General features: G+C 55.2%; 206 protein-coding genes, 2 tRNA genes and 2 riboswitches (2 of these 210 running past the window's edge). Of the genes, 88 read left to right on the plus strand and 120 right to left on the minus strand.

Going from position 1 to position 230,686, the window contains the following annotated elements; genetic code table 11:
* Window positions 1-568 carry the 5' portion of a glycosyltransferase domain-containing protein gene (locus tag TH4_RS02335; RefSeq protein WP_064779764.1) on the minus strand. The gene continues 173 nt to the left of window position 1, outside the view, so only the first 568 of its 741 coding nucleotides appear in the window; the start codon lies at window positions 566-568; its stop codon lies beyond the left edge, outside the window.
* Between the two features lie 146 nt (window positions 569-714).
* Between TH4_RS02335 and asnB the strand changes: the two genes are divergently transcribed.
* Window positions 715-2,667, plus strand: coding sequence for an asparagine synthase (glutamine-hydrolyzing) (asnB, locus tag TH4_RS02340; RefSeq protein ID WP_064779765.1), 1,953 nt, complete (start codon window positions 715-717; stop codon window positions 2,665-2,667).
* A 34-nt stretch (window positions 2,668-2,701) separates the two neighbouring features.
* Here the strand turns inward: asnB and mntR are convergent, their stop codons facing one another.
* Window positions 2,702-3,127: a manganese-binding transcriptional regulator MntR gene (gene mntR / locus TH4_RS02345; protein WP_064779766.1), complete on the minus strand. Its 426-nt coding sequence runs from the start codon at window positions 3,125-3,127 to the stop codon at window positions 2,702-2,704.
* Window positions 3,128-3,268: 141 nt separating this feature from the next.
* On the opposite strand from mntR, the gene TH4_RS02350 reads away from it, so the two are divergent.
* Genes TH4_RS02350 through TH4_RS02365 form a run of 4 tightly spaced genes read left to right on the plus strand, consistent with a single transcriptional unit; the run spans window position 3,269 to window position 7,281 of the window.
* Window positions 3,269-4,243 carry a metal ABC transporter solute-binding protein, Zn/Mn family gene (locus TH4_RS02350; RefSeq protein ID WP_064779767.1) on the plus strand — a complete coding sequence of 325 codons (975 nt, stop codon included), beginning with the start codon at window positions 3,269-3,271 and terminating at the stop codon, window positions 4,241-4,243.
* 55 nt (window positions 4,244-4,298) lie between these two features.
* A complete protein-coding gene (locus TH4_RS02355) occupies window positions 4,299-5,099 on the plus strand; it encodes a metal ABC transporter ATP-binding protein (protein WP_064779768.1) in 801 nt (266 codons plus the stop codon).
* A 5-nt stretch (window positions 5,100-5,104) separates the two neighbouring features.
* Window positions 5,105-6,334, plus strand: a complete 1,230-nt coding sequence (locus tag TH4_RS02360; RefSeq protein ID WP_064779769.1) for a metal ABC transporter permease — start codon at window positions 5,105-5,107, stop codon at window positions 6,332-6,334.
* A complete protein-coding gene (locus tag TH4_RS02365) occupies window positions 6,331-7,281 on the plus strand; it encodes a metal ABC transporter permease (protein ID WP_064779770.1) in 951 nt (316 codons plus the stop codon). Before TH4_RS02360 ends, TH4_RS02365 begins: the two co-directional genes overlap by 4 nt.
* A gap of 52 nt (window positions 7,282-7,333) precedes the next feature.
* Here the strand turns inward: TH4_RS02365 and TH4_RS02370 are convergent, their stop codons facing one another.
* Complete coding sequence (locus TH4_RS02370) at window positions 7,334-8,401, minus strand: siderophore-interacting protein (RefSeq protein WP_064779771.1); 1,068 nt, start codon at window positions 8,399-8,401, stop codon at window positions 7,334-7,336.
* 185 nt (window positions 8,402-8,586) lie between these two features.
* Here TH4_RS02370 and TH4_RS02375 point away from each other — a divergent pair, with 185 nt between their 5' ends.
* From TH4_RS02375 to TH4_RS02390, 4 genes are all read left to right on the plus strand, one after another.
* Entirely contained in the window at window positions 8,587-9,438 is an 852-nt protein-coding gene (locus tag TH4_RS02375) for a GNAT family N-acetyltransferase (protein WP_064780008.1), read from the plus strand.
* A 423-nt stretch (window positions 9,439-9,861) separates the two neighbouring features.
* Window positions 9,862-10,701 (plus strand): motility protein A, encoded by an 840-nt coding sequence (locus tag TH4_RS02380; RefSeq protein WP_083996944.1) that lies wholly within the window; start codon window positions 9,862-9,864, stop codon window positions 10,699-10,701.
* A gap of 44 nt (window positions 10,702-10,745) precedes the next feature.
* Window positions 10,746-11,681 (plus strand): OmpA family protein, encoded by a 936-nt coding sequence (locus TH4_RS02385; protein ID WP_083996945.1) that lies wholly within the window; start codon window positions 10,746-10,748, stop codon window positions 11,679-11,681.
* Between the two features lie 61 nt (window positions 11,682-11,742).
* Window positions 11,743-13,119 carry a pentapeptide repeat-containing protein gene (locus TH4_RS02390; protein ID WP_064779772.1) on the plus strand — a complete coding sequence of 459 codons (1,377 nt, stop codon included), beginning with the start codon at window positions 11,743-11,745 and terminating at the stop codon, window positions 13,117-13,119.
* Here the strand turns inward: TH4_RS02390 and TH4_RS02395 are convergent.
* The 9 genes from TH4_RS02395 to TH4_RS02435 all read right to left on the minus strand — a co-directional run bounded on the left by TH4_RS02395 (window position 13,116) and on the right by TH4_RS02435 (window position 24,301).
* Complete coding sequence (locus TH4_RS02395; protein WP_064779773.1) at window positions 13,116-13,631, minus strand: GNAT family N-acetyltransferase; 516 nt, start codon at window positions 13,629-13,631, stop codon at window positions 13,116-13,118. The genes TH4_RS02390 and TH4_RS02395 overlap by 4 nt on opposite strands.
* An 8-nt stretch (window positions 13,632-13,639) precedes the next feature.
* Window positions 13,640-15,601 carry a DNA mismatch repair endonuclease MutL gene (mutL, locus tag TH4_RS02400; RefSeq protein WP_064780011.1) on the minus strand — a complete coding sequence of 654 codons (1,962 nt, stop codon included), beginning with the start codon at window positions 15,599-15,601 and terminating at the stop codon, window positions 13,640-13,642.
* A 110-nt stretch (window positions 15,602-15,711) separates the two neighbouring features.
* Entirely contained in the window at window positions 15,712-17,043 is a 1,332-nt protein-coding gene (locus TH4_RS02405; protein WP_064779774.1) for a M16 family metallopeptidase, read from the minus strand.
* Window position 17,044: 1 nt separating this feature from the next.
* On the minus strand, window positions 17,045-18,439 hold the full coding sequence (locus tag TH4_RS02410) for a M16 family metallopeptidase (RefSeq protein ID WP_245227681.1): 1,395 nt from the start codon (window positions 18,437-18,439) through the stop codon (window positions 17,045-17,047).
* Between the two features lie 218 nt (window positions 18,440-18,657).
* Window positions 18,658-19,239, minus strand: a complete 582-nt coding sequence (locus tag TH4_RS02415; protein WP_063088643.1) for a DUF3035 domain-containing protein — start codon at window positions 19,237-19,239, stop codon at window positions 18,658-18,660.
* Between the two features lie 50 nt (window positions 19,240-19,289).
* Window positions 19,290-19,763, minus strand: coding sequence for a signal peptidase II (gene lspA, locus TH4_RS02420; RefSeq protein WP_063088642.1), 474 nt, complete (start codon window positions 19,761-19,763; stop codon window positions 19,290-19,292).
* Between the two features lie 65 nt (window positions 19,764-19,828).
* Entirely contained in the window at window positions 19,829-22,666 is a 2,838-nt protein-coding gene (ileS, locus tag TH4_RS02425; protein ID WP_064779776.1) for an isoleucine--tRNA ligase, read from the minus strand.
* Between the two features lie 110 nt (window positions 22,667-22,776).
* Window positions 22,777-23,733 carry a bifunctional riboflavin kinase/FAD synthetase gene (locus tag TH4_RS02430; RefSeq protein ID WP_064780012.1) on the minus strand — a complete coding sequence of 319 codons (957 nt, stop codon included), beginning with the start codon at window positions 23,731-23,733 and terminating at the stop codon, window positions 22,777-22,779.
* A gap of 130 nt (window positions 23,734-23,863) precedes the next feature.
* Entirely contained in the window at window positions 23,864-24,301 is a 438-nt protein-coding gene (locus TH4_RS02435; RefSeq protein WP_063088640.1) for a MaoC family dehydratase, read from the minus strand.
* Between the two features lie 243 nt (window positions 24,302-24,544).
* On the opposite strand from TH4_RS02435, the gene TH4_RS02440 reads away from it, so the two are divergent.
* Window positions 24,545-25,336 (plus strand): class I SAM-dependent methyltransferase, encoded by a 792-nt coding sequence (locus tag TH4_RS02440; RefSeq protein ID WP_064780013.1) that lies wholly within the window; start codon window positions 24,545-24,547, stop codon window positions 25,334-25,336.
* On the opposite strand, the gene TH4_RS02445 is transcribed toward TH4_RS02440, so the two are convergent.
* Entirely contained in the window at window positions 25,337-26,128 is a 792-nt protein-coding gene (locus TH4_RS02445) for a sterol desaturase family protein (RefSeq protein WP_064779777.1), read from the minus strand. It abuts the gene before it with no gap.
* Window positions 26,129-26,303: 175 nt separating this feature from the next.
* Here TH4_RS02445 and TH4_RS02450 point away from each other — a divergent pair, with 175 nt between their 5' ends.
* The 4 genes from TH4_RS02450 (at window position 26,304) to TH4_RS02465 (ending at window position 31,701) form a co-directional block, all read left to right on the plus strand.
* Window positions 26,304-27,332 (plus strand): M23 family metallopeptidase, encoded by a 1,029-nt coding sequence (locus TH4_RS02450; RefSeq protein WP_064779778.1) that lies wholly within the window; start codon window positions 26,304-26,306, stop codon window positions 27,330-27,332.
* Window positions 27,333-27,453: 121 nt separating this feature from the next.
* Window positions 27,454-29,904, plus strand: a complete 2,451-nt coding sequence (locus tag TH4_RS02455; RefSeq protein WP_064779779.1) for a bifunctional diguanylate cyclase/phosphodiesterase — start codon at window positions 27,454-27,456, stop codon at window positions 29,902-29,904.
* A gap of 547 nt (window positions 29,905-30,451) precedes the next feature.
* Window positions 30,452-30,778 carry a hypothetical protein gene (locus TH4_RS02460; RefSeq protein WP_063088636.1) on the plus strand — a complete coding sequence of 109 codons (327 nt, stop codon included), beginning with the start codon at window positions 30,452-30,454 and terminating at the stop codon, window positions 30,776-30,778.
* 59 nt (window positions 30,779-30,837) lie between these two features.
* Window positions 30,838-31,701, plus strand: a complete 864-nt coding sequence (locus TH4_RS02465) for an NUDIX hydrolase (RefSeq protein WP_083996946.1) — start codon at window positions 30,838-30,840, stop codon at window positions 31,699-31,701.
* An 80-nt stretch (window positions 31,702-31,781) separates the two neighbouring features.
* Here the strand turns inward: TH4_RS02465 and TH4_RS02470 are convergent, their stop codons facing one another.
* From TH4_RS02470 to TH4_RS02480, 3 genes are all read right to left on the minus strand, one after another.
* Entirely contained in the window at window positions 31,782-32,264 is a 483-nt protein-coding gene (locus TH4_RS02470) for a hypothetical protein (RefSeq protein WP_063088634.1), read from the minus strand.
* 114 nt (window positions 32,265-32,378) lie between these two features.
* The gene (locus tag TH4_RS02475) at window positions 32,379-32,840 is read right to left on the minus strand and encodes a hypothetical protein (RefSeq protein ID WP_064780015.1); all 462 of its coding nucleotides are present in this window, start codon (window positions 32,838-32,840) and stop codon (window positions 32,379-32,381) included.
* Between the two features lie 126 nt (window positions 32,841-32,966).
* Window positions 32,967-33,626, minus strand: a complete 660-nt coding sequence (locus TH4_RS02480) for an NnrU family protein (RefSeq protein WP_064779780.1) — start codon at window positions 33,624-33,626, stop codon at window positions 32,967-32,969.
* Between the two features lie 199 nt (window positions 33,627-33,825).
* On the opposite strand from TH4_RS02480, the gene TH4_RS02485 reads away from it, so the two are divergent.
* A complete protein-coding gene (locus TH4_RS02485) occupies window positions 33,826-34,266 on the plus strand; it encodes a GcrA family cell cycle regulator (protein ID WP_063088632.1) in 441 nt (146 codons plus the stop codon).
* A gap of 100 nt (window positions 34,267-34,366) precedes the next feature.
* Here TH4_RS02485 and TH4_RS02490 read toward each other — a convergent pair whose 3' ends face one another.
* Together TH4_RS02490 and TH4_RS02495 are read right to left on the minus strand one after the other, a co-directional pair.
* On the minus strand, window positions 34,367-36,328 hold the full coding sequence (locus TH4_RS02490; protein WP_064779781.1) for a bifunctional 2',3'-cyclic-nucleotide 2'-phosphodiesterase/3'-nucleotidase: 1,962 nt from the start codon (window positions 36,326-36,328) through the stop codon (window positions 34,367-34,369).
* 153 nt (window positions 36,329-36,481) lie between these two features.
* Complete coding sequence (locus TH4_RS02495; protein ID WP_157097695.1) at window positions 36,482-37,762, minus strand: MFS transporter; 1,281 nt, start codon at window positions 37,760-37,762, stop codon at window positions 36,482-36,484.
* Between the two features lie 155 nt (window positions 37,763-37,917).
* On the opposite strand from TH4_RS02495, the gene TH4_RS02500 reads away from it, so the two are divergent.
* A complete protein-coding gene (locus tag TH4_RS02500) occupies window positions 37,918-38,718 on the plus strand; it encodes an AraC family transcriptional regulator (RefSeq protein ID WP_083996947.1) in 801 nt (266 codons plus the stop codon).
* An 11-nt stretch (window positions 38,719-38,729) separates the two neighbouring features.
* Here TH4_RS02500 and TH4_RS20595 read toward each other — a convergent pair whose 3' ends face one another.
* Complete coding sequence (locus TH4_RS20595; RefSeq protein WP_157097696.1) at window positions 38,730-39,536, minus strand: hypothetical protein; 807 nt, start codon at window positions 39,534-39,536, stop codon at window positions 38,730-38,732.
* Between the two features lie 146 nt (window positions 39,537-39,682).
* Window positions 39,683-40,243, minus strand: a complete 561-nt coding sequence (locus TH4_RS02510; protein WP_064779783.1) for a VOC family protein — start codon at window positions 40,241-40,243, stop codon at window positions 39,683-39,685.
* A 420-nt stretch (window positions 40,244-40,663) separates the two neighbouring features.
* On the opposite strand from TH4_RS02510, the gene TH4_RS02515 reads away from it, so the two are divergent.
* Together TH4_RS02515 and TH4_RS02520 are read left to right on the plus strand one after the other, a co-directional pair.
* Window positions 40,664-41,701, plus strand: coding sequence for an AraC family transcriptional regulator (locus TH4_RS02515; RefSeq protein WP_167351186.1), 1,038 nt, complete (start codon window positions 40,664-40,666; stop codon window positions 41,699-41,701).
* Window positions 41,702-41,837: 136 nt separating this feature from the next.
* Window positions 41,838-42,779: a DMT family transporter gene (locus TH4_RS02520; protein ID WP_064779785.1), complete on the plus strand. Its 942-nt coding sequence runs from the start codon at window positions 41,838-41,840 to the stop codon at window positions 42,777-42,779.
* Window positions 42,780-42,787: 8 nt separating this feature from the next.
* On the opposite strand, the gene TH4_RS02525 is transcribed toward TH4_RS02520, so the two are convergent.
* From TH4_RS02525 to TH4_RS02560, 8 genes are all read right to left on the minus strand, one after another.
* Complete coding sequence (locus tag TH4_RS02525) at window positions 42,788-43,681, minus strand: ketopantoate reductase family protein (RefSeq protein ID WP_064779786.1); 894 nt, start codon at window positions 43,679-43,681, stop codon at window positions 42,788-42,790.
* A gap of 103 nt (window positions 43,682-43,784) precedes the next feature.
* Window positions 43,785-44,717 (minus strand): nitrilase-related carbon-nitrogen hydrolase, encoded by a 933-nt coding sequence (locus tag TH4_RS02530; protein ID WP_064779787.1) that lies wholly within the window; start codon window positions 44,715-44,717, stop codon window positions 43,785-43,787.
* Between the two features lie 100 nt (window positions 44,718-44,817).
* The gene (locus tag TH4_RS02535; RefSeq protein ID WP_063088624.1) at window positions 44,818-45,858 is read right to left on the minus strand and encodes an extracellular solute-binding protein; all 1,041 of its coding nucleotides are present in this window, start codon (window positions 45,856-45,858) and stop codon (window positions 44,818-44,820) included.
* A gap of 92 nt (window positions 45,859-45,950) precedes the next feature.
* The gene (locus tag TH4_RS02540; protein ID WP_063088623.1) at window positions 45,951-46,745 is read right to left on the minus strand and encodes an ABC transporter permease; all 795 of its coding nucleotides are present in this window, start codon (window positions 46,743-46,745) and stop codon (window positions 45,951-45,953) included.
* A complete protein-coding gene (locus TH4_RS02545) occupies window positions 46,742-47,632 on the minus strand; it encodes an ABC transporter permease (protein WP_064779788.1) in 891 nt (296 codons plus the stop codon). Before TH4_RS02545 ends, TH4_RS02540 begins: the two co-directional genes overlap by 4 nt.
* A 2-nt stretch (window positions 47,633-47,634) precedes the next feature.
* Window positions 47,635-48,729 (minus strand): ABC transporter ATP-binding protein, encoded by a 1,095-nt coding sequence (locus tag TH4_RS02550; protein WP_064779789.1) that lies wholly within the window; start codon window positions 48,727-48,729, stop codon window positions 47,635-47,637.
* Between the two features lie 250 nt (window positions 48,730-48,979).
* Complete coding sequence (locus TH4_RS02555) at window positions 48,980-50,203, minus strand: CaiB/BaiF CoA transferase family protein (protein WP_064779790.1); 1,224 nt, start codon at window positions 50,201-50,203, stop codon at window positions 48,980-48,982.
* Window positions 50,204-50,307: 104 nt separating this feature from the next.
* Window positions 50,308-51,498 carry an acyl-CoA dehydrogenase gene (locus TH4_RS02560; protein WP_064779791.1) on the minus strand — a complete coding sequence of 397 codons (1,191 nt, stop codon included), beginning with the start codon at window positions 51,496-51,498 and terminating at the stop codon, window positions 50,308-50,310.
* Window positions 51,499-51,697: 199 nt separating this feature from the next.
* On the opposite strand from TH4_RS02560, the gene gcvA reads away from it, so the two are divergent.
* Window positions 51,698-52,630, plus strand: coding sequence for a transcriptional regulator GcvA (gcvA, locus tag TH4_RS02565; RefSeq protein ID WP_064779792.1), 933 nt, complete (start codon window positions 51,698-51,700; stop codon window positions 52,628-52,630).
* On the opposite strand, the gene TH4_RS02570 is transcribed toward gcvA, so the two are convergent.
* The 3 genes from TH4_RS02570 to TH4_RS02580 form a co-directional block, all read right to left on the minus strand.
* Window positions 52,631-54,082: a hypothetical protein gene (locus TH4_RS02570; RefSeq protein WP_064779793.1), complete on the minus strand. Its 1,452-nt coding sequence runs from the start codon at window positions 54,080-54,082 to the stop codon at window positions 52,631-52,633.
* On the minus strand, window positions 54,079-55,245 hold the full coding sequence (locus TH4_RS02575; protein WP_245227683.1) for a hypothetical protein: 1,167 nt from the start codon (window positions 55,243-55,245) through the stop codon (window positions 54,079-54,081). Before TH4_RS02575 ends, TH4_RS02570 begins: the two co-directional genes overlap by 4 nt.
* Before the next feature lie 244 nt (window positions 55,246-55,489).
* On the minus strand, window positions 55,490-56,626 hold the full coding sequence (locus TH4_RS02580) for a homogentisate 1,2-dioxygenase (RefSeq protein WP_064779794.1): 1,137 nt from the start codon (window positions 56,624-56,626) through the stop codon (window positions 55,490-55,492).
* A gap of 210 nt (window positions 56,627-56,836) precedes the next feature.
* Between TH4_RS02580 and TH4_RS02585 the strand changes: the two genes are divergently transcribed.
* Window positions 56,837-57,256, plus strand: a complete 420-nt coding sequence (locus tag TH4_RS02585) for a cupin domain-containing protein (RefSeq protein WP_064779795.1) — start codon at window positions 56,837-56,839, stop codon at window positions 57,254-57,256.
* Between the two features lie 59 nt (window positions 57,257-57,315).
* Here the strand turns inward: TH4_RS02585 and TH4_RS02590 are convergent.
* From TH4_RS02590 to TH4_RS02605, 4 genes are all read right to left on the minus strand, one after another.
* Window positions 57,316-57,392: transfer RNA gene (locus TH4_RS02590), tRNA-Arg, on the minus strand.
* A gap of 159 nt (window positions 57,393-57,551) precedes the next feature.
* The gene (locus tag TH4_RS02595) at window positions 57,552-58,076 is read right to left on the minus strand and encodes an acyloxyacyl hydrolase (RefSeq protein ID WP_064779796.1); all 525 of its coding nucleotides are present in this window, start codon (window positions 58,074-58,076) and stop codon (window positions 57,552-57,554) included.
* 88 nt (window positions 58,077-58,164) lie between these two features.
* Window positions 58,165-59,121 carry a prolyl aminopeptidase gene (gene pip / locus TH4_RS02600; RefSeq protein WP_064779797.1) on the minus strand — a complete coding sequence of 319 codons (957 nt, stop codon included), beginning with the start codon at window positions 59,119-59,121 and terminating at the stop codon, window positions 58,165-58,167.
* 94 nt (window positions 59,122-59,215) lie between these two features.
* Window positions 59,216-60,052, minus strand: a complete 837-nt coding sequence (locus tag TH4_RS02605) for a hypothetical protein (protein WP_064779798.1) — start codon at window positions 60,050-60,052, stop codon at window positions 59,216-59,218.
* A 181-nt stretch (window positions 60,053-60,233) separates the two neighbouring features.
* Here TH4_RS02605 and TH4_RS02610 point away from each other — a divergent pair, with 181 nt between their 5' ends.
* A complete protein-coding gene (locus TH4_RS02610) occupies window positions 60,234-61,712 on the plus strand; it encodes a M48 family metalloprotease (RefSeq protein WP_064779799.1) in 1,479 nt (492 codons plus the stop codon).
* 100 nt (window positions 61,713-61,812) lie between these two features.
* Here TH4_RS02610 and TH4_RS02615 read toward each other — a convergent pair whose 3' ends face one another.
* The 3 genes from TH4_RS02615 to fdxA form a co-directional block, all read right to left on the minus strand.
* Window positions 61,813-62,616 (minus strand): hypothetical protein, encoded by an 804-nt coding sequence (locus TH4_RS02615; protein WP_064779800.1) that lies wholly within the window; start codon window positions 62,614-62,616, stop codon window positions 61,813-61,815.
* A 92-nt stretch (window positions 62,617-62,708) separates the two neighbouring features.
* Window positions 62,709-63,209, minus strand: coding sequence for a CarD family transcriptional regulator (locus tag TH4_RS02620; RefSeq protein ID WP_008889261.1), 501 nt, complete (start codon window positions 63,207-63,209; stop codon window positions 62,709-62,711).
* A 309-nt stretch (window positions 63,210-63,518) separates the two neighbouring features.
* Window positions 63,519-63,854: a ferredoxin FdxA gene (gene fdxA / locus TH4_RS02625; protein WP_007090191.1), complete on the minus strand. Its 336-nt coding sequence runs from the start codon at window positions 63,852-63,854 to the stop codon at window positions 63,519-63,521.
* 375 nt (window positions 63,855-64,229) lie between these two features.
* On the opposite strand from fdxA, the gene TH4_RS02630 reads away from it, so the two are divergent.
* The 5 genes from TH4_RS02630 to TH4_RS02650 all read left to right on the plus strand — a co-directional run bounded on the left by TH4_RS02630 (window position 64,230) and on the right by TH4_RS02650 (window position 69,770).
* Window positions 64,230-66,656: a putative bifunctional diguanylate cyclase/phosphodiesterase gene (locus TH4_RS02630; protein ID WP_209272102.1), complete on the plus strand. Its 2,427-nt coding sequence runs from the start codon at window positions 64,230-64,232 to the stop codon at window positions 66,654-66,656.
* Window positions 66,657-66,719: 63 nt separating this feature from the next.
* Window positions 66,720-67,094 carry a response regulator transcription factor gene (locus TH4_RS02635; RefSeq protein ID WP_064780019.1) on the plus strand — a complete coding sequence of 125 codons (375 nt, stop codon included), beginning with the start codon at window positions 66,720-66,722 and terminating at the stop codon, window positions 67,092-67,094.
* Entirely contained in the window at window positions 67,091-67,714 is a 624-nt protein-coding gene (locus TH4_RS02640; RefSeq protein WP_063088606.1) for a chemotaxis protein CheC, read from the plus strand. Before TH4_RS02635 ends, TH4_RS02640 begins: the two co-directional genes overlap by 4 nt.
* Before the next feature lie 14 nt (window positions 67,715-67,728).
* The gene (locus tag TH4_RS02645; protein ID WP_064779802.1) at window positions 67,729-69,348 is read left to right on the plus strand and encodes an ATP-binding protein; all 1,620 of its coding nucleotides are present in this window, start codon (window positions 67,729-67,731) and stop codon (window positions 69,346-69,348) included.
* Window positions 69,349-69,386: 38 nt separating this feature from the next.
* Entirely contained in the window at window positions 69,387-69,770 is a 384-nt protein-coding gene (locus TH4_RS02650; protein ID WP_064779803.1) for a MerR family transcriptional regulator, read from the plus strand.
* Between the two features lie 21 nt (window positions 69,771-69,791).
* On the opposite strand, the gene TH4_RS02655 is transcribed toward TH4_RS02650, so the two are convergent.
* Window positions 69,792-70,196: a YbaN family protein gene (locus tag TH4_RS02655; RefSeq protein WP_063088603.1), complete on the minus strand. Its 405-nt coding sequence runs from the start codon at window positions 70,194-70,196 to the stop codon at window positions 69,792-69,794.
* Between the two features lie 149 nt (window positions 70,197-70,345).
* On the opposite strand from TH4_RS02655, the gene arfB reads away from it, so the two are divergent.
* Complete coding sequence (gene arfB / locus TH4_RS02660) at window positions 70,346-70,762, plus strand: alternative ribosome rescue aminoacyl-tRNA hydrolase ArfB (protein WP_063088602.1); 417 nt, start codon at window positions 70,346-70,348, stop codon at window positions 70,760-70,762.
* 23 nt (window positions 70,763-70,785) lie between these two features.
* Complete coding sequence (locus TH4_RS02665) at window positions 70,786-71,568, plus strand: acyl-[acyl-carrier-protein] thioesterase (RefSeq protein ID WP_064779804.1); 783 nt, start codon at window positions 70,786-70,788, stop codon at window positions 71,566-71,568.
* 23 nt (window positions 71,569-71,591) lie between these two features.
* Here TH4_RS02665 and TH4_RS02670 read toward each other — a convergent pair whose 3' ends face one another.
* The 8 genes from TH4_RS02670 to TH4_RS02705 form a co-directional block, all read right to left on the minus strand.
* Window positions 71,592-72,215, minus strand: coding sequence for a ribonuclease HII (locus TH4_RS02670; RefSeq protein ID WP_064779805.1), 624 nt, complete (start codon window positions 72,213-72,215; stop codon window positions 71,592-71,594).
* A 130-nt stretch (window positions 72,216-72,345) separates the two neighbouring features.
* On the minus strand, window positions 72,346-72,750 hold the full coding sequence (locus TH4_RS02675) for a Na+/H+ antiporter subunit G (RefSeq protein ID WP_064779806.1): 405 nt from the start codon (window positions 72,748-72,750) through the stop codon (window positions 72,346-72,348).
* Between the two features lie 12 nt (window positions 72,751-72,762).
* Window positions 72,763-73,032 (minus strand): K+/H+ antiporter subunit F, encoded by a 270-nt coding sequence (locus tag TH4_RS02680; protein WP_063088598.1) that lies wholly within the window; start codon window positions 73,030-73,032, stop codon window positions 72,763-72,765.
* Complete coding sequence (locus tag TH4_RS02685; protein ID WP_064779807.1) at window positions 73,029-73,520, minus strand: Na+/H+ antiporter subunit E; 492 nt, start codon at window positions 73,518-73,520, stop codon at window positions 73,029-73,031. The genes TH4_RS02680 and TH4_RS02685 overlap by 4 nt, the downstream gene beginning before the upstream one ends.
* Before the next feature lie 17 nt (window positions 73,521-73,537).
* The gene (locus TH4_RS02690; protein ID WP_064779808.1) at window positions 73,538-75,070 is read right to left on the minus strand and encodes a monovalent cation/H+ antiporter subunit D; all 1,533 of its coding nucleotides are present in this window, start codon (window positions 75,068-75,070) and stop codon (window positions 73,538-73,540) included.
* Window positions 75,070-75,426, minus strand: coding sequence for a Na+/H+ antiporter subunit C (locus TH4_RS02695; RefSeq protein WP_064779809.1), 357 nt, complete (start codon window positions 75,424-75,426; stop codon window positions 75,070-75,072). The genes TH4_RS02690 and TH4_RS02695 overlap by 1 nt, the downstream gene beginning before the upstream one ends.
* Before the next feature lies 1 nt (window position 75,427).
* A complete protein-coding gene (locus TH4_RS02700; protein ID WP_064779810.1) occupies window positions 75,428-78,301 on the minus strand; it encodes a monovalent cation/H+ antiporter subunit A in 2,874 nt (957 codons plus the stop codon).
* 180 nt (window positions 78,302-78,481) lie between these two features.
* Window positions 78,482-79,687 (minus strand): MFS transporter, encoded by a 1,206-nt coding sequence (locus tag TH4_RS02705; RefSeq protein ID WP_083996949.1) that lies wholly within the window; start codon window positions 79,685-79,687, stop codon window positions 78,482-78,484.
* Between the two features lie 132 nt (window positions 79,688-79,819).
* Here TH4_RS02705 and TH4_RS02710 point away from each other — a divergent pair, with 132 nt between their 5' ends.
* Window positions 79,820-81,100, plus strand: coding sequence for a permease (locus TH4_RS02710; protein WP_064779812.1), 1,281 nt, complete (start codon window positions 79,820-79,822; stop codon window positions 81,098-81,100).
* 75 nt (window positions 81,101-81,175) lie between these two features.
* On the opposite strand, the gene TH4_RS02715 is transcribed toward TH4_RS02710, so the two are convergent.
* The 7 genes from TH4_RS02715 to TH4_RS02745 form a co-directional block, all read right to left on the minus strand.
* Complete coding sequence (locus tag TH4_RS02715) at window positions 81,176-82,411, minus strand: phenylacetate--CoA ligase family protein (RefSeq protein ID WP_083996950.1); 1,236 nt, start codon at window positions 82,409-82,411, stop codon at window positions 81,176-81,178.
* 58 nt (window positions 82,412-82,469) lie between these two features.
* Window positions 82,470-83,252 (minus strand): ABC transporter ATP-binding protein, encoded by a 783-nt coding sequence (locus tag TH4_RS02720; protein WP_008889240.1) that lies wholly within the window; start codon window positions 83,250-83,252, stop codon window positions 82,470-82,472.
* A 152-nt stretch (window positions 83,253-83,404) separates the two neighbouring features.
* The gene (locus TH4_RS02725; protein ID WP_064779813.1) at window positions 83,405-84,649 is read right to left on the minus strand and encodes an ABC transporter substrate-binding protein; all 1,245 of its coding nucleotides are present in this window, start codon (window positions 84,647-84,649) and stop codon (window positions 83,405-83,407) included.
* A gap of 105 nt (window positions 84,650-84,754) precedes the next feature.
* A complete protein-coding gene (locus TH4_RS02730; RefSeq protein WP_008889238.1) occupies window positions 84,755-85,828 on the minus strand; it encodes a branched-chain amino acid ABC transporter permease in 1,074 nt (357 codons plus the stop codon).
* Window positions 85,829-85,847: 19 nt separating this feature from the next.
* Window positions 85,848-86,741, minus strand: coding sequence for a branched-chain amino acid ABC transporter permease (locus tag TH4_RS02735; RefSeq protein WP_008889236.1), 894 nt, complete (start codon window positions 86,739-86,741; stop codon window positions 85,848-85,850).
* Window positions 86,742-86,801: 60 nt separating this feature from the next.
* Complete coding sequence (locus tag TH4_RS02740) at window positions 86,802-88,751, minus strand: long-chain fatty acid--CoA ligase (protein WP_064779814.1); 1,950 nt, start codon at window positions 88,749-88,751, stop codon at window positions 86,802-86,804.
* Between the two features lie 2 nt (window positions 88,752-88,753).
* Window positions 88,754-89,563: an ABC transporter ATP-binding protein gene (locus TH4_RS02745; protein ID WP_040822694.1), complete on the minus strand. Its 810-nt coding sequence runs from the start codon at window positions 89,561-89,563 to the stop codon at window positions 88,754-88,756.
* 820 nt (window positions 89,564-90,383) lie between these two features.
* Here TH4_RS02745 and acnA point away from each other — a divergent pair.
* Entirely contained in the window at window positions 90,384-93,071 is a 2,688-nt protein-coding gene (gene acnA, locus TH4_RS02750; protein ID WP_064779815.1) for an aconitate hydratase AcnA, read from the plus strand.
* A gap of 216 nt (window positions 93,072-93,287) precedes the next feature.
* Entirely contained in the window at window positions 93,288-95,834 is a 2,547-nt protein-coding gene (locus TH4_RS02755; protein ID WP_083996951.1) for an EAL domain-containing protein, read from the plus strand.
* A gap of 79 nt (window positions 95,835-95,913) precedes the next feature.
* On the opposite strand, the gene TH4_RS02760 is transcribed toward TH4_RS02755, so the two are convergent.
* Window positions 95,914-97,254 (minus strand): sodium-dependent transporter, encoded by a 1,341-nt coding sequence (locus tag TH4_RS02760; RefSeq protein ID WP_064780021.1) that lies wholly within the window; start codon window positions 97,252-97,254, stop codon window positions 95,914-95,916.
* A 279-nt stretch (window positions 97,255-97,533) separates the two neighbouring features.
* On the opposite strand from TH4_RS02760, the gene TH4_RS02765 reads away from it, so the two are divergent.
* The 10 genes from TH4_RS02765 (at window position 97,534) to TH4_RS02810 (ending at window position 105,341) form a co-directional block, all read left to right on the plus strand.
* Window positions 97,534-98,286 carry a DUF1223 domain-containing protein gene (locus TH4_RS02765; RefSeq protein ID WP_245227687.1) on the plus strand — a complete coding sequence of 251 codons (753 nt, stop codon included), beginning with the start codon at window positions 97,534-97,536 and terminating at the stop codon, window positions 98,284-98,286.
* 139 nt (window positions 98,287-98,425) lie between these two features.
* Complete coding sequence (gene ccmA / locus TH4_RS02770; protein ID WP_064779818.1) at window positions 98,426-99,139, plus strand: heme ABC exporter ATP-binding protein CcmA; 714 nt, start codon at window positions 98,426-98,428, stop codon at window positions 99,137-99,139.
* On the plus strand, window positions 99,136-99,801 hold the full coding sequence (gene ccmB, locus TH4_RS02775) for a heme exporter protein CcmB (protein ID WP_008889228.1): 666 nt from the start codon (window positions 99,136-99,138) through the stop codon (window positions 99,799-99,801). The genes ccmA and ccmB overlap by 4 nt, the downstream gene beginning before the upstream one ends.
* Before the next feature lie 60 nt (window positions 99,802-99,861).
* Window positions 99,862-100,650: a heme ABC transporter permease gene (locus TH4_RS02780; protein ID WP_064779819.1), complete on the plus strand. Its 789-nt coding sequence runs from the start codon at window positions 99,862-99,864 to the stop codon at window positions 100,648-100,650.
* Window positions 100,647-100,844, plus strand: a complete 198-nt coding sequence (ccmD, locus tag TH4_RS02785) for a heme exporter protein CcmD (RefSeq protein ID WP_008889226.1) — start codon at window positions 100,647-100,649, stop codon at window positions 100,842-100,844. Before TH4_RS02780 ends, ccmD begins: the two co-directional genes overlap by 4 nt.
* A gap of 13 nt (window positions 100,845-100,857) precedes the next feature.
* Complete coding sequence (ccmE, locus tag TH4_RS02790; protein ID WP_083996953.1) at window positions 100,858-101,346, plus strand: cytochrome c maturation protein CcmE; 489 nt, start codon at window positions 100,858-100,860, stop codon at window positions 101,344-101,346.
* Between the two features lie 132 nt (window positions 101,347-101,478).
* Window positions 101,479-103,548: a heme lyase CcmF/NrfE family subunit gene (locus TH4_RS02795; protein ID WP_064779821.1), complete on the plus strand. Its 2,070-nt coding sequence runs from the start codon at window positions 101,479-101,481 to the stop codon at window positions 103,546-103,548.
* Complete coding sequence (locus TH4_RS02800; RefSeq protein ID WP_064779822.1) at window positions 103,545-104,081, plus strand: DsbE family thiol:disulfide interchange protein; 537 nt, start codon at window positions 103,545-103,547, stop codon at window positions 104,079-104,081. The genes TH4_RS02795 and TH4_RS02800 overlap by 4 nt, the downstream gene beginning before the upstream one ends.
* Window positions 104,078-104,578, plus strand: a complete 501-nt coding sequence (locus TH4_RS02805) for a cytochrome c-type biogenesis protein (protein ID WP_063088581.1) — start codon at window positions 104,078-104,080, stop codon at window positions 104,576-104,578. The genes TH4_RS02800 and TH4_RS02805 overlap by 4 nt, the downstream gene beginning before the upstream one ends.
* 46 nt (window positions 104,579-104,624) lie before the next feature.
* Window positions 104,625-105,341 (plus strand): tetratricopeptide repeat protein, encoded by a 717-nt coding sequence (locus TH4_RS02810; protein WP_064779823.1) that lies wholly within the window; start codon window positions 104,625-104,627, stop codon window positions 105,339-105,341.
* A gap of 14 nt (window positions 105,342-105,355) precedes the next feature.
* On the opposite strand, the gene TH4_RS02815 is transcribed toward TH4_RS02810, so the two are convergent.
* The 3 genes from TH4_RS02815 to TH4_RS02825 form a co-directional block, all read right to left on the minus strand.
* Window positions 105,356-105,643 (minus strand): hypothetical protein, encoded by a 288-nt coding sequence (locus tag TH4_RS02815; protein ID WP_064779824.1) that lies wholly within the window; start codon window positions 105,641-105,643, stop codon window positions 105,356-105,358.
* Window positions 105,644-105,658: 15 nt separating this feature from the next.
* Window positions 105,659-107,512: a lytic transglycosylase domain-containing protein gene (locus tag TH4_RS02820; RefSeq protein WP_064779825.1), complete on the minus strand. Its 1,854-nt coding sequence runs from the start codon at window positions 107,510-107,512 to the stop codon at window positions 105,659-105,661.
* A gap of 232 nt (window positions 107,513-107,744) precedes the next feature.
* Complete coding sequence (locus tag TH4_RS02825; protein ID WP_064779826.1) at window positions 107,745-108,635, minus strand: uracil-DNA glycosylase; 891 nt, start codon at window positions 108,633-108,635, stop codon at window positions 107,745-107,747.
* 273 nt (window positions 108,636-108,908) lie between these two features.
* On the opposite strand from TH4_RS02825, the gene TH4_RS02830 reads away from it, so the two are divergent.
* Window positions 108,909-110,546 carry an electron transfer flavoprotein-ubiquinone oxidoreductase gene (locus TH4_RS02830; RefSeq protein WP_064779827.1) on the plus strand — a complete coding sequence of 546 codons (1,638 nt, stop codon included), beginning with the start codon at window positions 108,909-108,911 and terminating at the stop codon, window positions 110,544-110,546.
* Between the two features lie 87 nt (window positions 110,547-110,633).
* On the opposite strand, the gene TH4_RS02835 is transcribed toward TH4_RS02830, so the two are convergent.
* The 3 genes from TH4_RS02835 to TH4_RS02845 are packed head-to-tail and all read right to left on the minus strand — an operon-like array spanning window position 110,634 to window position 113,298.
* Window positions 110,634-112,169 carry an aldehyde dehydrogenase family protein gene (locus tag TH4_RS02835; RefSeq protein WP_064780022.1) on the minus strand — a complete coding sequence of 512 codons (1,536 nt, stop codon included), beginning with the start codon at window positions 112,167-112,169 and terminating at the stop codon, window positions 110,634-110,636.
* Window positions 112,170-112,171: 2 nt separating this feature from the next.
* A complete protein-coding gene (locus TH4_RS02840) occupies window positions 112,172-113,092 on the minus strand; it encodes an NAD(P)-dependent oxidoreductase (RefSeq protein WP_245227703.1) in 921 nt (306 codons plus the stop codon).
* A complete protein-coding gene (locus TH4_RS02845) occupies window positions 113,089-113,298 on the minus strand; it encodes a hypothetical protein (RefSeq protein WP_064779829.1) in 210 nt (69 codons plus the stop codon). Before TH4_RS02845 ends, TH4_RS02840 begins: the two co-directional genes overlap by 4 nt.
* A gap of 14 nt (window positions 113,299-113,312) precedes the next feature.
* On the opposite strand from TH4_RS02845, the gene TH4_RS02850 reads away from it, so the two are divergent.
* The 7 genes from TH4_RS02850 (at window position 113,313) to TH4_RS02880 (ending at window position 120,080) form a co-directional block, all read left to right on the plus strand.
* Window positions 113,313-114,242: a LysR family transcriptional regulator gene (locus TH4_RS02850; protein ID WP_008889214.1), complete on the plus strand. Its 930-nt coding sequence runs from the start codon at window positions 113,313-113,315 to the stop codon at window positions 114,240-114,242.
* 230 nt (window positions 114,243-114,472) lie between these two features.
* Window positions 114,473-115,303, plus strand: coding sequence for a DUF3100 domain-containing protein (locus TH4_RS02855; protein WP_143588670.1), 831 nt, complete (start codon window positions 114,473-114,475; stop codon window positions 115,301-115,303).
* A gap of 2 nt (window positions 115,304-115,305) precedes the next feature.
* Window positions 115,306-115,794 carry a hypothetical protein gene (locus tag TH4_RS02860; protein WP_064779830.1) on the plus strand — a complete coding sequence of 163 codons (489 nt, stop codon included), beginning with the start codon at window positions 115,306-115,308 and terminating at the stop codon, window positions 115,792-115,794.
* A gap of 96 nt (window positions 115,795-115,890) precedes the next feature.
* Window positions 115,891-117,078: a M20 aminoacylase family protein gene (locus TH4_RS02865; protein WP_064780023.1), complete on the plus strand. Its 1,188-nt coding sequence runs from the start codon at window positions 115,891-115,893 to the stop codon at window positions 117,076-117,078.
* Window positions 117,079-117,260: 182 nt separating this feature from the next.
* Window positions 117,261-118,976 (plus strand): tetratricopeptide repeat protein, encoded by a 1,716-nt coding sequence (locus TH4_RS02870; RefSeq protein WP_064779831.1) that lies wholly within the window; start codon window positions 117,261-117,263, stop codon window positions 118,974-118,976.
* Between the two features lie 21 nt (window positions 118,977-118,997).
* Entirely contained in the window at window positions 118,998-119,927 is a 930-nt protein-coding gene (locus TH4_RS02875) for a 4-(cytidine 5'-diphospho)-2-C-methyl-D-erythritol kinase (RefSeq protein ID WP_064779832.1), read from the plus strand.
* 78 nt (window positions 119,928-120,005) lie between these two features.
* A tRNA-Gln gene (locus TH4_RS02880) sits at window positions 120,006-120,080 on the plus strand.
* Between the two features lie 94 nt (window positions 120,081-120,174).
* Here the strand turns inward: TH4_RS02880 and TH4_RS02885 are convergent.
* From TH4_RS02885 to coxB, 14 genes are all read right to left on the minus strand, one after another.
* Complete coding sequence (locus TH4_RS02885) at window positions 120,175-121,146, minus strand: sensor domain-containing diguanylate cyclase (protein ID WP_157097698.1); 972 nt, start codon at window positions 121,144-121,146, stop codon at window positions 120,175-120,177.
* Between the two features lie 177 nt (window positions 121,147-121,323).
* Window positions 121,324-122,244 (minus strand): ROK family protein, encoded by a 921-nt coding sequence (locus TH4_RS02890; protein WP_064779834.1) that lies wholly within the window; start codon window positions 122,242-122,244, stop codon window positions 121,324-121,326.
* A 120-nt stretch (window positions 122,245-122,364) separates the two neighbouring features.
* A complete protein-coding gene (locus tag TH4_RS02895) occupies window positions 122,365-123,624 on the minus strand; it encodes a M16 family metallopeptidase (protein WP_008889206.1) in 1,260 nt (419 codons plus the stop codon).
* 47 nt (window positions 123,625-123,671) lie between these two features.
* A complete protein-coding gene (thrC, locus tag TH4_RS02900; RefSeq protein ID WP_064779835.1) occupies window positions 123,672-125,069 on the minus strand; it encodes a threonine synthase in 1,398 nt (465 codons plus the stop codon).
* A 186-nt stretch (window positions 125,070-125,255) separates the two neighbouring features.
* Entirely contained in the window at window positions 125,256-125,675 is a 420-nt protein-coding gene (locus tag TH4_RS02905; RefSeq protein WP_063088567.1) for a cyclic nucleotide-binding domain-containing protein, read from the minus strand.
* Window positions 125,676-125,790: 115 nt separating this feature from the next.
* On the minus strand, window positions 125,791-127,278 hold the full coding sequence (locus TH4_RS02910) for a carboxypeptidase M32 (protein WP_064779836.1): 1,488 nt from the start codon (window positions 127,276-127,278) through the stop codon (window positions 125,791-125,793).
* A 71-nt stretch (window positions 127,279-127,349) separates the two neighbouring features.
* Entirely contained in the window at window positions 127,350-128,075 is a 726-nt protein-coding gene (locus tag TH4_RS02915) for an SURF1 family protein (RefSeq protein WP_064779837.1), read from the minus strand.
* A 6-nt stretch (window positions 128,076-128,081) separates the two neighbouring features.
* A complete protein-coding gene (locus TH4_RS02920; protein ID WP_064780024.1) occupies window positions 128,082-128,447 on the minus strand; it encodes a DUF983 domain-containing protein in 366 nt (121 codons plus the stop codon).
* Window positions 128,448-128,473: 26 nt separating this feature from the next.
* Window positions 128,474-129,274 (minus strand): cytochrome c oxidase subunit 3, encoded by an 801-nt coding sequence (locus TH4_RS02925; RefSeq protein WP_064779838.1) that lies wholly within the window; start codon window positions 129,272-129,274, stop codon window positions 128,474-128,476.
* 85 nt (window positions 129,275-129,359) lie between these two features.
* Complete coding sequence (locus tag TH4_RS02930; RefSeq protein WP_064779839.1) at window positions 129,360-129,950, minus strand: cytochrome c oxidase assembly protein; 591 nt, start codon at window positions 129,948-129,950, stop codon at window positions 129,360-129,362.
* Between the two features lie 6 nt (window positions 129,951-129,956).
* Window positions 129,957-130,097 (minus strand): hypothetical protein, encoded by a 141-nt coding sequence (locus tag TH4_RS20600; protein WP_157097699.1) that lies wholly within the window; start codon window positions 130,095-130,097, stop codon window positions 129,957-129,959.
* Window positions 130,094-131,020: a heme o synthase gene (gene cyoE, locus TH4_RS02935; RefSeq protein WP_209272100.1), complete on the minus strand. Its 927-nt coding sequence runs from the start codon at window positions 131,018-131,020 to the stop codon at window positions 130,094-130,096. Before cyoE ends, TH4_RS20600 begins: the two co-directional genes overlap by 4 nt.
* An 80-nt stretch (window positions 131,021-131,100) precedes the next feature.
* A complete protein-coding gene (ctaD, locus tag TH4_RS02940) occupies window positions 131,101-132,684 on the minus strand; it encodes a cytochrome c oxidase subunit I (protein WP_008889197.1) in 1,584 nt (527 codons plus the stop codon).
* An 11-nt stretch (window positions 132,685-132,695) separates the two neighbouring features.
* Complete coding sequence (gene coxB, locus TH4_RS02945) at window positions 132,696-133,547, minus strand: cytochrome c oxidase subunit II (protein ID WP_064779840.1); 852 nt, start codon at window positions 133,545-133,547, stop codon at window positions 132,696-132,698.
* Window positions 133,548-134,337: 790 nt separating this feature from the next.
* Between coxB and TH4_RS02950 the strand changes: the two genes are divergently transcribed.
* Window positions 134,338-135,162: a hypothetical protein gene (locus TH4_RS02950; RefSeq protein WP_245227706.1), complete on the plus strand. Its 825-nt coding sequence runs from the start codon at window positions 134,338-134,340 to the stop codon at window positions 135,160-135,162.
* Between the two features lie 78 nt (window positions 135,163-135,240).
* Here TH4_RS02950 and TH4_RS02955 read toward each other — a convergent pair whose 3' ends face one another.
* Window positions 135,241-135,819: a YqgE/AlgH family protein gene (locus TH4_RS02955; RefSeq protein WP_008889194.1), complete on the minus strand. Its 579-nt coding sequence runs from the start codon at window positions 135,817-135,819 to the stop codon at window positions 135,241-135,243.
* A gap of 320 nt (window positions 135,820-136,139) precedes the next feature.
* Between TH4_RS02955 and TH4_RS02960 the strand changes: the two genes are divergently transcribed.
* Both TH4_RS02960 and TH4_RS02965 read left to right on the plus strand, forming a co-directional pair.
* On the plus strand, window positions 136,140-138,347 hold the full coding sequence (locus TH4_RS02960; RefSeq protein WP_064779842.1) for a protein-disulfide reductase DsbD family protein: 2,208 nt from the start codon (window positions 136,140-136,142) through the stop codon (window positions 138,345-138,347).
* Between the two features lie 217 nt (window positions 138,348-138,564).
* Window positions 138,565-139,044: a peroxiredoxin gene (locus tag TH4_RS02965; RefSeq protein ID WP_064779843.1), complete on the plus strand. Its 480-nt coding sequence runs from the start codon at window positions 138,565-138,567 to the stop codon at window positions 139,042-139,044.
* Window positions 139,045-139,133: 89 nt separating this feature from the next.
* Here the strand turns inward: TH4_RS02965 and TH4_RS02970 are convergent, their stop codons facing one another.
* The 7 genes from TH4_RS02970 to TH4_RS03000 form a co-directional block, all read right to left on the minus strand.
* Entirely contained in the window at window positions 139,134-139,538 is a 405-nt protein-coding gene (locus TH4_RS02970) for a hypothetical protein (protein WP_245227708.1), read from the minus strand.
* A 210-nt stretch (window positions 139,539-139,748) separates the two neighbouring features.
* Window positions 139,749-140,660 (minus strand): protein phosphatase CheZ, encoded by a 912-nt coding sequence (locus TH4_RS02975; RefSeq protein WP_064779845.1) that lies wholly within the window; start codon window positions 140,658-140,660, stop codon window positions 139,749-139,751.
* Between the two features lie 202 nt (window positions 140,661-140,862).
* Window positions 140,863-142,359, minus strand: a complete 1,497-nt coding sequence (gcvPB, locus tag TH4_RS02980; protein ID WP_064779846.1) for an aminomethyl-transferring glycine dehydrogenase subunit GcvPB — start codon at window positions 142,357-142,359, stop codon at window positions 140,863-140,865.
* Complete coding sequence (gene gcvPA / locus TH4_RS02985; protein WP_064779847.1) at window positions 142,356-143,711, minus strand: aminomethyl-transferring glycine dehydrogenase subunit GcvPA; 1,356 nt, start codon at window positions 143,709-143,711, stop codon at window positions 142,356-142,358. The genes gcvPB and gcvPA overlap by 4 nt, the downstream gene beginning before the upstream one ends.
* A gap of 3 nt (window positions 143,712-143,714) precedes the next feature.
* Entirely contained in the window at window positions 143,715-144,086 is a 372-nt protein-coding gene (gene gcvH / locus TH4_RS02990; protein WP_008889187.1) for a glycine cleavage system protein GcvH, read from the minus strand.
* A 74-nt stretch (window positions 144,087-144,160) separates the two neighbouring features.
* Window positions 144,161-145,273, minus strand: a complete 1,113-nt coding sequence (gcvT, locus tag TH4_RS02995) for a glycine cleavage system aminomethyltransferase GcvT (protein ID WP_064779848.1) — start codon at window positions 145,271-145,273, stop codon at window positions 144,161-144,163.
* 59 nt (window positions 145,274-145,332) lie between these two features.
* Window positions 145,333-145,440: riboswitch (glycine riboswitch) on the minus strand.
* A gap of 3 nt (window positions 145,441-145,443) precedes the next feature.
* Window positions 145,444-145,541: riboswitch (glycine riboswitch) on the minus strand.
* A gap of 103 nt (window positions 145,542-145,644) precedes the next feature.
* A complete protein-coding gene (locus TH4_RS03000; RefSeq protein ID WP_063088556.1) occupies window positions 145,645-146,202 on the minus strand; it encodes a hypothetical protein in 558 nt (185 codons plus the stop codon).
* A 256-nt stretch (window positions 146,203-146,458) separates the two neighbouring features.
* On the opposite strand from TH4_RS03000, the gene ispH reads away from it, so the two are divergent.
* The 4 genes from ispH to TH4_RS03020 all read left to right on the plus strand — a co-directional run bounded on the left by ispH (window position 146,459) and on the right by TH4_RS03020 (window position 151,524).
* Complete coding sequence (ispH, locus tag TH4_RS03005) at window positions 146,459-147,406, plus strand: 4-hydroxy-3-methylbut-2-enyl diphosphate reductase (protein WP_008889184.1); 948 nt, start codon at window positions 146,459-146,461, stop codon at window positions 147,404-147,406.
* 45 nt (window positions 147,407-147,451) lie between these two features.
* A complete protein-coding gene (locus TH4_RS03010; protein ID WP_008889183.1) occupies window positions 147,452-148,420 on the plus strand; it encodes a homoserine kinase in 969 nt (322 codons plus the stop codon).
* 25 nt (window positions 148,421-148,445) lie between these two features.
* Window positions 148,446-148,895, plus strand: coding sequence for a ribonuclease HI (gene rnhA, locus TH4_RS03015; protein WP_008889182.1), 450 nt, complete (start codon window positions 148,446-148,448; stop codon window positions 148,893-148,895).
* Window positions 148,896-149,163: 268 nt separating this feature from the next.
* Window positions 149,164-151,524 carry a putative bifunctional diguanylate cyclase/phosphodiesterase gene (locus TH4_RS03020; RefSeq protein WP_064779849.1) on the plus strand — a complete coding sequence of 787 codons (2,361 nt, stop codon included), beginning with the start codon at window positions 149,164-149,166 and terminating at the stop codon, window positions 151,522-151,524.
* A gap of 83 nt (window positions 151,525-151,607) precedes the next feature.
* On the opposite strand, the gene TH4_RS03025 is transcribed toward TH4_RS03020, so the two are convergent.
* Window positions 151,608-153,665, minus strand: a complete 2,058-nt coding sequence (locus TH4_RS03025; RefSeq protein ID WP_064779850.1) for a protein meaA — start codon at window positions 153,663-153,665, stop codon at window positions 151,608-151,610.
* A gap of 291 nt (window positions 153,666-153,956) precedes the next feature.
* On the opposite strand from TH4_RS03025, the gene ccrA reads away from it, so the two are divergent.
* From ccrA to TH4_RS03040, 3 genes are all read left to right on the plus strand, one after another.
* Entirely contained in the window at window positions 153,957-155,237 is a 1,281-nt protein-coding gene (gene ccrA, locus TH4_RS03030; protein WP_063088554.1) for a crotonyl-CoA carboxylase/reductase, read from the plus strand.
* A gap of 161 nt (window positions 155,238-155,398) precedes the next feature.
* Window positions 155,399-157,066 (plus strand): acyl-CoA dehydrogenase family protein, encoded by a 1,668-nt coding sequence (locus TH4_RS03035; protein WP_064779851.1) that lies wholly within the window; start codon window positions 155,399-155,401, stop codon window positions 157,064-157,066.
* Window positions 157,067-157,302: 236 nt separating this feature from the next.
* Window positions 157,303-159,393 (plus strand): methyl-accepting chemotaxis protein, encoded by a 2,091-nt coding sequence (locus TH4_RS03040; RefSeq protein WP_064779852.1) that lies wholly within the window; start codon window positions 157,303-157,305, stop codon window positions 159,391-159,393.
* Between the two features lie 95 nt (window positions 159,394-159,488).
* Here the strand turns inward: TH4_RS03040 and TH4_RS03045 are convergent, their stop codons facing one another.
* The 7 genes from TH4_RS03045 to TH4_RS03075 all read right to left on the minus strand — a co-directional run bounded on the left by TH4_RS03045 (window position 159,489) and on the right by TH4_RS03075 (window position 166,849).
* Window positions 159,489-160,826: a ferredoxin reductase family protein gene (locus TH4_RS03045; protein ID WP_064779853.1), complete on the minus strand. Its 1,338-nt coding sequence runs from the start codon at window positions 160,824-160,826 to the stop codon at window positions 159,489-159,491.
* A gap of 137 nt (window positions 160,827-160,963) precedes the next feature.
* Window positions 160,964-162,130 (minus strand): adenosylhomocysteinase, encoded by a 1,167-nt coding sequence (locus tag TH4_RS03050; RefSeq protein ID WP_064779854.1) that lies wholly within the window; start codon window positions 162,128-162,130, stop codon window positions 160,964-160,966.
* A gap of 103 nt (window positions 162,131-162,233) precedes the next feature.
* The gene (locus TH4_RS03055) at window positions 162,234-162,938 is read right to left on the minus strand and encodes a glutathione S-transferase N-terminal domain-containing protein (RefSeq protein WP_064779855.1); all 705 of its coding nucleotides are present in this window, start codon (window positions 162,936-162,938) and stop codon (window positions 162,234-162,236) included.
* A gap of 214 nt (window positions 162,939-163,152) precedes the next feature.
* Window positions 163,153-163,593, minus strand: coding sequence for a cyanase (gene cynS, locus TH4_RS03060; RefSeq protein WP_008889173.1), 441 nt, complete (start codon window positions 163,591-163,593; stop codon window positions 163,153-163,155).
* Between the two features lie 37 nt (window positions 163,594-163,630).
* Window positions 163,631-164,539, minus strand: a complete 909-nt coding sequence (locus TH4_RS03065) for an ABC transporter ATP-binding protein (protein WP_063088547.1) — start codon at window positions 164,537-164,539, stop codon at window positions 163,631-163,633.
* 11 nt (window positions 164,540-164,550) lie between these two features.
* Window positions 164,551-165,381: a nitrate ABC transporter permease gene (gene ntrB / locus TH4_RS03070; RefSeq protein WP_008889171.1), complete on the minus strand. Its 831-nt coding sequence runs from the start codon at window positions 165,379-165,381 to the stop codon at window positions 164,551-164,553.
* A gap of 1 nt (window position 165,382) precedes the next feature.
* Window positions 165,383-166,849 (minus strand): CmpA/NrtA family ABC transporter substrate-binding protein, encoded by a 1,467-nt coding sequence (locus TH4_RS03075; protein WP_064779856.1) that lies wholly within the window; start codon window positions 166,847-166,849, stop codon window positions 165,383-165,385.
* Between the two features lie 211 nt (window positions 166,850-167,060).
* On the opposite strand from TH4_RS03075, the gene TH4_RS03080 reads away from it, so the two are divergent.
* From TH4_RS03080 to rbsK, 8 genes are all read left to right on the plus strand, one after another.
* A complete protein-coding gene (locus tag TH4_RS03080; protein ID WP_064779857.1) occupies window positions 167,061-169,007 on the plus strand; it encodes a sigma 54-interacting transcriptional regulator in 1,947 nt (648 codons plus the stop codon).
* Window positions 169,008-169,112: 105 nt separating this feature from the next.
* A complete protein-coding gene (locus TH4_RS03085) occupies window positions 169,113-169,307 on the plus strand; it encodes a twin transmembrane helix small protein (protein ID WP_008889168.1) in 195 nt (64 codons plus the stop codon).
* A 46-nt stretch (window positions 169,308-169,353) separates the two neighbouring features.
* Window positions 169,354-169,926: a cob(I)yrinic acid a,c-diamide adenosyltransferase gene (locus tag TH4_RS03090; protein WP_064779858.1), complete on the plus strand. Its 573-nt coding sequence runs from the start codon at window positions 169,354-169,356 to the stop codon at window positions 169,924-169,926.
* A 252-nt stretch (window positions 169,927-170,178) separates the two neighbouring features.
* Window positions 170,179-170,928 carry an electron transfer flavoprotein subunit beta/FixA family protein gene (locus TH4_RS03095; RefSeq protein ID WP_008889166.1) on the plus strand — a complete coding sequence of 250 codons (750 nt, stop codon included), beginning with the start codon at window positions 170,179-170,181 and terminating at the stop codon, window positions 170,926-170,928.
* 15 nt (window positions 170,929-170,943) lie between these two features.
* Entirely contained in the window at window positions 170,944-171,879 is a 936-nt protein-coding gene (locus TH4_RS03100; protein WP_064779859.1) for an electron transfer flavoprotein subunit alpha/FixB family protein, read from the plus strand.
* 68 nt (window positions 171,880-171,947) lie between these two features.
* Window positions 171,948-172,835, plus strand: a complete 888-nt coding sequence (locus TH4_RS03105) for a 3-hydroxybutyryl-CoA dehydrogenase (protein WP_064779860.1) — start codon at window positions 171,948-171,950, stop codon at window positions 172,833-172,835.
* Window positions 172,836-172,995: 160 nt separating this feature from the next.
* Window positions 172,996-174,462, plus strand: coding sequence for a xylulokinase (xylB, locus tag TH4_RS03110; protein WP_064779861.1), 1,467 nt, complete (start codon window positions 172,996-172,998; stop codon window positions 174,460-174,462).
* A 149-nt stretch (window positions 174,463-174,611) separates the two neighbouring features.
* Window positions 174,612-175,535 (plus strand): ribokinase, encoded by a 924-nt coding sequence (gene rbsK / locus TH4_RS03115; RefSeq protein WP_064779862.1) that lies wholly within the window; start codon window positions 174,612-174,614, stop codon window positions 175,533-175,535.
* A 16-nt stretch (window positions 175,536-175,551) separates the two neighbouring features.
* On the opposite strand, the gene TH4_RS03120 is transcribed toward rbsK, so the two are convergent.
* A complete protein-coding gene (locus tag TH4_RS03120) occupies window positions 175,552-176,112 on the minus strand; it encodes a TlpA disulfide reductase family protein (protein WP_008889161.1) in 561 nt (186 codons plus the stop codon).
* Between the two features lie 31 nt (window positions 176,113-176,143).
* Between TH4_RS03120 and argH the strand changes: the two genes are divergently transcribed.
* The 4 genes from argH (at window position 176,144) to TH4_RS03135 (ending at window position 181,611) form a co-directional block, all read left to right on the plus strand.
* Window positions 176,144-177,559 carry an argininosuccinate lyase gene (argH, locus tag TH4_RS03125; protein WP_064779863.1) on the plus strand — a complete coding sequence of 472 codons (1,416 nt, stop codon included), beginning with the start codon at window positions 176,144-176,146 and terminating at the stop codon, window positions 177,557-177,559.
* Window positions 177,556-177,702, plus strand: coding sequence for an LPS translocon maturation chaperone LptM (gene lptM, locus TH4_RS20750; RefSeq protein ID WP_165374891.1), 147 nt, complete (start codon window positions 177,556-177,558; stop codon window positions 177,700-177,702). The genes argH and lptM overlap by 4 nt, the downstream gene beginning before the upstream one ends.
* A complete protein-coding gene (lysA, locus tag TH4_RS03130; RefSeq protein ID WP_008889158.1) occupies window positions 177,699-178,970 on the plus strand; it encodes a diaminopimelate decarboxylase in 1,272 nt (423 codons plus the stop codon). The genes lptM and lysA overlap by 4 nt, the downstream gene beginning before the upstream one ends.
* Before the next feature lie 187 nt (window positions 178,971-179,157).
* Window positions 179,158-181,611 carry a DUF4175 domain-containing protein gene (locus TH4_RS03135; protein WP_064779864.1) on the plus strand — a complete coding sequence of 818 codons (2,454 nt, stop codon included), beginning with the start codon at window positions 179,158-179,160 and terminating at the stop codon, window positions 181,609-181,611.
* 83 nt (window positions 181,612-181,694) lie between these two features.
* Here TH4_RS03135 and TH4_RS03140 read toward each other — a convergent pair whose 3' ends face one another.
* Complete coding sequence (locus tag TH4_RS03140; protein WP_083996954.1) at window positions 181,695-182,513, minus strand: DUF3426 domain-containing protein; 819 nt, start codon at window positions 182,511-182,513, stop codon at window positions 181,695-181,697.
* Window positions 182,514-182,863: 350 nt separating this feature from the next.
* On the opposite strand from TH4_RS03140, the gene ftsE reads away from it, so the two are divergent.
* From ftsE to TH4_RS03160, 4 genes are all read left to right on the plus strand, one after another.
* On the plus strand, window positions 182,864-183,541 hold the full coding sequence (gene ftsE / locus TH4_RS03145) for a cell division ATP-binding protein FtsE (protein WP_008889155.1): 678 nt from the start codon (window positions 182,864-182,866) through the stop codon (window positions 183,539-183,541).
* A 60-nt stretch (window positions 183,542-183,601) separates the two neighbouring features.
* Window positions 183,602-184,504 (plus strand): cell division protein FtsX, encoded by a 903-nt coding sequence (locus TH4_RS03150; protein ID WP_008889154.1) that lies wholly within the window; start codon window positions 183,602-183,604, stop codon window positions 184,502-184,504.
* Between the two features lie 387 nt (window positions 184,505-184,891).
* Window positions 184,892-185,620, plus strand: a complete 729-nt coding sequence (locus TH4_RS03155) for a YdcF family protein (protein WP_064779866.1) — start codon at window positions 184,892-184,894, stop codon at window positions 185,618-185,620.
* Window positions 185,621-185,707: 87 nt separating this feature from the next.
* Window positions 185,708-186,547 (plus strand): lysophospholipid acyltransferase family protein, encoded by an 840-nt coding sequence (locus TH4_RS03160; protein WP_064779867.1) that lies wholly within the window; start codon window positions 185,708-185,710, stop codon window positions 186,545-186,547.
* Between the two features lie 82 nt (window positions 186,548-186,629).
* On the opposite strand, the gene TH4_RS03165 is transcribed toward TH4_RS03160, so the two are convergent.
* From TH4_RS03165 to TH4_RS03190, 6 genes are all read right to left on the minus strand, one after another.
* On the minus strand, window positions 186,630-187,604 hold the full coding sequence (locus TH4_RS03165; RefSeq protein ID WP_064779868.1) for a DMT family transporter: 975 nt from the start codon (window positions 187,602-187,604) through the stop codon (window positions 186,630-186,632).
* Window positions 187,604-188,164 (minus strand): gamma-glutamylcyclotransferase, encoded by a 561-nt coding sequence (locus TH4_RS03170; RefSeq protein ID WP_064779869.1) that lies wholly within the window; start codon window positions 188,162-188,164, stop codon window positions 187,604-187,606. Before TH4_RS03170 ends, TH4_RS03165 begins: the two co-directional genes overlap by 1 nt.
* 46 nt (window positions 188,165-188,210) lie before the next feature.
* Window positions 188,211-189,092 carry a DMT family transporter gene (locus tag TH4_RS03175; protein ID WP_008889147.1) on the minus strand — a complete coding sequence of 294 codons (882 nt, stop codon included), beginning with the start codon at window positions 189,090-189,092 and terminating at the stop codon, window positions 188,211-188,213.
* Between the two features lie 89 nt (window positions 189,093-189,181).
* Complete coding sequence (locus TH4_RS03180; protein WP_064779870.1) at window positions 189,182-190,147, minus strand: prephenate/arogenate dehydrogenase family protein; 966 nt, start codon at window positions 190,145-190,147, stop codon at window positions 189,182-189,184.
* A 1-nt stretch (window position 190,148) separates the two neighbouring features.
* Window positions 190,149-191,246 carry a histidinol-phosphate transaminase gene (gene hisC, locus TH4_RS03185; protein ID WP_008889145.1) on the minus strand — a complete coding sequence of 366 codons (1,098 nt, stop codon included), beginning with the start codon at window positions 191,244-191,246 and terminating at the stop codon, window positions 190,149-190,151.
* Between the two features lie 52 nt (window positions 191,247-191,298).
* Window positions 191,299-192,171 (minus strand): chorismate mutase, encoded by an 873-nt coding sequence (locus TH4_RS03190; protein ID WP_245227710.1) that lies wholly within the window; start codon window positions 192,169-192,171, stop codon window positions 191,299-191,301.
* A 208-nt stretch (window positions 192,172-192,379) separates the two neighbouring features.
* On the opposite strand from TH4_RS03190, the gene metX reads away from it, so the two are divergent.
* The 4 genes from metX (at window position 192,380) to TH4_RS03210 (ending at window position 195,459) form a co-directional block, all read left to right on the plus strand.
* Window positions 192,380-193,540 (plus strand): homoserine O-acetyltransferase MetX, encoded by a 1,161-nt coding sequence (gene metX, locus TH4_RS03195; RefSeq protein WP_064779872.1) that lies wholly within the window; start codon window positions 192,380-192,382, stop codon window positions 193,538-193,540.
* Window positions 193,541-193,542: 2 nt separating this feature from the next.
* The gene (metW, locus tag TH4_RS03200; protein WP_064779873.1) at window positions 193,543-194,193 is read left to right on the plus strand and encodes a methionine biosynthesis protein MetW; all 651 of its coding nucleotides are present in this window, start codon (window positions 193,543-193,545) and stop codon (window positions 194,191-194,193) included.
* Between the two features lie 113 nt (window positions 194,194-194,306).
* The gene (locus TH4_RS03205; RefSeq protein ID WP_245227712.1) at window positions 194,307-195,152 is read left to right on the plus strand and encodes a hypothetical protein; all 846 of its coding nucleotides are present in this window, start codon (window positions 194,307-194,309) and stop codon (window positions 195,150-195,152) included.
* 19 nt (window positions 195,153-195,171) lie between these two features.
* Entirely contained in the window at window positions 195,172-195,459 is a 288-nt protein-coding gene (locus TH4_RS03210) for a hypothetical protein (protein ID WP_063088529.1), read from the plus strand.
* A gap of 30 nt (window positions 195,460-195,489) precedes the next feature.
* Here TH4_RS03210 and moaE read toward each other — a convergent pair whose 3' ends face one another.
* Together moaE and pgsA are read right to left on the minus strand one after the other, a co-directional pair.
* Window positions 195,490-195,945 (minus strand): molybdopterin synthase catalytic subunit MoaE, encoded by a 456-nt coding sequence (moaE, locus tag TH4_RS03215; protein WP_064779875.1) that lies wholly within the window; start codon window positions 195,943-195,945, stop codon window positions 195,490-195,492.
* 32 nt (window positions 195,946-195,977) lie between these two features.
* Window positions 195,978-196,529 (minus strand): CDP-diacylglycerol--glycerol-3-phosphate 3-phosphatidyltransferase, encoded by a 552-nt coding sequence (gene pgsA / locus TH4_RS03220; protein ID WP_040822814.1) that lies wholly within the window; start codon window positions 196,527-196,529, stop codon window positions 195,978-195,980.
* A 241-nt stretch (window positions 196,530-196,770) separates the two neighbouring features.
* Here pgsA and TH4_RS03225 point away from each other — a divergent pair, with 241 nt between their 5' ends.
* Both TH4_RS03225 and TH4_RS03230 read left to right on the plus strand, forming a co-directional pair.
* Window positions 196,771-197,004, plus strand: coding sequence for a type II toxin-antitoxin system ParD family antitoxin (locus tag TH4_RS03225; protein WP_064779876.1), 234 nt, complete (start codon window positions 196,771-196,773; stop codon window positions 197,002-197,004).
* Window positions 196,997-197,287, plus strand: coding sequence for a type II toxin-antitoxin system RelE/ParE family toxin (locus TH4_RS03230; RefSeq protein ID WP_064779877.1), 291 nt, complete (start codon window positions 196,997-196,999; stop codon window positions 197,285-197,287). The genes TH4_RS03225 and TH4_RS03230 overlap by 8 nt, the downstream gene beginning before the upstream one ends.
* 65 nt (window positions 197,288-197,352) lie before the next feature.
* Here the strand turns inward: TH4_RS03230 and TH4_RS03235 are convergent, their stop codons facing one another.
* Window positions 197,353-198,615, minus strand: coding sequence for a uracil-xanthine permease family protein (locus TH4_RS03235; protein WP_245227714.1), 1,263 nt, complete (start codon window positions 198,613-198,615; stop codon window positions 197,353-197,355).
* Between the two features lie 378 nt (window positions 198,616-198,993).
* On the opposite strand from TH4_RS03235, the gene TH4_RS03240 reads away from it, so the two are divergent.
* Window positions 198,994-200,211, plus strand: a complete 1,218-nt coding sequence (locus TH4_RS03240) for a YopA family protein (RefSeq protein WP_064779879.1) — start codon at window positions 198,994-198,996, stop codon at window positions 200,209-200,211.
* Window positions 200,212-200,295: 84 nt separating this feature from the next.
* Here the strand turns inward: TH4_RS03240 and uvrC are convergent, their stop codons facing one another.
* The 4 genes from uvrC to TH4_RS03260 form a co-directional block, all read right to left on the minus strand.
* Window positions 200,296-202,233, minus strand: a complete 1,938-nt coding sequence (uvrC, locus tag TH4_RS03245) for an excinuclease ABC subunit UvrC (protein ID WP_157097700.1) — start codon at window positions 202,231-202,233, stop codon at window positions 200,296-200,298.
* A gap of 477 nt (window positions 202,234-202,710) precedes the next feature.
* Complete coding sequence (gene folB / locus TH4_RS03250) at window positions 202,711-203,151, minus strand: dihydroneopterin aldolase (protein ID WP_008888328.1); 441 nt, start codon at window positions 203,149-203,151, stop codon at window positions 202,711-202,713.
* A gap of 100 nt (window positions 203,152-203,251) precedes the next feature.
* Complete coding sequence (locus TH4_RS03255; RefSeq protein WP_064779880.1) at window positions 203,252-204,022, minus strand: SDR family oxidoreductase; 771 nt, start codon at window positions 204,020-204,022, stop codon at window positions 203,252-203,254.
* Between the two features lie 336 nt (window positions 204,023-204,358).
* Entirely contained in the window at window positions 204,359-205,321 is a 963-nt protein-coding gene (locus tag TH4_RS03260; RefSeq protein ID WP_064779881.1) for a calcium/sodium antiporter, read from the minus strand.
* Window positions 205,322-205,587: 266 nt separating this feature from the next.
* On the opposite strand from TH4_RS03260, the gene TH4_RS03265 reads away from it, so the two are divergent.
* Window positions 205,588-207,336: a cation:proton antiporter domain-containing protein gene (locus tag TH4_RS03265; RefSeq protein ID WP_064779882.1), complete on the plus strand. Its 1,749-nt coding sequence runs from the start codon at window positions 205,588-205,590 to the stop codon at window positions 207,334-207,336.
* A gap of 80 nt (window positions 207,337-207,416) precedes the next feature.
* Here the strand turns inward: TH4_RS03265 and phoB are convergent, their stop codons facing one another.
* From phoB to TH4_RS03295, 6 genes are all read right to left on the minus strand, one after another.
* On the minus strand, window positions 207,417-208,115 hold the full coding sequence (gene phoB, locus TH4_RS03270; RefSeq protein WP_008888332.1) for a phosphate regulon transcriptional regulator PhoB: 699 nt from the start codon (window positions 208,113-208,115) through the stop codon (window positions 207,417-207,419).
* 17 nt (window positions 208,116-208,132) lie between these two features.
* Window positions 208,133-208,855: a phosphate signaling complex protein PhoU gene (gene phoU / locus TH4_RS03275; RefSeq protein ID WP_064779883.1), complete on the minus strand. Its 723-nt coding sequence runs from the start codon at window positions 208,853-208,855 to the stop codon at window positions 208,133-208,135.
* A gap of 22 nt (window positions 208,856-208,877) precedes the next feature.
* Window positions 208,878-209,681: a phosphate ABC transporter ATP-binding protein PstB gene (gene pstB, locus TH4_RS03280; RefSeq protein WP_063088522.1), complete on the minus strand. Its 804-nt coding sequence runs from the start codon at window positions 209,679-209,681 to the stop codon at window positions 208,878-208,880.
* A gap of 1 nt (window position 209,682) precedes the next feature.
* Window positions 209,683-211,032, minus strand: a complete 1,350-nt coding sequence (gene pstA / locus TH4_RS03285) for a phosphate ABC transporter permease PstA (RefSeq protein WP_064779884.1) — start codon at window positions 211,030-211,032, stop codon at window positions 209,683-209,685.
* Entirely contained in the window at window positions 211,025-212,404 is a 1,380-nt protein-coding gene (gene pstC, locus TH4_RS03290) for a phosphate ABC transporter permease subunit PstC (protein ID WP_064779885.1), read from the minus strand. The genes pstA and pstC overlap by 8 nt, the downstream gene beginning before the upstream one ends.
* A gap of 135 nt (window positions 212,405-212,539) precedes the next feature.
* Window positions 212,540-213,574, minus strand: coding sequence for a PstS family phosphate ABC transporter substrate-binding protein (locus TH4_RS03295; RefSeq protein ID WP_063088519.1), 1,035 nt, complete (start codon window positions 213,572-213,574; stop codon window positions 212,540-212,542).
* 673 nt (window positions 213,575-214,247) lie between these two features.
* Between TH4_RS03295 and TH4_RS03300 the strand changes: the two genes are divergently transcribed.
* A complete protein-coding gene (locus TH4_RS03300; RefSeq protein ID WP_063088518.1) occupies window positions 214,248-214,547 on the plus strand; it encodes a hypothetical protein in 300 nt (99 codons plus the stop codon).
* A gap of 93 nt (window positions 214,548-214,640) precedes the next feature.
* Here the strand turns inward: TH4_RS03300 and glcF are convergent, their stop codons facing one another.
* The 4 genes from glcF to TH4_RS03320 all read right to left on the minus strand — a co-directional run bounded on the left by glcF (window position 214,641) and on the right by TH4_RS03320 (window position 222,320).
* Complete coding sequence (glcF, locus tag TH4_RS03305; protein WP_064779886.1) at window positions 214,641-215,966, minus strand: glycolate oxidase subunit GlcF; 1,326 nt, start codon at window positions 215,964-215,966, stop codon at window positions 214,641-214,643.
* Window positions 215,966-217,234, minus strand: a complete 1,269-nt coding sequence (gene glcE, locus TH4_RS03310; protein ID WP_064779887.1) for a glycolate oxidase subunit GlcE — start codon at window positions 217,232-217,234, stop codon at window positions 215,966-215,968. The genes glcF and glcE overlap by 1 nt, the downstream gene beginning before the upstream one ends.
* 114 nt (window positions 217,235-217,348) lie before the next feature.
* On the minus strand, window positions 217,349-218,833 hold the full coding sequence (locus tag TH4_RS03315) for an FAD-linked oxidase C-terminal domain-containing protein (RefSeq protein WP_064779888.1): 1,485 nt from the start codon (window positions 218,831-218,833) through the stop codon (window positions 217,349-217,351).
* 16 nt (window positions 218,834-218,849) lie between these two features.
* Entirely contained in the window at window positions 218,850-222,320 is a 3,471-nt protein-coding gene (locus TH4_RS03320) for a pyruvate carboxylase (protein ID WP_063088514.1), read from the minus strand.
* Window positions 222,321-223,022: 702 nt separating this feature from the next.
* Here TH4_RS03320 and TH4_RS03325 point away from each other — a divergent pair.
* The 3 genes from TH4_RS03325 to TH4_RS03335 all read left to right on the plus strand — a co-directional run bounded on the left by TH4_RS03325 (window position 223,023) and on the right by TH4_RS03335 (window position 226,056).
* Window positions 223,023-224,426 carry a cache domain-containing protein gene (locus TH4_RS03325; protein WP_008888343.1) on the plus strand — a complete coding sequence of 468 codons (1,404 nt, stop codon included), beginning with the start codon at window positions 223,023-223,025 and terminating at the stop codon, window positions 224,424-224,426.
* Window positions 224,427-224,475: 49 nt separating this feature from the next.
* Window positions 224,476-225,156 (plus strand): response regulator transcription factor, encoded by a 681-nt coding sequence (locus TH4_RS03330; protein WP_008888344.1) that lies wholly within the window; start codon window positions 224,476-224,478, stop codon window positions 225,154-225,156.
* 168 nt (window positions 225,157-225,324) lie between these two features.
* Window positions 225,325-226,056, plus strand: coding sequence for a Crp/Fnr family transcriptional regulator (locus TH4_RS03335; protein ID WP_064779889.1), 732 nt, complete (start codon window positions 225,325-225,327; stop codon window positions 226,054-226,056).
* A 13-nt stretch (window positions 226,057-226,069) separates the two neighbouring features.
* Here TH4_RS03335 and TH4_RS03340 read toward each other — a convergent pair whose 3' ends face one another.
* The 4 genes from TH4_RS03340 to TH4_RS20850 form a co-directional block, all read right to left on the minus strand.
* On the minus strand, window positions 226,070-226,807 hold the full coding sequence (locus tag TH4_RS03340) for a hypothetical protein (protein WP_064779890.1): 738 nt from the start codon (window positions 226,805-226,807) through the stop codon (window positions 226,070-226,072).
* An 84-nt stretch (window positions 226,808-226,891) separates the two neighbouring features.
* Entirely contained in the window at window positions 226,892-227,251 is a 360-nt protein-coding gene (locus TH4_RS03345; protein ID WP_064779891.1) for a TraR/DksA family transcriptional regulator, read from the minus strand.
* Between the two features lie 100 nt (window positions 227,252-227,351).
* Complete coding sequence (locus tag TH4_RS03350; RefSeq protein WP_064779892.1) at window positions 227,352-228,566, minus strand: hypothetical protein; 1,215 nt, start codon at window positions 228,564-228,566, stop codon at window positions 227,352-227,354.
* Between the two features lie 145 nt (window positions 228,567-228,711).
* The gene (locus TH4_RS20850; protein WP_245227715.1) at window positions 228,712-228,903 is read right to left on the minus strand and encodes a hypothetical protein; all 192 of its coding nucleotides are present in this window, start codon (window positions 228,901-228,903) and stop codon (window positions 228,712-228,714) included.
* A gap of 562 nt (window positions 228,904-229,465) precedes the next feature.
* Here TH4_RS20850 and TH4_RS03360 point away from each other — a divergent pair.
* Window positions 229,466-230,686: the 5' portion of an ABC transporter substrate-binding protein gene (locus TH4_RS03360; RefSeq protein WP_083996956.1), read on the plus strand. It continues 684 nt past the right edge of the window; only the first 1,221 of its 1,905 coding nucleotides appear in the window; its start codon is at window positions 229,466-229,468; its stop codon lies off the right edge, out of view.

Consider the following 230,686-nt stretch of genomic DNA (forward strand, 5'->3'; position numbering starts at 1 on the left):
GCAGTGAGAGCTGATCACGTTTGCTTTCCTTTCCAAGCTCATCGAACCAAAGATCACCTAGCTCCATGACCTTAGCCTCATTGTGCCGACGTAATATCAGGTTGTTTTCGTAGAGTGGCGCAGGATCAGAGAGCCCCTCAGCACGGTACTTTTCCTCCTGCCTTTCGAAAACATCTGGTGCATCATATCCCATACGAGAACATTCGCTGAATTCGTCATAGAGATTACTTCGGAAAGGATGCTCGGAAACGGCAAAGCTCGGCCACCCCAAAGCTTCAAGAAGTTCACTCGGGTCTCGTTCAAATCTTGCATTTCCATCTATATAAACCGAATAGTCATAGTCTGGAAAAAAGAGGTGTGGCTTTAGCTTTGGCAAACGGGAGTACCGCGTCAGGTCAAGGCCTGGATTATCGAAGAGACGAACTTGCCACCGAGAGCGACGCAGGAGCCGTTTCCAGAGAGATGGCTTCTTGTCAGTCAGCAGCACAAAGTCCCAGCCAGGGAAGGGTGGCAAGGAACGAACGTCGTCATAACCACCGACAATCACGGTGTAAATCACCTTGCGCATGGATACCTTTCTGACTATTAGCCAAGGGTAGAGCCCGCCATCTGGCCGGGCACACGAACGGCAAGTGTTATAGCCCGCCGAATTCGGCGGCACAAGCGGGCCGAACCAACAAAAACCTGACCGAAGGCTTGGGATAGCGGGAAACTATGTGTGGTTTTGCAGGCCTATATAAGGCCAACACAGCGATGGATCAGAGCCAGCTTGTAGGGCAGTTGCAAGCTGCCGGACAGACGATCATACATCGCGGACCAGACGACAAAGGTTTCTGGACTGATGCTGATGGTCATATCGGATTGGCTTTTCGACGACTTGCCATTCAGGATCTTAGCGAAGCTGGGCGCCAACCAATGCAGTCCGGTTGCGGGCGTTATGTAATCGCCTTCAATGGTGAAATCTACAACCATATGGACCTGAGGCGCATCCTCGAAACTGAAAACCCAGCACATCATGATTGGCGCGGGCACTCTGACACCGAAACGCTTGTCGCAGCTATTGCTCATTGGGGATTAGACAAAACACTATCAATACTTGATGGCATGTTCGCATTTGCCCTTTGGGACAAAAAGCAGAAGTCACTCACGCTTGCGCGCGATCCTTTTGGCGAGAAGCCGTTATATTACGCTGCGTTTGATGGTGCGGTCGCGTTCGCGTCGGAAATCAAGGCACTGCCATCACTCGGTGTACCGAATGGGGAGATCGATGACGGCGCGCTCGCAAGCTTCCTGCGTCACCGATATATCCCCGCGCCAAGGACAATCTGGAAGCACGTCCGCAAACTCCGGGCTGGAGAATTTGTTCGCTGGTCAGTTGAAACCGGAAATGAACCCGTTCACCACCAGTACTGGGATGGTGAACACGAAGCTCTTACTGCTTACGAAAACCCTTTCCAAGGCTCACGAGCAGACGCCAAAGCTCAATTATCCGAGATGCTCGGAACACTCACCAAAAGGCGTTTGATTGCTGATACACCGCTTGGATGCTTTCTTTCGGGCGGGATCGATTCATCCCTGATAACCGCATTGGCTTCGAAGGCTTCACAAGGCCGAGTGGGAAGCTACACAATACGATTTGATGATCCGCGCTACAATGAAGCAGATCATGCCCGAAAGGTTGCTGATCATCTGGGAACCGACCATCACGAGGTTCGTGGATCTGCGGAGGAAGCGGCAAAAATGGTTCCACAACTTGCACAGGTCTGGGACGAACCATTCGCTGATCCATCACAAATTCCGACCCTGCTACTTTGCCGAAAGACACGAGAGCATGTGACAGTCGCCCTGTCCGGCGACGGTGGCGATGAATTTTCCTTTGGCTATGGCCGTTACGCGATTGTTAAGTCAGGCTGGGACACCCGAAAGGGTTCCAGGCGAGGTTCACGGAAGAGCTTCTTCCCTTGGAGGCAGATAGACAACGCATTGGGTCTGCTGCGCGGCAAACCAAGCGTCAAAGCCCGGCGAAGCTACACAAAAATGCTACGCGACAGCGCAGAAACACTGTCGGTCTATAATCATCATCACAGCAGTTTCTGGCGCCATGGAGTTCCGATCAACCCTGCGTATCTTAATGACACTATGGTGATTGACGACATCTGGCCGCTATCGCCAGAAGCAGTTTTGACTTTGCCCATTGCTAACAGCCTTATGGTCGCCGATAGCCTTTGCTACCTGCCCGAAGACCTGATGGTAAAGGTCGATCGTGCATCAATGAGCACCTCGCTTGAGACACGCACCCCGTTCCTAAACCGTGATCTTGCGAAACTCTGCTGGTCATTACCGCAATCGTGGAACGAAGGCCAAGATGGTCGATTGAAGGCTCTGCTGCGCGACATCCTTTATGACCATGTACCCGCCGAACTAGTTGATCGCCCGAAACAAGGTTTTGATCCACCAATTAGAGATTGGTTGCGTGACAACTTGAGGTCTTGGGCCACAGAGCAGATTGAAGAGATGCCTGAAGCACTTCAAAGTCGGCTCAACATGCCTGAAATCGAGAAATGCTTCGAAGACCATCAGCGAGGCGCAAACCTTGAAGGCGAGCTTTGGCCAATCCTGATGTTATCAGCTTGGGGACAAAAAAACCTAACCATGTTTGAGGCTTAACTGGAGGAGCAACAAAAATTCACGATTAGCTTATTTACTTCAATCGAGAGTCAAACACCCGCAAAGTCTCCTCACTCACATGATGTTCAATGCCCTCGGCATCGAACTCAGCGACCGCGGGATCGACACCAATGGACACGAGGAAGTTATAGACGATCCGGTGGCGTTCGCGACATTTTTTGGCGAGGGTTTCGCCTTTTTCTGTCAGGAAGATCGAGCGGTAGGGGCGTGAGGTGACGTAGCCGTCGCGTTCCAGGCGCTTGATGGTGTTATTAACTGTTGCCGCCGTGACGCCAAAGCGCTCGGCCAGGGCGACTGAGCGTGCCTCGCCTTCTTCGGCGATCAGGTCACCGATCATTTCCACGTAATCTTCGGTCACTTCGCGGGCGTGTGCGTCGCGGAGGCGCGCAAAAACTTCGGCCTTGTTGTGACGCGGGTTAAGGCTTGTGTCGTCGCCCATCGATCTCTCCAATCCAGACTCCTGAAACCTTCATAACAAGTAAGTTGGCAAATAGCAATTTAGCCTTGACTAACTTTAAAAGTCCGCACATAAATAGGGGACATTTACCAGAGTAATTCCAATTAGCTTTCGGATGCCCTGATGCCACTTTTCCCCACCGCCCGACCCGTCGCTCGTTATCTTGTTGCACTTGCCTTTGCGCTGTTTGTTGGCGCGGGCGTTGCCCATGCGAAGCCGCTGAATGTGGTTGCGACCACGTCGATGATTGCCGATGCCGCACGTCAGGTCGCTGGTGATCGGGCCGAGGTCACAGCACTCATGGGGCCGGGTGTGGATCCGCATTCCTATCGCCAGACGCGAAGCGATATCGCCGCCCTGGCGCGTGCCGATCTGGTTTTATGGCACGGCCTTTATCTTGAGGCGCAGCTTGAAGAGTTCTTCCTTGATCTTGGCAAGCGGCGCAACGTGGTTGCTGTCGGCGAAGCCGTGGCGCGCGATAAACTTCTGAGCCATGCCGACTATGAAGGCCGGTTTGATCCGCATGTCTGGATGGATCCGAAACTTTGGGAAACCGTGGTTTATGCCGTGCGCGATGCCCTGATCAAAGCCGATCCTGATGGCGAGGCGACCTATAGCGCCAATGCCGATGCACACGTGGCCGAGATCGAAAAACTGGTCGACTACATGACATCTGTCACCGCCACCGTGCCAAAGCAAAGCCGCGTGCTGTTGACCGCCCATGATGCGTTTAGCTATTTCGGGCGTGGCTATGATTTCGATGTGCTGGGCATTCAGGGCATTTCAACAGAGTCTGAGGCGGGCCTGCGGCGAGTAGAGGAACTGGTCGACACCATTGTCGAACGCAAGATTTCGGCCGTCTTTGTCGAAAGCTCCGTCCCGGAACGCAATGTGCGTGCCCTGATCGAAGGGGCTTCTGCCCGTGGCCAGGATGTTACGATTGGTGGTACGCTTTATTCCGATGCGATGGGCGAACCCGGCACCTATGAAGGCACCTATATCGGCATGATTGATCACAATGCGACATTGATCACCCGCGCCCTTGGCGGCGATGCCCCCGAAGGCGGTTTTCAGGGCAAGCTTGCGGCCGGATCATAACCGCTTCACATATTAATCCAGATGGCATGAAGCAAAACGAAGCAGGATACACACCATGAGCAGCGCCAAACTGGTTGCAGAATCAGGCAAGATACTGGACGTCGCGTCCAAGGATGCGCCGCTGACCGTGCGCGGGCTGACGGTATCTTATGGCAATAAGCCGGCTGTTTTTTCCGTTGATGCATCAATACCGGCGGGCTCCATGACAGCCATCATCGGCCCGAATGGTGCCGGCAAGTCGACCTTCCTCAAAGGCGCGCTTGGTGTGGTGCCGAGCCTTTCCGGCGAAGTGCGCATTTTTGGCAAGCTGTTTGAAGATGCCCGTGACCGTGTGGCCTATGTGCCGCAACGCGCCAGTGTCGATTGGGACTTCCCGGCGCGTGTGATTGACGTTGTCCTGATGGGGCTTTATGGATCGGTCGGGCTGTTTCGCCTGTGGCGCGCGCGCCATCGTGAACAGGCGATGGAGTGCCTGAAACGGGTTGGCATGGCCGATTTTGCAGATCGCCAGATCGGCCAACTTTCCGGCGGGCAGCAGCAACGTGTTTTCCTGGCCCGTGCCCTAGCGCAGAATGCCGAGTTCTACTTGCTCGACGAGCCGTTTGCCGGCGTCGATGCCGCGACCGAACGCGCGATTGTTTCGGTGCTGAAGGAACTTAAATCCGAAGGCCGCACAGTGGTTTGCGTGCATCATGATCTTTCGACCGTGGCCGAGTATTTTGACCGGGTTCTTCTGATCAATGTCCGGCGCATTGCCGAAGGCCCGGTCGAGACGACATTCACCGCCGAGAACCTTCAGGAAACTTATGGTGGTCGGCTTGCCGCCACCCATATCGATGAATTGCATCTGGCGTAACGCACATGGGATTTGGTGATTATTTCATAAGCGCCCTTTTCCTGCAGGCTGGCTATAACAGCGCGCTTGTTGCCATTGGTGCGGGCTTGCTCGGCCTGTCGGCCGGCAGTGCAGGTGCGTTTATTTTCCTGCGCAAGCGTGCCCTTGTTTCCGATGCGATCAGCCACGCCACCCTGCCCGGTGTCGGGCTTGCATTCATTATCATGGTGGCTTTTGGCAGTGACGGGCGCTGGTTACCGGGGCTTATTCTGGGATCGGCAATTTCATCGGCCATCGGGCTTTTGATGGTCGAATGGATCACACGCAAAACCCGCCTGACAGAGGATGCCGCCATCGGTGCCGTGCTGTCGGTGTTTTTCGGCTTTGGCATCGTTCTTTTGACCGTGATCCAGACCATGTCATCAGGCCGTCAGGCCGGACTTGAAAACTTCCTGCTGGGCTCCACCGCCGGGATGCTGATTTCAGAGGCCACCACCATCGCCGTTGCCGGGGCCATGGCGGCAGGCTTTGTTTTCCTGCTTCGGCGTCCGATGACACTGGTGGCGTTTGATCCGGAATATGCCGCGACCACTGGGGTTAATGTGCGTAATATCGACTTGGCCATGATGGGGCTTGCCCTGATTGTCACGGTGATCGGGCTTAAGATCGTTGGCCTTATCCTGATTGTCGCGCTTTTGATCATTCCGCCGGTGGCGGCGCGTTTCTGGACCAATCAGGTTGGCAAGATGATCGGTATTGCCGCCGTCATTGGTGGCCTTTCGGGTTATGTCGGGGCGGTACTATCGGCCGCGCACGCAGCACTTCCGACCGGACCGATCATTGTTCTGGTGGCCTTTGGGTTCTTTATGATCTCGGCCCTGTTTTCGCCGTTGCGTGGCGGGCTGGCGTCCGCCCTGCGGCATCAACGGTTTCAGCGCCGCGTGCATCGCCGGCAAGGCTTGCTGTCGCTTGCGCGCCGTGAACCGATTTATGACGGGCTGACCATTCGTATCTTGCGCCGTGCCGGGATGATCCGCGCAGACGGCGTTGCCACCGCACGCGGCCGGATTGCCGCCGAGAAAGCCGCCCATGACGAGGCCCGCTGGGCAATGGCGCGCCGGATGCTGCCCGATGACTCAGCGATTGAACGCTATGACGGGCTGACCCCGATTGAACGGATGATGACCCCTGACCAAATCGCCGAGATTGATCGCATGATCCATAACGCGCAAACCACCCAGGGAGCAAAGGCATGATCGATGATCTGATCACAGCCCTTGGCGCGGAGTTTGTGCAACTGAGCCTGACGCCGATTGTGATTGGCATGCTGGCCGCCATTGCGTGTGCGCTTCCGGGTAATTTCCTGTTGCTGCGCAGGCAGGCCCTGATTGGTGATGCGATCAGTCATGTTGTCCTGCCCGGTATTGTGGCGGCCTTTCTGGTGACCGGCACCATCACCGCCGTTCCGATGATGCTGGGTGCAGGGGCGGCTGCGATCATTGCCGTGGTCATGATAGAAATCGTCAAGCGCCTCGGGCGGGTTGAACCGGGGGCGGCGATGGGACTGGTTTTCACAACCCTGTTTGCCGCCGGCGTTTTATTCCTTGAAATCACCGATACCAGTTCGGTGCATATCGATGTGCAGCATGCGTTGCTCGGCAATCTTGAAAGCCTGATCTGGTTTGATGCCGAAGGCTGGGGATCGCTTTTGGATCCGGCTGCCCTTGCGACCCTGCCACCGCAATTGCCGCGTCTGGCGGTTGTTCTGGTCGGCATCGGGCTGTTTATTTTCCTGTTCTGGAAAGAACTGAAAATCTCGACCTTTGATGCTGCCTTTGCCGGGGCGATTGGTATTCGTACCCGCGTCCTTGGCTTTGCGCTGGTTGTCGCCACCGCCGTTGCCGCCGTCGCGGCCTTTGATGCGGTCGGGTCGATTATCGTGATTGCGATGTTTGTCTGCCCGCCAGCCAGCGCGCGACTGATGACCAATCAGTTGGCCCGCCAAGTCGGCTGGTCGGTCGTGTTTGCGACCATATCGGCCGTTCTGGGTTATGTCTTGGCGGGATACGGTCCGGGTTGGTTCGGGTCGCCCTATGCAGTCAGTGCCGCGGGCATGATCGCCACGGTTTCAGGCGTTATCCTTATTCTGACCTGCCTGTTTGGCCCGCAACGCAAACGTGTTGGCCAGCAGGCCGAAGCCTGACAGTTTCCGAACACGCAGCTGCCTTCAACAGATATTCGCGGTGAGCCGGGATTTAACGCCCGGCCTTGCGCCAGAATGTCATCGCGACACAGCGATCACGATCAAGGCCACAATCCTTGCGCCAGTAACTGTGGATCGGTTTGTAATCAGCCTGTTCCACCCCGGCCCAGCAATAGACGCGGTCATGCGCATCGGGAATTTCCACAGATCGAATGGCGTCCTGAAGCAGGCTGCGCGCGACAGGGGGTTGATCATCGCGAAACAGCCATTGAACCTGTATCTGACTGTCGGTGGGTGCCGCGATAACGTCTGATCTGTTTGCGGCTTCAATAATCGCGTGGCCGGTTACATGGCCCGGCATTTCGGCCAAATAACGGCCAATCGCCGGCAAGGCCGTTTCATCACCGGCCAACAGAACCCAGTCGGCATCGGGCAATGCCGTGCCCAGCGGGCCGGTCATCGCCACAACATCCCCTGGAGTGGCATGCATGGCAAAGGCCGAACCCGGGCCATTATCGCCATGCATGACAAAATCGACATCGATCCAGCCGGCCTTGGCATCGATTGCCCGGATCGTATAGACGCGTTGTTCGATGGTGTTTTCACCGCTTGGCCAGACGGGCATCCCGTTATCGGCAAGGGTCGGCCATTGCGGATTTTTCTGTCCACGTGGCGGGATCAGAAGCCGGACATGGATGGCATCGCTGTCATAGGCATCAAGATCACGGCTATGAAGGCGCAAGCGCCGCATATGCGGTGAAAGGTCGGTGATCTCCCCCACTGTCAGCTCGCAGAAATTAGGCAGTTTGCCGTTGCTTTTGCCCGCCCCCGTCCAGCGGCAATCAAGATCAGCCCCGGGTGCAGCCCCCTGCAGGATCGAAATAATCGCAGACTTCATCTGGATGACATCGACCTCGGTCTTTGCACCGACTTCGACCTCAAGAGCGGTTTCCGTGCTGCTGAGCTGAATATGGCCGATGGAAACCGATATCCGCGTTTGTTCCCCATCCCCTGTCACATCGCAATCATGTTCGCGATAGAACGCGGCGGCCTGTTTGATCAGGGTGGCACTGTCTGGAAGTGCGATACGCGTTTTGGCCGTCAGAAGCGATGTGGACATGGGGCTCTCGGATAAAGGGGGCGCGGACAAGATGTGTTTGTCTGTAATAATAACAATGATAGGCATTCTCAATAAAAATTATCATTGATTTTAGCGGTGCGTGATAGATGTTTGGCACATGCGTTTGCCCTGTCAGTGGCGGCAATTGCGACCTTGATCTGTTTATTGGAAGTCTGAACAAAGCGATGCCTGACAAAATCCGCCGTCTGAAATCATTCGAGTTTCCTGTTGCCGTTGAATGGGCTGCCAAAGAGGGCTGGAACCCCGGCCTTGCCGATGCAGAGGTATTTTTCAACACAGACCCGGAAGGGTTCTGGGGCGCGTTTGACAAACAGGGACTGGCGGCAGTGATTTCAGCAGTCCAGTACAGCTCGGACTTTGGCTTTGTCGGATTTTACATCTGCCGCCCAGATCGTCGTGGATCGGGTCTTGGCTATCGCCTGTGGCAGGCGGTGCTTGACGGTAGCGTTCCCAAGACCATCGGACTTGATGGCGTTGTCGATCAGCAGGACAATTACCGCAAATCGGGTTTTGAGTTTGCCCATCGCAACATTCGTTTCGGCGGTGTGGTCACGGCCAGTGGCGAAACACCAGACGATCTGTTCACACTTGCGGTCGATGACATTGGCATTGTCGATGCGTTCGAGCAGACCTGTAACCTGTTCGCGGAAAGCCGGATTGAATTCCTGCGCGGCTGGATTGGCAACGACAAACACAAAGCCCTTGCCTTGAAAGGCCCGATGGGTGTTCGCGCATATGGCGTGATACGCCCGTGTCTTGAAGGTCACAAGATCGGCCCGCTATTTGCCCCCAATGCCAAGGATGCAAAAACCCTGTTTGGCGCCCTTTTGCAAAGCCGGGATGATCAGGGTGGCAAGGTCTATCTCGATGTGCCTGAGCCCAATCAGGCGGCAATTGATCTGGCCACGACCCATGGCATGGTGCCGGAGTTCGAGACAGCGCGCATGTATAAGGGGCCGGCACCGAAGCTTGATCTTGGTATGACTTTCGGGATTTCGTCGTTCGAACTGGGCTAGTTTGAGCCAACTTTGTCGGCAAGTTTGACCGGTAAGTCCTTGCAAACATCAGAAAATGTCAGAATTCCGGTCCTGTTTGGGACTGTTTGCTTGGTGTAAAACCAAAGAGCTCCACCACAGGAATAGAATTTTCTTATTCTTAGGGCGGGGTTGAGTGCTGTTCGAAAGTCTGGCAACAAACATTTAACGCCATAAGTATATGCCTTTCTAAACCAAGGCAGTAACTTCATCGCCGAACGGCGATGATTATCGGCGGCATTTGGTCATTGTCGGCAAGAAGTTGCTGCAAGCATATGGAAAACCAGTAACACAGTCCCAATTTCAGGAGTGTAGTCCGCGTTTCATTTCCATCTGGCAGCCTTTCAAGCAGACGATTTTCATCTGTGTGTCTGTCAGACCACTGATTAGTGTACGACCCGCCACGTGTCGCCTGCCCTGCTTGGTACCGATGCGTTTGACGAACTTGTTTTAAGGCCGGATTTTAAAACCGACATGGATATAGCGACACTTATTGGAATTATCGCCGGGATGGGCGTTATTTTTGGCGCCATCTTGATGGGTGGCAGCCTTGATTCCTTTGTCGACCTTCCATCCGTCATGGTGGTGTTTGGCGGAACAGCAGCCGCCACCCTGATCAAATTCCCGATGCGTGATGTCGTCAAGTCGCTCAAGATCGGTATTGGCATTGCGTTCAAGAACCCCAAGGAAGACCCGCTTTCGATCTATGAAAAGGCGATTGAGCTTGCCGGCATCGTGCGCAAGAACGGCCTTCTGGGACTTGAAAGTGTTGAAGTCGAAAATGAAATCATGGCGCGCGGCATCCGCATGTGCGTGGATGGTCACAGCGGCGAGGTGATCCGCAGCTCGATTTCAAGCGAGGTGGAAAAATCCATCCAGAATGACGAACTCGGTGAACTGATGTTCCGAGGTATCGGTGACACGGCACCAGCATTTGGCATGATCGGGACGCTGGTTGGTCTGGTGCAGATGCTGGCCAACCTGTCAGACCCGGACGCCATTGGTCCGGCCATGGCAATTGCCATGCTGACCACGTTTTATGGCGCAGTGTTGGCCAACCTGATCGCGCTTCCGGTTGCCGACAAACTGGCCCTTAAGGTTGATCGCTTGAAAAACACCAAACAGCTGATCATTGAATCGGTGGTGCAGATCCAGGCCAGCCAGAGCCCGATGGTGATGAAGGAAATCCTCGGCCCCTATCTTCCGGGTGGCATTCCGGCCGATCCTGAAGATGGTGGTGCATGATCATGATGGCAGCGCGCATTCAGGCAGCAGACTGGGCATAGGCGATGGCAAAGAAACCAGCAGCAGGCGCACCAGCTTGGATGGCGACATTCGCCGATCTGATGTCGTTGCTGCTTGTCCTGTTTGTGCTGTTGCTGACCTTCGCTGAGATGGATGTCATCCGCTACAAACAGATTGCCGGCTCGGTCAAGGCGGCCTTTGGCTTTTCCCAACAAGATCAGCTTGCAGGGGTGATCGAGCTTGATGGCTCCATCGTTGGCAAATCGCTTAAGGCGCCAACACCCGATACCCCGCGTGTGGTGTCGGAAATCCCGCAGGCCGAGACCCCGGAAGTTGAAAGCAACGAAACCGACAGCAAGGAAGAAAAGGCCGAGGCGCTCGAAGAAACGCTTGGCAAGGTTCTTGATAACATGGGCCTTCAGGATCAGGTGGGGCTGGAGCGTATCGACGGCGAGGTTGTCATGCGTTTCCCCAACGAACTGGCCTTTCCATCCGGATCGTCCGGCATGACAGATGAATTTGCCGCCATCCTGAACCGCGTCGCGCCGGTGATCAACCAGACGGCTGGCGAAATTTTTGTCGCCGGTCATACCGATAACGTTCCTGTTTCGGCGTCGTCTCCCTATATATCGAACTGGGACCTGTCGGCGGCACGTGCGACGTCGGTTCTGCATTTTCTGATTGATCAGAACGGCACAGACCCGAGCCGCATGGTCATTCAGGGATATGGCGACAGTCGGCCACTGGCGACCAACGATACCCCCGAGGGGCGGGCGACCAACCGTCGGGTCGAAATAACCATTGAAATGGTCGAGACCAATTTCGACGCCAACAGTGCATCAGAAGGCGGCGAATTCAGGGCCCCGTCAAACGGTGGAGAAGACTTTGATGAGGGGGCAAATCCGGAAACCGGTGATGCCAGCAGAAATCCAAACTCTGAAGCACGGCGTACTTTCAGCATTCCGTCAGACAGCCCCTGACAGAAGTCTGCCAACGGGACTCGATCCAAAAAACGCGTGAGCAAAGGGAATACCGCCCATCATGGCGAGCCATGCCAACAAGAAAAAGACAATCCTGTATGCGGATTACAGCGAACGGAACATCAGTGCCGCACGGGCAGCCGTTGAGCATTTTGGCTTTGGCAAATTCGTTGATTGTGACGACCGCGAACGCACGCTCGAACTGATTGCGGAGCTTAAGCCGGATCTGGTTCTGATCGGTCTTTATCTTGATGGCATCCGCGGTATTTCGACCATTCGCGCCATTCGTGACGCCGCCACAAGTGGAAATCCGCACGGCGGCATCGTCCCGATCCTGCTTGGCGCGCCGAAACTGGATCGCCGGGGCATGCGCGATGCGGTCGACGCCGGGATTGAGGGCGTTTTTCGTCAGCCGATTGATCCAGAACGCCTGACCAAGATCATTGAAACGGTCCTGAAAAAACCACGCCGCTTCGTGCTGGAGGAAAACTATTTTGGCCCTGCACGGCCACAGGACCTTGCCAAAATGGCGACTTCAAGTGCCACCAGTCCAACCGCAAAGCCAAAAAATCCATCGGCAACAGTCCCCAAAAGCACCGAGACTTCCGACACACCGGAAAACGATGGTGCCGGGCCGAAAACGCAAACAAAGCCCGCCAAACCGTCGCCTGCCATTGGTATGACGACAAATCTGGACATCGACGATAGCCGACCACGCCTGAACGGGGCCGGTCAGACATTTGGCGACGGCGAGCTTGTTGGTGTTCCGAGTGCGCGTGACAAACGCACCAGTGCACAGAACCTAGAGGCCCTGCAATCTGCCAAAGAGGTGCTGCCTGCTGCCGTTGCCAGTGAGGAGGCCAAGCCGTCCGATGCCGCCGATGAACCGATTGAGGCCGAGGATGACACCACGGCAGAAGACGAGGAACTCGTCGAGATTGACCTGCACGCGGCGTTGATCAGTCACAAGCTTTGGGTGGATACCGGCGGGCGCGAGGGGTCGGTGATGTCCATCGAACATGCCGATCTGCGCGAGGCCGAGCTGGAAGGCATTGATCTCAGCCGATGTGGATTGCCGTTTGCCAGCTTCCATCGTGCCAATTGCAAGGATGCGGTTTTGCGCCGTTGCAATCTGGTTGCCGCTGATTTTGGTGAAAGCAATCTGGATAACGCCAACCTGGCGGCAAGCCGACTTTCAGGCGCACGGTTTAGCAAGGCGATGATGCGCAACACGGTATTTTTGGGATCGGACCTGTCGAATGCCAATTTCCGGGGCCTCAAGATGATCAATTGTGATCTGAGCGGCACCAATCTGGCCGGAACGGATTTCCGCGATGCGGATCTGAGTGGCACGCGCGGCCTGTTTGCCGAACAGATCCAGCGGGCGCGCGTCAACGCCAATACCCGCCTGCCCCACGATCTGAAACTGCGCGATTAGTCGAGATCACAGACCATATGCAGGCTGGGAAAACGGAAGTCCGGCGCAAAAGGCGCTTCGAAATCACCGATCACTCGAAAGCCGCGTGATTCATAAAACCGTCTGGCGGTCAGGGTTGAATAACATTCAAAGCGCTTAACATTTTCCGATGCCTTGGCGTCGCTTACGCAGCGATCAAACAGCATGCTGGCAATGCCCTTGCGCGCGTGATCGGGATCGACGGCGAAATGCCGGACATGGGCCAGCCCCGGCTGGACATCACCTTCCCGGCTTCCGGGCCGAACCGCCGTCCAGCCGCCTGCGCCAACAACGTCACCGGCCTCTGTCCTGGCGATGTAATAGGTGCCCGAACTTAATAACTCGGGCTTGGCAAAGGTGAGAAACGGCATGGCGCGTTTAAGCATGTCCGGCGCATAGTCATGGGCCAAAAACGTCGCATAGGACCGCGCAAACAAGGCACGGATGGCCGGGGCATCCTCAAGGGTCGCGATATGAAGCGTGATCGCCGACATCTGTTTTCCTACCTGCGGCCAAACATCTTTTCGATGTCGTTAAGCTTGAGCTCGACATAGGTCGGGCGGCCATGGTTGCATTGGCCTGAATGCGGGGTGGCTTCCATCTGGCGCAAAAGGGCGTTCATTTCATCGGCATTGAGCTTCCGACCGGACCGCACCGATCCATGGCAAGCCATGGTCGCACAGACATACATCAGCCGGTCTTTTAGCGCCATGCCCTGCCCCAGTTCGGCAATTTCATCGGCCATATCGCGCACCAGCGCGCTGACATCAACCTTGCCCAACATGGCCGGCACTTCGCGAACAACAATCGCGCCGGGACCAAATGGCTCGATCACCAGACCCAGTTCGGCGAATTCGTCTGCCCGGTCGGCAATACGATCAGCGGACGCTTCATCCAGTTCGACGACTTCGGGCAGCAACAACCCTTGTCGCTTGACACCGCTTTCGGCCAGATCGGCCTTCATGCGTTCATAGACAATGCGTTCATGCGCGGCGTGCTGATCGACAATCACCAGACCGTCGCGGGTCTGGGCAATGATGTAATTGGCATGCACCTGCCCGCGGGCTGCCCCCAGCGGATGATCAACAAACTTACCTTCATCGGCGATGTTATCAATGCGCGCTGACGGTGCGGCGGCATCATAACCACCCGACAGCGCCGCTGCCGCAGCGGCTGCAAAACCGCCCTCGCCACCTGCGATGTTAGCGCTACCACCCGATCCGCCAAACTCGCGCCCGCGATCAAACAGGCCGCCATAGTTTCCGGGGTTTTCCATCGGTGCCTGGGCGGCGTAATTGCGTTCAATCGCGGCGTGGCCCGGCACATTTGGCTGATACTGTCCGATGTTAAATCCGCTGCCACCGCCGCTTCGTGCGCCACCGCCATACGGAAGTGAGGGTCCCTCACCTTCGCGGCGGACCGCCCCCAAGGCCATATCTGCCACCGTGGTCGAGGCGCGATGCCCCGCCCCGGCCAGCGCATGTTTAAGTGCGCCGACAATCAGCCCCCGCACCATGCCCGGATCACGGAACCGGACCTCCGTCTTGCCGGGATGGACGTTGACGTCAACATCACGTGGAGAAAGTTCAAAGAACAGCGCCAATAACGGATGGCGATCACGTGCCAGAAAATCCTGATAGGCGCCGCGCACTGCGCCTTGCAGCAGCCGATCCTTGACCGGGCGGCCATTGACAAACATGAACTGCATCTGCGCATTGCCACGGTTGAGTGTCGGCACCCCGGCATAGCCGGTAAGGCGGATGCCTTCACGCTCTGCCTCGATCTGAAGGGCGTTATCCTGAAATTCGCGGCCCATGACAGCCCCCAGCCGTTTAAGACGTGCATCAAACAGATCGCCTTCGCAGGCCGGGTAATTCAGGATCGTCTTGTTGTTATCACCACTGAGTGTAAAGCCGACATCCGGGCGCGCCATCGCCAGACGGTCCATGATCTCGCGCGCATACATCTGTTCGGTCCGCGCGGTTTTAAGGAACTTCAGACGTGCCGGCGTGGCATAGAAAAGATCACGCACCTCGACCCGTGTGCCATAGGGATGGGCGGCTGGTTCCGGTGCGCCCTTGGCCCCGCCTTCCACCACCAGTGTCCATGCGTTTTCAGAGCCGCGCACACGGCTGGTCAGGCGCATCCGTGATACCGACCCGATCGATGGCAAGGCCTCGCCGCGAAAGCCCATGAAACCGATGTTAAACAGATCATCATCGGGCAGCTTGGATGTGGCGTGGCGTTCGACGGCCAGTGTCAGTTCGTCCGGCGTCATGCCCTTGCCATCGTCAGTGACAGACAACAACGTCCGACCGCCATCGCGCAGATTGACGTCCACCTTGGTCGCCCCGGCATCAAGGGCGTTTTCAACCAGTTCCTTAAGCGCAGCCGCAGGACGTTCGACCACCTCACCGGCGGCAATCTGGTTGATCAGGTTCTGTGGCAGGACGCGCAAGGTCATGAAGGCGGTGCTCGTGATGTTTATCTTGGTTGTGATGAACCTATCAAAGCGCAAAGCGCGGCGAAATCCCTTTCACCGCGCTTTGCAACTTTTCCGATGTGGTTCTGGGATCAGAAGGCCAGATCACCTTCCGGCTTGCCAACCACGGTCACCGTGACATTGGCCGGGTCCATCAGATCGGCAGCAACTCGGTTAACGTCATCAAGCGTGACGGCATTGACCATGTCATTGCGACGATCAAGGAAGTCCATACCAAGGTCTTCCTTTTGCATGCCGACCAGCATGCCCGACAGGTTGCCGAGGCTGGTGAAGCGCAGCGGGAAGGCCCCGGTGAGGTAGGCCTTGGCATTATCAAGCTCTTCCTGATCGATGCCGTCCTGCTTCATCTTGGTCCATTCGGTGCTGATCAGCGACAGGCTTTGACCAATCGCGTCATTGCGCGTGGCAACCCCGCCCATCATCATGTCGGCATGATCAAGATTGGCGAGGTAGCTATAGACGCCATAAGCCAATCCACGCTTTTCACGGACTTCCTCGGTCAGGCGCGATGAGAAGCCGCCACCGCCAAGGATGTAATTCATCACATAGGCGGCATAGAAATCCGGGTCCTGGCGTTCGATGCCTTTTTGGCCCCAGATCGCCTGACTTTGCGGGATGTCCTGTTCGATTACGTCGATATCGCCATAGGTCGGCGTAACATCGGCGATCTTGGGCAGGTCGCTTTTCGCGGGCAACGCGCCAAAGGCCTCGTCGAGCAGCGGACCAAGTTCTTCGGCGGTGATGTCACCGGCGACGCCCACAATCAGGTTGTCCTTGGCAAAGGCACGGCGCACGAAGCCACGAAAATCATTGGCGTTCAAACCGGCCACGGTTTCAAGCGTGCCCGAAACCGGCCGACCATAGGGATGATCGCCAAAGATCGAGGCAAAGAATGTGCGGCTGGCGATATCGCGCGGATCGGTTTCGGCCCGCTTGAGGCCCGAAACAACCTGTGCACGGATACGTTCAACCGCCTCATCATCAAAGCGGGGCTCGGACAGGGCCAGACGCAGCAGATCAATCGCCGTTTCGCGTTCACGCGTTAGCGTGGTGAGCGATCCGGCAAAGTCATCGCGCCCCGCATCAAAGGAAAGACCGATCGACCGGTTTTCCATTTCACTGCGGAAGGTCTGGCTGTCCATCGCGCCAGCGCCTTCATCAATCAGGCCAGATACCATATTGACCAAGCCAAGCTTGCCATCCGGATCGGTTGCCGCCCCCGCACCGGTAAAGGCGATATCCATGGTCATCAGCGGGTTCATGTGATCTTCGATAAGCCAGGCGCGAATGCCGCCGTCCGAAATCACTTCCTGTACCTCGACCGCCTTGGCCTGTTGCGCAAAGCCAAAACCAAGCGTTGTCGCAAAGGCAACACCGGCAATCTGTTTAAACAGCTTGTTCATATCAGTGCACTCCTTCGCCAGAGGTGATCGGAAGGGCCGCACCAGCGCCCGTGACCGGGCCACCTTCGGGCGGCATCAGCCAGCCGGTGACAGATTTCTTGGCATCGAACACCCGTTTGGCGGCGTCATTGACCTGTTCCACCGTCACACCCGAAATCCGGTCCGGCCAGCTTTCGACCTGATCCACGGTCAAACCGACCGCAAGCGACTGACCGAGCACGCGTGCACCGGCAGATAGCGAGTCACGGGCAAAGACGGCACTATCAAGCAGCTTCTGCTTGGCACGATCGAGTTCATCCTGCGTCACACCGTCGGCGACGACCTTGGCAATTTCGGCCTCGACCGCCTTTTCAAGATCGGCCAAATCGACATCACCGCGCGGAACGGCATAGACACCGAAGCTTGCCAGATCGACGGTCACCGGATCATAGAAGGTGCCAACGCTTGAGGCGATTTCCTGATCGACCACAAGGGCCTTGAAGAAGCGGCTGGTGGTGCCCGATCCGATGATTTCGCTCAGCACATCAAGCGGCACGGCATCAGCCGCATCGGTATTGTAGGACGGTGCCAGATAATAGCGCGACCAGGATGCCTGACCGACCTGCGGGTCACGCATGGTGACCTTGCGCGGGGCATGCTGAACCGGTTCCTGAACACGGTTGCGGGTCATGTCCTTACCACGCGGGATGACGCCGTAATATTTTTCCGCCATCGGCAGCAATTCATCCATGGTGATGTCGCCGGCAACAACCAAAATGGCATTATTGGGCGCATACCAGTCGCGATAGAATTCAAGTGCGTCTTCGGTGGAAAGTTTTTCCATTTCATGGCGCCAGCCAATGATCGACCGACCATAGGGATGCGCCATATACAGCGATGCGCGCATCTGTTCGCCCAGAAGCGCCCCCGGGCTGGTATCAATGCGCGAACGGCGTTCTTCGATGATCACATCGCGTTCGGGCAGAACCACATCATCTGAGAGTTTCAGATTGGTCATGCGGTCGGCTTCCATCTCCATGACCAGATCAAGCCGGTCACGGGCAATGTTCTGGAAATATCCCGTGTAGTCCCAGCTGGTGAAGGCGTTGTCATTGCCGCCATTGCGCGCAACGATCTTTGAAAAGTCGCCCGGCACCATCTTATCGGTCCCCTTGAACATCAGATGTTCAAGGAAATGGGCAATGCCCGAGACACCTTGGGGCTCGTCGGCCGAGCCGACCTTGTACCAGACCATATGGGTAACGACCGGTGCACGGTGGTTTTCCACCAGCACGACCTGCATGCCGTTATCAAGGGTGGCAGTTTGCGGGCTGAACACAGCCGCCCGTGACAAACCGGGCACAAGGGCAAGAGTCAGTGCGACGAGGGCAAGCACAGCCACGGAGCTGCGCGTCATTGATCGGATTGTTCCAGAAATTCTCATTGTGGCGTCCCATTCCAATTCAGGATGGTTATGCAAACGGTGTGTTTCAATGCAGGACCAGCAGAACGCGGCACTTGCATTCAACAGGCATTTCTTAAGAACCGAATATGACAGAACAAGGGCGCGAAACCATCGCGCCCTTGTCTGAATGCATCAAATTGTCGTGTGTTCGGCCAATCGTCTGGCGAAGCTTAGAAGATGTCTTCCAGCCAGCCTTTCTGTTTGCGTTCGATCACAGGGGTATCGGCACCACCGGCAACATTGTCACCCAATGCCTGCTGATCGCGGATACGCTTGGCTTCGGCGGCCGGATCCACGACGGTGCCGAATTCCGGCTTTTCCTGCCAGAACAGCAGATCGTCGACGACGCCTTCGCTTTCGGAAATGAAGATCGAGGTTTCACGATCCACCGTGTTGCGGATTTCCGGATCGGCATATTGCGCACCGGATGCCGAAAGAAGGGCAACCTGTCCCTTGCTGCGCGTACCTTCGGTGATGTCACGTTTTACAACGTTGGGATCTTCACCAACCAGAATACGACGCGCCTGATCGGTGGTCGAACCGGTTTGCGGGCGCGGTGCGCCTGGATCAGGAACACGCAAGGTAAAATCAGGCGGCAGGCTGAGCGGGGCGCGCGAAACAACCGCAAACTCGTCGGGCGACTGTTTGTTCAGGCCAAAGGTTTCACGTGTTGATTCACAACCGGAAACGCCAAGCGCAAGTCCGCCCAGCAATGCAATTTTGAAAATATTGGTCGTCAGTTTCCGGGCCATTTGTGCCTCATTACCACTTCAAAACCGGACCATGTTCGCCCGGCCAAAATTCATCTGGTAGATTTTTTACCGCCAAAAAGGGAATCGATCAACAGTAGCGCCGCACCAACCGTGATTGCACTATCGGCAATATTGAATACCGGCCAGTGATAACCCGCAACATGCAGATCAATGAAGTCGGTCACAGCCCCATGGCGCAGACGATCAACGAGGTTGCCAACCGCGCCGCCAATGATCATTGCCAGGGCAAAACGCAGCATGGAATCGCGCGTGCGCCACATCCAGATGCCAAACCCAATGGTGATGGCCGCCGTCACTGCAATCATCACCCAAGGTGCCTGTCCCTGAAACAGGCCAAACGAAACACCCGGGTTCCAGGCCAGAACAAAGTTCATGAACGGCGTCACTTCGATCACGCGAAGCGGGTTCGACAGACCATCAATGGCAAGCGCCTTGGTCCACTGGTCGACACCAAACACGATTGCAATGACGATCAGACCAAACACAAAGGCACGATGTTTCATCAACACTCTTTCTGACTTGCCGGGATGCGCCCTGCCAGCTGGCAGGGCGTTCCCGAACGCCACCGTTACTCGGCGGCAATTCCCATTTCATCAACGGCATCCGCACAGCGGTTGCAAACGGTTTTATGTTCAGCATGGCTGCCAACTTCCGGCAGGGTCTGCCAGCAACGTTCGCATTTCTCGCCTTCTGCCAATGCCGGCACAACACCGACACCTGCAACGTCATCAAGGGTATAGGCACCGTCCGGTGCTTCACCCGTGATCAGTTCGATGTCAGATGTAATGGCGATTTCGGCAAGATTAAGGCCAGCCAGGGCTTCGACATAATCAGCGGTCGCATAAACCTTTGGTGCGGCATCAAGGCTTGCGCCAATGCGTTTTTCGGCACGTTCAAGTTCAAGCGCACCGGTGACAACACGGCGAAGCTTGCGGATCTTGGCCCATTTGGCGGCCAGCGCATCGTCTTTCCAGCCGTCCGATACCGTGTTGAAGGTTTCCGAATGAACCGAGCTTTCAGCGCCATAACGCGCGCGCCATGCTTCGTCGGCGGTAAAGCACAAAACCGGTGCCAACCAACGGACAAGACAATCAAACACGCGATCCATGACCGTGCGGGCCGCACGGCGACGCAGGCTGCTTGGTGCGTCGCAATAAAGCGCGTCCTTGCGGATATCAAGATAGAACGCCGACATATCAAGCGCGCAGAAGTTATGCAGCTCGATAAACATCGAATGGAAATCGTAGTCCGCAGTCGTCTTGCGCACCATGTCGTCAAGGTGGCTCAGACGATGCAGAACCCAGCGTTCGAGTTCCGGCAGCTCGTTGTCTGCAACCTTTTCGGACTGGTCAAAGCCGTCAAGGTTGCCCAGCAGGAAGCGCAGGGTGTTGCGCAGACGACGATAGATGTCGGAATGGCGCTGAATGATTTCGTGGCTGATGCGCAGATCATCATGATAATCGGAGCTCACCACCCACAGACGCAGGATATCTGCACCAAGCTTGTCGATGACATCGTTCGGCGCAATGACGTTGCCGAGCGATTTCGACATCTTGCGGCCTTCGCCATCAAGAACAAAGCCATGGGTCAGAACCGCGTCGTACGGTGCGCGACCACGGGTACCGCAAGACTCAAGCAATGAGCTGTGGAACCAGCCGCGATGCTGATCCGATCCTTCAAGGTAAAGGTCCGCCGGCCATTTCAGGTCCTGACGTTCTTCGAGCACGAAGGCATGGGTCGAACCGGAATCAAACCAGACGTCGAGAACGTCGGTGACCTGTTCGAAATCATCGGCGTTGTATTTGTCGCCAAGGAAATACTGTGCATCGCGGGTGAACCAGGCGTCAGCCCCTTCTTCGCAGAAGGCTTCGTAGACACGATCAAGAACTTCCTGATCACGCAGCGGCTGACGGGTGCTTTTTTCGATGAACACCGTGATCGGAACGCCCCATGCACGCTGGCGCGATACGCACCAGTCCGGGCGGTTGGCAATCATGGAATGCAGACGGTTACGACCGGCTTCCGGGACAAAGCGGGTTTCATCAATCGCCTTAAGCGCCTTTTCACGCAGGTCATTGTCCTGCATGGAAATGAACCACTGCGGTGTGGTTCGATAGATCACCGGTGCCTTGGAACGCCATGAGCACGGATAGGAGTGCTTGAGACGGCCGCGCGACAGCAGAGCGCCAACTTCGATCAGCTTGGCGATGACCGCTTCGTTCGCACCTGCTTCCTTGCCGTTTTCATCATAGATGCGCTCGCCGGCAAACAGCGGCACGGTCTGATAATAGGCCCCATCACCATCGACCATTTCCGGCACTTCCAGACCGTATTTCAGACCGGTCTGGTAATCGTCCGGGCCGTGGGTCGGTGCGGTATGGACAAAGCCGGTACCGGTGTCGGTCGTGACATAGTCGGCCGCCAGAAGCGGGACGTCAAAGTCATAGCCCTGACCGCGGAACGGATGGGCAGAAAGCGTGCCTTCGAGGTCGGCGCCCTTAAAGGTGCCGACAACCTTGTGACCGGTAACGCGACCGTTTTTGCACAGGTCTTCAAGAAGATCGGTACAGACCGCCATCTTCTCGCCAACGGTGGCCCATGCTTCCTCGGCGGTTTCGGTGACTTCGATGACGGAATATTCGATGTCTTCGCCATATGAAATCGCACGGTTGCCCGGAATGGTCCAAGGGGTCGTGGTCCAGATGACGATGGTCGCGTCTTTAAGCAGATCGACCTTGGTCTCGGTAACCGGGAAGCGGACATAGATCGTTTTGGATGTATGGTCGTGATATTCGACTTCGGCCTCGGCAAGGGCGGTTTTTTCAACCACCGACCACATGACCGGTTTGGAGCCCATATAGAGCGAACCGTTCATCAGGAACTTGCCAAGTTCACGGGCAATTGATGCCTCTGCCTTGTAGTCCATGGTGACATAGGGATTGTCCCAGTCGCCCATGACGCCAAGGCGTTTGAATTCTTCGCGCTGAATATCAAGCCATTTCTGGGCGAACTCGCGGCATTCCTTGCGGAATTCGGCAATCGGAACATCGTCCTTGTTTTTGCCCTTGGCGCGGTATTGTTCTTCGATCTTCCATTCGATCGGAAGGCCGTGGCAGTCCCAACCCGGAACGTAAACAGCGTTCTTGCCCAGCATCTGCTGGGAACGGGTGATGACGTCTTTAAGGATTTTGTTCAGTGCATGACCAATATGCAGATGGCCGTTGGCATAGGGCGGGCCATCATGGAGGACAAACATTTCACGATCAGCCGAAATACCGCGAATTTTGCCGTAGAGGTCCTCTTTCTTCCACTGCTCGAGCAGGGTCGGCTCCATCTTTGGCAAACCCGCCCGCATCGGGAAATCGGTCTTGGGCAGGATAACGGTTTTCTTGTATTCGACACTCATCGTGACGGTCCTGTCGTCTTGAACAAATTAAAAGGGCGAACCCCCCGGAGATCTCGCGAAAAGCTGATCTTGCGAAAAGCGCGCGGATCATAGCGGGTTCGTCAACAAATTCAAATCTTGCCGAGAATATCCTTGGCAGCGATCACATCTGCTGCGATCTGGGCTTTCAGGGCATCAAGCCCATCGAACTTCTTTTCCCCGCGGATAAAGCCGTGCAGACGCACGCGAACCCGCCGGTCATAGATGTCCTGATCAAAGTCAAAAAGGTGTGCTTCAAGCCCGGCATCATCATCGCCGCCAAAGCTTGGCCGCACGCCAATATTGGCGACTCCGGGGATCCAGCGTTCGACGGTTTTGCCATCGGCTTTAGAAACCAGTCCAAGCTCGACAGCGTAAACACCGAATTTCGGGCGCAGGTGATTGCCAAGCGGAACATTGGCCGTCGGGAAGCCGATGGTGCGTCCGCGCGCATCGCCATGGGCGACAACCCCGCCAATCTCCCACGGGCGTCCCAACAGATGCTTGGCGTCTTCGGGGCGGCCGTCACGCAGCGCCTGACGGATCGCGGTCGAGGAATAGACAATCCCGTTATCATGGGTGACAGCGGTTACCGCCGTCACACCAAAACCGGATTTTTCACCAATGGCACGCAGCAAATCGACATCCCCTGCCCGGCCCTTGCCGAAACAGAAATCCCAGCCAACCACGACATGTTTGGCGCCAAGGCCCGTGACCAGAACGCGTTCGATGAATTCTTCGGCGGTCATAGCGGCAAAGTCGCGGTTAAACTCGACCTCGTAGAACAGATCGATATCAATGCTGCCAGCCGCGGTTTCGCGATCCTCGGCCGAGGTCAGACGGAACGGCGGATCATCGGCGCGAAACAGCATGCGCGGATGGGGTTCGAACGTCAGGATCGCAAGCGGCGCACCAAGATCACGGGCAATCGCGCGGGCCTGATCCAGAAGCGTTTGATGCCCCAGATGCAGTCCATCGAAATTGCCGATCGCCACAACAGCGCCGCGCGCATCATCGGTCAGGTTCTCAAAAGATCGAAAAACGCGCATTCGCGCCGGTCTCTCTTCGCTGCGTTCCATGCCTGCCGACCTTTTGTCGGCAAATCCAGCAGGCAGCTATATAGGGCGCAGGCCCGAAGCGTAAAGACTTTTCCGACAAAAAAGCGCAGGCTTTCCGGCATCAGGCGCGTGAAGGCACCATCACGGTTGCTTCGCCCGAGATCACGCAACGATCCCCGACATAGCAGTTGGTTTCCATAATGGCGCGTTTCTTGGCCGGGATCAGTTCACGCACGGTCACACGCGCTGTCACGGTATCGCCGATCCGAACCGGTGCCTTGAACTGCAGGTTCTGGGAAAGATAAATCGTGCCAGGCCCGGGCAGGCGCGTGCCAAGGACCGTCGAAATGAAACCGGCTGACAGCATGCCATGGGCAATGCGGCCTTCGAACATCGTGGTTGCGGCGTAATCCTGATTAAGGTGCACCGGGTTGGTGTCACCGGTAATGCCGGCAAACATTACGATGTCGGTTTCGGTTACCGTTTTTCCATAACTGCCCGACAGCCCGATCTCAAGATCTTCGAAATACAGCCCATGAAGTCCGTCGCGTTCATCCATTTCCTAGAAACCCTATGCCTGTTGCGCGGTTGCTTACATTGCAGATGTCGCGCTTATAATTATTTTGCAATGCAATATTTGTAATTTTATTGCGCATTTTTCGAAATGAGCAATGCCTATTTCGTCGAATGTCTTCTTGATAAGCGCTTGAAATTGTCTGAAACGGGGACATATCAGGGCATGCCCACCTGTGATATCAATGATCTAAGCCCTATAAAAACAAACCTTTGGGAAACGCCCCCGATGAACAACACAATTGCAGACACCTATGAAATTGCCATGGGTCGATGGAGCCGCCGTCTGTCGCGCAGCTTTCTGGACTTTGTTGCCGCACCGTCTTGCGGTTCGTTGGTTGACGTCGGATGTGGCACGGGCAGTCTGACCCTGGCTGCGGCCAACCGGTATCCGGATGCGCGGGTTGTTGGCATTGACCTGATCCCTGATTACCTGACAGACGCCTTGCGCGAAGAAGCTTCAAATATCGAACTTAAAACCGGGGATGCGTTGTCGCTGCCGTTCGAGAATAACAGTTTTGATACTGCCTTTTCGCAGTTGTTGATCAATGATCTGGAAGACCCGGAAAAGGCGGTTGCCGAGATGGTCCGCGTCACCAAACCGAACGGGAAAATCGCCGCGTCCGTCTGGGACCGCGCGGGCGGGTTGACGTTTATCCGCCTGTTTCTCGATGCAGCGGCCATTTTGGCCGGGGTCGAGGGCGAAAAATTGCGCGAAGAGGTTTTCGATGTCCCCTATCAGGATGAAGATGACCTTTATGATCTTTGGTCGGATGCGGGATTGGGCGATATTGAAACCGCAACCCTGGCGGTGCGCATGGATTTCATCGATTTCGATGACTACTGGCAGTCGCTGATGGGGGCGCACAGCCTGATCCGTAATTTCTTTAACCGGCAATATGCCGACACGGCCTACGAAATTCAGCAGGCCACACGTCTGGCGTATCTTGGTGGCAAGACAGACGGGCGGCGGTCGCTTGTGGCATCGGCCATGGCGGTGCGCGGCGTAGTGCCAGCGTAATCATCGACGCCGAAACGGCATCCAGAGAACACCCAGTAAACTTTGGCTGTCCATGTCGCGGAATTCCTTCAGGCCGATCTGCATATCGTGGTCATTGACCTTGGTATGATCGATATAGCTGACAAACAGCCGGTCCCAGATGGACAGGATGTTACCGTAGTTGCTGTTGGTTTCTTTCATCAGACTTGAATGGTGCACCCGGTGCATATCGGGTGTCACGACCACCCGTCGCAAGGCGCGATCAAGGCTTTTGGGCAGATGCACATTGCCATGATTAAACAGGGCAAAGCCGCTTAGCATGCTTTCATATACCACCACCGCCCATGGATCGGCCCCGATCAGCACGACAAAGGTCGATTTGTAGAGTGCGGATGCGACGATCTCGACCGGATGGAACCGCACGGCGGTCGAGACATCAAATTCGGTATCGCAGTGATGCACCCGGTGAAACCGCCAGAACACCGGCACGATGTGGGTCAGGCGATGCTGCCAATAGATCGCACAATCAAGAACAATGATGGTGACCAGCCCGGACAATAATGCTGGCATGCCCAAAAGGTTATTTATCCCCCAACCATTGGCCTGTGCCCAGATGGCGGCGGCGATCATCGCAGCCCCGATGGTGAAACGTGCCAGGGCGGCACTCAGCAACAACAGACCAAAATTGGTCAGCCAGCGCATGGGGCGGCGCACGGCTTCCTTGGGCCGATAAGGGGCCACCGCCTCCCACAAGGCCATGACCGCCAGAATGGCGGCAAAGATACCCAGCCGAAATAATCCGCTCTGATCCATTTCATCCTGCCTTGTGTGATAAGGAGCGCGTATGCGTCACCTTGAACTGATATCGGATATCGCAATGTATAAACAACATCTTGCAGTTCGATATCTCATCACCTTTATGTTAGAGAAAGGTGATTCATACTGAAATGCCAATGCTTGGCGACAATAACCGATAACGGGGGACTATATGCCAGAACGATCAGGATCCATTCGGACACTCTTTCTTTCCGTGTTCGCGACCCTGTCTTTTGGCAGCATCGCCCTTGCAGATGGCCCGCCGTTTGATTTGCCAGTCGTTTGTGCCGGCAACAGTTGTGACATTGTTCACTACGTCGACCATGATGCCGGTCCGCAAATTCGTGACTATGCCTGCGGCACGACAACATATGACGGTCATCGTGGCACTGATTTCGCCATCCCGGATGAAGCCACCATGCTTGATGGCGTTCCGGTCCTGTCGATCGCGGATGGCACGGTCGTTGCCCTGCGCGACGGGGTTGAAGATATTGATTCAGGTCGTATCGCCACCAGCAGCCTTGAAGGCATCGAATGCGGCAACGGCATTCTGATTGATCATGATGATGGCTGGCAAAGCCAGTATTGCCATCTTCGCCGGGGATGGGTTGCGGTCAAACAGGGCGACCGTGTCAGCCGTGGTCAGGTGATCGGGCGGATCGGCATTTCCGGTCAGGCCACCTTCCCGCACCTGCATTTCAACCTGCGCAAGGATGGCGAACTTGTTGATCCGTTCAGTGGCACCGCCATGGGCACCAGCAGTGCCGCCGATTGCAATGTCGAAAATGCAGCCCTTTGGTCATCGTCTGCGCGTGCCCAGCTTAGCTATAACGAGATCACGCTTTATGGCCATGGTTTTTCGATGGCGCGCCCGAACGCATCCGACATTAAACGCGGATATGGCAAGGATCAGGAACTACCCCGCACAAGCCCGGCACTTTATTTCTGGGCCTATCTGATCGGCGCCAATGATGGCGATGTCATCCGCATGAGCCTGCAAACACCTGATGGAAAGGGCGGCCATCGCGACTTTGTCATTGATCTGCCCAACGATGCGGGCCCGCGCGCAAAGTGGTTCTTTATCAATATGGACCGCCCCGGCAGCCAATGGCCGGCTGGCACCTATGAAGGCGAGATCACCTTTACCCGTGGTGACAATTCCCCGCGCGTTATCGGCGAGGGCAAAGTCGTGATCCGCTAGGGACCCCGCCCCGGAAAGATCCGATTTGGGTTGCTTCACGTACACCAGCCGACTTAAAATTACACCAGTAAAATGTATTAGTTGTTGAAACTATTACATTAATTTTAGATTTGGCGCGTGAATGTACAGAATTTATGACTGTCTGGCACACCAGCACGATATCGTGCTGGTCCTCGTTGCCCTTCTTATTGGACTGGCGGGCATTCATACCGCATTCAATCTGTACGCACGCGCCTGCATCGGTCGCCTTCGACAGAAAATCGCATGGCTGTTCCTGACCGGGGTTGTGACCGGCGGGGGCATCTGGGCGACCCACTTCATCGCAATGCTGTCCTATGACCCGGTTGTGCCGGTTGGCTATGAGCCCCTTCTGACGGCTATCTCGCTGGCGATTGCGATTGTGACAACCACCATCGGGTTTGCGATTGCCTCGATCAGTGGGCCGCATCTTGTCTTGTCGCATCTTGTCTTGTCGCGTCTTGTCGGCGGCCTTGTTGTCGGGCTTGGTATTTCGGCCATGCATTTCACCGGCATGTCTGCCATCCGTGTTCCCGGCATTATCAGCTGGCACATGGATATTGTGATTGCCGCCATCCTGATGGGGGCCTTGTTCGGCATGGCGTCGCTATATCTGGCCAAGACCGCACAGACCGACCAGCAGAAACTTCTGGGTAAGGCAAACCTGACCATCGCGGTGGCGACCATGCATTTCGGCGCGATGGGTGCACTGGTGATCACACCCGATCCGACTGTCCCGGTCCCGGCACAGCTTATTTCGCAGGAATATCTTGCGGTCGGCGTCGCCGTTGTTGCCATCGGGCTGATTGCCATTGGTTTTGTCACCGCCCTTGTTGACCGGCAACTTCGCGATCATGTCAGCAACCGCATGCGCATTCTGGGTGATTCCGCCATCGAGGCGCTCGTTCTGACCCAGAATGGGCGGGTGATTGACGCCAATGACAGCTTCCTGAAACTGGGTGGCGTCACCCGCGCAGAGATTCTTGATCAGGATTTCCTGACAGAGTGGCTTTCCGATACACCGGCGGAATTCAAATCAGGAAAGGTCGGTTATGCGGAAACGACCCTGTCCTGGAGCAATAATACCGCCATACCGGTCGAGGTCGTGCGTCGCGAAATTCCCGCCGATGAAATATCGGATGCCACCGTGATATTTGGTCTGCGTGATCTGCGCGAACGGTATGCTGCAGAAAACCATATCCGTTTTCTGGCAGAACGTGACGCCCTGACCAAGCTTCTGAACCGGTCAACATTCAATGACCGCCTGGCCGAGGCACTGACGCAATCGGATGAAACCGGCATACCGTTGACGGTGATGTGCATTGATTTCGACCACTTCAAGGAACTCAATGACAGCTTCGGCCATATTGCCGGCGACCATGCGCTGCGGGAATTGGGTGAACGCCTGGCCGAGCTGTTTAGCGATAATGTGGTGATCGCGCGTGTTGGCGGTGATGAGTTTGTCGCCCTGCTGTCGCACCCTGAACAATCAGATATGGATAACGTTATCGCCCGGTCGCGCGAAACCGCCCAGCAAATCCTTGATTGTGTCGCGCTCCCGGTTTTCATCAATGCCGAACACCGTGCGAAGCTTTCTGCAAGTATCGGGATTGCGCATTATCCAACCGATGGCAATGACGCCGAAAGCATCCTGTTTCATGCCGACCTTGCGATGTATCGGGTCAAACAATCCGGCGGCAATGACATCGTGTTCTATTCATCGGAAATGGACGAGGAATACCGTTTCAAGCGCCAGCTTTCTTCGAACCTGCGTCATGCGATGGAGAACGGCCAGCTTGAACTTCATTACCAGCCGCAATGCGAGACCGATGGTAATGATCAGGTGATCCATTCGTTTGAAGCCTTGCTGCGCTGGACCGATCCGGAACTGGGATCGATCCCGCCCGGACGGTTTATTCCGATTGCCGAGGAAACCGGCCTGATTGTGCCGCTGGGCGAATGGGTGCTTAGAACCGCCTGCAAAGAGGCTGCACGCTGGAAAAATCCGCTTGGTATCGGGGTCAATCTGTCAGCGGTTCAATTGCAGAAACATGAATTGCCGGAACTGGTTGCCGAGATCCTGAACGAAACCGGTCTTGATCCGAAACGCCTTGAACTGGAAGTCACCGAGACAGCCCTTATTCACAATCCGGCGCGCTCGATGAAGATCCTTTCTGATATCAAGAAGCTGGGTGTGCGGATTGCCATGGATGATTTCGGCACCGGTTATTCGTCGCTTGCGACCTTGCAGAACTTCCCGGTGGATCGCATCAAGATCGACCAGTCCTTTATCAAGAAGCTGGTCAGCAACGATCAGGCGATTGCCATCGTCCGTGCGGTGATCAATCTGAGCCGCGACCTCAACCTCGAGGTGATTGCAGAGGGGGTCGAAACCGACGAACAGGCAAGCTTCCTGAACGATCATGATTGCCGCTCTGTGCAGGGTTACAAGTACGGATATCCCAAGCCGATAAGCGACTACGCACATGTCGTAAATCCGACGGAATTCCCCGAAACCACTGCGAATCGGGATAGCGGCATTGAAACCGTTTGATTGTTATGGAACCGGAAAAGGCATAATGCGTTTCAAACAGGCAGGGCCATTGCAATTTGTGACAAAACAGGCAGCAAAAACGTGACCTTTTCCATGAGGTTGAAAGTTTTTTGACGTTTTTTGAGCAACAACTCTTGTAACTCGGCCATCTGCCTGCCTATATTTGACGTGTGCCGAGCCCGGCACATTGACACTACCTGTCATAAGACGGAGTAAACATGATGAATAAGCGCAAAGCAGTTGCAATCGCCATTGCCCGTGAACAGCAGATCGCCCGTTCGATGGAAATCCTGTTCGCCGGTACCATTCTGGCCGTCATCGCATCGCTTCTGGTCATCTGACCTACGCTTCGCTTTCATCATTAGCGTCCCCATTCAAACCAACTGGCAAACCAACTGGTTTTGAAGAGACCTTCTTTTAAATAGCTCCATGACACATCACAGCGTCTTTTCGGTCATCATTGCGCGAATTATCAGCCCGGTTGTCTAAGGACACCGGGACGTATCTGTTCGCCTTTTTGATGCACTGAATATCTGTGAGCATTGTCATGACTGATCATGCATTTGCTGCGTCCGCAATGGACGCACATACCCCCAAATCCGTTTACTGTTTTTCCGTTCACGCCGCTGCTGAACCGGATGTGATGCCGCGCGTTCTCGAACTGTTTGCCAAGCGTAATCTGGTTCCTGCCAGCTGGCATTCAACCGTTGCCAATGGTCTGCGCGGTTACGAGGAACTTCAGATCGACATCCAGGTCCAGCAACTTGAAACCAAAGTTGCCGAGCACATCGCGCGATGCCTGCGTCAGATCATCCACGTGAATACGGTTCTGACATCGGAAAAAGGCTATTCAAACTCAGCGCTTAGCGCGTAGGCTGTCTTGGTTGCGGCACTGCAAAACTGGCAGTGCCTCTGCCCGACAGGAGTTCTGAATTGGCCTATCTTGATCATATCCGCGCGTGCAACAACACCAATCTGTCGCGCTATGCCCGGTTTCGCATTGGCGATCTTCCGGTCGGTGCTATCCGGTCAGAATTTGCCAGCGCCCTTACCGCGCTTGGGGACAGCTTCATCCGTGACGAGAACGGCGAATATGGTTTTGGCCCGCACATCAAAACCGTTGATGCGCGTAACCAGACCCTGATTGAGGCGACCGAGGCCCTGTGCCAACAAGGCGTAATCAAGCACCTGCATGGCGAGAAGTTTGATATCCGCAATCGGCTTTCCGACGATCCGTTGTGCCAGCTGGATCGTTTTGCCATGCCCTATTTCGGATGCCGGTCGTGGGGCGTGCATATGAACGGCTTTGTCCGCAAGGCGGATGGGATTCACATGTGGATTGCCAAACGCGCGCTGGACAAGCCGACCTACCCCGGCATGCTCGATAACATGGTCGCGGGTGGCCAACCGACCGGCCTTGGTTTCCGCGAAAACATGATCAAGGAATGCGCCGAAGAGGCCGGCATTCCAGCAAGCCTCGCTGAAAAGGTCGTGGCGATCGGCACGGTGTCATATCTGTATGAAACCAACGAAGGTTTGAAACCCGATGTGATGGTCAATTTCGATCTTGAATTGCCAGAGGATTTTGTGCCGCATTGCGCCGATGGCGAGGTCGCGCAATTTGATCTTTTACCAATCGCCGAAGTGGCCGAAATCGTCCGCACCGGATTTGATTTCAAGTTCAATTGCGCCCTGGTGGTGATCGATTTTCTGATCCGCCACGGCTATCTCACGGCAGATAACGAGCCATCCTATTGCGAACTTGTCACCGGCCTTCACCGCAGCCTTGAGCCCTGATCCGTCCTTTGCCGACACCGCAAACAAGAATGACACCAACCCGATCCGGGTGGTGCCATCTGCTCAGAGCTTTATAGAACTTACTGACGCGGCGTGTTTGGCCCGCCCATCAATGCGCCAACGGCCATTACCGTCAGCTTGGCGCGCAGATCGGGATCCAGCTGATCAAGGTCACTTTGTTTGCTGCGCAGCGCCTTGACCGCCTCATTGATCAGTTCCTGACGACGTTCGTCCTCAGGCGTTGCGATTTTGCTTTTCTTTTTGCCAAGCTTGGCATCGGCGGCATTCAGCGCCTTCATGATTTCAGTATGCGGTGCGTCGGCCTGTTCGGTCAGGGTTTCGGCAAGCGCAAGCGCACGGGCTTCTTCCAGCGACATGCCTTCTTCCTGATGGGCAAGGGCGCGGTCTTCGATGCGACGTGCCTGACGCGCCTGAGCGGCTGTTTTTTCCGCAGTGGCGCTGTCACGCATATGCAGGGATTGCGCGTCATTATAAGCCTGAATCGCATCCCGGCCTTTTTTGCCGACAAAGACGCGCATCAGCGTTTCCTTGAGCAATCCCATCAAATCATCCCTTGATTAAACATCCCGCCTTCGGGTGCAACTGATGTGCGATCAGTATGCGCCCAAAGAGTTTCGAAAACATTGCACCGAAAGACGGCGAAATTTTGCAGCGTTCTAAATATGTTGTGCGACGCGGGTTTCTTCAACTGCCAGAATGTAGTCGATCAGTGCCTCGCAGTCGCTTGTTTGCAGATGTTCAAGATCACAGACAAAGTCGACATTCCCCGCGGCCGGATCATCAGCATGACCGACAATACCGACTTTGACATATTCAGCGTCCAGTGCATCGAGTGCGGAAATCAGATCTGCAACACTGACCCGATCTTCTGCCGTCATCGACGTGCGGATCAGAAGCAGGATATCGGCGTCGCAATCAATCACCTGCAGGGCAATGGATTGTGCGTCGGAATGGCGGGGTGCCACATCGACGTCAAACCCGCCATCGGCAAACAGGGTTGCGACATGTTTGTGGTGTTTTTCTTCGACGGAGGATGCCGTCGCCAGAAGAAGACGCGGGTGGCGTCCTTCCATTTCGGCGAATTTGGCCAGACTGCTCGCAAGTTGAGGAGACGTCATGTTACCTCGCTTGAAACTGCCCTTTGCCATACGATACGGCAAAGCGGACCAGCGCAGATTTCCTGCACCGCACCCCCAGTATCCCTGTCAAAACCTTGGCTGACAAGCCTTGCGATCAAAACATTATTACCAGCCCGCCATTGCAAGTGGATCGACACCAATCACATGACCATGTCCACCCAGGATAAGGAGATAAAGAACAATCCCGGCAAGGATATCCCGCCCCCGAAAGGCCCCCTTTAGGCCTGACAGCGAAAAGCGTCGGGTTACTGCCAAAAGGATCGCCTGTTCGCCTTCTGTCATTCCGCGCAGCCGTATTTTCTCCATCCGCCAGAAGCCGATCAGGGCAAAAATGCTGCTGCCGCCAAAGAACAGGACGGCGACGACATCACCATTGGCAATCGCGTGTCCGGCACCCCAAAGGATCATGCCCAATAACAATGGATGACGGCAAAACCGATTGATGCCGGGCTTTGCCGGATCAAAGCCGGTTTTTCGGCCAATTGACAGCGGACAGGGTTGAAGAATGGCACAGGCCCACAAAATACAGGCAGGCAACATGACAACCACAAGGAGCTGTGCCTGCCAGATTTGGTAGTCCCAGAGCAAAAACGACTCCGCGACCAAAACCTCGTGAATGACCCACCCAAACAGCAGAACTGACAGGATCGAGAATGCAATAATATAGGGGCGGTAGCCGATACGTCTTACAAGCCTTTCGCGCAGCAAGCCCGGAATAATATGGCCTGCAAGGAAAACGGTCACTGCGATGAAAAACCCTGCCAAAACGCGATCCCCTCTTTACATTGTGGCTTCAACATGCAAATTGCCCTGTTCGCGCAGACGGGCCGGGGTGCGAATCTCCAAGACCCTTGCGTTACACGATATTAGCGGATACCTCTGTATCCCTGTTTGACATCGAACAACAAGCACCTGCCGCCGGATATTCTGACCGGCAGACCAAGAAATACGGAATATACTCGAAATGAGCTGGACGCCGGAAAAGATTGAATTGCTGACCTCGCTCTGGAATCAGGGTTGGACCACGGCACGCATCGGTGAAGAACTGGGCGTTGGCAAGAATGCCGTCGTTGGCAAGGCACACCGCCTTGGACTGCCCAAGCGCCCGTCCCCGATCCAGCGCCGCGCCGAGGAAGCAGAACAGAAAAAAGCACCGGCCCCCAAACAGCAGACCAAAGGCATTTCGATCTTTGATCTTGGTCCGGGCATGTGCCGTTGGCCGTTTGGCGATCCGGGCGATGACGACTTCCATTTCTGCGGCAAGAAAATCGTGCCGAGCAAGCCTTATTGCGACGAACATTGCGCACAGGCCTATCTTAACGGCAAGAACCCGCGCGAAGACAATCCCCCTGCACAGCAGGGTGGCCCCGGCGGCAAAGGCCCGCAGGCTGCAAACCGGAAATAATCTGTTCTGCGCCTGGCAATCGCCTGCAGAGACACCGAGATACGAAAAAGCCGCCTGATCAGGGCGGCTTTTTCGTTGGGCGATATCAAGGTTCTGTTGGTTACCTTGTTTGCAGCACGTATTTGGCAAAGCCTTCCTGATCCTCGCCAACGAAGCTGATATTGTCGGGTGCGTTCACGGCCGAGGATGCCTTGGGGCTGGTAACAAACGTTACGTCGGACGCCTCACCGATCGGGGCAAAGGTCCAGTTGCCATCCGCCTTCGGATCAATTTCCTTTTCGGTCAGGATATAGTTGGCAAGCACCGTACGGTTTTCATCGGGTGCCTCGACAATGATGGTCGATCCATCAAGGCCCGGGAAATTGCCACCACCCCCGGCGCGATAGTTGTTGGTCGCAACAACAAACTTCTGATCGGCTGTTACCGGTTTGCCTTCGAAGCTCAGATTGACGATACGGTGACTGTCGGGATTGATCACTTCGCCTGCCTTGTTATAGCGGGCCGGTTTGGTGACATCGATCTGGTAGGTCACGCCGTCAATAACGTCATAATTATAGGTCGGGAAATCCGGGTTGATCAGAGCTTGTTCTTCGCTGCTGTTTGGATCAATCTGATTGAACTGGCCTGCTGACATTTCAAGCCATTCGCGCACCTGATCGCCATCAAGCAATACTGCGCGCACGGTGTTTGGATAGATATAAAGATCCGCGACGTTTTTAAGCGCAATCTTGCCTTCGGGAATGTCGGTGAAGTAGTCCGGACCACCGCGACCACCGGCCTTGAACGGCGCCCCGGCCGACAGGATCGGGATGCCATCATATTCCGATCCGTTCAGGATCTTTTCGAGATACCATTTCTGGGCGTTGGTCACGATCTGGATCGAAGGATCATCGGCCACAAGCGCAAAGAAGCTGTTGATCGGTGCCGATGTGGTGCCCACACCTTCGCGCATATAGGCAATGGTGGCTTCGTGCTCTTCCTTGACCGCGGCAATGATTTCCGGATCGGCTTCAACCAGTGGCGTCACCGTCCGGCCTTCGCGCTGATAGATCGGACGTGCGTCCGACAGACTGTCGGTGACACTCCATTCGCCGTCATCGGACACATTCAAGGTCAGATCAATCACGCCAAGATGGCTGCCCCAGAAGCCCGGCATCACCGCGGCAACGCCGTTGATCGTGCCTTTGGCAATATCGACACCCTCAAGATCAGAAAAGGTCTCAGACGGGAACACAGTGTGGGCATGGCCAAACAGGATCGCATCAATGCCATCGACTTCGGAAAGGTAATAGGTGGCATTTTCTTCCATGCCATTGCGCGCCATGGTCGACAGGCCGGAATGCGGAACAGCAATGACGATATCCGCACCCTTTTCGCGCATTTCCGGGACATATTTTTTTGCCATCTCGACAATGTCTTTTGCAATCACATTGCCTTCCAGATTGGCCTTGTCCCACTGCATGATCTGGGGCGGCACAAACCCGATCACACCAACCTTCGCCTTGTGCACCTTGCCGTCATTATCGGTAAACTCCCGATCCAGCAGCACATAGGGTTCGAAATACGGCTTGTCGTTGTCGGGATTGTCATCGCCATCATCAACAAAGACGTTGGCACTGACATAGGGGAAGTTGGCACCGGCCAATGATTTACCCAGAAAATCGAGGCCATAGTTAAATTCATGGTTCCCGATATTGGCCGCGTCATAGCCAAGGAGGTTCATCGCCTTATAGACCGGATGGACATCACCATCCTTAAGGCCTCGTTCCTTGGCCATATAGTCGCCAAGCGGATTGCCCTGGATCAGGTCACCATTATCGATAAAGACAACGTTCTCTGCCTCGCCACGCGCGGTTTTAAGCAGGGTCGCGACCTTTGCCAGACCAACCGTGTCTGACTCACCATCACGGTAATAGTCGTAATTAACCAGATGCGTATGGATATCGGTGGTTTCGAGGATGCGCAATGACACCGTGCTGTCGGCCAATGCCGTGCTGCTTACCAGTGCAAGTGCCATCGAAATCCCGGTCATCCGGGCAGCGTTTTTGTGAATGAATACCATCGAGCCGTGTCCCTGCTTATGCGTTAAACCGCGAAACTGTAATCCCGTTTAAATGGCGGGGTTTTGAAGATTTTGCGAAAAAGGCAGGGCAAACACAAACAGAAACGCCCGCCGATTGTGGCAGGCGTTTCTGGTCAGGGAGGTATTTGACGATCAGGCTGGCTGCATCGCGGCTGATTTGTATCCGCGAATGACCTCGTTTCCGGGCTCTGGATCGTGTGGAACGTTCAGGGCCAGAACCAACGAGACAAAGGCCATGGCGGCCCCGGCAAGGAACACTGCGCCCGGTGATATCAGCCAAAGCAACCCAAAGGCCGCCGGGATGAAAACAGCCGCGATATGGTTGATCGTAAAGCTGACCCCGGCGGTTGAGGAGATGTCAGCCGGATCGGCGATCTTCTGGAAATAGGTCTTGATAGCGATCGCCAGCGCAAAGAACAGATGGTCAATCACATAAAGACCACCGGCCAGAATGTGGTTTTCGACAAAGGCGTAGGAGACGAAAACAATGAACAGTCCGACATATTCGAAGACCAGCGCACGGCGTTCGCCCCATTTGCCGATCATCTTGCCGATCTTGGGGGCCAGGAACATGTTGATCACGTGGTTAAGCAGATACAGCAAGGTGATGGTTGCTGCGTCATAACCGAACTTCTCGACCATCAGGAAGCCGGCAAACACGGTAAAGATCTGACGGCGTGCACCACTCATGAAAGTCAGCGCATAGTAAAGCCAATAGCGTTTGCGCAGGATCAGCTTCTTGTTCTGCGGATGGGCATCGGCAAATTTCGGAAACGCCCCCCAGACAAACAAGGCAGCCATGATCGTCAGCGCACCGCCGAACAGATAGACATAGCGATACTCAACAGCAAAGACTTCGAGCATCACCCAAACCATGCCAAACATGATCAGCGACGAGATTGATTTTGCCGACAGCTGCCGCCCCATGACCATGGCGGTGCGATCCTTACGCACCCATTGCAGTGACAAGGCCTGCTGCATGGTTTCGAAATAATGGAAGCCGATCGACATCAAAACCGTCGTGCAATAAAGCCCGATCACGGTCGGGAAATAGCCCGATATGGCAACGCCAATGCCAAGCACGAGCAGTGACAGAACCGCAAAGGTCTGTTCACGCAGAACCAGCAGCACAAAAATCGCGGTAAACGCAAGGAAACCGGGGATTTCACGCAAGGACTGCAAAATGCCGATCTCGCGGCCGGTGAAATCGGCCATTTCGACCGAAAAGTTGTTTAGTAGTGCCATCCAGGTCGAAAAGGACAGCGGCATGGCGGCCGCCATAACGATCAGCAGAACTTCCGGATTGCGCCAACCCTTATGAACCGGGGCTGCACTCACATTATTGGGGGCATCGGGCGCATCACCAAGTGGGGCCGCGTGATTGCTGGCTTCCGGTATGATTTCCTTGGACATTGTACCTCCGAGGACAGGATCGTTGTGGTGGCGACGCCCCTGTCACATCTTGTGCGTTTTGGAATGCGACCAAGTTAAACCTGTCCGATCCGTCTGTCTTGCGGTAATCTGCCATCATATATCGCAATCAAGACAGATTTGAATGTCGCCGCATCATGGTTCATATCCTCAATACCTTTGACGGACGTCCGGAACATCACAACAAGGTCCCCCGCCCGCGTGAGTTGCCACGCGCGGTATATGTCCGCGTCAGTGATATGCCTGCCGGCTATCATGTTGCGGCACACAGCCATGACTGGAACCAGCTTTTATATGCGATTGAGGGCACGATGACCGTGGTGACAGAGGCCGGGATGTGGATCGTGCCGCCACAGCGCGCGGTTTGGGTCCCACCCCACACGCAGCATGCCGTGACCTGCACCGGCTTTACCCGGGCGCGCCACCTTTATATCGGTCGGGACGTTGCCGCCAACCTGCCCGATCGCTGCATGGTTCTGGAAGTCAGTCCGCTTTTGCGCGAACTGATCCGGGCCGCAACCGAAATCCCGGTCGAATATGATGAAGATGGGGAGGAAGGCCGCCTGATCCGCGTATTGCTTGATCAGATCAAGGCGCCAGATCAGGACAAGCTTTACTTGCCTGCGCCCAAGGACACCCGACTGGCACGCATTTGCGATCATCTGCAAGGCGATCCGGCTGATAACCGCACGCTTGAGGACTGGGCAAAGGTATGCGGCGCCTCAAGCCGGACGCTTGCCCGGCTTTTTCAGCGCGAAACCGGCATGCCATTCCGCGAATGGCGGCAAAAGCTTCGTCTGCTCCATGCGCTTGAAAAGCTCGCCAATGACCGTCCGGTGACCGAGATCGCACTTGATCTTGGCTATGAGACCCCATCGGCCTTTATCGCAATGTTTCGCAAGGTCACAGGCCGCACACCGGGCAGCTATTTTCGCTAGGCCCGGGATGCTCAGTGGTCGTAACGGGTTACACGTGGTTTTGGCGGAATGATCTCGTGCTCGGGCTCAAGATATGTTCCGTACCGCTTCGTCACTTTCACATGGTCCGGGCAGGGCTTCTGCCCATTGGTGCACATGTTGTGAAGCTGAACCATGAATTCCGAGGACAAGCCGTTTCTTTCATGCGTCGCGTTTTCCGACGCCCGATTGGTAAACCTGCCATTGCTCAGACGATCAAGGCGTTTATCCGCTTTCGGTGCAACGGCACCGTCATGATGCATGACGCGGATGCCTTCAAGGAAGGCCATCATTTCCATCACGGATTTAAGCATCCCGACGCTGTTTTCGAAGGTTCGGGTCACGGCGACCGAAGCTTCTTCTATGTAGTCGGCAAATAATCCATCACCGTCTGCATCGGAAGGCTCGTATTTGTGTATGCCCGCTGCCATACGGCTTTTCCAAGCCTGATGGTTGGGCTCATTGACGCGACGCCCTGGAAGAATATGGCTGTTTTGTCCCCAGTCACGTCCATGACCGGTACAATTAACCTCACCCTTCCGGCGTGCCGGATGTGGTTCGTACGACATCATCTCTTTCCCCAGAGCGTAATAAATGCGCTTCTCTGATATCCATGCCCTTACTTGAACGCAGATATTCCCACTCTGTGAACGGACATGTGTCTTATTATTTAATCCACAAATACCACAGGTTGTTTGCTGGAATTGCACATTCCATCCATATGAATATGCAGATTGTCCAAAAAACGTGGCAAAACCCAGCTTTTCGGCTTTGGAAAAGCACGCAGCAGCCAACAGCACCCAGATACACTATCCGGTCTGATGCGCATTTATGCCTGGATCAGGAAACAGAAATACACACTGCAATACACACCGGGTGATAGCAAGTCAGCCTCACCTAGGGCATTGATACTTGCAGTCCTTTATGGTCGAGCTTGAGTTTATTTTTAGTGCGAGACCCGTGATACGACATCATTCGCCGCTTGAATGCGGTCGCCATAGGCCATCGCCTTCGCACCATGGTTGAGCGACGGAATGCGTTCCGACGCGCCCAATACGGCCAGCTGGTCAATCACTGCCAGCACCCATGGGCGGGTGTCATTGCCTTCGCCACCTGCTGACGACGTGTCTTTCGTATGATCCAAAAGTCGCTCGTCTGCGCTGAAGATATCATTTTCATTAGACACAGAACGGATGGCTTCCAATACGCGGACCAGTTCAGAAAGCGACTTCATCATATCGAAGGTCGCCGCAAGAGACTGGTTCACAGAAGACGGTTCTGCACCTTGCGCCATCTCAGGATCGCCAAAGCATGACGCTGCTGATGATTCATCATCAAAGGATAGGAAAACCGGTTCCTGATCTTCCCGGCTCTGCCAGAAATTGTGATTTTTCTCGCCTTGACGACGTCCGGGTAACACGTGGCAGTTCTTTCCCCAGTCGCGGCCGGGGCCGGCATAGTTTTTCTCCCCCGTCCGGCGTGCCGGATGTGGTTCTGTCGAATGCATCTAATCCCCCAAGGTTCGGTGCACACACTGATAAGGGCCGCCAGCGTTTTCTGTTTTTCGTCATAGGCGGCATCTCTGTTTTTTGGATTTTTACCATGTGCAGCGGGGTGACAATGCACGAAGCGTCCAAAAAAATGTGCGAACCATCCAAAACACCTAATAAAGGGATTTCGAAAAAATAATCCCTAACATCCCGTATAGCCATAAGACCTTAAAACCAAAGGTATAATCCAGATCCACTTACGCAATCATAATACCTTTGCGTTCATTTTAACCTAAACCTATACCTTTGTGGTTTTGACGGAACGCCCGGTTTCCGCTTAATATGAAAAAAATCTGGTATTAGAGATGTCGAATATTAATCCAGATGCACCCGCGCAAGTAGCGTTGTTTGCAATGAAGCAAAACCGGGAGTCAGGCATGACACAGTCAGCAACCCATACTTTTTTCACGGTCAATGACCTACCCATGTCCAAACGTTATGACGTTTGGCAAAGTAGTATTGACTGCATTTTCAGCGTCGAAACCCTTCCCGACATCCGCAAGAACAACTTCCATGCAACATTGGATGCGGATCTGTTGGGATCGATGATGATCGCCCGCACCAACAGCACACATCAGCTCTGGGAACGCAGTTCCAAGACAATCGCTGCCGACGGCATGGATCATTATATGGTCCAGCTTTACTATAACGGTGGTATGTCGACAGATGATGGCAAGGACGGCCAGGAAATAGAAGCTGACGGCTTGCTCTTTCAGGACCTGTCGCAAGTCGCACGGGCGACAACAAGCGATTTTGATAACCTTGCCTTCATCATTCCTCGCCCCCTTCTTGAAGACCGGCTTACCCTGCCCGAAGATCACAACATGCGGTTTCTCAGCCCACGTGACCCGATGGTCCGGATTGTTGCAAATCTGATGCGCTCGCTGAAGGCCAATGCGTCTGCGCTTAAGAGCGAGCATGCCCATGTGCTTGAAAACAGCTTTGCCGATATGCTTGCCGCCTGCCTCAATTCCGCATATGGCGAAACAAGCGAGACGACCAATAAACGCCAGAACCTTGAAGTCATGACGCTAATCCGGCGTTATTTCCGTGAGAATTTTTCGCGCCCCGATCTCACCCCGGACCGTGCGGCAAGAGAGTTAGGCATTTCACGGTCCAAGCTGTATCAGTTGCTTGAAGAGCATGGCGGCGTTTATCGCTATACACGTGATCTGCGTCTGCGCCGTGCCAAGCAATTGCTGAGCACCACAACGAAGCGCCCCCGTTCCCTTTACGACGTCGCGCTTGAGTGCGGGTTTTCCAGTGACACGTCCTTCATCCGGGCATTTCGCGAAAAATTTGACATGACGCCGGGTGATTTCAGACGCAGCCAGCAAAATGCATCGAATAACGTGCAGGACGCGGATGGCAGTGAACGTGATACACGCTATGAAAAGTGGCTGCACACCCTTTAAAGAGCACCTTTTGCCGCCAAACCGTGTCAGATTTCCCGCATCTCTGACATGAAATTTTATCAGTATTGCCCGCCACCAACTTACGATATTCCTGAAAACAGGTGCCAAGCACCCGCCACCATTCAGGAAGATCGCAATGAACAGTTTCTGGTCTGGAATTGGGTTACGCCTTGCCGCGACCGGATTGTTCGGGGTCATGAACCTGTTTGTACGGTTGGCATCCTTTGAGGCCCCGACCGGTCAGATCGTTTTTTGGCGGAGCAGTGTCGCACTGATCCCGATTGTGCTGTATCTGATGTGGCGCAATCAGTTTCCCAGGGCGCTTAAAACCAAACGCCCGTTTGGACATCTGAAACGCAGCACGTATGGCTGCGTTTCGATGTTTCTGGCCTTTGTGTCACTGGCTTATCTGCCACTGGCGCTGGCCACTGCACTTGGCTTCCTTGCCCCGCTTATTCTGATCCCGGTTGCGATCATCACGCTTCGTGAAAATCCGGGATGGCTTGTGATCAGTGCAACCATCGGCGGCTTTGCCGGGGTGTTCCTGATGCTGTGGCCGATGCTGTCGACCCCGGGGCTGGATCACAATACCCTGATCGGGATTGGTGCCGGTGTGGCCTTTGCTGTCACCACTGCCTTTGCCAAGGTACAGATAAAGTCGCTGACCACGACGGAACCATCCGGCACTATTGCCTTTTACTTTGCCGTGATCTGTTCGATCGGTGGACTTTTGACCATCCCGTTTGGCTGGGCCCCGCTTTCGACAAGCAATATTGTCTTTCTGATTGGCGCCGGGCTGACCGGCGGGCTTGCCCATATCGCCATGACCGAGGCACTGGCGCGTGCCCCGGCATCGACCCTGTCGGCCTTTGAATATACTGCCATGATTTGGGCGATCATTCTCGATCTTGTCGTGTTTGGCGTATTGCCGGCCCCGATCAGCCTGATGGGCGGGGTCTTCATCGTGATGGCCGCGGCCCTGGTGATGTTTAACGACCAGATCGTTGCAGCCGTTGCCCGCAAATTCAAAAGAACGCCCGAGACATCAACCGAGCCGGCCAACTCCCCGGCCGAATAACCCGGCGATTAGGCCAATTTGGTTTCCTGAAGCTTGGTCAGGGCATGCAGGGCAAGATTGGTCGGCGTCGCGATACCAAGCTCCGCCCCCTTGCGAACGATATACCCGTTCAGGAAATCAATCTCGCTTGCTTTGCCGCGTGCCAGATCCTGTGCGGTCGAGGAAAACTGACCGGGCATGGTTTCGGCGATCTTTTCAATCGCGCCCCAAACATCACCCGGCACCGTCACTCCACATCCCTTGGCAACGGCCAGACATTCATCCACCGCATTACGCATTACATCCCAGACACCGACACCTTGCACGACCTCACCGTAAGGGAGCTGCGTGATCGCCGAAAGCGCATTATAGGCACAGTTCAAAATCATCTTGGCCCACAGGGCGCCGTCGGCATTGTCGGAAACCTCAACCGGAATTTTGGCTGGCACCAGTGTATCGACGACTGTCTGACTTTGCGCAGATGGGCCGATGACAAGCTCGCCCCGCCCGTGGTGTTTGACGTGGCCCGGGCCGCCCATACTGGTCGCTACATAGACCACCACCGGAATGACGGGTTGACCAAGAACACCGCCAAGTCGTTCGGCGTTATCCACACCGTTTTGCAGGCTTAGCACAATTGTGTTGGCAGAGATGAATGGCTTAATCTGCTCGCCGGCCTCAATGGTGTCGGTGGACTTAACGCAAAACAGGATCATATCCGCACCGGCAACACCGGCGGCATCGGTATTCCCGGTCACGATGACATATTCCTGCGAGGATCCGAAATCGAGCAACAAGCCATCGCGGTTCATCGCCTCGACATGGCTGGGACGCCCGATCAGGGTGACGTCATGACCAGCACGGGCCAGCATCGCACCGTAATAACACCCAACTGCTCCGGCACCCATAACCGCGATTTTCATGATGACTGTTCCTGATTTAGATTTATGTCGCTGTCACAGGAAACATCATCTTTGAAGAGCCATGCAGATCAAGCAAAGATTTCAGGATGTTCCCACCTAGGGGCTAGCCGATTTTTTTGACCGACACATGACCTGCGGTCCAGCCGCCCGGCCAGACTTCGGCTTCGCCATTGCGAAGGGTGCGAACCAGGCCAATCGGCACATCCTTGGCAATCAGAACTTCGCCATCTGCACCGTCATCAAAGGTTGGCTCGGTCTCGGCAAAGCGCCCGGTATGCCCCAGTTGCGGTTCGCAAGGAGTGTACACCGAACAGCCGGAATAGTTGGTCGGATTGTTGGTGGTGTTGACCGCAGCCCCCGTCGTGCCGCAGGCCGCAACCACGGTCATCAGTTCAACCGCACGCGCCTTGGCACAGCCAAACACCCGGTGATAACCCGATGGTGTCAGTGTCATGGACGGGACCAGCAACAAATCAATATCAAGCGGTGCAAGAACGCAGGACAAGGCAGGCATTTCAATATCAAGACAGATCAGCACGGCAACATTCAGCCCACGCCATTTGATGACATTAAAAGCCTTGCCCGGTGTCAGGTTCCAGTTTTCCGGTTCCTGTTCGCCCGGCGTCAGGGAAAGCTTGTCCTGAATGATGGCATCGCCTTCGGGTGTGAAAATCATTGCGCTGTTGGTTTGCCCGGCTGACGGATTTTCAGGATCAATGTGCCAGGGCATACTGCCTGCAACCAGAAGCATGTCATGCTTTTTGGCAAGCTCGGCACCATATTTGCGGGCCTCGGGCGCGAGGTCAGCCATCCAGGCGATTTCCTGACCGGTTTGCAGACCATCTGGCTTGAAGGCCAACCATTGTTCGCTGGCATATTCCGGCAGGACAAAGATCTTTGCCCCCTGCTTTGCCGCCTCGGCCATCTGGGTATCGACGTGATTGGCCCACCCCGCCATGTCTTTAACGGGTCGACCAAGGTTCGTCGCCCACAGGGCCAGGGTTACATATTCGGGGAAGGATGCCGGAGACGTCATGATCAGCGTTCCTGATATTCAGAGGGGCGTTTAGCTAAAATCGGCATGATCCGGCCATCAAATGACAGCCGGATCAGATAAATCGGGAATGGAAGCAGACTTAGTTTTTAAGTTTGGTCCAGACACGGTTACGAAGATCACGCGCCTTGACCGAGCAGTTCTGCGACGCGATCAAAAGGTCTGCGTATTCTTCTGGCATGTTCACGGCCGGATCGGAATTCAGCGCCGGATCCATGAATTCGCCAGTCCCCTTGATCGAGTTCATGTAACCGGCATAGTTCGAGGCTTCTGCCGCGTTTTCCGGCTGCATCATCCAGTTAATGAAGGTCTTGGCGTTTTCAAGATTCGGCGCACCCGCCGGAATGACGAAGTGATCGGCCCAATAGGTCAGGCCTTCCTTCGGATAGACAAACACAGCCTCGGGGATGCTTTCCTTGGTCCGATGGGCTGCACCGTTCCACTGCATGTGCATCTGAACTTCGCGGGCCGACATGCGGTCGATGGTGCCCTCAGAGCTGTAAACAGCAATGTAGGGTTTCTGTTTCGTCAAAACATCAAGAACCTTCTGGGCCTCTGCCGGGTCCTCGGTACATTTTTCAACACCGGCATAATACGACGCAGCATTGAACATTTCGACTTCGTCGTTCAGCGCGCCAATCTTGCCACGGAATTCTTCACGCGGTTCGAAGAATTCCTTCCAGCTGTTTTCAAGTTCGCCATCAACAGCGGCCGCATCATAGGTAAAGCCGGTGGTTCCCCAGAGATAGGTCACGGAGTATTCGCGCTCCGGATCGTATTTCATGGTGTCGTGCGGCTTGGCAACATTGCCAAAGTTCTCAAGGCTTTTGGCGTCGAACTTGGTTGCCAGACCTTCCTTGATCATCACGTCAACCATGTAGTCGGATGCGACAGCAATGTCATAGCCCGACGCGCCGGCCTGAAGCTTTGCCAGCATGGTTTCGTTGGAATCATACACATCAAGGGTCACCTTGATGCCAGTTTCCGCTTCGAATTTTTCCATCAGTTCCGGCGGAAAATAGTTCGACCAGTTATAGAAAAACAGTTCGCCATCCGCCTTTGCCGAACCGACCGACAACAAGGCGATTGCGGATGCTCCCAGAAGCACAGAACGTAGTTTCATCGTGAGACTCCCAAATAAGGACGGTGGATTGTTTTGTTATTCGGATGGCCGGCCCGTCCGGGAACCGGCAATCCCGTTTTGAATTTCAGAGATCAGTATCGAATACGATCAATCAGGAACGAGATGCTGACAAACAAGATTGAGACAATCAGCATCATCGCTGAGACAGCATTGACCTCGGGCGTGATCCCGATCCGGATCATCCCGAAAATGTAGATCGGCAAGGTTGTCGCCCCTGCACCGCCAACGAAGTAGGAAATGACAAAGTCATCAAGCGAGATGATGAAGGACAACATCGCGCCCGACAAAATCCCCGGCCACAGCAACGGCAGGGTCACGCGTCGGAAGGCTTTCCATTCATTGGCATATAAATCATTTGCCGCCTCGACCAGCGCCGGGTCCATGCCCTCAAGCCGTGCGCGGATCGGCAGATAGGCAAACGGAATGCAAAACACCGTATGGGCAATGATCACGGTCAGAAGACCCAGCTTGATCCCCAATGCAACAAAGAACAGAAGGGTCGCAATTGCGGTCACGATTTCAGGTACGAGCAACGGCAGAACCAGCATGGCTGAAACGCCTGCCTCGCCCTTGAACCGGCCGCGTGACATGCCCATCGCAGCCAAGGTGGCGGCAATGGTGGCAAGCACGGTTGCCGAAACCGCGATAACGATTGAATTCTGGGCCGCGCGCAGCATGTCATCGTTGGAAAGGGCCGTGACATACCAGTCCATGGTAAAACCGGTCCAGATCGTCGCCAGACGGTTTTCGTTAAATGACAGCGCGATCAGAACGACAATCGGCAAATACAGATAGGCAAAGAAAAACATTGCCGTCGAGGTGATCCCGCGAAAACGCCACAGCGGGTTGGAAGCATCGACTTTCATCGGCTTTCCTCCGGCAATGATTTGAACTTGAATGAATAGACCATCATCGAGATCAGAACGAGTGCCAGAAGGACAAAGCCAAGCCCCGCGCCAAGCGGCCAGTTACGCGCGGCACCAAACTGGCTGCCGATCAGGTTGGCAATCATCATGAATTTGCCACCGCCCAAAAGTTCCGGCGTTACATAGGCGCCAAGACATGGAATGAAGACCAGAATGCAGCCCGCGGCAATGCCCGGCGCCGCAAGTGGCAGGATCACCCGGCTCATCGCACGGCGCTTGTCCGCGCCCAGATCAAAGGCCGCCTCGACCAGTCGATGGTCAAGTTTTTCAAGGCTGGCATAGATCGGCAGAACCATGAACGGAAGGTAGGTATAAGTCAGACCGATGGAAACCGCGTACGGCGTGTAAAGAACATCAAGTCCGCCGGTTTCAATCCCCATCCAGTTCAGCGCCCCATCAATCAGGCCGCCATTGCGCAGCAACAGCATCCACGCATAGTTCCGCACCAGAATGTTGGTCCAGAACGGAATGGTCACGAGAAAGATCAGGAAGTTGCGACGGCTTTGGGGTTGGGTTGAAATGTAAAACGCGGTCGGGAAACCAAGCAAAAGCGCGAACACCGTCGTCATCGCCGACAGGCCAAATGAACGGGCAAAGATCTGAAGGTAGTCAGTATTGACCACAAGATTATCCATCAGATCGCGTTCAAAGATGAAACTGATATACGCATCCATCGAGAATACGCCCCAGTTCACCCCGCCATAATCGCCGCGCTCCAACATCGAAACATAGGCCATCTGCAACAGCGGCACGGCCATGAAGAAGCCGATATAGACCACCGCAGGTGCGACCAGCCAAAATCGTTTGGATCGTATGATATTACCCATGATCAATCCGCCAGTACCCGAATGGAATCAGGGGACATAGTGATGCCAACACGTTCGCCTTGGGCGAAATCGGCCTTCGCACCCGATCCGTTTTGCATCCGGACTGTCAAAAGGGCGTCATTACCCAGATCAATCTGATAGGTCGTATCCGTGCCAAAATAGATGACGGTGGAAACGGTCCCGACAAGCTGATTGTCCCCGGCCTGGCTTTCTGCAACCAGTCCAAGACGTTCCGGACGGACTGAAACAGTGACCTCGCCACTGCGTTGACTGGACACATCCTGTGTCAGTTCAATCACCTGACCACCGCCAAGCTTTACGGCACGTTTGCCAGCGCCATCATCGACAAGATTGCCAACAAGGAAATTACTGTCGCCGATAAAGTCGGCAACAAAGCGGTGGGTCGGGGCTTCATAGATTTCACGTGGCGCACCGATCTGAAGAATTTCTCCCGATTTCATAACCGCAATGCGGTCTGACATCGCCAGTGCTTCTTCCTGATCATGGGTGACAAAAACAAAGGTGATCCCGGTTTCTGTCTGCAGGCGTTTGAGTTCGACCTGCATTTCCTTGCGCAATTTCAGATCAAGTGCCGACAGCGGTTCATCAAGCAGCAAAACCTTTGGCGCGGGTGCCAATGCACGTGCCAGTGCAATACGTTGCTGCTGACCACCGGAAAGCTGGCTTGGCACGCGGTCGCCATATTGGGCGAGCCGCACAAGTTCAAGCATCTCTTCGGCGCGATCATCGGCCTGTTTGCGCGCCACACCCTGCATTTCAAGACCGAACGTGATGTTCTGCCGGACCGTCAGATGCGGGAAAAGTGCATAGGATTGAAACACCGTGTTGATTGGCCGCTTGTAAGGCGGAAGGTCATTTAGCGCCTTTCCTTCGAGCAAAATTTGCCCCGAAGTCGCCTGTTCGAACCCGCCGATCAGACGCAGCAAAGTCGTTTTGCCACAGCCCGAAGGACCCAACATGGTGAAAAACTCATTCTGAAAGATATCAACAGATACGTCGTCCAGTGCCGTGACTTTATCGGCACCCGACCCAAATGTTTTTCCAACAGACTTTGCCGAAATGACTACTTCTGACATGCACTTCCCCGAATTTGTATTTTGTAAAATGATATAAAATCTACAGAGACTTGCAATCCGGTGGTCGAGAAAGCGTCGATATTTACAGAAGTTCCGCAATATCCGCCTTAAAATGGCATCCAAACTGGTTCTGATTGCGTCATATAGACACTTTACAAAATAATGTGCCGCGCACTATTCCCGCAAAACGGGGACTTCTGAGGCAGAAAGACAATCAGAGGACACCAAACGCGCGGAAATCCCCGTCAAATCAGACAATGCCGGCGTCACGCAGCTTGGCAATCTGGTCATCACTAAGGCCAGCCACCTTGCGCAAGATTTCATCGCTGTGTTGCCCCAGCATCGGCGGGGCTTTTTCATCCGTGATCGGTGTTTTGGAAAACTTTATCGGGTTGGCGACTGTCGGGACAGTTCCGGCCGTCGGATGATCAAGCTGCTTGACCATACCGCGATGCTTGACCTGCGGGTTATCAAACACACGATCAAGGGTATTGATCGGACCGCAGGGTACATTGGCCTTTTCAAGCGCATCAATCCATGCGTCGGTGGTTTTGGTCACCATTGCCTGACGGATTAGCGGCACCAGTTCAGTGCGATTGGCCACCCGTTTGCGGTTGGTGGCATAACGTTCATCAAGCGGCAAGGCATCAAGACCCGCCACCGCGCAGAAGCTTTTGAACTGGCTGTCATTGCCAACCGCCAGGATCAGATAGCCATCGGCCGTCGGAAAGGCTTCGTAAGGCACGATATTGGGATGCGCATTGCCAAGACGGCCCGGCGCATTACCGGTTGCAAGATAGTTCATCGCCTGATTGGCAAGAACGGCGGTCTGCACATCCAAAAGGGCGAGATCGATATACTGCCCCTCGCCCGTTGCATCGCGGTGACGGAGGGCGGCCAGAATGCCAATCGTTGCGTAAAGTCCGGTAAAGATATCGGCAACCGCAACGCCAACCTTCATCGGCTGCCCACCCGGGGCACTATCGGGCGCACCGGTAATGCTCATCAACCCGCCCATGCCCTGGATCATAAAGTCATAGCCCGGCCGGTCCTTATAGGGGCCGTCCTGACCAAAACCGGTGATCGAGCAATAGACGAGTTTCGGGTTCACCTTTGATAGGGTCGCATAATCAAGGCCGTATTTGGCAAGCCCGCCGACCTTGAAGTTTTCCAGAACCACATCACTTTCGGCCGCAAGATTGCGCACGATCTCCTGGCCTTCGGGCTTGGTGATGTCGATGGTGAGCGACTTCTTGCCACGGTTCGCCGTCAGGTAATAGGCCGCCTCGGTGGTGTCATTGCCATTGGCATCCTTGGCAAAGGGCGGGCCCCAGCCACGGGTATCATCACCGGCACCGGGACGTTCGATCTTGATGACCTCGGCCCCCATATCGGCAAGGGTCTGACTGGCCCACGGCCCGGCCAGTACGCGCGAAAGGTCAAGAACACGAAGCCCGGAAAGTGCGCCAGTCATCTGAATATCCCGAAATATCGACTTGGAAAAAGGCAGCTGGGAAAAGCAGCTGGAATCAAATCGGGCGGCAACATTTCTGCCGCCGCCCGATCAAGCTTTTGGGATCAAGCCTCTGCGGTAAAGGCCTGAAGTCCGGTCTGCGCCCGCCCAAGGATCAGGGCGTGAACATCATGGGTACCTTCATAGGTATTGACCGCTTCAAGGTTCATCGCATGACGGATGACATGGAATTCATCGGCGATACCGTTACCGCCATGCATGTCACGGGCAACACGGGCAATATCAAGCGCCTTGCCACAGTTGTTACGCTTCATCAGCGAAATCGCTTCCGGTGCGCCCTTGCCTTCGTCAAGCAGACGACCGACCTGAAGCGCGCCCTGCAGGCCAAGAGTGATTTCGGTTTGCATGTTAGCCAGTTTCAGCTGGATCAGCTGGTTCGCCGCAAGCGGACGACCGAACTGTTTACGATCCATGGTGTACTGACGAGCGGCGTGCCAGCAGAATTCAGCAGCACCCATCGCACCCCAAGCAATGCCATAACGTGCCTTGTTCAGGCAACCGAACGGACCGCCAAGGCCCTTGGCATTCGGCAGCATGTTTTCTTCGGGCACGAAAACATTATCCATAACGATTTCGCCGGTGATCGATGCACGCAGCGAAAACTTGCCTTCGATCTTTGGTGCCGACAGACCCTTCATATCCTTTTCAAGGATGAAGCCACGAATGACGCCTTCGTCATCCTTGGCCCAGACGACAAATACGTCTGCGATCGGGCTGTTGGTGATCCACATTTTGGCCCCCGACAGGGTAAAGCCACCATCGGCCTTGCGTGCACGGGTTTTCATACCGCCCGGATCGGAACCGTGATCCGGCTCGGTCAGGCCAAAGCAACCAACCCATTCACCGGTTGCCAGTTTCGGAAGGTATTTCTTGCGCTGTTCTTCGCTGCCATAGGCATAAATCGGATGCATCACGAGCGAGCTCTGCACCGACATTGCCGAGCGATAACCGGAATCAACGCGTTCAACTTCACGGGCCACCAGACCATAGGCGACATGGTTAACACCCGGTCCGCCGTATTCCTCGGGGATGGTTGGGCCTAGCAGGCCAAGTTCACCCATCTCGGTCATGATTTCACGATGGAAAATCTCATGACGGTTGGCTTCCAGAACGCGGGTCTGGAGGTTTTCCTGACAATATGCACGGGCCGCATCGCGGATCATGCGTTCGTCTTCGCTCAACTGCTCTTCAAGCAGGAGCGGATCTTCCCAATGAAACGGTGCGCGGCTTGCCATTCACATGGTCCTTTATGAATTTTTCTACAGAAAGCAGGGGCAGCGCCATAGAAGGGCGAGATGACGCTACCCCTGAAAAGCTTAGTTGCTTATGGGTTAAAGCTAGGAACTCACCAGCCAACTTGCAAATGATAAAAGTGATGCAGATCATGCAAAAAACTCATAAACTATCCTGAATTGATCACATCAGGATATCGTCTTGGCCCGTCGCATTCCCAGCCTGAAGGCACTGAGTTGCTTTGAACAGACTGCCCGGTTTGGCAGCGCATCGCGCGCCGCAGAGGAACTTTATCTGACACAAAGTGCGGTTAGTCGCCAAATACAGGGCCTTGAAACTTGGCTTGGCTGCAAGCTTTTTGCCCGCGAAAAGCAGCGATTGGTCTTAACGCCAGAAGGCGAAAGTTATCTGCAATCCATCCGACCGGCCCTTGATCAGCTTGAAAGTGCGACCTTGACCCTGTTGTCAGGTGGTTCGGAAAGCGGGGTTTTGACGGTTGCCGCGCCGCCGACATTCGGGTCGCGCTGCCTTATTCCATTATTGCCTGACTTCCGGGCCAGATATCCCGACATTGCGATCAATTTCATTTCGCGGATCGGCATGCCCGATTTTGATCGTGAACAGATCGATATCGCGGTTCTGTTTGGTGAAGGAAAGTGGTCGGAGCTTGATGCCCACATCCTGCATGGCGAGGAAATGGTCCCGATCTGCAGCCCGCAACTGGTTGCCAACCTGGGACGCACGCCACAGCCAGAAGACTTGCGAAACTTTCCGTTACTGCATATCGCAACCCGGCCGCGCGGTTGGGCCGATTGGCTTGCAGCAAGCGGGCTTAGTGATATTGACGGTGAAAACGGCCCGAAGTTTGAACATTTCACCATGGCGATGCAGGCCGCCGTTGCCGGACTTGGTGTGGCGTTGTTGCCGACCTTTGCGATCACCGATGAGCTGGCAACCGGCCGGATTATCGCCCCGTTCGGCCAACCCAAGGCCAGTCCGTTTCACTATTACGCCTGCTGCCCGAAAAGCCGCGCGCGGCTTCCCAAGATCCGGGCTTTTATGAACTGGCTTGATCAACTTGATACGGTAAAGAACCTTGCCCGTGAAATTGCCATGCAGGGCAAACTGGCCTGATCAGCTTGCCTTCTGATCGGCTGATAGCGCACGCAGTGCATTCATCCCGCGGCGGCGCAGCACATCGGCATCTTCCGGACCATCGACAATCTCAAGCAAGCGTACCGTGGCCATCAAGTTTCGCTGCGCGTTCGGAACTTCTTCGGGTGTTAGACGGCGCATGCTGTCCACACCGGCGCGGCCGATCTGGTTGAGCTTCTTCTTTAGCTCCACCACCGCTTTGGCAGCCGAACTCTGGGCGGCAAGCACATCGGAAATGCGGGCGGTTTCGGCAATTGCCTCGGCCGATTTTTCAGCGGCCAGGACTTTCTCGTCATCGAATTCCTGCGAGAAGATCGGACGGGCAAGTGCACCACGCCCCGATCCCGGACCTTGAGCCGCTTCAAGTTTTGGCAAGGCATCAATCACGCGTTCCGGCGTTGCGCCAAACATCGTATCGGCAAGCGCGCGCGATACCCGACGACGGGTTTCAAGCAGCTTTTCACCCCAACGGCCATCCTTGCGGATTTTAAACTCTCGGGTGATGCGGACAAATTCCGAAGCATACCAGCGGGCCAGTGACAGGATGTGAGCTTCGTCTTTGCCTGTGCCGACACCCTGTTCAATCTCGGTTACTGTCTCGGCCAACAGATCAATGATCAGATCGCCGGTTTCAGCAAGGTTGGTTTTCTCGATCGTGCGGTCATCAGACTTGGTCGACAGCACACGGATCAGCTTGAACAACTCGCTCGGTCGCAAAAGGCGCGCCAAAACCGCGAGCAGGAACATCGGCTCAAGCCCGGGCTTATCCTTTGAGATCGACATGAACAGGTCACGCAGCCATTTCACATCGCTTGCATCAAGCACCCTGATCGGTGCGGACGGGAAGCGTTCACGCAACTGCGCAATTTCGTCGCCAACCCGCAAGATCTTGCCGACTTCGGCAAAGGCCGTAAGATGAATGCGCGAGCCAAGCCGGGTTGCCAATGCGCGTTCCTGCTTCACCCCGGTATGAGAATTTTCAAGTTGATTCTCAATCGTCTGCGCCCCGATCTGCCAAAGCTTGCGCTCTGCGATGGCGAGTTTTGCAGTGTCGCGGGTCGCAGCAGCCTTGTCGATGTCCTTCATCGCCTGTTGAAACTCAGGACCGCCGGATTCCACCACGACATTCCAGATTGGCATCAGTGATGACCGGCTGATCCGGATGCTTTTGTCATTCGGCTCGCCAGAGGTCAGCAAGTCTTCAAACGGATCGCAGAACTGACGCATCGGTGTCGGATAGCGTTCCGGTTTGAGCGATGCCAGACGCGGGCGCAGGATCTGAAGAATGGCTTCATGGGGCAATGGCAATTTGGGATCGGCACGATCACTTTCGATCGCGCGCGTGAAGCGGGCAATTTCGTTACTGCTGAGCGATTCAAACAGTTTGCCAAGTTGCGAAACGCCAAGCTTTCCGGCGTCTTCAATCTTCATGCCGACTGTCTCCTGAAGCGTTCGAGACGATCCATCATATCGGCGTCAATTTCACCACTGCCAAGCTTACGCAATTCACCAGCCCAAAGCATCTGATTAACCCGTACATCAGCCCAGAACTGCTGTTCGGACTGCTCAATCTCTGAAAGCGGCAAGACCGGTGCAAAACTTGCGACTTCCTCGACGGTTTCGCGCTGTTTTGCGCGATCCGTCAGAGATCGCCTATCCCAGACATCAATCAGTTCCTGCCAACCATCAAGCAGCCACCAGAGATACTCAATCGTTTCACCGATGGCCTTTTTGGCAGTTTCCCAATCCGTCAGAACCTTGCCAAGCTCGCTGTTCCAGCTATCAACTTCCTCGATGCGCTTCAAGGCATGATTACTTGTCGATCGGGTCGCGCTGACAATACGTCCGGCCATAAACCGGAAGTCGGACTGTTCGGAATTTGACCATTCCTCGATATCCTGGGCGAACTTTTTAAGCCCGTTGGCCAGAACGCGAAGCTGGCCCTGACATCCCTCAAGGTCAAGACCGACCGGGGCGATCATCTTGCTCCATTCGCCAAGGCTATCAATGATGGTGTCATTGGCGACCTTGTGCTCGGATGCAAAGCGGTTCAGCGCCCGTCGAGCGCGAATTTGACCTTCGGTGGTCATCAATTCTTCGCGCTTCATGTCCTTGACAGCATCACCACCAAGTTGGCGCAAGGCCTGATGAAGAACCGCCATCTGCCCAAGTTCGCGTGATGCTTTTTCCGTCCAGTTGCGCCGCGTGCAGGTGCGCGCCAGTTCCACCCCGCCAACGCCGGTACTGCCAACGTCGCGGCTATGCTCCAGAACCGTTTGCGGACGCACATCCTCCAACTCGATAAGGCGGTCGTAAAGCATGCGGTCATGAACCGAAAGATCGAACACTTCGCGCAGTGTATCGAGCGGCAACTCATAGGTCCCAAGTCCGCCAGACAGACCGGGCAACATGATCATTTTACGTCCGGCCTTGCCAATGGAAACGCGCGCGTAACGCAGGGTCTTGGTCGTAAACGGAGTCCTGACACCGCGCGAAGCGAATGTTTGCGGCAGGCACGCCAAAGGATCGTCCGGCACCTCATGCGGTTCAGGAGACTTGTGGCTGACGGAATTTACGATCTTCTGTTTATTCATTCTTGGCTTTGGCTAAGCGGTATCGGCGCTAATGTCTGATGGTTACCCTGACGCCCCTTTAAGGGCAGGATTCCCGGCGTAAGAAAGCAGTACGTAATGAACATCTTGTCATTTTGGCCAGAAATTCTCGGGACAACTTAGACTACCCCGACAAGGTGGTAATTACATTAACAACCTTCCCCGAAATTACCACCATCAACTGGCGGCGCCAAATTGCCATTTTTCACCGAATGTCAGCAAGTCCTTATAGTGTCTCTTGCGCTTTTTCCCACGTTTTCACATACGCCTTCCATTCCGCACCATCAGGAATGGATTCATCAACCGTCAGGAATGCCCGACTGTCGATCATGATGGCCACTTCTTCGGTTTCCACCGGTGCCTTGACCATCTTTTTCTGATAGGCGCTTGGATGCGGTCCGTGCGGGAAACCGCTTGGATGGAATGTTGCCATTCCGGCCTTTATTTCGCCGCGACTGAAGAACTCGCCTCGGTGATAAAAGATGAACTCATCTGCATCTTCGTTCGAATGATAGAACGGCACACGCATGATACCGGACTCGCCCTCTCCAACCTTGGGGATGAAGGTGCTGATTGAAAAGGTCTCTGTGACAAAGGTGCACGACGCTGCGGGCGGCGTTCTCTGACCGTCGGAGCGATGTTTTGCAAGGTCGCGCCAATTCAGTTTCACCACACAAAGATCACCTTCCCAACCAACCGCGTCCAGCGGATTGAAAGGATAGGTCAGGGTCGAAACCTGCCCACGGCGCTTGATGTGAATTTCCCAGAAGGCATCGTCTTGCTGGGCAATGAAGGCATCATCAATTCTGGGCAAGGTAAATAGCATCGGATTAATCGCGCTTGGCCCGCCCTGCGATGCATCCGGCAGCTTGAAAGCAGATGCCGTTGCCTCGATCATCATGAATTCTGAAAGTTCAGATGGCTCAATCCGCCAGGCGGTGCCGCGCGGTAAAAGGATATAGTCCCCGTCGCAATAGGGTAGATGACCGTAATCGCAAAACAGCGCCCCGGCCCCATTGTGAACAAATATCAGCGTATCGCCATCCGCATTACGGGCAAGCGCATGCATTTTACTTTCCGTTTTCCAGTAACGGGCTTCCAGATGATCATTATGAAGCACCCGACGGGCCTGCAATGGACAGGCCGGGCCTGGTGAAAGCTTGCCAAGGGAAAAAGCACGTGGTCGTAAAGGACCTTCAAATGTCGCCCAACCGGCCGGCGGGTGACGATGATAAATTTGCGCTGACGGCCCCTCGAAACCGGCACGCCCGACTTCGCGTTGATATGTTTTTTGGTCGCCTTGCCCATCAGAGCGCGCGACACATTGACCTTCGCTGTTTGGAAGCCTGATCCAGTTCGTCATGTGATCCTCCCAGATCGGTTTTATCGGGAGCCAAACGGAGTGGATCGCTACCAAGCCCCCTTTCTACCGATATGAGAAAGAAGTGGTTGTTTTTCAAGCGTTCCGAATTGCAAACACAAAATCATTGAGCATCTTTCTGCATTCGCAAAATCAACCTATGATATCACTGCAGTTCTTTAAAGGCAGTGTGCAGGCCAGGGACCGGAAACGATGTCAGATTGTGATACTCAGAAGGCGATTTTCCTGAAACAAGGCAAGGGCCGCAGCTACGACATGGGTCGAATTAAAGCCGACTTTAAGGCCGATGGTCAGGAAACAGCCAATCAGTATTCCATTTCTGAATGGTGGATGGAGCCAAATACCAAAGGTATTGGCGCGCATTCCCACGATGACGGGAACGAGATTTTCTATGTGCTTGAGGGTACAATGAGCTTTCTGATCGGTGAAGATTGGCAAGAAGCAGAAAAAGGCAGCTTTATATACGTCCCCGCCGGCATTCAGCACGATTTCGAAAACCGCAGCAGAGAAAAGGCGGGCGTGCTGAACATTTTTGCGCCCGGCGCCTTTGAAGAAAATATGCCGAAGATCGTTGAATGGTTCAAAGAAAACCCGCCACAGGACGCGGTATGAAATCGGGCTTCAAGCCCTGCACCAGGGCATGCTTTGTTCTTTTGGTCATAGGGGACAAATGGTGCGCCCGACAGGATTCGAACCTGTGGCCCCCAGATTAGGAATCTGGTGCTCTATCCTGCTGAGCTACGGGCGCACTGCCAAAAGGCAGCATTCCATTAGCAGCAAAACCGACGGTGATCAATCCGCGAGGGCACGGATATTGCCACCTTGGCGGTCAAAACATTGCCCAAAAAACAAATCAGCCGAGGATGCGCTCACCCTCGGCTGATTAAAACCTTTATCGATGATCGCCTTAGTCAAAAAGCCGCTCGATCGGGAAGGAGTAGGTCAGCGACAGGATTTCTGTACCCGGGTTCTCGTCACCGATGCTGGCGTTCGAGATGTGCGAGATACCAAGGCTCAAACGTTCGTGGCTGTCAAAACGGAAGCCAAGCTCAAGACCCGAACGGAATTCGATCCAGTGACCAAGATCTTCACCATTGCCCTGATGGTATGCGCCAACCGAGGTATAGACGCTGGAAACGAAATGATCGCCCCACAGAACATCAACAGCCAGACCGCCATAACCGTGAACGGCACCTTCGGAAGTGACCATCACACCGCCGATCGGGCGGGTGACATCAAACATCGCGTGCTGTGCACGGTAGTTCAGACGAAATTCAGCTGCTTCTTCGTCCTGCGTGATGTCGACCATACCGGTCGAAAATTCAAGCAGTCCGGAATCGTTATCATTTCCAAGAATTTGCTGTGCTTGTGCGGTGTTCAAAAAGCCAAACAGTACGCAAACTGCAAGCAGTTTCCCCAAAACCAACTTCATTAACCAAGTCCCCACTAGATCAATCGGTTCGATATACTACCCAACCGTGTTTCAAACTCAACAACACATTGCTGCTTGTCGGTTAATTTTACACAAACTTCTTGCCATCGAACCGGTTGGTCGCCAGCACCAGTTCCCGGATGATCCCGGGTTCACTGGCCGCATGCCCGGCATCATCAACGATGACCAGCTCAGAACCATCCCACGCCTTGTGAAGTGCCAAGGCCGAAACTGGCGGGCACACAACGTCATAGCGCCCCTGAACAATGACGAGCGGTGCATGGGAAATACGACCAATGTTCTTAATCAACTGGTCTTCTTCAAAGAAGCAGCGATGGACAAAGTAATGATGTTCAAGCTTGGCCAGCGCCAACGCGATCTGATCGCCTTCAAAGTCCTCGACCAGACCATCATCAGGCAGAAGCGTACAACATGTTGCTTCATAGGCTGACCACACGCGCGCTGCATCAATGGCCGCGTCTTCACCATCCTTGCCAGAGAAGATATCGGCATAACGGTCAAGCAAGGGCTGATAACCGGGATTGTCTTTGAAACCAGCAGCATCAAGGAAGCGGCGCTCCGCCTCGGGGAAGAACCGTCCCATGCCTTCCATGAACCATTTGATTTCGGATGTCGTGCCAAGAAAGATACCGCGCAGGACAAAGCCCGTGACGCGTTCCGGGCACGCCTGACCATAGGCCAACGCCAAAGTCGACCCCCACGAGCCCCCAAACACCAGCCAGCGATCAATACCGCGCTCCTTGCGCAGGGCTTCGATATCGCCAATCAGATGGTCGGTCGTGTTATTTTCAAGGCTGCCGAACGGGCGTGATTTTCCGGCCCCGCGCTGATCAAATAAAATCACACGGTACTTTTCCGGATCAAAGAAGCGGCGGCTGTTATGCGAAATACCCGCACCCGGACCGCCATGCAGGAAGATGACCGGCAGCCCGTCGGGGTTACCAACTTCTTGCCAGTAAATCTCGTGACCGTCTTCACGAGGCAACCAACCCGACTGATGGGGCGAAATTTCGGGATAGAGCACGTGAAGGACCTTTTCTTTATTAAATGGGACGCTGTCTTTTCGCCGGTGGTGGCGCGTACAAGAAGTCGCATAAACAACGGTATAAGAACAAGCTCTATTGCGCCCGTGACGACCGGGCGAGACAAAGCCAGAACGGGTTTTCAAGTGCGATGTAAGGGCCACCGCGATTTTCAATCACGCCACGCACTCGAATTTCCTGCCCGACCCAATCCTGCAGGATGTCTTGAAAGTCTTCGCCGTTGGCGAATGCATCGCGCAAGGTGGCATCGAGTGCGATGGTGAAGTCTTCGCGCCAGTTCGATCCGAAGTTAAGATAACTGCGCCATTCCTGATGTTCGATGCTTCTGATCTTGCCGTCAATCACGGCAAATCTGCCGATTGCATCACGCGCGGTCGGGATATTCTCTGCCCCCGCATCATGGGCCCGCACGTAATAAGCTGTCTCTGGGCTAGGGTCGGACCATATGCCAGAGTGATTTTTGATCGCGGTGTCCTCGATCCCGATCAGCTCTGACATATCCTGATCACTCTCAGGAACAAGCATCGCGAGACCGGCAGCCAGAAGTTCTGCTTGCCAGTCACCGATCACTTGATCTTCAATACGAACCGGTATTCGCCCGAGAAAGTCCGACCTTTCGGCCAGCGGCGTGATCGAAACCTTGTTCGCACTCGCCTGTTCCAGCCATACCCGTGCCGCATCTCCATATCCCGGTACAAACGCAATATCTGCCAGCCGAAATGATTTGCCCGGCAGCTCGGCAGCAGCGAATGCATCAACCGCTTCAATATTGAGCTGCACATCACGCCAAACCGGCCTCGGATCCGTTGAGAGCAGCGTTTTAGCATCACCCGCGATGATGTCAGCCCCACAGCGCCAATCGGCGGCCATCACGGGTAGATTGGCCCCGCAAAAGACGACAACAAGCAGCATTAATGTGCATTTATGCCCCACCAATGCCGATCCGGCCCAAAAATTTCCCCATTTTTGATGCTTTATCGGTGAATGCGAAAAGATTGAATGATCAAGGAACACGCGCTACCAATTCCCGGTTGGTTTCGCAAATATATTGCGCCACAGCTTACGCGGCCAAAGGACACGAGGAAAGATATCAATGGGCTGGCTGAACTTTCGTTCACATAAACATATTGCAGGCGTGCTTGCAGCGATTGCGCTGAGTACTGCCGTTGCTGGATGTTCGACCAACCGGGCGACAGGCGAAGACAGCTTTACCGCCTTCATGTCGCCCGAGCAGGAAAAACAGATCGGCTCGCAGGAACATCCGAAAATGGTCAAGGAATTCGGTGGTCAATACACCGAAAAGGACCTGCAGACCTATGTGACAGAAGTCGGTGAAAAGCTGGTCGCGGTTTCGGAAACCCCGAACGAGAAATTCACCTTCACGGTCCTCGATTCCCCGGTTGTCAACGCCTTCGCCCTGCCCGGCGGATACGTTTATATCACGCGCGGTCTGGCGGCCCTTGCCACCAACGAGGCAGAACTGGCAGGCGTCCTTGCCCATGAGATCGGCCACGTCGTTGCCCGCCATTCTGCACAACGTTATAGCCGCGGTGTACTGACGCAAATTCTGGCAGGTGGTCTGGCCGTTGCCGTCGGAAACGGTGCTGGCGAGCTGATTGGCACCGGGGCAAACGCATATCTCAAGTCCTTCTCGCGCGAACATGAATTCGAAGCCGACATGCTTGGCATTCGCTATATCACGCGTGCGGGTTATGACCCGGATGCCATGGCGACCTTCCTTGAAAAGCTTCGTGCCCATTCACGACTTCAGGCCAAACTTGCCGGCCGGTCACCTGACGATGTCGATCAGTATGATTTCATGGCAACCCACCCGCGCACACTTGATCGTATTGAACAGGCCCATCAAAGTGCCAATGTCACCGCGGTTGCCAATCCGGAAAGTGGTGCTGTGCGCTATATGACAGCAATTGACGGTATTCTGTATGGTGACGGCCCGGATCAGGGTTATGTCCGGGGACAGGAATTCGTCCATGTGCCATTGAATTTCCGGTTTGAAGTCCCCGATGGCTTCACAATGACCAACCAGCCAAATGCCGTTATCGCCCGCGATGGCAAAGGTGCGCAGATCATCTTTGAGGGTGCCCCGGGCGCGAAGGACATGCGCCTTGATAGCTATCTTCAAAACGGATTCTCAAAGCAGATCGCCATTCGCAATATCGAGATGCTCGACATCGAAGGCCAGGAAGCCGCCACCGGCAGCGCTGATATCTCATTGCGTTCGGGGCCTGCGCGCCTGCGCGTGGTTGTGATCCGTCATGGCAGCTCGGCCTATCAGTTCCTGTTTGTTACCCCGCTTGATCAGGCCGATAACTATAACCTGCCGCTGCGCCGCACGACCTATAGCTTCCGCCCGCTCACCGATCGCGAAAAGAAAATCTATACCCCGCTTCGCATCAAGGTACGTGCAGTAAACCCGGAATATGACCTGCAGACCTTTATCGACGACATGGAAGTCGACAAGGCACCGGCAGATGTCTTTGCCACGATCAATGGCCTTCGCGATGGGCAGGCGCCGACCGTCGGGTCGCTGGTCAAGGTGGTTCGGCACTAAAACGCCAACCTATCCAAACCCCAAAACGACAAAAGGCAGCATATTGATGCTGCCTTTTTCTTTTTCGATTACTCACTGCCCCGAGGGTATAACGGAAAGTCTAGCTGCTTGTGATCTGTTCGATGACCGCACCTTGGCCATCAAGGGCGACCGCAATCAAATGACCACCGCGGCCTGCACCACCATCCAGCGACAGGGTAAATTCACGTTCCTGCAAGCCTGTCTGGCCTTGGGATGCACCGCGCACAATACGGGCACAGTCGTAATACCGCTCGGTGATGGCTTCAAACATTGATCCCCCCCACCAGAAGGTATCCGTCTGGCCTGTCAGTGGCCGCGAACCATCCAGACCGGTATGAACAAAGATCAGGCGTCCATCTGTCGAATAAGCCGCGTGCTTGAGATCAGACATCAATGCGTTATGACCACTATGGCGGCGCACGGCATCCGCAAAGCCCGACGTCCATTGCGAGATCGCATGTGCGCCCTGATGCATGGTTCTTTGGACATGGACCGGGTCAAAGCCATAGGCGCGTACCGGTCCTGCGATGCCACGGGTCAGCATCCAGTCAAAAACTTCGCCCGGGTTGGGGGCAAACTGGATCTGCTGCAACTTGGACAGCATTTCTTCGGCTCCACCGCGCAGGAAGGCGATATCACTGATATCAACACCATCCTTGGCAATGAAGAAACGGCGAAACAGCAACAGCTCGTTGATGGTTGCGACGACATCTTCGGCCGTGCCATCGCCCCAGTAATTGCCAAGATAGACAAGCCTGTCGCCCGGTTTCATATGTTGCGCAAGTTTCTGGTGAACGGCGCATAATGCGCCGTGATCACCATTGATTGCGCCGACGACCCAGATTCGCTCAGCCGGCTTGATCGGCGCCAGAACTGTACTCATCGCTGTAACCTGCCCAAAACAAAAATAAAACCGGCCCAAGCGTATATCGCGGGCCGGTTTTTATAAATAGCTGTCTGAAGGGGCCTTCGCAATCAGGCAGCCTTCTGCAAAAGCTTTTCGAGCTTGCCAGACGCCTTGTCCTTGTCGATTTTTTCAATCGCGGCAAGTTCATCAACGAGGCGCTCGAAAGCAGCTTCGTAGATCTGGCGTTCGGAGAAGGACTGCTCCGGCTGGGTCGCGCTGCGGTGAAGGTCGCGCACGACTTCGGCGATCGAAACCGGGTCACCCGAATTGATCTTTGCTTCATATTCCTGGGCGCGGCGGGACCACATGGTGCGTTTCACACGCGCACGGCCCTTAAGGGTAATCAGCGCAGAATCCATCTGTTTTTTCGAGGACAGCTTGCGCAGACCGGAGTTGCCAACTTTGTTCACCGGCACGCGCAGGGTCATGCGGCTAGATTCAAAGGTAATTACATAAAGGCGCAATTCCTGCCCCGCAATTTCCTGGGTTTCCAGGCCATCAACACAGCCAACACCATGTGCGGGGTAAACAACGTAATCGCCAACAGCAAACGGCAACTTATCCGACATCAAGCATCCTTCCGGCCCAATCAGGCCTGGTCATTCAACTGCAACACTACAGAACCAGCGACGCAAAGAGCTGCACGCGACCAAGCTTTTTGGCAAAGTCGCGGTTCAGACAGGAAATTCAAATACGGAAATCCGACATTTCGGAACGAGCCTGTCGAGCCCTTAGCGCGAATTGTAAACCATAACACAACAAGCCATCAGTTTACAGGAATTTTCCCGGCAACCCGTTCAATGCAGCCATGCGCAAAACCCACTGGCGCAAACCAGTGGGTCAAAAATCGCATGTAATATCGGGGGTTAGCCCAAAAATCAGTCGCCCGTTCCCGGGGCTTCGGACAGCAATTCGGTCTTGCCGGATTTGCCGTTCCATTCATCCGCATCAGCAGGCGCATCGCCCTTGCGGGTAATATTTGGCCAAACCTCTGCAAACTTACGGTTGATTTCCAACCAGTTATCCAGATTCGGTTCGGTATCGGGAATAATCGCTTCAGCGGGGCATTCCGGTTCGCAAACACCACAATCGATGCATTCATCAGGGTGAATCACCAGAAAGTTTTCACCTTCATAGAAGCAATCGACGGGGCAAACCTCGACGCAGTCCTGATACTTACACTTGATGCAGTTTTCCGTCACCACATAGGTCATGGTGTAACTCCGTACAGGTTGCGGGGCCAGATTGCGGCTGCACCCGCTTTCGGCCATGTTCTCTCTCGGGAATTGGGTTATCACGCACAGCTGTTGTGTGCAACTCCAATAAAACCCTAATTTTTTACGTAGTATTTTCTTCACGACGCACTGACAGGCTGCGTGGCGCCTGCTTCGAGTTCGCCCTCAACGCTGCAGTGCAGCGCAGAACATACAGATTTCTCGCGGCTTTTCCAGTTCCTAAATCCCGCGGAGAATTGCTTTTACCCCCGCAAAGCCATAGTCTGCTTCGCAAGGGGTATAACAGAAGAAACTGTGGGGATCGGATTGCCGGAAAAAGGCCTTGATCAACAACGGCTTAGATGGCGCGATCGCTTGTCTGTCAAACAGGCAAGGATTGCGGTCGGCCTTACTTTGCTGATCGGCCTGTTATTTAGTGGCATTCAGATTGTCTGGGATCTTCGAGAAGAACAGAACCTGATTGACCGCACCGTAAACCAGGTTCTGGCAACGCTGCGCGAGTCTGCGACCCAGGCTGCATATGGACTGGATGAAACACTCGCAGCCCGTGTTATTTCCGGCCTGTTTGAATATGAGCCTGTCTACGAGGCCGAGCTTCGCGACAACTTCAAAAATGTTCTGGCACGCAAGACCGAAAAGCCAATCAATTCCAACCGCACATTCCTGACCCAGATCATGTTTGGGGAAAATCAGGAATACGAAATCCCGCTGAATACAGACGGACCAAACGGTCTGGTCGGCCATCTTAGTGTCAAGATCGACACCGACATGATCGCAGAGGGTTTCATCAACCGTGCATCGCGCATTCTGTTATCGGGAATTGTGCGCAACCTCCTGCTCGGTCTGGTTCTGGTTGCTTTTTTCTATATCACACTGACCAAACCGCTTCTGGGCATTGCCGCACAATTACGCCAAATCGATCCGGAAAAGCCCGACTCTGCTGCCATCAACATTCCGCCGCACCATGCCCGCAATGAACTTGGCATGATCTTGCAGACAACACGTGGGCTGGTCGAACGGGTTTCATCAACACTCGACAGATTGCTTGAAAGCCAGCAAAAGGTCCGCGATCGTGAAAGCCGCCTGAGCGCCATCGTTCAAAATGTCGCGGACGGCATTCTGACCATCACGCCGACCGGCCGCATTATCGAATGCAATGCAGCAACCAAAGAGATCCTCGGCCTGATGCGAGATGAGACTCCGAAGGGCCGTACATTACATGAATTCCTGCTGCCACGCGCTGTGCCGCTTCTCGAACACAGTCTGGAAGAACTCGCCGCACACGCCCCTGGCGCAGAGGCCGTTGAAAAACGCTTTACCCTGCCGATTGTGCGCGCCGATCAGAAGGAAATCGATGTTTCCATTGCATTGCGCCTGATCCCCGATAGCGCAACACCATTGATGACGGCTGTTCTGAACGACATCACCGTGCGAAAGCGTTACGAAGAACAACTGGTCTATATGGCCAATCATGACACGCTGACCAATCTGCCCAACCGCAGCATGCTTGAACGCAGCCTGTCAGAAGCCCTAAACACCCATAAAAACAATGCGTCCGAGCGCAGTGGCGCCACCGCGATCCTGTTCATTGACCTTGATCGTTTCAAGGTTATCAATGACAGCCTTGGTCATGATGTCGGAGACCTGATGCTCAAGGCCGTCGCACTCAGATTGCAACGCGTGATCGGGCGACAGGAAATTGTCGGCCGATTGGGCGGCGACGAATTCCTGATCATTATTCCTGACCTTAAGGAAACGCAGGATGCCGTCATTCTGTCGCAGGCCGTACTTGATGCCTTGGCACCGGCCTTTGACATCAAGGGACGCGTTCTGTTTGTTACACCGTCTATCGGGATTGCCCTTTATCCATCTGATGGGGAGGATTTCCCGGCCCTCATGCGCAATGCCGACACCGCAATGTATAGTGCGAAATCCAGCGGCGGCGGCACCTATCACTTCTTTACCAAGACCATGAATGAAAGTGCCATGGCGCGCCTTGTGATCGAAAATGATCTGCGCGAAGCTCTGGTGAAGGATGAGTTTGAACTGCATTACCAGCCGAAGGTCGATCTGCGCACAAACCAGGTCTGCGGCCTTGAAGCGCTGATTCGCTGGAAACAGCCTGGCCGAGGCTATATTTCGCCAATGCAGTTTATTCCGGTTGCCGAGGAAACCGGCCTGATCAGCAGAATTGGTGAATGGGTTTTCCGCGAAGTCTGTCGCCAGATTTCCGAGTGGGAGGCTCAATCACTCCCGCCGATGCCGATTGCGGTCAATTTGTCACCAAGACAATTGATCGAGGGCCACATCACAGAGACGATTTCACGCATCCTTGCCGAGACGGCAACACCAGCCGCCCGTATTGTGCTTGAAGTCACCGAAACGGCGATGATGCAGGAAATCAAGAAGGCGGCCACCATCCTTGATGAGCTGCGCCATCTTGGTTTAAAGATCGCAGTTGATGATTTTGGTACCGGATATTCGTCACTCGCCTATCTCAAACGGTTGCCGATCAATTCCATCAAGATCGACCGTTCGTTCGTCCGGGATGTCACGATCGACACAGACGACGCCGCGATCACGCGCACCATTATTGCGATGGGGCACAACCTTGGCCTCAAGGTTGTCGCCGAAGGGGTCGAGACCCAGGAACAGATGAATTTCTTGCGGGAATGCAATTGTGATGAAGTCCAGGGCTTCCTGATCGCAACTCCGCTGCCGCCCGAAGAAATTGTCCAATACATTCGACGACCATCAATCGACATACCGAGTGAAATCTAGCCCGCCAGACATGCCCAATTAATAGATGCTTCGCCACCACTGCCCCGCAAAATCGAGATGAAAATGCCAAACACCAAATCCGTATTGCTCGTTGATGACAGCAAGTTTGCCCGCCTTCTGGTCAAGGCATTCATTTCCAGCAACTTTGCCAATTGGGAAATCGACGAGGCCGAGGATGGCGCCAAGGCGCTTGAGATGGTTGATGCCAAAACCTATGACTACATGCTGGTTGATTTCAACATGCCGGGCATGGATGGGCTTGAACTGGGCGAAAAGCTGCGCAGCCGGTTCCCCGGGGCTGTAATTGCGCTTCTGACTGCCAATATTCAACAGGAGATCCAGAACAAGGCCGAGAACCTTGGCCTTGATTTCATCGCAAAGCCCCCGACTGAGGACAAAATTCGCGACTACATCATGTCGCGGGAAGCAACCCGATGATCGAACTGACCGAACTTGAACATGATACAATCAGTGAACTGATCAATATTGGTGTCGGGCGTGCTGCGTCGTCGCTTTCTGAAATGGTTGATCAGCCGGTTGAATTGACCGTGCCTGCCATCTCGTTTGTCGAACGGTTTTCCGACAGCGAGCTGGCCAACGCCCCGACCGAAGTTGTTTCTGCCGTCAGTCAAAGTTTTCATGGCCCGTTTACCGGTGAAGCCATGCTGGTATTCCCGGAAGTTCGCAGTCTGGAACTTGTCCGAAGCTTGCTTAAAGTCGACGTGCCGCTTGATACGCTGACCGATCTTGAACAGGAAGCCCTGATGGAGGTCGGCAACATTATCCTCAATGCCTGCCTTGGCAGTATTTCGAATGTGCTGGGTGAACCGATCAATTGCTCCATGCCGACGTTTCGCAAACGCGAAACGCGTGCATTGCTTGACGACGACACCGCAGGGGGCAGCACCGCAACGAATCCCGTTTTGATGATTTTGCATGTACAATTCATGCTGCGTCAGAACGATATCGATGGCTATGTGCTGTTTGTGATGGACTTGGAGTCCATCCAGATGTTGCGTGAACTGGTGCGGCGTTTTCTGGCCAACTCCCTTGGATAACCGGTGAGAGGTGAATGACAAAGTCGCAATCCGCTAAGGGGGATCAACCCCCGTCATTTGATCTGAACCGTGACAGCGATGCTGCTGATCTTTTTGCCGCACTGCTTGATACGGCAGATACAGGGCTGATTGCGCTTGCCCCGGACGGGACGATTTGCCACTGGAACCAGTGGATGCAAAGCCGGTCGGGCAAGGATGCCGATCAGGTGATGGGCAAGGCGTTGCACGATGTGTTCCCCGACACAAAACTCGGCCGTGTCAGCCTTGCGATTGAAGATTGCCTGAAATTCGGCATGCCGGCTGTCATTTCGCCCTCGCTCAATCAGGGTGCCTTGCCGCTTCGTCCCCTACCGCAATTTGCCGCCAGCTTTGATCGTATGGAACAATCCATTCGTGTTCATCCGATCCAGACCAAGCGTAATGGCACGCTTTGTTCATTGATCATTCGCGACGTCACACTGGCTGTTCAGCGCGACCGTCTTTTGCGCCAGCAGGCCGCCGAGCTGGCCGACCTTGTGACTCAAACCAAACGCAGCGAAGACCGCACACGCGCGATTTTGCAAAACACCATCGATGCCATTCTTGTCGCCTCTGACGATGGCAGCATCGAACCGCTTAATTCCCGCGCGCAGGAGCTTTGCGGTCCGACGGGTGATCCGGAACTGCGCAACATCATCCGGTTTTTGCTGCCTGATAGCGAACATACCCCGCTGACCCCGCCGCCGCCAAACCGGCTTTTGACCGACCTTGGCACCGGCGTGATCGAAGTGCTGGCATCCACACTCAGTGGTCGCAATGTGCCGCTTGAAGTCGCGATCAGCCATTTCTCCGCCGATCAGCGTTATCACTACATCATTACGCTGCGTGATATTTCCCAGCGCAAACGTCACGAAAAAGAAATCCAGCGCACGATGCAGGAACTTGAACGTTCGAACGCGGAACTCGAACAGTTCGCCTATGCCGCCTCGCATGACTTGCAGGAACCGCTGCGCATGGTTTCAAGCTACACGCAGTTGCTTGCCCGGCGGTATGAGGGGCAACTCGACGAAACTGCTGACGAATTCATTCATTACGCGGTTGATGGCACGCAACGCATGCAGCGGATGATTGATGACCTCCTGACCCTGTCGCGGGTTGGACGCCACGGCAAACCGTTCAATCCCGTCCCGCTCGACAATCTGTTTGATGCCATTGTCACCAATTTCAGGCGTGCCGGTTCCACCCCCGAAGGCAACATCATCCGCGAAGGCCACCTGCCGACCGTTATGGGGGATGCAAGCCAGTTGCTGTTGTTATTCCAGAACCTGGTGTCAAACGGGCTTAAATACAGCGATCCGAAAAACGGTCAGGTAAGGATTTTTGCCTCGGAAACACCCGATAGCTATCGGATCTTTGTCGCCGATAACGGGATCGGCATCGACCCGCAATATCACGAAACCATATTTGAAATCTTCAAGCGCCTGCATGGCTATGGGGATTATGCGGGGACGGGAATTGGTCTTGCGATCTGTAAAAAGATCGTCGATCGCCATGGCGGCGGTATTGATGTCACCAGCAAACCCGGCCAGGGCAGTACATTTTGTGTAGAGCTGCCAAAAGAATTGTCGATTGTCGCCGCATCCGAAAGCATGTAGCTTTCAGTTTACGTAAGCGTAAAGATGATTGAGCCCCCATGAGCGACAGCTACACCATCACCGATCTTGCCCGCGAATTCGAAGTCACCACCCGAACCATCCGCTTTTACGAGGATCAGGAACTGATTTCGCCCGAACGGCAAGGTCAGACCCGGATCTATAGCCAGCGTGACCGTGTGCGCCTGCGCCTGATCATGCGTGGCAAGCGGCTTGGATTTTCACTAAAGGAAATTCGGGATCTTCTGGATCTTTATGACGGCGATCGCAGCGAGATCACCCAACTGACCACACTGGTCGACAAGGTCAATGAACGCCGCGCAACACTTCGCAAGCAGCGTGAAGACATTGATGCAACGCTTGATGAACTCGACAAACTTGAAGAAACTTGTCAGGAAGAATTGTCGCGCAAGAAGGCAGGCTAAGAGCCCTGCCCTTTGCTGGCTTTATTGACTGCTACCTGTTGGGTTCTGAACCTTGGCCAACCGGGCTTCCGAAGGGCGGGACAGGATAAAACAGCTAACAGGAATGGCGACCAGAAGCTGAATAAACGCCACCCAGCGGTTCTCGATCAGCACCAATGACGCCGTAATCACCACCAGAAACGCGACCATCGCAAGGGTTTTGGCACGGCGATTGATCACGCCATATTCGTTCCATTGACGGATCGACAAACCAAAACGCGGATGATTGCATATCCAGTCATGCAGGCGCGGCGATCCCTTGGCAAACAGCCAAGCGGCCAGAAGCATGAAGGGCGTCGTTGGCAAAAGCGGTAGGAAAATACCGATCACACCAAGACCAACAGAAAGCCACCCAAGGGCCAGATAGATATGCGAGACGCGCAGCATTGATTTCCTGTTTACAGTCAGCCCGACCCCTGACAGGTTAAAGCAGAGCTTAATGTAGGCATAGAAATCAGCAAATTCAATCAATCGCCGACCATCGCACTCAGTTAATTGATCACCTTGAAACAGTTCGACAATCTGCACGGTTTCCCATGCTTGAAATTGAAAATGGCCTCTATCTGGATGAACGCCATCTGAGTTTTCAGTTTGTCCGTGCCTCCGGCCCGGGCGGGCAGAACGTCAACAAGGTTTCCAGTGCTGTTCAGATGCGTGTGCGCATTGATGACCTGACCGAATTGCCAATGCATGTACGCAATCGCCTGCGTGAACTTGCCGGCAGCAAATTGACCAATGACGGCGAAATCATTTTTGACGCGCAGCGCCATCGCACCCAGGAACGCAACAAGCAGGATGCGATCGACCGTTTTCTGGCACTTTTACGCAAGGCCGCCGAACGCAAAAAATACCGGGTCAAAACCCGACCCAGTCTTTCTGCCAAACGCAAACGCGTCGATTCCAAAAAGAAGCGCGGTGATACCAAGAAGATGCGGCAAAAACCGTCCTATTGATCGACCCCACACAAAGGCCTGCCATGACCATCGACTGGAACAGGATTTCAGCGGCGCCACTGCCAGCCAATTGCGGGTGGAAGGGAACCTATCGCGTTCGTTATTCCGAGATCGGCGACAATGGCAAGGTCATGATGTCTGCACTGGCCGACTATATGCAGGATGCCGCCGGTTGGGGCGCACGTATCCTGAAACTGGCCTATGATGATACGGTCGATCAGGGCATTGCATGGGTTCTGGCGCGCATGGTCATTCATATGCGAGATTATTCGAGAAATGGCGAAGATATCCTGATTGAGACATGGCCGTCGGGGGTATCACGCCGGGTCGCCACCCGTGATTTTCGCCTGACCAATAGCAAGGGCGACATCATCGGTGTCGCGCAAAGTTTCTGGGTGATGTTTGACCTTGGCACCCGTCGTGCGGCCCAATGGCCTGATTGGGTAGCCGAACGCCTGCCCGATCCGCCCGGCCCCAAATTGATCGAGCCCCCTTTGCGAACAGGCTTTACTAACGATCCTTTGCCGAACATGGATAACATCAAGGCACGGCCGTCTGATCTTGATCTGTATGGGCACGTCAACAATGTGCGCCTGATGCAATGGGTTATGGGGGTTGCGGGTCCGGACGGTCGACCGGATTTTCACCCGGAAAGCCTTGATATTCAGTTCCGCAGTGAATGCCGTGTGCAGGAACGTGTCGCCATTCGTCATGCGGATGGCTTTGCCGCCATCACCCGCGAAGAAGATGGCACCGATCTGGTGCGTGCCCACATCGTGCCGTTTAACCAGACCGCCGTGGCCTAGGCCCAAATGCCGTGGAGGTTGGCCTAGCGCCCATCCATCATCGCATCAAACAAATCGGCAATCGGCTTGAAGCTTTTGCGGTGATGGGCAGTTGGGCCCACCTCGCCCAGTCCAGCCATATGCTTTTTGACGCCATACCCGGCATTACCTTCCCAGCCAAAGAACGGGTATCGCGTGGCAAGGCGGGCCATGGCGCGGTCACGCACCACCTTGGCTACGATTGATGCCGCAGCAATTGAAAGCGACTTGCTATCGCCTTTCACCACCGTTTCCACCGCACAGGGCAATCCGGGATCGCGATTGCCATCGACCAGTGCCTGATCAGGCAAAGCCCCAAGACGACTGACAGCACGGCGCATGGCGACATAGGTCGCCTGCAGGATATTGATCTGGTCAATCTCGCGCACGGATGCCGCGCCAATGCCGACTTCGGCACAGTTCATGATAACGCCGTAAAGGTGATCACGTTTCTTGACCGAGAGTTTTTTGGAATCATTAAGCTCGGACAGCAGCTCCACCGGAAGACGTTTATCGCGTGGCAGGATAACCGCCGCCGCCACGACCGGACCAGCCAGCGGCCCGCGACCGACCTCGTCGATCCCGGCAATACGGCCCTGATACTGATCTTCGATGGAAAAATCCGGCATGGCGATCTCTGTCCCGTCCCTCTCTGTCATTCGTCTTAGCAACTGGGATGCACGCAGGCAACACACCCTAAAAACAAAAACGGCACCGGTTTCCCGGTGCCGCTTGAATTCATCAAAGGTCCTGACCCTTTCAGGTTTCCTTTTCCTGATATTCCTCGCTGGGGTCATAGCCTTCGGGTCCGATCGGATCAAAGGTTGCCCACCCTTCATTCTGTTTGCTGGGCGGCAGTTCCTTGTTCGGATCAACATTCAGCAACATGTACGCCTTGGCGATCAGGTTTGCTGTGATCGGCGCTGTCAGGAAGATAAACAGCGTGATCAGCAATTCGTGAATGGTGAATTTACCGCGTTCAATCCAGAAGAATAGCATGGACGCAATCAAGACACCGCCAAGCCCGACAGTACTGGCCTTGGTCGGTGCATGCAGGCGCGGCAGAAGATCGCGCAACTTGATCATCCCGAACGACCCAACCAGCAAGAACAGTCCGCCGATCACGATCAGAAGCGAAATGATGAGTTCAACAACAAACGGCATCGTTACGCTCCCTTATTCGATGATGTCGCCGCGCAAGACGAACTTGCAATAGGCCACGGTTGAAACAAACCCGAACATCGCAAACAGCAATGCTCCTTCGAAATACATTGCGGTTGCCTTGCCAATCCCGTACAGCACCAGAAGGGCAATGGCATTGATCGCCATGGTATCAACGGCCAGAACCCGGTCTGCCGTGGTCGGCCCGACGGTCAAACGATAAAGGTTCATCAGAAGTGCCAGCGCAACGCAGATAAAGCCGAAATTCAGTGCATAATCGATCATTCGAAAATCTCCTTCAGACGGCGTTCGTAGCGGTTCTTGATATCGTCCACCACGCTCTGCGGATCGGGTGCGTGCAGGCAATGCACAAGCAGGCTTTTGGCATCGGCACTCAGATCAATCGTCACGGTTCCCGGCGTCATGGTGATCGTACCGGCAAGCGTTGTGATCGCCTCTGGCGAGGTCAGATCAAGCGGCACGACAACCGACTTTGATTCCAGACTTTCGGTTTTGCGAAACAGGATCAAACCAGCCACGATCACATTCGCCACCAGAATGTCCCACAGCACAATCAGCCCGTACTCACAGATCCCATAAACATTGCGCAAGCGCGGTCGATCCTGCCAGAAACTGGCCGTGATCAGCGGAATGATGATCGCCAGAATAAGCCCAAAGATCACCGCACCGGCCGAGACTTCATTGACCAGGAACACCCAGACAACAAGCAGCACAAGTGTCAAAAGCGGATGGGGCAGATAACGTTTTATCATCTTTCTATCCTCTCCCCTTATTGACCGACCAGTGACAGGGCGTTTGCGCCCAGCACCGCTTCGATGTAATGCGACGTATCAAACAACTGTGCCGCAACACCGTTCAGATACTCGGTAATCGGTCCGGCAAAGATGGTCAGCGCAATCAGGCCACTGACCATACCGCAACTGGCAATGATCGGAAGAACCGGCCATTTCGCACCTTCGACCGTGATTTCGCCATCGACGGAGGCACTTTTCCAGAACAGCACACTGCCCGCCCGACCAAACCCGACGATGCACATCAGTGACGTCACCAGAATGATCGACCAGATCCAGACCATGGCATCGCTGTCGCGTGCCGCATCAAGGATCTGAAGTTTACCGATAAAGCCACTGAGTGGCGGCATCCCGGCCATACCGATCGCACCGATAAAGAACAGAACAGCCAGGAAGCCGGTCTGATGGAAGCGCGGCGCGGTATGCAAGCTATCGCCGAACTGCCCGCGGCGTGACACCACAAGATCGGCAATCAGGAACAGGGCCGCCGCCGAGAAGGTCGAATGCAGCATATAATAAAGACCGGCCGAAATCGCTTCGGGCGTGAACAGCCCAATGGCAATCAACAAGGTCCCCATCGATCCGATCACCGAAAAGGCGATCAGACTGTTAAGACGTTTCGCCGCAAGAACCCCGGTCATACCAAGTACCAGGGTCACCAGTGCCGCCGGCAGGACATACGGCGCTGCAAGCCATGCCATGTCGCCTGCTGTATCGCCAAAGGCCATCGAATAGACACGCAAAACGCAATAGGCCCCGACCTTGGTCATGATGGCAAACAGGGCGGCCACCGGTGCCGGCGCATTGGCATAGGTGCCCGGCAACCAGAAGTGAACCGGTACAAGTGCGGCCTTCACACAGAACACCAGAAGCAGGATCAACGCACCGGCACGCAGCAGGGCTGCATCACCCGACGCAACATTGGTCACCTGAATGGCAAGGTCGGCCATGTTCAGCGTCCCGGTGACGGAATAGATCATGCCGACACCAATCAGGAACAAGGACGAACCTGTCAGGTTGATGACGACATATTGCATCCCGGCCTTCAAACGTTCTGCCCCCGCGCCATGCAGCATCAAGCCATAGGACGCAATCAGCAGAACTTCGAAGAACACGAACAGGTTAAAGATGTCACCGGTCAGGAACGCACCATTGACCCCCATCAGCTGGAACTGGAACAGGGCATGGAAATGCTTGCCGCGCTGATCCCATTCGCTTGATGCAAAAAGAACAACGCCAAGACCCAGAAGCGATGTCAGGAACACCATCATCGCCGAAAGACGATCAAGAACCAGAACAATGCCAAACGGTGCCGGCCAATCCGAAAGCGCATACATTTCTGGGCCATTGCCACTGGCATAAACCAGAAGCGAAAGTGTGACGGCCACAAGGGCGACCGTTGCCGTGATGGAAAATACGCGCTGCAGAATAATGTCGTGACGCACCGCCAGAACAATCAGGGCGGCCATCACGGCGGGCAGCACTATGGGAACAACAATCCAGTCACCCATCAGTTTTTATCTCCTGCTTCGGATGGCGCGCCAACCGGACGACCGTCAACATGGTCATTACCGATTTCAAGGAAAGTCCGGATCGACAAAACAACGATCAATGCCGTCATACCGAACGAAATCACAATCGCCGTCAGGACAAGCGCCTGTGGCAATGGATCGGTATATTCGGTGACACCCTCACGCAGGATCGGCGGCATGTTGATTGTCAGACGTCCCATGGCGAACAGGAAGACGTTCACAGCATAGGACAGCAGGGCCAAGCCAACAACCACCGGGAAGGTTCGCCCGCGCAGCAACAAATAAGTCCCGCACGTGGTCAGAAGCCCAATACTGCTTGCGACAAGAAATTCCATATCAGGCCTCCTTGCCCGGCGTTGCCGCCGGTGCTGCCGACAACGATGGATCGTGGTCCATCGGCTCGGTATTTATTTCGACATGTTCGGCCATACGTTCGACCTGCGAAAGTTTGGCAAGTGCCAGCATCACTGCCCCGACCACGGTCAGGAAGACGCCAAGGTCAAAGCCCATGGCTGATGCCAGTTCAAACTCACCAACGATTGGCAGGTGAACATGAACAAACCCGCTGGTCAGGAACGGCAGACCCGCAACCCAGGCTGAGACACCGGTAATCGCCGCGGCAATCACGCCAAGACCGATCATGCCATGGTAATTGACCTTCATGCGGTTCTGGGTCCAGCCAAAGCCCGACGCCATATACTGCATGACCAACGCAACCGACACGACCAGACCGGCGATAAAGCCACCGCCTGGTTCATTGTGACCGCGCAGGAAGATGTAAACACCCACCATCAGCGACAGCGGCAACATCACACGCGTTGCCACCACCATCATCATCGGGTGACGATCGGCCGAGCGACGGTTGCTGACAACCCAGTTGGCCAGACGTTTGGCCGCCTCGCCCTGGGTCACGGTTTCAATAAGTGCAAAGATCGAAAGTGCGGCAATCCCAAGAACGATGATCTCGCCAAAGGTATCAAAGCCACGGAAGTCAACGAGGATGACGTTCACAACGTTGGTGCCACCACCCTCGGTTTTCGAGTTCGCCAGATGATAGGACGAGATCGTGTTTGGCAGATCGCGGGTCATGATCGCCCAGATCGCACCACCAACCCCAAGACCCGCCGCAATCGAGACGATGCCATCACGCATTTTGCGGCCCGGCAGGCTTTCCTTCGGCGTTTCCTTGGGCAGGATGTTAAGGGCAAGCAACATCAGAATGACTGTCACCACCTCGACCGAAATCTGCGTCAATGCAAGGTCCGGTGCCGAAAGGTAGATAAAGCCAAGCGACACGATCAGACCAACCACACCGACCAGAAGCAAGGTCAGCAAACGGTTGTGATGCATAAAGACCGACGCAATACAGGTCACAACCAGTAACAGCCAGCCAATCGCGGCAGGCGGCGAGACTTCAAGAAGCTCACGCGTGCCTGACTGGAAGTCCGGTTGCGCATAGAAGCCCGAGAGCCCGATCCCGATGGAACCGATGATCGTGATAGCAAGATAACGCTGCAACGATCCGTTATGAAGATTGTCCGAAACCAGTCGGCTGAGCGCGACGGCCTTGGCCATACCGCAATCAAACATTGCCTTGGCATCGGGCCGCGACAGGTTGGCGGTTGCCGACATCAGGCCACCATGGCGCATCAGCAAAAGCGATCCACCGATAATCGCAATCACACTCATGCCAAGGGCCGGTGTCAGACCATGCCAAAGTGACAGGTGATATTCCGGCAATTCACCACCGATAACGGCCCCTGCAGTCGCAGCGACCAGTGGCCCTGCGATGGCTGCCGGGAACAGGCCGATCAGAACCACCAGAACCGTCAGCAATGCGGGCGGTGCCCACATACCAAACGGCGGATCATGCGGATGATGCGGCAGGTTTTCATCACGCGGCTTGCCCAGCCAGACATGGAAAATAAACCGGAAGGAATAGGCCACCGAGAACAGGGCACCAACGGTTGCCAGAAGCGGAACCACCCAGTTCTGATCCAGCCACATGGTGTGCCATGCTTCTTCCAGCATCATTTCCTTGGAAATGAAACCATTGAGCGGAATGATCCCGGCCATCGAGGCGGCGGTGATGATCCCAATGGTGCCTGCAATCGGCATCAGGTTGAGCAACCCGCCAAAACGACGAATATCGCGGGTCCCGGTTTCATGATCGATGATACCGGCCGTCATAAACAGGGCCGCCTTGAAGGTCGCGTGGTTGATGATGTGAAATACCCCGGCAACGGCCGCCATCGGCGTCCCGAAACCAAGCAACATGGTCACAAGACCAAGGTGGCTGACCGTCGAGTATGCCAGAAGCCCCTTAAGGTCGTGCTTGAAGATCGCAATCCATGCGCCCAGCACCATGGTCACCAGACCAGCCGTCGCAACGATATAGAACCATTCCGGCGTGCCTGACAGAACCGGCCACATGCGCGCCATCAGAAAGATGCCCGCCTTCACCATTGTGGCCGAGTGCAGATAGGCCGAAACCGGCGTCGGTGCGGCCATCGCGTGCGGCAGCCAGAAGTGGAACGGGAATTGTGCCGATTTGGTAAAACAACCCAGCAAAATCAGGATCAAGGCCGGCAAATACATCGGCGATGCCTGGATCAGACCGGCGTTCTGCAAGATCACGGTCAGATCATAGGACCCGACAATATCGCCAAGGATAAGCATCCCGGCAATCATTGCCAAACCACCAGCACCGGTCACGGCAAGCGCCATGCGCGCGCCCTGACGGCCTTCAGGCAAATGTTTCCAGTACCCGATTAGCAGGAACGATGACAGCGATGTCAGTTCCCAGAAAATCAACAGCAGCAGGATATTATCGGAAAGAACGATGCCGACCATGGCCCCCTGGAACAACAGCAGGAACACATAGAACCTGCCCATCGGGTCGTCCTTGGAAAGATAGAACCGCGCATAGATGATAATCAGAAGACCGATACCCAGGATCAGGGTGGCAAACAGCAACCCGAGCCCATCGAGGAAGAAGGTCACATTCAGACCCAGTTCCGGAAGCCAACTATAACTGACCTGAAATACCTCGCCGGCAATGACCGCCGGGGCCTTTGCCATCAGCAAGATCAGGGCAAGCAGCGTGACAGAACCGGTCGCTGTGGCACAAGCATTGCGCCCGGCCCTGATCATTATGGCGGGTAACACCGCCCCAATGAAGGGAAGCAAAACAATGAGGGTGAGACTCATGAAAGACCCTTATTTTTGGATATTCGCCGCATCGCCCCGAACGCGAGACAGCAAGAAAATTCCGCCAGAAGTTAATATTAGTACTGATAATGGTCAAGAAAACCCAAACAGCGCAGCTTTTTAACACCCTGCTGTCAAGTGAAGCCGATCACCAAAGATCGCAATTATAGCGGGCAAACCTTACTTTTTACCGCCTGCGAGCTGTATCGCCTCTGGCATCATGCGCAGTCTGACCATGGCAATCGTTCCCAAAACAGGCCCGACAGCCAACATGGCAAACGCCCCCCACCAACCTGTCTGATCGGCGATAACCGGCACAAGATGGATGGAAACAAGCGCAATCAGGAACCCGATGGCATTTTGCAGGGTTAATGCCGTGCCGACCTGATGTGGGTCGGCCAGTTCAATGACGCAGGACGAGAATTGGGCGGAATCCGCGATCACGGAGATCCCCCAAACGATGCAAACCACAATAAGAAGGATGATCGGGGCATCGGATAGCCCACCGGCAACTATCGCACAGGCGCCACTAACGATCATGGCGGCAATCGTCACCGTGGTTCTGCCAATCCGGTCAGCATAATACCCCCCGGCCAAGGACCCGAACGCACCGATGCCAACAATGGCAAAGGTTGAAAGTGCGGACCAGACACCGGGATTGTCCATCACACGATCCGAAAACGCGCCATACAGGAACAATCCGATCCAGCCCCACATGGCATACAGTTCCCACATATGCCCAAAATAGCCATAGCAGGCATGGCGCAGCGGCTTGTTTGACCAGATCTTGCCAACCATTTTCGGATCAAAGCGGGGCGACCGTCCCGGTGTCCCGCCCAGATGCACAAACAGGATGGCAATCGCCGCGATATAGGCGGTTACACTGGCGGTCATGATCACGTATCGCCAGTCGAGTGGTACCGCCACCGCGAACAGGTGCGGCATGGCAGAGCCGATGGTCAGCGCCCCGACCAAAAGCCCGACCAAGAAACCGGTATCCCCGCGTGACCAGGTTGCAACCATCTTCATGCCAATCGGGTAAATCCCGGCCATACAAACGCCCGTGATCAGGCGCAACAGGATCACAACAATCCCGTCAACCGGAACAACGAGGATCAGGATATTGGCGGTCGCGGCAATCATCGCCGATGCCGCCCAAAACCGCCGGGGTTCGATGCGATCCGCCAGACCCAGGATCGCACTGGTTACAGTTCCCAGAACGAAGCCCAGCAATACCGCACTGGTAAACAACGACGACTGCAATGCGCCAATACCAAACTCGCTGCGCAATTGCGGCAGCACCGCCGTGGCCGAAAACCACAGCGCAAGCGCCATCAGCTGGCAGACCGTAATCATGGAAACGGCAAAAACCTTGCCCGTACGCACCGTGCTTCCCCCGCGGCATTTTTAGTATTTCGGCCATCATACACAGATGTTGCCGAATGCCTATCTTGGAACAGTTCACCTTTCCAGCCGTTTAACAAGGACCCCGACACCTGAAATGGCAGGAAGGTCACAATGGATTTGCTAGATCAATATTCAAACGGCGTCATGACCGCACTTGGTTTCTTCTGGAACGCGCTGTGGGCGTTTGTTCTTGGCTACGCCATCAGTGCCGCAATTCAGGTTTTCGTCCCCAAGAACCGCCTGACTGCGCATATGGGCGACGCCGGGATCGGGAGTGTTTCGCTTGCCGGTCTGTTTGGCGCGATATCAAGTTCATGCTCGTTTGCGGCCCTTTCGGCGGCACGATCGCTGTTTCAGAAAGGCGCACATTTCATTGCCACTGTCGCCTTCATGTTCGCATCGACCAATCTGGTCATTGAACTTGGCGTTCTGATCTTCCTGTTTCTGGGGTGGCAGTTTCTGGCCGCGGAAATCATTGGTGGTATCCTGATGATTGCGATTTCGGCTGTTCTGATCCGCGTGACATATCCCAAGGAGATGATTGAAGCCGCCAAACAACATGCTGACCAGGAAACCGGCAGCGAAGAAGACGACTTCGACTGGAAGAAACGCATCAAGTCCAAACAAGGCTGGCAACAGGTCGGCAACCGCTTTGTCATGGAATGGCAGATGGTCTGGCGTGAAATCCTGATCGGTTTCACGATTGCCGGCTTTATTGCGGTCTTTGTCCCGGCCGATTTCTGGCAGACCCTGTTCCTTGCCGGGGACGGCACGGGTAAAGCGGCAGACTTGCCGTTCCTGACCGTTCTTGAAAACGCCCTTGTGGCACCATTTGTCGCCGCCGCGACCTTTATCGGCTCAATGGGGAACATTCCATTGGCCACGGTTCTCAGTGCCGGGGGTGTCAGCTTTGCCGGGATTATGGGCTTTATCTATTCGGACCTGATGGTCCCGCCACTGGTCAAGGTCAATGCCCGGTATTATGGCTGGAAAACTGCGCTTTATATCGCGGGGGTCATGTATGCCAGCATTGTGGCCACCGCCCTTATCCTGCATTACGCCTTTGTCGCACTCGGCGCCCTGCCCGAAAGCAGTCGCGACATCGCCGAGGTGAGCGCCTTTGGCGTCAATTATACGCTGTTCCTCAACATCGCGGCCTTTGGGCTGATTGGCATCTTGCTGTGGCTCCGCCGCGAAGGCCAAAAGGCAGCACACCATGACCACGAGCATGATCATGGTGGCCATGACCACAACCACGGTCATGATCACGATCACGATCATGATCACGACCATGGCGACGGATCTTTGCTTTCGCTTAAAAACGTGATTGTCGGGACCGCACTTACGCTGCTTGCAGGTGGTCTGGTGCTTAAGGCAATCAGCTTGATCTAGAAAAAAGTGCCGCCGGCAAAGCCGAGCGGCACAGGTTTCCCGAGCGGGAATGAAACATTAAGTCAGTCAACTTAATCAGGTTAGATCACGCCGATCATCAATCACCTTGCCGTCATTGGGCAGACTGCCAACCTCTGCGGCCAAAACCGTCCCGCGCAGTTTGCAAACGCTGGCAAGGGTTTCGGCAATCGCATCAATCTGGCCGTCATCAATACCCTCGCAGGTCAGGGTCATGACGTCGTTGTCGTTTTCGCGGGTAACGACAAGCCGCGCCTTGGCAATATCGCCATGACGTTTGACGATTTCGCCGATCTGTTGCGGATGGACAAACATGCCCTTGATCTTGGTGGTCTGATCGGCACGCCCCATCCAGCCCTTGATACGATGGTTTGTGCGACCACAGGCACTTTCACCCACAGCAATTGCCGACAAGTCGCCGGTCGCAAACCGGATCAGCGGATAGTCCATGTTAAGCGTGGTAACGACGACTTCGCCAACCTCGCCCTCTGCCACCGGCTCGCCCGTGCCCGGACGGACGATTTCAAGAATGATGTCTTCGGCAACAATCATGCCGTCCTTGGCATCGCTTTCATAGGCAATCAGGCCTAGATCGGCACTGGCGTAACATTGCAGCATGGCGATATCACGTTCGGCAAACCACGACCGCAGACTTTCCGGCAATGCTTCGCCCGATACCAATGCGCGCTTGATCGATGAAATATCCGCACCGAGTTCCTCGGCCTTTTCGATCAGGATTTTGAGGAAGGATGGCGTGCCGCTATATCCGGTTGGCTTAAGATCGCTGATTGCCTTGACCTGTGCTTCGCTTTGCCCGACCCCGGCCGGAACGACAACACACCCACAGGCACGTGCGCCACTGTCAAAGATGAAGCCACCCGGTGTCAGGTGGTAGGACAGGCAGTTATGCACGATATCGCCGGGGCGGAACCCGGCGGCAAAGAACGCACGACCCATCCGCCACCAGTCATCGCCCTTGCCCTGCGGGTCATAGATCGGCCCCGGGCTTTGGAACAGGCGCGCCATCGCCGGGATTGGCGTTGCGTTCAGACCCGCAAGCGGCGGTTCCTTGGCCTGTGCATCAATCAGATCCGACTTGCGGGTCAGCGGCAGTTTCGCCAGTGCCTCGCGGGTGGTGATTTTTTGCGGTTCGATATCGGCCAACAGTCGACCATAAGCCTTCGATTGTGATTTGGCATGATGCAGAATGCGCGGCAGTGCTGCCATCAAGCCGGCCTCGCGGCTTCCGGGAGTTCGCGTTTCGCGCTCGTCATAGTAAGTTTTAAGCATCATACCCGTCTTTCATTCAAAGGCGTCCACCACACCGATATACGGCCCCGGTGTTTTAATCCTAGAGCCAACGTTTGCGGCGCTTGTAGGATTTGATGTTCTTGAAGCTTTTGCGTTCTTCAGAACCGCCGCCCAGATAGAATTCCTTGACGTCCTCGTTATTCAGAAGCTCGTCACGGGTGCCATCCAGAACAACCTTACCGCTTTCCATGATGTAACCATAGTCGGCAACCTTAAGCGCAAAGTTGGCGTTCTGTTCAACAATGAGCATCGTGATGCCCTGCTCGCGGTTGATCTTCTCAATGATCCCGAACACTTCCTTGACCAGAAGCGGCGACAAGCCCATTGACGGCTCATCAAGCAGGATCATTTTGGGCCGCGCCATAAGCGCACGGCCGATCGCCAGCATCTGCTGCTCCCCACCTGAAAGGTACCCGGCAAGTCCGGTTCGTTCCTTAAGGCGCGGGAAGTATTCAAAGACCATTTCAATATCGTCTTTGACCTTGTTGTCCTTGCGCGTATAGGCGCCAAGACGCAGGTTTTCGATGCAGGTCATGTCCTCAATGATACGGCGGCCTTCCATAACCTGAAACAGGCCTGAGCGCACGATATCCTCGGGATTGCCATTGGCAATCTGGTTGCCCATGAAACTGATGTCACCACGGGTGACTTCGCCGTCTTCGGTTTTCAGCAAACCCGAAATCGCCTTAAGCGTCGTGGATTTACCAGCCCCGTTTGGGCCAAGAAGGGTAACGATCTTGCCTTGCGGAACCTCAAGCGAGACGCCACGCAGGACCAGAATCACCTCGTCATAGACGACTTCAATATTGTTGACCGACAGCATCGGTTCGGCGGTTTCTATTTTGCGGGCGGGCTCTGCCATGGTGTCCCTTTCGAATGATCTTCTTGTGGTCTCCAGCTGTCGGAGGCAGGGCATCTTGCGTCTTATGCCCTGCCTCCGAACAGTCTGGGAGACATTCGTCTTACTGGATGGTCTTAGTAACCAAGCCAGTCGTCACGACGCGGAAGCGTTACAGTCGTTACTTTTTCGACCGTTGCTTCACCGCCTTTGGCGCTACCGTTATAGATGTTGACGGTGTTGATGCCGCGATGGTCTTCGGCGGTCCAGGTTGCTTCCATGCAAACGCCTTCAAGACCGGCCGGCACCCAGTTCTGGCGGGCATACATGCCTGCCTTGATGTTCGCGCCGGTGATGCCGCCATTGTTCTTGGCCCATTCCATGGCTTCTTTCATGTAATAGGCAGAACAAATGCCACGGATATAGTGATGGGTGCGGAACTCTTCGCCAGAGCGGTCCGACATTTTGGAGATTTCGCGCACCAGATCCATGCCCGGAACACCTTCATCGGTCCAGAAGCTGGTCATCGCCGGGAAGATGTAGTTTTCGACATCGCCAATGGTTTTAAGGGTCTCGTAGTCACCGGCCCAGATGTTGGCCAGCCATTTCGGGGTCGCACCAACCGTGTCACAGGATTTCACCAGCGACACAACCGACGGGCCAAGGTTACCGAGGTAGCCATAGTTGGTCCCGGCTTCCTTAAGGGTCAGGCACTGTGCCTTGAAGTCACCCGGCTTCATCGAAACAACCACCGGTGCGGTTACTTCAAAGCCAAGCTCGGTTGCGTATTCCGCACAGGCTTCTTTCGGGGCATTCGGATAGGGGTGGTTATCGCCAATATGCGAGAACACCGGCTTGCCCGAACCACCAGACTGTTTCCAGTCTTCTGCAGCCCACTGAACCAGCGCACGGCAGGCATCGGAATAAGACGCACCATAGAAGAAGTTATAAGGTGCCGGTTTGGCGGTTTTCGGGTTTTTGCCCGTCGGGTCGGTCAGGTGACCGGAATAGGATGCGGAATAGACCGGCACTTCATCCTTGGCAACGAAGCTGATCAGGGCTTCGGTATCGCCCGTACCCCAGCCCTGCATCGCAACCATGTCGTTGCGCGAACGCCATTTCTTGTAGTTCGCAATCGCCTGCGGAACCTTGTAGGCATAGTCAACAGATTCAGAATCCAGAACCGTGCCATCAATACCGCCATGGGTGTTGATGTAAGACAGCGCATCGCGCACACCATCGGCATAGAACTTGCCAATAAAGCCGGTGGCACCGGTGATATCCATCAGATGGCCGACAAATACCATATCGTCATCTGCTTGTGCTGCCGAGAACGACAGCCCCGTTGCGACCATCGCGGTCGCTGCAATCAATCTTTTCATAACGACGTCTCCCTTGGACGTTTTCACTAAAGTAAGCCTCCCGGTCGCCCCGTTTTTGCCCCGGCCCTTTTGTTTTTTGTAAGCGGGCCGGGTTCGGGGTTTTAGTCAGTACGAGAAGGGATAAAGCTTCCAGTACGCCCTGATCTGTTGCCAGCGATGGGCAAGCCCATCCGGCTCAAAGATCAGGAACAGGATGATGGCCAGACCAATTGCCATCTCCTTGATATAGGCCAGCCCGTCGGTCACAGCCGTCGAATTGGCCCATTCAAAAACGCTCAGTGCGCTGACACCGGTTTCCATGACTTCGGGCAACAAAACCATAAACACCGTGCCCATCAACGTCCCTTTGACGGAACCAAGACCACCAATGATGATCATGCCGAGGAACTGGATCGATAGCAGAATGGTAAAGCCTTCGGCCGAGACAAAGCCCAGATAGTGGCCATACATCGCCCCGCCGACGCCGGCATAGAAAGACGAAATGGCAAAGCTCATCAGGCGATATTTCGTGAGGTTGATCCCCATGATTTCAGCCGAAAGATAATGGTCGCGCACAGCAACAAAGGCACGACCATCACGGGTCCGCATCAGGTTCGTCCCAAGCAAATACATCACCACGAGGAAGAACAGGCAGACATAGAAGAAGCTGAAATCATCCAGAACTTCATAGCCAAACACATTGACCGGATTGGCTGCCGCGCCATAGGAACCACCGGTAAACCATTCGGCCCGGGCAAAGAAATCTTCGAGGATGAACTGGGCTGCCAGTGTCGCAATCGCCAGATAAAGCCCCTTGATGCGGGCGGCGGGCAACCCAAACAGCATGCCAACCGCTGCGGTCATCAGACCGGCCAGCGGGATCGACAACAGGACAGGAATGCCGGTTGTGTTGTTGATCCAGGCCGATGCAAACGCACCAAAGCCAAAGAAGGCAGCATGGCCCAATGAAATCTGCCCGGTAAAGCCGACCAGAATATTCAACCCCAGTGCGGCAATCGCAAAATAGGAAATCTGAATGAACAGGTTGACGTAATAGCCATCCAGAACAAACGGGATCATGGCGACGGCAAAGATGCCAAGGATCGCGGCGTTGCGGATATAGGTCGTATCAAAGATGCGGGTATCCTGACGATAAGTCGTTCGGAAGTCACCGCAAGGACGTATAGAAAATCCAGCCATAGTATATCTTCCCTGTCCTCTAGATACGTTCGATGTCTTTGGTGCCAAACAGGCCATATGGCTTGATGCACAGGATAATGATCAGCACGTAGAACGGTGCGATCGAGAACAGGTTGCCCCAGTGCAGATACTGGCCGTCAACAAACTCCGCAGTGTTTTCAAGCAGACCAATGATCACGCCGCCGACAATGGCACCAATGATCGAATCAAGCCCGCCAAGGATCACCGCCGGGAACACCTTGATTCCGATCACCGAAAGGGCGGACGACACGCCATTGACCATGCCGATCACTATCCCGGCGACACCAGATACAAGGGCCGAGATTGCCCAAGACATCGCAAATACGGTTTTGACGGAAATACCAAGACTTTGCGCGACCTGCTGATCAAAGGCAGTTGCGCGCATGGCAAGGCCAAGCTTGGAATATTTAAAGAACCAATAGAACCCGGCCATGATGAACAACGAGATCACGAAGCTCATGATATAGGCCGTCTCGATCTGCATCCCCAACAGGTTGACCGATCGGGTTTCAAACACCTGCGGATAGGTCGCCGTGGTTGCCCCGAAAATCCACTTGGTTGCTGCCTGGAAGAAGATCGAAAGCCCGATGGTCACCATGATGACCGAGATGATCGGTTCGCCAATCATCGGTCGCAAGACAACCATCTGCAGAACGATGCCAAACGCCATCATGAACAGCAGGGTAAACAGGAAACCCAGCCAGAAGGGCATATGCATCTCGACAAGGAATGCATAACACACCCATGCCCCGATCAGCAGGAACTCACCCTGGGCAAAGTTGACGATCTGGGTCGATTTGTAGATCAGGACAAAGCACATGGCGACAACGCCATAGAGTGTCCCGACAATCAAACCGTTCAGCAGAAGCTGGAACAGAAGTTCGAAATTCATGTTGCCATCCCTGTAATGGCGACCCAAGCCTTTGGCCCGGGCCACAGTTATGCTGCTGCCTTATTCGGCGGCTTTCGGGGCCGTCTGTGCGGCCTTGTCATTATCAAGATCAACGACCTTCACACTCGTCTGGATGCGGGTTTTCGACCCGTCCTGGAAGGTGATCATGGTGTCGATATCAACCTTGTCATTGCCGGCATAAACCGCATCGATGATGTCGGCATATTTCTCGGCAACCACACCACGGCGCACTTTGCGCGTGCGGGTCAGTTCGCCGTCATCGGCATCCAGTTCCTTGTAAAGCAGAAGGAACCGCTTGATCCGTTGGGCTTCCGGAAGTGTCTTGTTCACTTCCCGGATTTCCTCGGTGATCATGTCATAGACCTGCGGCTGGGCTGACAGATTGGTGTAGTTGGTAAAGGCAATCCCACGCTGCTCGGCCCATTTCGCCATGATCGAATAACGAATACAGATCATGGTCGACAGGAACGGTAGGCCCTTGCCAAGAATCACGGCCTCGGCAATGAATGGCGAGAATTTCAGTTTGTTTTCAATAAACTGCGGCGAATAGCGCACCCCAGTGGAGGTTTCCGCCAGATCCTTCATGCGGTCAATCACCACAAGGTGCTTGTTCTCGTCCTTGAAGTAACCGGCATCACCGGTATGCATCCAGCCATCCCGGACATCCTCGTCATAGGCGGCCTGATTTTTGAAGTATCCGGTAAACATGCCCGACGTACGCGCAACGATTTCGCCAACACCATTTTCGTCGGTATTGATCACCTTGATCTCGGAATTATCAAAGGCAACGCCAACCGTATCGAAATCAATATCGCCCGGCTGATGGATGGTATAGGCGCCGCACAGTTCGGTCTGACCATAAAGCTGACGCAGCGGTACACCCATCGCATGGAAGAACCTGAAGGTTTCCGGGCCAATCGCGGCACCACCTGTCGCGGCGGAACGCAGATTGGAAAATCCAAGACGGTCTTTAAGCGCATTCATCAGGATCATATCGGCCATCTTCGAATGACCACCGGCATCCATCGCGGTGCGCGCCAGTGCCATGCCGAAATCAAACATCTTTTGCTTGAACGGTGTGGAATCCATCATCCGTGCGCGGACATCCGCTGCGATGGTTTCCCAAACGCGCGGTGCCAAAAGGACGAAGTTCGGACCAATTTCGCGCAGGTCGGCCATCATGGTTTCCTGCTCTTCGACGAAATTGACGATCTGGCGGCTGATCAGCGACTGACCAACGACATAGACCTGCTCCATAATCCATGGCAATGGCAGGACCGAGACATAATTGTCACCCGGATATTTCGGGTCAGCGCGAAGGTAAGCGGCACAGTGATCAAGGAAATCACCGGAATTGAGCATCGCCATCTTCGGCTTGGACGTCGTACCCGACGTGGTGCACAGAATGGCGCATTCATCGCCACGGGTGTCGGCAACCATCTGGTCATAAATGCCCGGATTTTTTGCCTCCAGCTCGCGGCCCAGTTCATAAAGCTTTTCGACATCCAGCAAACGCGGGTCGTCGTATTTGCGCATCCCGCGCGGGTCACAATAAACGATGTGGTCGACCGTCGGGATATCTTCGCCAAGCTCAAGCAGCTTGTCGCACTGTTCCTCGTCTTCGGCGATCAGGATGCGCGCGCCTGAATAGGTAATCAGATAGGCGACTTCTTCGTGCAGGCTGTCCTGATAAAGACCAACCGACATACCGCGCAGCGCATGCGCCGCGATTTCGGCCCAAACCCATTCCGGACGGTTTTCACCGATGATACCAACAACATCGCCCTGCCCAAGGCCAAGGGCGCGCATGCCAAGCGCCATCCATTTGACGCGGTCGTTATAATCCTGCCAGGTAAATTCCTGCCAGATGCCGAATTCCTTTTCGCGCATGGCGACTTCTTTGGGCCAGTTGCGCGCATTATAAGCCAGTACTTTCGGGAAGCTATCAAGCGACTGAACGTCGGCATATTCCGGGATATTGCTGCTCATGATCAGGCCACCTGCTCGTCTTCGTCCGTGTCGTCGTCTTCTTCGCCGAGATAGGCTTTCTTGACATGCTTGTTGGCCATGACTTCTTCCGGCAGGCCTTCGGCAATCTTGCGGCCGAAATCAAGGACCATCACCCGGTTGGAGATATCCATCACCACACCCATGTCGTGTTCGATCATGACAACGGTCATGCCCCACTCTTCATTGAGATCGATGATAAAGCGCGCCATGTCCTCTTTTTCTTCGAGGTTCATGCCCGCCATCGGCTCATCAAGCAGGATCAGGTCCGGACGCAACGCAACAGCACGCGCAAGCTCGACCCGTTTGCGCAAACCATAGGAAAGCGTGCCGGCGGTCGCCTTGCGGATATGGGAAATTTCAAGGAAGTCGATGACGTCTTCGCAGAAACGACGATGGTCGAGCTCTTCTTTCTGCGCGCCGCCAAACCAGTAAAGCGGCCCGTTCAGAAAGTTGTTCTTAAGCAGGTGGTGACGCCCGACCATGATGTTATCAAGCACATTCATGTGCCCGAAAAGCGCCAGGTTCTGGAACGTACGCCCGATACCAAGTTCGGCGCGATCATTCGGCTTGAGCCCGGTAACATCCTTGCCCTTGAAAGATACCGAACCGGTCGTTGGCGTATAGCGCCCCGAAACGCAGTTCAGCATGGATGTCTTACCGGCACCGTTCGGGCCGATAATCGAAAAAAGCTCGCCCGGCTGAACGGAGAAGCTGACATCACTCAGCGCACGCACGCCGCCGAAAACAAGCGACACGTCGCTAATCTCTAAAATAGGACTCTGTGACGTCATGCCGTCGCATTCCTCCCTGACTTGGGCCGCAAATGCCGCAGAACCGCATTTCGGGTTCTTTCGCGTGAAAATTTGCAAACCGCTGTTCAGTTTCCCTGATGATGTGTCGGTTTATTTTATGACCCTGACCTTACGGAAACCGGGCCTGACACATTTAATAGGCATTTAAGTACCAATTTCAGCATATTGCGTCAATGCAATGATTCTCAAGGGGTTGGGAGTTTTCTACAAATTCGCACCGCACAATTATTTGACGACAGAATACGCCGACCGCTCTACCCTTGATTACGTAGCGTTATCTCAGGTTGCAGGTCGCAGACGGCACGCGAAAACACCGCAATGCAAAAATCTTTCGCAATCATGCACCGCACAATTCGCGCGCATTGGGAACATGCCGCTTTGCACGCAAATCCAAACCCGCCGCCCCGACTCTGGTGCGGAGTCGTCGTTCCAGGCGACCGGCCCCTGCGCCCCACGACGACATTCATTGCCGCGAATGCCGGCCGCTTTATAACCATGTCAGGAAAAAACAGACTCCGTGCTTTGCCCGTCCTATTGAAAGGCCAAAAGCCACGGCACATATCGTCTAAAGCCGTTTGACTGCTTGTTGGACTTTGCCAACATGCTGTGATCAACGGGTTTTCACCAATACCCCTTTTCGGGGTCTGGACTTTCAAAGGGAATTGTGGTGTAACCCCGTTGCACATAGATATGTAGCCGTGACCCGCGTCACGCAACACAGATAGCCCACCGCTCGGCGCTCCGACGGTCGGGGTGTCTTGTCACGACAAGCCCTTTTAACCACCTTGAGGAGGGTCTGATGTCCATTTGTGGCAAAGACAACCTGAAAACGCGCCGCACGCTGAAAGTCGGGGACAAGTCCGTCGACTATTACAGCCTCAAAGTTGCTTCCGAGAAATTCGGCGACGTTTCAAAACTTCCCTTCACGCTGAAAGTCGTTCTTGAGAACCTTCTGCGTTACGAAGACGATTTCACCGTTAAAACCGACGATGTCAAAGCTGTTGTTGACTGGCTCAAAGAGCGCAAAAGCAGCCACGAAATCAACTATCGTCCGGCCCGCGTTCTGATGCAGGACTTCACCGGCGTTCCCGCCGTTGTTGACCTTGCCGCGATGCGCGATGCTGTGGTGAAGATGGGCGGCGACGCCCAGAAGGTGAACCCGCTTTCACCGGTTGACCTCGTCATTGACCACTCGGTCATGATCGACTTCTTCGGCACCGACGACGCACTCGACAAGAACATGGAAGTCGAGTTCGAACGTAACGGTGAACGTTACGAGTTCCTGCGTTGGGGCCAGAACGCGTTTAACAACTTCCGCATTGTTCCGCCGGGGGCTGGTATCTGCCACCAGGTCAACGTCGAACATCTTGCAAAGGTCGTCTGGACCGGCAAGGACGAAGACGGCAAAACCGTTGCCTATCCGGACACGCTGGTCGGTACCGACTCTCACACCACCATGGTGAACGGTCTTGCTGTTCTCGGTTGGGGTGTTGGCGGTCTGGAAGCCGAAGCAGCAATGCTTGGTCAGCCGATCTCGATGCTGATCCCGGAAGTTGTCGGCTTCAAGCTGACCGGTTCCATGAAAGAAGGCATTACCGCAACTGACCTTGTTCTGCGCGTCGTTCAGATGCTGCGTGAAAAAGGCGTTGTTGGCAAATTCGTCGAATTCTATGGCGATGCGCTTGACCACATGAGCCTTCCGGATCGTGCGACCATCGGTAACATGGCACCGGAATATGGTGCGACCTGTGGCTTCTTCCCGATCGATGACGAAACGCTCAACTACATGCGTTCGACCGGCCGTGACGAAGACCAGATTGCACTGGTCGAAGCATATGCCAAAGAACAGGGCATGTGGCGTGACCCGGCACATGAAGCCGAATACACCGCAACGCTTGAACTTGACATCTCGACCGTCGAGCCGGCCCTTTCGGGTCCGAAGCGTCCGCAGGACCGTGTTCTGCTGAAAGATGCCGTTTCGAGCTTCACCAAGACCTTTGCCGACATGGCACCGGGTGTTGATGCGGATCGTTCTGTTCCAGTTTCGAATGAAAACTTCGAAATGAAGGACGGTAACGTCGTCATCGCCGCCATCACCTCTTGCACCAATACCTCGAACCCGAGCGTTTTGATCGCAGCAGGTCTTCTGGCGAAAAAAGCTGTCGAACTCGGCCTTCAGAGCAAGCCGTGGGTGAAAACCTCGCTTGCACCGGGTTCGCTGGTTGTTGCCGACTACCTCGAAAAAGCAGGCCTTCAGGATTACCTGGATCAGCTTGGCTTTAACGTGGCCGGTTTCGGTTGCACCACGTGTATCGGTAACTCCGGTCCGCTGGCGGCACCGATTATCGACGCGATCGATGGTAACGACATGCTCGTCACCGCCGTTCTGTCGGGTAACCGTAACTTCGAAGGCCGTATTAGCCCGCAGGTCAAGGCAAACTACCTTGCCTCCCCGCCGCTGGTTGTTGCCTATGCGCTTGCCGGTAACCTGAAGATCGATCTGAACAAAGATCCGATTGGCAAGGACAAGAACGGTAAAGACGTCTTCATGAAAGACATCTGGCCGACCAACAAAGAGATCGCTGACACCATCGCGTCCTCGATCTCGGCGTCCATGTACAAAGATCGTTACGACAACATCTTTGCCGGTCCGAAACCGTGGCAGGAAATCGAAGTCACCGAAGGCGAGACCTTCGCGTGGGATGGCAAGTCCACCTACGTTCAGAACCCGCCTTACTTCGTCGACATGGCGAAAGAGCCGGGTGACTTCTCTGAAGTTCATGGCGCACGTCCGCTCCTGATCCTGGGTGACTCTGTCACCACCGACCACATTTCCCCGGCCGGTTCGATCAAGGAAGAAAGTCCGGCAGGTGAATACCTCAAGGCGCACGGCGTTGCTGTTCGTGACTTCAACTCCTATGGCGCACGTCGTGGTAACCACGAAGTCATGATGCGCGGTACCTTTGCCAACATTCGTATCCGTAACGAAATGGCACCGGGCACCGAAGGTGGTGTTTCGGTTCATTATCCGTCGGGCGAACAGGGCTGGGTCTATGACGTTGCAATGCGTTATCAGGCCGAAGGCACCCCGCTGGTTGTCATCGCTGGTAAGGAATACGGCACCGGTTCTTCGCGTGACTGGGCAGCCAAAGGCACCAACCTGCTTGGCGTCAAAGCTGTGATCGCGGAAAGCTTCGAGCGTATCCACCGTACCAACCTGGTCTGCATGGGCGTTCTGCCGTTGCAGTTCAAGAACGGCGAAGGTCGTGCGACCTACAAGCTGGACGGTTCGGAAACCTTTGATGTCCTTGGCATCGGTGATGGCATCAACCCGCTTCAGGACGTCACGGTTCGCATCACGCGCAAAGATGGCAGCACCGAGGAAATCGTTGTTACCTGCCGTATCGATACCGAGAACGAAGTTCTCTACTACCAGAACGGCGGCATCCTGCAGTTCGTTCTGCGTAACATGATGAAAGCTGCCTGATTTCAATCTGAAATCTTTGGCTTACACATTGACACCCCACCGGTTTTCCGGTGGGGTGTTCTTGTTTGTAACGAATTTTACTGGGCGACGTTCAATTGAACGCTACTGACTTGATCCAGAACAATTCTCAAGTACGCCGAACCTGCTAGGAATGGCGCCTTCGTCTCACCCTTAAGAATAAAACCGAAAAAGATCAGTCGAACAGAGCAAACGCGCATGATACGCCCCACATCCTCCGATGGACGCCCGTTTGGTCTGACGGTCGGCACACTTTCCCCCGGAACAGTTTTAAGCTGTACACCGCAAACGTCCCTCGGCGACGCCACGGCCAAAATGCGCAAGGCCAACAGCAGCTCCGTCATTATTGTGGTGGACAACAAGCCTGTGGGAATTCTGACCGAACACGATTTGCTATCGTTGCCACCGTCAACCTCGGCCGCCCTTTCTGAACCGGTTTCAACGCGTATGTCCCAACCGGTACATACAATTTCGGTCCATGCCACCCCGCAATCGGCAATCGTGCGCATGCGCGATCGTGGCGTGCGCCATCTTGTCACCATTGATGCGGATGGCTGCCTTGTAGGGATCATCAGTCAGACCGACCTCATCCGTCATGTCGGTGACAAAAAGCCGTTCATTGCCAACGATGTTGCCGATGCGGTTCGCCAATCCACCGTGTTTGCCCACAAGGACATTCGGGTCTGGGAACTGCGTCAGCGCATGCATTCCGAAAAATGCGACAGCGCGATCATTTCCGGTTTCCCGAACGACCAACCGGCAGAACTGCAAACCGGCATTATCACCGAACGTGATATCTTGCGCCATCTGGCAGAAGAACATGAAAACTTGACTGCAGGTGACATCGCCACCCGCCCGGTAACCTTCATTCGTCAGGACATGAACCTTGATGACGCGCGCAGAATGATGATGCGCGACAATTTCCGTCATCTTGTGGTTCATAACCACAACGGCGAAACCATCGGGGTTTTGTCCTTTGCCGATCTGCTTGAATTTATCGAGCAGGATTACCTGATCCATCTAAGCAGTCTGGCCGAAGACAGTGGCAGCGAAATTAGCAAGGCACGCCAATCCCTGGCCCTTGCCAACAAGCTGATCGAAAATTCCCCGGACTGTGTGATGATCTGCAATGCGCAGTCCGAGATCGAGGCCGTCAATCCGGCCTTCACGCGCGTCACCGGCTATCAGGCCGAAGAAGTGATCGGCAAGACACCGGCGATTTTGAAGTCGGGACGCCAGAACAAGGCTTTCTATGCCAAGCTCTGGGCGGATTTAGCGCGCACGGGAAAATGGGAAGGCGAAATCTGGAACCGACGCAAGTCGGGCGAGATTTATGCCGAATGGCTTTCGATCATGGCGGTCCGCGATGGCGAAGGCACAATCACCCACTATGCTTCGATCTTCACCGACATCAGCGGGCGTGAAAAAAACCGCGAAGATGTCCTGCGGATTGCCTTTACCGATGAGTTGACCGGCATGCCAAACCGCCGCCGGTTTTCGGAGCTTTTGTCGCTTCATATCGGTCGCGCCCGCCGGGTCGGACGCCCGCTGACGGTTGCCATGCTCGATATCGACAACTTCCAGCGCGTCAACAATGCCCTTGGTCATAATATCGGGGACGATGTGCTGGTCGAAGTATCACGCCGCATCAGCCGTGAACTTGGTCAGGATGCTGTCATCGCCCGTATCGGTGCTGACGAATTCGCCGCTATCCTGCCAAATGTGAACACCGAACAGGAAGCCGTCGGGATCGCAGAAAGTCTTCTGATGCGCCTTGGCGAAGCCCATCTGACCCGAAAGGGGGAAGACGTCTATCTTTCGGCCAGTATTGGCATTGCGTCCTTCCCCGAAGATGCCAATGACACCAGCAACATCATTCGCTGTGCCGAACTGGCAATGGTTCAGGCCAAGGAACAGGGACGCAACCGGGTAGGGCTTTATAGCGTCAATCTGCACAGTCAAAAGGGGGCGGATCTTGCCCTTGAAACCGCCTTGCGCCGCGCGATCGACAATGAGGAACTCCATCTTGTCTATCAGCCGCAATTTGATGCGAAAACCGGCGAAATTGCGGGGGTCGAGGCATTGCTGCGCTGGACGATGGCCGATGGCAAAACCATTCCGCCCTCGACCTTCGTCCCGATTGCCGAGGAAATGGGTGTAATCGGCGAATTGGGCCGCTGGGTCATCCGCACCGCCTGCAAGCAACTGGTCGCCTGGCGTCAGGAAGGCTTACATAACCTGCGCCTTGCGGTGAATGTGTCAGTTCAGCAGTTCTATGGATCGATGGATTTTGCCGAACAGCTTCGCGCCATCATCGTTGACAAGGGGGTGGCTGCCGACCGGTTGGAAATCGAAGTCACCGAAAGCCTGTTCATGCGCAATATCGACGATATGCGGAGCAAATTACAGCGCCTGCGTGATCTTGGCGTGCGCATCGCGCTTGATGATTTCGGGACCGGCTTTTCAAGCCTGAGTTATCTGCGCACATTGCCCTTTGATGTGATCAAACTTGATCGCAGTTTTGTCTGGGACATTGAAGACGGCCCGGATGGTGAAACCTTGCCAATTACGATCATCAACATGGCGCGCAACCTTGGTAAAACCTGCGTTGCCGAAGGCGTCGAAAACCAGCATCAGCTGGACGTTCTGCGCAAGGCCGGATGTGACCTGATCCAGGGGTATCTGCTGGGTCAACCGATGAGCGCAGAATCTGTTTCCAAGCTTGCCAAGGAAAACGCCCTGTAAAATAAGCGCAATTTCCAAACGACAAAAAAGGGCGGGGAAATTCCCCGCCCTTTCGCATATGCCTATCAGCAAGCCTGACTTAGAAAACGCCAAGACCTTTAAGCAGGATGAAGGCAATCGCCAGCGGTGCGACGAACTTGACGATCAAGCCCCACGCACCGATCCATACCGGTACAATTCCGTTATGTGCTGAGATTTCTTCCTGGGCCTTGCCCCAAACGATCCAGCCCACAAACAACGAAATCAACAAGCCGCCAATCGGCAACAGCAGGCTTGAGCTGACGAAGTCCATCAGGTCAAAGAAGTTCTTGCCCCACAGGATTTCGACATCGGCCATAACCCCCATCGAAAGCGACGACGGAATGCCAAGCAGGAAGATCACGAAACCAAGAACCACTGCCGCCGTTTTGCGATTGATCCCACGATCGTCGACGAAATAGGCAACAACCACTTCAAGGATCGAAACAGCAGAGGTCAAAGCCGCAATCGCCAACAGCAGGAAGAACAGGAAGGCAAAGAACGAACCAAACGGCATCTGGGCGAACACAGCTGGCAGCGTGATAAAGGTAAGGCCCGGACCGGCACTCGGATCAAAGCCGAAGGCAAACACCGCCGGAAGAACCAGAAGACCAGCCAGAACAGCAACAGCCGAGTCCAGCAGGGTGACCCAACCGGCAGAGCCCGGAAGGTTTTCTTTCTTCGCAAGGTAAGAGCCATAAGTGATCATTGCCCCCATCCCCAGCGACAACGAGAAGAAGGCCTGCGACAGCGCATCAGAAACCGTTGCCCAGGTCACTTTCGAAAAGTCCGGCGACAGCAGGAAGGCCACACCTTCCATGCCCCCCGGAAGCGTAACCGAACGCACGATCAGAACGATCAAAAGCGCAAACAGTGCGGGCATCAGGATTTTCGATGCACGCTCGATACCGGCACCAACACCGGAAAGCACGACAAAAATGGTCAGTGCCATGAAGATCGCGTGGAAAATCAACGGCGAGGTCGTATCACTGATGAAGCTGCCAAAGATATCGCCAAGGGCTGCCGGATCTTCGATCGAAAGCGCCCCGGTGACGGCCTTGATCATGTAGGACAGCGTCCAGCCGGCAACGACTGAATAAAACGACAAAATCATGAAGGCGGCCGCAACGCCAAACAAACCAACGATCGGCCAAAGCCCACCTTTAAGTTTGGCAAATGCGCCAATCGCGTTCTTTTCCGACATACGGCCGATCACAAATTCGGCCAGCATCACCGAAATACCGATGGTAAAGACCAGCGCAAGATAGATCACCAAGAATGCGCCACCGCCATTCTCGCCAGCCATATACGGGAACTTCCAGATGTTCCCCAGTCCAACAGCCGACCCGGCGGCCGCCAGAATAAATCCAAGGCGTGAGCCCCAGTGTTCGCGTTTCATCATTCGCTTGCAAACCTCGTATTGGACCGATCTTGCCAGATTAAGCTCCCACCAGCAGATCAGTTCCGCATTTTTCATTTAACGCAAAGGTCGTTTGTTCCTTTGCAATGGACAGCTCCCTAGAACTGGTTCCGATTGGTCCGCAGCTCATAGCATCAATCTTTGGAAATCTCCTTTCAAAGATCCACGCAAACGCGCAAATATCTTCCACTTTACACCTACTGCTGATTTCAAGGCCTTGTGATTGGTCGGTGATGGTAGTTTTCAGGCATGATCAATGTCATGAAAAACCCTCGCCCCCTTTTAAGTGCGCTTGCACTGTTGCTCATGACCGTATCTTCACCCGCAAGGGCTGCTGAAAGTTCTTTGCCGCGCGCGGTCGTAGAACTTTACACATCCCAAGGATGCAACTCCTGCCCGCCCGCCGATCAGGTTCTGCATGATCTGGCAGATCAGCATGATGATCTGCTGTTGCTGTCCTATCACGTTGATTACTGGAACTACCTTGGTTGGGAAGATCCGTTCTCCGACGCCCGATATAGCGAACGTCAACGCGACTATGCCAATCGCATGCGCGAACGTTACGTCTATACCCCGCAGGTCATCATCAATGGCGATCACGTGGTACGCGCCACCGCCAGACAACAGATCGAAACCACCAGCACCACGGTTGCCCCGTTACGCGATCTTGCAGATATCCATCTAGGCACCATTGATCACACGCTTCCGGCAAAGGGCACTGTTTCCTTGCACGGTGTTGGCAACCCAAACCCGGGGCAGATTTCGCAGATCTGGTTGATCGGCTTTGATCGCGAACATCAGCGCGATGTGCTTTCGGGCGAAAACGCCGGCAAACGACTGGTGAATGCCAATGTCGTGCGCGACATGATCAGCCTTGGCCAATGGGATGGCAGCAGTCAGCAGAAAATCCCGTTTGCCATGAAAGCCGCCTATGACGGGGGGATCGCCGTCTTGATCCAGAACGGGCGTGGCGGCCCGATCATCGGTGCATCCATGGTCCGTTTCGGCAACTGATTCCCTGTTTGATCGTGAGTTTGGATTGATTTGAAACAATGCCAACCAGTCGATTGTCGGTTATTGCATGAATAATCGGCTGTAACGCGTTATATCATGACGTGTTACAGAATGAATTTCAGACAATCTAACGGGTTATATGGCTGATTTTAGCGGTTCTGATCTGACCTGCCTTCGCGGCGAAAGACTGGTATTTGGCGGCCTGTCCTTTTCGGCCAAGTCCGGTGATGCCGTGATGCTTCGTGGTCGAAATGGTGCCGGGAAATCAAGCCTTTTGCGCCTGATGGCAGGCCTTGTGGCACCGCGTTCTGGCGATCTTCGCTGGAACGGTGAAAACATCGCAGAGGATCGCACCGCCCATCACGCGCGCACCCATTATCTGGGCCATCAGGATGCGATCAAACCGGTTCTGACGGTACGCGACAATCTGCGTTTATGGGGCCAGTTGCGCGGCGTGCGTGATCTTGAACCTGCAATTGACCGGGCGTTAACAGCCCTTCAAATCCATCATCTGGCACGGGTCACCGGTCGATACCTTTCAAGCGGCCAGAAACGGCGCACCGCCCTTGCCCGCGTTCTGATCGGGCACAGCGATCTTTGGTTACTCGATGAACCAACCGTCGGGCTGGATCGCGAAAGCTGTGCCGAGCTGGCCCAACTGATCACCGAATTTCGTGGCCGTGGTGGCATTGTCGTCTATTCAACCCATATCGATCTTGATGTCGAAAGCCCGACCATTCTCGATCTTGATGATTTTGCCATCCCGATGGTCGAATGGCTGGCCGAACAGGACGAACTCGAAGACATGGCCCCGACAAAGCGCGCAGCATCATCGCAGGAGGCCGCGCAATGAACGGTTTTCTGGCCATTCTGCAACGCGATCTGCGCTTGGCCCTGCGCCAGGGTGCGGATTCCGTGATGGTCGTGGCGTTCTTTATTGTTACCACCACGCTGTTCCCGTTCGGTGTCGGGCCGGAGGTCAATATTCTGGCACGTATCGCATCGGGAGTGATCTGGGTCTCGGCCCTGCTGGCAGCCATGCTGTCACTCGAACGCGTGTTTCAGGCCGATTACGAAGACGGCACACTTGAACTTTTAACACTATCGCCGGTGTCACTCGAACTTCTGATCTTGGGCAAGGTGCTTGCCCATTGGCTGACGACCGGGCTTCCGTTGATCATTGCAGCACCGCTGATGGCCGTGATGCTCAATATGGATCAGGACGGTTTTGTCACTTTAATGATCGCCATGCTGCTTGGGACACCGGCACTCAGCCTGATCGGGGCAATTGGCGCAGCACTCATACTTGGCGCGCGACGTGGCGGAGTTCTTGTATCACTTCTAGTTTTACCACTATATATTCCGGTACTGATATTCGGGGCCGGTGCAGTTGAGGCCGCCCTGCTTGGAATTTCGGCGACCGCGCAATTACAGATCATGGCCGCCATCCTGCTTTTGACATTGGCAGCCGCACCCTTTGCCACCGCCCATGCCGTACGCCAGGCCATGGAATAGAACAACTAGACGACGAGACGGGATGACCCTTTGCGGATTTCCGCACCAAGGATAAGAAAAATGCATCGCTTTGCTAAACCAAGTGTGTTTTTGAAATTTACAGCCCCGATCCTGCCGTGGCTGTCGGCTCTGACCGTGATCCTGATCGCGGCCGGCCTTTATTTTTCCCTGATCGGATCGCCGGTTGATTACCAGCAAGGCCACACCGTGCGGATCATGTATATCCATGTTCCGGCCGCATGGATGGGCCTGTTTTGCTATGTCGGCATGGCGATTTGCGGCGCGATGAGCCTGATCTGGAAACACCCGTTGGCCGATATCTGCGCGCGCGCCACTGCACCGGTTGGCGCGACCTTTACCGCCCTTTGCCTGATTACCGGGTCGCTGTGGGGCGAACCGATGTGGGGCACCTGGTGGGTATGGGATGCGCGTCTGACATCGATGCTGATCCTGTTGTTCCTGTATCTCGGTTACATGGCGCTGGTGAATGCCTTTGACGATCCGGAACGCGGATCAAAGGCCGGATCGGCGCTGGCCCTGGTCGGGGCGGTCAATGTGCCAATTGTCAAATTCTCGGTCGACTGGTGGAATACACTGCATCAGCCGGCCTCGATCGTGCGCATGGATGGCCCGGCCGTAGATCCAAGCATGCAATTGCCGCTTGCCCTGATGATCCTTGGTTTCACCTGCTATTACTTCGTTGTTCTGATCTTGAGGGTCCGACTGGAACTGAACGAACGACGCATTCGCGCCCTGCATCTGTCAGGCATGTTTGAAGATCCCGAAACCCCGACATCGGCAAAGGAACAAGCCTATGAAGCGGGTCACAATGCGGGGGCCAAGCAATGAGTGAATTCTTCTCAATGGGCGGCTATGGCGGCTATATCTGGGCAAGTTACGGCGTCACCGCCCTTGCCATGATTGTTTTGCTGATTGCAACGCTACGCGGCTTACGCAGCAGCCGGATCGAACGCGAACAGCTTGAAGCGGTTTTGCAATCACGGCGCCCCCGCCGAACCAAAAAGACCCAACAGGCATCCTGAACGGAGAACGACTGTGTCACTTTCCCGCGCAAAAATCCGTAAACGCCAACGCATGTATGTCATCGTGGCCATCTTGCTCGCGGTTGGCAGTGCTGCGGCCCTGATGCTGACCGCATTTGAAGATTCTGTGGTGTTCTTCTTCAGCCCAACCGAAATAGCCGAAAAATCACCGATTGACCCCGATCAGCGTTTGCGGATTGGCGGGCTTGTGGTTGAAGGGTCGGTTGCAAAACAGGATGATGGGCAAACCATTGCCTTCGTCGTTACCGACATGGCCGAAAGTGTGCCGGTTTCCTATCGCGGGATTTTGCCTGATCTGTTTCGCGAAGGTCAGGGTGTCGTCGCCGAAGGCCATATGAACAGCGACGGCACCTTTGTCGCATCCGAAGTTCTGGCCAAGCATGATGAAAACTACATGCCGCCTGAAGTCGCCGAATCGCTTAAGAAAAGCGGCTATTGGGAAGAAATCGAAGCCAAGAACGCCGAACAAATGCGCAATTAAGCCACATTCTGCCGCCATAAAGCCCGACCATACGCGCAAGAAAAACATAGCCGCGACCATTGCCCCTTGATCTGTACCCGACCGATCGGGCAATAGGGCGCAGGGGAACTATTGGGGAAGTCATAGACGCACATGTTTGCAGAGTTAGGACATTTTGCCCTGCTGCTGATGGTGGTCACGGGAATTGGACAGGCGGTTCTGTTCAGCCCGCTTTGGCTACGTGCATCGTTGCGCATGCTCTCCCCGCAACGGGCTTCTGCCACACCGGCAGGCAGCCCAGCCTTTTCCGATGACGATGATAATGACGGTACTTTCGGGCAGACTACGGTAAAACCGACCAGCCTGTTTCTGCTGCCTGGCGTCATTCTGTTACTTGGCCTTCTGGCTGAGGGGGCGTTGCTTAATGCCTTTATCGTCAGTGACTTCACCCTGCCCATCGTATCGAACGTCAGTCATTCATCGACCCCATTGCTTTATCGCATTGGGGCGGCCTTTACCCCCGATGGCGGGGCCATGCTGCTGTGGCTTCTGGCCCTTTCACTGGTCAATCTTCTGATTGCGATCCAACTGCGCAGTTCAGTGGCCATCTGTACGGATCGCTTTGCCCGCAATGCCCTTTCCGTTCTTGGCGCATTGATCACAATTCTTGGTGTCGTGACACTGATTGATGCCGACCCGTTCCTGCGCGTCACTGTTGCGCCGCTTGATGGTCGGGGGATGAACCCGCAAAGCCAGGACCTTCTTAAAGTCCTGCGCGAACCGTTCCTTTATCTTGGTCTGGCGGGCCTTGCCGGTATCTTTGCCATGACACTGGCCGGTTTGCTTGACCGCAAGATTGACCGCCGGTTTGCCGAAACCATGCGATCCTGGACCATCATATCCTGGGTCTGCCTTGGCACCGCGATTGCGATCAATGCCTATCGCTCCTACAGCGAACAAGCATGGGGTGGCTGGTGGTACTGGGACACGGCGGAAAACAGCCTTCTCTTGCCATGGTTGCTGGCAACCGCCCTTTTGCATTGCCGGGCCGTTCTGGAAAAAACCGAAACCCTACGCGCCTGGACAGCCTTTCTGGGCATCACAACGCTTGCGGTGGGATGGTTCGGGGTCTACCTGACCCGATCAGATCTGTTTGCGCCCCTGCCCGAAACACAGCTTCTGCCGATTGACAGTACCGGACTTCTGGTCGCGTTTTGTCTGGTGTTTGCCGTCGCCTATTACCTGTTTTGGCGCTCTGTCGATCAGATGGGCGATGGTCGCGGTTTTGATGTCATTTCGCGCGAAAGTGCGATGTTCCTCAACAGCGTCATGCTGTCGCTGGTTGCTGCCGTCGTGCTGATCGGAACGATTTATCCACTGGTTTTGCAATGGATTACGGGCGACCCGATCACGGTAGGTGCGCCGTTCTATGTCAAAGCTCTGATCCCGATTGTTCTGCCCTTGCTGTTTCTGATGGCCTTTGCCCCGGCTCTGCGCTGGCGACAAGATGAAGTCTGGATGATCGGGCGGCGCATGAAGCTTGCAGCCATCCTGTCGCTCATCACGGTGCTGTTCGTTTCCATCCGCTTTATCGACCTGTCCCCCGCACCACTGATCGGTATCGGTCTTGCCGGTTGGGTTCTGACCGCGTCGCTAAGTGATCTGTGGGCGCGGCTTTGGCGTCATCCTGAATATGGCGAAAGCAAATATCGCAATCTGCAACTTCTGGGTCCGCGCTATATCAGCATGACCCTTTCCCATATCGGCCTTGCAATCCTGATTGCCGGTGGATCGGCCAGCAGCATCTGGGAAGAACAGGTTGTTGTCTCTGCCCGTGCCGGACAAAGTATTCAGGCAGGTCCCTATAACCTGCAATATGAAGGTGTCTCACTTCTGGCTGGTGAAAACTATGCCACCCGTCAGGCGACCTTTATCCTGTATCGGCACTCCCTGCCTGTCACCGAACTTTTCCCTGAAATTCGCTATTACCCGATCCGTGGCGTTGAAACCCGTGAAGCCGATATCTGGCATGGTCGCGATGGCGATCTGCATGTCTCGATCGGTGACCGTGATGATGATGGCGGCCGGGTGGTAACGGTTCATTATTTGCCCATGATGCCCTGGGTCTGGGGCGGCATGTTATTGATGTTGATCGGTGGATGTTTCAGCATCCTCACGCGCGTAATCCTGCGCTTCAAGAAGACTGGAGTTCCCGCTTCATGAGATTTTCGATCGCTGTCATTCCGCTGGTTTTGTTTGCCGCACTGGCCGGGGTGTTCTTGTTAAACATCGACAAGGATGCATCGGTTGTGCCATCGGTCCTGATCGATAAACCGGCACCGGAATTCTCGCTGCCGCCACTGCCAGGCCGGGACAAGGGCCTGTCGCGTGCTGATCTGACCAAGGGCGAGGTATCGGTTCTGAACGTCTTTGCAAGCTGGTGCGTTCCATGTCGCGCAGAACATCCGCTGATCAAACGCCTGTCACGCGAAGCCGACGTTCCGGTCTATGGCCTGAATTACAAGGAAAAGGATCCCGAGGACGGCGTGAAATGGTTGGCCGAACTTGGCGATCCCTATACCGCTGTCGGCATGGATCTGTCGGGCCGGACCGGCATTGATTTTGGCGTCTATGGCGTGCCGGAAACCTTCATCATCGATGGTACTGGCCAAATCAGATACAAGCATGTCGGGCCTGTTACGGTCGAAGTCCTTGAAAAGGTCCTGCTGCCGAAAATCGCGGAGTTAAAGGGATGATAAGCCGCTTTAAACTTGTTTTTGGCGCACTTGCCATTCTGGTTCCGGTCATTGCATCGAACCCGGCATTTGCGGTCAACCCCGATGAAATGCTGTCCAACCCGGTTCTGGAAGAACGCGCGCGCGAAATCAGCAAGGAACTGCGCTGCCTTGTCTGTCAGAATCAGTCGATTGATGATTCTGATGCCGAACTGGCGCGTGATCTGCGCGTGCTGGTGCGTGAACGCCTCGTTGCCGGCGACGATAATGAAGAGGTCATTGACTATATCGTTGCGCGCTATGGCGACTATGTCCTTTTGAACCCGCCGTTAAAACCGGAAACCTATATTCTGTGGGCAAGCCCGGCTGTTCTGGTGGTGCTGGCGTTGCTGGCGGTCTTTGCGTTCTATCGCCGCAAGCAGCGCGAAGGTTCCCCGGCATCTGCATCCCTGTCAAAAGACGAACAGGACCGTCTGGACGAACTTCTTGGCACTTCAAATGATGACGGCAAGTCCTGATGAAACGTGATCGCCTGACATATCGTCAACCGGTCGGAGGTTTCGCGTGATCTGGGTTGGCTTGACGGTTCTGGCAGTTCTGGCGGGTTCTGCACTCTATGCAAGCCTGCCGAAATCCGACGGGCACGGATCTCGTGCGCGCCGTTTGACGTTTGCCGCACTCCCGGTCATCGCGGCACTGGGTCTTTATGCGATCATTGGCAGTCCGATGCTGCCATCACGCCCCTATGCAGACCGTGCCGGTGAACGCAACCTGGCCGCCGCCGCGGCCGTTGCCGATAACGCCACCGACCCGGATTTCAAAACCGATCAACAGATCAGGCGCTTGCTTAATCAGATTGTCGTCTCGCTTGAGGTAAACCCGCGCAATCTTCAAGGCTGGGTCGCCTTGGCGCGTGGATCGCTGCGCCTTGGCAATATTGAACGGGCCGTTGCCGCCTTTGCGCAGGCCTACGCCCTTTCGGGTCACAATCCGTTGCTTGCCATCGAATATGCCGATACCCGCATCACCGCGCAGGATGGTCAGATCGACAGTACATCACGCGATCTTGTGCTTCATGCCCTTGGGCAAATGCCCAACCATCTGTTGGCACGCTACTATTACGGCATGATGCTGAAACAAAATGGCAAATCCGATCAGGCGCTTCGCGTGCTTAGCGACCTTTATCGCGACCTTCCCAAGGACGACCCGCTCGGCAATGCCACCGAAAGCGAAATCAAGGCCCTGCAATCCAGTGCAGATGCCGTGATCAGCGCGGATTAGTCCGGATAGCTGCATCAAGCCGCGAACAGATAAAGCACCCCGAGCAACACCGCGACAATCAGAACCAATGTCCCGCCAAGGGCCATCAACTTGATGATCGGATGAAGATTATCAAGTTCGCCCGGCTGCGGCGCATTCCCGACGCCATTTGCCGATGATTGCCCCTCGTTAAACCGTCGCAAAGCTTCTTCGCCGCTCATGGGCGGCATCTTGATACGATCAAGGACCGTCCCCTGATCCGGGCGACGGTCCTTGTCATGTGATGGGTGCTTTTGCGGGGTGTCGCCGTTACTGGCTGTCATCGCAGATGAGTGTGCTTAACGCTGGGCCGTCAGTCCGCGATCATTTTCCTGATCCTGCGGCTGATAGGTTGGCCATTCACCGGCGGCCAGAAGATCAAGCGACGGCGTTTCCTGACCAAACCGCGAACGATACATCCAAAGGTTTGCCATCACGCGTTCGATGAACAGTCGGGTTTCGCGCGATGGAATGCTTTCGATGAAATACAGCGGATCGACATTGTCCTTAAGCGCCTTCTGCCAACGGCCAAGATTGCCAATGCCACCGTTATAGGCTGCCATCAACTGCAAGAAGCCGTTATCAACGCCATTCTGTTCAAGCAGGTGATCAACGTATTTCTGCCCCAGCGACAGGTTGATTTCCGGCTGATACAGCTCGGCACGCTTTTCACCCCGGTAACGGGTATTGCCGATATAGCTTGCGGTTGCCGGCATCAGTTGCATCAAGCCACGCGCACCGGCATGACTGCGGGCGTCGGTATTGAAACCTGATTCCTGACGCATGAAGGCATAAATCACCGCCCGGTCAACTTCGTAACCACCTTCCGGCTCCCATGGCGGAACCGGATAAAGCGCGTTTACAAACACATCACCGGTCTTCTGGGCGATGTAGCTGCCAAGGCGCATGGTAAGCGATGCAAAGTTGGCGGTATCGGTCAGCGCCAAAACAGCACGGCGCAGCGAATCATCATCTTTTGCCGCGGCCTTGCGCAATTCACGTTCTGCTTCATCGCGCTGCCCGATCTGCAACAGCGAAAGCGCACGACGCCCATGCGGATCAAGCTTCAGCTTGTTGGCACGGTTTTCATCAAGTTCCAGGCTGTCCCAGTCGAAGACATCATCACGGCCAAGTGCGCGCATCGCCAACTGACCATAGAACGAGCGCGGATATTCCGCCGCGCGGTTCAACATGGCATCGGCCTCTTCGAACCGGCCAGCGGCCAGATCAATACGCCCTGCCCAGAACGCACCGGCGGTCCGGGTCCAGCTGGATGCATATTTGTTGGTGCTCAGCGCTGCGAAATGGGCGTGCGATTCATCCATCTTGCCCAGACGCCACGCGGTCAGACCCGCCGTCCAATGTGCCTGCGGCAGGTACTTGCCCGAACGCTTTGCCGCTTCACCGGCATATTTCAACGCAAGGTCCGGTTTGCCAAAGTAATAGTAACCTGATGCAATTGCCGCCTTGGCGTGGTCCTGCTCATAGGCATCAAAAAGACGCTGCGCCTCGTCACTTTCAAGAACTTCCAGCGCGCCGGTCGGCCAGCCACTGCCGATGCGATGGCGGATGCGACTTTTCAGGGTCGCGACGCGCGAACGTTGCTTGGACGACAGCTTCTTGGATGACTTGTGATAATAGGGCGTGATGTTCTCGTAATCATAACCGGCACCCGAAACATAGCTGCCCACAGGCTTTTTCGGATAATTGGCCGATCCGCGACGTGTCAGCGCAAGTTTATAGATGCGCGGTGCCTGCGGATGATCGGCATAACTGGCAAGCCAGTCTTTCAGTTCCTTGTAACGCGAACGGTAGGCCGTCGGATGCAGATAACGCTGCGCCATCACGTGCCCCATCAGGACATCATCAGACAGGCGCGAAATCAGGCGGTCGGCATCTTGCCAACGGCCCTGTTCCTGAACGGCAAAAATCTGTTCGTAAAGTTCGGCGTCACGTTCGGAAAGTGGCTTGGGGATTACGGTCGAAAGCGCGTCATCCAGAACCGGGCTGCCAAGGGCTGCCTGTTCCTGCGTGCTGGCAACAGCAGGTGACGTGGCCCCCATGACGGTCATGGTGCCAAGAAACGCGAAGAATAGGCCCTGCCTTAAGGTGCTTTTGACACCCGGCAGGCGTGTTCTTATTGCTTCGATCAAAATTAGTTTCCCCAACGAGACTTGTTTTCAAGCCGCGTGTTTATCCCGAAGCAGTTTGGTCTCGCAACCCGTTGCCTGTGGTGTTCCCCCTCGTGCAACGGCGTCCCTTATAGCAGCAAATGGCCAAACCGCGAAATCATTTATCTGGAATCAAGCACTTGGCCCACACCAGATTACGCACCCCGAACGCATGCATATCTCCCATGCATACAGTCAGTTTATCGCCAATTCCTTAAAGCTTTTGTGCGATCGCGCGCAAATCACGCCAGGCAAGGCGTTTCTGTTCCGGCGTGCGCAGAAGATAAGCCGGATGGAACATCGCAGTCAGGTCGGCCTTTTTGCCATCGGCAAAGGCAACTTCCTTCCATGTGCCGCGCAAACGCGTGATCCCGCGATCTTCTTCCATCAGGGTTTTGGCCGAACTGCCGCCAAGACACACCACAACCTTGGGCCCGATCAATTCAAGATGGCGGCGCACAAACGGTTCACATACTGCAACTTCGGCTGTGGTCGGCTGGCGGTTTCCCGGTGGCCGCCATGGCAGGATATTGGTTATGTAAACTTCTTCACGCGCCAGGCCGATGGATCGCAACATGGCATCAAGCAACTTGCCACTTGGCCCGACAAACGGCAGTCCCTGACGGTCCTCCTCTGCACCGGGCGCTTCGCCGACCAGCACCAGCTTGGCCTCGACACTGCCGGTGCCAAAAACGGTATTGCTGGCGGACTTCTTAAGAGCACAGCCTTCAAACTTTTCAATCGCCGCCTTGAGTTCCTCAAGACTGTTTGCCGCGGCCGCCGCATCACGTGCGGACTGGCGTGCCTCATGCGGCGTGTCAGACAATAAAAACCCACCATCCGCGCCAGCGGGCATTGGTGCCGGGCCGGTGCCAGCTGCCTGTGCCGGACGGGCCGACGCCCCTGCCGGACGCTGCGGGTTGGTGCCCGCATTCGCGCCAAAGCCCGGCCGGTTCGCCGCGTTCTGACGCAGGCTTTCGGACGCCTTGAAACGGTCAAGCGGCTCGTCGGCGATGGCCTCGTCCGCGCCCATTTCAAATTGCCAGACAAGGGCCTCGAACGGGTCGAGATTATTTACATCAAAGTCTGTAATTGGTTTGCTCATCTACACTAAGGCGATGTATGTTGCACCGCGAACGGGATCGCAGCTGTTGCTTGGGACGACCTTATACGATTTTGGGTCCTTTGTGCCAGAGTACAAACGCGACACCGTTCGTGACTATGGATTGTCAACTGATCCCATGATCGGTATAGCTGTATTCATAGAGAATTATGAGAGAATTCAGGGCTTGGGCGAGACTCTGAACGGTGAATACCGGCTCACGGCCAACGAACGGAAACAGTTCGATACGGTCGCCAGCCAAAGGAGAGAGGCCAAATGGAACGGGAATCCATGGAATTTGACGTGGTCGTTGTTGGCGCCGGTGTATCCGGTCTGTCAGCGGCCATCAAGCTGATGCAACTCGCCCAGGAACAGGAAAAAGAAATCACCGTCTGTGTGGTTGAAAAAGGTTCCGAGGTCGGCGCACACACCCTTTCAGGTGCCGTGATGGAGCCACGCTCGATCAACGAACTTTTCCCGGACTGGAAAGAACGCGGCGCACCGCTGAACGTGCCGGCTGGCGAAGACCAGTTCATGATGCTGAGCGAAACTGGCGCTAAAAAGCTGCCGACCCCGCCGCAAATGCACAATAAAGGCAACTATATCGTCAGCCTTGGCAATGTTTGCCGCTGGCTTGGCGAACAGGCCGAGGCCCTTGGTGTTGAAGTTTATCCGGGCTTTGCCGCCGCCGAAGTTCTGTTTAACGAAGACGGATCGGTCAAGGGTATCGCCACGGGTGATATGGGCCTGCAACGTGATGGCACGCCGGGCCCGAACCATGAACCGGGTATGGAACTGCATGCCAAATACACCTTCTTTGCCGAAGGGTGCCGTGGTTCGCTGTCCGAACAGTTGATCAAGAAATTTGATCTGCGCAAAAATTCCGATCCGCAAACCTATGGCATCGGCATCAAGGAGCTTTGGGAAGTTGACCCCGAAGTCCACAAGGAAGGCCTGATTCAGCACACCGTTGGCTGGCCGCTTGATAAGGACACCTATGGCGGATCGTTCCTGTATCACCTTGATAACAATCAGGTGGTTGTTGGTTTCGTGATTGGTCTTGATTACGAAAACCCGCATCTCAGCCCGTTTGATGAATTCCAGCGTTTCAAGACGCATCCAGAAATCCGCAAGATCTTCGAAAACGGTCGTCGCATCTCGTACGGTGCACGTGCACTGAACGAAGGCGGTTTCCAGTCGATCCCAGATCTTGTTTTCCCGGGTGGCTGCCTGATCGGCTGTTCGGCCGGTTTCATGAACGTGCCGAAGATCAAGGGTTCGCACACCGCGATGAAGACCGGCATGCTCGCCGCCGAGGCCGCGTTTGAGGCCCTGACTGCGGATGAAGTTCCGGCAAAGATGGAAAGCTACCCGCAGCGCCTTAAAGACAGCTGGGTCTATCCGGAACTGCACAAGGTGCGTAACATCCGACCGAGCTTCGCCAAGTGGGGCTTCTGGGGTGGCATGGCCTACAGTGCGGTTGATACCTATCTGTTCGGCGGCAAGGCACCATGGACCTTCAAAAACCATGCGGATCATGCCTGCCTGAAGCCAGCAGCAGAAATGCCAAAGATCGACTATCCGAAACCGGATGGGAAAATCAGCTTCGACAAGCTATCATCGGTCTTCCTGTCGAACACCAATCACAGCGAAGATCAGCCGATCCACCTGACGCTGAAAGATGCAAGTGTTCCGGTCAACACCAACCTTGCCGTCTATGACGGGCCAGAGGCACGTTTCTGCCCGGCCGGTGTCTATGAATTCGTCGAAGACGAAGACAATGGTGACAAGCGCCTGCAGATCAACGCGCAGAACTGCGTGCATTGCAAAACCTGTGACATCAAGGACCCGACCCAGAACATCGTCTGGGTCGTGCCCGAAGGTGGCGGCGGCCCTAACTACCCGAATATGTAAGCCTTTTTGGCTTTCCTCATACAAATAAGGGCCGCTTTTTGCGGCCCTTATTATTTAGTCTGATGATTTGATCACTTGATCATTTGATCATTCCGGCGCATAGCCAAAAGCAACCGGCGGATTTGCTGCGGTTTCGGTCCAGACACTTTTGGGCTGCATATATTCCATCAAGCCTTCCTTGCCGCTGGATCGGCCATAGCCACTATGTGCAAATCCGCCAAATGGCGACATGACATTGATGGTCTTATAGCTGTTAATCCAGAACGTCCCGGCCCGCACGTTCGCAGCCACCCGGTGCGCGCGGTCCACCGCACCGGTCCACACCGCACCGGCCAGGCCAAATTTGCTGTCATTGGCGATGGCAATGGCTTCGGCCTCGTCATCAAATGGGATGACAGAAACAACCGGTCCAAAGATTTCGTCACGCGCAATCGACATATCGTTGCGGACATTGCCAAGAACCGTCGGACGCAAGAAATACCCATCGGCACAAGCCCCCCCATCCGGGCGGGCACCACCTGCAAGAATTTCGGCCCCTTCGGCACGCCCCGCCGCGATCAGGCGATTTACCGTCTGATACTGGGCATCATTGTTGATCGGGCCAATCTGGGTTGCGGTATCAAGCGGATCGCCCACAGGAATATGATTGGCACCCGTAACCAGCATTTCCTGGAACTGATCCAACACGGAACGCTGGACCAACAGGCGCGAACCGGCAACACAGCTTTGCCCGGCTCCGCTAAAGATCGCTGCCTGCGCGCCAGTCAAGGCCCGCTTAAGATCGGCATCTTCGAACACGATGTTTGCCGATTTCCCACCAAGCTCAAGAACACACGGCACGATATTCTGGGCGGCTTGGGCCGCGATAACAGAACCGGTTTTGGGGGATCCGACGAAGACGACCTTACGGGTGGCATCGTGGGTTGTCGCCGCAACACCCGTGGTATGGCCCAATCCTGCCAGTACCGAAATAACACCATCAGGCAAACCTGCCTTTTTCGACAGAACACCAAGCGCAACAGAGGTCAGCGGCGTCATTTCCGAAGGTTTAAGAACCGCCGCATTGCCCGCACACAAGGCCGGGGCCAACTGCCAACCGGCCGTGAAGATCGGCGCGTTCCAGGGCGTTACTTGCGTAACAACGCCATATGGCTCGGGACGGGTATAGTTCAGATGGCTGGTCGGGACCGGGATCACATCGCCATGAAGCTTGTCTGCCCAACCGGCATAATATTCAAACATCTCGGCGACTTTAAGCACCTCGACCCGCGTATCACGGATCGGCTTACCGGCAGAAACGCATTCCAGAAGTGCCAGCTGTTCAAGATGATCGCGGACCTGGGCACCGATTTTCCAGAGAATACGACCACGTTCCGCCGCCGTCATCGCCCACCAGACACGCTGTCCGGCAACCGCCGCCTTCATAGCCGCATCCACGACATCGCCACCAGCATCCTTGAAGGTCAAAAACGCCTTGCCGGTTGCAGGATCGATCAATTCGATATCAACGCCTTCGCCCGGCATGATCGCACCATTGACCCAACTGCCAACAACACCATCGGCAAAGAACGGTGCCATGGCCTTGGCATAGTCACGAGTCATCAGTTTATCTGCGCTGCTCATTTTCACTCTCCTGCCTTGGCGGTGTTGGTGCTCGCGGTCAATTCGGTGATGCGATTGAAATCCATGTCATCGGAAAGCGCCGCTGCGCTGTCCTGCCAAATCTGTCCCGCCAGTTGACTGACCGGAAGCGCCACGTCCTTTTGCGATGCCAAATCCATGGCAAGGCGCATGTCCTTGCGCATCAACCCCATGGTAAAGCCACTGTCAAACTGCCCGGAAAGAACCCATTTCGGATAATTGACTTCGCTAACAGCGCTGCGCCCTGAACCGGCATTAAGTGCGGAGATCAGGTAGTTGGTATCCACCCCGGCCGCCTTGCCCAGTGCGACTGCTTCGCGCATGGTCAAAAGATGGGTCGCAACAAGCATGTTGTTGATAATCTTGACGGCGTGACCGGCACCCACCGGGCCAACATGGGTAATCTTGCCACCCAGAACTGAAAGGATCGGCATCGCCTTGGCAAAACCGGCATCATCGCCGCCAACCATCATGGTCAGTTGCCCACTATTGGCACCAGCGGGGCCACCACTGACGGGCGCATCAATCAGGACATGACCGATCACACGCAAAGCCGCGTCAAGTTCACGGGTCACATCGGGTTCAGACGTTGTCGTATCAATGATCAGGCGCGGCGCAAGATCACAAGACGCAAGGCCATTATCCCCGGTCAGAACGGTTTGCACGTGGCGTGCTGTCGGCAAGGAAAGAATGATGGTCTCACAGGCGCTAAAAAGTTCCTGTTGGGTGGCAACGATGGTCACACCATCGCGCGCAGCATCCGCCTGGCGTTCGACGGAAAGGTCAAACCCGGTTACAGCGTGGCCCTCGCGCAAAAGTGTGCGCGCCATACCAAGTCCCATATTTCCAAGCCCAATGACCCCGACGGTTCCGGTGTCATTCGTGTGTGTGGGTGTTTGTGTCACGATTGCTGCCTCTTTGCTGCTTTGGGGTCGTTACGCGCTGTATCAAAGGTGACAATCTTCGCCTTTGACCGCTCTTTTCCGCCCTTTTCTGTTTTGATTTCCTGATCAACTTCCGGCGGAAGCACCGCTGTTTCAAGATCAATTGCCGGAACATGTTGTTGCCGAAACAGCAACAGATATGCTCTGATTACGACATCGCCCCACAATTCGAAGCCCCGATATGAAGATCGATGACAAACCTCTCCGTTATTTTTTGGCTGTTTTCGAAGCCGGCTCGATCCGGACTGCTGCCGAGAACTTGCGCATTGCCCCCTCGGCGATCAGTCGACAGATCTCAAGCCTTGAGGCCCATCTGAATACGCTTTTGATGGAACGCACCAAACGCGGGATCATCTTTACCGAAACGGGACATATGGTTGCGGCACATGCACGCAAGCGCATCGAAATCGACGAAGCATTTGCGGTTGATCTTGCCGCAGCCCGTGGCGCCATTGCCGGGACGGTGCGCATCGCAACCGGGGAGGGCTTTGTTGTCGACCTTGTTAATCACGTGATCCGCCCTCTGCGCGACGAGTTCCCCGATATTCGGCTTGAAGTCGATGTTGCCGGAACCGAGAAGATCACCCATGGCATTCTGCGCGATGACTATGATCTGGGGCTGGTTTTCAACCCGCCGCGCACGCCAGAGCTTGAATTACTTGCAGAAAACCATAGCCCTCTTTGCGTGCTGGTCCCGCCGGAATTTGCCCTTGCCTCCAAGCAAAGCTGCAAACTGAATGAAACGCTGAATTATCCGGCCGCCTTGCTGGATCAGAATTTCGGAGTGTCCAAACTTTTGGCAAATGCCGATCCGGGAAATCGCGTTGCGCGGGATGCTTTTCTGACTGCCGATTCGATCAATGTTGCCATTCACTTTGTCCTGTCGGGGGGCGGTATTACCTATCTGCCCGCCTTTGCGGTATCACGACAACTACGCAGAGGAGAAGTCGTCGCCATCCCGATGACAGATCCCTTCCTGGCGCGTGTTCCTTCACACTTGCTGGTGCGCAAGGAGCGCCCCAAAACCGCCGCAGTGCGGGCTGTTACAGGCATGATCCGGGATCGGATGGAGGCATTTGGCTCCGCCTGGTATCCCGAAGAACATGAATAACCTTGCGTGACGTGTTGCCATTTCGGCAACAGAAGCATCCCAAAATGGCACTTGCCCATGAATCAGCATGTTCCCATTCTCGGTCGGAAATTCCGGATCTAAAAATGGCAAAACGATGAATTTTGCGTCGCCGGATTTTACAGGGATGACAAGGCGCGTTTGGTTTCCCGCAACAATGGGAATGGTGTCCTTGCGTCGTAAACGCCACTGTCTGTCAAGGAGACTGGGAAATGAATGCGCTTCGGGGACAAATGGGGCTATGGAAGCTCCATTTAGCCGTTATCATCATTGGGGCAATCGCCGAGCTGATCGGCATTCGCAAAATTCCGTTGGGAATTGGGGCAATTCTTCTGTTGCCGCTGCTTTATGCCTTTATCATGGCTGCCCTTATGAATCCGAATGTCATGCCGAAATTTGGCAAGTTCATCGGTGAAAAAGAAGTCAAGGCGGCCTCACCGCTGATCGTCATTGCGATCATGCCGTTCATCGCCAAATTCGGAACCACCATCGGCCCGGCAATCGAAACCATCATCGAAGCGGGTCCTGCGCTGTTGCTGCAGGAACTTGGGAACCTTGGCACGATTGTGCTGGCATTCCCGCTTGCGGTTTGGGGCCTGAAGATGGGCCGTGAGGCCATTGGAGCGACCTTCTCGATCGCACGTGAACCGAACCTTGCCATCATCGCCGACCGTTACACGCTTAAAAGCCCGGAAGGTGCGGGTGTCATGGGCGTTTATGTGATCGGTACGCTGTTCGGGACCTTCATTTTCGCCATTCTGGCGTCGCTGTTTGCCAGCATTGATGTTTTTGATCCGCGCGCACTTGCAATGGCATGCGGGATCGGCAGCGGATCAATGATGGCGGCCTGCACTGGTGCGCTGACCGAAGTTGTCCCGACCATGAAGGACGAAATCCTTGCACTTGCCGGGGCGAGCAACCTTTTGACCTATGCAACAGGTCTTTATGCCGGACTGTTTATTGCTCTTCCGATCGTTGAAAAACTCTATAACGCGACGGCTGGTAAGCGTGACCTTGCCGCTGCTGACAACAAGGGGGCTTGATCATGTCTGATAGCGTTGTTGCAAAAGAAACCACCCGCCCGAAAATTGATCTTGTCGATCATGCCATCGTCCTGATCATTGTCTGCCTTGTCGGACTGGTGATGAACACAGTCGGACCGGCGATTCCTTTGATGGACGGATTTATGGGCATGATCGTGATCTATTTGATCTCGATGGCTGGCCTTATCCTGACCCGCTTTGCGCCGTTCTATCTGCCAAGCGTTGCATGGATTTCATTGGTTGGCATTGTCGCGACCCTGCCCTGGACCCCGGGTTCGGAATGGATTGTCGCACAGGCCAAATCGGTTAACTTCCTGGCCCTTGCAACCCCGGCGCTTGCCTATGCCGGCTTTGCGATTGCCAAAAAGGAAATCGAAGTTGCCAAACATTCCGGCTGGAAACTCGCACTGGTTGCCTGCCTTGTCTTCCTTGGCACCTATGCCGGTTCGGTTCTTGTTGCCGAAGCGATCCTGAAACTTCAGGGTATCTGATCACATCGCGGAACCGGGACCATCTGAAATATGGTGATCCCGGTGTTAAGTTACCGGGTTCACGCCCGCACATATCATCCAAAATCGAGTATGCAGATGACTGTCCCTTCTTGCTCCCTTCATCCTCGCGCCACCGAACTTGTCGATGAATTCATTAGTTGGCGTCACCATCTGCATGCTCACCCTGAAACCGCATTTGAAGAAAACCTGACCAGTGCCTTTGTCGCAGAAAAGCTGAAATCCTTTGGCTTGGAAGTCAAAACCGGCATCGCCAAGACGGGTGTTGTCGCAACCCTGCGTGGCAACAAAGGGGCGGGAAAGCGGATCGGGCTTCGCGCCGACATGGATGCACTTGATATCCATGAAACAACCAATCTGCCTTATGCGTCAAAACATCCGGGTAAAATGCATGCCTGTGGTCATGATGGCCATATGACCATGCTGCTTGGTGCCGCCAAAATCCTTGCTGAAAACCCGGATTTTGCCGGAACGGTTGATTTTATTTTCCAGCCTGCCGAAGAAAACGAAGGCGGCGGGCGCGAGATGGTCAAAGAGGGCCTGTTTGACAGCCATCCGGTCGATACGGTTTATGGCATGCATAACTGGCCGGGCCGCGATATCGGCACCATGGCCGTCAAGGCTGGCCCGATGATGGCAAGCTACGACGTGTTTGAAATCGTGATTGAGGGCAAAGGGTGCCACGCGGCCATGCCCCATCTCGGACATGATCCGATTACAACAGCAGGGCAGGTTCTGCTGGCACTGCAAACCATCGTTGCACGCGAAATCAATCCTTTGAAAAGCGCTGTGATTTCGCCCACGCAGATTTTCGGCGGTGACACCTGGAACGTAATCCCCAATACCGCAACCATTCGCGGCACTGTGCGCACATTTGATCCTGATATTCAGGATGTTATCGAAGCGCGTCTGGTCGACACAGCCAAACACACCGCACAGGCCTTGGGCTGCGATGCCCGCGTGAATTATCAACGCCGCTATCCGGCAACAATCAACAGCCCGGCAGAATCCGAAATCGCCCTTGCGGTGGCATCGAAGATCGTCGGCGCAGATCAGGTGGACACCAATCCGGAACCGTCCATGGCCAGCGAAGATTTCGCCTTCATGCTGAATGTCAAACCGGGTTGCTATATCTGGCTTGGTAATGGCCCGACGGATGGCGACCGGTTGCTTCATAACGCCGCATATGACTTCAATGATGACGCCATCACGCATGGTGTCAGCTATTGGATTGCACTGGTCAAAGAAGCCCTGTCGCGAGAATGAAGACATATTATCCTGCGCGCCACATTCCCGTGTCAGTGATCCCATTCAAAGATAGCGGTTTGTCGTTGTTGCAAATGCTTTGCCTTATAATTGCCGACTGAGTAGGCTAATCCCGAAATTCACTATGGCGATGCGCCAGATCTGGCATCGCCGAACCCGAATTGCGGACGCAGGAAAAGCCTTTGAAACGTAAATTGTTACATCTCCTCATCCCGATGACGGCTGTTGCGCTTTCAGCCTGTGGCACCATGCCACAGAACAGCGACGATGCCGTTTTCGAGTATCCGCAATCCAACGGGTTTTCGGGCAATTTCCTGGCTGGCAAGGCCGCCCAGATGGAAAGCCGGTCCGACTACGCTGCGCAATATCTATTGCGCGCCCATCAACTCGACCCCGATAACGCAGAATTGCGCCGCCGCGCCTTCCTAGCATTGATCAGCGACGGGCGCATCAGCGATGCCGTCGACATTGCCACCAGTTTGCAATCCGAAAATGATCAGGACCTGTTTGCGGCCCTGACCGTGATGGATGCCGCCATTCGCGAAGATCGTTATCAGGATGCGCTTGATATTGTCTCAAGCCTCCCGGAACGTGGCATCAATGCCCTGATTGCGCCGCTGGCAAAGGCCTGGCTTTACACCGGCCTTGATCAAAAAGACGCGGCAATGACGGCCCTTGATGGCATGCAGGGCAATGGCGCGCTTAACCCGCTTTCGGAATATCATCGCGGTCTGATCCTGGCGCATTTTGGTGATTTTGATGCCGCCGAACGCGCCCTTGCCAGTGCTTATGGCGATCCGGCCGACGCGCCGCTTCGCGCTGCCGAGGCCCTTGGCGCTGTTTATGAGCGCAAAGGTCAGGTGCAAAAGGCATCCCTTCTGTATGAAAGCTATATGGATCGGCATCCGCAATCGCTTGCCATGCCGTTCCATCTCGCACGGCTTGACCGCAAAGAGCCACCGATCGCCACCATGCTGACCCCGGCAGAGGGTCTGGCAGAAGCCTATCTTGATATTGCCACCCTGCTTAGTCAGGAAAACGCGGTTGATCCATCCTTGCTGATGGCGCGCTATTCGCTGTCGCTGCGTCCCGATGATGACATTACCCGACTTCTGGTTGGCGAAGTGATGGAAATTCAGAACCGTTTTGAAACGGCAATTGAGGTTTACAAAGGGATCCCGCGCTCATCCCCGCACAGTTGGAATGCGCGGCTTCGAACCGCCTCAAGCCTAGAGCAAATCGGCCGCGCGGATGAAGCGATTGATATCCTCAAAGACATGGTCAGCGAACGCCGTGATCGCCCGGATGCGCTGATCCAGCTTGGCGATATCCTGCGCATTCAGCAACAATATGGCCCGGCCGCAGACGCCTATGACAAGGCGATTGAACGGCTTGGTGGCCAGACCCAGGTTGGCTGGCGTTTGCTGTATCGTCGCGGCATTGCCCATGAACGTGCCGGTGACTGGGCCAAGGCCGAGGCAGATTTCCTTCAGGCGCTCGAAGTCGAACCGGAACAGCCCTATGTGCTCAACTATCTTGGTTATAGCTGGGTTGATATGGGCATGAATTTCGATCAGGCCGAAGACATGCTTAAACGCGCCGTCGAATTGCAGCCTGATGATGGCTATATCGTCGATAGTCTGGGGTGGGTTTACTACAAACTGGGCCGGTTCGAAGATGCGGTCGAACAGCTTGAAAAGGCGGTCGAACTGAAACCCGACGATCCGACCATCAATGATCATCTGGGGGATGCCTATTGGCAGATCGGGCGCTATCACGAGGCCCGCTTCCAGTGGCACCGTGCCCTGTCCTTCAATCCGACCGAAGAACTGCGCAGTACCGTCGAAGCCAAGATCAATGGTCAGGTACCAAGCGTGGCCCCGACCGTCGTAAACTGACGCATTTGGGAAGAAACGTTCATGTCTGCGACCTATCGCCAGCAGGCACCTGCCAAGGTTAACCTGTTTTTGCACGTCACCGGCAAACGCGATGACGGCTATCACCTGCTTGAAAGCCTCGTCTGCTTTACTGCATCCGGCGACGTGGTAAGTGGCGAGGTGCGCGACGATGGCACCATCACCCTTTCGATCACAGGCCCCATGGCCGCCAACCTTGCCCTTGAAGACACCAGTGACAACCTTGTGATGCGTGCTGCCCGGATGCTCCAGGCTGAAAGTGGCACGACACAGGGGGCCGACCTGATCCTTGATAAGCGATTACCGATTGCATCGGGGATTGGTGGCGGGTCGGCGGATGCGGCGGCGGCGATCCGGTTGTTGTGCGAGATGTGGAAACTTGACCTCGACGAAGACACCTTGTCGCGCATGGCGCTAACACTTGGGGCAGATGTCCCGGTTTGCCTGCATGGTAGAACCTGTCTGATGTCGGGGATCGGCGAAGAAATCACCGCACTGCCCGACCTGCCGTCCGTCCCGATGGTCCTGATCAATCCCGGCAAGGCGGTTTCAACACCCGAAATATTCAAGGCCCGCGCCGACGAGGGGTTTAGCCCGACCGGCGCATGGGATACCACGCAGACCTTTCAAAGCGGTGCGGCCCTTGCCGATGCATTGTCAGAATGCGGCAATGATCTGACCCTGCCGGCCACCGGTATCCTTCCGGAAATTTGTGATGTGCTAAATGCGCTCGCCCGCGAAGAGGGATGCTTGCTGGCCAGAATGTCGGGCAGCGGGGCGACTTGTTTCGGAATTTACGACACAAGTGATCAGGCAGAACGGGCGGCAAATGCCATTGCGGCACAGAACCCGGACTGGTGGATTTCGCCCACCCATATCCTTACTGAAAAGAGCCGCGAGCAGGCAGATATGGGCGCGGCCTTCCCCGACTGAGCGCGAGATAAAAAAACCTTCAAATAGAGGGTTGCACTCTTGTCATGAGGGCGCTATTTTCCGCGCCACGCACGCTGATGGGGCGTGGCCAAGTGGTAAGGCATCGGTTTTTGGTATCGTGTACCGTAGGTTCGAATCCTACCGCCCCAGCCAAGACAAACCGCTTTGAGGTTTGCCTCAAAGCGGTTTTCTTTTGCCCGCTTATGCGACATGGCCGCACACGAATGTGCGGCCACAAATTATCCGTTCAGGACTGCTTTGACTGGTGCATTGCGATGCTGGCGCGTGACACCAGTTTATCAAGCGTATCGCCCGCCTCCGCAATGCCAAGGCCGATGCTGAGTGTAAGCTTCGGGTGTGCGCTTCCGGCCTCGAAATCCTCGGCACCAACGCGCTCTGTAAGGCGCTGAAGATAGTTCAACGCACCCGCGGCTCCGGTTTCAGGCATCAGGATAATGAATTCCTTGTCGCTCCAGCGCGCGATGACATCGGTTTCGCGCTTCATGCCCGATGCCACCTTGGCAAACAGTTTCAACGCCGCATCACCGGCATCATAGCCAAACTTCTCATTCAGGTTCTTGAGATTGTCGAAATAGACCATCCCGATCACAACCGCATTGCCATAACGGTTTGAACGTTCAAGCTCCGTTCGCAAGATACCTTCCATGTAATGGCGATTGTAAAGCCCTGTCAGCGGATCGGTATTGGTCGAAAGCTCGATATCCTTGCGCGCCTGATCAAGTGCCTTGCGATCGTGGATATGGGCAACCGCCTGCCCGATTGAGTCGGCAAAAAGCTGCACCAGATCTATATCATGCTTGGTAAAGGCCTTCACCGGCACCGGGCTGCCAAATGCAAGGGTCCCGATGCATTCGCCCTCGACAACAATCGGTGCGCCAAGATAGGCGGCAAACCCGAATTTCTCGCCCGCCGGATGCGATCCCAGTTCACTTTCACTGACATCATGAAAGGCAAAGACTTTGCTGGCCGAAATAACCTGACTGCAGAATGTCTCATCAAGATCGAATTCCATGCCCGGGGTCAGGGCATTTTCAGGATGAAACACCTGTCGAATTTCATAGGTCTGTTCGCCAATCGCACTAAAAATGCCGACTGGCAGACCGAACTGCTCAATACCGAGCTTCAGGATCGCCTCAACACGCTGTTCAAACATTTTGGCCATTTCGCCCTGATGATCGGTCTCAAACTCGGTGGTCATGTGATTTCCCAATTTTTTGACTGGCACCGCCTTGCGCAAGAACGCCAGTCATAAAGCCTTGTTATCGTGCGACAATTAAGTCCGATAATCGCATGCGGCAAATTCTAAACCGTAAGCATACCAAGGCATAGGCCATTCTTCTGATTGGATAATATTTTTCTGATATGACCGGGTCGGTTATGCGGATTTCGGTCGGACTGTCATCTGGTGCAACAAGGCCGCCCCCCGCAAACCGCCATCGCGGGCATGGGCGCCGGGCACCACCAGCGGCGCGTCATAGCGCCCCAGGGCATGCTTTCGCGCCCGGGTGTCGATCTCTGCGATCAAGGCCGTCTCGGATGCCAATCCGCCGCCCACCGGGACGCAGTCCGGATCAACAACATTGACCATCAATGCCAGTTCACGGGCAACCAGATCACAATAGATGTCGATAACCCGTGCTGCCTTGTCATCCCCGGCCAGCCATGCAGTTGTGATGTCGTGGCTTGCAGGTGCCTGATCATGGAGTTGCGCGTAAATTCGTTCAAGCCCGCGCGCCCCGCCCCAGCTATCAAGGCATCCTGTCCGCCCGCAGCCGCAGGCAACCGCCGACAGGCCATGTTTGATGAGGCTACCGGCGACATCATTGCCATGCCCCCATTCACCTCGGATACCGCTGTTGCCGCCAACGAACTGACCATCGAACACAATGCCGCCACCAACCCCGGTGCCAAGGATAATGGCAAAGACGGTGCGTGCGTTTTGGGCGGCACCTGTTGTTGCCTCGGCCAAGGCAAAACAATCGGCGTCATTTTCGACCAGAACAGGACGGTCCAGAATGGCTGAAAGTTCGGCCGCCAACGGCCAATCCTTGATGGCCGGAATATTGGCGGAAATGACCGACCCGGTTTGTGGATCCATTCCACCGGCAAGGCTGATGCCAACCGGGCATTTGCCATATTGCTCATCGGCCTCATGCACAAAGCCCGCAAGGGTTTTGACAAAGGCATCGCGGTCATCACGCGGTGTCGATGCCTTGCGATGAAGCACCATCATCCCACCCGCATCAAAAACACCGAACTCGATATTCGAGCCCCCTATGTCAAAGGCATATTGCATGCTGCACTTTCCACGAACTGTCCTGCTATCGGGATACACCAGCCGAAGCACCGCCGCAAAAAGAAACGGCACCAGCCGGGTCAGGCAGGTGCCGTTAATGCGTTCAAAGCCCGCCTCATCCTAGCTACGCAGGCGTGCCGCCAGATCGTCGTAGGACGGCATCTGATCGACAGGGCCGAGGGCCGTCACGGTCGGTGTGCCATCCAGCAATGCCTTGCCGGAACGACGCACGCTTTCAAGGTCAACACCGTCGATCTTTTCAACGATTTCTTCCATGCTTTGCGGGCGGCCGAAAATCTGGATCTGACGGGCCAGTGTTTCACAGCGGCCGGAATTGCTTTCCATCGCCATCACCACAGATGCCTTAAGCTGGGCACGTGCACGCGCGACTTCTTCCTCGGTCAGATCCTCGGTCGCGCGGACCAGTTCATCACACATGACCGGCATCAATTCGCCAACGTCATTGGCACCGGTCCCGGCATAGATCGAGAACAAGCCACCATCGACATAATGCGACGAGAAGCTATAGACCGAATAAACCAGCCCGCGCTTTTCACGGATTTCCTGGAACAGGCGCGATGACATGCCACCGCCGAGCAGGGTGTTGAACACTTGCAGGTCATAGAAGCTGTCATCGGTGTAGGACACGGTCGGCAGACCAAAGATCACATGCACCTGTTCAAGCTTGCGGTTTTCGATCCGGCTGCCGCCTTCGTATTTAAGCGGCTCCATCTCGTGATCTTCATGGGCCGGAAGACTGTCAAACTTCTTGGCCACCATATCGACAACGCGATTATGTTCGACCTTGCCCGATGCCGAAAACACCATGCGTTTCGGGCTGTAGCGGCGCGACATGAAATCAAACAGATGGTCACGGCTGAGCGACGATACATTTTCCGGACTGCCGAGGATCGAACGCCCAAGTGCCTGATTTGGCAGGGCGGTTTCCTGAAAATAGTCGAAAATGATGTCGTCAGGCGTGTCATTGGCCTGACCGATTTCCTGCAAGATCACCTGACGTTCGCGTTCAAGTTCCTTCGCATCCAGTGTGGAATGCTGAAGAATGTCGGCAATCACATCAATCGCCAGTTCCTGATCTTCGTGCAGGACCTTGCAATAATAGGCCGTGTTCTCGCGCGAGGTATAGGCATTCATCTGCCCGCCAACTGCTTCGATTTCTTCGGAAATCTGAAGCGCGGAACGACGACGCGTGCCCTTGAACGCCATATGTTCAAGCATATGGGAAATGCCGTTAATGTCAGGCGTCTCGTTACGCGCCCCAACATCAACCCACGTGCCCAAGGCAACCGACTGCACATGATCAAGGCGGTCAGTCGCGACAATCATTCCATTGTCAAGCTGGGTGAGCTCGACTGTCATATAGCATTACTCCTGTTTCGCATTCTTATCCCAACCATGGCTGGTCTTCAGGCTGCACGCCGGTTCTTGCGGACATGCGCCATCAAGGCCGCCACATCGTTGGACATTGGTTCGACCTTTTCAGGTCGGTCATATAGATCAGAAAGACGCGGCGGCAAGTCCGGGTAGATGCCCGACGCCTGCTTGACCGCATCGGGGAATTTCGCCGGATGTGCGGTTGCCAGTGCCACCATCGGTACCGATTTGTCCCGATTGCACTGACGGCCTGACACGATGCCAATCACCGAATGCGGATCCACCAGTTCGCCGCTGGTTGCCAACACATCCTTGATCGCGGCTTTGGTTTCGTCGTCATCCAGCCGATACCCATCGAAATGTTCACGCGCCCGGCCAAACTGGCCCTGCGACATTTCCATAACACCGGTTTCACGGAACTTGGTCAGCATCTCGGCAATCGCAAGCCCATCACGGTCATAAAGATCAAACATCAGACGTTCAAAATTCGAGCTGACCTGAATATCCATCGACGGGCTGAGCGACGGCTCAACGCCTTCCATCTTCATGGTCCCGGTCTCAAAGAAACGGGCCAGAATGTCATTGCGGTTGGCACCGACAACGAACTGTTTGATCGGAAGACCCATCTGCATGGCGGCATAACCGGCATAAACGTTGCCGAAGTTACCCGACGGCACCGAGAAGGAAATTTCGCGTTCCGGCGATCCAAGCTGCACACCTGCCCAGAAGTAATAGGCGATCTGGCACATGATGCGCGCCCAGTTGATCGAATTCACCGCCGACAGGCCAACTTCATCGCGGAAGCCATGGTCGTTAAACAGCGCCTTGACCAGATCCTGGCAATCATCAAACGATCCTTCGACGGCAACGTTGTGCACGTTATCCGACAGGATGGTCGTCATTTGACGACGCTGAACTTCCGAAACGCGGCCTTTGGGATGCAGGATAAAGATGTCGATATTTTCACGATCCCGGCAGGCTTCAATCGCGGCCGACCCGGTATCACCCGACGTCGCACCAACAATCGTGATCCGCTCACCGCGTTTGGCCAGAACATGGTCAAACAGACGGCCAACCACCTGAAGCGCATAGTCCTTAAACGCCAGTGTCGGGCCATGGAACAGCTCCATCACCCAGTCATTCGGGCCAAGCTGCTTGAGCGGTGCGACCGCTTCGTGATCAAAGCCGCGATAGGTATCTTCGAGAATGGTCTTAAGGGCGTCGTCATCAACAGTGCCGGCAACAAACGGCTGGATGACTTTAAAGGCCACTTCGGCATAAGTCAGAGTTCGCAGAGCACGAATGTCATCCTTGGAAAAGGTCGGCCATGTTTCGGGAACATAAAGCCCCCCGTCACGGGCCAGACCGGCAAGAAGAACTTCATCGAACTGCAAAACGGGGGCGCTTCCCCGCGTGCTGACATAGCGCACTAGACCTGCTCCTGCATAAGGCGAATATAGGTTGCGTGCATTTGGGTACAAATCGCCCCCAAACAACACGCCAAAGCCTGATTTAGTGAGGGTTTGAGCAGATATAGTCAAGGGCCAATCCAGCAAGCCTGCCGTGCTTTACGCATTATCGCGCAAGCCACGGCCCCACCCCGCATTCAGCCCACCCTAACCGTCAAGCGGAATGCCATGTTCCTTGAGCTTCGACTCAGCCAATGCCGCCCGGCGCACAACCGTGCGGTAGTTGCCCAAAAGGATTCGCAACACGGCTTTGATAAACCGGTCCGACCCCGACATTTTCTTTTCAAACGTCTGGCGGCTGATCGCGATCAAAACGGTACGTTCTTTGGCCCGGGCAGAGGCCATGCGCGGCTGATTATCGACAAGTGCGAGTTCGCCAAAAAGACCACCGGCCTCGATCGAGCCGAGAATAACCTCTTTGCCTTCGCCCAGCGTCTTGAAGATTTCGACTTTGCCTTCCTGCACGACATAGGCAGCGTTTCCAGGCTTTCCTTCGCGGAAAATAACCTGATCGATGGCAAAGACCTGTCGGTCCATCACCTTCTTGTTGCCGTCGGTTATGCCCATGTGTTTGCAGAGCCCATGAAAGGTTTGGGAACTTCTTGTCCCGAGGATCGATGGCCGCGTGTATCACCGATCAATAAATCAATGCTAGCAGATTGCCGGGCCCATTCAATTGAATTTACTGGCCGTACCTATTCTCAAGATGGGTCCTGAAGGCATCCACGCCAAGGGGCTTTCCGGTCGCGGCCTCAAGGATGGCATCGGTGGATTTGCTTGAGGCCTGACTGTGAATGTTTGTGCGAAGCCAGCCCATCAACGGGGCGAAATCACCACGCGACAATGCGTTGGGTATTTCAGGGTTGGATTCCTTGGCCGCGGCAAAGATTTGCGCTGCGGCCATCGCCCCCAACGTATAGGTCGGGAAGTATCCCCATGCACCCGATGGCCAGTGGATATCCTGCATGCAGCCATTACGGTCATCTTCGGGGACAATGCCCAGAAGTTTTTGCATTAACTCGTTCCAGGCGCCGGGCAGATCAGCAAGCTTCATGTCGCCTTCGATCAGCGCGCGCTCCAACCGATAGCGCAAGATTACATGTGCGGGATAGGTCACCTCGTCGGCATCAACACGGATCAGGCCCGGCTCAACGCGGGTATAGAGGCGATGCAGGTTTGCTGCCCCCCACGCGGCGCTGTCACCGCCAAAGGCTTCCTTGAACACCGGTCCGGCATAGGTCAGAAACTCTTCTGACCGGCAGGCCTGCATTTCCACCAGAAGCGACTGGCTTTCATGCATGGTCATACCGCGCGCCTTGCCCACGGGCTGGTTTTGCCAATCGGCGGGCAATCCGCGCTCATACATGGCATGACCGGTTTCGTGCAGAACCCCCATGATGGCCGAGGTAAAATCATTCTCGTCATAGCGCGTGGTCAAACGCACATCTTCCGGAATGCCACCACAGAACGGATGATGGGAAATGTCCAACCGTCCGTGGTCAAAATCGAAACCAACCGCCTTCATCAGATCAAGGCCAATCCGGTTTTGGGTTTCAACCGCGAACGGACCGGTTGGTTTAACCGGCTTATCTTCGGATTTCTGGCGTTCGATCACATCGGCGGTAAAATCGGGCAGGAAGCTTTCCAGCTCGGCAAACAGGCTATCGATCCGATCAGAGCGCATCATTGGATCATACTGATCAAGCAACGCATCATATACCGAGGTGCCCAATGCCTCTGCCTTGGCTTTGCCAGCCTCGATCGACAGATCAAGTACTTCCTGCAAGTGCGGCAGGAGCCCCTTGAAATCGTTGTCGGCCCGTGCCTTGCGCCATGCCACTTCACAGCGGGTCTCCGCCCGTGACATCTTCTCAACCAGATCGACGGGCACCGCCGTGCCATGAACCCAGGCGCGCTTCATCTCTGCCAGATTGGCCTGCTGCCAATCGTCAAGCTGCTCGCTTTCCGCACTGCTGATTAGATCGCCCAGATCCGGTGCATTGATCAGCTCGTTTTCCAGAACACTCAATGTCGCAAGCTGTTCGGAACGGGCATCTGCACCGCCGTCCGGCATGATCACAGCCATATCCCAGTGCAACATCCCGCCAATACCGGACAGGACACTCATACGGTGAAAACGGGCTTCGAGCTTTCTATACGCTTCGGTCATGGGAACTCCTGCGCGGGCAGTCTGGCTGCTGTCCGCAAAATATCAGTCAACTGGTGGCGACAAGATCAGGCTTACGCGTCTTTTTCGTCATCGCTGGTTGGGCGACGGTGATAAAGGACAAACATCACGATCAGGGTAAGTGCCAGGCTATACCAGGTGATGGCATATTCCAGATGGTTGTTGGGCAACTCAACCTTGGCCTGCCCGCCAATCGGCAATCCGCCCGGGATCGGCGTATCGTCGAGTTCGAGATAATACTGGCTTGCAAGGTCGGCACCGGTATCTTCGGCCATGTGATTGACATCGACATAGAACCATTGATTTTTGATCGCATCGTTTTCCGGCTGCGCCCAATGCTTCTCGCTTGGCAGGCGCAACACACCCGATACACGTACCGGACCCTCGATGAGGCTGTCGGGGCGGGTTTCAGGTTCGCGGTAATCTTGCGGCACCCACCCACGATTGACCAGAATGATGCGGCCATCTTCCTGTTCAAGCGGGGTGATCAACTGAAAGCCGACATTGCCGCGCCGGGTGCGCGCCATCAGGTATTTTTCCTGGTCGTTCAGGTAACGACCTTCGGCGTAGGCCGCGCGAAATGCCATATCGGGGTCAAGGGTGGTATCGGTCGGCACGGCAATCGGTGGCATTTGGGCCTGCGCCTGGCGCATTTCAATCAGGTCTTTTTTCCAGAACAGTCTGTCAACCTGCCAGGAACCAAGCCCCAAAAGAATGATCAGAGACAGTCCGGCGGAAATTTTCATCGCCAGACTGGGACGCGTTTTAAGAAGTGGCATGAAGGGTCAGTCCTGTTCGGATGTCGATCGGTGGCGGTATTGCAGCGCCACCATGATGCCTTTAAGCGGCCTTAGCAAGACCAGCGTCAAACCAATGATCACCGGTCCCCACACAACCGCGTGCAGCCAGAGTGGAGGCATATAGGTCATTTCGACCCATAGCGCCATCGGCACCACCAGAAATCCGAGAATAAAGATGATGAAAACAGCCGGACCATCACCGGAATCATGGCCGCGCAAATCCAGCCCGCAAACCTCGCAGGTTTCACGCACTGTCAAGTAGCCCGAAAACAACTTTCCCCCACCGCAGCGGGGGCATTTGCATGCCAACCCGGTACGAATGGGGGAAAGGTTTGGATAATAATCATCCATGATCTTTTGTGTCACCTGACGACGGCTTATTCGCCACCCCAGATGTAAACGGCAAAGAACAGGAACAGCCAGACAACGTCAACAAAGTGCCAGTACCAGGCTGCTGCTTCGAGACCGAAATGATGATCCGGCGTGAAGCCATCCTTGATCGCGCGCACAAGGCAGACCGCCAGGAACACCGTTCCGACAAACACGTGGAAACCATGGAAACCGGTCGCCATGTAGAAGGTCGAGGAATAGATGTTGTCAGAGAAGCCAAATGCCGCGTGGCTGTATTCATATGCCTGCAGGAACAGGAAGATAACGCCAAGACCAACGGTCAGTGCCAGACCCTGAACAAGGTCCTTTTTCTTACCTTCCAGAAGGCCATGATGCGCCCAGGTCAGGGTGCAACCCGACAGCAGCAGGATCAGGGTGTTCAGGAACGGCAGATCCCACGGATCAAGTACTTCAACGCCTGCGGGCGGCCATTCGGTCACACCGGGGCTGAAGATCACAAACGCGTTGTGGAAGAATGCCCAGAAGAAGGCGACAAAGAACATCACCTCGGATGCGATGAACAGCGACATTCCATAACGCAGGCCGATCTGAACGACCTTGTTATGATAGATGTGTGATTCGCTGATCACGTTGCTCCACCAACGGAACATCACAAACAGAATGCCTGCAATGCCGATCGCCGCCAGCCAGAAGTCAGCCGGCGCACGGTCCGAATGCATGAACATGACCATACCACCGGTAAAAAGACCGGCGGACGCCGCAGCCACCAGCGGCCACGGGCTCGGGTCTACCAGGTGGAACGGATGCTTTTGTGCATGATCACTCATTCCTTGCCCCCCTCAATCCTTACAAAAGAAACTCTAAGTTCGCTTTGTTAACCAAAGACCGTCCAGTCCACGAAACCGTGTTCTGTCAGCCTCCCTGATCTTCGTTCCCGTCATTTACTTCCACCGATGCCTCGGATTTGAAGAAAGTGTATGACAGGGTAATCGTCTTCACGTCCTGGGTATTGATGTCGTCGGCAATCGCCGGATCGACATAGAAACTGACTGGCATGTCAACGCGCTCGCCCGGTTGAAGGGTTTGCTCGTCAAAACAGAAACACGCGATCTTGCTGAAATACTGCCCGGCTTTGAGCGGCGTCACATTATAGACAGCCTGACCGGTGATCGGCTTGACCGACATGTTTTCGGCCACGTAATGGGCCAGATTATCTTCGCCCAGACGCACCGTGATTTCACGCTGTTCGGGTTTGAACTGCCACGGCAGGCCGGAATTCACATCGGCATTGAACCGGACCTTGATGGTCTTTTCCGAGACTTCAACGCCGGTGTCTTTACCCACCTGCGGCGTCCCGCCAAAGCCAGTGACCTGACAGAACAGTTCATAAAGCGGCACTGATGCATAGGACAGACCGATCATGCCGCCAACGACGACAACACAGCTCAGCAAAACGCGCTTGTTGCGTGCCTTGATACTATCTGTGTGTTTCTGATCAGCCATGGTTTCCTAGCTCATCTTCAAAATCGTGATCGCAAAGAACAGGACGATCAGGCTGGTCAGGATAACCAGAAAGGCCCAGTTCTTCTTTTTGCGCTTGGCATAGAACGCGTCGAGTTCCGCCTTGTTCATTTTGGGTTCCTCACTCATGCGATCAACCCGCCAAGCCAGACGTCTGCAACCATCGCCCCGAACAGGACAAACAGATACAGGATAGAATAGCCAAACATCTTGTGCGGGGCGCGTTCCTCGACATTGCGCAGAACACGAACCGCATGACGCAGGAACCAAAGCCCCGTCAGGCCAGCGGTCACGGCGTAAAAGACACCAAGCAACCCGGTCGCGACCGGTACAAGCGTCACCGGCAACAGCAGGATGGTATAAACCAGCATCTGCTTTTTGGTTGCGGCTTCACCGGCAACAACCGGCATCATCGGCACGCCGACCTTGGCGTAATCGCCACAACGGAACAGTGCCAGCGCCCAGAAATGCGGCGGTGTCCACATAAAGATAATCATGAACAGCGCGATTGAATTGATATCAATCCCGCCAGTCACCGACGCCCAGCCGATCATCGGGGGAAAGGCCCCGGCGGCACCGCCAATGACGATATTCTGTGGTGTGCTGCGCTTAAGCCACATGGTGTAAACGAACACGTAAAACGCGATCGACACCGCAAGCAAAGCCGCAGCCGCAAAATTGATGGCAACCGCCATGACGGTTACCGAAACGATCGACAGGGCAATGCCAAGTGACAAGGCCTCGTCAGCAGGCACCCGCCCGGCCGGGATCGGTCGGTTCTGGGTACGTTTCATGTGGATATCGATATCGCGATCGTACCACATGTTAATCGATGCAGCCGCACCACTGGCAACGGCAATACAGGCGATTGCGACGAGTCCAAGGAACGGATGAATGGAGCCCGGGGCAATCAACAGACCAACAGCACCGGTGAAAACCACAAGGGTCATCACGCCCGGCTTAAGCAATGCGATATAGTCGCGCACATCGGAAACCGGCAGCGATACTGCGTTTTCGAGTGCGATGGTCTGGTTGGCAGCCTGCTTGGTCATTTGAACTCTGGTCTTCTCTTTCGGGGCGGTAGGATGCCCCCCGCAAACCGGGGCCTGCGGGGGACTTAAACCAGGATCACTTACTTGATACGTGGCAGTTCGTCAAAGGTATGGAACGGCGGCGGAGAGCTGACGGTCCATTCCAGTGTATCTGCACCTTCCCCGTACGGGTTTGCTTCGGCCTTCTTGCCACGGATGAAGGCATGCGCCACCACACCAAGGAAGAAGATGGTCGCGGCAAACGAGATGTAAGCGCCATAGGACGAAACCATGTTCCAACCCGCAAACGCATCCGGGTAGTCGGCATAGCGACGGGGCATGCCAGCAAGCCCCAGGAAGTGCTGCGGGAAGAAGGTCAGGTTGACGCCAATGAAGAAGAGCCAGAAGTGGATCTTCGCACCGAGATCGGAAATCTCGTAGCCCGACATTTTGCTGAACCAATAGTAGAAGCCAGCAAAGATCGAGAAGACAGCGCCAAGCGACAGAACATAGTGGAAGTGCGCCACAACGAAATAAGTGTCATGCAGCGGCAGATCCATGCCCGAGTTCGCCAGAATCACACCTGTCACACCGCCCACAGTAAACAGGAAGATGAAGCCGATCGCCCAAAGCATCGGAGCCCGCAAGGTGATCGAGCCCCCCCACATGGTCGCGATCCACGAAAAGATCTTAACCCCGGTCGGCACCGCAATCACCATCGTCGCTGCGGTAAAGTATGCACGGGTATCAACATCCAAGCCCACCGTGTACATATGGTGCGCCCACACGATGAAGCCGACAACACCGATTGCCACCATCGCATAGGCCATCCCGAGATAACCGAAGATCGGCTTGCGCGAGAAGGTCGAGATGATGTGGCTGATGATGCCAAAGCCCGGCAGGATCATGATGTACACTTCCGGATGACCAAAGAACCAGAACAGGTGCTGATACAGGATCGGGTCACCGCCACCGGCCGGATTAAAGAAATCCGTACCAAAGTTACGGTCGGTCAGAAGCATGGTGATCGCGCCACCAAGTACCGGCACCGCCAGCAGCAGCAAGAATGCCGTCACCAGCATTGCCCAAGCAAAAAGCGGCATCTTATGCAGGGTCATGCCCGGCGCACGCATGTTAAAGATGGTGGTAATGAAGTTCACCGCACCAAGGATCGAGCTGGCACCGGCAAGGTGAAGGGCAAAGATCGCCATATCCACCGAGGCATCCGGATGGCCAAGCACACTTGAAAGTGGCGGATAAACCGTCCAGCCGGTGCCGGCACCACTGCCGACAACAGCCGACAGCATCAGCAGGATAAAGGCCGGAACAATCAGCCAGAACGAAATGTTGTTCAAACGCGGGAACGCCATATCCGGCGCGCCAATCATGATCGGAACAAACCAGTTGCCAAAGCCGCCAATCATCGCGGGCATGACAACAAAGAACACCATGATCATGCCGTGTGCGGTCACAAGCACGTTAAAGAATTGCGGGTCATCAATGACCTGGGTTCCCGGTTGTGCCAGTTCCATACGGAACCAGACCGAAAACGCACCACCGATCAAACCGGCAAGCACTGAGAAGATTAGATAAAGAGTCCCGATATCCTTGTGGTTGGTCGACAGGAACCAACGGGTAAAGAAGCCGGGGGTATGATCGTGATCATGTGTTTCAGCGTGAGCCATCAATCTCTCCCTCACTCTGCCGATGCCACTGATACCGCGGACGGCAAATCAGCAGATGCGAACTGTTCTTGGGCCTTGGCTACCCAGGCCTCGTATTCTTCCATCGTAACAGCTTTGACAGCGATCGGCATATAGGCGTGGTTTACGCCGCAAAGCTCGGAACACTGACCATAGAATGTCGTACCGGCATACTCGCCTGGAATGCGGGTCCAGGTTTCATTCAGTCGGCCAGGAACGGCATCAAGCTTGATGAACAGCGATGGCATGGCCCAGTTATGGATCACGTCGTCAGAAGTCATGATCAGGCGGATATTCTGATCCACCGGCAGGACAACGGGATTATCCACATCCAGAAGGCGGTTAAGGCCTTCGGCAACAGCGGTTTCTTCATCGATCATCAGGGAATCAAATGTGAAGTTGCCGTTATCGGGGTACTCATATGTCCAGTACCACTGCTTGCCGATAATCTTGAGCGTAAGATCGGCATCCTCGACACGGTCTGCAAAATACAGCAGGCGGAAAGAGGGGATCGCGATAACAAGAAGAATAAGCACCGGAACAACCGTCCAGACCACTTCAAGAAGGGTATGGTGGGTTGTTTTTGACGGTACCGGGTTGCGTTTTGCGCTGAAGCGGAAAAGCACATAGAGCAACAAAGCCAATACGATCACGGTAATGATCGTCATCAGCCATGTAAGCAAATTAAAGAATTTCTGGCCTTCAACAGCCACCGGTGAAACCGGGTCCTGCAGCCCAAGCTGCCACGGCTCGGGCTGACCAACGGCAGCAATCGCTGCACTGTCTAACCCGGTAAGTACCGCCAATCCCAACAACAGAATGGGAAATAGCTTCTTGATCGACATGCGAATCTGCCCCCTCGCATTACATCTCAAGGCGATATGCCTCACTCTTCCCCACCCCCGTCTGCTTTTGTTGACCCGGCGTCATGTGCCCTGCGGGGGACATTTCACCGCTTCAACCAAAGATTAAAAATCAACGGGCCGGAGCATTTCCTCTGACATATCTTATTCTTAAATAGCCTGCACATGAAAGTACATTGGTAACGCAGGCAAATAGCGTATCTTCGACACCTGTTCCAGAAAAAACCTCGCTGCGTTGCACAAAAAATGTATTTGATAATCCATCAAATTAGCGCAGTGGTTTTGGCTGAAATCGTTCTAAACACCCACCCTTGGATAGAAAAACCGCCATTCCGCATGGCCGATTTTCACCTTTCCAACGAATGCTGCTTTGCAATATATGCGCAAAACTCGTTAGAATCACTTCAACCAATGGCTAAAGCCGTTTCTTTTCAAATCCTACGCGATCCGCACATCGCCGGATCAACACGACGTTACGTCATCCTGACAGCGTCCTGATCCGGGCTGATTTTTCGCAACAGACCGCTCCAGGATCGATTTTGCCAACGATTCGGACACCGGCCTGACGCTGGCCGTAAAAAACCAAATGCAAAAATACTGTCCGAACCCTTTAATTGAGCGGACTTTTCCCCAATATCACGGATAGAAATTCGGTTGGATATATCAGCTTTGCGGACTATTCTACCAAAACGTATGCATTCCCGATGTTCCGTGCACCGCAACCAGCCAGGTTGCTGCCCGATGCAGACGGTTCAAAGACAGAGGTTCGTCTATGGCACGCTCAGGAAGTAAAAGACTATTTACCGCGGAAATGCGGTTGCTCAATAAACTCGAAACCATGAGCGACATGGTCGCCTTGCCGACCGACATGCCGACTGATGCGAATGGCTCTGTCGGTGGTGCCGACATTTCGAGCCTGCATACCGCGATAGAGGATCTCAAGCTTGAACTGCTTACCGACATCCGCGTGATGATCGAAGAGCAGAAAAAGGCGAACAAGGCAATCGACCCGGAAGACGACGAACAGGCCGACGCCCGCAACGAACTGCGCCTGGTCAAAAACGAAGTTCGCGCCCTTGCCAATTCCATTCAGGAAACAAAACGCGAAATCGCGGCCCTTTATACCGCGCCCGAAGATGACAGCGGCACACGCCTGAATATCGTAAAGGGTGAACTTGATTCCGTCGTCGCCGCCACCGAGGATGCGACTGCCAACATCCTTGAAACCGTCGAAAAGATTGACGCGGTTGCCCACAATATCCGTTCCGCCGCGCCGGATGACTACACACAAGGGCTGGCCGATGACATTGTCGAACTGGTGGTGAAGGTCTTTGAATCCTGTAACTTCCAGGATCTGACCGGACAGCGGATTACCAAAGTCGTCAATACCATGAAGTATATCGAGGAACGCGTGAACCGTGTGATCGAGATTTGGGGTGAGGATGACTTTGGCGACTTTGACCTGCCGCCAGACCCCAAAGGCCTCGACAACCTGGATAAAACAGTCACCAAGGCACCGCAAAATGCCAATCGTGTGTCCCAGGATGAAGTCGACCAGATCTTCTCACAGGAAGAAATCGACGCCCTGTTTGATTGATCCGCACAATCCCGCGCAAAACAAAAGCCTGCCAGATTGGCAGGCTTTTTCTTTTGGCAGTTTGTGAAAATCTGTGCCTCAGGCGTGTCCGGCTTCACCCGAAAGCAGTTCCGGCGCAAAGCCAAGCCGCGAGAACGCCTGTTCCCACTTGTCTTCGCAATCGGTATCAAACAGCAAATCCGCATCGGCGTCGACGTGAAGCCAGCCATTGGCAAGGATTTCACTTTCAAGCTGCCCGCTGCGCCATCCGGCATAGCCAAGGGCAAGGATGCGGCTTTGCGGGCCTTCGCCGACGGCAATCTGTTCAAGAATATCAACTGTGGCTGTCACCGACACGCCACGATCAACATGAAGGGTCGCCTCATTCGAGAAATCGGTCGAGTGCAGAACAAAGCCACGACTGCTTTCAACCGGGCCACCGAAATGGACCTGAATGTCTTCGATGGTCGGTGCCGGGCGTGCAATGCCAAGCTGTTCAAGCAATTCCGGGAAAGTGATGCTGTCGATCAGGCGGTTAATCACCAGCCCCATCGCACCGTCTTTGTTATGCGCACAGATATAGACCACACTTTGCGAAAAGCGCGGATCACGCATGCCCGGCATCGCTACCAACAGCTTACCGCCGAGATAATCACCCGTGCCTATACCTTCTGCCATGTCGCAACTCTCTTTATCCTGTTTCACAGAGCCTAGCGCGAATACCTGCCCATTTCCATCAAGAACCCGGAAAACCGTGTTTTTTGTCGTTTGACATTCCGGTTTCCCATATACCTCATGTAGGTAGTAACGCACTGCCATGGCAATGGATCCGTCTCGTTTTGCGTTGGATCAGGACAAGCCCCTGCCTGCATGTGCTAGTGATAGGGCGTTCACACAGTCGTGGCTTGATTTGAACGGGGATTGGAATTACGCCTCTTCTGTGCCACAAGTTTGGCCAACACTGCGCAAATCGGTTTTTCGTGCTTAAGGAACAACACGTGCTCCGCCACCTTATCACCCGCTTGGCTCTTTTGACTGCCATCTGCCTGTCATCTATCGGTGCAAGTTCTGTTGCACTGGCTGCATCGGATATGGCAACCGACTGGGTCGATGAGGACTTCACGTCAGTCCGCCTGATCAGTGCGCAAACCGAAACCGGCGGCAAACAGACACTCCGTCTTGGCCTTGAATACGAACTGCAACCCGACTGGAAGATTTACTGGCGCAGCGCAGGCGATGCCGGGTTCCCGCCGCAACTTGACTGGACCGGGTCCGAAAATGTAGGCGCCGCAAACATCCTTTGGCCGGCCCCTCACCGCTTTTCGATCTTTGGCCTCGAAACATTCGGCTACAAGGATCACATCATTCTGCCGATTGATGTTGCGATCCCCGATCCGGCCCAGCCGGTCGCGATCCGCCTTGATGTCGATTATCTGGTGTGCAGCGACATCTGCATTCCGGCAAATGCCAGCTTTGATATTGATATCCCCGCCAGTACCACCGCTGGTGCAGGCACCTCGATCGCCAGCAATCACGCCCACCAGATCGAAAAATTTGTTTCCAAGGTGCCGCTGCGGGGCACCGGCCTTCCCATCGAAGTCACCAGCATTTCCAGCATCAATCAGGGCGATGCGCACAGCCTGCGCCTCGGTGTTCGCGGCATTGATGATGCCGGGGTCGACATTGACGACATCCTGATCGAGAGCGACCTGCGCGCAGGTTTCGGTCTGCCCGAACCGCAAACGACCGCGACGGGCAGCAACGAGGATGTTCAGTATTTCGATCTGACCGTCATGGGCTTGGCCGAAGACCAGACACTGAAAGATCAGCCGGTCACCGTCACCGTCATTGCCGGTCCGCTTTCGGTGGAGCAAAACCTTGTTGTCGGTGATGGCAACGCCACCATAAGCACAGCATCCAGCGCGGCCGCAACGGCGGGCATGAGTTTCGCGATGATCGGATTGTTCGCCTTGCTTGGCGGCTTGATACTGAACGTCATGCCCTGTGTGTTGCCGGTCCTGTCGATCAAGGTCATGTCGGCCCTGAAGGCCCGCGAACAGGACATCAATCGGGTGCGCATCGGTTTCCTGGCCAGTGCCGCCGGGATCATTACATCCTTCTGGGTGATTGCCGCTGTTCTGGTCGGCATCAAACTGGCCGGGGGCACCATTGGCTGGGGCATTCAGTTCCAGCAACCGCTGTTCCTGACCGTTATGACGATCATTCTCGCCCTGTTTGCGCTGAATATGTGGGGGCTGTTTGAAATTTCCGGCCCGGATCAGCTTGGCAACGCGGCAAATGATGCCATCACACGCAGCGAAAGCCACGGCCACCATATCAGCAGCAACTTCCTGACCGGTATGTTTGCCACTTTGCTGGCAACCCCCTGCTCTGCCCCGTTCCTTGGCACGGCGGTTGGATTTGCTTTGGCGGGCAGTGTGTTTGATATCTTCTGGATCTTCACCTTGCTGGGGATCGGCCTGGCGCTACCGTATTTCGCGATTGCCATCCAACCGCGTGTGGCACATATCCTGCCCAAACCGGGCCGCTGGATGAATGGTGTCAAAGTTGTTCTTGGTCTTGCCCTGATCGGCACGGCGATCTGGCTTCTGGGCATTCTGTCGGTTCAGATCGGCATGGGTGGTGCGATTGCTGTCGGGCTTGGCCTTATTTTGGGCGGCGTCTTTATCTGGGCCCGCAAACGCACATCAAACCTGCGTCCACGCTTTGCCTTTACGTCACTGGCGGTACTGGGCTTCTTGGTTGCACTGTTTGCGCCGGGCTTTTCACAGCCGCCGTCGTCGCCACGCGCATCATCAGACAATGGCACGCTTGTCTGGCAGGCGTTTGCACCTGAAACCATTGATGGTTTGGTTGCCGATGGAAAGACGGTCGTGATCGATGTTACGGCCGAATGGTGTGTGACCTGTCAGGTCAACAAAAAGCTGGTTCTCGAAAAACCCGACGTCCGAAATGCATTGATGCAGGTTGATGTTGTCCTGATGCAGGCCGACTGGACCCGTCCGGATCAAAAGATTGCCGATTACCTTGCCTCTTATGGCCGGTTTGGCATTCCGTTCAATGCAGTATTTGGTCCGGGTGCACCGGATGGCATTCTGCTTTCAGAGTTGCTCGGTGTGGACGAGGTTCTTGGTGCGCTTGAAGATGCAAACGGTTCGGCAAGCCTTGCCAGTTCGGTTCAGTGATCACATCTGATTGGGAACGCGTAGTGTTTCCGCTCCTGTGAGCAGGCAGGCGTTATGGTGCACATAGGCCCAAAATTGCTGCCAATTGAAGTCAGGCAGATGAAACCTGTTAAAAACTCTGCGTGAAAGCATTGAATGCCAAGCAGATTTGGTGTTTGATTCCGGCATGCGATCCAGCGCGCAGTCAACGGGATTGCGCCAAATAACGGAGATACCCATGACCATTTCAGTCGGTTCCGAACTCCCGGAAGTTACCCTTTTCCGCGCAACCAGCGACGGTCCGGAAGCCGTCAATTCCAAGGAATTCTTCGCAGGTCGCAAAGTTGTCCTGTTTGCCGTACCGGGCGCCTTTACCCCGACCTGCTCGGCCAAACACCTTCCGGGCTTTGTTGCCAAAGCCGATGAGATCAAAGCCAAAGGTGTCGATGAGATTGCCTGCCTTGCATCAAACGATGCCTTTGTCCTTCAGGCATGGGCCGATGCGGAAAAGGCCAACGACGTCACCATGCTTTCGGACGGGGATCTGGCGTTTGTCGACGCAACCGGGCTTGGACTTGATCTGACCGGCCGCGGCCTTGGCAAGCGTGCCAACCGTTTCGCCATGATTGTCGAAGACGGCAAAGTTACCGACATTGCCATCGAAGAACCGGGCGCGTTTGAAGTTTCAAGTGCCGAAGCTGTTCTGAAAAAGCTTTAAAACCGGAAACTTTCCCGCAACAAGCGCTTAAAGCTCCGCAATCATTTGCGGAGCTTTTTGCTTTGAATGTAGGGAATATTATTGCCTGATCAGCGCGGAAGCAGAACCGGTATCGGGTCTTCCTTGCTGTCATAATCGCATTCAAAGGTCGGGTTGGTGTGCTTGGCAATGAAATGCACAACACCTTCCCGGAAACTGTCTTTGATCGGCGACCAGCTCATATAGACCCCGCCACGGGTGTCATATTCGCGAATATCCGGATCTCGCATCAGTTCAGAAAAACTGTGTCCAAGATCTTCTGTTGCACCAGCCACCAGCCAAGACGGCTTCAGGCCACCATGCCACAGCAAGTAAACGCCACCGACCCCATCCAGGCCAAGCTCTGAAATATCGTCGATCATGAACAGGCGGTAGTACTCCCCACGTGGGCTTTTTCGCCATTTTATATCTTGTGCCTTTGGCTGGCGAATAGCACCGAGAGACCAAAATCCCATATTAACCTCCAAGCACGCCAAAACGCGTGCAACCGTATGTTACACGCATCCCAACATAGCTTCTTATTCTTATAGGTAAGAACTTACCTTACATATGTAAACTTTTGACTGACAAATGACTGGGCGAAAACGCCCGAAGCGCTCTTTGCCAAGAAGATATAGCTCACGCTACTACCTTAAATCACAGCACAAAACCAAGCATTTTTCGAATTATTCGAACAACTTGTCGATATCGTCCTGGCTGATGCCTTCCCCTTCGAGCTGCGGACCATTCAGAAGGTCAGCATCCTCGGGCCGTGATTCTTCCTCGACCTCAGGAACCGGCAATTCGGCAAACGCATCTTCACCCCAGATCGAGATCATGTTGTGGACGCGCTCTTCAACGAACTCAAGCGTGCTGACCACCTTGTTGATGCGCTGGCCGGTAATGTCCTGGAAGTTACAGGCTTCAAAGATCTTGGTTACGATGAAGGCAATCTGTTCGACATGATCGGCGACAAAATCGCTCGGCGCCGAGTTTTTAAGCGTCATCGTCAGATCGTCAATCTGCTCGGCGGATTCCAGAATGGTATGGGTCGCCATCTCGGTATCCTTGACGATGGCATCAAGTTCCGAGGTCGCACTTACCAGTCGGTCATCCTGTGCCTTTGGATGGCGCAGCGACGCAATCTGAACCTTGGCTCGGTGGATGTGCTCGTTCATTTCCGCGATCTGGGTACGGATCAGTTCCAGATCGTCACGGTCGGGCTCTGCCGCTCCCGGGCGATTGGAGTGGGTTGGGTTACTTGAAACCGGCTCTGGCAATTCATCCATCGGTGCATCGTTTGATGCAAACGGGGTGGCGACGTCACTGGCTGGAACGCCACCCGATGCCACGGCCTGACGCAGCTGCGAAACTTCACCACGCAGTGCTCTGATTTCATCAAGAACAGCCTGGGTAATACCGGACGTTTCCGGGGCACTCGTCGCTGCCGGCAAGGATGCCTGCATCGGTTCCCCTGCCCCCATACCGCTTTCCAGCATCGGGTCAAAGAAGGAGTCAGACCAATCCTCAACAACACCACCGGTGCGTTCTTTAAGACGACGTTCGGCAGTGAATACTTTTTGCACGCGACGAGACATAACTGACTTTAACCCTCCGGAACGGACATGCGTCCGATCACTAAATCCCCAAACGCACCTTTTTAACGGCGTTCATTACTATTACGGCAAGTATAAGGGTGCAGATTGCGACAAGTCCAATGGGTTTCAAGTCCAAGTCTTTGAAAAAGAACACCCCGGCCAAAAGACCGGGGTGCTCCAAAAGGTCAGGTTGCGTTGGTTATCAAGCTGTTTCAGGCTTCCAGCGCAAAACCGGCTTACGTGCAGCCGCCGTTTCATCAAGGCGTCTGCGTGGGGTCAGGTACGGTGCATTCTTGAAGAATTCTGCATCGCCCGACTCGGCCTTGGCCACAAGCGACAGAATCGCATCACAGAACTGATCGATCGATTCCTTGGTTTCGGTCTCGGTCGGTTCGATCAGCAACGCCCCATGAACCACCAGCGGGAAATACATCGTCATCGGGTGGAACCCTTCGTCGATGATTGCCTTGGCCAGATCCAGCGTCGAAACACCGGTATCTTTCAGGAAGCCGTCGTCAAACAGGGCTTCATGCATGCAATAGCCCGGGAAGGCGACACTGAGCTTATCCTTAAGACGCGCCAGCAGATAGTTGGCATTCAGAACCGCATCACCCGATGCCTGACGCAGGCCATCTGCACCATGGCTTTTCATATAGGTCAGCGCACGAATGAACATGCCCATCTGACCGTGGAAGCCTTTCAGACGCCCAAACGGCTTCATGCCGTCTTCTTCGTCTGCGGTTTCGACCAGATGGAAACCGTCACCCTTTTTCACGACATACGGGATCGGGGCAAACGGTGCCAGGGCCTCGGAAAAGACAACGGGTCCTGAACCCGGTCCACCGCCACCATGCGGGGTCGAGAACGTCTTGTGCAGGTTGATATGCATCGCATCAATACCAAGGTCTGCCGGGCGCACCCGACCGACAATGGCGTTGAAGTTCGCACCATCACAATAGAAATAACCACCCGCTTCATGCACCAGATCGGCAATCTTGCGGACATCACGTTCAAACAAGCCGCAGGTATTCGGGTTGGTCAGCATGATACCCGCCACGTCGTCGCCAAGCTTGGCTTCAAACGCCGCCAGATCAACACGGCCGTCTTCGGTCGCGGGGATCGAATCAACTGTAAAGCCACACGCGGCTGCGGTTGCCGGGTTGGTCCCGTGGGCTGATTCCGGCACCAGAACGCGACGACGGTTTTCGCCGCGCGCATCAAGGGCCGCGCGAATGGCCATCATGCCGCAAAGTTCGCCCTGCGCACCCGCTGCCGGGGACATGGAAACCGCCGGCATGCCGGTCAGGACCAAAAGCCAATGCGCACACTGATCAATCAGTTCCAGCGCACCCTGAACGGTGCTTTCGGGTTGCATCGGATGCAAATCGGCAAGACCGGGCAAACGCGCGACTTTTTCATTCAGGCGCGGGTTATGCTTCATCGTGCACGAACCAAGCGGGAAGAAACCGGCATCAATGCCATAGTTCTTCTGCGACAGGCGCGTGAAGTGACGCACGACTTGCGGCTCCGAAAGCCCCGGAAGACCAACGTCGCTATCACGATCAAGACCGCCAAGGCGCGATTTGGTGCCCTTGGGTTCCGGCAAATCAACGCCGGTACGGCCGGGCTGGCCCTGCTCGAAAATCAGCTTTTCTTCAAGAACAAGTCCACGGTTGCCGGTATGGGTTGTAAAGGTCATGCCAGCGCCTCCTTCAATGCGGACGCAAGGGCCGCGATATCCTCGTCCGTGTTGGTTTCGGTGACCGCAACCAACAGGTAGTTATCCAGATCCGAACGGTTCGGATACAGACGCGACAGCGGCACACCACCAAGGACGTCCTTGGCAACCAGTGCTTCAACCACTTCGGCGGCCGGCTTGGAAAGCTTCACGGTGAATTCGTTAAAGAAGCTGTCATTGACGACAGACGCCCCACCAACGGTATCAATCGCATCCGCCGCCTTGCAGGCATTTTCATGGTTCAATGTCGCCAGACGGCGATAACCGTCTTCACCCAGCAGGCTCATATGCACGGTAAAGGCCAGCGAACACAGGCCCGAGTTGGTGCAGATGTTCGAGGTCGCCTTTTCACGGCGGATATGCTGTTCGCGGGTCGACAGCGTCAGAACAAAGCCACGCTTGCCGTCCTGATCAACCGTTTCACCACAAAGACGGCCCGGCATCTGACGCACGAGCTTTTGCGTGGTGGCAAACAGACCGACATACGGCCCACCATAGTTCAGCGCGTTACCGATCGACTGGCCTTCGCCGCAAACGATGTCTGCGCCAAAGCTGCCCGGTGATTTCACCGCGCCAAACGCCACCGCCTCGGTAAAGACCACCACCAGAAGCGCACCCTTGGCATGGCAAAGATCAGCCAGTTGGGTGTGATCCTGAATGCGGCCAAACACGTCCGGGTACTGCACCACGACACATGCGGTCTGATCATCGATCAGATCGTTGAGTTCTTCGGCAGTTGCCTGATGTTCCGGATGCCCATCGCGCCCGGCAACTTCGGTGTCGCTATACTGGCAATAGGTTTCGGTCACTTCGCGGTAATGCGGGTGCAGACCACCCGAAAGCACCGCCTTCTTGCGACGGGTCGCGCGGCAGGCCATCAGAACCGCTTCGGCACAGGATGTCGCACCATCCCACATCGACGCGTTGGCAACATCCATCCCGGTGATCGAGGCAACCTGGGTCTGGAATTCAAACAGGTATTGCAGCGTCCCTTGCGCGATTTCCGGCTGATACGGGGTATAGGCGGTCAGAAACTCACCGCGCTGGATCACGTAATCAACCGTCGCCGGGACATGGTGGCGATAGGCACCCGCACCCAGGAAACTGGGCACGCTTGATGCGCCCATGTTTTTGGCGGCCAAGGCCATCATATCGCGTTCAACCTGCATTTCGCCAAGGTGGGATGGCAAATCAACAGGTGCGTCAAGCAACGCGCCGTCGGGCACATCACAGTAAAGTTCATCAACCGATGATGCCCCGATGGTATCAAGCATCGCAGCACGATCAGCGCGTGTCAGTGGGAGATAACGCATGTTTTAAAGGCCTTCGACGAAGTCTTTGTAGGCAGCTTCATCCATCAGCTCATCAAGCTGGGATTCATCGGTCAGTGTCATTCTAAAGAACCAGCCATCCGATTCCGGGGCTTCATTGACCAGTGCAGGATTGTCATCGAGCTCTTCGTTGACCTCGACAATTTCACCATCGAGCGGGGCGTAAACGTCGCTGGCAGCCTTGACCGATTCAACAACCGCGGCGTCGCCATCCTTGGTCAGTTTCTTGCCAACTTCCGGCAGCTCGACATACACGATATCGCCCAGCGACTGCTGCGCGTAATCGGTAATACCAACGGTTGCCACACCGTCTTCAAGCTCGATCCATTCATGTTCCTGCGAAAATTTCTTAGTCATCTTCCATTGTCCCTGTTGATCAATTCAGTGCCAATGCAGCGTAGCGCCGCTCTCTCTATGATAAATTCTGGTTCTCAACCGCGGAAATAACGATGCGGCGCGAACGGAAGTTCGACCACCTCGGCCGGGCGCGCCTTGCCGCGCACCATAAGATCGACCTTGGTACCCGGTTCGGCAAATTCAATTGCGACATACCCCATGGCAATCGGACCATCGACGGTCGGGCCAAACCCGCCCGATGTAATCTCGCCGATGTCTTCGCCATCCGCGTTCAAAATCTGGGTGTGTTCGCGTGCTGGCGCATTGCCTTCGGGCTTGATGCCGACACGTTTGCGATCCGCACCGTGTTCAAGCTGATCAAGGATCACATCCGCGCCCTTGAAACCACCTTCGGCCCGGCGACGTTTATTAATGATCCAGTTCAGATCCCCTTCAACCGGGGTCGTGGTGGTATCAATGTCGTTACCATACAGGCAAAGACCTGCTTCGAGGCGCAGTGAATCACGTGCACCAAGGCCAATCGCCTCGACCTCTTCCTCGGCCAACAGCTTGCGTGCAAGCGCCTCGGCATCGGCGTTGGGTACGGAAATTTCAAAGCCGTCTTCGCCGGTGTAACCCGAACGGGTCACAAAGCACAGACTGCCAGCGATTTCGATTTCGGCAAAGCTCATGAATTTAAGATCGGCAACCGATGGCGCAAAGCGCGCAAGCACCTTGGCCGCGTCCGGACCCTGAAGTGCCAGAAGCGCACGGTCATCGATTTCTTCAAGCGATACACCATCGCCAAGATTGGCACGCATGTGAACGATATCATCGTCCTTGCAGGCCGCATTGATCACCAGAAACAGGCTGTCACCCGCATTGGTAATCATCAGATCATCAAGGATCGTGCCGTCGTCCTGGGTAAATGCCGAATAGCGGGTGCGACCGGGTTTGAGGATGGCAATATCACCGGGCACAAGCTTTTCAAGCTCCGCCACGCGGTTCTCCCCGGTCAAACGCACCTGCCCCATATGGGACACATCAAACAGGCCTGCCTTCGCACGGGTATGAAGATGTTCGCCCTTCACACCAAGCGGATATTGCACAGGCATGGCATAGCCCGCAAACGGCACCATTTTAGCACCGAGTTCCACATGCAAATCATAAAGGGCAGTTTTTAGAAGTTCGGATTCTTGATCCGCCATCAGGTTCTCCAAGACAATCGTTGCGAAATATAGCCGACCAGTGGCCAACCACATTCCCCCTCTGTCTTTGGAGCCTGAAAGAATCACATCCGGGGTAGGAAGCCGGTCTGCTTACATCTTCGGCGAGGTGTTCCTGATCAGAAATTCAGGTCACCTGCTTTCCAGAGTCCCATCTCCACGCGGTCCTGTTGCCTGAGAGTTTCCGGGGTGGTTGCTCCTTCGGCGTCCGCTCATCGCTAAGGACTGCGGCCTCTCCCACGTGCATCATTTGGGTATGTTTCTGTTATACGGGTTTCCGCGCAAACCGACCAGCCCCTATTTTTCGGGCACGATCGGCCTGCCACGTTTCAAATGACCAAACCCGAATAAAATCAATCAGTTCCGAACCGGCGATTATACTCAAGTTGGTCCGCGCTCAGCTGGAAACCAAGATAGATTTCGTAATCCGGACCGGTCCAGACATCGTCCAGCGGCACCGACAGGGTCACCTGTTCGTCACGGATACGGGCCATGTTCAGATTGTCGGCAAACGCCATATTAACGTCAAACACCGACTTCTGAATGAAGGTGCCGTTCGGGTCACGCAGGGCGACGAAATATTTGAATTGAACGTTGCGGTTTTGGGCTGCCGGTCCAAGCTCGGCGGTAATGATCGGGCTGATGATGACATCAAGTTCCTTGTCATCAAGGTCGTAGCCGCAATCACCGAGGTATCCGGTAAATTCGGCTTCGACGATCACATCGGTCAGGTCACGGCCTGCACCACTGAACTGGACAAGCTTTGCCGTATCCTTTGGTAGATAGGCCGCCGGACAAACCGGGACCGGCTGTTCTTCGAACGGGTTGCCACCGCCGCATGCGCTTAGCAATCCACCAAGCGAGACCATACCCAATGCATAAACGCGCCGAAGTCCGTTACCGATTGTCATCCAAGCCTCTATCAAACCAAATGTTTTCGGGCCACGTCGCGACGACCGGCCCGCGCGCAGTCTATTCTGTCGCGGATGTCGGCACAACCCGCTTCAAAGGCCTTGGGCCGTGTAAAACGTCAAAAATTCGGCCAACCCGCACCGACCATTTACCCCAGAGTCATTGCACCGCATGATCAAGCGGGTTATGTAACGTGAATGTTTGAAAAATGCGTCGGCAACGCCCGCACGCAATTGGGAAAGCCGGACCTGTATCATGTCTGACAAAGCCAGCCTTCGGATCGTTCTTGCCAATCCGCGCGGTTTCTGCGCGGGGGTTGATCGCGCCATCGAGATCGTCGAAAAGGCACTCGAAAAATATGGCGCACCGGTCTATGTCCGCCACGAAATCGTGCATAACAAATTCGTGGTCAATCGCCTGCGCGATATGGGTGCCGTTTTCGTTGACGAACTTGATGCCGTTCCCGATGGCGTGCCGGTGATCTTTTCGGCCCATGGTGTCCCGAAATCCGTGCCAGAGGCCGCCGAAACCCGCAAACTTGAATATCTCGATGCAACCTGCCCGCTGGTCTCCAAGGTCCATCGCGGGGCCGAACGTCATCACGCCGATGGCAAACATATTCTTCTGATTGGTCATGCCGGTCATCCCGAAGTCATCGGCACGATGGGTCAGTTACCCCCCGGCAGCATGACCCTGGTCGAGACCGAAGAAGACGCCGAAACCATCGAAATCAGCGATCCGGAAAATCTGGCCTTCGTGACCCAGACGACCTTGTCACTTGATGACACCGCCAAGATCATCGAAATCCTGCAACGGCGTTTCCCGTCAATCGCGGTGCCGAAAAAGGAAGACATCTGCTACGCCACGACCAACCGCCAGCATGCGGTCAAATTGATCGCGGAAAAGGCCGATGCCATTCTGGTTCTTGGCGCGCCAAACTCTTCGAACTCCAACCGCTTGGTCGAAGTCGCCAAACGCGAAGGCTGCACACGGTCGGTTCTGGTCGAACGGGCAAAGGATATCGACTGGTCGAAGCTTGACGGTATTTCAAGCCTTGGCATCACTGCCGGTGCGTCCGCGCCTGAAATCCTGGTCGAAGAAGTCATTGATGCCTGCCGGGAACGCTTTGACGTGACCGTCGAGACAATCACGCTGACCAACGAGAATGTCACCTTCAAACTGCCGCGTCAGCTTGCCAGCTAGGTCTGCGGACATGCTTATTTTCAGATCAGGACGACGATAGAACTCATGGCCGTCTATACCGACGTTTCAGACGAAGATATTTCCCGCTTTGTTGCCGAATACGATATCGGTGACGTGGTATCGTTCAAGGGGATCGCAGAAGGCGTCGAAAATACCAACTTCCTGCTTCAGACGACCAAGGCTCCTTATATCCTGACCCTGTATGAGAAGCGGGTAAATCCCGATGATCTGCCCTTCTATCTTGGACTGATGGATCACTTGTCGGCCAAGGGCCTGAATTGCCCGACCCCGATCCACGGCAAGGACGGTGTTGCCCTGCGGCGCCTTTGTGGTCGCCCGGCCGCCATCACATCCTTCCTGCAGGGCATGTCGCCGAGGCGCATTCAACCCCATCACTGTGCCGGGGTTGGCGCCGCACTGGCGGAATTGCACTCAGCCGGTCAGGACTTCGAAATGCACCTGCCAAACGCGCTGAGCATCAAGGGATGGCGTTCGCTTTTCGACAGCTGCGCGGAACATGCCGACGATGTCGAACCCGGCCTTGGCAAGATGATTGGCGAAGAACTCGCATTTCTTGAAGAAAACTGGCCGCACGCCCTTCCCAAGGGAGTCATTCATGCGGACCTGTTCCCCGATAACGTCTTCTTCTTTCCAAACAAGGAAGCCGTTTCCGGGCTGATTGACTTCTATTTCGCGTGCAATGACCTGTTTTGCTATGACGTTGCCATTTGCATGAATGCCTGGTGCTTTGAACCCGATAACAGTTTCAATGTGACCAAGGCCAAAAACCTTCTGTCGCATTACAGCAAGGTCCGTCCGCTTTCGGACGTCGAAAAGGCCGCCCTGCCCATTCTGGCGCGCGGCGCAAGTCTTCGGTTCCTTCTGACACGGCTGTATGACTGGGTGAATACGCCCAAGGATGCGCTGGTCACCCCGAAGAACCCGCGCGAATACATCAACAAATTGCGGTTCCACCAACGTGTGGAAAACGCAACAGCCTATGGCCTGGATTAGGCACAAAGGCGGGGAACACGACAATATGACTTCAAGTAACGGTGACGATAACCGCGTCGAGATTTACACAGACGGCGCGTGCAGCGGCAATCCCGGCCCCGGTGGCTGGGGCGCAATTTTGCGCTTCAAGGGTGTCGAAAAGGAAATGTCGGGCGGCGATCCGGAAACCACCAACAATCGTATGGAAATGATGGCCGCCATCAGCGCGCTGGAAGCCCTGAAACGTCCCTGTGTCATCGATATCTACACCGACAGCAGCTATGTCCGCGACGGCATTACCAAATGGATTTTCGGCTGGCAGAAACGTGGCTGGAAAACCGCCGATAAAAAGCCGGTCAAGAATGTGGAACTATGGCAACGTTTGCTGCAAGCCCTTGAACCACATAAGGTCGAGTGGCACTGGGTCAAGGGTCATGCCGGTCACCCGGAAAACGAAAGATGCGACGAATTGGCCCGCCAAGCCGTGCCCCGATAACGAATTTTTCGCGGTTATCGGGAAAATTGCTTGAAGCTGAGGGACTTCGCTACAAGATAAATAGCTTTGCTGGCTTGTGTCAGATAATTGAATGTTTAACGAAATCAAACTTGCGTTTTCATCAAGTTGCGGTTTGACTTGAGACTAATTCAAGGGGGTGTTGGCACCCATACAAAGGTCGAGTACATTATATTCGACTAGCCTAAAGTGGGTGTCAGGGAGAGAACGCTTGTCACGCGGATCGTACGGGTTTTTACAACGAAAGTCCTTGAGCAGTCGGCTGCTGTTTATCGCATTGCCGCTTGTTTCGCTGTTCTCGCTCGCGCTTTTCATCGTCTTTGGCTATGTCAGCTACAAGGTGCTGCGCGACGACCTGAATGGCAAAGTCGAACAGACCGCCGACATTAACGCCCGCGTTCTGGCGACACCTTTCTGGTATCTCGACGTCGATAATATTGAATCTGCCCTCAACGCCATGGCGCGCGATCGCGACATCGTTGCTGTGCAGGCACTGGGCGCAGACGGCACCGAATTTGCCCATACCGGTGTATCGCAATCCGAATTGACCGACACGCTTCGCCTTTCGCGCCGTGTCTATTTCGAACGCAACAACGTCCGCCATGACGTTGGCGAACTGGTCATTTACTTCACCGACGCACGTGTTCAGGACTTGCTGTTCCGCCGTATTGCGATCGACATGATCCTGTTCGGGCTTTTGATCTCGGTCGTGGCCGCAAGCCTTCTGATCGCCAACAAACGCTCGATCAAGGAACCGCTTAACCGACTGCTGCATTCCATCCGAATGACCAAGCACGGCCGTCTGCGCCGTCCGGTGGAATGGAACAGCTCGGACGAACTCGGCCTTCTGATCCGCGAATATAATGAAATGGTCGCCCTTCAGGGTCAGGCGCAGGAAGAGGCCCAGCGTAAACAGGCCCTGCTGGAAGCTACCCTTCACAATATCGGTCAGGGCATCTGCCTGTTCGATCAGGACCTGAACCTGATGGTCTGGAACGAACGCTATATCGAGTTGCTGAACCTGCCACGCGATCTGGTCAAGGAAGGCACACCGCTTTCCGATATCCTGCGCTATAACGGCGAACGTGGTGAATATGGCGATGTCAGCATTCAGGCGCTGATTTCCGACCGCGTTGCGATTGCCCGTCGCCGTGAACCCTATCGCATGGAACGTACCCGCCCGAATGGCCGCGTCATTCAGGTCGATCACAACCCGATGCCGGGCGGCGGTTACGTTGCGACCTACACCGATATTACCGAACGTAAACAGACCGAAGCGCGCATGCGTCACCTTGCGGTCCATGACGTTCTGACCAGCCTGCCCAACCGCACCCTGTTCCTTGACCGCCTGCGTCAGGCGCTGCTTTCGGCCCGTCGTTTCCAGCGCGGCGTGACGGTTCTGTTTGTCGACCTTGACCGGTTCAAGGACATCAACGACCACTTCGGCCACGATGTCGGCGATCTGATGATCCAGGAAATGGGTCAGCGGCTGTCGCGCATCATCCGGGATTCGGATACCGCCGCCCGCCTTGGTGGCGATGAATTCGCAATCATCCAGACCGACGTCCAGAACATCGAAGACACCATCGCCCTTGCCCAGCGCATCATTGACGAGCTGTGCCAGCCATTTGATTGCCGCGGCATCCGCCTGCATTCGACCGCCAGTGTCGGCATCACCCTGTTCCCGGAAGACGGCGAAAACCCCGAACAGCTGGTCAAGAACGCCGATATGGCGATGTATGCCGCCAAGGCCGAAGGGCGAAACAATTACCGCTTCTTCCTGCCGTCGATGCACGAACGGGTCAAGGAACGCAAAACCATCGAGGAAGATCTGCGCAACGCGCTCGAACACGATCAGCTCGAACTTTACTATCAGCCGAAAATCGATTGCCGCACCGAACGCGTCGTCGGTGCCGAGGCGCTTGTCCGCTGGCATCACCCGGAACGCGGCCTGATCCTGCCGGGCGAATTCATTTCCGTTGCCGAGGAATGCGGCCTGATCAACCGTCTGGGTGCATGGGTTCTTGAAAAGGCCTGCCGTCAGACACGCATCTGGCGCGACTCAACACTTTCCGATCTTCGGATTGCCGTCAACCTGTCCCCGGCACAGTTCCAGGATGCCGAACTGGTTGATAGTGTGACCAAGATCGTCAAGGAAACCGCCCTGCCGCATGGCACGCTGGAACTTGAAATCACCGAATCCATTCTGATGAACAACCCGGAAAAGGCGGTCTCCACGCTCAAGGAACTCAAGGAACTTGGCGTTCTGATCGCGATTGATGATTTCGGCACCGGCTATTCGTCGCTGAACTATCTCAAACGGTTCCCGGTGACCTCGATCAAGATCGACCGTTCATTCGTAAACGACATTCATGTCGATGTCGATGACAAGGCCATCGTCGATGCGGTCATCGGCCTTGGTCACAGCCTCAACCTCGAAGTCGTTGCCGAGGGCGTGGAAGAAGTCGAACAGCTTGTCTATCTGCAGGAAAAGGGCTGCGACTTTATCCAGGGCTTCCTGTTCTCCAAGCCATTGCCCGCCTCGACCTTCGAAAGCTGGGTCAACGAGCGGCATGGCACCGAACAGGAAACCGTCTCAGCCAAGTCCTGATCCGGGCACATCCAAAAAAAATCGGTCGCACCCGTTGTTGGGTCCGACCGGTTTTTTGTCAGATGGTTCTGCCCGCATGGACGTTAATAAAGGGCGGCATCCCCATGTGCGTCTCCGGCACCATTTGATGAAACGGCTGGTTTGTCAGATGACTTGCGATCCACAAGATCAACAATCTCGGAAATCACCTTGGCCAACTGATAATCCTTGGGGGTATAGACCGCCGAAACCCCCATCTGGCGCAGCACCAGCATATCAGCTTCCGGGATAATCCCGCCGACAACGACCGGGATATGACCAGCCCCTTGGGCACGCAGCCCGTTGACCACTTCACGCACCAGCGGCACATGCGACCCGGACAAGATCGAAAGTCCGATGACATGCGCGCCGTCTTCAATCGCGTTGCGCACCAGTTCCTCTGGCGTCCAGCGAATGCCTTCATACAGCACCTCGATCCCGGCCTCACCCGCCTTGACCGCAATCTGTTCGGCCCCGTTGGAATGACCATCCAAACCCGGCTTGCCCACCAGCATTTTCATGCGTTCACCAAGTTTGTCGGAAACCTCATCAACGCGTTTGCGCAAATCCTGAAGGTTTTCCGCATCCCCGGTCACGATCATCGATGTAATCCCGGTCGGGGCGCGATATTCGCCAAACACGTCGCGCAGGGTTTCCGACCACTCGCCTGTGGTGACCCCGGCATGGGCACAGGCAATGGAACTTTCCATGATATTGCGGCCTTCACTGGCGGCTGACTTCAAATCGGTCAGTGTGGCATCGACTTCGGACTGATTGCGCTCGGACCGCCAGCCTTTAAGTTTTTCGATCTGGTCCTGTTCGGCCATGTCATCGACGGTCAGGATTGATTTCTCTCCCGATGTCAGCGGTGATGGTTCGGTTTCGGTAAAGGCATTCACACCGATCACTTTTGTCAGGCCGCTTTCAATATCGGCCAGACGCAGCGCGTTGGACCGCACCAGCTCCTGTTTCATATAGCCGCGATCCACTGCGGCAATCGCCCCGCCCATCTCATCAATCTTTGCAAGTTCTGCCCGCGCCCCTTCCTTAAGCGCACCGACCTTGCGTTCAATCGCCGGGTTACCGTCAAACAGGTCTTCATATTCCAGAAGATCAGTTTCATAGGCCATGATCTGTTGCAGGCGCAGCGACCATTGCTGATCCCACGGACGCGGAAGGCCAAGGGCCTCGTTCCAGGCGGGCAGCTGCACGGCGCGCGCCCGCGCATTCTTGGACAGAACCACCGCCAGCATCTCGATCAGAATACGATAGACGTTGTTTTCCGGCTGCTGTTCGGTCAGGCCCAACGAGTTGACCTGAACCCCATAGCGGAACCGGCGATATTTGGCGTCTTCGATGCCGTAACGATCGCGGGTGATTTCATCCCAAAGTTCGCAGAATGCCCGCATCTTGCAGATTTCAGTAACAAAGCGAATTCCGGCATTCACAAAGAACGAAATGCGTCCGACCACCTTGGCAAAGTCTTCTTCGGGCACCTGACCCGAATCGCGCACTGCATCCAGAACCGCAATCGCGGTTGCCAGTGCATAGGCCAGCTCCTGCTCGGCCGTCGCCCCGGCTTCCTGCAAGTGGTAGGAACACACATTCATCGGGTTCCATTTCGGAACCTCGCGATAGGTAAAGGCCGCGACATCGGTAATCAGCTTAAGGCTGGGTGCCGGCGGGAAGATATAGGTCCCGCGTGACAGATATTCCTTGATGATGTCGTTCTGGGTCGTGCCCTGCAGGCTGGCGCGCGCGGTGCCCTGCTTTTCGGCCACCGCAATATAAAGCGACAAAAGCCAGGCGGCGGGCGCGTTGATCGTCATCGACGTGTTCATCTGATCAAGCGGGATGCCGTCAAACAATGTCATCATGTCACCCAGATGCGACACCGGAACGCCAACCTTGCCGACTTCGCCACGCGCCAGAACATGGTCAGAATCATACCCCGTCTGGGTCGGCAGATCGAAGGCCACCGAAAGCCCGGTCTGCCCCTTTGCCAGGTTCTGACGATATAGCGCATTCGATGCCTGTGCGGAGCTATGCCCGGCATAGGTCCGGATCAGCCACGGGCGATCGCGTTCCGGCTTTGCTGCGTTGCGCTTGTTTTCCATCGACATCGCGACCTCTTGTATTTTTATTACTCAATGTCTTTACGATAATTACGTCTGAACGTTATTAAATTATCTACTAGACATCACTTGGGTAATTATATAACAATTTGTGCAACGCGATAAAAGCGAAAACAAATATCGCCCAGGTTATCCTTGCTGAAATTCCGCAGGAAACCGGGATATGCCCGGGGAAAATAAAATAAATTCCGTGGCTTGGAGGATCCGTCGACCGCAACGCAGCATTGGTAATTTAATTACCCTGCAAACCGGATCGACCCCGAACAAGGAGTGAAGGCCATGAATACGTCTGCTGAAGTGCTGCCTTTCCGTGGCGGTCAGGAAGAAAAAGATCTTTATGAAATTGGCGAAATCCCGCCACTGGGCCATGTGCCAAAGAATATGTATGCATGGGCGATTCGCGAAGAACGCCATGGCGAACCCGATACGGCCATGCAGTGCGAAGTTTTGCCGGTGACCCAACCCGACAGCCATGAAGTGCTTGTTCTCGTGATGGCAGCCGGGGTGAACTATAACGGTGTCTGGGCATCCCTTGGCAAACCGATCTCGGTCTTCAATGTCCATGATTGCCCGTTCCATATTGCCGGATCGGATGCATCGGGCATCGTCTGGGCGGTTGGATCGAAAGTCACCCGTTGGAAAGTCGGCGACGAAGTGGTCATTCACTGCAACCAGGATGACGGCGACGACGAAGAATGCAATGGCGGCGATCCGATGCTGTCCCCGACCCAGCGTATCTGGGGCTATGAAACACCGGACGGATCCTTCGCCCAGTTCACCTGCGTTCAGGCACAGCAGCTCATGCCGCGTCCCAAACACCTGACCTGGGAAGAAAGTGCGTGCTACACGCTAACCCTTGCCACCGCATACCGTATGCTGTTTGGCCATCGCCCGCATATCCTGCGTCCGGGGCATAATGTGCTGGTCTGGGGCGCATCGGGTGGTTTGGGCTCGATGGCGATCCAGCTGATTACAACGGCCGGGGCCAACGCGATTGGTGTCATTTCCGATGAAACAAAGCGCGACTTTGTTCTGGGACTGGGTGCCAAGGCCGTGATCAACCGCAAGGATTTCAATTGCTGGGGACAGCTTCCCACCGTCAACGGCCCGGAATTTGGCGACTATATGAAAGAAGTCCGCAAATTCGGCAAGGCGATCTGGGACATCACCGGCAAGGGCAATGACGTCGACATCGTCTTTGAACATCCGGGCGAACAGACCTTCCCGGTATCGTGCAACGTTGTAAAACGCGGCGGCATGGTTGTGTTCTGTGCCGGCACCACCGGCTTTAACCTGACCTTTGATGCGCGCTTTGTCTGGATGCGGCAAAAACGTATTCAGGGCAGTCACTTCGCCAACCTGAAACAGGCGGCACAGGCCAACAAGCTCGTGATCGAACGCCGTCTGGATCCGAGCATGTCTGAAGTGTTCAGTTGGGAAGACATTCCGCGCGCTCACATGAAGATGATGCGCAACGAACACAAACCCGGCAACATGGCCGTTCTGGTTCAGGCAAAACGCCCGGGCATGCGTACCCTTGAAGAAGCAGTCGAAGGCTAGTCCCACATTAATCTTCGACTGATAGCTGGCACCCCGCGCGCATTCTCGCCCGATCTGCGCATGGGGTGCCACCACCCTTTATGCTTTGATGCATTCATAACTGATCCGCGCAATCGCCCCACAGGATTGCACGACGAGGACCTGATCCGAGGACCCGAAGAATGACGAACAACGCCCTTTTGCCTGACCTCGAACGTTTGTGCGATGACGCCCTTGCCGCGCTCAGCCCGGTTTATGACGCGGCCGAATATGCGCTGCGGACTGCTGTAACGGTCGATGGCCGGGTCAATGCCGATGCCTTTGATGACAACCAGTTTGCCGCACACGGCTTTGCCTGGTTCACCACCTATGTCACCGCCCTTGGCCAGATGAAGGCATGGGCAAATCGCCTTAAGGATCAGGGCAAGTTCGGCAATCTCGAACAACTGATCCTGCAATCGGCGTTTGGGGAATATCTGGCCCAGATCATCGGTGGCATTCCGATGTCACAGGGCGAGATCATCCGTCTTTCGACCCTTGGCGTTTCTGATGACCTGATTGCATCCCTTGCTGCCAACCCATCGGTTGCGACCCTTGCACGCGGTGGCAATTCCGATGCCACGCGCCGGGCGATTGCCGCTGAAATCGAAGACAGCCTTGATACTGGTCGCTTTGGTGAAACCGGTCTTGAAGACGAAACCCTTGATATGGTGCGCGATCAATTCCGCCGGTTCGTTGAGGAAAAGGTCTCGCCGCATGCCCATGGCTGGCACGAACGTGACGAACTGATCCCGATTGAAATCGTCAATGAAATGTCCGAACTCGGCGTGTTCGGCCTGACCATCCCCGAAGAATTCGGCGGCCTTGGCATGGGCAAAACCGCGATGTGCGTTGTCACCGAGGAACTGTCGCGTGGCTATATCGGTGTCGGGTCGCTTGGGACACGTTCGGAAATTGCCGCCGAACTGATCCGCCTTGGCGGGACCGACGCGCAAAAGGAACACTACCTGCCCAAACTGGCATCGGGTGAAATCCTGCCGACTGCCGTCTTTACCGAACCCAACAATGGATCGGATCTCGCACACTTGCGCACGCGTGCGGTCAAGGATGGCGATACCTATAAGGTCACTGGCAACAAGACATGGATCACCCATGCCGCGCGGTCTGACCTGATGACGCTTCTGACCCGCACCAACCCCGACGAGTCCGGTTATCGCGGCCTGTCGATGCTGCTGGCCGAAAAGCCACGCGGCACCGATGAGAACCCGTTCCCGGCCGATGGCATGTCAGGGGGCGAGATCGAGGTGCTTGGTTATCGCGGCATGAAGGAATACGAGCTTTCCTTTGACGGGTTCGAAGTCCCGACCGAGAACCTTTTGGGTGGCGAAGAAGGCCAGGGCTTCAAACAACTGATGGCGACCTTTGAGTCGGCCCGTATTCAGACCGCAGCCCGCGCTGTCGGCGTGGCCCAGAACGCGCTTGAGATCGGCATGCGCTATGCCAAGGATCGCATCCAGTTTTCCAAACCGCTTTATGCCTTCCCGCGCGTCTACGGCAAAGTCGCATGGATGGTGGTCGAAACCATGATCGCCCGCCAGCTGACCTACTTCTCGGCCTTTGAAAAGGATCAGGATATCCGCTGCGATATCGAGGCCGGCATGGCCAAGCTTCTAGGCGCACGCGTCGCCTGGTCGAATGCTGATAACGCCCTGCAGATTCACGGCGGCAACGGCTATGCGCTCGAATATCAGATCAGCCGTGTACTGTGTGATGCGCGCATTCTGAACATTTTCGAAGGGGCTGCCGAAATTCAGGCACAGGTGGTCACGCGCGGCATTCTGACCCGGTGAACGACATAACATTCTGAAATACTGATGAAATTCTCATCCGAACCGTGGCCCCTGTGAACAACGAGGGCAAACTTGGCCCGCCAACACTGGCGGGCCTTTTTCCATATCAACCTAAAGTATGATATATTTTGGACTTACCAGTAGTGATACACTCCCCAAAAGCACACACAGACCACTGAAAGTCTGTGAAAAAATCGGGCCAAAAGGTCCGCCGGGAATAAGGGAGAGAATGGCAAATGAATCACAGCTCTGCAATGCCAGAAAGTACAATCTATGCGCGTATAAATGCCGCCACGGATTTGTTTGCGCAACATGGAGAACAGCTTGCAGAAAATCTGGTCACCGAACTGTTGGGGACCGGGCAAAGCAGTGCTGCGCCAAGTGATCCGCAACATCATGTTGCCGAACTGTCCCGACGTTTTGCAACACTGATCAATGCAAACAGCTCCGATGCATTCAACCAATGCTTTAACGAGCATGTTCTGGCCAATGCGGTCATCGGACTGGCTCCCGATCATATTGTACTGGCCTACCACAAGGTTTCAGCACTTTGCGCAACGCTTGCCGCGCGGTCCAAGGGCGGCACTGCCGCGGCTGATGCGGCGCGATGCCTGCTGATGGCGGATATGGGCAGCCTGATATCGGCGCGCCAGACCGTTTTGGCCAACCAGCGCTCCGCCTCTGAAATCCAGTCGATGTCGGAAATCATTGAACGCGAAACCGACAACATCATTTCCGAGGTCGGCTTCCAGGCCGGGCGCACCAATGACGTGGCGCAGGCCATGGAAAGTGACGCCAGTGAACTGTCCCAACTGGTCGAACGCATCACTGCCACCACGGAAGTCGCCAGCAGCAATGTCGCAACCGTGGCATCCGCGACCGAGGAATTGCAGGCATCCAGCCACGAAATTGCCGAACGCATCCACAAAACCAATGACATTGCCAGTCAGGCCGTCACCCGCGCCCAGGAAACATCCACCACCATGGGCAGCCTGTCGGAAACCGCGACCGAGATTGGCAAGGTTGTTGATATCGTCAAACGCATTTCCGATCAGACCAAGATGCTGGCACTCAACGCCACCATCGAGGCCGCGCGCGCCGGCGACGCTGGCAAGGGCTTTGCGGTCGTCGCCAACGAGGTCAAGAACCTCGCCACCCAGACCGAAAAAGCCATCCTTGATATCAACGCCCAGATCACCGCCATTCAGGGCGCCACATCCGAGGCGGTTACCGCGATTGAGGGCATCGGCGGCGCGATTGACGAAGTCAGCCAGCTTTCAAGCGATATCTCAGCATCGGTCGAGCAACAAACAGCGGCGATTGCCGAAATCTCGACAAGTGCGCAGGAAGTCTCCACCCACATGCAGGGCATTTCCGGCGACATCGAACTGGCCAGCCACAAGTCGCACAATGCCAGCCAGACGGCGGAAAACCTTCGCATTCTGTCTTCGAATATCCGCAATGATATCAACGAAATGGAAACGCGCTTCCGCATGGTTCTGCGCAGTGCAGACAACACTAACCGCCGTCACGAAGAACGGGTTCCGATTGCAGTTGATATCAAGGTCGACTTCGGCAACGGTGATGTGCGCCAGGGTGTCACCGCAGACATGTCGCTTGCCGGCCTGCTTGCGCGTATTGATGCCAGCGAAGATGACCGCAACAAAGCAATCACGATCACGATGACCGACGGCACCCGGCTTAAGGGGACGGTCAAAGCGTACTCGACACTCGGAACCCACATCCAGTTCACCGAAATCGACGACGAAGCAACCAAGGTCATCTTGGGATTGCTTAAGAAAACCCACGAACATGACGCCAAGATTGCCGACCTCGGCAAGCAATTGGCCGGCGAGTTGGGCAAGGTTCTTGAAGGCGGTTTGCGCAGTCACGAATTCACCCATGATGATCTGTTCAACACCCGGTACGAGCCGATTGACGGCACCGATCCCAAGCAGTTCATGACGCCGTATGTGCCCTTCACTGACCGCAATTTCACCCCGCTACAAGAAGCCATTCTTGCAAAGGACGAACATATCGTCTTTGCCGCCGGGGTGGATACCAACGGCTATCTGCCGACCCACAACAAGGTTTACAGCCAACCGCAAAGACCGGGCGAACCCGCCTGGAATATGGGCAACTGCCGCAACCGGCGCATCTTTGATGACCGTGCCGGTCTGATGGCCGGGCGCAACACCAAGCCCCACCTGCTGCAGACCTATTTCCGTGACATGGGCAATACCGTCGTCTTCATGAAGGAATGCGACGTGCCGATCATGGTCAATGGCGAGCAGTGGGGCAACCTTCGGATCGGTTACAAATCCTAGGCATTGCCAAACCAATCAGGATAACGAGCAAACGAAAAGCGGGCGGTTCCATCACGGACCGCCCGCACTCTATTCAACGCCAAACTCTGGTTTTCCTATCTGAAATCAAACAGCTCCTGATGGAAGGCATAGCTGTGCAATCCGGCTGCGACCAAATCGTTTTTGACATCTTCGCCAAATTGGCGCGGCCCGCAGAACCAGACTTGGGCTTCTTGCCAATGGGCCACATCAGAACGGATTTTCTCGCCGGTCAGAAAACCATCACGCGCATCGCGCCATTCACGCAACCGAACACCGGCACGCCCGGCCAGATCGTTGATCCGCGCCATCAATTCGGGATCGCAATGCGGCGCAACCTGATAAAAATCGATCTCAAGCTTTGCCGGATTGGCCACCAGATCTTCAAGCCAGGCAACAAACGGCGTCAGTCCAATACCCCCGGAAATCCAGATCTGATGGAGCTTTTCCCGATCCAGTACAAAGGTGCCATAAGGACCCTCAAGCGCCACCCGGTCGCCCGGCTTCAATGTTTCGTAAAGCGTGTTGGTATAGTCGCCGAGCTTCTTGGCGATAATGGTCAGGCCCGGAACCCCGTCACGCCAGGCAGACGCAATGGTAAACGGATGCGCTTCGTTGCTATTGCCAAACCGGACAAAGGCAAACTGCCCGGCAAGGTGGCCTTTCCAACCGCCATCTGATCTGATCGCGATCTGAAGCGATTTCATCTCCGGAAGATAATCAACCTCGATCACCTCGCCGGTGGATCGGCGCCCGGCCCCGATTTGGCCAAACAGAACAATGATGGATGACACCGTGCCCACCAGCAACATCACCGCCAAAACATAGCCAACCGGTGTTGCCCAGTTGGTGAAATCAAGCAAAACGATGCTGTGATAAACCAGCACTAGATAGATCACGGCCAGAACCGTGTGTGTTCTGGCAAACCAGCGATACGGAATGCGCTTAATCAACGCGATCAGGATCAAGGCAACGGCAACATAAAACGCCCATTCCCCGACCGTTTCCGCCAGCCCGCGCTGCTCATTAAACAACGATTGCGCCCAATGCAGGCCCGCCCCATCGGGCCTCGGTCCACGCCGCCCCCGCTCCAGAAGGCCAAGTGCAACACCCCATTTCGGTGCCATCCGCCAGGCCCAGTGCAGGGTCGCGACGACAAGCACAGCAATGCCAAGCCACTTGTGCTGGCGATACGCCTTGTCCAAGCCGCCCAACCGTCGCGTCAGCCACACAGGTCGAACCGACAACAACAAGATCAGGCTCATCATGCTGATCGCAAGGAAGCCAGAATACTGGACCATGAAATGGCGAAGGCTGATGAAACTGGATGCCGCAAAAAGATCGGGATTTGAAACCAGCCAGATACCGGTCACCGCCAGAACGAACCCAACAAAGACCTTTGAAATCGTTCTCATGACCGGCCTCCATCCTCAAATGAGTGATGCCGTGGGCGATTGAGCGCAAATATTTGCGCGCGCCCCGACATCAACCCGTTAAGGTTACCAGACCGCACTGGGTGGTTCGTTGCGATTCGTCAGTTCAGCGAAATAGATCAGCTGTGCGATTGCAGGATCGCTTGGGCAATTTCGCGTTCGACATCTTCCGGATAGGCATAAAAGCCCGGCTTGAACGACGTCGCCCCGCCCGATGCCAGCCAGTCGATCCCGCGGATCAGAATGGCCGAGAACGGATCAAACAGATCCTTGCCCGATCCCCCCATGCCGGGGGCGAGGTTCAGCAAGCTGCCCCGGTTCAGCAGATACACCTCGCGACTATTATCCAGCTCGAACCGTTCGATATGGCGGCGCATTTTCGTGCGCGTCTGGGTATCAAGCCATTTGACGTCAATCTCGGTATTGGAATGCCCGACATTGACCAGGATCGCGCCGCGACGGCACTGCTTGATCTGCGCCGCACCCAGAATGCCCGAAAGGCCGGTGGCGGTCACAATGATTGCGTTTTCTTTCAGGCCATCTTCAAGGCTGACAACCCGGCAGCCATGATGCTGCGCCTCAAGGGCACGGACCGGATCGCGTTCGGCGACAGACACCACCGCACCCAGATTGCGCGCCCGTTCGGCCACACCACGCCCGACCGGGCCAAAGCCGATCACAAGAACCGTGCGCCCATAAAGCGCAAGCCCCGTGACATTCGAAAAGACCGGCCACATTTCCTGTGCCACGTGGTGGCGGTTATGCAGGCGATCCTTGATCGCGATATCGTTCCAGTTAAAGACCGGGAAGGAATAATCAAGCTTCTCAACGCGATGCACACCAGTCGTGGTCGCTTCAAGCGCGCCATCGACCTTGTGGCCCTTCTTCACGAACGCCTCAATCAGCTCCCCGCCCATATCAGCAATGATGTCTGCGGGCTCGGACGACAGGATATCGATGCTTCGGGCATATTCATCGGGCGTCATGCCGGAAAAGGCATGGACCTCGACCCCATGGGCGGCAAGGTAGGCGGCGGCCGCGTCATCGGTGCTGTCAGGGTTACATGCGCCAACCTTGACCTTGGCGCCGGCCTTCACAAACGGCAGCAAGGTGGGAATGGTATCTTCAAGAACGTGCTGGAAACTGACGATGGTTTTGTCGCGCAGATCACGCTTGGCAACATAGTTTCCGTATTTCGCCGTCACCGGACAAATCACCTCGCGCCAGGCAAGGGTCTCGTCAGTGATCTGTTGGGCAAGGGCGGCGTCCTTGATGCGGCTGGTCATGAATTAGTCTCTTAACTTCGTGGGACAATGAATGCCCTCCTAATTAAGGCCAGCCTGACCGGATGAAAAGCATTTGTCTCCATCCGGTCAAAATCAACGGGGATTAATCGCGGGCCGGGATGTTCAGTCCACGCTGAACGGCCGGCCGATCAAGGCCGCGCTCCAGCCACGCCGGAACGTTTTTAAACTCGTGATAATCAACAAGACTACCCGCGTCATAGAAACCGATCAGGTTGCGCACCCAGCCAAGCGACGCAATGTCGGCAATGCTGTATTCATCGCCCATGATCCAGTCACGGTCCTCAAGGCGGGTTTCAAGCACGCCCAGAAGCCGCTTTGATTCCTTGCGATACCGATCCAGCGGACGCTTGTCCTCGATCTCCTTGCCGGCAAATTTGTGGAAGAAGCCAAGCTGGCCAAACATCGGGCCAAGCCCGCCCATCTGGAAATACACCCACTGGATCGCCTCGATCCGTTTGGCCGGATCGACAGGCAACAACTTGCCGGTCTTTTCCGCCAGATACTGAATGATCGCACCCGATTCAAACAGACCAAGCGGTTTGCCATTCGGTCCATGCGGATCAATGATTGCCGGGATTTTGCCATTCGGGTTCAGCGACAGAAATTCCGGGGTCCAGGTTTCATCCTCACCGATATTGATCAGATGCGGCTCATAGTCCAGACCGGTTTCTTCCAGCATGATTGAAACCTTCACCCCGTTGGGCGTCGGCAGGGAATAAAGCTGGATAACGTCCGGATTTTGCGCAGGCCAGCGTTTGGTAATCTCGAAGCTCGACAGATCAGCCATGATAAAGCCCTTTTGAAATCGTTATAGTGTTGACCATAACATTTAGATGATCCTTCGAAATGCGCCACCGGAAATCTGGCAACTTATTGTTTCCAGTCCGGTGCTCGCTGCTTTGGAACCTTGCAAAAAACAAAACCGGCCTGCTTAAAACAGACCGGTTTCGTCTTCTGCGACTGCTCGTACCAGGTGACTGCGAACCACCGATTGGCTTGAATTACCAGGCGCGGTATTTCAGGAATTTACCATCAAGGGTAATGACAACGCGGTCGCCCTTCGGGTCTTCCTTGCGTTCGATATACATTTCGTAGTCGATCGCGCTCATGATGCCATCGCCGAATTTCTCGTGGATGATTTCCTTGATGGTTTCGCCGTACACACCAACGATTTCATACAGGCGATAGATCGCAGGATCGGTCGGCACGGCCTGATCCCAGATCTTCATCGGGCATTCCTGCATGACAGCCGATGCTTCAGGCGGCAGGTCAAACAGGGCGACCAGCATGTCGGCCTTGTCCTTTGGCGCGGAATTCATGCCAAAACAGACCGAAGTCGTCCACACCGGCGACATGCCGATTTTGCTGGCAACTTCTTCCCAGCCAAGGCCTTTGGCCTTTTTGGCTTCGATGATCATTTCTTTGACATCTGCTTTTTTCACAGCTTTTCTCCTTCTAAGTAATCAGCGTGCAGGTGATTTATTCCACCGGGCTGGTGGCCGGTTTGCGGTTGTCTTTGGGATCTGAAACCACCCCATGTGCGCCAAAACGCACGATGGATGGCTCGCTTGGCGTGCCTTCCTCCTGCTTGCCGGCAAGCGCCTTTGAGCGGGTGGCAAGGAATTCGACCAAGTGGTTTCGGATGTCGTAATAGTCGGAATGGTGAATGATGTTGGCCCGTTCGCGCGGGCGCGGGATATCGACCTGAACCGATTCTGCGACACGGGCATAGGGCCCGTTGGTCATCAGCAAAATACGGTCAGCCAACAGGATGGCTTCATCCACATCATGGGTGATCATAAACACCGTCTGGTCCGATCCCGACCAGATGCGGATCAATTCATCCTGAATGCTGCCACGGGTCAGGGCATCAAGGGCCCCGAACGGCTCATCCAAAAGCAACAATTCCGGCTGGATCGCAAAGGCACGCGCGATCGACACACGCTGACGCATCCCACCCGACAATTGCGACGGCTTGCGAAGCTCTGCCCCGCCAGCCAGCCCGACCATTTCCAGATACTTCATCGAATGATCGTGAACCTGTTTCTTGCTCCAGGATTTGTATCGGGCCTGAACGGCAAAGGTGACGTTCTTAAGCGCTGATAACCACGGCAGCAGGGAATAGTTCTGAAACACGATCCCGCGATCAAGGCTGGGACCCGACACTTCCTTGCCATTCATGATGACCGCCCCTTCGGTCGGCTCATCAAGACCAGCCAGAATGTTCAGGATTGTCGATTTGCCACAGCCGGAATGGCCGATGATGCAAACAAACTCCCCCTTCTCGATCCCCAGATTGACGTTTTCAAACACCGTCAGGGCTTCACCGCCCTTGGGTGCCTGAAAACGTTTGGTCAGGTTCTGCAAACTCAGGAATGGTTTCGACATATCAGGTCTCCTTATTCCTGGTACTGCACAAGACGTGCGCAGTAGGCAAAGGCGGTATCAAGCAACATGCCGACAACACCGATCATCAGGATCGAGAACACCACGCTGGTCAGATCAAGGTTGTTCCATTCGTTCCAGACGTAGTAGCCAATCCCCGTCCCGCCCACGAGCATCTCGGCTGCGACAATCACAAGCCATGCAATGCCGATTGAAATCCGCATGCCGGTCAGGATGGTCGGTGCCGCAGCCGGCAAGATGACGATCCAGGCGGTTTTGAGCGGGCCCAGTTCATGGGTGCGCGCCACATTGACCCAGTCCTTGCGAACCCCGGCCACACCAAAGGCTGTGTTGATCAACATCGGCCAGATCGAACAGATAAAGATCACAAAGATCGCCGATGCCTGACTGTCCTGAATGACAAACAGCGCAAGTGGCATCCATGCCAGCGGGGAAATCGGGCGAAGGACCTGAATAAACGGATCAAGCGCCTTGTACATCAAGGGCGACATCCCGATCAGGAATCCGACCGGAATGGCAATTGCCGCCGCAAGGAAATAACCGCTCAACACGCGATAAAGCGAATAACCGATCTGGATACCAATGCCCTTGTCGTTGGGACCGGCGTCATAGAACGGATTGCTGAGCTCTTCCCATGCCTTGGCGATCACGTCCGAGGGGGGCGGCACAGCGGCCTTTGGCTCTGCCCCGCCCATCAGAAGTTCATATTCCGTAAGTTCGCCAGCGAGTTGTTGTTTTGGGCTGGCGGCCTCCCAAAGACCAAGGAAGACCGCCAGCAGTACAAGTGACAACACCAACGCCCTGGCATTGAGCGATGCCAGCATATCAGCTTACCCCTTTGCCGATGGCAAAGCTGTTGACATAGGCTTCAGGCTGATCGGGATCGAACGTCTTGCCCATGATGGTATAGCTTTTGTAAGTCTCGGTCGGCGCTTCATAGCCAAGCTCTTTCATGATCTTGGCGCAATCGCTCGCGACATAGACTTCTTCGGCGATCTTCTTGTAATCGACATCGCCCTCGATATAGCCCCAACGTTTCATCTGGGTCAGAATCCAGACACCCATCGAGTGCCACGGGAACGGATCGAAATCGATGCGATCCGGGACGTTTTTCACTTCGCCCAGACCATCGGCGTAACGGCCGGTCAAGACTTGCTCGATCACCGGAACCGGCTGGTTCAGATAGTTGGCCGGTGCGATGGCAGCCGAGATTTCCTTGCGGTTTTCCGCCTTGGCGGCGTACTGGGTCGCGTCCACGATGGATTTCAAAAGCGCGCCATAGGTGTTCGGAAGTTCTTCTGAAAACGCCTTGGAACATGCAAATGCACAGCACGGATGGCCTTCCCAGATATCTTTGGTCAGCGTGTGCAGGAAGCCGATCTTTTCCCAAACCGCACGCTGGTTAAACGGATCCGGTGACAGATAACCATCAAGGTTACCAGCACGCAGGTTTGCAACCATCTCGGGCGGCGGAACGACACGGATCTGGATGTCTTTATCCGGATCCAGGCCATGCTCGGCGACGTAATAACGCAGCAGGAAGTTGTGCATCGAATATTCGAACGGCACACCGAACTTGAAGCCCTTCCACTGCTTGGGATCACGTTTATCAAGGTGATCGTTATGCAGGACAATCGCCTGACCATTGATGTTTTCAACGGCCGGCATCAGGAACGGCGTTGCGGTCGAACCGGCCCCCATCGAAATCGCCAGCGGCATCGGGGTCAGCATGTGCGACGCGTCATATTCATTGTTCAATGACTTGTCACGCGCGACCGCCCAACCGGCTGTCTTGATGACATCAACATCAAGGCCGTATTTCTCATAAAAGCCCATCGGCTGGGCCATGATGATCGGCGTTGCGCAGGTGATCGGCACAAAGCCGATATTCAATTTGGATTTTTCCGGCGTGCCCAGATCATCAAGGATGGCCGCCTTGACCTTGTCGATTGGCAGGACCGAGGCAAGGGCTGCCATCATGGTGCTGCCACCGACCATCTTGGCAAACGAACGACGCGAAATATCGTTGTGACCAAACACCGAACGCACAATTGCGCTGTCGATGGCACGATCAAGCATTTCTTCGCTGCTTTCCGGCGTTTTGGCATCCATATCGCCCATATCACTATGGGCCGGCATGGTGGCCAAATCGTGTTTTACGCAATGGTCATGGTCTTTATGTGATGCATGTGTATGCCCATCTTTTGACGAACAGACATCACAGCCGCATGATTTGCTGTGACGCAGATCGGTATCGCCACTAAATGGATTGCCCAGACTTTTGACTGACATGTGATCACCCCCTGTGTTGTTACGCCGCCAGAAAGGCAGCACCAGATGTTCACAGTCCCTACAGCAACGGGCGTGCCATTTTGTGCAATGCGTCATTTTTCGTTGAAAACGCTGGACTCTTGCGCCTTTGAATGAGACGCTAGCCACATACGAAAAATCGTAATTCACGAAATATCGTAGTAAATATTACGATATTTCGTAGGAGTGTGTGATGAGGATCAGTGAAATCAATCCCCTACCGGTGATGATTGAAAACCTGCACTTGCAGGCATTGCTCGCCCACACCCATCCAACCTTGCTCATTCACCCCAAAACGGACCGGATTGTCTTCGCCAATCAGGCCGCTGCGAACCTGTTGGGGCGCAGCATCGAAGAACTTCTGGCAACCTCGATGAGTGCGCTGCACAAAGGTCAGGTGCCCAGTCTGGTCGTATTTAGCGAGGCCGCCTTTTATCACGGATTTGCCTGGACCCGCGGGCTGGACCTGACCCGTCCGGACGGCACGGAACTGAAACTCGAGCACGAAGCCCGGCCGCTCATTCTGGACGGCGAAGACTATCTGACCGTCACGATTTCCGATCTCGATGCCCGCCATCGTCGCGATGTGGACTCCGAGGCCGATGATTACCTTCGCGAAGGCATCGCCGAATGGCGCCGTGCCGAACGGTTTTTCCGCGAGATTGAACGCGAAAACCAGCTGATCCTGGGTGCCGCTGGCGAAGGCATTTACGGGGTTAACAGCGACGGCATCACGACATTCGTCAATCCGGCGGCCGAACGCATGTTGGGCTGGACGGCCGAGGAACTGGTTGGCCGCGAAATCCATTCGATCATCCACCATTCGCACGTCAATGGCGATCCCTATCACGCCGAACAATGCCCGATTTACAACGCGTTTCGCGAAGGCATCGTCAGGCGGGTTGATGACGAGGTCTTCTGGCGCAGCGACGGCAAACCCATCCGGGTGGAATATACCTCCACCCCGATCCGTGACCATGGGCTGGTGATCGGGGCGGTGATTGTTTTTCGCGACATCACCGAACGTAAAATTGCCGAGGAAAAGCTGCACGCCGCCCTTGCCGAGGTCGACCGGCTGCGTGAACGGCTGGAGCTTGAAAACGCCTATCTGCAGGAAGAAATCCTTTCAACCAACAACCACCATGAAATCATCGGCCAGTCCGATGCCATTCAGGGCGCACTCAAACAGATCGACCTTGTCGCGCCCACCGATGCCAACGTTCTGATCACTGGTGAATCCGGTACGGGCAAGGAACTGATTGCGCGCGCCATCCATCAGGCCAGCGCGCGATCCGATCGCGTTCTGGTGCGCGTGAACTGTGCTGCAATCCCGCATGAACTGTTTGAAAGCGAATTTTTCGGCCATGTCCGCGGTGCCTTTACCGGTGCCGTGCGTGATCGTGTCGGGCGGTTTGAATTGGCTGATGGCGGCACGCTATTTCTCGATGAAGTCGGGGAAATCCCGCTGGAACTTCAGGGCAAGTTGCTGCGTGTTTTGCAGGATCAGAAGTTCGAACGCATCGGCGAAGAACGCACACGCGAGGTCAATGTCCGCCTGATTGCCGCCACCAACCGCGACCTAAAGGAAGAAGTCCGTCAGGGACGTTTCCGCGAAGACCTGTATTTCCGTCTCAACGTTTTCCCGATTGAATGCCGCCCCTTGCGCGAACGGCCCGACGATATCCCGCCGCTTGCATCGCACTTCCTGCGCAATATCTGTCAGCGTCTTAATATCGCCCAGCCGACACTCACCAAGGGGCAAGTCCGCACCCTGCAAAACTATGGCTGGCCGGGGAATGCGCGTGAACTGGAAAACGTCATCGAACGCGCTGCGATCCTGGCCCATGACGGCAAGCTTCATTTCGACCTGCCCGAACAGGGCGGGCGCGACAGCCGCAAATTAGCAGCGCCGACGACAGAGCCCGACAGCAAACCTGAAAAAACCGTACTGACCCGGGGTGAGCTGCGCCAGACTGAATATGACAACATCATCCATGCGCTGACCATGACCAAGGGCAAGGTGTTTGGGGAAAATGGTGCGGCCGCCCTTCTCGATATCAAACCAACCACGCTGGCCTCGCGTATCAAGAAATTCAAAATCGACCGTCGCAGCTTTGCGGCAAACGAAACCATCGACTAATTGCCAAAATTGCCATCGTCTGGTTGCCTGTTGCGTGCATTTGGCGCAGCATGTCGCCGCCGGGCGGGGTATAAGGCAGCAGGCAGAAACAGGGAAGAAACAGGAATGGCTGGTTTTTTACAGATTGGTGTTTTGCTTGCGATGGCAGCTGTCGCTGGGGTCCTGATCATGGGCATCGTTTCGATGGCACGCGGCAAGGATGCGCGCAAACAAAACAAACTGATGCAAATGCGCGTCCTTTTGCAGGGCCTGGCCCTGTTGCTACTTTTCATTCTGTCGCTGATGGCGGTCGGTTCCTAAGCCAGGCATACGCCTTGAACACACAAACCAGGATTACGGACGGCACATGGTTCAACTGACTCGTATCTATACAAAATCCGGTGACAAGGGCAAAACCGCCCTTGGCAATGGCACGCGCGTTGCCAAAAATGATGTGCGCGTAGAGGCCTATGGCACCGTTGATGAAACCAATGCCGTGATTGGTGTCGCCCGCCTGCATGCGGACGGCAACGTCGATGAGATGCTGGCCCGAATCCAGAACGATCTTTTCGATCTGGGGGCTGATCTGTGCACACCCGGCGATGGCAGCGATGATAACCCCGAACGGCCCGCCCTTCGCATCACCGCCAAGCAAACCGAACGCCTTGAGGCCGAGATCGATCAGATCAACGAAGCCCTTGATCCGCTGAAATCCTTTGTCCTGCCCGGTGGCAGTGCCCTTTCGGCACAACTGCATGTCGCGCGCACCGTTTCGCGCCGGGCCGAACGGCTGATTGTCGAACTGGCCGGGATCGAGACGATCAATCCCGAGGCCGTGCGCTATATCAACCGGCTGTCAGATCACATGTTTGTTCTCGCCCGCCATGCCAATAATGGCGGCAAGGATGATGTTCTCTGGAAGCCCGGGCTGACCCGATAAACTGACGTGATAACAAGATTATCGGACAAAATCCTTGTTCCCTTGCGGATTTTTGCCGTATCAAGACGGCGAAGGGCATCAAGATTTTCGTGAAGTAGTTGTCGTTAACGTCAACACCTTTACGTAAATTGACAACCTGCGTAGCACTACCTATTGTGCGTCGCGGGGAAAACATTACCATGCGGGCCAACGCAAACTGCCTTGGCAGGGAGCAAACCCGCAGTTTCGACAACAAAAACGAACAGGTCTGTCATGAAGGTTCTTGTCGCCGTTAAGCGCGTTGTGGATTACAACGTCAAGATCCGTGTCAAACAGGACCAGTCTGGCGTTGAGTTGAACAACGTTAAGATGTCCATGAACCCGTTTGACGAAATCGCCGTTGAAGAGGCCATCCGCCTCAAGGAAGCGGGCACCGCCACCGAAGTGGTTGCTGTGTCGCTCGGCGTTAAACAGTGCCAGGAAACCCTGCGCACCGCCCTCGCCATGGGTGCCGATCGCGGCATTCTGGTTGAAACCGAGGACGAACTCCAGCCGCTGGCTGTTGCAAAGCTCCTGAAAGAAGTCGTTGCCAAGGAAAGCCCGGATCTCGTGATCCTTGGCAAACAGGCAATTGACGATGACGCCAACCAGACCGGTCAGATGCTGGCCGCATTGCTGGATTGGCCGCAGGGCACCTTCGCGTCCAAGGTTGTCGTTGCTGACGGCAAGCTTGATGTCACGCGTGAAATCGACGGTGGTCTTGAAACCATCAAGATTGATCTTCCGGCAATCGTTACCACCGACCTGCGCCTCAACGAGCCGCGTTATGCGTCGCTGCCGAACATCATGAAAGCCAAGAAAAAGCCGCTCGATACCCTGAGCCCGGCCGACCTTGGTGTTGATACCGCGCCGCGCCTGAAAACCCTGAAAGTTTCCGAACCGGAAGCCCGTCAGGCAGGTGTCAAAGTTGCCGACGTCGCAGAGCTTGTCGACAAGCTCCGCAACGAAGCAAAAGTAATCTAAGCGGGGATCAATCAAATGAGCATTCTTGTTATTGCCGAACACGACAATACCGAACTGAAGGGTGGCACGCTTAACACCGTTGCTGCTGCTCAGAAAATCGGTGGCGACATCACTGTTCTCGTGGCTGGCGAAGGCTGCAAGGCCGTTGCCGAAGCCGCTGCCAAGGTCGAAGGTGTCTCCAAGGTTCTCCTCGCAGACAACGCAGCCTATGGCCACTTCCTTGCGGAAAACATGGCGGGTCTGGTTGGTGAACTGGCGGGCGATTACAGCCACATTCTCACCTCGGCTTCTTCGTCGGGCAAAAACTTCATGCCGCGCGTTGCTGCCAAAAAAGACGTCGCACAGATTTCCGACATCACCGATGTTGTCGATGCCGATACCTTTGTGCGTCCGATCTATGCCGGTAATGCCATGGCAACCGTACAGTCGACCGACAGCCTCAAACTGATCACTGTCCGTACCACCGGCTTTGATCCGGTCGCAGCCGAAGGCGGTTCTGCATCCATCGAAGACGTTGCTGTTGCATCTGATGCTGGCAAGTCGTCCTTCGTTGGTCAGGAACTGACCGAGTCGGAACGTCCGGAACTCACCGCCGCAAGCATCGTCATCTCTGGCGGTCGTGGCATGGGTTCGGGTGAAAACTTCCACCTGATCGAACCGATTGCCGACAAACTCGGCGCTGCAATTGGCGCTTCTCGCGCGGCAGTTGATGCAGGCTATGCCCCCAACGACTGGCAGGTCGGCCAGACCGGCAAAGTTGTTGCACCGCAGCTATACATTGCTGTAGGCATTTCGGGTGCTATTCAGCACCTTGCCGGCATGAAGGACAGTAAGGTCATTGTCGCGATCAACAAGGACGAAGAAGCGCCGATCTTCTCGGTAGCGGATTACGGACTTGTCGGTGACCTGTTCGAGGCCCTTCCCGCTCTGGCGAGCGAACTCGACAAATAATCTGATCCCCTTTAGGGTCAAGGCAACGCATACTCTTGTTTTGACCCTTGGGGACGAGTGGGGAACAAATGGCTTCGTTGGAAGATATCAAAACCATTGGCGTAATCGGCGCCGGTCAGATGGGCAATGGTATTGCGCATGTGATCGCACTGGCCGGTTACGACGTCCGAATTCTCGACATCTCGCAAGATGCCCTTGATAAGGCCATCGGCGTGATGGAAAAGAACATGGACCGTCAGGTCAAAAAAGAGATCATTACCGCAGCGCAAAAAGATGCGGCACTGAAACTGATCTCAACCGGAACGGAATATACCTTCCTGTCTGACTGTGACCTGGTCATCGAAGCGGCAACCGAGAACGAAGAGATCAAGAAACAGATCTTCAAGGCTCTGTGCCCGGTGCTCGGCCCGGAAGCGATCATCGCGACCAACACCTCTTCGATTTCGGTCACCCGTCTGGCGTCCTATACCGACCGTCCGGCGAAGTTCATGGGCATGCACTTCATGAACCCGGTGCCGCTGATGAAACTGGTGGAACTGATCCGTGGTATTGCCACGGACGAAACCACCTATCGCACCATTCATGAACTGACCAAAAAGCTCGGCAAGGACACGGCAAGTGCCGAAGACTTCCCGGCCTTTATTGTCAACCGCATCCTGCTTCCGATGATCAACGAGGCGATCTACACCCTTTACGAAGGTGTGGGGAATGTCGAGTCCATCGATACCGCGATGCGTCTTGGTGCGAACCATCCGATGGGCCCGCTGCAACTGGCAGACTTTATTGGTCTCGATACCTGCCTGTCGATCATGCATGTCCTGCATGATGGTCTGGCCGATACCAAGTATCGCCCGTGCCCGCTTCTGGTCAAATATGTCGAAGCCGGATGGCTTGGCCGCAAGGCTGGCCGTGGCTTCTATGACTATAGCGGCGACGAACCGACCCCGACCCGCTAAGCGGTTGCACGCCAGGACTGGCGTTACGACATCAAAGCCGCTGCCCCGCAGCGGCTTTTTTTGTTGCAATCCACGGCCCAACCATCTGGAATGGACCTTGCTCTAACCCGCGCAATCATGATGTCGGGAAAAATCAAACGGTTCTGGAGGCCGTCCGAACATGTATCTCGGAATTGATGTCGGCACATCGGCAGTCAAGGCACTACTGATTGACGAAAACTCGGTCACCCTTGCCGAGGCTGATGTCCCTTTACGCGTATCCAGCCCCAAACCGTTCTGGAGCGAACAAAACCCCACCGACTGGTGGGACGCAACCTTGCGCGCCATTGACGACTTGCACCGCCAAAACCCGTCGGCAATTGCCGCAAGCCGCGCGATCGGCCTGTCGGGCCAGATGCATGGCGCGACCTTGCTGGGTGCGGATGACAAGCCACTGCGCCCGGCGATCCTGTGGAATGATGGTCGCGCAACCCGCGAATGCGCCGAACTTGATGCCGCCCTGCCCGATCTGGGCCAACGCGCGGGTGTTGCCACCATGTCGGGCATGACGGCGCCCAAACTGATCTGGCTGCAAAAACACGAACCGGATGTTTTTGCCAAAATCAAAACCATCCTGCTGCCCAAGGATTACATCCGCTTTTGCCTCTCAGGCGACAAGGCAACCGAAATGTCGGATGCCGCAGGCACACTTTGGCTTGATGAACAAAGCCGAAGCTGGAACCAAAGTGCGATCGAAGCCTGTGGCCTGACCCGCGATCAACTGCCGCATCTGGTCGAGGGATCGGATATCACGGGCACGCTGCGCGCAACATTGGTCGACCGTTGGGGCATGCGGGACGACGTCATCATTGCCGGGGGTGGCGGTGATGCGGCAACCGGTGGCATCGGGGTCGGGGCGGTTTCCCATGGCGATGGCTTCATTTCGCTGGGCACCTCGTCGCAGATCTTTGTCGCCTCGGACAAATACCGTCCCAAACCCGAAGAACTCCTGCACAGCTTTGCCCACGCCATCCCGGACCACTGGTTCCAGATGGCGGTCCTGCTTAACGGGGCAAGTTGCCTGAAATGGGCGGCCGACCTTCTGGGCGAGGCCGACATTACGGCACTGCTCAACCGGGTCGAGGCACAGCACGACGCCCCGTCTGATATCCTGTTCCTGCCCTACCTCAACGGGGAACGCACACCGCACAACAATCCGCATGCCCGTGGGGTGTTCTTTGGTCTGGGCAGCGATACAGCCCGCGAAACCATGGTTCAGGCAGTGCTCGAAGGGGTCGGCTTTGCCCTCCGCGATGCCAAGTCCCGTCTGCACAAGGCCGGAACCCAGTGCGACCTGCCCGGTGTGATCGGCGGCGGTGCCCGCAGTCGCTACTGGATCAAGATGATTGCCGACATCCTGGGTAAGCCACTTGCCCGCTATGAGGGCGCGACCAAGGGCCCGGCCTTTGGGGCTGCCCGACTGGCCCGACTGGCCCTGACCAAGGAACCGGTTGCAGACGTTTGCGTCAAACCCGCAATCGAAGAAGTGATTGAACCTGACCTAACCCGCCATGATGCTTACCAGCCGCGCTTTGCCAAATTCCAGCGCATTTACGCTGCCTTGTCAGACGAATTCACCCCTGACTGACCGTCTGATCGCCTGATCAGACAGACCGGCTGCAACGCGGATCCATAACAATTTGATGATCTCGATAGATTTTGGCGACATCGCCCTTTAAACCCCTGATCTGAGAACAACATTAACTTAGTGGAATTCATTTATAAACGCGGACGATTATGACGATTGCAGTTGTTGGAAGCTCGAACTTTGATTTTGCGGCCCGTGTGGCGAAGCTTCCTGTTCGGGGACAAACGGTTTCCTCCCGGGCTTACAAGACCGGACCGGGCGGCAAAGGATGCAATCAGGCACTTGCCGTCGCCAGACTTGGTGTTTCCCCTGTCTTCATCTCCAAACTTGGCGATGACATGCTGGGCAAACAACTGATCGAAACCCTTGCGACCGAGGGGTTGGATACCACCAACCTGATCGTCGCCGACGAAGCACAAACCGGCATTGCCCTGATCTCGATCGATGAGGCGGGCGAAAACATGATCACGGTCGTGGGTGGCGCCAACATGACCATGACCCGAAACGACCTGCATGAAAAACAGGAACTCCTGCGCAACTGCGACTATCTGCTGTTGCAGCTTGAATGTCCGGTGGTGGCCATTGACTGCGCGATCAAATATGCCCGCGAAGGCAATGCAAAGGTCATTCTTGACCCGGCCCCGGTCGCCGATCTGGTCGTCATGCGCGACCTGCTGGCCCTGACCCACATCGTCACCCCCAACCAAAGCGAATGCTTGGCCCTCACCGGTATTGATCCGGTCGATGAGGCCACCGCAAGTAGCGCCAGCATCAAGCTGCATGACATGGGCCCGGAAACCGTCATCATCAAAATGGGCGGTGATGGTGCGTTCTATTCATCGGGCGGGCAAACCGGCATGGTTCCGGGCTTTGTGGTCAATACTGTTGATACGGTGGGCGCTGGCGATTGCTTCAATGCCGGGTTGGCTGTCGCCCTGCATGGTGGTCAGCCGCTCAAGGATGCCGTGCGCTTTGCCTGTGCCACCGGTGCGCTTTCCACCACCAACAATGGTGCAGCCGAGGCCGCACCCCGCCTTGCCGATGTTCTGTCGCTGATCGAAGGCAACGCCTAAGACTGCTCACTTGCGCTCAGGACGTCTGATCAATCAACTGATCGAAATAGGTAATGACCTCTGGCGCATCCCAACGCGCAATGCCTTCAAGTTTGCCGCGCAAATCACCCTTGGCGTCATAGACAAAACTGGTCGGAAGGCCGCGCGCCCCCATCTGGCGCGCAATCGCCCCACGCGGATCAAGAACGATATCAAGGTTCTCGATTCCATTGGTTTCAAAGAATTCGCGGACCGCATCCGCCCCGCCACGGTCCTGACTAAGGGCCAGAACACGAAACGGCTTATCGGCCATCTCGACCGCCAGGCGATCCAGATCGGGCATTTCCTTGACGCATGGCACACACCAGGTCGCCCACAGATTGACCAGAACAACCTGTCCTTTCAGGCTGTTAAAGGCGACCTCGTTGCCATTTTCATCGACAAACGCCAGATCTTCGGGCAAAGAACCCCCTTCGGATGGCATAACCATCTTTGAAAGTTCTTGCGGGAATTGCGTATCAGCAAAGGCAGGGGTTGCATAAATGCCCGAGATGGCGACAATCACGCCAAGTTTTACGTAACGAAGCAATGCTTTCACAACACCCACCTTTCCAAGACTGCGGATCACGATGACCGATCAAAACGCCACTGACCAGAAAAACGCAAACTCCCTTTGGGGCGGCCGCTTCGAAGCAGGCCCGTCAGCCATCATGGAAGAAATCAACGCTTCCATCGGCTTTGACAAACGCCTTTACGCCCAGGACATTCAGGGCTCGAAGGCCCACTGCGCCATGCTGGTCAAGCAGAACATCATTCCTGCTGAAGATGGCGAAAAGATCACCAACGGTCTAGACCAGATTCTTCAAGAAATCGAGAGCGGTGAATTCAAATTCTCCGCCGCCCTTGAAGACATCCACATGAATGTCGAAAGCCGCCTGCGCGAATTGATCGGCCCGGCGGCTGGTCGCCTGCATACTGCGCGCTCGCGCAATGATCAGGTCGCGACCGACTTCAAACTCTGGGTCCGTGACGTTGCGCTTGGCGATCTTGAGGTCGGCCTCAAAGGCCTTCAGGAAGCCCTGATTGCACAGGCTGAAACCCACGCAGAAACCATCATGCCGGGCTTCACCCACCTGCAGGCCGCCCAGCCGGTCACCTTTGGTCATCATCTTCTGGCCTATGTCGAAATGTTTGGCCGTGATCGCGGGCGTGTTGCCGATTGCCGCACCCGTATCAACGAAAACCCGCTGGGATCTGCGGCCCTTGCTGGCACCCCCTATCCGATTGATCGTCACATGACGGCAACTGCGCTGGGCTTTGATCGCCCGACGGCGAACTCGCTCGATGCGGTATCGGACCGTGACTTTGCGCTTGAATACCTGAATGCTGCTTCGATTGCCGCCATGCATCTGTCGCGCCTGGCCGAAGAAATGGTCATCTGGTGCTCGGCCCAGTTCCGCTTTATCGGCATGTCTGACAAATTCTCGACCGGCTCTTCGATCATGCCGCAAAAACGTAACCCGGATGCGGCCGAACTGATCCGCTCGAAAATCGGGCGTATTGTTGGCTGCTACAACGGCTTGATGCTGTCGATGAAGGGGCTGCCGCTGGCTTATTCCAAGGACATGCAGGAAGACAAGGAACCGGTTTTCCAGGCCCATGACCATCTTGGTCTGTGCGTTGCCGCCATGACCGGCATGATCGCCGACATGAAGGTGTTTGCCGACAATATGCGTGCCGCGGCCGGTGCGGGTTACACCACCGCCACCGACCTTGCAGACTGGCTGGTGGCCGAACTTGGCATGCCGTTCCGTGACGCGCATCACGTGGTTGGCGCGACCGTGAAACTCGCCGAAACCAAGGGCTGCGACCTTGATCAGCTGTCGCTTGAAGACCTGCAAGGCATCGAACCCAAAATCACCAATGCGGTTTATGATGTGCTGACAGTCGAGGCATCGGTTGCCGCCCGCCAAAGCTTTGGTGGCACCGCCCCGGTCCGGGTCAAGGAATCCGTTGCGGCCGCAAAGGAAAGGTTCCTCAAATGAACAGCAACCTGTTGAAACGCGGCACCGTCATCACGCTGGCCATCATGTTGGGGCTTTCAGTTGCGGCGTGCGGCAAAAAAGGCCCGCTCGAACCGCCGACCGACAAAGGTTATGAATATCCAAGGGATTACCCGGCCCAATGAACCATTTTGAATATATCAACGGCGAACTTTACGCCGAAGGCGTCTCGATCCGGGAAATGGCTGACAAGGTCGGAACCCCGTTCTTCTGCTATTCGACCGCGACCCTGGAACGCCATTACAAGGTCTATGCCGACGCATTTGACGGCCTTGATGCCACTGTGTGCTTTGCCGTTAAGGCAAACTCCAACCAGGCAGTCCTGAAAACACTCGCCAATCTTGGTGCGGGTGCGGACGTTGTTTCGGTTGGTGAAATGCGCCGTGCGCTGCGTGCAGGCATGCCCCCGGCAAAGATCATCTTTTCCGGTGTTGGCAAGGCCGATGCCGAAATGCGCGAAGCCCTTGACGCCGACATTGCCCAGATCAATGTCGAAAGCATCCCCGAACTGGTTGAGCTGAACCGTGTTGCCATCGACATGGGCAAAAAGGCGCGCATTGCGCTGCGCGTCAACCCGCATGTCGATGCCAAAACCCACGAAAAGATCGCCACCGGCAAGGCCGAGAACAAGTTCGGCATCGACTGGACCCGCGCGATCGAGGTTTACCGCGAAGCCGCCGCCATGGATGGCATCGAGGTTACCGGGATCGCCATGCATATCGGCTCCCAGCTGACCGACCTGGCCCCGTTCCGCGAGGCATTTACACGTCTGGCCGGTCTGGTTGAACAGCTGCGATCTGAGGGCATCGATATCCGCAATCTCGATCTTGGTGGCGGGCTTGGTATTGCCTATCAGGGCGAAACGCCGCCGCTTCCCGATGCCTATGGTCAGATGGTGCGCGAAACCGTCGGCCATCTTGGCTGTCACATCACGCTGGAACCGGGCCGTTTGATTGCCGGCAATGCCGGGATCATGGTGTCGCGCGTCATGTATATCAAAGACGGCGAAGCCAAACGCTTTGTCATTCTTGATGCCGCAATGAACGACCTGATCCGCCCGACACTGTATGGCGCCTATCACGAAATCATCCCGGTCGATGAACAGACTGACGGTGACAAGCAGGTCAAGGTTGATGTGGTCGGCCCGGTTTGCGAAACCGGTGATACCTTTGGCAAGGACCGCGACCTCCCCGATGATCTCAAGGCCGGTGATCTGGTCGCTGTCATGTCGGCGGGTGCCTATGGTGCGGTCATGTCGTCGACCTACAACACCCGTGCGCTGACACCCGAAGTGCTGGTCAAGGGCAACAACTTTGCCATCGTCCGTCCGCGTCAGGAAATTGACGATCTGATCAACATGGATCAGGTACCCTCCTGGCTCAGCAACGCATAAGACCGGCATTCCGTTTCGGTTTTTAACGCTTTCGGGGCGGCTGGCCATTTGTCAGCCGCCCTTTTATTTTGCCCAATCCCGTCGAATTGCTTGACCCGCCCCGCCAAAAGACCAAGCTTTAAAGAAGCGGGTTGTGCCAGAATGCCGGATACAACGCGCAATATGTCGGCAAGCAGGGCTCAAAGGCATGTCGTTGATACCACCCTATCCCAAGATGGAACGCCATGTGCGCAAGACGCGCTTGGTGATGGTGTGGGAATCTGTCTGGCCCTGTCTGATCCCGGCCCTTTCGATCGGACTACTGATCGTTGGTCTGACACTGACCGGAACGTTTGAACTTCTCCCCGCCACCGGGCACATCATGCTGCTGTCCGTCCTGTCGGTCGCGGTCATGGTTGCCGTGGTCGCGCCATGGCGCAATTTCAAAATGCCCACGCGCCGGGACGTCCTGCACCGGATCGAGGTGGACAACCATCTTGATAACAACCCACTGCAAAGCCTTGAAGATCACGTCCCCGAAACCGACGACCCACTGACCAGCTACCTCTGGCAGCGTCAACTGGGCCTGCATGAAGCCGCACTGGCGAAGCTTCGGCTATCGCGTCCTCTGCCCGCTATTACCCGCGTTGACCGCTTTGGCCTGACCGCCATTCCTGTGTTGCTGGTGTTTGTCGGCCTGATGACCGGCCTTGACCATGCCGAGGAACGCTTTTCAAAGGCCTTCAGCCCACTTCAGCGCCTTGGTGCCGCCGACTTCAGTGCCACCCTTTGGGTCACCCCACCGGCCTATACCGGGCAAATACCGCGCATCTTGCAGTTCAGTGCGCTGTCCGATACGGATACCACAGGTGCCCGCCAATCCGAAAACACAGGTAATGCGACCTCTGACAAGACCAGTGACGTCATCACTGTTCAGGTCCCGGCGGGATCGACCCTTGATGGCAGCATCACAAGCATCTGGGAACCGACCCTGACCACCCCGAACGGCACGCAATCCTTTACCGAGGGGGCCGAGAACAGCTATGTGCTGTCCACCGCAATCGACCAGCCCGGCCAATGGCGCATATCGGTCTGGGGCAATGATCGCCTGACTCTTGATATCGAATTGCTGGCCGATAATGTGCCTAGCCTGTCCTTCGTCAGCCCGCCGACCATCACCCGGCGCGATCATGTGCGCCTTGATTACGTCGTCAGCGATGATTATGGCCTTGATAGTCTTGATCTGGTGATCACGCCTGCGGCCGAAGAAGGCACGATCAAGCAATATGGCCCGATTGATCAGGTGGTGATTGATCTCAAGGGCGATGCGGCTGGCGTTACCAGCAGTGCCGGCGCCATGCCGACCCGCATCGAAGGCCCGCGCTTTATTGATCTTGTCGCCCATCCCTGGGCAGGTTTGCCGGTCAATATCCAGATGGTCTCAAACGATAACGCCGATCAACGCGGTGAAAGCGATATCCGCTCCCTGATGCTGCCCGAACGGGAATTCAGCCATCCGGTGGCGCAAAAGCTGATTGATATCCGGCGTGGTTTGCTGCGCTATCCGGACCGCGCACTTGAAATGCATCAGGCGCTGTTGCCGATCCTGTTCGCCCCCCAGGCCTTTAACGGCCATCTCGGCGTGTTCCTGACCCTTTCGGTGGCCGAAAGCCGGCTGGCGTCGAACCTGCAAAACCGCGCCACCCATCAGGATGTCGCAGGCCTTCTGTGGCATGTCGCCGAGGAGATCGAACGGGGTTCCTACGGCATTGCCGAGCGTAATTTGATGGAGGCCGAGGAACGCCTGCTGGAGGCCCTTGCCAACCCCGATGTCACCGAAAGCGAAATCGCCCGCCTGATTGATGAATACCGTCAGGCGCTCAATGAATATCTTGCCGCCATGATGCGCGAAAGCCCGGAACAGGCCGAAGAAGAACCCCCGCCCGGCAGTGCAACACTTGAACAACAGGACCTGTCACGCATCATCGATCAGATCGATGCCCTGATGCGCGCAGGTGCGCGTGATCAGGCCCGCCAGTTGATCGACCGTTTGCGCGAACTGGTCGAAAACATGCAAGTCACCACCGGTCAGGGCGGCATGGATATCACATCGACGCTGCGCGAAATGTTGGACGGCATGCGCGATCTGTCGCGCCGTCAGCAGGACCTGATGAATGAAGGCGACAATGCCTCCACCCGGAACGGCAATGGCCCGCGTGCAAACCAGCAACAGGGTCTTGCCGATGACGCCGGTGAAATCCTCAACGATCCCGGTCTTGGCCAATTCGGCGATGTCAGCGGCATGAATTCGGTGATTGATGCAATGCGCGGCGCGGCAGAGGCGCTTGGCAACAACCGATCGCACGAGGCCCTGCAATATCAGCGACAGGCCATGGACGCCCTGCAACAGGGCATTGGCGAAATCAGCCGCGCGCTGGAAGGGCTCAGCCAGCTCGCCCCGATGCTCGAAGACCTCGAAGGATCCGGGCGCCGTGATCCGCTGGGCCGGCCCGTCGGTGGCGATGGCACCACCACCATCCCGGATGTAAACACGCTCGAACGGGCCTGGCGCATCTTGCAGGAACTCCGCCGCCGGTCTGGCGATCCCGAACGCCCGGAGATCGAACAGGAATATATCGACCGCTTGCTCAAACGGTTCTGAGTGGTCACTGAAACGCCCAAAACAAAAAAAGGCAGCACGCGTTGTGCTGCCTTTCTCATAATCACGATGTTTGCGCGAACCGCTTAGGGCTCAACCGCCTCGCGCGGGTCAAGGAAGGTGACCTGCAGGCGGGTTGCCGTCGGGTTCGGGCGCCGGATCTTGGTTTCGACTTCCATGCTTTCGCCAACCGGCAACATCTGTTGCACCATCGGCATCTCCGCACCGGACTGAACCAGCGTCTCATCATAAATCAGCGGCACCTTCTTGCGCTGAACCACACGATCAAGCGGATCAAGAAGCTCGATCAGAAGGTAAGGAAGCGCTCGCGGCTCTTCACTGATATTGACGATCTCGGCGCGAACAACAAGAACGTCAACGCCGTCCTCTTCTTCGCGGGTCGGCGGCAATTCGCGGATATCAAGGCCTTCGCCGACATGCGGCACATCAAGCCCCACCATGTCATAAACCTTGGCAATCGGCGGCCACAGTTCGATGATCTGATCCTTGGCGAAGTAGCCACCCGCACCAATCCCGCCCAACACCAGCAGGAAGATGATCCAGCCAACGATGCCCTTTTTCTTTTTGGGCTCCGGCTTTGGATTGTTGCGAATCAGCTGCTGGGGAATCGGGGGCGGATCGGGGATCTTGTCGGCTTCTTCAAAGCCCGGATCAACCGGCCCACCGCCCATCTGGTCTGCATTGAAATCAGCACCCAGCGACCCCTCTTCATTGAACGGGGCCGGAATATCATTTTCCGGGGCCGGGGCTGGCTTCTTTGCGCCGGGCGGGTCCTGATGCCAGCTATTGCCGCAGCTTTTACAGCGCACGGTTCGGCCTTTCGGACCGATTGCTTCTGTTTTAACTGAGTATTTCTTTGAACACTCTGGGCAAGTAATGATCATTGCAAACCTGGCATATCGATGACGGCGGCATCAAACACGGGGGAAGGCGTGAAACTGTCTGCGACTGACGGTCCCCCTGTGCCGTCAGTGAAGCCTTACACTATATGTAAATAGCGGCGATTTAACAGACTGTTAAGCAGAGATAACAGAAGCTGCCCGGATTTGGGTATCAAACCTCTGGCTGATCGGGCTGTTAATGGTATCCAAAATAGACGACAAACCGTCCAAACCGGTTAATTCATTTTCGATATTGTCACGACAAGGCTACTTTCCAACCCTGTCGGATCATGACGAAAGCCGATATAAACACCGATGTATCAACCGTCATTCGCCCAGATGGAGCAAGAATTTTGACCGACGTTGTCAGTTTCAGGAATGTCGGAGTCCGGTATGAATCCGGGCCGGAAATCCTGCGCGACCTTAATTTTACGCTCGGTCGCGGCAGTTTTCATTTCTTGACCGGGGCATCGGGTGCGGGCAAGTCGACATTGATGCGACTTTTATTTTTGGCCTTGCGCCAGACACGCGGCGAAATTTCGATCTTTGGGCGCGATAATATCCGCATCCCGCGCGAAGAACTGCCGGCGATTCGCCGCAAGATCGGCGTCGTGTTTCAGGATTTCCGGCTGATCAACCATCTGACGACCTTCGAAAACGTCGCCCTGCCGCTCCGTGTCGCTGGCGTCGAAGACCTGCAGATTCGCAAAAACGTCACCGAACTTCTCGAATGGGTCGGGCTTGGCGATCATATCAACGCAGTGCCATCACGCCTGTCAGGTGGGCAGCAACAACGCGTTGCCATCGCGCGCGCCGTCATTGGCCGCCCCGCCCTGCTTCTGGCCGATGAGCCGACCGGGAACGTCGATGATCGAATCGCCATGCGATTGCTCTATCTGTTTGAAGAGCTCAACAAACTCGGCACCACCGTTCTGATCGCAACCCACAACCGGCAACTTGTCCGGCGGTTTGGCCATACCCAATGGCTGCTCGAAGGTGGTACCTTGCACGACGTCACCAACAGCGGCTGAAACCCGACACACCAAGTCCAAGCTTCGTAAACACGGGATCAACAGGACCAACACACGATCATGGCATTTCGCGCACCTCCATCGCACCTCCCTCTTGAAAGCGATTCGTCCTCGCGCTTTTTGCCGAGCATCGTCGCCTTGATGGTTGCGCTCCTGACCTTTTCCATCGTCGGGCTTGCCGCCCTGCATGACAGTGTCGGTCAATGGTCGGGCCAGATCGAAGGCAGCCTGTCGATCCAGGTTCCCCCGACCGAACTTGCCAACCGATCCCCCGCCGAACGTGAAGCCGCCCTGCAAGGCACGGTCGATAGCATCATCGAACAGGTGTCCACCCTGCCCGGCATCGCCCGGATCGAGGAACTGAGCCCCGACACCATGGCAGCCCTTCTCGAACCTTGGCTGGGCCCGGATGAAGTCATCAGCGAACTGCCCATTCCGCGCATTATCGAAGTCACCCCTGAAACCGGGTTTAACTTTGATGCGCTCGAAAGCCGTCTTGGCGTCATCGCGCCCGAGGCCGTGCTTGATGATCATCGCATCTGGATCGAACGCATTGCCGATGTCGCCTTTTCGGTTGAACTGGCATTGGCGCTTCTGATTGTCGTGCTGTTTGGCGCAACCATGCTCTCGGTGGTGTTTGCCACCAGATCAGGCCTTTCAATCCATCATCGCATCATTGAATTGCTGCATCTGATTGGCGCACAGGATGGATATATCGCCAGTCAGTTCGGCCGCCATAATCGACGCCTTGCCTTCTTTGGCGCACTGATCGGCCTTTTGATTGCGCTGCCGGTTTCCGCCCTGATTGGTTGGCTTGGATTGCGGGCGGGCTGGCCGGTGCCATCACTGGTTCTCAGCCCGACCTTTATTGGCCTGATCGTCGCCATTCCGTTTATTGTCGCACTGGTGGCGGGCATCACCGCCAACCGAACTGTGCTTCGTGTCCTACACCGGATGTTGTAACCCGCTCACGGTCTTCGTATAGTCGGTTGTTACCACTTCCCTTTTGGGATCATGGCCTTGGCCCTCTTTGTCCCTTCAGGGGGCAAAACTCATTCACATAACCGACCCGGCAACTGATATGAGAGAAAAAGCAAGGAAAAGCCCGCAGAGCGGGGTGATCCCCGGTCAAGGGATTTGACGCAGAGGCTTTCTCTCATATCAGTTGTCCTTCGGATCACCCGGATTTGTACGGGCTATTTTGTCGCAAAATCTTGAAAGATATTAATCTTCCTGCGATTTTGCTCTGCATATCCGTGCAAATCCGGGCGACCGGACGATTATGTGAATGAGTTTTGCCCCCTGGAGATCCGAATTCATGCCAGACCGCCGCTATTCAGGCACGCCTTCATGAACAAGCCCCCGCTGAGTGTGCAACATCGCCGCCGGTTCCGGCGGTTTCGTTTTTTGCTTTCCACACTGATTTTCTGCGCGCTGGTCTGGGCGGCGGGCTTCATCTGGTATGTCGATTACATCCCCAAAACGGTTGAAAACACGACCCAACGCACCGACGCCATTGTCGTTCTGACGGGTGGCAGCGAACGCTTGTCCGAGGGCCGCCGTCTTCTGGTGCGTGGCCTTGCCGACAAACTGTTCATATCAGGTGTCTATCGCGGGGTTGAAGTCGACGAACTTCTGTCCGTCGGCAAATCCGATCCGCGCCTGATCGCCTGCTGCGTTGTTCTGGGCCATGTCGCTGAAAACACCCGCGGCAATGCAATTGAAACCGCTGTCTGGATGTATGAGGAAGGTTTCAAAAGCCTGCGCATCGTGACCGCGAACTACCATATGCCTCGATCCCTTCTGGAATTCAAAAGCCTGATGCCCGATGTTGAAATCGTCGCCCATCCGGTTTTCCCAGATAACGTCAAGGTCGACAATTGGTGGCGTTTCCCCGGCAGCAGCGCCCTGATCGCCAGTGAATATAACAAATACGTCTTTGCCAGCCTGCGCAACACGCTGCTCAACTGGTTGCCAAACGGTGACCGCGCTGCACTGCGCAGCCCCGGTGGTCCTGTGAAGGATGCACCGGACCTTGATGACTATTCCGCCTCAAACGCGGCGCGCAAGGATGGCTGAACAATCGGCATTTTCTGATCGTCATATTGCTGTTACAAAACAGTGAATATGTAAGGTCAGGACCATGGCTGTAAGGAATTTGTCTGAATGATTACCCTGCGCGCGTTGCTGTTTAACGTGTTGTTTTTCGGCGGAACGGCGCTTTTGTGCATTGTTCTGTTGCCGCTGATGCTGTTTGGGCGCAAGGCCAACCAGTTCGTCGGCCATGCCTGGTGTCGCCTCATTCAGTTCATGCTGCGCTACTCGGTGGGCATGCGCAAACGCTTCACCGGTCTGGAAAATCTGCCCGACGGTCCCTGCATCATTGTCGCCAAACATCAGTCCGCATGGGAAACCCTGACCTTCCATACGGTGGTTCCTGATCCGGCCTATATCCTGAAAAAGGAACTCACGCGCATTCCGCTCGTCGGGCAGTTCCTGATCCTCTCGGGCCAGATTGCTGTTGATCGGTCGGCGGGCAGTCAGGCCCTCAAAGACATGATCAAGGGTGCGTCCAAGGCGCTTGAGGAAAACCGTCAGGTGATCATTTTCCCCGAAGGCACGCGTACCCCGCCGGGTTCCAACCGTCCGTATCACCCGGGCATTTTCGCGCTGTATAAGGCCTTCCCCGACACCAAGGTTATTCCGGTCGCGCTTAATTCCGGTATGTTCTGGGGCCGCGACAGCTTTATGAAATATGGCGGTCGCGTCACCATGGAATTCTTGCCGGCCATGGAACCGGGCCTTGATCGCAAGACCTTCATGAAGGAAATCAAGCACCGCATCGATACCCGCACGCGCGAGCTTGAGGCTGAGGCACAAACAGAATTCCATCTGCCGATGCTGACCTCTGATGACATTGATGCAAAGCAGGAAAAAGAGGACGCGCAACTAAGCACGACGGCCAAGGACCCTGTCAAAGAAACGGCGCAAGACAAGGTCTCCTGAACCGCCTGCCTGCAGAGTCACAACACATAAAAAGGCCCGCAACACCATCTGGTGTGCGGGCCTTTTTTATTGCTCAGAAGCTCTAAGGCTTTGTGACGCGAACGCGCTCTGTCTTTTTGCGCGTGACAAGCCAGATGCCCGACACGATCAAGACAATGCCCGCCAGATGATAAAGATGCAGCGCCTCACCCAGAAACGCGATGGCAAGGCCGCTTGAACAGACCGGGATCAGATACATGAACACGCCCGCCTTGGCCGGCCCCACCAGCGACACGCCCCTGTTCCAGAACATGTATCCCAGAAACGCCGGACCCGCCCCGATATAGAAAATCTTGAGCATGTCCGGCCAAACCGGATCAAGGCTGGTAAAGAACGGCTTTCCATCCACCACCAGTGCCCAGACATAAAGCGGCGTTAAGAAACACAAACCGATCAGGGCCGATACAAACACCAGGCTTAGCGGATGCACACCCTTGGGCGCGCGTTTCAAAAACATAGAATAGGCGGCCCAAACCATGGCCGACATCATCGCCAGCACATCGCCCAGAACGAAATCCATTCTGGCAAAGACCGATGGGTCGCCCTTGGCGATGATGGTCGCGGTTCCGGCCCCGGCCACCAGCACGCCCAGCCATTGACCAAGCCGCGGTTTGTCTACCGTCAAAAGGGCTGCAAACAACAGAACCCAGATCGGCGTTGTCGCGTTCAGAAGTCCGGTATTGACCGCCGTGGTGTTATAGGCCGCCAGATAAATCACCACCGAAAACAGGAACACACCGGTAAAGCCGATCAAAAACATCGACAATTTGTGGTCGGCCATGATTTTCAGATCGCGACGCAGATATTTAAAGCAGAACGGCAACAGCAAACAGATCGCAACGATCCAGCGCCAGAATGAAAGTGCCTCGAACGGCACCGTTTCATTAATGCCGCGCGCCACCACGTGGTTTGAACCCCACATCAACGAACAGGCCACCAACATCAGATAGGCCATCGTCAGTGGCGTCTGCGACCCGGTCTGGGTGGCAGAAACAGTCGTTCCGTTTGACTGGCTCATCAGATTCCCGCCCCCATATTGATCTCGCCATATTCGCGCCGCACCAGATCCATCAGATCGTGCAGGGGCGGATCAATGATGCCCATTTCATCAAGATGGCGCACCGTGTTTTCCAGATATTCAAGGTTCGGCCCGACATTGCCGTGGGCCGCAACAATGATTTCGACCGCGGTGCGCACCGGCAGGTTGCCGGCATATTGTTCATGGGTCGGATCGGCGACATAGGTGTGCGCAATCACCGTGCGCCCGTCTGCAAGCTCAACCTCGACATCGGCCGGGATATAGGTGTTGGTCACAAGTTCGCGCTCATCCAGATAGGCTTTCACCTTTGACCAGTTTTCGTGCGCAATGCGAAACGCGTTGCCAACACATTCCCCGCCCTTGTTCAGGCCAAGAACCAACCCCGGATTTTCCGGCGTGCCGCGATAATGATGGGAATAGATACAAAACGACCGGTGATAGCCGGGCAGCAACGCACGTGCGCACTCGACAAATTCAAAGCCCGGCCGCCACAACAGCGACCCGTATCCAAAGACCCATTTTTCGCGGGCGTCCGTCAAACTTTCCTCCGACAGCTTAGATGCTGATTAGTTGATTTACGGCAACCTATCGCTTCATGATCACCAATGCCACCCCAAGGGCGGCAATTGCAAACCCGGCAAAGCCAAGCACGCCAAGTTGCTCGTCAAACAGAAGCCAGGCAAAGAACGCGGCTGTCGGCGGCACAAGGTAGAACATGCTGGCCACACGGGTGGCTTCGCCCTGCTTGATCAGAACCATCAACAGCATGATCGCCCCGATCGACAAAACCAGCACCAGCCATGCCATCGCCAGAATGAAGTCCATGCTCCATTCAACATGCAGCGGCTCCTTGAACAGCGCGACAACGCCGACAAACACACTGGCAGCAACATATTGAACGACTGTGCCGCTCATCAGTTCCATGCCAGTGCAAAAACGTTTCTGATAAAGGGTGCCAGCAGTCATGCCAAACAGCGCGAAAACCGCAAGTCCGATGCCAAACGGGGTAATACCGACACCATCGCCAATCTTGGGCAGCAAAACCAGCGCCACCCCGATCAGGCCCAGGATCAAGCCGCCCCATTGCCGCATCGAAACCCGTTCGCCCAAAATGGACCCAACGACAGATGCGGTCACAACCGGCTGCAAGCCAACGATCAATGCGGCAAGCCCGGCCGGCAACCCAGTATCAATCGCCCAGAATACCCCGCCCAGATACACACCATGCACCAGCACCCCGGTGGTGCCGATATGGGCCGCCTCACGCCAGGTTTTTGGCCATTTGGCCCCCATCAGGAAGATCACCGGGATCATCAGGATCAGGACGATGACAAATCGGACAAAAAGGAAAACGAACGGATCTGCATAGGGCAGGCCAAACTTGGCGCCGACAAAGCCCGTGCTCCACAGGAACACGAACACAAATGGCATGATCCGGGCGAACGCCGGATGATTGGTGGCAGACATTTCATTCCCCTAAGGTCGGTCCGTAAAGCGTGGTGGGGCTGCTTGCTGGACCGCACAGGATGACCGACAGAATGCCGGTCACTCCCAAATTACTCAGCAGGCTTTTTCTTGCTCTTTTCGTCGCTTTTGCGGTCTTCGCCTTCGGCCGAGAAATTGGCGAAATACTGACCGGCATCAACAATGCCGCGACGAATTTCACGGGTGCGCGAAAACAGCTCAAACAGTTTGTCGCCCTCGCCCCAGCGAATGGCGCGTTGCAAGGCCATCAGGTCTTCCTGAAAACGTCCCAGCACATCAAGCACCGCTTCACGGTTATTCAGGAACACATCGCGCCACATGGTCGGATCAGACGCAGCAATACGGGTAAAGTCACGGAAACCGGTTGCGGAAAACTTGATCACTTCCTGACGCAGTGCGTCCTCAAGATCAGTTGCCGTTCCGACAATCGTGTAGGCAATCAGGTGCGGCAGATGCGATGTAATGCCAAGGATACGGTCATGATGATCGGCATCCATGCATTCAACATACATCCCGCAGGCTTCCCAAAGGGCTTTGACCTTGGCAATCGCAGCTTCGTTTTCGCCCGGGATCGGGGTCAGGATGCACCAGCGTTCCTCAAACAGTTCCGGAAAACCGGAATCCGGGCCGGAATGCTCCGTACCGGCCAACGGGTGACCGGGTACGAAATGCACACCTTCGTCCAGATGCGGGGCAATGTCGCGGATGACCGATTGTTTGACCGACCCGACGTCCGAAACAATCGCACCCTTTTTAAGCGCACCGGTCAATTGCGCCCCAATGGCTTCATTGGCACCGACCGGGGCACAGACCATCACCAGATCCGCATCACCAACCGCCTGCTTGATGTCGCAATAGGCCTCATCGGCAATGCCAAGTTCAAGCACCCGGTCACGGGTCGCTTCTGATCGGACCGCGCAGGTGATTTTGTCGGCAAGGCCGTCACGCTTGATGCGACGGGCCATGGACGAGCCGATCAGGCCCATGCCGATAAAGGCGACAGTTTCAAACAGCGGTTGGGATGCAGTATTGGTCATTTTATGCGTTCACAAAGTCCTTGATGGTCTGCAGGCAGATTTCCATTTCTTCCTTCGTACCGATAGAAATACGAAGCATCTGCGGCAGGCCATAGGCACCGATTTTGCGCGGGATTACGCCACGGGCCATCATGAAATCATTGGCAGCATCGGCGTTCTTGCCTTCTTCTGCCGGGAATTCAACGAGAACGAAGTTGCCATAGCTCGGATGTGCCTTAAGGCCCGAAATCGCGTTCACCTCGTCACGGAACCACGAAAGCGTTTCGGCATTGTGGCGCACGCATTCATTGACGAAGTCATCGTCATCAAGGGCGGCGGCACCGGCTTCCTGTGTCGGCAGCGGCACGTTGAACGGGTTGCGCAGGCGTTGCAGCACATCGGCAATCGCTGGCGGCGCATAGCACCAGCCCAGACGGATACCACCAAGACCATAGATCTTGGAAAATGTGCGGGTCATCACGGTGTTGTTGCCTGCTTTCACAAGCTCTTCACCGGCTGAATAATCTTCCTGGCCGGTCATGAACTCGGCATAGGCCGCATCGACCACCAGAACGATGTCTTCACGCAAACCATCGCGCAGGCGCTTCATTTCGGCATCCGAAATATAGGTCCCGGTCGGGTTGTTCGGGTTGGCAACAAACACGATCTTGGTTTTGTCCGTCACCGCCGCCAGCAGCGCATCAACATCGGTCGTCATGTTGGTTTCAGGCGCGGTTACCGGCGTTGCACCAACACCCATGGTCGCAATCGGATACATCAAAAAGCCGTGCTGCGAATACAGCACTTCATCACCCGGACCGGCATAGGCACGGATCAGAAGCGTCAGAAGTTCATCGGAACCGTTGCCGCAAATAAGCTGATCAAATTCCAGACCGTATTTCTCGGCCAGCTTGTGACGCAGAACGTCGCAACCGCCATCCGGATAACGATGCAAACGGGTTGCCGTGTTACGCAGGGCTTCCATGGCCTTGGGGCTCGGGCCAAGTGCGCCTTCGTTCGAAGACAATTTGATCACGCGCTGAGCACTGTCAGCACTGGATTTACCGCCTTTGTACGGCGCGATATCAAGAATTCCGGGGCGTGGGGTGGGCGCAGACATCAGGTATATTCTCCCTGGGGAAATTGCAGCCAGTCGCGGCTGCCAAGCATGTTTAACTCAGTGCGTCTTCGGCAAGCGGCACGGCATAGGCCCCAACCACCCGCAAACTTTCGGGGCGAAGGCCTTGCGCGTCCAGTGTGCTCTGAAACGCATTGGTGCGATTACAAAAGAATCCCGGCACATCAACAAGCACAAAACGCCGATCCGTCGCCTCATCGTCAGAAAAGCCAAGGATTACCGATCCGTCGATGCCATCCGCAATTTTTTTGCGCACGGTATCCATCGAAATCTCTTTAGACAGGCTGACCACAAACAGAGTCCGGTCATCACCACTGTCTTCAAGATCGATCGCTGCCAGAACGAAACCCTCGGTATCTTCGCCGCGTCCAACCGGGCGACCGCCAAAGGGCAGCTTTGAAACCACACGCACCGGGCTTTGTTCGCTCAGATGGACCCACCATGGCTGGGCCTCGCCCAGTTGCGGTTTGGGAAACACACCAACTGCTGCCCGCCCGTCTTCAACGGCATTGAACGCTTCGCGCGGGGTATCAAATTCAATGATTTCGTTAAGGCACCCGAAATTCAAACGCGCCAGTTCCCAGCAATCCAACCCGTCGGCATTGCGGCCAAGTGCCACCGTGTATGGTGCTTCAAGCCGCGTTCCGGCCGCGATCATTTCGCGCCAGATCTGGATCAGGGCGGTTTTGGGAAAGGCCCCTTCATGACGTTCAACAAGCGTGCGCATGATGCGGGCTTCACGGGCCGGGCGATAGGGCACTTTGACCTTGCCACCCGCCGCGATCATCCGGTCCTTGTAGGCCCCGACGGCCTGCACAACCTTTGTCCGGCGAATGATCAGCGACTGCAAAGCCTGATCGATCTCGTCGATCTCTCCGCGCAGCTCATTCAGGTCAAGATTTGCCAAATTTTTATCGTCAGACGCCATAATCTACTCTTCTTTTGAACGGCGCACAGTATTAGGACAGGGCCGCAGAAATGCAAAGAAAAGATTGACTAACCCCGGCTCTGCTTCATAGCTAGAACGAACTAATTTCCGCAAAACCGACGATGAAAGCATGGCGCGTTGTCGGTTTGCCCACGGAAACAACGAATAACCAAGGAAACCGCAATTCATGTCCACCGCGACCAACACGGAAAAGCGCCCCCCGCTTCCAGGCCACCACATGGTGCTTGGCGAAACGGAAAAGCTGCGCCTTGATAGCGGTGTGGAGTTCGGTCCGTTTACCCTGGCCTATCAGACCTACGGCGAACTTAATGCCGACAAATCCAACGCGATTCTGGTCTGCCATGCCCTGACCGGGGATCAATATGTTGCCGATGACTTCCATCCGATCACCGGCAAGGAAGGCTGGTGGTCTGAAATCGTCGGCCCCGGCAAGATCATTGATACCAACAAGTATTTCGTGATCTGCAGCAACGTGATCGGCGGCTGTCTTGGCAGTACCGGGCCCAAGGAAATCAATCCTGCAACCGGCAAGCCATGGGGCCTTGATTTCCCGGTGATCACCATTGCCGACATGGTACGTGCCCAAACCATGCTGATTGACGCGCTTGGCATCGACATGCTGTTTGCCGTCATTGGCGGGTCGATGGGCGGCATGCAGGTTCTTGAATGGTGCAAAAGCTATCCGAAGCGCGTTTATGCCGCCGCCCCGATTGCGACCTCGTTCCGCCATTCGGCGCAAAATATCGCCTTCCACGAAGTCGGGCGTCAGGCCGTTATGGCCGACCCGGACTGGTGCGGGGGCAATTACCTGCTGGAAGGCAAGAAACCGTCACGCGGGTTGGCTGTGGCGCGCATGACTGCGCACATCACCTATCTGTCGCAACCGGCACTCCACCGAAAATTCGGGCGCAAGCTGCAAAACCGTGGTGCGATCACCTATAGCTTCGATCAGGATTTTCAGGTCGAAAGTTACCTGCGCCATCAGGGCAAAAGCTTCGTCGATCGCTTTGATGCCAACAGCTATCTCTATATCACCCGGGCGATGGATTATTTCGATCTGTCACTTGAATATGACGGGCGGTTGGCCGAGGCCTTTCAGGGCTGCAAAACCCGGTTCTGCGTCATTTCGTTTTCCAGCGACTGGTGCTTTACCACCGCTGAAAGCCGGATTGTCGCCCATGCGCTCAATGCCGCATCATGCAATGTCAGCTGTGTCGAGATTGAAAGCGACAAGGGCCATGATGCGTTCCTGCTTGATGAACCCGATTTCCACATGGTGCTGAGTGGCTTCATCGAAGGTGCCGCCGAAGGCCGGGGGCTGAAATAATCATGAATGAGACTTTGAACCCAAACAGCGCAGCCAACGTTGCGCATAGCGACCGCATCCGTGTCGACCTGCAACTGATTGCCGACATGATCGAGCCGGGCACGCGTGTGCTTGATATCGGCTGTGGTGACGGCGAACTTCTGGGATACCTCACCCGCACCAAAAAGGTTGATGGCCGCGGCCTTGAGCTGTCCAACGAAGGGGTGCGCAACTGTGTCGCACAGGGTCTTCCGGTGATGCAGGGCGATGCGGATCGCGATCTGCGCGATTACCCGGACGGGGCGTTTGATTACGCCATCCTCAGCCAGACCTTGCAGGCAACCCAGCGCCCGAAAGAAGTACTTTCGGAGTTGCTGCGCATTGGCACCAAGGCGATTGTGTCCTTCCCGAATTTCGGCCATTGGCGCGCACGGTTTGATCTGATGTTCCGGGGTCGTATGCCGCAGAACCCCAACCTTCCGATCATGTGGTACGAAACGCCAAACATCCATTTCTGCACGGTTTTGGACTTCGTTGCGCTGTGTAAAGAAATGGATTTGACGATCGAACGGTCGATGGTTCTCAATGAAGCCGGATCGAAGCTCAGCCTCGGCAGCCAGACCCGGTTTTCCAACTTTTTGGGCAATCAGGCACTTTTCATGCTCAGCAAATAATCAGATCGATTATTCGTTTTCATTGAACAATTGCCCCTGCCCGATCACAAACTGATCGCGTCCCCGTCTGAAATCTGATGCCCGATCGGGCAACTTCATCAGACGGGGCCGATATGACCATTTCAATCCTCATACAATTTGTTCGCCGTGCTTTTCTGATCGGCGCGATCACCCTGCTTGCGGCCTGTTCGCAGAAGGCCGAGACGCTGAAACTTTCGGTCACCCAGTTTGGCAGCGCGACTGAGCAGGCATTCGATCACTATGACGCGGCCTATAGCACGCAATTTGCCCCCTTCCCGAAATCTGACACGGCAAAGCGCAGCGCGTTTGTCAGCAACATCACCGATTTCACCGGCACGATCACACCGGCCAATATCGATACCTTGCTTGATCCCGATGCGGTGAAGATCGACCCAAGCGTCGCGCGCCAGTGGCAGGACACGCTCAAGGGCCTGCGCAGCCAGTATCAGCAGTTCGTTGCGATCTTCGATAATATCGAAGCCGGATCGGCATTCGGTGCCTCGGCGCTCACAGAATCCGGGCCTATCCTGGAAAAACTGCGCACGCAGCTTGCTACCATCAGCGATGAATTCGCGCGCACCCCGCCGCAATTCCTGACCCGGCGCAGCACCCTGATTGCCGAACTGAACCTGATCCGCACCAAGGATCACAACAACCCGGAGGCCGAAAGCCTTCTGATTGAGGCCTGGTGGCAGCAATGGAACAGCCTGATCGCGGCCGAACGCGCGATGCAGACCGATACCCTGCGCGCCTTTGTCACGGCCTCAGCCCTTGGCAGCAGGTTGCAGGGACAGATCGATAACTATGCCAAGCTTGATGCCGGGTCGCTGATTACCGCGGTCGAAGACGGCATCAAACTTTCCAGCCAGATCGGCAAGCTGAGCCCAGCCGAACTGGTCACCCAAGGCACCGGCCTGCTTGAAACCGCAACCAACTAGAAAAGAGGGAGTTTTCACAATGAGCCAGACACTCGGTGCCCTGATTGCCGATGCACAGGAAGCCTATGCGACTGCGGCTGTGACCTATCAGGGGGCGACGATTGACCAGAAGGTCAAATCCAAACCCGCCCTTGATAAGGCCGCCAGCCAACTGGTTGCCCTTCAGGCCAAGCAGCTTGATGAAGCCAAGGAAGTCGATGCAGAGGACGAAGCGGCGATGAAACAATTGCGCCAGCAGGTCAATAATGCCGCGACCCTGCAGACCGGGCTGATGACACTGGTTGCGGTGCTGACGAAATTTATCTGACGGGCCGCTGTCAGGCAGTTATTTCCACCGTCATTTCCAGCGGTCGGCATCGGCATCATCGGATGCCTTTGCCGTCACCCACTTGTCGCCACCGTCCGGGGTTTCTTCGCGTTTCCAGAATGGCGCGCGGGTTTTGAGGAAATCCATGATGAAGTCGCAGGCCTCGAACGCGGCACGGCGATGGGCCGAGAGCACGATCACCAGAACAATGCGTTCGCCGGGCAACATGCGGCCAAAGCGATGAATGATGCGAATATCATCAAGCGGCCAGCGATCGGCGGCCTCATCAGCGATCTTTTCGAGTTCGCGTTCGGTCATGCCGGGATAATGATCAAGCGTCAGGGCCGAAACATTTTCGCCGCCATGAATATCGCGCACCAGCCCGACAAAACTGACCGCAGCCCCGATATCGGTACGACCATCGGTCAGGGCCGAAAGTTCGGCGCCCGGGTCAAAATCATGTTGCTGAACAGAAACGCGTGACATGGTCGCCGTCCCGGTTTGCCGGATTACAAGAATTAATCGAGATGTTTCAGGCCGGTGCGCAGATAGATATAGCCTGTCTGAACCGTGACGATCCCGGCAATCCACAGCAGGATATCACCAATCAGGATCGAGGGGATCAGATCAGGCGATGCATCGCCGACCAGAAGGAACCCGATGGCGAGAATCTGGGCCGTGGTTTTCCATTTGGCAAGGACGGTGACCGGCAAGGGCACTTTAATCTCGGCCAGATGTTCGCGCAGGCCCGACACCATGATTTCCCGGCACATGATGATCACGGCGGGCAATACCGCCAAACCAGAAATGCGTTCAAAGGCCACCATCATCATCAATGCGGCCGCCACCAGCAGCTTGTCGGCAATCGGATCAAGGAACCGACCAAGTGGCGAAACCACATTCATCGAGCGCGCCAGATAGCCGTCAAAGAAATCGGTCACCCCGGCAAAGGCAAACAGCGCAAAGCCGATCCAGTTGCCAACCGGACCATTGATGTAAAACGACGCGATCAGCGCCGGGATTACGAAAATGCGCGACATGGTCAGCAGATTGGGAATCTGGTTCTTCATAAACAGGGCCTGTTTGACGGATTTTACGGCAATGACATCAAGGCCCTGATGCGCAAACGCCCAAGGCCGCGCAATTATTAAAGACTTGAAGCACATACCACAAGGGCCGTGTTCATTTGCCATAAAACCGCAGCAATAGAGATTGGACGTCCGATGCCAAGTCCCGCCACGACATCATCCCCGATAGACCGCATTGGCAAAATTTGGCATAATTTGCCATATCTTGATAACGGAGCACATCATGGCGACGATGAATGTATCCCTGCCTGACCTTATGCGCGAATGGGTCGAGAGCCAGATTGAACAGGGCGAATATGCAAGTTCAAGCGACTATATTCGCGATTTGATCCGGCAGGACCAACGCAGACAAAAACTGCTGAAGGCGGCGCTTAATGAGGGGCTTAACAGCGGTCGCAGCCCCCGCACGGCAGAAGACATTTTGCAGGAGACCCGCAAGAAGCTGACGGATGGCTAAATACATCCTTTCGCAAAAGGCGGATGAAGATCTTGAGGGGATATACATTTATTCCCACGAGAGTTTTGGCGAAAAGCAGGCCATTGCGTATTTCCTGTCTTTGCGTGATTGCCTGAACAATCTGGCCAATTCCCCGCATATTGGCCGGGATGTGAGTTTTCTGCATCCGGGCATGTATTGCCACAATCATAAACGCCATATGGTTTACTACCTGATTGAAGGCGATGGTGTTTTTGTCGTGCGCGTTCTGCATGATGCAATGGATGCGCATCTGCATCTCTGATGCAAAGAAAAGGGCCGCATCCCGAAACAAGGATGCAGCCCTAAATCGATCAAATTGGCACGCGATCAGGCAACATCTGCCTCGGCCGGATGGGCGGACTTGCCGCGTCCGATGCTGAGCGCCTGATAGAGGATGATGGCAGCAAGGGTTGCCGTGCCGATCCCGCCCATGGCGAAGCCACCGAAATTGACCGTGAAATCGCCCGCACCAAAGATCAGCGTGATGCCCACCGTAAACAGGTTGCGCGGATCAGAGAAATCAACGCGGTTATCGACCCACAAACGGATCATGGCAGCAGCAATCAGGCCAAAGACCGCAACACCAAGCCCGCCCAGAACCGGGCCCGGAATGGTGTGCAGCAATGCGCCGAATTTCGGCGAGAAACCGAGCAGGATGGCAATCACGGCGGCAATGACAAATATCAGGGTCGAAAACACGCGGGTCACCGCCATCACACCCATGTTTTCAACATAGGTGGTCACCCCGGTACCGCCACCCGATCCGGCCAGCATGGTTGCCAGACCATCGCCGACAAAACCACGGCCGATATAACGATCCATGTTCTGTTTGGTCATGCCGCCAATCGCCTTGATATGGCCGAGGTTTTCGGCCACCAGAATGAAGGCCACCGGCGCGATCAGGAACATGGCAGAACTTTCAAAGCGCGGTGCGACAAAGGATGGCATGCCAAACCAGGCGGCTTGGGAAAGTTCGGTAAAATCAATCGCCGGCATCAGGCCAAAGCCATTGCCCAAAACCAGCACCAGCACATAGCCCGCCATAATCCCGACCAGGATGGAAATCCGGCGCAGCGCAATCGGCGCGTAAACCGAAACAAAGGCCACCGACAGCAAAGTCAGAAGGGCGACCAGCATATGCATGTTGTCCCCCGTAATGCCATTGATCCCGACCGGGGCGAGGTTCAGGCCAATCGCCGCACCAACCGCCCCCGTCACCGCAGGCGGCATCAGTTTTTCAACCCAGCCGGTGCCGGTTGCCATGACGATCAGACCGATCACGACATACAGCGCACCAGCAGCAATAATCCCGCCAAGCGCCCCGCCAATATCCGGGTTTGGTCCCGATCCGGCATAACCGGTGGCGGCAATGACGACCGCGATAAAGGCAAAGGACGAGCCCAGATAACTCGGCACACGGCCCGCCGTGCAAATGAAGAAGATCAGGGTACCGATCCCGGAAAACAGGATCGCCAGATTGGGGTCAAACCCCATCAGAAGCGGACCAAGGATGGTCGCACCCGACATGGCTACAAGATGCTGCAAGCCCATCGGGAACATCGCACCCCAAGGCAGACGCTGATCAGGCATGACTGTGGAAGACCGGGTCACAGACCAGGAAGGAAAATATCGCATTTATGGCAAGCCGATTATTTATGGACGTTTCGCGCGAAAATGCCCCGCCGGGCGGCAGGGCGTACCGGGTATCGCGCCACGGGCGACAAAAAGCAAGACGGGAGTGCGATGTTTTAAAGCGTTTTGCATTTAATCCATCTTTTGAACTGAGAGGTCCCGGTATTGATGGATCCCCGCCTTCGCGGGGATGACGGAATTTTGCGGCAGCGCTGATGCCATTTAGCGCAAAACAACTCACAAGCCCTACTCAACGTTAAGAAGCAAAGTTCACAAACCGCACCTTCTCGTTTTGCAGTATTATTCTCGAGTTGTAGGAGTTTCACGGTCGAAACAATGAATCACATTCCTCTTGGAACAACTTCTGTTGAGTTCGAGCATAACGGACGGCGGTTAACCGCTGATGCTGCAGTTAAGCTAGAACTGTCGCTAAGTTTAAAACTTCTTATTGAATGTGACTTTTCCAACGCAAATCACGCTATTTGGCCCGGAAAGTACACATCAATACGCTTAGTGAATTACGGAAAGAAAATTCCTGTATTCATTAGCCGCTGCTCACCCGAAGGAGTTGAGTTTGTTGGCCTTGAAGCACCCTTCAGGGTTCTAGGGAACGAAGAGCAACTGCTTTCTTATATAGAGTTTGAACTTCTAAATTTTTCAAACCTCAGAACAAAACACGAAATTCAATTCGAAAATTGGTCGATCGAAATCACTTCAGTCCCTCAACTGTATGATATCGCTGAAAAATTTCAAAATTCTGGAGGTTTCGCTAAAACTCATTCTGGGAGCTTATGTCGTTCTGACGGGGTGCCTTTCAGCGTCTCAGAGGCCGAGAACATTCTTGATTCCTTGAGGCTTCAGTGCTGCTTTGCCCACGGAATTTATTGCAGTCCAATCCTGCCGACCGGATACGATGAAAGTGGTAAAGAGGTATGGAAAGAGTGGGGATCTTCAAGCGTTGATATTTGGCGCTGGGCACCAAGTTGGGCAGACATAGTCCCGCCCTTAGCTTTAAGTGAAACTTTTCCGAACTTCTATAAAACCCTATGCTCAAGCAACGAAACAAAGAGCGCCGTGCACGTAGCTCTCTCTTGGTACCTTCGGAGCAATCGTAATAACGGCGACATTTCAGGCGGCCTGATCCTTACCCATACCGCTTTGGAAAGGCTTGCTCATCACTTTGAGTTTCGAGAAAGAGGCGCTGCTCGAAACATCAGGTCGCTACTGAAAAAGTTCGGCATTCCAACTGAACTTCCACGCTGTTTAGCGAGCTTGATGGAGCTTAGTCGCAAATACACGAATAGCCGTAACCTGTCTTTGACGGATGGCCCATATGTATTCTCAGAAGTCCGCAACAATTTAGTGCATCCAGATCATACTTGGAATGATCTGGAGCCAATCGCAGAATACGAAGCTTGGAGCTTGGGACAGTGGTACATTGAAATGGTGATTCTAGCGATGACTGGCTTTAATGGGCAATATGGCAATCGCCTAATTGCAGGACGAGCCAAATATGATCTGGAAACCGTTCCTTGGGCCAAACAAAAAAGCTAATATTTAGCCCAACGAACCGGTGGATCCCCGCCTTCGCGGGGATGACGGATTTTTCAGGGACTGCGGACATTAACGTTGGGGCGCTTATTTGCCTTCGTGGAAATGATCGTAGATCTTGCGGGCCAAGGCGGCACTGATGCCATCGACGGCTTCGAGATCGGACAGCCCTGCATCAGCGACGCCACGGGCGGAGCCGAAGTGATGGAGCAGGGCCTTTTTACGCGCACCGCCGACACCGGGGACGGAGTCGAGCACGCTTTTGCCCATCTGTTTGCCGCGTTTGGCGCGATGGGTGCCAATCGCCCAGCGATGGGCCTCGTCGCGCAGGCGCTGAATGAAATAGAGCACCGGGTCCTTCATATCGAGACGCACCGGGGCCTTGCCGGGGATGTGCAGGACTTCCTTACCGGCATTGCGATCCACCCCCTTGGCAACACCGACCAGCATGACGTCTTCGATCCCGAGGTCTTCGAGCACTTCGCGCGCCACGCCAAGCTGCCCCAAACCACCGTCAATCAGGCAAAGGTCCGGCCATGTGCCGTTTTCGCGGTCCGGGTCTTCTTTTTGGGCCCGGGCGAACCGGCGGGTTAAGACTTCACGCATCATGGCAAAGTCATCACCCGGCGCGATATCGCCCTTGATGTTGAATTTGCGATAGGCGTTTTTCATGAAGCCTTCGGGCCCGGCGACAATCATGCCGCCGACCATATTGGTCCCCTGGGTGTGGGAGTTATCGTAAACCTCGATCCGTTCCGGCGTGCTTTCGAGATCAAGCTTGTCAGCCAAGTCTTCAAGCAATTTGCGCTGTGTCGCACTTTCGGCCAGACGACGGCCCAGCGCGTCCTTGGCGTTGGTCAGGGCATGTTCGACCAGTTTGCGTTTGCCGCCGCGTTTGGGCACGAGCAATTCGATCTTGCGGTCGTTATTGATGCCAAGCGCGTTTTCGACCAGTTCCTGGCCTTCGATTTCATGCGACAGGAAGATCTGTTTGGGGGCCGGTTTATCGGCATAGAACTGCCCGACAAAGGCCGAGAGGATTTCGGGGATTTCAGCCGATTGTTCATGGCGCGGGAAATAGGACCGGTTGCCGTAGTTCGAGCCCGAGCGGAAGAAGAACACCTGAACACAGCTTTGCCCGCCTTCCTGATGAAGGGCGATGACATCGGCCTCCTCGACACCTTCGAGGTTGATGTCCTGATGGGATCGGATCTGGCTGAGCGCACGGATGCGGTCGCGATACATCGCGGCCTGCTCAAACTCCATCTTTTCCGAGGCATCCATCATGTCAGCTTCGAGCTGCTTGAGGATTTTCTGGCTGCGCCCGGTCAAAAAGTCGCGGCAGATATCAACAAGCTCGTCATATTCCGGTTTGGAAATGCGATCGACACAGGGGGCAGCACAGCGTTTGATTTGATAAAGCAAACACGGGCGCGAGCGGTTGGAAAACACCCCGTCGGTGCAGGAGCGCAGCAAAAAGGCGCGTTGCAGATGGTTGATGGTGTTATTCACCGCCCAGGCCGAGGCAAACGGGCCAAAGCAACTGCCATCCTTGGCGCGTGCGCCGCGATGTTTGACGATGCGCGGATAGTCGTGATCCTCGGTAATCAGGATATACGGGAAGCTTTTGTCATCGCGCAGCAGGATGTTGTAGCGCGGTTTGAGCTTTTTGATCAGGTTGGATTCAAGAAGGAGCGCCTCGGCCTCGGTATGGGTGGTGATGATTTCCATCCGCACCGTCTGGGCCACCATGCGGGCAATGCGGATCGGCAATTGCATGATGCGGGTATAGGCGACCACGCGTTTCTTGAGGTTCTTGGCCTTGCCAACGTAAAGCACGCGTTCCTTGTCATCGATCATGCGATAGACACCAGCCGAGCCCGGCATGGTTTTCAGCGCATTTTTGATCGCCTCCACCCCGCGAGCTGCCCCGCCGTCGATTTTATCACCATCAAGCGACAAACCGATTTCCCGTTTCGGGGCATCATCCCCGGTCGGGTTTTCGGGGGAAACAGGTGGCTTCATCAAGGCACTCCGAGATCACGCGAGGCTGCTGCTGGTCAGGCGAGCTGCAATCGACACTAAAATACATTCAAAGTTGTGACAGCCGTCACTGGCAAACGCGAATTGAAACATAGCTGAAAAGATTAACATCGCAACCGCGCCGAGGGGAATCGCCATGCCAAAAAAGATGTCCACCAAGACTGTGGATAACTATGTGGGTAATCGGGGGGTGACTTCCTGCACCCCTTGAGAGTCTTAACGTTCTATGAAGTGCACAATTATTGAGCAAAACAGTTAAGTTATTGATTTTAAACAATAAAAATACTGTCAACGTGAAATCATTCGGTAATAGAGTCGTAAAAAATGAATATTTTCCTTTGAATCATATTCGCCAGATGCTTGTGAATAAGCGCCATAGCGATTCGCGCCAGAGGAATCAAAGAGTCCCTTGGATTAGCCGTCTGGAAAAGTAAATTTTTTCGGGAAATCGCGTATCGATCAGCGCGCGATATTGTGGCGTTCGATTTCTACACCAACCGCAGCGGCATCTTCAAAAACGTCGAGCTTTTCAACCCTGACGATCACCTTACGAACGCGCGGATCGGCAAGACACATGTCGGCGAGTTTTTCCCCAAGGGTTTCCACAAGGTTGGTGTGACCATCCTGGCAGATGCGGCGTGTGCCGACCACCAGATCCTCGTAGCTTAGCACGGTGGTGATATCATCATTCTGGACACCGTCGCCTTCGAGCACGGCAAGGTCGAGATTGATGCGCACGCGTTGCGGGGCTTCTTTTTCGTGTTCGTAAACACCGATGGAGGTGTGAATGATCATGTCACGCACGAAGACACGGCGCAGGTTGCCTGCACGATCTGCATGGGGCACATCGGCAAATGGCAATGTCGTAATTTTGGCATCCTGTTTAAGGCCTGCGGTCATATTCCGGTCTTCCTTGTGCTGCTTTGTTGCGGGTGCCTTAAAAATCACCACGCAATTCCGGCCCGATGTCTGGCAGCGATTTAACGATCACCACCGGGCATCATTCGTTGGGCGCATCTTCTTCGCCACTGGGCGCCCAATCGAGGTGCTGCCCGCCGTCAAGCGCTAACATTTGCCCGGTGATGGCCGGCGCGGCAAGGAAAAATCGAACCGCGTCGCAAATCTCTTGCGGGTTTGTCCCTATTTTCAGGGGTGTTTTTTCGCACTGCGCGTCGAAATCTTCCTGTGTTTGTCGGCTACTAGGCAGTGCCGGCCCCGGCCCGATGGCATTGACGCGAATTTTTGGTGCAAGGGCCAATGCCAGCGTCTGGGTCAGGGTCCAAAGCCCGGCTTTGGAGAGGGTATAGGTCATGAAATGCGGGGTCAGGTTCCAGACACGCTGATCAATCAGGTTGAGGATCATGCCCTGACAGCCGTCCGGCAGGTGCTTTGCAAATTGCTGCGAGAGGATAAACGGCGCACGCAAATTGGTTTCCATATGCAAATCCCAGCTTTCGCGGGTTGCGGTTTGCACATCATCAAATTCAAAGGTCGAGGCGTTATTGATCAGAACCCCGATCGGACCAAGTTGGCTGGTCGCGTCGGCAACCAATTTATGGGTTGCATCTTCGTTGGTCAGATCGGCCGAGACGACGCAGGCCTTTTGGCCAAGGTCGCGCACCTCGCCAGCGACAGCTTCGGCGTCTTGTTTGGAGCTGTTGCAATGCAGGGCGATGTCATATCCAGCCTTGGCCAGATCCAGGGTCAATGCACGACCGATGCGTTTTGCCGCACCGGTGATCAGAACGGATTTCGGGAATTGACCTGTCATTGTTGCCTTGATCCTTCGCAAAGTGTGCGGACCGTCATGAGACAGACGGCCCGCGAACTGATTGAACTGATTAAAGCATGTTGCATTTAATCTGCTCCATTTTGTTTGTTTTTGGCGTGTCGTTTGGCAAGGCACAGCGTGCAGAGCGATGCGGTGCATCGGTCAAACGGTGTAACGCCGCGAAACCTCGCCAAAAACAAACCCTTCGGGCCGGGACAACCTTCCGCCCCGCAGCGTCAAGCTCCTTGCACGTAGCCCCACTACGTACTGCGGTCCTTTCCTCGCCGGACAGAAGGTTCTCTCCGGCAAAATGGGGCAGATTAGATGCAATATGCTTTATGCTACGACAAGTTGGAAGACATAGACCAGATAGGCAATCACGAATGCACCGCCGGTGATGCGCGAAATCTTGCGCATGGCATAGGCAACAGCGAGCAAGCCCACGGTTACCGCCAGCATGATCCAGATGTCGGAATTCATGATCTGTTCAGGCACCGGGATCGGTGCGATCAGCGACACACCGCCGATGATCACAAGCAGGTTCAAAAGGTTCGAGCCAAACACATTGCCCAGCGCCACATCGGAATGCCCGCGGAAGGCAGCAACCACCGATGCGGCCAGTTCCGGCAGCGACGTGCCAAAGGCAACAAGGGTCAGGCCAATGACGGCTTCTGACACGCCAAACTGTCGGGCGACCGAAACCCCGCCTTCAACCAGCCATTCCGCGCCAAACATCAGCGCCACAATCCCGATGACGGTCGCGATGATCGGCCTGGTCCAGCCTTTGGGCTTTTCGCCGACTTCGTCGACTTCTTCTTCATGCAGGTGGCTGGCTTCGCTCGGCGAATTTTTGTCATGCTGATAGGTGAAGTACCAGATGGCAGCCAACACGCAAAGCATCACCGCCCCGGCCCAGCGTTCAATCACGCCAAACATGCAAAAGGCTATAAACAGGACCGTGCCCAGCAACATGGTGCCGCCATCACGGACCACGGTGACCCGCGAGGCCGCAACGGGTTTGAGCAAGGCAACGGCACCGAGAATAAGCAGGATATTGGCAATGTTGGAGCCAACAACGTTGCCCATGGCGATATCGGCTGTGCCCTTGAGCGACGCATTGAGCGAGACGACAAATTCCGGTGCTGACGTCCCGGCGGCGACAATCGTCAGACCGACGATCACCTTGGAAACGCCCAGCAAAAGTGCAAGACCAACCGCCCCCCTTACGATGAATTCGCCACCTGCTGTCAGCAATACAAGGCCCGCGATGATCTGAAGATAGGGGATTAGCTGTTCCAAAATATCTGCTCGTTTCAAAAGCGATTAAACCGGCCCGTTGTCGGGCCCGCGGAAGATGGCATTTGGCAGCGCGAATGGCAAGTCATCAGGCGGTGACAATCCACACAGCACTTTATAGTGCGATTGGGCGGTGAATTTCGCCAATGCCGCAAATTTACCCACGACTGGCAGGGTTATTTTCGTTATCGTTGTAATCTCGTTATTTTCAGGCATTTAGGTCCTGATACCCATTGATTATTTGACCGCCTTCCGGAACGAATTTCGCCATGCATCACAGCGTCCTGTTTGAGCTGTTTCTTATTCTGACTGCCGCGATCATTGCGGTGCCGATTGCGCACAAGCTGCGTGCGAATTCGATCATCGGCTTTCTGATTGGCGGGTTCTTTATCGGGCCGTTCGGCTTTGGCCTGATTTCCGAACGCGAAGACATTTCCACGGTTGCCGAACTGGGCGTGGTTTTCCTGCTGTTCATGATCGGGCTGGAGCTTTCGCGTGATCGTTTGCGGGTGATCGGCGGCCGGTTTGCCGGTCTGGGCGTTTTGCAAATTCTGGTATCGATGGCAGCCCTTCTTGGGCTTCTGGTTGTCATGGAATTTCCGCTGCCGACCGCCTTGGTGATTGCCGGTGCGCTTGCGCTTTCATCGACCGCGATCATCCTCAAACAGCTTTCCGATGACAAGCAGCTCAATACCCGTTTTGGCCGTGCGGCCCTTGCGATCCTGCTTTTGCAGGACGTGGCGGTTGGTCCGTTCCTGATCATGGTGCAGGCGGCAGGTGATGCCGGAACGGAAACCAGCCCGTGGATGAGCATCCTTTTGGGGTTTGGGTCGGTCGCGTTGTTGTTACTCGTCGGGCGGTATGTGTTGCCGCGCCTGTTTCGCTATATCGCGTCGCTCAAGAACCCGGAACTGTTTGCCATCGGCACGCTTTTTGTTGTGCTAGCCGCCAGCACATTGACCGAGGTTTCCGGGCTTTCGATGGCGCTGGGTGCGTTTATCGCCGGGGTGATGTTGGCCGAAACCGAGTTCCGCCATCAGATCGAAGCCGATATTTCACCGTTCCGCGGCGTGTTCCTGTCGCTGTTCTTTATGTCGGTGGGCATGTCGGTTGATGCCGACGTTGTTTATAACGAATTTGGCACCATCGTCATGTGGCTGGTGCTGTTGCTGGTGATCAAGACGGCGGTTCTGTTTGTTCTGGCGCGCGCGATCCGGTTTGAAACCGGCCTTGCCATCCGGGTGGCGATGAGTTTGGCCGCCGGCGGTGAGTTTGCCTTTGTCATGTTTGCCCTGGCCGCCCAGAATGGTGCTGTACCGCTTGATATGGCAGCGATGCTGATCCCGGTGGTGGCGATTTCGATGGCGCTGACCCCGACCCTGATCAGCCTGGGCCACAAGATCGAGGAAAAGCTTCATCCCAAGGAAGAAGACCAGCTTGGCAAGATTGCCGAGGAGTCAGAGGGCATCCACCAGCATGTTCTGGTGATCGGAAGCGGCCGCGTTGGCCGGGTTCTGGCCCGGTTGCTCAAGACGCGCAACATTCCGTTCCTAGTGCTTGATAGTGACGCACAGCAGGTTTCGCGTGGGCGGGCAGAAGGCCTTCCGGTTTACTTTGCCGACGGGTCCCGACCGGAAACTTTCCGGGCCGCACACACGGATGAGGCAAAAATTGCGGTTGTTGCCATGGGGAACCCGCATGCGACCGAGAAGACGGTCGCCCTTTTGCGCCAGCATTACCCGCACCTGAAGATCTTTGCCCGTGCGCAGGACATCACCCATATCGGGCCGCTGTCGCGCCACGGGGCGGATGCCGCCATCCCGGAGGTTCTTGAAACCGGGTTGCGGTTATCCGATCACGTTTTGGCGGCGTGCGACGTGCCGCAGGAAGATATTGATGCCGAAATCGCCAAATTCCGCCGCGCGGACATGCTTTTGATGAACGAACTGGCGCCGCGCCCACAGCGCAAACCGTCAGGGTCAGAGAGTTCGGACAAACCGGCGAAAGAAAAATCGTAAAGCCGTTACGCGGTGAAAACAAAAACCCCCGCTGCAACCTGCAACGGGGGTTTTTTAATCGGATCGGGCTCTAAACCGGCTTAGGCAGCGGTTTCAGAGTCCAGTGCATAGCCCGCAGCACGGACGGTGCGGATGATATCGCGGGTTCCCTTGACGTCATTGAGCGCCTTGCGCAGGCGGCGGATATGAACGTCGACTGTGCGGGTTTCGACATAGATGTTCGGGCCCCAAACCGCGTTAAGCAACTGTTCGCGCGAGAAAACCCGCCCCGGATGTTCGAGGAAATAGCGCAGCAGACGGAACTCGGTCGGGCCAAGATGGATCGATTTTCCATTGCGGCTTACCCGGTGGGCGGCGAGATCCATTTCGATGTCGGAATAGATCAACTGCCCTTGTGGTTGCGCCGGACCGGACCGGCGCAAAAGCGCGCGGATACGGGCCAGAAGCTCGCCAATGGCAAACGGCTTGGTGACATAGTCATCAGCCCCGGTATCAAGACCGCGGATGCGATCGCCCTCTTCACCGCGCGCAGTCACCATGATCACCGGCAAATCGCGGCTTTCAGGCTTGCGGCGGATCTGACGGCAGACCTCAATCCCCGACATTACCGGCAACATCCAGTCGAGCAAAACCAGATCGACATGGGTTTCAGCCAGAATTTTCAACGCTTCGTCACCGTCACCGGCTTCGACAACCTGCATCCCCTCGCGTTCGAGGTTGTAGCGCAACATGGTTACGATTGCTGCCTCGTCCTCGACGATAAGAACCGTTGGGTCCATCTTCCTATGCTCCCGTGTCAGTCATTCGGTTTGACAACAGCGAAGTTCGCTGCGTCGTTTTTTGGCCGGTCAATCCCCGGCAGGTCTTCGCCCTTGATCCGGTAATAGATCGTTTCGGCGATATTGGTCGCGTGATCACCGATACGTTCGATGTTCTTGGCAATGAACAACAGATGGGTCGATGCGGTAATGTTGCGCGGATCTTCCATCATGTAGGTCAGCAATTCGCGGAACAGCGAATTGTACATATCGTCGACTTCCTGATCGCGTTCCCAGACCCGGTGGGCCTTTTCGGCATCGCTTTCGATATAGGCATCCAGAACATCCTTGATGATTTCCTGGGCCAGCTTGGCCATGTTCGGGATCGCCTGAACCGGGCGGATCGGCGGGATCTGGTTAAGCACCTGCGCGCGTTTGGCGATGTTTTTAGCCAAATCACCAATGCGTTCAAGATCGTTTGACAGCTTAAGCGCTGTGACGACCTGACGCAGGTCATCTGCCATCGGCTGACGCAGGGCCAGAAGACGGACGGCAAAGTCCTGGACTTCCTGTTCGAGCACATCAATGCGCTGATCGGACAGGATGACTTTCTCGGCCAGTTCGGAATCGCGTTTGACGATGGATCTGATCGAGGAAATAAGCTGGCTTTCGGCAAGCCCGCCCATTTGCGAAATGATGTTGTTCAGACGGGTCAGTTCCTCGTCGAACGAACTTACGATATGGGTATGTTCATCAGCCATTTATGCGTACTCCTGGCGTCGCTTAACCGAAGCGGCCGGTAATGTAACCCTTGGTGCGTTCGTCCTTCGGGTTGGTAAAGATCTGATCGGTTTCACCGACTTCAACCAGCTTTCCGAGGTGGAAGAACGCGGTGCGCTGCGACACACGGGCGGCCTGCTGCATGGAGTGGGTCACGATCACGATCGTGTAGTTCGAACGCAACTCGTCTATCAGTTCCTCGACCTTGGCGGTCGCAATCGGATCAAGGGCCGAGCACGGCTCATCCATCAGGATGACTTCCGGGCTGACGGCAACCGCGCGTGCAATGCAAAGACGCTGCTGCTGACCACCGGAAAGACCGGTTGCCGGCGATTGCAGGCGATCTTTGACTTCTTTCAGAAGACCGGCACGTTCGAGCGAGGTCATGACGATTTCATCAAGTTCATCGCGCGAATTGACCAGACCATGAATACGCGGGCCATAGGCCACGTTGTCATAGATGGTTTTCGGGAACGGGTTCGGTTTCTGGAACACCATGCCGATGCGCGCGCGCAGCTGAACCACGTCGATCCGCTTGTCATAGATGTCGCGACCATCCAGGGTAACGTCACCTTTGATCGTCACACCGTCAATGGTGTCATTCATCCGGTTCAGGCAGCGCAGGAAGGTGGATTTACCACAGCCCGACGGACCAATCAGTGCGGTTACCTGCTGTTCGGGGATATCAAGGTTGACCTCATAGAGGGCCTGATTGTCGCTATAGAAAAGATCGAGCTTGCGCGCGGTCATTTTCGGTTTTTCGACCGACGGCTCCGCCGTCATTGCGCTCTGGGATACAGCAGCCATTTTACCACTTCCGTTCAAATTTTTTGCGCAGATACACAGCCAGTCCATTCATCAGGACAAGGAAGGCCAGCAACACCATAATCGCTGCCGAGGTTTTCTCGACAAAGGCACGTTCCGGGCTGTCTGCCCACAGATAGATCTGGACCGGCAGAACCGTTGCCGGGTCAAGCGCCCCGCCCGGGATATCAACAATAAAGGCCACCATTCCGATCATCAGAAGCGGTGCGGTTTCACCAAGCGCCTGTGCCATGCCAATGATCGTGCCGGTCAGAATGCCCGGCATGGCAAGCGGCAAGACATGGTGGGTGACGGTCTGGACCGGGGATGCACCAAGGCCAAGGGCGGCCTGACGGATCGATGGCGGCACCGCCTTGATCGCCGCACGCGATGCGATGATGATCGTCGGCAAAGTCATCAGCGCCAGCGTCAAACCACCGACAACCGGGGCCGAGCGCGGCAAATGCATGACATTGAGATAGACCTCAAGACCCAGCAGACCAAACACGATGGATGGAACCGCGGCCAGGTTGTTGATATTGACCTCGACAATCTGGGTGAAGCGGTTCTTGGGCGCGAATTCTTCAAGATAGACCGCGGCCAGAACGCCAATCGGGAAGGACAATGCCAGGGTCACAAGCAGGGTATAGAACGAGCCGACAGCCGCCCCCCAGATACCGGCAAGTTCCGGTTCGCGGGAATCGCCACTGGTAAAGAAGCGGGTGTGGAACTGTTTTTCCACCGCACCAGCCGCAACCAGTTCGTTATACCAAGCGACTTCCTTGTCATTGAGGCGACGGTCGCCTTCATCAACGGTGGGATCGATATAGCCCTTGTTGAGCATGTCGAAATCATCACCCGAGATCAGCCAGATGGTGCGCGTTTGGCCAATCAGGCTCGGATTTTCGAGAACCCGTTCGCGCAGATCATAAGATGCGCCGCCTGAAACGATGCCATAGAGATCACGTTTGTCACTGCGCGAGGTCACATCAGGGAACCGATCACGCAGCGCCTGTTTGATCAAACCATCAAAGTTCGCGCGCCCGATCACGTCGGGATCGCCGGTCCGTTCCGGATCGATCACAGCCGGATCAAAGGTCACTTCGAGCTGGACATAGGTCTGGTAAAAGGCGCTGTAGCCTTTAGAGCCGATCGAGAGTGCCAGCGTGCAAAGCGCCAGCAGCGCCAAACAGATCGCAACCAGACCATAGCTTTTAAAGCGGCGTTCGGCCGCGTAACGTTTCTTGATGTTACGGGTGATTTTAGGGCTGTCCCAGTCAACCGGCTTGCGCAGATTGTCAGAGATCACTTTGGCCGCAGCTCTGTCTTCCATAAGAGATGCCATATCAGTCATATTTCTCGCGATACTTCTGAACAACCTTAAGGGCAAATACGTTCAGCCCCAAGGTGACAAGGAAAAGAACCAGCCCCAACGCGAAGGCCGAGAGGGTTTTTGCACTGTCGAACTCCTGGTCGCCGACCAGAAGCGTCACGATCTGCACGGTAACAGTCGTCACAGCCTGAAGCGGGTTCACCGTCATGTTCGCGGCAAGACCAGCGGCCATCACAACAATCATGGTTTCACCAATCGCCCGCGAAACGGCCAACAGAACCGCCCCGACAATACCGGGCAAGGCGGCCGGGAAAATCACCTGCCGGATGGTTTCCGATTTGGTCGCCCCCAATGCATAGGACCCGTCACGCAGCGATTTCGGCACCTGCGACATCACGTCATCAGACAGCGAGGACACAAACGGAATGATCATAATGCCCATGACAAGACCGGCGGCCAGCGCACTTTCCGAACTGACATCGAGGCCGAGGATCGCGCCATTGTCGCGCAAGAACGGTGCCACGGTGAGCGCGGCAAAGAAGCCATAGACAACCGTTGGCACGCCCGCCAGAATTTCAAGTGCGGGTTTGGCAACAGCGCGAAATTTAGGCGCGGCATATTCGCCCATATAGATGGCCGAAAACAGGCCGACCGGCACCGCGACACACATGGCAATCAGCGTAATCAGCAAGGTACCGACAAACAGCGGAATCATGCCAAACGCCCCCTCGGACGCCACCTGATCGGCACGGATCGCGGTTTGCGGGCTCCATTCCAGACCAAACAGGAAGTCGAGCGGGTTGATCTTGCTAAAGAAATGCAGGGTTTCGAACATCAGTGAAAACACGATGCCGATCGTTGAAAGGATCGCAATCGCCGAACAGACAATCATGATCGCGCGCGAGATGCGTTCAACATTGTTGCGCGCGCGCATATCCGCTTCAATCCGTCGATAGGACAGGACAAGACCGGCAAGCGCAACCGACAGCATGACAACCACCAGCGCCGCATTGGCGATGGTTTGCAAATTGGCAAGTCTGCGCCCGGCATCAACAATTTCCGGCGACACGGTGAGATGTTCACCGCCACCGGCGGCGATCTGGGAAATGCTGTTGAGCGCCAGCGACAGACGACCGGAGTCACCAATTACTTCCTGCGGCAGGTCCGACACGATCAGGGCTTCAATCACCGAGCCCTGGAACATGTACCAGATCAAAAGCAAAAACAGCGCGGGAAGCCCGCACCATGCTGCTGTGTAGGCCCCGTAGTGAACCGGCAAGGAATGAAGATTGCTGTGCCGGCCACCCGAGAGGGCAACAGCCCGCTGGCGTCCGAAATAAAAGGACAGCGCGCAAAGTGCGGCAACCGCGAGCAACAGGAAAGACAGGGACATTATTTGAGATCCGTTCGCCAGATGAGCCTGCAAAGATCAGTTCGTGAGGCCAATAGGACAGAAACAATAAACAAATCAAGCAATGATATAAAGAAACCGGTGGCAGAAAAGGCTGCCACCGGTTGAAAGATCGCGTTACATGCTCAGCGGCGAAAGGTTCATCGCAGCGTTACGAACAGCTTCACGCTCAGCGGCATCCATCGGGATCAGGCCACGGTCAGCAAGGTAACCTTCTTCACCCCAAGCTTTGTCAGCGGTGAATTCAGCAAGATATTCCTTGATGCCCGGAATGGTGCCAACGTGCGCGTTCTTCACGTAGAAGAAGAGCGAACGGGAAACCGGATAGTCACCAGCAGAGATTGCTTCGAAGGTCGGAGCAACGCCACCGATCAGCGAGCCCTGAAGCTTGTCGCCGTTCTGGTCAAGGAAGGAGAAGCCGAAGATGCCGAGTGCATCATGGTTGGCTTCGAGTTTCTGAACGATCAGGTTGTCGTTCTCGCCAGCTTCGACATAGGCACCGTCTTCACGAACGCCAGCGCAGACAGCTTTGTGCTGGTCTTTGTTGGTGTCTTTAAGAGCGGCGATTGCCGGGAACTCATCGCAAGCTTCTTCGAGTACCAGCTCGGTGAAGGCATCACGGGTACCAGAGGTCGGCGGCGGGCCGAGAACTTCGATTTTAACGTCCGGAAGGCTCGGATCGATTTCAGCCCAGGTGCTGTACGGGTTGTCGATCAGCGACTGGCCGTCTTTGGACGGAACGGTTTTTGCCAGAGCAAGGAAGATCTGCTCTTTGGTCAGGTCGAGCTGCGGCGCAGCGTTGGAGTTCGACAGAACGATACCGTCGTAACCAACTTTAACTTCGGTAACTTCCGAAATGCCGTTCTTCGCGCAAGTTTCAACTTCGGACTTCTTGATGCGACGCGAAGCGTTGGTGATGTCCGGATGCTGTTCGCCAACACCGGCGCAGAACAGCTTCAGACCACCGCCAGAACCGGTAGATTCGATAACCGGCGTTTTGAAGGAGGTGGTTTTACCGAATTCTTCTGCAACTGCGGTTGCGAACGGGAAGACGGTGGACGAACCAACGATACGAATCTGGTCGCGTGCTTCGGCAGCGCCAGCAAAGGCAACGCTCATAAGCGCCGCAACAGCAAGAGTCTTCTTCATCATAAATTCCCCAATGGTAGTTCCACTTCGGAACGGTGCAACGATCTGCGAGGCGGACTCTACCGCTGGGTGCTTACGGTATTGTGTCGCTTTTGTTAACGTTATGTGACAACGTATCAGAGCAGTAAAAACAGCCACTTATTACTAATAAAATCAACAAGTTAGTATTTTACGACAACCATCCGAACACGGTGGTTTTTCACTTCAACATGGCAAAATCGCGATTGATTGCGAAAGGCTGTAACAAAAACTGTCACATTTCGTCCAAAGGTGACCTTGGGTGTCGGGGAATGGTGTGAATTGACGATAATTGCCAGCTAACCCTTTACATAGCCCCGTTTCCAAGCAACTCTTGTGCATGGGGTCCAAACTCATTCACATGACCGCCCCGGCAATTGATATGAGAGAAAAAGCAAGGAAAAGCCCGCAGAGCGGAGTATTCTCCGGTCAAGGGGTTTGACGCAGAGGCTTTCTCTCATATCAATTGTCCTTTGGATCACCCGGATTTGTACGGGCTATTTTGTCGCAAAACCTTGAAAGATATAGATCTTCCTGTGGTTTTGCTCCGCATATCCGCACAAATCCGGGGGACCGGGACGATTATGTGAATGAGTTTGGACCCCAAGGGACAAAAAATGCCGCGCGTAAATGTGCGCGGCCATAACAGGAGCACTTGATGAGCACCGCTGCACTCGACGAAATTCAGGAACTGATTCAGAAGCTGTCTGGCGAACTTGGAGATATGTCAGAGGCTGCGTCGCGCCATATTGATGATCTGCATGTTGCGGTCAATAACGTCGCATCGCACGTTCTGGCGATCGAGGCAGTTCTGTCACTGGTGGCCCAGAAGGTCGAGGTAGACGAGGCCGAAGCAATCAAGTGGATTCGTGACAAGACAGCGGCCTATGCCGAAGACAGCAGCGAAAGCTCTGCCGCAGAAGGCATTACAAAAAGCCTGCTTGGCAAGGAAGAGTAAGGCGCCCAATCGCACGGACTTACGAAATCAAAAGGACGGCAGAGGTTATTCCCTGCCGTCCTTTTTATTTTTCGGTTTTGAAGCAACCGGTGCCTAGCCCGCAAGTTCGGTCGGCTTTATCCGGTCGCGCAGTTTTTCCGGCACCGGTCCACCCGCCGCCCAATCAAGGAGCTGCACCGTGTGCAGAACTTTAAGGTCGTCGGTTTCGATCTGGACCATGCAGCCGATATTCCCCGTTGCCACCAGATCAGGCTGGGTCGCACGGATATTGCCGCGTTTGCGTTCCTGAAGCTGACCGGCGATTTCGGGCTGCAACAGGTTATAGACCCCGGCTGAACCACAGCACAGATGGCCTTCGGCGATTTCAGCCACTTCATACCCGGCCTGTTTGAGAAGATCACGGGGTGGCCGGGTGATCTTTTGACCGTGCTGCATCGAGCAGGCTGAATGATAGGCGACACGGGGATTCCCGTGACTGGCACCGGCAAAGACGGCGGCATCGATATCAAGGCCGGCCAGATATTCGGTAATGTCCTTGGCAAGACCGGACACCGTCGCGGCCCTTTCGGCATAGGCCGGATCATGGCGGAGCATATGGCCGTAATCCTTGATCGTGGTGCCACAGCCCGATGCGGTAATCACGATGGCATCAAGGCCTTCGCCCGCCGCCTCGGCCGTCCAGGCATCAATGTTGGCCTTGGCCTGCGCATGGGATTGTTCTTCCTTGCCCATATGATGGACAAGCGATCCGCAACAGCCAGCACCCTTGGCAACAACCACCTCGATGCCAAGGCGGGTGAGTAGACGAACCGTCGATTCGTTGATTTCGGTTTCAAGCACCTGCTGGGCACAGCCGATCAGGATGGCAACCCGGCCTTTGCGTTCGCCAACTGCCGGGATCACCTGGGGTTTATCGACCCAGCTTGGCGGATGCATGGGGCGTGCGCCCATCTTGACCATGCCCTTAAGCCGACCGGGCATCAGGCGTGCAAAGGGGGCGGCGAATTTCGCCCCGATCAATGACAGCCGGAACAGGGTCGGATTGGGCACAACAATCGACAGCAACTTGCGCAGCAACCGATCACCCAGCGGGCGTTCATAGTTTTGTTCGATATGGGCGCGCGCATTGTCGATCAGGTGCATGTAATCAACACCAGAAGGACATGTGGTTGTACAGGAGAGACATGACAGGCAGCGATCAAGGTGTTTGACCACCTTTTCGGTTGCCGGTTTGTCATTTTCCAGCATGTCCTTGATCAGGTAAATGCGGCCACGCGGGCTGTCGAGTTCATCGCCAAGAGTGACGAATGTCGGACAGGTCGCGGTACAGAAACCGCAATGCACGCATTTGCGCAGGATCTGTTCGCTTTCGGCAATCGCCGGGTTTTCAAGTTGGGCAGCGGTGAAGTTGGTTTGCATTACGCGCCCTCCCCGTTCAGTGACACTGGCGCAATCCGCCCCGGATTGAGAATACCCTTGGGATCTAGGTTTTCCTTGATCCGGGCATTGATCCGGGCAAGTGCCGGGTCTTCGGGATGGAAGACCGGGGTAGCTTGACGGATTTCATCGGATGCGCGCACCAGATTGGCCTGCCCGCCGACATTGGCGACGATATCGCGGATCGTGCCCGCCATTGCATCAGGCGTACCCGCCGCGTCAGATGCGGCAATCTGCAACCAGATCAGGCCACCGGCCCAATCCATCATCGCGCGACCACCGGTTTTTTCGATCAGTTGGGCGCAGATATCACCCCCGCTTGCCGGGGGCACTGATACCCGCCACAAAACGCTGCCGGTGTTTTCCGATGCGACGAACGGCGCGACATTGGCGACAACCTTCCAGATGCTGTGGCTGTGACTTTCGGGGACTTCGTGGCATTCGCCAAACCCGGCAAGCGCCCGGCACAGGGCATCGGCCCGCCATGCGACAGACGGCTTGGGACCTTCGACCCGCAGGGCGACAAGGCCACTGCCATATTCACCGGCGAGTGGCACATCAAGGTGCGGCGCGTCTTCGGGGGCGATCCAGGCGGCGGCGGAGACTTCGTTTTCACTACCCATGGCAATGGTCATCGCCTTGCCCGCCGCACGCGGGTCACTGCAAGCGACAATCACGGTGGCGGATGTTTCGTCATTGGGCATGACCTTAAGCGTTACGGTATGCATCACGCCCAGCGTGCCAAAGGAGCCCGCCATCAATTTTGACAGATCAAAGCCGGTGACGTTTTTCATCACCCGGCCCCCAGATTTAAAATCCTCTGCCCGGCCAGAAACGGCTTCGAACCCCAGAAGGTGATCACGTGCAGCGCCCACCTTGATGCGGCGCGGTCCGGCAAGGTTACAGGCGACCAGCCCGCCGATGGTGCCGGCATCCGGGCCACTTGACCCATCCAGAAGGGCCGGGAAGTTTCCGGGCTCGAAATGGAATTGCTGATTTTTCTCGGCCAGTGCCGCCTTGATATCGGCAAGCGGCGTTCCGGCACGCGCAGAGATCACCAGTTCTTCGGGCTGGTAAAACAGGATCCCCGACAGTTTGGAGCAATCCAGCACTGCGTTGGTTCGAACAGAATGGCCAAAGGCGCGCTTGCTGCCTGATCCGATGATTTCAAGCGGGGTTTCTGATCCAAGCGCCCAACCAACCGCATCACGCAGCTGGTCTGGCGTGGTGGGGGAAAGTACGTCCACCATAACTTTCTCTTTTCCTCTCCTGAGCCGGGCCAATCGGATTTGCGGGAGCCGATTGGCCGGCCTTTGTTTTATCGTGTTTGTTGTTTCGTTTGATCACGCCTTAGGGGCAGGACCCTAGAAGCGCGGGATATCCGGGAACTTGTCGGCCACCGCCTTGGCATGCAGGGTTTTAAGTTCCCCACAGCCATGCAAGGTCGGGAATACCTTGCCGGGGTTGAGCAACTGGTCCTCGTCAAAGGCCATCTTGATGCGTTCCTGATGCTTCATGTCATCGGTTGTGAACATCTCGCCCATCAGGTCGCGCTTTTCGACACCGATGCCATGTTCACCCGACAGCACCCCGCCAACCGCGACACAAAGCTTGAGGATGTCGGCCCCGAACGCCTCGGCCTTTTCAAGGTCGCCGGCCTTGTTGGCATCAAACATGATCAGCGGATGCAAATTGCCATCACCGGCATGGAAGACGTTGGCAACGCCCAGCCCGTGCTTTTTTGACAGGTCCTGCATGCCGGTCAGCACCTCGGACAGGCGACCGCGCGGGATGGTGCCATCCATGCACATATAGTCCGGTGAAATTCGGCCAATCGCCGGGAAGGCGTTTTTGCGGCCCGACCAGAATAGCAGGCGTTCTTCCTCGTTCTCGGAAATGCGGGAATAGACCGCCCCGCAATCCTTGGCGATCTTGCCAACCCGGTCGATCAGGTAATCGACTTCGACCTGCGGGCCATCAAGTTCGACCAGAAGAAGCGCTTCGACATCGAGCGGATAGCCGGCCTGAACAAACTCCTCGGTCGCCTTGATCGCCGGGGCATCCATCATTTCAAGGCCGCCCGGAATGATCCCGGCGGCAATGATGGCGGCAACGCAATTGCCGCCTTCTTCGGATGAATTAAAGCCCAGCAGAAGCGCACGTGCGGTTTCGGGTTTACGCAGGATACGAACCGTCACCTCGGTCACGATGCCAAGCAACCCCTCGGACCCGGTGATGATGCCAAGCAAATCATAACCCGCCTGATCAAGCCCCTTACCACCGACGCGCAGGATTTCGCCTTCGATGGTGACCATTTCAACCCCCAACACATTGTTGGTGGTAAGCCCGTATTTCAGGCAATGCACCCCGCCGGAGTTTTCGGCGATGTTGCCGCCAATAGAGCACGCAATCTGGCTTGAGGGATCGGGGGCGTAATAGAACCCTTTGTGTTCGACCGCGCGCGTGATGCCAAGGTTGGTGACACCGGGCTGCACGACGGCGGCCCGGTTGTCCCAATCGATGTCGAGCACGCGATTGAATTTCATCATACTAATGGTGATCGCATCGGCCATCGGAAGGGCGCCACCGGACAAACCGGTACCGGCACCGCGCGGAACGACACGGATTTTATTGGTATGACAATATTTCAGGATGGCTGCGACCTGGGCGGTATTTTCCGGCAGGACCACAATCATCGGCAATTGCCGATAGGCCATCAACCCATCGCATTCATAGGGCCTGAGCTGATCATCATCGACAATAACCCCGCCCTGTGACGGGATGATATCGCGCATGGCGGCGATAATGTCCTTGCGACGTGCAAGTGTGTGTTGATCAGGCTCAGGCATCCTAAGCATCGGTGGGTTACTCCGTTAATTCGACCAGCAGGTCCTTGGCTTCGACCTGTGTCCCGGCCGGGGCGTGGATTTTGGCCACGGTTCCATCCTTTTCGGCGTGAACCGCGGTTTCCATTTTCATGGCTTCGAGCGAGCACATCACATCACCCGACTTGATCTTCTGGCCCTCGGACACGTGGACTTCGACCACCAGACCCGGCATCGGGGCTGCGACATGCAGCTTGTTGCCATCTTCGGCCTTTGGTTTTGTCTTGCCTGTGCCTGCCAGTGTCTTGTCGGCGACCTTGACGGTGCGGGGCTGACCGTTCAGTTCAAAGAACACGGTACGGTTGCCCTCCTCGTCACCGGCCTCGGACGTGGTCAGATAGCGGATGACAAGGGTTTTGCCCTTTTCAAGATCGACCGAAATTTCATCGTTCTGGTTCATCCCGTAGAAGAAGACCGGGGTTGGCAGAACCGAAACATCGGCGTTGTGGCTGCGGTGTTCTGCGTAATCAAGGAACACCTTGGGATACATCACATAAGATGCAACCTCTGCGTCGGTGATATTGCTGCGATGGGTTTTCTTTTCGATCTCCTTGCGGGTCGCTTCGAAATCAATCGGCGGCAATGATTTGCCCGGACGGTCTGTCAGCGCCTCGGCCCCTTTCAGCACCTTGCGCTGCAGGGCGGGCGGGAAGCCACCGACCGGCTGACCGATTTCACCGCGGAAGAAGGAAATAACGCTGTCGGGGAAGGTAATGTCCTTTTTAGGATCAAGAACGTCTTCCTCAGACAAACCGGATGTCACCATCATGAGCGCCATATCGCCGACAACCTTGGAGCTTGGCGTTACCTTGACGACGTCGCCAAACATCTTGTTGACCGCGGCATAGGCCTTGGACACTTCGGGCCAGCGATCCTCGATCCCGAGTGCACGGGCCTGTTGGCGCAAGTTGGTGTACTGGCCGCCCGGCATTTCGTGGACATAGACGTCAGAGGTGCCACTGCGGATATCGCTTTCAAAGCCTGCGTAATAACGACGGATCTGTTCCCAATAGGTCGAAATTTCCTTGAGCGCCTCGGTCTTAAGGCCCGGATCACGCGGCTGGCCGATATAGTTATTGGCAATCGAACCCAGATTGGGCTGGGACGTCAGGCCCGACATCGAATCCATTGCCGCATCGACGGCATCGACCCCGGCGTCAATCGCGGCAATCACGGTGGCGGCCGAGATGCCGCTTGTGTCGTGGGTATGGAAGTGGATCGGGATATTGACGGTGTCTTTCAACGCTGTGATCAGCTCAGTCGCAGCGGCCGGACGCAGGACACCCGCCATATCCTTGAGACCGAGAATATGTGCACCGGCAGTTTCAAGTTCGCGGGCCATATTCACATAGTAATCAAGGTTATATTTCGGGCGGTCCTTGTCATAGATATCGCCGGTGTAACAGATGGTCGCCTCGCAGAGCTTGTCGGTTTTAAGCACCGATTCCATCGCGACCTTCATGTTTTCAACCCAGTTGAGGCTATCAAACACCCGGAAGACATCCATGCCGTGTTCGGCCGCCTGCTTGACGAAGTAATCGACCGCGTTATCGGGATAGTTGGTATAGCCAACCGCGTTCGAGGCCCGCAAAAGCATTTGCGTCAGGATATTTGGCACGCGTTCGCGCAACTTGACCAGACGATCCCACGGGTCTTCTTTCAGGAAGCGCATGGCAACGTCAAACGTCGCCCCGCCCCAGCATTCGATTGAAAACAGTTCCGGCAGACCATGCGCGTAATAGGGCGCAATTTCGAGCATGTCATAGGTGCGCATGCGGGTCGCCAGAAGCGATTGGTGGGCATCACGCATGGTGGTGTCGGTCATCAGGACGCGTTCCTGATCCTTCATCCAGCGCGAGAAACCTTCCGGTCCCAACTGATCAAGCTTTTGCTTGGTGCCCGGGCGGATTTCGCCAAGATCGATTGATTTCGGCATCACCGGGTCATGCAGATTGGTCGGCACCACGCGGCCTTCGACTTCGGGGTTGCCATTGACCGCAACCTCGCCGATGAAGCGCAGCAGGCGGGTGGCACGGTCGCGCCGGCGCACGAACTTGAACAGGTCGGGCGTTTCATCAATGAAGCGGGTTGTATACTCGCCAGCGCGGAATTTCGGGTGATTGATCAGGTTTTCAAGGAAGGCCAGGTTGGTGGCAACACCGCGAATACGGAATTCGCGCAAGGCGCGGTCCATGCGGTCCACCGCCTCACGCGGGGTGCTGCCCCATGCGGTGACCTTTTCCAGCATGCTGTCATAAAACGGCGTGATCACCGCCCCGGAATAGGCCGTGCCGCCATCAAGACGAATGCCAAAGCCGTTGGCCCCGCGATAAACCTTGATGATCCCGTAATCGGGGACAAAGTTGTTTTCCGGGTTTTCGGTGGTGATACGGCACTGAAGCGCATGGTCACGCAGCTTGATCTTGTCCTGCCAGGGGATACCGGTTTCGGACGGGAAACCGATGCGTCCCCCCTGGGCGATCAGGATTTGCGCCTTGACCAGATCAAAGCCGGTGACGCATTCGGTGACGGTGTGTTCGACCTGAATGCGCGGGTTGACCTCGATGAAGTAGAACTTGGATGTGTCGACATCCATGAGGAACTCGACCGTGCCGGCATTGACGTAATTGGCGGCCTTGCCAAGGCGGATCGCGGCGTCACAAATCTCGGCACGCTGATCATCATCAAGATACGGGGCCGGGGCGCGTTCAACCACCTTCTGGTTGCGGCGCTGCACCGAACAGTCACGTTCATAAAGATGCACAAGGGTGCCGTGATTATCGCCAAGCAGCTGCACCTCGACATGGCGCGCACGGCGGATCAGTTTTTCAAAGTAAACCTCGCCATTGCCAAAGGCGGCCTCGGCTTCGCGCCGTGCTGCCAGCACCTGACCAGACAGGTCCTTGCCATTTTCGATAACCCGCATGCCACGGCCACCACCGCCCCAGCTGGCTTTCAACATTAGGGGATAGCCGATTTTCTCGGCGATGCGGGTAACTTCTGCCATGTCTTCGGGAAGCGCGCTTGAGGCAGGCATAACCGGCACACCGGCACTTTCGGCCAGATTACGGGCAGAGACCTTGTTGCCAAGGGTGCGCATGACTTCTGAGTCCGGGCCGATGAACTGAATACCGGCCTCGGCACAGGCATCGGCGAATTCGGGATTTTCCGACAGGAAGCCGTAACCCGGATGGATCGCATCGACATCGGCATCGCGCGCAACACGCAAGATGTCTTCGATATCAAGATAGGCGCGAATGGGCTTGTTGCCCTTGCCCACCGTGTAGCTTTCATCCGCCTTGAAACGGTGAAGGGCGAAGCGGTCCTCGTCAGAGAAGATCGCAACTGTGCGAATGCCAAGTTCGTTGGCGGCTCGCAGAACACGAATCGCAATCTCGCCACGGTTGGCGACCAGAAGTTTACGGATACGCTTTGGTGCTGAACGCGTCATGGACACCGGGCTCCTACCACAATTTCCTGGCAGGAACGTGCCTGTGCGCGCCTGCCAAAACCAAGTGAAACGCCACGATATGGTCCCGGAATGCGTTGCGGTGCGGGAAGCCTGCAACGCCATATCCATTGTGGCGATACGGGATGCCAGCACGCTGAGATCTTGTGCAATGCATCCAGAGCTTTTGGCGCCCGGTGGGCAGGCGACGGTTCTGGTATATGCGCATTGCCCTCTCCCTGTCAAAGCATGATCTCGTAAATTGGTATTACCAATTATTGGAAATCCCGACCAGTTTCTTTTCACCATGCGGAACAGGTCGCCCAAGCTTTCTCAATCAGGGCGATGGGAAAACCGCGATCTTAGAGCCTGACCAAAAATTCTGATATGGTTTGACGCCTTGATTTTGCAGTGATTTTTAGGCGTGCGCGGTCCGCAAGGGTCGCCCCCTGGGGACCGTGCGCAACGACAAAATCGCTCAAAATCAAGGCGCCCGAAGGGTTTGAAGAATTTCATCCACTATGCTGCGGCTTTCCTCTTGAAAAGGCCGCCGGGCATTGTCTGCGAGCAAAGCCTTGATATTGAAGGAAATTTTTCAAATCAAACCATGTCAGAATTTTCGGTCAGGCTCTTACAGCGACTTTTGGCGCGGATATGCTATTGTCCGCGATCAGAAAAACGGAAATTCCCGAAACGGTTACGCCCATGCCGAAGCTCAATCTTCGACTAAAGTTTTTGCTGCTCTCGATCCTGCCGCTGGTTCTGGCGGCGTCTGCGATCTCCTGGCTGGTGTTTGCCCAGGCCGAACGCCTGGCCGAGGCCGAGATCAGGACCTTTGAACGCAACATCCTTCAGGCCAGAAAGGACGAGCTGAAAAGCTATCTTGAGCTGGCGATGAAATCGATCGACCACATCTATTCGGTGGCAAGCCCGCTGGATGCGGTGTCAAAAGAACGTGTGAAAGCGATCATCGAAGATCTGTCTTATGGCGAGGATGGATACTTCTTTATCTATGACCGCGATGGCACCGCCCTTGTCGATCCGCCGCAACCCTGGCGCCTTGGCCGGACCTATTGGAACCTGCGCGATATCAATGGCAACACAGTCATTCAGGGCCTGATTTTCAATGCGGAAAAGGGTGGCGATTTCATGCGCCACGTCTGGGAAAAGCCATCGACCGGGGAGCCGACCGAAAAGATCACCTATTCCCTGATGCTCGATAAATGGGACTGGATGATCGGCACGGGCATTTATATCGACGATATCGCCGAACAGGTCACCGAGATCGAGGCCGAAGTTTCCACCCATATCCGCGAAACCACGATGTCGATCATCGGGGTGACGATCCTTGCGGTGTTGCTGGTGGGGATATCGGGCACGGTGGTCACATTGTCCGAACGCAAACTTGCCGACTCAAAGCTTAAGGAACTGACACATCGGGTGGTTGATGTGCAGGAACAGGAACGCCTGCGCGTTTCGCGTGAACTGCATGACGGCATCAGTCAGATACTGGTTTCGGTCAAATATGCGGTCGAAACCGCCATTGCACGCATCACCCAGAAACGTGACAACGCGATCGAACCCATGGAAAAGGCCGCCAACCGATTGCAGGACGCCATCCATGAAGTGCGGCGGATTTCGCGCGATTTGCGCCCAGCCGTGCTTGATGACCTTGGCCTGAAACCCGCGATCGAGAGCATGTGTGCAGAACTTCAGGACCGGTCCGGCATCCTGATCGAGGTGAAATGCGACAATGTCGACGGGCAGCTTGATATCGACAAGAAAACAACGCTGTATCGCGTGTTGCAGGAGACCCTGACCAATATCGAACGCCATGCCGATGCCACAGTGGTGAAAATTTCGATCAAACGCGAAGGCAGCAGCATCATCATGCGCATTGCCGATAACGGGGTCGGGTTTGAAACCAACCGATATATCCGCAACCGCGATCCGCGGGCGGGCATTGGTTTGCGCAACATGCGCGAACGCATGGAATTCCATGGCGGCGGGCTTTCGGTACGCTCCGAACCGGACGACGGGACAAAAATCACTGCATTTATTCCCGCCAACAGCCAGAATGCCCTACCCCATGACGCTATCAGCGGTTAATCTGATGACGCACAACCCGACAGTCACGCGACAGGAACTCGTTTGATCCATGACCAATGCCACCATTGCCAACGAAGTTTATTCCACCCATCGGCCATTGCGGATTTTGCTTTGCGACGATCACGCACTTGTCATGGATGGCATCCGATCGCGACTGGAATGCTTTGAACATATCAATATCGTTGGCGAGGCCGGCAACGGGGCCGAGGCATTGACCATGGCCGGTGACCTGCATCCTGATATCGTCCTGATGGACATTTCGATGCCGGTGATGAACGGGTTGGAAGCAGCCGAGAAATTCCGTGAAACCCTGCCCGATACCAAGGTTGTCATCCTGTCGATGCATGAAAACCCGGAATATCTGCGCACCGCCCAGCAGGCGGGTGCAAAGGGCTTTATCCTGAAAGATGTGTCATCCAATGACATGGTGCGTGCGATTGAAACCATTGCCAATGGCGGTGAGGCGTATAGTTCCACATTCGATCGCATCAGTGATGGCGAAGATAACAACAGCGATGGCGTGCCGCTGACATCGCGTGAACGCACGGTCTTGCGCCTGTTGGCCAAGGGGGCAAGCAACAAGCATGTTGCCCGTGAACTGGATATCAGTGTCCGCACCGTTGAAACCCACCGCCGCAACATCAAGCGCAAACTTGGTATCGACAGTTCGGCCGGTCTGGTGCGCTATGCCATTGAAAAGGGTCTGGTCACCCTTGATTCCAATAGCTGAAATCACGATCTGGATCACAGTTGTGCGCCGACCAGCATGACTTTGCTTTGATTTCACATTCTGGTACGGTACATTAGGTTCAGGATTGGATTGATTAAACTTTTCAATTCCGGCCGTATCCGGGTTTGATCGACCACCCAGATCAGCCCGACGTCATGGGTAGAGAGCGTGAACCATACAGCAAGCTACACATTCCGACCCGAACTTGCGCGGTGCCGCGAATGCGGTGTGCGGAAATTTGCCCTGTTCAACAACCTGACGGACGAGGATTTCAAACTTGTCCATATGCCGGTTGAAGACATCACCCTGCCCAAACGCAATACGCTTTATAATGCCGGTGATCAGGCGCAATCGATCTATACCCTCCGCTCTGGCCTGATCAAACTTGTCCATTACCTGCCAGATGGCAATCAGCGGGTGGTGCGCCTTGTCAAACCCGGCGGCACCATCGGGCTTGAGTCGCTGGTCAGCGAGTGTTTCACCCATCATGCCGAGGCCCTTCAGGACAGCAAGCTGTGCCGCATTCCGATTGCGGTGATTGAAAGGCTTGATAATGAAAGCCCGCGCTTGCACAAGCAGGTGCTTAATCGCTGGCATCAGGCGGTGATGGAATCCGATAACTGGCTGACCCAGATGTCGACTGGTACGGCACGCGAACGGGTCGCCCGGCTTTGCCTGTTTTTACATGATGACGTGACCGAGAGCTGCACCGTTCCGGGGCGCGAGGATATTGGTGCGATGCTTGGCATTACCACCGAAACAGCCAGTCGGATCATCGCCGATTTCAGACGTCATGACCTGCTGGAATTCAAGTCACGCAATGTCTTCAAGCTTGATCTTGTGGGCTTACGCGAAGTTGCGGGAATGGACGCCGCGGATGAGGGCAATTACGCCGACTGATCCCCTACAAATCCTATCTTGCGGCATCCTGCAAGACGGTCTGAAAGGCCGAGTTTGGGCCACAGGCCAGTGACAGCTTTTCATATTCCTGCGGCGTATCGATCCGTTTGTGTTTTTCCGCACTCCGCCTGCGAATATCGTTCAGCCGTCTTTTGAAATCCCGGCCATATTCCGAAATCAGCCGCCGCATGGCGCGCTGAGCATTGTCCGCTGGCATCGGGAACATGGCACCAACCTGTCTGACGACATCATTGACCAGATCATCAAGGGCCGCACGAATGTCGGCCTCCATGCCCTGATTGATCTTCACATGTTCGCCTTCGTGGGCATAAACCACATCATATTCGCAGGTGCCGCGTTCAAGCTCGGACGCGATATAGACCAGATGTTTGACGACATCGACCTTGGGATTAACCCGCACCGGATCAAGGCAATAGCGGCCAAAGCCAACCTGGCGCGGTTCAAAACGCATATCGAACGATGCCTGAACTTCATATTCGGTCAGGCCCGTCACCAGAAAACGCGGACTGCCCCCGGCACGGCTGTTGAGCCAGCGCACCGAGCGGTGCCGATCAAGCATCGGATCCATGTGATTGAATTCAAGGAAGGCTTCGGGGGCGCTGATTGGCGCACAGGTGCCTTGGGCACGGGCCAGATTGGGAAGAAACAGCAGCGCAGCCAGAACGATCAAAAGCGCGCACAAGACGCGGTCTTTTCCAATCTGATCATTGCGTTGCCCAAAAGCTGGCAAACCGTTTCTCCTGACTTTAAAGAAAACGCTGCGCACAGAAACACCCGCACGCAGCGTTTGCGATATTCCCTTTACGCGCAACGATCAGACATGGCTCACATGATCGGCGCAATCGACGCAAAGCGGTGTGGTCGGATCGAATTCGAGGCGCTTGGCAGCAATCGGTTCGCCGCAATTGTGGCAGTGACCGTATTGGTCGTCATCCATGCGCTTGAGGGTTTTTTCAATCTGCTCCAGCTCGACCACGCGGCGGCGTTCCTGTTCAAGATGCATTTCCTGATTTTGCAGGGCATCCATCCTTGATAAACGACCGACCGCCTGCTGATCCAGTTCGACCGGCTTGCGGTAGTCTTCCGAGTGGGTTGAATGTGCCAGAATCTCGGCGCGTCTTTCCTCCAGCCGGGTGCGCAATTTCGCAAGATCAATGTCTGTTCGATCCGTCATCCGAAACCTCATTATACGTTGTTGTTCTTAGCTATTAATATGGGTGCAGTGATCCCTCTTTCGCCAATGCATAGATCAAATTATTCAAAGATTTTGCCGATCACCTGCAATTGCCGCAGGCATCGACGAGTTTTTCGAGGGCTGCCTTGGCTTCGTCATCATCGAGGCCTTCGGCTTTGATCTTTTTCTGGATTTTGCAGCAAAGGGCTGGCCCGTTCGGGAACGGCTTGTCGGTCCAGAAGGGCGCGGTTGTGCCGAAATATCCCGCCTGATCAAGGAACGAGACGCCATAGTAATAGGCGGCCCCGACCGAATTATAGAAGGTCGGATCATCGATAAAACCACCATCGGGCGTCATGGATTTGGTCAGGCACCAATCAAGCACCAAGGCGATGTCTTTGGATGCTGCATTTTGTGTCGCGGCATCAACCTTGGCCCAGCCAAGATCGAAAATCTTGGTGACGTCGTAATTGTTGTGATTGTTGAAATCACCATTGTGCTTCCAGCCGAACGGATAGGCATCATCGCGGATCGCAAGCGTGGTGTTGAATATCTGCGTCCACAGATCGACCTTGCCATGCTGATAGGAGATATTGTGGAACGTCAGGCTAAGATCGCTGCTTTTAAGAACGCCCTGATCGGTGGTGTCAAACCAACCGCCCCAATAACCACTTTCACCATCCTGCCAGTCATCAAGCCATGATTTGTAGGCCGAGATGTAATCATCGGTCAGATCAAAACCCTTTACGTTGGTTTTGAAATAATCGCGGATTTCGCTTTTGAAACACATCTGTGAAAGTGCTGCCGTCACGGCCCCAAGGGCATCACGGCGATCCAGACCATCGGCAAAAATCCGCGATGTCTTTTGACCATCGAGCCAAGCTGTCATTTTAGCGGGTGTTGAAATCGGTTCCAGAAAACTGAGCGGATATTCAGGCGCCTTGCCTTCATCGGCCAGCGTATTGACCGCATCAATCATCGCATCGACTTTGAGGAACCATTGATCGTAACAGGGCCCCCATGAGCCGTCGCTTGCGACCTGTTTTTCCGCCCAGGACTGATCAGGATTGTTCAGCGAACTGGCAAAGCCAGCGAGCTTTTGATCAAGCGTTTTCCAGTCGGCGGTATATTGCAGCAGCCATTTGCATTCGATCATCTGTTGATCGGAGGCCGCCATGCTGTTGCCGGTTTTCTGGGCGGCGATCAGTTTATCCTGAAGCGGGGCCAGCTTTGCGGCATATGTTTTTTGCTGCGCGACATAGTCGGAATCAAAAACGGAGAACTGCGCCGTGATCAGTTTACTAAAATCCGTCAAACCCCTGCCCCCGATGTTTCAAAAGATATTTATCATGTAAAACCATGACAAATACCCGTGCAGATCCAAAGCATTATCGACAAGCGGCGTCAAACAGCCGAAGGGATGGCATGGGATGTTGGGCCGGCTGGATGTGTGCTGGAAACTAGTTGCCCAGCAGCCAGTTGCGGATCACGCGCAATGCCTGTTCGGGGTCGGTATCGACGATCCTGACGGCGACATTGGCCTTTTTGCGATCAATCATGCCCTCAATACCGGCCAGATTGAACCGGTCCTGATCGTCGGATCCGGAAACACACGAGACGCCCGCCGTTGTTGCGCGCAATCTTTCACGCAAACGCGAATCCGAACCCGATTCGTAACGGGGGATCGGTGCCGCAGGCTTTGGACCGGGTAAAAATGACGGTCCATTCCCTATTTTATCGCTGTTATCTGATTGCGTCATTGGCACAACTTTCGGTTCGCATTGTGACACAGTCATCATATTGGGCTGCCCCGACAGAGTGCAAATCCAATCACATCTTGCAAGGCGCTCTCAGCCGCTTCAGATCGTTATATTAGTTTAAAAGAAACTTTGATTTCCGGGCGTTTCGGATGCTAGGGTCGAATTAAAATAAGAAGAAAAAAGATGGGTACCACGCTGAATTTTTCCCAATCGAGCGGACGGTTTGATCATTTGATCACCGATGAAAATGCGTTTGAAAACCGAAACGCATTTCACATATAGCAATTTCACCGCGCAATGAATCGATACAAAAAAACGCGCGATTGCAAATTTTGTACTTCCACAACTCGATCACTCTATCTAGTTTGGGAGGATCAACATACCACCACTTTAGGGTAGTTGTCGCAATACTTTAGACCAGAGCACACAAATCCAAAAGGGGGGCCAGGTTTTTGTGAGGCACCATACTCTTATCCTGATTGTTGCACTGACCACAATGCTGACTGGCGTTGCCAAAACGCATGCCGTTGAATTTGGTGAAGCGCCCGAACTTGCCAAACTGGTTGAGGACGGAAATCTGCCGCCGGTCAAGGATCGCCTGCCGACCGCACCGATGATCGTCACCCCCAACGAACGGGTCGGAACCTATGGCGGTACCTGGAAAATGGCGCAGCGTAACAGCCGCGACCATGCCCTGCTGATCAGAACAATTGGATATGAGCCACTTCTGCGCTGGACCCCGCAATGGTCATCGACCATTCCCAATGTCGCCCTGTCATTCCAGCCCAGCAGCGATGCAACCGAGTTCTTTTTCCGTCTGCGACAAGGCATGCGCTGGTCGGATGGTACCCCGTTTACCGCTGATGACATCGTTTTCTGGTACGAAGATATCCTGAACAATCCGGCCTTTGCCGATGCCGTGCCGGAATGGCTGACATCGGGCGGCAATACCGTGCAAGTCGACGAGATCGACCCCTATACCGTCGCGTTTCGTTTCAGCAAGCCATATGGACTTTTCCCGACCGCCCTTGCCCGCCCCGAAGGCGTTGAGCCGGTAAGCTATCCGGCGCATTTTCTGAAGCCGCTTTTGCCGAAATATAATGCCAATGCCGATGCGGACGCCCAGAAGATGGGTTATTCGGGTTGGAAAGAACGTTTTATCGACGTATTTGGGCAGCCCGGTACGATTGATGACCCGACGCGCTGGAACAATCCCGATGTGCCGACCCTGAATGCCTGGGTGCTTACCGGGGTATATGGCAAGGACGATCCGCTGATCGCCAAGCGTAATCCCTATTACTGGAAAATTGATCCGACCGGCCGTCAACTTCCCTATATCGACACGGTTTCCATGACACTGGTGCCGTCAAAAAGTGCGGCTGGGGATGCGGCAATTGCCGGCAAGGTCAATATGCAGGAACGCCATATCGGCACGCGCGCCAACGAAGTTCTGGCCCAAAACAAGGACCTTCAGGCCTTCACGCTGATCGAGAGCGATATGAATATCATGACCTTGTCGCTTAATCTTAATGACAAGGACCCGGTGCTGCGCGACATCTTCCAGAACAAGGATTTTCGCGTTGCCCTGTCATATGCGATTGATCGCGAGACCATCATTGATCGCTTTGTCCCCGGTGCCTTGCCCCATCAGGCGGCACCAAGGCCGGAAAGCCCG

Origin of the sequence: Thalassospira tepidiphila MCCC 1A03514 (assembly GCF_001662875.1) — a bacterium.
GTDB classification, from domain to species: Bacteria; Pseudomonadota; Alphaproteobacteria; order Rhodospirillales; family Thalassospiraceae; genus Thalassospira; species Thalassospira tepidiphila.

Coding starts and splice junctions, on each gene's coding strand:
- asnB (WP_064779765.1), top strand. CDS start 715: ATGTGTGGTTTTGCAGGCCTATATAAGGCCAACACAGCGATGGATCAG.
- mntR (WP_064779766.1), bottom strand. CDS start 3,127: ATGGGCGACGACACAAGCCTTAACCCGCGTCACAACAAGGCCGAAGTT.
- TH4_RS02350 (WP_064779767.1), top strand. CDS start 3,269: ATGCCACTTTTCCCCACCGCCCGACCCGTCGCTCGTTATCTTGTTGCA.
- TH4_RS02355 (WP_064779768.1), top strand. CDS start 4,299: ATGAGCAGCGCCAAACTGGTTGCAGAATCAGGCAAGATACTGGACGTC.
- TH4_RS02360 (WP_064779769.1), top strand. CDS start 5,105: ATGGGATTTGGTGATTATTTCATAAGCGCCCTTTTCCTGCAGGCTGGC.
- TH4_RS02365 (WP_064779770.1), top strand. CDS start 6,331: ATGATCGATGATCTGATCACAGCCCTTGGCGCGGAGTTTGTGCAACTG.
- TH4_RS02370 (WP_064779771.1), bottom strand. CDS start 8,401: ATGTCCACATCGCTTCTGACGGCCAAAACGCGTATCGCACTTCCAGAC.
- TH4_RS02375 (WP_064780008.1), top strand. CDS start 8,587: ATGCCTGACAAAATCCGCCGTCTGAAATCATTCGAGTTTCCTGTTGCC.
- TH4_RS02385 (WP_083996945.1), top strand. CDS start 10,746: ATGGCAAAGAAACCAGCAGCAGGCGCACCAGCTTGGATGGCGACATTC.
- TH4_RS02390 (WP_064779772.1), top strand. CDS start 11,743: ATGGCGAGCCATGCCAACAAGAAAAAGACAATCCTGTATGCGGATTAC.
- TH4_RS02395 (WP_064779773.1), bottom strand. CDS start 13,631: ATGTCGGCGATCACGCTTCATATCGCGACCCTTGAGGATGCCCCGGCC.
- mutL (WP_064780011.1), bottom strand. CDS start 15,601: ATGACCTTGCGCGTCCTGCCACAGAACCTGATCAACCAGATTGCCGCC.
- TH4_RS02405 (WP_064779774.1), bottom strand. CDS start 17,043: ATGAACAAGCTGTTTAAACAGATTGCCGGTGTTGCCTTTGCGACAACG.
- TH4_RS02410 (WP_245227681.1), bottom strand. CDS start 18,439: ATGACGCGCAGCTCCGTGGCTGTGCTTGCCCTCGTCGCACTGACTCTT.
- TH4_RS02415 (WP_063088643.1), bottom strand. CDS start 19,239: ATGGCCCGGAAACTGACGACCAATATTTTCAAAATTGCATTGCTGGGC.
- lspA (WP_063088642.1), bottom strand. CDS start 19,763: ATGAAACATCGTGCCTTTGTGTTTGGTCTGATCGTCATTGCAATCGTG.
- ileS (WP_064779776.1), bottom strand. CDS start 22,666: ATGAGTGTCGAATACAAGAAAACCGTTATCCTGCCCAAGACCGATTTC.
- TH4_RS02430 (WP_064780012.1), bottom strand. CDS start 23,733: ATGCGCGTTTTTCGATCTTTTGAGAACCTGACCGATGATGCGCGCGGC.
- TH4_RS02435 (WP_063088640.1), bottom strand. CDS start 24,301: ATGGATGAACGCGACGGACTTCATGGGCTGTATTTCGAAGATCTTGAG.
- TH4_RS02440 (WP_064780013.1), top strand. CDS start 24,545: ATGAACAACACAATTGCAGACACCTATGAAATTGCCATGGGTCGATGG.
- TH4_RS02445 (WP_064779777.1), bottom strand. CDS start 26,128: ATGGATCAGAGCGGATTATTTCGGCTGGGTATCTTTGCCGCCATTCTG.
- TH4_RS02450 (WP_064779778.1), top strand. CDS start 26,304: ATGCCAGAACGATCAGGATCCATTCGGACACTCTTTCTTTCCGTGTTC.
- TH4_RS02455 (WP_064779779.1), top strand. CDS start 27,454: ATGTACAGAATTTATGACTGTCTGGCACACCAGCACGATATCGTGCTG.
- TH4_RS02460 (WP_063088636.1), top strand. CDS start 30,452: ATGACTGATCATGCATTTGCTGCGTCCGCAATGGACGCACATACCCCC.
- TH4_RS02470 (WP_063088634.1), bottom strand. CDS start 32,264: ATGGGATTGCTCAAGGAAACGCTGATGCGCGTCTTTGTCGGCAAAAAA.
- TH4_RS02475 (WP_064780015.1), bottom strand. CDS start 32,840: ATGACGTCTCCTCAACTTGCGAGCAGTCTGGCCAAATTCGCCGAAATG.
- TH4_RS02485 (WP_063088632.1), top strand. CDS start 33,826: ATGAGCTGGACGCCGGAAAAGATTGAATTGCTGACCTCGCTCTGGAAT.
- TH4_RS02490 (WP_064779781.1), bottom strand. CDS start 36,328: ATGGTATTCATTCACAAAAACGCTGCCCGGATGACCGGGATTTCGATG.
- TH4_RS02495 (WP_157097695.1), bottom strand. CDS start 37,762: ATGTCCAAGGAAATCATACCGGAAGCCAGCAATCACGCGGCCCCACTT.
- TH4_RS02500 (WP_083996947.1), top strand. CDS start 37,918: ATGGTTCATATCCTCAATACCTTTGACGGACGTCCGGAACATCACAAC.
- TH4_RS02510 (WP_064779783.1), bottom strand. CDS start 40,243: ATGCATTCGACAGAACCACATCCGGCACGCCGGACGGGGGAGAAAAAC.
- TH4_RS02515 (WP_167351186.1), top strand. CDS start 40,664: ATGACACAGTCAGCAACCCATACTTTTTTCACGGTCAATGACCTACCC.
- TH4_RS02520 (WP_064779785.1), top strand. CDS start 41,838: ATGAACAGTTTCTGGTCTGGAATTGGGTTACGCCTTGCCGCGACCGGA.
- TH4_RS02525 (WP_064779786.1), bottom strand. CDS start 43,681: ATGAAAATCGCGGTTATGGGTGCCGGAGCAGTTGGGTGTTATTACGGT.
- TH4_RS02530 (WP_064779787.1), bottom strand. CDS start 44,717: ATGACGTCTCCGGCATCCTTCCCCGAATATGTAACCCTGGCCCTGTGG.
- TH4_RS02535 (WP_063088624.1), bottom strand. CDS start 45,858: ATGAAACTACGTTCTGTGCTTCTGGGAGCATCCGCAATCGCCTTGTTG.
- TH4_RS02540 (WP_063088623.1), bottom strand. CDS start 46,745: ATGAAAGTCGATGCTTCCAACCCGCTGTGGCGTTTTCGCGGGATCACC.
- TH4_RS02545 (WP_064779788.1), bottom strand. CDS start 47,632: ATGGGTAATATCATACGATCCAAACGATTTTGGCTGGTCGCACCTGCG.
- TH4_RS02550 (WP_064779789.1), bottom strand. CDS start 48,729: ATGTCAGAAGTAGTCATTTCGGCAAAGTCTGTTGGAAAAACATTTGGG.
- TH4_RS02555 (WP_064779790.1), bottom strand. CDS start 50,203: ATGACTGGCGCACTTTCCGGGCTTCGTGTTCTTGACCTTTCGCGCGTA.
- TH4_RS02560 (WP_064779791.1), bottom strand. CDS start 51,498: ATGGCAAGCCGCGCACCGTTTCATTGGGAAGATCCGCTCCTGCTTGAA.
- TH4_RS02570 (WP_064779793.1), bottom strand. CDS start 54,082: ATGAAGATTGAAGACGCCGGAAAGCTTGGCGTTTCGCAACTTGGCAAA.
- TH4_RS02575 (WP_245227683.1), bottom strand. CDS start 55,245: ATGAATAAACAGAAGATCGTAAATTCCGTCAGCCACAAGTCTCCTGAA.
- TH4_RS02580 (WP_064779794.1), bottom strand. CDS start 56,626: ATGACGAACTGGATCAGGCTTCCAAACAGCGAAGGTCAATGTGTCGCG.
- TH4_RS02585 (WP_064779795.1), top strand. CDS start 56,837: ATGTCAGATTGTGATACTCAGAAGGCGATTTTCCTGAAACAAGGCAAG.
- TH4_RS02595 (WP_064779796.1), bottom strand. CDS start 58,076: ATGAAGTTGGTTTTGGGGAAACTGCTTGCAGTTTGCGTACTGTTTGGC.
- TH4_RS02605 (WP_064779798.1), bottom strand. CDS start 60,052: ATGCTGCTTGTTGTCGTCTTTTGCGGGGCCAATCTACCCGTGATGGCC.
- TH4_RS02610 (WP_064779799.1), top strand. CDS start 60,234: ATGGGCTGGCTGAACTTTCGTTCACATAAACATATTGCAGGCGTGCTT.
- TH4_RS02615 (WP_064779800.1), bottom strand. CDS start 62,616: ATGAGTACAGTTCTGGCGCCGATCAAGCCGGCTGAGCGAATCTGGGTC.
- TH4_RS02620 (WP_008889261.1), bottom strand. CDS start 63,209: ATGTCGGATAAGTTGCCGTTTGCTGTTGGCGATTACGTTGTTTACCCC.
- fdxA (WP_007090191.1), bottom strand. CDS start 63,854: ATGACCTATGTGGTGACGGAAAACTGCATCAAGTGTAAGTATCAGGAC.
- TH4_RS02635 (WP_064780019.1), top strand. CDS start 66,720: ATGCCAAACACCAAATCCGTATTGCTCGTTGATGACAGCAAGTTTGCC.
- TH4_RS02640 (WP_063088606.1), top strand. CDS start 67,091: ATGATCGAACTGACCGAACTTGAACATGATACAATCAGTGAACTGATC.
- TH4_RS02645 (WP_064779802.1), top strand. CDS start 67,729: ATGACAAAGTCGCAATCCGCTAAGGGGGATCAACCCCCGTCATTTGAT.
- TH4_RS02650 (WP_064779803.1), top strand. CDS start 69,387: ATGAGCGACAGCTACACCATCACCGATCTTGCCCGCGAATTCGAAGTC.
- TH4_RS02655 (WP_063088603.1), bottom strand. CDS start 70,196: ATGCTGCGCGTCTCGCATATCTATCTGGCCCTTGGGTGGCTTTCTGTT.
- arfB (WP_063088602.1), top strand. CDS start 70,346: ATGCTTGAAATTGAAAATGGCCTCTATCTGGATGAACGCCATCTGAGT.
- TH4_RS02665 (WP_064779804.1), top strand. CDS start 70,786: ATGACCATCGACTGGAACAGGATTTCAGCGGCGCCACTGCCAGCCAAT.
- TH4_RS02670 (WP_064779805.1), bottom strand. CDS start 72,215: ATGCCGGATTTTTCCATCGAAGATCAGTATCAGGGCCGTATTGCCGGG.
- TH4_RS02675 (WP_064779806.1), bottom strand. CDS start 72,750: ATGCCGTTTGTTGTTGAACTCATCATTTCGCTTCTGATCGTGATCGGC.
- TH4_RS02680 (WP_063088598.1), bottom strand. CDS start 73,032: ATGATCGATTATGCACTGAATTTCGGCTTTATCTGCGTTGCGCTGGCA.
- TH4_RS02685 (WP_064779807.1), bottom strand. CDS start 73,520: ATGATAAAACGTTATCTGCCCCATCCGCTTTTGACACTTGTGCTGCTT.
- TH4_RS02690 (WP_064779808.1), bottom strand. CDS start 75,070: ATGGGTGACTGGATTGTTGTTCCCATAGTGCTGCCCGCCGTGATGGCC.
- TH4_RS02695 (WP_064779809.1), bottom strand. CDS start 75,426: ATGGAATTTCTTGTCGCAAGCAGTATTGGGCTTCTGACCACGTGCGGG.
- TH4_RS02700 (WP_064779810.1), bottom strand. CDS start 78,301: ATGAGTCTCACCCTCATTGTTTTGCTTCCCTTCATTGGGGCGGTGTTA.
- TH4_RS02710 (WP_064779812.1), top strand. CDS start 79,820: ATGGATTTGCTAGATCAATATTCAAACGGCGTCATGACCGCACTTGGT.
- TH4_RS02715 (WP_083996950.1), bottom strand. CDS start 82,411: ATGATGCTTAAAACTTACTATGACGAGCGCGAAACGCGAACTCCCGGA.
- TH4_RS02720 (WP_008889240.1), bottom strand. CDS start 83,252: ATGCTGTCGGTCAACAATATTGAAGTCGTCTATGACGAGGTGATTCTG.
- TH4_RS02725 (WP_064779813.1), bottom strand. CDS start 84,649: ATGAAAAGATTGATTGCAGCGACCGCGATGGTCGCAACGGGGCTGTCG.
- TH4_RS02730 (WP_008889238.1), bottom strand. CDS start 85,828: ATGGCTGGATTTTCTATACGTCCTTGCGGTGACTTCCGAACGACTTAT.
- TH4_RS02735 (WP_008889236.1), bottom strand. CDS start 86,741: ATGAATTTCGAACTTCTGTTCCAGCTTCTGCTGAACGGTTTGATTGTC.
- TH4_RS02740 (WP_064779814.1), bottom strand. CDS start 88,751: ATGAGCAGCAATATCCCGGAATATGCCGACGTTCAGTCGCTTGATAGC.
- TH4_RS02745 (WP_040822694.1), bottom strand. CDS start 89,563: ATGACGTCACAGAGTCCTATTTTAGAGATTAGCGACGTGTCGCTTGTT.
- acnA (WP_064779815.1), top strand. CDS start 90,384: ATGTCCATTTGTGGCAAAGACAACCTGAAAACGCGCCGCACGCTGAAA.
- TH4_RS02755 (WP_083996951.1), top strand. CDS start 93,288: ATGATACGCCCCACATCCTCCGATGGACGCCCGTTTGGTCTGACGGTC.
- TH4_RS02760 (WP_064780021.1), bottom strand. CDS start 97,254: ATGATGAAACGCGAACACTGGGGCTCACGCCTTGGATTTATTCTGGCG.
- TH4_RS02765 (WP_245227687.1), top strand. CDS start 97,534: ATGAAAAACCCTCGCCCCCTTTTAAGTGCGCTTGCACTGTTGCTCATG.
- ccmA (WP_064779818.1), top strand. CDS start 98,426: ATGGCTGATTTTAGCGGTTCTGATCTGACCTGCCTTCGCGGCGAAAGA.
- ccmB (WP_008889228.1), top strand. CDS start 99,136: ATGAACGGTTTTCTGGCCATTCTGCAACGCGATCTGCGCTTGGCCCTG.
- TH4_RS02780 (WP_064779819.1), top strand. CDS start 99,862: ATGCATCGCTTTGCTAAACCAAGTGTGTTTTTGAAATTTACAGCCCCG.
- ccmD (WP_008889226.1), top strand. CDS start 100,647: ATGAGTGAATTCTTCTCAATGGGCGGCTATGGCGGCTATATCTGGGCA.
- TH4_RS02795 (WP_064779821.1), top strand. CDS start 101,479: ATGTTTGCAGAGTTAGGACATTTTGCCCTGCTGCTGATGGTGGTCACG.
- TH4_RS02800 (WP_064779822.1), top strand. CDS start 103,545: ATGAGATTTTCGATCGCTGTCATTCCGCTGGTTTTGTTTGCCGCACTG.
- TH4_RS02805 (WP_063088581.1), top strand. CDS start 104,078: ATGATAAGCCGCTTTAAACTTGTTTTTGGCGCACTTGCCATTCTGGTT.
- TH4_RS02815 (WP_064779824.1), bottom strand. CDS start 105,643: ATGACAGCCAGTAACGGCGACACCCCGCAAAAGCACCCATCACATGAC.
- TH4_RS02825 (WP_064779826.1), bottom strand. CDS start 108,635: ATGAGCAAACCAATTACAGACTTTGATGTAAATAATCTCGACCCGTTC.
- TH4_RS02830 (WP_064779827.1), top strand. CDS start 108,909: ATGGAACGGGAATCCATGGAATTTGACGTGGTCGTTGTTGGCGCCGGT.
- TH4_RS02835 (WP_064780022.1), bottom strand. CDS start 112,169: ATGAGCAGCGCAGATAAACTGATGACTCGTGACTATGCCAAGGCCATG.
- TH4_RS02850 (WP_008889214.1), top strand. CDS start 113,313: ATGAAGATCGATGACAAACCTCTCCGTTATTTTTTGGCTGTTTTCGAA.
- TH4_RS02855 (WP_143588670.1), top strand. CDS start 114,473: ATGAATGCGCTTCGGGGACAAATGGGGCTATGGAAGCTCCATTTAGCC.
- TH4_RS02860 (WP_064779830.1), top strand. CDS start 115,306: ATGTCTGATAGCGTTGTTGCAAAAGAAACCACCCGCCCGAAAATTGAT.
- TH4_RS02865 (WP_064780023.1), top strand. CDS start 115,891: ATGACTGTCCCTTCTTGCTCCCTTCATCCTCGCGCCACCGAACTTGTC.
- TH4_RS02875 (WP_064779832.1), top strand. CDS start 118,998: ATGTCTGCGACCTATCGCCAGCAGGCACCTGCCAAGGTTAACCTGTTT.
- TH4_RS02885 (WP_157097698.1), bottom strand. CDS start 121,146: ATGACCACCGAGTTTGAGACCGATCATCAGGGCGAAATGGCCAAAATG.
- TH4_RS02890 (WP_064779834.1), bottom strand. CDS start 122,244: ATGCAATATGCCTTTGACATAGGGGGCTCGAATATCGAGTTCGGTGTT.
- TH4_RS02895 (WP_008889206.1), bottom strand. CDS start 123,624: ATGACAGTCGAGCTCACCCAGCTTGACAATGGAATGATTGTCGCGACT.
- TH4_RS02905 (WP_063088567.1), bottom strand. CDS start 125,675: ATGGGCATAACCGACGGCAACAAGAAGGTGATGGACCGACAGGTCTTT.
- TH4_RS02910 (WP_064779836.1), bottom strand. CDS start 127,278: ATGACCGAAGCGTATAGAAAGCTCGAAGCCCGTTTTCACCGTATGAGT.
- TH4_RS02915 (WP_064779837.1), bottom strand. CDS start 128,075: ATGCCACTTCTTAAAACGCGTCCCAGTCTGGCGATGAAAATTTCCGCC.
- TH4_RS02920 (WP_064780024.1), bottom strand. CDS start 128,447: ATGGATGATTATTATCCAAACCTTTCCCCCATTCGTACCGGGTTGGCA.
- TH4_RS02925 (WP_064779838.1), bottom strand. CDS start 129,274: ATGAGTGATCATGCACAAAAGCATCCGTTCCACCTGGTAGACCCGAGC.
- TH4_RS02930 (WP_064779839.1), bottom strand. CDS start 129,950: ATGGCTGATCAGAAACACACAGATAGTATCAAGGCACGCAACAAGCGC.
- TH4_RS20600 (WP_157097699.1), bottom strand. CDS start 130,097: ATGAGTGAGGAACCCAAAATGAACAAGGCGGAACTCGACGCGTTCTAT.
- cyoE (WP_209272100.1), bottom strand. CDS start 131,020: ATGACCAAGCAGGCTGCCAACCAGACCATCGCACTCGAAAACGCAGTA.
- ctaD (WP_008889197.1), bottom strand. CDS start 132,684: ATGGCTCACGCTGAAACACATGATCACGATCATACCCCCGGCTTCTTT.
- coxB (WP_064779840.1), bottom strand. CDS start 133,547: ATGTCGATCAAGAAGCTATTTCCCATTCTGTTGTTGGGATTGGCGGTA.
- TH4_RS02950 (WP_245227706.1), top strand. CDS start 134,338: ATGGCACGCTCAGGAAGTAAAAGACTATTTACCGCGGAAATGCGGTTG.
- TH4_RS02955 (WP_008889194.1), bottom strand. CDS start 135,819: ATGGCAGAAGGTATAGGCACGGGTGATTATCTCGGCGGTAAGCTGTTG.
- TH4_RS02965 (WP_064779843.1), top strand. CDS start 138,565: ATGACCATTTCAGTCGGTTCCGAACTCCCGGAAGTTACCCTTTTCCGC.
- TH4_RS02970 (WP_245227708.1), bottom strand. CDS start 139,538: ATGGGATTTTGGTCTCTCGGTGCTATTCGCCAGCCAAAGGCACAAGAT.
- TH4_RS02975 (WP_064779845.1), bottom strand. CDS start 140,660: ATGTCTCGTCGCGTGCAAAAAGTATTCACTGCCGAACGTCGTCTTAAA.
- gcvPB (WP_064779846.1), bottom strand. CDS start 142,359: ATGACCTTTACAACCCATACCGGCAACCGTGGACTTGTTCTTGAAGAA.
- gcvPA (WP_064779847.1), bottom strand. CDS start 143,711: ATGCGTTATCTCCCACTGACACGCGCTGATCGTGCTGCGATGCTTGAT.
- gcvH (WP_008889187.1), bottom strand. CDS start 144,086: ATGACTAAGAAATTTTCGCAGGAACATGAATGGATCGAGCTTGAAGAC.
- gcvT (WP_064779848.1), bottom strand. CDS start 145,273: ATGGCGGATCAAGAATCCGAACTTCTAAAAACTGCCCTTTATGATTTG.
- TH4_RS03000 (WP_063088556.1), bottom strand. CDS start 146,202: ATGACAATCGGTAACGGACTTCGGCGCGTTTATGCATTGGGTATGGTC.
- ispH (WP_008889184.1), top strand. CDS start 146,459: ATGTCTGACAAAGCCAGCCTTCGGATCGTTCTTGCCAATCCGCGCGGT.
- TH4_RS03010 (WP_008889183.1), top strand. CDS start 147,452: ATGGCCGTCTATACCGACGTTTCAGACGAAGATATTTCCCGCTTTGTT.
- rnhA (WP_008889182.1), top strand. CDS start 148,446: ATGACTTCAAGTAACGGTGACGATAACCGCGTCGAGATTTACACAGAC.
- TH4_RS03025 (WP_064779850.1), bottom strand. CDS start 153,665: ATGTCGATGGAAAACAAGCGCAACGCAGCAAAGCCGGAACGCGATCGC.
- ccrA (WP_063088554.1), top strand. CDS start 153,957: ATGAATACGTCTGCTGAAGTGCTGCCTTTCCGTGGCGGTCAGGAAGAA.
- TH4_RS03035 (WP_064779851.1), top strand. CDS start 155,399: ATGACGAACAACGCCCTTTTGCCTGACCTCGAACGTTTGTGCGATGAC.
- TH4_RS03040 (WP_064779852.1), top strand. CDS start 157,303: ATGAATCACAGCTCTGCAATGCCAGAAAGTACAATCTATGCGCGTATA.
- TH4_RS03045 (WP_064779853.1), bottom strand. CDS start 160,826: ATGAGAACGATTTCAAAGGTCTTTGTTGGGTTCGTTCTGGCGGTGACC.
- TH4_RS03050 (WP_064779854.1), bottom strand. CDS start 162,130: ATGACCAGCCGCATCAAGGACGCCGCCCTTGCCCAACAGATCACTGAC.
- TH4_RS03055 (WP_064779855.1), bottom strand. CDS start 162,938: ATGGCTGATCTGTCGAGCTTCGAGATTACCAAACGCTGGCCTGCGCAA.
- TH4_RS03065 (WP_063088547.1), bottom strand. CDS start 164,539: ATGTCGAAACCATTCCTGAGTTTGCAGAACCTGACCAAACGTTTTCAG.
- ntrB (WP_008889171.1), bottom strand. CDS start 165,381: ATGCTGGCATCGCTCAATGCCAGGGCGTTGGTGTTGTCACTTGTACTG.
- TH4_RS03075 (WP_064779856.1), bottom strand. CDS start 166,849: ATGTCAGTCAAAAGTCTGGGCAATCCATTTAGTGGCGATACCGATCTG.
- TH4_RS03080 (WP_064779857.1), top strand. CDS start 167,061: ATGAGGATCAGTGAAATCAATCCCCTACCGGTGATGATTGAAAACCTG.
- TH4_RS03085 (WP_008889168.1), top strand. CDS start 169,113: ATGGCTGGTTTTTTACAGATTGGTGTTTTGCTTGCGATGGCAGCTGTC.
- TH4_RS03090 (WP_064779858.1), top strand. CDS start 169,354: ATGGTTCAACTGACTCGTATCTATACAAAATCCGGTGACAAGGGCAAA.
- TH4_RS03095 (WP_008889166.1), top strand. CDS start 170,179: ATGAAGGTTCTTGTCGCCGTTAAGCGCGTTGTGGATTACAACGTCAAG.
- TH4_RS03100 (WP_064779859.1), top strand. CDS start 170,944: ATGAGCATTCTTGTTATTGCCGAACACGACAATACCGAACTGAAGGGT.
- TH4_RS03105 (WP_064779860.1), top strand. CDS start 171,948: ATGGCTTCGTTGGAAGATATCAAAACCATTGGCGTAATCGGCGCCGGT.
- xylB (WP_064779861.1), top strand. CDS start 172,996: ATGTATCTCGGAATTGATGTCGGCACATCGGCAGTCAAGGCACTACTG.
- rbsK (WP_064779862.1), top strand. CDS start 174,612: ATGACGATTGCAGTTGTTGGAAGCTCGAACTTTGATTTTGCGGCCCGT.
- argH (WP_064779863.1), top strand. CDS start 176,144: ATGACCGATCAAAACGCCACTGACCAGAAAAACGCAAACTCCCTTTGG.
- lptM (WP_165374891.1), top strand. CDS start 177,556: ATGAACAGCAACCTGTTGAAACGCGGCACCGTCATCACGCTGGCCATC.
- lysA (WP_008889158.1), top strand. CDS start 177,699: ATGAACCATTTTGAATATATCAACGGCGAACTTTACGCCGAAGGCGTC.
- TH4_RS03135 (WP_064779864.1), top strand. CDS start 179,158: ATGTCGTTGATACCACCCTATCCCAAGATGGAACGCCATGTGCGCAAG.
- TH4_RS03140 (WP_083996954.1), bottom strand. CDS start 182,513: ATGATCATTACTTGCCCAGAGTGTTCAAAGAAATACTCAGTTAAAACA.
- TH4_RS03150 (WP_008889154.1), top strand. CDS start 183,602: ATGGCATTTCGCGCACCTCCATCGCACCTCCCTCTTGAAAGCGATTCG.
- TH4_RS03155 (WP_064779866.1), top strand. CDS start 184,892: ATGAACAAGCCCCCGCTGAGTGTGCAACATCGCCGCCGGTTCCGGCGG.
- TH4_RS03160 (WP_064779867.1), top strand. CDS start 185,708: ATGATTACCCTGCGCGCGTTGCTGTTTAACGTGTTGTTTTTCGGCGGA.
- TH4_RS03165 (WP_064779868.1), bottom strand. CDS start 187,604: ATGAGCCAGTCAAACGGAACGACTGTTTCTGCCACCCAGACCGGGTCG.
- TH4_RS03175 (WP_008889147.1), bottom strand. CDS start 189,092: ATGTCTGCCACCAATCATCCGGCGTTCGCCCGGATCATGCCATTTGTG.
- TH4_RS03180 (WP_064779870.1), bottom strand. CDS start 190,147: ATGACCAATACTGCATCCCAACCGCTGTTTGAAACTGTCGCCTTTATC.
- hisC (WP_008889145.1), bottom strand. CDS start 191,246: ATGTCTGCGCCCACCCCACGCCCCGGAATTCTTGATATCGCGCCGTAC.
- metX (WP_064779872.1), top strand. CDS start 192,380: ATGTCCACCGCGACCAACACGGAAAAGCGCCCCCCGCTTCCAGGCCAC.
- metW (WP_064779873.1), top strand. CDS start 193,543: ATGAATGAGACTTTGAACCCAAACAGCGCAGCCAACGTTGCGCATAGC.
- TH4_RS03205 (WP_245227712.1), top strand. CDS start 194,307: ATGACCATTTCAATCCTCATACAATTTGTTCGCCGTGCTTTTCTGATC.
- TH4_RS03210 (WP_063088529.1), top strand. CDS start 195,172: ATGAGCCAGACACTCGGTGCCCTGATTGCCGATGCACAGGAAGCCTAT.
- moaE (WP_064779875.1), bottom strand. CDS start 195,945: ATGTCACGCGTTTCTGTTCAGCAACATGATTTTGACCCGGGCGCCGAA.
- pgsA (WP_040822814.1), bottom strand. CDS start 196,529: ATGAAGAACCAGATTCCCAATCTGCTGACCATGTCGCGCATTTTCGTA.
- TH4_RS03225 (WP_064779876.1), top strand. CDS start 196,771: ATGGCGACGATGAATGTATCCCTGCCTGACCTTATGCGCGAATGGGTC.
- TH4_RS03230 (WP_064779877.1), top strand. CDS start 196,997: ATGGCTAAATACATCCTTTCGCAAAAGGCGGATGAAGATCTTGAGGGG.
- TH4_RS03235 (WP_245227714.1), bottom strand. CDS start 198,615: ATGCCTGATCAGCGTCTGCCTTGGGGTGCGATGTTCCCGATGGGCTTG.
- TH4_RS03240 (WP_064779879.1), top strand. CDS start 198,994: ATGAATCACATTCCTCTTGGAACAACTTCTGTTGAGTTCGAGCATAAC.
- uvrC (WP_157097700.1), bottom strand. CDS start 202,233: ATGAAGCCACCTGTTTCCCCCGAAAACCCGACCGGGGATGATGCCCCG.
- folB (WP_008888328.1), bottom strand. CDS start 203,151: ATGACCGCAGGCCTTAAACAGGATGCCAAAATTACGACATTGCCATTT.
- TH4_RS03255 (WP_064779880.1), bottom strand. CDS start 204,022: ATGACAGGTCAATTCCCGAAATCCGTTCTGATCACCGGTGCGGCAAAA.
- TH4_RS03265 (WP_064779882.1), top strand. CDS start 205,588: ATGCATCACAGCGTCCTGTTTGAGCTGTTTCTTATTCTGACTGCCGCG.
- phoB (WP_008888332.1), bottom strand. CDS start 208,115: ATGGACCCAACGGTTCTTATCGTCGAGGACGAGGCAGCAATCGTAACC.
- phoU (WP_064779883.1), bottom strand. CDS start 208,855: ATGGCTGATGAACATACCCATATCGTAAGTTCGTTCGACGAGGAACTG.
- pstB (WP_063088522.1), bottom strand. CDS start 209,681: ATGGCTGCTGTATCCCAGAGCGCAATGACGGCGGAGCCGTCGGTCGAA.
- pstA (WP_064779884.1), bottom strand. CDS start 211,032: ATGACTGATATGGCATCTCTTATGGAAGACAGAGCTGCGGCCAAAGTG.
- pstC (WP_064779885.1), bottom strand. CDS start 212,404: ATGTCCCTGTCTTTCCTGTTGCTCGCGGTTGCCGCACTTTGCGCGCTG.
- TH4_RS03295 (WP_063088519.1), bottom strand. CDS start 213,574: ATGATGAAGAAGACTCTTGCTGTTGCGGCGCTTATGAGCGTTGCCTTT.
- TH4_RS03300 (WP_063088518.1), top strand. CDS start 214,248: ATGAGCACCGCTGCACTCGACGAAATTCAGGAACTGATTCAGAAGCTG.
- glcF (WP_064779886.1), bottom strand. CDS start 215,966: ATGCAAACCAACTTCACCGCTGCCCAACTTGAAAACCCGGCGATTGCC.
- glcE (WP_064779887.1), bottom strand. CDS start 217,234: ATGGTGGACGTACTTTCCCCCACCACGCCAGACCAGCTGCGTGATGCG.
- TH4_RS03315 (WP_064779888.1), bottom strand. CDS start 218,833: ATGCCTGAGCCTGATCAACACACACTTGCACGTCGCAAGGACATTATC.
- TH4_RS03320 (WP_063088514.1), bottom strand. CDS start 222,320: ATGACGCGTTCAGCACCAAAGCGTATCCGTAAACTTCTGGTCGCCAAC.
- TH4_RS03325 (WP_008888343.1), top strand. CDS start 223,023: ATGCCGAAGCTCAATCTTCGACTAAAGTTTTTGCTGCTCTCGATCCTG.
- TH4_RS03330 (WP_008888344.1), top strand. CDS start 224,476: ATGACCAATGCCACCATTGCCAACGAAGTTTATTCCACCCATCGGCCA.
- TH4_RS03345 (WP_064779891.1), bottom strand. CDS start 227,251: ATGACGGATCGAACAGACATTGATCTTGCGAAATTGCGCACCCGGCTG.